This is a genomic window from Pseudoduganella sp. jia 9, assembly GCF_055502615.1.
The window spans coordinates 113,594-341,176 of record NZ_JBUPWE010000001.1 but is presented as its reverse complement, the minus strand read 5'-3'; the positions used below and the strand labels follow the sequence as shown (position 1 = coordinate 341,176).

Genomic DNA, 227,583 nt, shown 5'->3' with positions numbered 1-227,583 from the left:
GCCAGCCGGTCGGCGAAGCGAGGCCGTACGCCGGTGGCGAAGAAATGGCCCAGTACCTTGCCGACCGCATCGACGCCGGTCTGCTCGAAGCAGAAGATTTCCTGCATCGCGATCACGTCGCCTTCCATGCCGGTGACTTCCTGCAGGCTGACGAGCTTGCGCGCCCCATCAGTCAGCCGCGATACCTGCAGCACCACGGTCACTGCCGAGGCAATCTGCTGGCGCGCGGCACGCGGCGTCAGGTTCACGCCGGACATGCCCACCATGTTTTCCAGCCGCGTCAGCGCATCGCGCGGGGTGTTCGAGTGAATCGTCGCGAGCGACCCCTCATGGCCGGTGTTCATGGCCTGCAGCATGTCGAGCGCCTCGGGGCCGCGCACTTCGCCGAGAATGATGCGGTCCGGCCGCATGCGCAGCGCGTTGCGCACCAGCGCACGCTGGTTGACTTCCCCCTTGCCCTCGATGTTGGCAGGGCGCGTTTCCAGGCGTACCACATGCGGCTGGCGCATTGCCAGCTCGGCGGCATCCTCGATTGTCACGATCCTTTCGCTCGCCGGGATGAAGCCGGACATCACGTTGAGTAGCGTAGTCTTGCCGCTGCCGGTGCCGCCCGAGATCAGGATATTGATCTTGGCGTGGCCCAGCGCCTGCAGTACCTGCATCATCGGCGGCGTCAGGCTCTTGTACTCGATCAGGTTCTGCATCGTCAGCGGGTTGACGGAGAAGCGCCGGATCGACAGGATCGGGCCATCCACCGCCAGCGGCGGAATGATGGCGTTGACACGCGAGCCGTCCGGCAGCCGCGCGTCGACCATCGGGCTCGATTCGTCCACCCGGCGGCCTACGCGGGACACGATCTTCTCGATGATCTTCATCAGGTGGGCGTTGTCGTTGAAGGTCACGTCCGTCAGCTCGAGGCGGCCGGCGCGCTCCACGTATACCTTGGCGTGCGTGTTGACGAGGATGTCGGAAATGCTGTTATCGGACAGCAGGCGCTCCAACGGGCCGAAGCCCAGCATTTCATGCTGGATGTCGAGCACCAGCCGGTGGCGCTCGGTCTGGTTCAGCACGATCCGTTCATCTTCGATGATGCGCTGGACCAGCAGCGCCAGCTCGTGCTTGAACTGTTCGGCCGTCAGCCGCTTCAGGCGTTCCAGGTCGATGCGGTCCAGGATCAGCTGGTGCATCATGGCTTTCAGCTCGAGGTAGGCAACCTGCGACTGGGCAGGCAGCGCGGCGGAAAGCTGGCGGGAATCCTCCGCCACGGCGAGGCGTTCGCGCAGGCTCATATGGTTCTCCTTGGAAGTCGGGTTCGGTCAGGGTTCGGTCAGGCTTCGGCCAGGCTGCGGCCGAACAGCCGGTCGAACAGGCCTTTCGATTCCGTGACGCGGCGCTCCGTCACCACTTCCACCAGGTCCGCCAGGCTGCGTGCGACCAGGCTGCCGCGCGACAGCTGCAGCACGGGGATGCCCTGGTTGACCGAGTCCGTCGCCGACAGGTAGTCGTTCGGCACGGTGTGCACCACGTCCGCGCCCAGCGCCTGCTCCAGGTCAGCCAGCCGCAGCTTGCCACCCTTTTCGTAGCGGTTGACGATCAGGCGCGTGCGCTCCATCGGGTAACCCAGCGAGCGGAAGATGTCGAGCAGGCGGCGCCCGTCGCGGATATCCGGCAGCGCCAGCTGCAGCACCGGGTAGATCGTGTCCGCATTGTCGAGTGCTCGCAGCGACAGCGCGTCGATCTGGCGGCCCACGTCCAGCACGATGAAGTCGTAATGCTGGCGCGCCACGCGCAGGATGGTTTCCATGTGCTCCGGCTTCATGCCGGCCGCCTTGGCCGGATCGTCGGCCCCGGCCAGTACGCCGAAGTTCGGCGTCACGTGTACCAGGCATGAATCGAGGAAGGCGCCATCCACGCGGTTGATCTGGGCGCAGACATCGGCCAGCGTCATGGCCGGCTTCTGGTCCGACACGTACAGCGTGGCATCGCCGAACTGGCCATGCATGTCGATCACCAGTACCTTCCTGTCGGCCAGTGTCGCCAGCGCATAGGCGAAATTCGTTGCCAGGAAGGTGGCGCCGCTGCCGCCCTTGCAGGCGATAAAGGACAGCACCTTGCCGTCGCGCATCCGCGTGACGCCGGTTTCGATCTCGATGCGGTCCATCGCTTCATGGAAAGCACGGTGTACCAGCGGCAGCTGCAGTACCTCGCGCATGCCGGCCCGCATCGCGCGGATCAGCAGATCGTGGTGCGCCTCGCGCGCCAGCAGCATGAAGCGTGCGTTCGGATATTGCCGTGCGAGTCTTTCGACGATTTCCCATTCGCCCGGGGCGATGCCTCCTGCATCGAAAATCACCAGGTCGGGCGGATCGGCCAGCGGCCGTTCGGCGGCGTCGCGCAGACCCTGGCGCGACGCCACCAGTTGCAGTGCCGGCATGCGCGCCGAACCCTGCGCGGCGATCTCGGCATGCAGCAGGCTATCCTTGCTGATCATTAGTGCTTTCATGGCATGTTTTCCTTCATTCAAGAACGTTGTTCTCGCCAGGGATGTAACCAAGCGACTCGGCCTTGACGAGGGTGGCCGAGGGAGGGATCGACAGCGATCCGAAGCCGGGAACGATGCCCAACATCGGTCGATAGGGCAGCGGCGTGCAGGCGCCACCCGGGCCGGTCGTGCCGCAGATGCTGGCGCGTACCAGCCGGATGCACGGCCCGGCGTGCGGGCTGAGGGCACAATTGACGAGGTTCTGCGCCGGGGAAGGCGGCCGGGCGATCCCGGTCACCGTGCCGTCGGCCGCCTGGCCCAGGTACTCGATGCGCAACTGCGCGGTACCGAGTTCCGGCAGCAGCGGCAGCGTGCCATTGCCGGAGGTGAACAGCGCATGCGCGCGGATCTCCGCCATTGCGGTGTCGTCTGCAAAATCCGTCACCGCCGCGGCACGCGCCGCCACCCGCGTGACATCCTGCACGGTATTGAGCACGTACAGCAGGCGGGCAACCTCGAGCGTGCCCAGCATGATCAGCAGGAACGCGCCGAGCACGAGCGCCAGCTCGATGGTGACGATGCCGCGGGCGTCAGTTGGTCGACACGGCGGGAAAGGTAGTGGCATAGGTTTGAGTGGATATGGAACTGATCGTGAGTGCTTCGGGAATGACGTGATGGAAATCGCTGTCGAAGATCGTGTCGCGGAAATAGATAGTTGCGTCGACCTGGATGGATCCGAAATTGTTGTCGGCGCAAATTCTCCCGCCGCACGTGACTGAGAATGTTTCACTGTCTGGCTGCATGTCGATGCCGGCGGATGCGGTGACACCGTACAGAGTGTCTTGCGCAAACGCCTTGAGGGCGTTCGCCCCGCCGACGAGCGTCGTTCTCGGCAAGGTGGCAACGATGCGGTTGGTGTTCGCGACACCCTTCGTGAGCGCGACGGCGTGCCAGGTCAGGCGGCCGACAAGCACGATCATGGCCAGGACGACGATGCTGAACATGGTCACGACCGCCATCTCCATGGCGGCGATGCCGCGCTCGCGGTACAGTCGGCGGTTCATCGGATCAACTCCACGCTGCCGAGCAGCCTGTTCTCGTCGGCGATGCTGACGAAACCGGAGAATTCGCCGGGCACCTCGGTGGCACTGGCCGGGGCGCTCAGGAAGAACATGCCATAGGCAAGCACGACTGCACTCGTGATGTCCGCGCCGTCGGCCGCACTGCATTGCAGCAAAGGAATATGCATCAGCCGGCGCCCTTCCACGGCCGGCCTGCGGGGAGCTGGCTCCGTGTCGTAGGTGCTTCCGTTCCTGTCGGCAAAATATGGCGCAACCACGGGCCAGAACTGCGGCGCGGGATAGATCGATGTGGACGGATACAGCACATCCCAGGAGTTGACGATCCTGGCATTGCCGGGAGTACGGGGGCTGCGGAACGCCCACCGAACGCCGTACTCGGTCGGCGCAGGTTTCAGGGCCAGCAAGGTCGCCGGCGACACGTCGGCGACGGTGGCGAGTTCGGTACCGATCACTCTTGACGCGGCGCTGGTGTTGACAGGCTTGTCCTGTTGCCAGACGGCGCCTGCCTGCGCGTAGCTCATGATGTTGATGTCGGGTGGTGCCGCGTCACGGGTGCAGTCCAGCGAGACGTTGCCAGCGCCGCCATACAGGTTGAAGCGGGAATTGAGCTGTGTTGCAAAGCCAAACGCCTGCTGCCTGGCGATCCTCAGCCTGCCGGTGCCGATGCGGGGATAAGCAAGCGTGCCGGAGCACATGAACGGCGCCATCACGGTAGCCGTCATGACGCCCGGGCCACCGCCCTCGCCCGGTGGCGTCAGTGGATCCACATAGTAGAAGGCCGGCTCCGTGCCATGGGGATTCAGCTTCAGCAGGTTATAGGTGACTCCCTGGCGGAAACCATAGGCTACCCGCTCGGAAATGTTAGCCTTGGCGGACATACTGATACGGGTCGCGTTGGGATCCGTGTTCCGCGCGCAGATCGCCAGCGGTGTCACGTTCAGCGAGCGGCGGCCAGCCACGGCAACCGGGCGCACGTCGAACGCCGCCATGCCGCCGAAGATGCCCATCAACAGCGGTTGCCACTCGCGTACGCCGGCGCCCAATGCGCCGATATCGATGCGGACGTACAGCATGTCGGCGGCCGACCGCCCCGGGGTGGATCCAATGCCGTCTTTCGGCAGCCAGTCTCCCTCCGCGGCATACGGATCCGCGCTGAAGCGCAAGATGTCCGTCACCATGTCATCTTCGCTAACGCCGGGCAGCGCGGAGGCTTTGAGATAGACCTCCGCGTCGGCGGCTGCCAGGCCGGTAGCCCTGCCGTTCAAGCGGTATGCCGCGCTGATGGCCATGTTGTCGGCAAAAGTCTGCAACTGGGCGCGCCGCATGTAGACAACGCCCAGATCGACGACCAGCCCGGTGAACCCCAGGATGAGCATGAGCATCAGCGCATACAGGACCATGATCACGCCGCGCGGGCGGCGCGCGAACGCCGGGAGCGGTTTCATCGCGGGGTTCATTGCGCACCACTGACGCCGATGGTGAACGTCGATTGCGCGGGCGGCTTTTCAGCGAACGATTTCTGGTAGCGCAGCTGCGCCGCGGCCGCGCTATGGCCATCCAGCCCATTCGCCGGCCGGCTGTCGCGGCCGGCACCGGGGTGGATCACCTGCTGCGCGAACGCGGCCCGCGTCGCATCGCCGAAACGGGCGTCCCACTGTGGGGTGGTACGCATGATGGCCTCGCCGCAACCGGCAAGCGCACACACCATCGTTGCCATGATCAATCGGGTTTTCATTGAAATCTCCTTACTTCAGCTGGAACGCGGAAGGCTGCGCGGACGAAGGGCCTGGGGGCTGCGCGGGCGGGGCTGCCGGGCTGGCAGGCACGTTGGCTTCCATCTTGCCGATCATGAACAAGTTGGCACCGCGGGCCGGCTGCAGCGCATCGGTCGGCAATGCCACACCCGGCGGCAAAGGCTTGACCAGGTGCGCGGTGATCACGAACAGCAGCTCGGTCCGGTCTTGCTGGAAATCGGTGCTGCGGAACAGCGAACCGAGCACCGGCACCTCTCCCAGCACCGGCAGCGCGCCGATATTGCTGACCTGGTTATTGCGGATCAGGCCGCCAATTGCAAAGCTCTGGCCGTCGAACAGCTGCACGGTCGTGGTGGCGCGGCGCGTCGTGATCAGGGGCAGGATTGCGGCACCGTTGAGGCCGCTGGCAGTCAGCCCGACCCCGTCGCGCGACAGTTCCGATACCTCCGGGGCCACTTTCAGGCTGATCCGGCCGCCAGCCAGCACCGTGGGGGTGAAGCGCAGGCCGACACCGAATTCCTTCTCTTCCAGCGACACCTTGTTGTTGTCCTGGGCGACCGGGATGAAGATCTTGCCGCCCGCCAGGAAGCTGCCTTCCTGGCCGCTGATCGCCATCACCGTGGGTTCGGCCAGCATCCGCACCAGGCCATGGTCGCGCTGCGCGTCGAGCCGCAGGGCGTTGAGCGGCGACTTGGACAGTTCCAGCCCGCCTTGCAAGGTTCCGCTGAGGAAGTTCGACACCAGCGAGGCCGTCCATTCACCGCCGCGCAGGCGCATGGCCGTGCCGGCTTCCAGCTTGTCGAGCAGGGTCTTCGATACTTCGGCGATTTTTACTTCGAGCATCACCTGCTGGGGCGCACTGACGCCCAGCATGTTGACGATGCGCGCGCCGCTGGCGCTGTTCTGCGCCGCGCCGCCGGCGCCGCCGGCATCGCCATCCTTGCCGCTGGCCAGCGGTCTCGTTGGCCGCCGCACGTAGGCCTGTGCCAGTTCCACCACGCGCGACAGTGTGGTGCCGTCGGACACGGTGCCGCTCAGCACCACCGTATCGGCAGCGGCGCTGACGCGGATGTCTTTTTCGTCCGGCAAGAGCGCCGCCAGGGAGGCCTGCAGCGCCGACACATCCATCGCGACGGTTACTTCGATCACGCTGCAGGCACCGCTCCTGACCTGCACGATCATATTGGTGCTGCCGACATCGGCGCCGGCCAGGTACAGCGTATCGGGTGCCACTGCCATCGCCTGCAACACGGCCGGATTGCCGACACTGCGGTTGACGATCGTTTCCGGCAAGCGCAGCAGCGTGGACTTGCCGAGCTGCAAAGCGAGCTGGCCGGGTGCGGCGGCCTGGCCGCGGCAGCGCGGGCCGTCGACCCGTTCGGCGGCTGGCGGTTTGCGGGCGCCCGGCTCGGCCAGCGGGACGCCGGTCACGGCCGCCGCCACGGGTAGGACCTGCACGGATGATGCCGCACCGGCGTGGACTGTTGCCGACAGGCCGGCAAGCAGCATTGCGGAATAGAGTTTCATGTCAGCTTCCTCACAGGCATTCTTTGCGGCTGCGCAGCCCATCGATGGCGCCGATGCAGTGTCGGTACTGAACGGCGCTTGCTTGCCGTGCCGGCGCACGTGGCGCCGGGGCCGCGACCTTGACCGGTTTCGGCGGGGCCAGTCCGAGCAGGCTGCTCTTCGTTGCGCCGACGGTCGTGCCGGGTTCCGGATCGATCTGGTTGCGCAGCACCAGCGACAAGGTGCCGACGCTGCGCGCCAGGTCCAGCTTTTCCGCCTGCTCCGGCGATACCTCCAGCGTGACGGCATTGACGACGCGCGGCTTGGTATCGTCGCGCCCGACCTCCTGCGCTACCGCCAGCACGAGAATGCGCTCCAGCACGATCTTCGAGATCGCCTCGCGGCCCTCGGCAGCGTCGGTATCGGACTGCGTGCTGACGAGGATGTCGACAAAATTGCCGGGCAGCGCGAAGCCGGCCACGCCAACCACGTCGTTGACGCGCACGGTGATCGCACGCTGGCCTTCGGTGATCAGCGCCGACAGCCCGCCCAGTGTGCCGAGCGGGGCCAGCTTCGCCTCCGTCAGCGGTTCGCCGCGCAGCACGCTGGTCTTCAATACCCGGCCAGACAGCTGCAACGGATCATGCAGTGCGCCGGACGGCAGGCTGTCGGCCGGCCATTCGGTCAGTTTTACGGTCTCGGGCCCGAGGCGTTGCCCCAGGTTGACATCGGCGGTGGCGACGACGATGTGGGCAGCGGCAGTGCCCGGCGCCTGCTGCAACAGCCAGCGCGACGCCAGGGCGACTGCGCCCAGGCCAAGCACGATGGCGAACGCCATCATCATGTAAGCACGACGGTTTTTCATGCGATCCTCTCGAACAGTGTGGTCTCGGCGGCAGCTTCGAACTGCGCGTCCATGGTGGTAAACATGCTCGACCATGCCTGGTCGACGGTGGCGACCGACATCGCCGGCGGCTTGCCCGTGAACGTGGCGAAGTCGGCAATGCGCGACAGGATGTCGCGCGGGAAACTGGCCAGCATCGGCTGGCCAGCGCCCCGGTGCAATTCATTGATCAGGTAACCCAGTGCCACCTCATCCGGCACGATGTTCAGGGCGCGGCATTGCTGGCGGAACAAGGTGCGATAGGCGCTTTCGCCGATCGGACCCACGTGCACCTTGTAGCCCAGCCGGCGCAGCGACGATGGGTCGAGCAGCGACTGCGGTTCCAGATTGGTGATGAAAATCAGCGTCACGTCGAACGGCACGGCGAACTTGCGGCCGCCCTGCAACACCAGATGCTCGGCTCCTGTGTCGAGCGACTGCGCGAAACGGTTCAGCAGCTCGGCGGCGGGCACGCGCTGCCGGCCCAGGTCGTCCACGATGACCATGCCGCCGGCCGCCTTCACCTGCGGCGGCGCCTGGTAACAGCCCGAAAAGGGGTCGTGGCGCAGGTCCAGCATGTCCAGCGTCAATTCCACGCCCATGTGCAGCACGGGACGGTGGCACAGCGCCCAGCGGCTGTCCGTGCTGCGCCGTTCGCCGACCGGCCGGCCCGTAGCCTGTGCCATCGGCTGGTGGACCGCGCCGTCGAATACCTGCACGATCTCCTCGCCCATGAGGATCGCGTACGGTACGCTCACCGCGCCCTGCAACAGCCGGCCAAGCCGGCGCGCCAGCGTGGTCTTGCCACTCCCGGATGGGCCGTGCAGCAGCAGCGAGCGGTGGGCATGCAATGCGGCACCGGCCAGTTCGCGCACGCTGGCTGGCAGGCAGTCGCCGCTGAATTCGCTGGCGACATCTTCCGCCGCCACGCTCCGCAACAAGGCCGACTGGCGTTGCACCTGTGCGCGATACGCTTCCAGCGGCACCGGCGCAGGCCCCGCGTACTGGCTGCGTTCGAGCCAGGCAACCGTACGCTGGCGGCCAGCGGCGGTGAGCTGGTACTGCACATCGATGTCGGTATCGCCGCGCCATGCGACTTCGGCCAGTTGCTCGGCGACCATGAAGTCGAGCACTTCGCGCAGTACGTTGATCGGCAGGCGCAGCCGTGTCGTGAGCACGGGCAAGTGAGTCTTTCCGGAGCTGAACAGTTGTTTGGCAAGCAGCTCGGCAAGCAGGGGAAGCTCCAACCCTGTTTCGCGCACCGTCTTCGGCTGCGGGGGCAGCTGGGATTGCCCTTCGGTGTGCTCGCCTGCGGTGATTTGAAGGTCCATCGTTGCGCTCCTCCGTTGTAGAGGAGCAATCTTATCGAGGGGTTTCCTGGTGGATATTGATCTCAAACAAAAGCAAATCCGTGTTGCTCCAGCACGACGGCGGCCGTGCCAAGGGCGATTGCCACGCCATAGGGAATACCGCCAGCACTCGCCTGACGATCGATCACCACAGCTTGCACGGGATAGCCGGCCACGCGGCACAACAGTGGCCACAGCAGGGTTTTCAGGTTTTGCAGGAGAATGCGCCAGCGGCCATTCGCGACCAGCATTCCCAGTGCAAGCATGCCGCCGATCAGGCAGGTCAGGACTGCGATTTGCAGCGCAAGCGCAGGGCCAACGAACGCTCCCGCCATCGCCATCAGCTTGACGTCACCAGCGGCCATGCCGCGCAGTAAATACAGTGGTAGAAACAGAAAAAAGCCCGTGGCCAGGCCGGCGAGCCAGGTGGACAGCAGGACGCCCTCCGCACCGGTTCGCCAGTGCAACAACACCGACAGAACAACTCCCGACAGGACAAGTACATTGGGAATGCGCCGCAGCGCTAGGTCGGTCACTGCTGCCTGCAGCACCAGCCATAGCAGCAGGATTTGAAGTGCCAGGTTCATGGGTGCGCCCGTCGTGAAAGACCCGCCGGCACAAGCCGGCGGGTCTGCCTTCGGTTAGGGGGCCGGCGTCGACGGCGACGTGATTCCCAGAGCGGTATTGATCTTGGTGCCGATATTGGTGAATACACCCGTGAGGGTAGTGCCGAGCGAGCCGAATGCCGTGACGACCACGCCTGCGATCACGGCTGCCAGCAGGCCGTATTCGATGGCGGTGATACCTTCTTCGTCCTGGGCGAACTTGCGGGCTGCAACGATCAGTGCTTTCATGATTCCTCCTGTAACGACTTGTGGTTGAGTTGATCCTGGTGCTCCCGGGTCCATTGCCCTGCGCCATTACGACCACTATAGTTTTATGCCGCCTGGAAACCTTGATTTGGCACAAGCTTGCCCCACGGAACATAATCGAGTGTGGCATGGCCGGCGCTGCGCCGAGAGAACCCGCCAATTCCTCGCATACAGATAGAATCGTTGCGTTTTTTACGATTTTTGATTTGAATAATTGCTCTTGATACAAAAAACATTTATTCTGATTAACTGTCCTTGGGAAAGGCCTCGTGCTCGACGTCACTGTGTGCCTTATTGATCTGCAAGCACTGCCGTAACCATCTAGACGAGAGTATGGATTCCCTGCTGAAACACATGGTGGACATGACCGGCCACCGAGATCACACGATGCTGGATATCTCCGTGATCTCGGCGGTACAGGAGCTGGCTGGCGCCAGCCGCGCCCGCGTACTGACGCTGGCCAATGTGCGCGGCCATCTGTACGTGCGGTCGCGCGCCATGGTCATCGCCGGGCAGGCGGCCATGATGGAGGATGGCTTCGATCCCGCCAGCCCCGGCGAACCGATCGCGCATTTCCCGGCGCTCGAGCGCTGTATCGCCCGCCAGGAGCCGGCCGCCGACGAGGTGGATGAAGACGGCAAGCACACGCTGTGGCTGCCGATCTGGCTGGGCGCCAAGGCCGACACATGCCTGCAGGTCGTCGATCCGACGCCCTATACTCCCGACACGATCCACGTCATCCGCGGCATCGTCAGCGTGTACAAAAATTTCCAGAACCTGCTCGACTACAGCGAACGCGACTCGCTGACCGGCCTGCTGAACCGCAAGACCTTCGACGACCAGCTGAACAAGATGCTGCAGGCCTCGGGCGCCGAACAGGATGCGCTGACACTGCTGCCGGGCGAGACGGAACGCCGCCAGCGCACGAACGAGGAAAAGCAGTGGCTGGCCGTGGTGGACGTCGACCACTTCAAGCACGTCAACGATCGCTTTGGCCACCTGTACGGCGACGAGGTGCTGATCCTGATCGCCAACCTGCTGACGTCGTCATTCCGTGCGCAGGACCGCGTGTTCCGCTTCGGCGGCGAGGAATTCGTGGTGTTGCTGCGTTCGTCGACGCTGGACAACGCGAGAATGATCATCGACCGCTTCCGCATGAACGTGGAGCAGCATGAGTTCCCCCAGGTGGGGAAAGTGACCGTCAGTATCGGCTTCGTGGCGATCAGTGCCTATGAAGCACCGGTGATCATCCTGGGCCGCGCCGATCAGGCCTTGTATTTCGCCAAGAGCCACGGCCGCAACATGGCATGCCATTACGACGAGCTGGTCAGCGGCGGCCAGTTGCAGACCGTCGAATCGAACGATACCGCCGAGTTCTTCTGAGGCACTGAACCGCAGGCCTCGTCAGGCCGGGATCATGAAGCGCGCCGGGTCGACGTTCCAGCGCGCCGGATTTTCGTGGCTGACGATCTTGTCCGCGCCACCGGCGCCGAAACCGCGCGCCAGGTCCACCAGTTCCGGCCGGATGTACCCGTTGCGCTTCGTATGGAAGAACACGTTGACCTTCGGCGCCAGCAGATTGCTTTCATGCGGCTCGACGACGACGCCGAGCCGGCCCGATTCCAGCAGCACCAGCGTGCCGACCGGATAGATGCCCACGCAGCGCATGAAGGCCTGTACCAACTGCGGATCGAAATGGAACTTGCTCCATTCGTGCAGCTTGCGCAGCGCGCTCGCTGCGGGCATTCCCTTGTGATAACAGCGATCGGCCGTGATCGCGTCGTAGACGTCGACGATGGCCGCCATTTTCGCCAGCTCGCTGATGCCGTCGCCGACCAGCCTGTTCGGATAACCCGAGCCGTCCACCCGCTCGTGGTGGTGGCGGGTGATGTCGAGGGCGATGTCACCGATGTCCGGCGAACGGCGCAGGATGTTGTAACCGTCTTCCGGGTGCCGGCGGATGATCGCGAATTCTTCGTCCGTCAGCGGTCCGGGCTTGTTCAGGATGGCATCCGGCACCAATGCCTTGCCGGTATCGTGCAGCAGCGCGCCCAGGCCGGCTTCGCGCACCGTGCCATCATCCATGCCGCGCACATGGCAGAACGCGACCAGCAGCGTGCACACGCTGACCGAATGCAGGAAGGTGTAATCGTCCTTGGTCTTGATGCGCAGCAGCCCCATCAATGCCCCCGGATTGCGCAGGATCGATTCCGTGATGTTCTGGACCACCGGCTGCACCGGCCCCACCTCGATCGCCTTGCCGAGCCGGGCGTCGTTCATCACGTTCTTGACCAGGTCGGACGCCTGGCGCCGGATCTGGGCGGCCCGCCCGAGCTCCTCGCCGAGCGACACCCTGGCAGGGCGCGCCGCCGGTGCGGCAATCTGCTGCACTTCCGCTTCGGTCGCGGCGGCGGCCTGTTCGACCGTGGGCGCGTCCGCATCGAGTCCCCTGTCCGTATCGATGACCACAATGCGAATGCCAGCGTCATGGATCTTGCGGATTTCCGTGTCGCTGGACAGCAGGAAGCGGTTGCGCATGAAAGGATGGCTCATCCAGTCGCACGACAGCTCATGGATGTACATGCCTGGCTTTAACTGCGATGATGCGACTTTCTTGAGCATGGGACCGACCGAGGGTTGCTAATTCGATCAGTATAGCAACGCATTTCTTAAAAGAACTAAATAAGGCATTTCGGAAACTGTGGAACTGCGCCAGTTACGGTATTTTGTTGCGATCGTGGAACACGGCTCTCTGTCGCGCGCCGCTGGCGTGCTGCACGTCGCGCAACCGGCGCTGACTCAACAGTTGCGCCAGCTGGAAGAAGAGCTGGGCGCCCTGCTGCTGCATCGCAGTGCCCAGGGCGTGCACAGCACCGATGCCGGCAAGGTGTTCTATGAACATGCCCAGGCGATCCTGAAGCAGGTCGCCGATGCGCGCTCGGCCGTCAGCCAGTCGGCCCGGCCAACCGGCACCGTCACGCTCGGGCTGCCGCACAGTATTTCCGCCGCGCTGGCACTTCCGCTGCTTGCGGCGGCGCGCGAACAGTATCCGGATATCACATTGCAATTGACGGAAGAACTGACCGGGCACTTGGCCGAGCAGCTGAAATCCGGCCGGGTCAACCTGGCCGTGCTGTTCGACGACGGCCAGCTGACGCCGTTCGCGACCACCCCGCTGGCAGAGGAAGCGCTGCGCTTCATCTGCCGTGCCGATGCGCCATGGTTCCAGGGCCGCACGGCGGTGACGCTGGCCGAGGCGCTGGGCGCCACGCTGATCCTGCCCGGCCTGCAGCACGGCGTGCGGCCACGGATCGAAACCGTGGCCCAGGCTGCCGGACTGGCCACGGCAGGCGTCATTGAAATCAATTCGATCGCCATCCTCAAATCGGCACTGATGGCCGATATGGGCGCCACCATCCTGCCCGTGGCGCCGGTGCTGCCGGAGATCGAGCGCGGCCAGATGCGCTGGCTGGACATCGTCGAGCCTGCTATTTCCCGCACCGTGGTGCTGTGTGCTTCGCGCAACCTGCCGCCAACCACCGCCGTCACCGCGATCAGCAAGCTGGCCGTCGACGTGGTGCGCCGCTTGTGCACAAGCGCTGCCTGGCCGGGCGCCATGCTGCTGTGACCCGGCAGCCATCATTTTTTCTTATACCCCCATCCCCAAACGCTATTTCCGTATACGTCAACCCGGGCGTAGACTGATTCGACGACTGCCTGATCACGGCGGTTAACGGATGCGATACAACCGGCTTTAGACCGGTGCGTATCCGACAGTGGCCCGGGCCGGAATGCTTCTATCCGAAGCGCGATGGCGCAGGCGCAACCGAAACAAGATTTTGGAGACAAGCCATGCCCGATACCTCGGCAATGGGTGCCGCCGCGCCGCTTTCGGGTGCGAACGGTCCGCAGCCAGTCCGCCTGAACGACGTCAGCCTGGACGACAAGTACACCGCCACTTCCGGCAAGATCTTCCTGTCGGGCATACAAGCGCTCGTGCGCCTGCCCATGATGCAGCGCCAGCGCGACGCGGCAGCGGGCCTGAACACGGCTGGCTTCATTTCCGGCTACCGCGGCTCCCCCCTGGGTGGGCTCGACGAAACGCTGTGGAAGACACAGAAGCATCTCGAAGCGCATCACATCCAGTTCGTGCCCGGCGTGAACGAAGACCTGGCCGCAACGGCCGTCTGGGGCTCGCAGCAGGTCGACCTGATCGGGCCTGGCAAATACGATGGCGTGTTCGCGATGTGGTATGGCAAGGGCCCGGGCGTGGATCGCTGTGGCGACGTCTTCAAGCACATGAACCACGCCGGTACCGCACGTCACGGCGGGGTGCTGCTGGTGGCTGGCGACGACCATGGCGCCTATTCGTCGACGCTGCCGCATCAGTCCGACCACATCTTCTCGGCCTGCATGATCCCCGTGCTGTACCCCTGCAATGTGCAGGAATACCTCGACCTCGGCGTGCATGGCTGGGCCATGTCGCGCTTTTCCGGCTGTGCGGTAGCGTTCAAGGCGCTGGCCGACACGGTGGAATCGTCGTCCTCGGTGGATGCCGATCCGTTCCGCGTGCAGGTCAGGCTACCGCAGGATTTCCACATGCCGGAGGGCGGCCTGAATGCGCGGCTGTCCAACGTGCCGCTGGGCCGCCAGGCGCGCAATCAGGAAGCGCTGATGCAGGATTACAAGATCTATGCGGCGCTGGCCTATGCGCGTGAAAACAAGCTGAACCACACGACGATCGACAATCCCGATGCAAAGCTGGGCATCATCGCTTCCGGCAAATCGTACCTGGACGTGCTCGAGGCGCTGGAGGAACTGGGCATCGATGAAGCGATGGCGGCCAGGGTCGGCCTGCGGCTGTTCAAGGTAGCGATGCCGTGGCCGCTGGAACCGGATTCGGTGCGTGAATTCGCCCAGGGGCTCGATGAAATCCTGGTGGTGGAGGAAAAGCGCCAGTTCGTCGAGTACCAGCTGAAAGAGCAGCTGTACAACTGGCGCGACGACGTACGCCCGCGCGTGATCGGCAAGTTCGACGACAAGGGCGAATGGGTGGCGCCGCGCGGCGAATGGCTGCTGCCGCCGAAGGCCGATTTTTCGGTGTCGCAAGTGGCCCGCGTAATTGCCTCGCGCGTGAAACGCTACGTGACCGAGCCGCACATCTGCGACCAGATCAAGGCACGCCTGGCATTCCTGGATGCCAAGGATGCCGTGCTGCAGAAGGCGATCAGCACGCCGTTCCGGCCTGCGTTCTACTGCTCCGGCTGCCCGCACAACACGTCGACCAAGGTACCGGAAGGCAGTTTCGCGCTGGCCGGCATCGGCTGCCACGTGATGGCCACGTCGATCTACCCCGAGATGAACAAGCTGACCACGCACATGGGCGGCGAAGGCGCGCCGTGGATCGGCCAGGCCGCGTTTTCCACCGTGCCGCACGTGTTCCAGAACCTGGGCGACGGCACGTATTTCCACTCCGGCTACCTGGCCATTCGCGCCGCCGTGGCCGCCAAGGTGAACATCACCTACAAGATCCTGTACAACGATGCGGTGGCGATGACGGGCGGCCAGCCGGTCGACGGCACGGTCTCCGTGCCGATGATCGCGCAGCAGATGGCGGCAGAAGGTGTGCAGCGCATCGCGCTGGTGACGGAAGACCTGTCGCGCTACGCGGACCGTTCGAACCTGCCCGCCTTCGTGACGCTGCATGACCGCAAGGAGATGGATGCGGTGCAGCGCGAACTGCGCGACATTCCCGGCTGCACGGTACTGATCTACGACCAGACCTGTGCGGCCGAGAAGCGCCGCCGCAGGAAGAAGAACGAGCTCGTCGACCCGGGCAAGCGCATGGTGATCAACGAGGCCGTCTGCGAGGGATGCGGCGATTGCGGCATCCAGTCGAACTGCGTGTCGATCCTGCCGAAAGAGACCGAATTCGGACGCAAGCGCACCATCGACCAATCCAGCTGCAACAAGGATTATTCGTGCGTCAAGGGTTTCTGCCCCAGCTTTGTGACCGTGGAAGGCGGCACGCTGAAGAAATCAACCGCCGGCAAGACCCACACGGAAGACTGGGGCGCGTTGCCGCAGCCGGCGATTCCGGCATGCGAGCAGCCGTACAACATCCTGATCAACGGCATCGGCGGCACCGGCGTGATCACGGTCGGCGCGCTGATGGGCATGGCTGCGCACCTCGAAGGCAAGGGAGCTTCGGTGCTGGACATGACGGGCATGTCGCAGAAAAACGGCTCCGTCACATCGCACGTGAAGATCGTGCAGGTGCCGGAGCACCTGCGCGCGCAGCGCATCGCCACCGGCGAGGCCGACCTGGTGCTGGGCTGCGACATGCTGACCACCGGTGCGGCGGACGCGGTATCGAAGATGCGGCCGGGCCGCACGCTGGCTGTCGTCAACCTGCACGAACAGCCACCCGGCACGTTCGCGCAGGACGCGGACTGGGAGTACCCGGCGGCGGACGTGCGCGCGCTGATCGAGGAATCGGTGGGCGGCGCCAGCGCGGCGGATTTCGTCGATGCGACGAAACTGGCGACCGGGCTGATGGGCGATTCGATCGCCGCTAACCTGTTCATGCTGGGCTATGCCTGGCAGCGCGGCCGCATTCCGCTGACCGAAGCGGCACTGCTGCGTGCGATCGAGATGAACGGCGTGGCGGTCGAGTCGAACAAGAAAAGCTTCTTGTGGGGCCGGCGCGCGGCGGTGGATGTGCAGCGCGTCGAACGGATCGCCACGCCCCCTCAGACGATCGTGGTGCAGATGCCGCAGAGCCTGGACGGCATCCTGCGCAAGCGCGTCGAATTCCTGACCGGCTACCAGGATGCCGCCTATGCCGGGCTGTATCGGCAATTCGTCGAACAGGTGCGCGACCGCGAAGCGGCGCTGGGCCTGCCGTCGAAACGGCTGTCGGTCGCGGTGGCGAAGGCCCTGGCCAAGCTGATGGCCTACAAGGACGAGTACGAGGTGGCGCGGCTATACACGGATGGCCGCTTCGTCGAACAGCTGAAGAGCCAGTTCGAAGGCGACTTCACATTGAAATTCAACCTGGCACCGCCTGTCTTCGCGAAGAAGGATGCCCAGGGCCGCCTGGTGAAAGCCGAATACGGCTCGTGGACGTGGAAGGCGTTCAAGGTACTGGCGCGCATGAAGGGCTTGCGCGGCGGTCCGCTCGACGTGTTCGGCCGCACGGCGGAACGCAGGATGGAGCGCGCGCTGATCGGCCAGTACCGGCAGGTGATGGCCGACGTGCTGGCGCGCCTGACGCCGGAAAACCATGACACAGCGGTGGCACTGGCGGCCCTGCCGGAAAAGATCCGCGGCTTCGGGCATGTGAAGGAAAAGGCTGTCGAGGCGTATCACGCCGAGCAGGCCCGGCTGCTGGCCGTGTTCGGCGGCTCGCAACAGCACGCCGCCTGATGTTGCCCGCAACCGGGGTCTGACCCCGTTTTCGGGAAATATTTCCAGAAACTGGGGTCTGACCCCGGTTTTTGGCAATGGAAGCGACAATAACTTACGTTTACGTAAGCGTCATATAATCGGATCACCGCGATCCGCCAGAATTTCAGGGACATCCATGAACGATCTGACTTCCGCCAAGACCCTCGCCGCCGATGCGCAACCGCCGCGGCCGGCCAACAAGGTACGTTTCGTCACCGCCGCCTCGCTGTTCGACGGCCACGATGCATCGATCAACATCATGCGCCGCATCCTGCAGTCGCACGGCGTGGAAGTCGTGCACCTGGGGCACAACCGCTCCGTCGACGAAGTGGTGACAGCGGCGCTGGCAGAGGATGTGCAGGGCATTGCGATCTCCAGCTACCAGGGCGGCCACGTCGAATATTTCAAGTACATCATCGACCTGCTGCGCCAGCGCGGCGGCGCGCACATCAAGGTGTTCGGCGGCGGCGGCGGCGTGATCGTGCCGGCCGAAATCGCCGAGCTGCACGCCTATGGCGTGACGCGCATCTTCAGCCCGGAAGACGGCCAGCGCATGGGCCTGGCGGGCATGATCGCATGGATGGTGCAGGAATGCGACGTCGATCTGTCGCAGTATTCGCCCACGTCGCTCGATGTTCTGCGCACGGGCGATATCGCGGATCGCCACCGCCCCCTGGCGCAACTGATCACGGCGCTGGAAAACGGCAAGGCCGATCCCGCGTTGCGCCGGCAATTGGTGGAAGCGGCCGAGGAGCTGCACGTGCCGGCGCTCGGCATCACCGGCACTGGCGGCGCCGGAAAATCGTCGCTGACCGATGAACTGATCCGCCGCATCCGCCTCGACCAGGGCGATACGCTGAACATCGCCGTGATCTCGATCGATCCGTCGCGCCGCAAGTCCGGCGGCGCGCTGCTGGGCGACCGCATCCGGATGAATGCGATCAATCCGTGGAACGGGCGCCAGCGTGTGTTCATGCGCTCGCTGGCCACGCGCGAGGCAGGGTCGGAGATTTCCCAGGCACTGCCGGACGTGATCCGTGCGTGCAAGGTGGCGGGGTTCGACCTGGTGATCGTGGAGACCTCCGGCATCGGCCAGGGCGACGCGGCGATCGTGCCGCACGTCGACGTGTCGATGTATGTGATGACGCCGGAATTCGGCGCCGCTTCGCAGCTCGAGAAGATCGACATGCTCGACTTTGCGGATTTCATTGCGATCAACAAGTTCGACCGCAAGGGCGCCCAGGATGCCCTGCGCGATGTGGCGAAACAGTACCAGCGCAACCGCGAACTGTGGAGCAGCCGGCCCGACGACATGCCGGTATTCGGCACGCAGGCATCCCGCTTCAACGACGATGGCGTGACCGCGCTGTACCAGGGGCTGCTGCCCAGGCTGGCGCAGTTCGGATTGCGTTCGCGGCCGGGCCAGTTGCCCTGCGCCGAGGTGCGCTTCTCCTCCGGCAAGAACGTGATCGTGCCGCCGGCCCGGGCCCGCTATCTGGCCGAAATCGCCGACACCGTGCGCGGCTATCACAGGCACGTGCGCCGGCAGTCGGTGCTGGCGCGCGAACGCCAGCAGCTGACGGAGGCGAAACGCATGCTGTCGGCCGCGGGCAGGACCGCCGATTTCGATGACGTCATCGCCGAGCGCGATCACGCGCTCGACCCCGGGGCGAAAAAACTCCTGGCAATGTGGCCGGACATGCAGGCCGCCTACGCGGGCGACGAGTACGTGGTGAAGATTCGCGACAAGGAAATCCGTACCGGCCTCGTGCAGCACACGCTGTCCGGCACCAGGATCCGCAAGGTGGCGCTGCCAAAGTACGAAGACCACGGCGAGCTGCTGCGCTGGCTGATGCTGGAAAACGTGCCCGGATCGTTTCCGTACACCGCTGGAGTGTTCGCGTTCAAGCGCGAGGGCGAGGATCCGACCCGCATGTTTGCCGGCGAGGGCGATGCCTTCCGAACCAATCGCCGTTTCAAGCTCGTCTCCGAAGGCCTCGATGCGAAGCGCCTGTCGACCGCGTTCGATTCCGTGACTTTATATGGCGCCGATCCGGCGCCGCGGCCGGACATCTATGGCAAGGTCGGCAACTCCGGCGTATCGATCGCCACGCTGGACGATATGAAGGCGCTGTACGACGGCTTCGACCTGTGCCATCCGTCGACGTCGGTATCGATGACGATCAACGGCCCGGCGCCGACGATCCTGGCGATGTTCATGAACACGGCGATCGACCAGCAACTGGATAAATTCGTGGCGCAGAACGGCCGCCAGCCCACCGACGATGAAGCGGCAAAGATCCGCGCCTGGGTGCTGCAGAACGTGCGCGGCACGGTGCAGGCCGATATCCTGAAGGAAGACCAAGGGCAGAACACCTGCATCTTCAGCACCGAGTTTTCGCTGAAGGTGATGGGCGACATCCAGGAGTACTTTGTACATCACGGCGTGCGCAATTTCTACTCGGTATCGATCTCCGGCTACCACATCGCCGAGGCGGGGGCGAATCCGATCTCGCAGCTGGCATTCACGCTGTCGAACGGCTTTACGTTCGTCGAGGCCTACCTGGCACGCGGCATGCACATCGACGACTTCGCGCCGAACCTGTCGTTCTTCTTCTCCAACGGCATGGACCCGGAATACACGGTGCTGGGCCGCGTGGCGCGGCGCATCTGGGCCGTGACGATGCGCGACAAGTATGGCGCGAACGAACGCAGCCAGAAGCTGAAGTACCACATCCAGACGTCCGGCCGCTCACTGCACGCGCAGGAGATCGACTTCAACGACATCCGCACCACGCTGCAGGCACTGATCGCGATCTACGACAATTGCAATTCGCTGCACACCAACGCTTACGACGAAGCAATCACCACGCCCACCGACGAATCGGTGCGCCGCGCGCTGGCGATCCAGCTGATCATCAACCGCGAATGGGGCCTGGCGAAGAATGAGAACCCGAACCAGGGTGCGTTCATCGTCGACGAGCTGACCGACCTCGTGGAAGAGGCGGTGCTGCAGGAGTTCGAGCGCATCGCGGAAAGAGGAGGCGTGCTGGGCGCAATGGAAACCGGCTACCAGCGCGGCAAGATCCAGGAGGAATCGCTGTTGTACGAGCACAGGAAGCACGACGGTTCGCTGCCGATCATCGGCGTCAACACGTTCCGCAATCCCAAGGGTGTAAACGCGCCGCAGACGATCGAACTGGCCCGCTCGACGGACGACGAAAAGCAGTCGCAGCTGCGCCGGCTGGCGGACTTCCAGGCCCGTCACGCCGATGCGGCACCGGCCGCGCTGGCGGCATTGCAACAGGCGGCGATCGATAACCGGAACGTGTTTGCCCAGTTGATGGACGCGGTGCGTGTCTGTTCGCTGGGCCAGGTCACCAATGCGCTGTTCGAGACGGGTGGCCAATATCGCCGCAACATGTAAGGCATGATGCGTGGCCATCACGCGTGGTTGACCGGCGTGATGGCCATGCTGATTTGCGTCAAACGACTCACCCTGCAAATTGTCGCATGTGCCACGACGACTGCTGAGTATCAATGCCGTGATCTTCCCCTGCGCTAACTTCGTATCTCATTCCCAGGCCTCGGTGGAGACCGATATGAGATACGCAAGACTGACGCCGGGACACGGCTTCAAGCCCGCCAACAGCTTCCTGTACTACCTTCAACGCATCATCGTTTCTCCCCCCTTGCGCGGAATGTGCGTTCGCATGTTTCGCAACTGGGTGCGGGTCCGCCACGGCATCTCGTCGCGCGTTTCGATGCCTGCACGCCTGCATTTGCTGGATCGGCTGCATGCCGAAGGCTATGCTGCGCTGGGCAATGTGCTGACTACCGGCCAGTGCGACGAGATCCACGCTTTTTTTGCCGACAAGATCCTCACAGACCGGCAGAACGATGCCTCTACCTTCACGCTGGCGCACGTGCCGCCGGCGGCGCGGTTGGCGGAATACAGCCTGCACGACATCGTGCGGTGCCCGCATATCCTGGCGCTGGCCAACGACAGCAGGCTGCTCGAACTGGCCGAGCGCTACATCGGCTGCAAGCCCACGATTTCCCAACTGGGCGTGCGCTGGTCGTTTCCTTCGCCTGGCGCGCGCTCGGACCTGCAGACATTTCACCGCGATTCCGAAGACTGGCGCTATTTCAAGGTGATCGTCTACCTGACTGACGTGGGGCCGGAGGATGGCCCGCATGTCTACGTGCGTGGCACGCACAAGACCCGCGCGCCGGTGCGGCTGAAGATACAGTCCGACGGGGAAGTCAGCCGCGAATACGGCGCAGAACGCCTGATCACTGCCGTCGGCGATCGTGGCTTCGGTTTCGCCGTGGATACCGCCGGCGTGCACAAGGGCTCTCCCCCCGTCGGCAAGCCCCGCCTGATGCTGCAGATTCAATACTCGCTGTTTCGCAGCTATGCCTACGTCTACGAACCGGAGCCGTACTCCGGCAACCTTCCCTTCGACCCCTACATCAACCGCCTGATACTGGCCTGACCAGAGACTTCGCTGCCCATGACGACGATCGAAATCAACCTGCCGCGTGATCTGGCAGAAGAAGCGGCCGAACTGGGCCTGCTGAAATCGCAGGTGGTGGCCGAGCTGCTGCGCGACGAAATCCGCCGCCGCACTTTTTCCGACCTGATGCAACACGGCGGTTATGCGGCGAACGGCGTTGCCGCACCGGATGAACCTGATCGCGCCGCTCGGCCGCGGCGCCGAAAGAGCTGACGGAAAGGTGGTGCGCGCTTCGTTCTCGCCTTGGCGGCCGCAAGCCGCCTTTTGCCTTGGCGGCCGCAAGCCGCCATTCCTGTCTCATGCCGCCGGTTCGTTGCCGGCCGAGCGCGCGGCAACGCCATGCAACAGCGAGCTCCACATTTCGCGATGGCTGTCATCGGGTTCGGCAAGGGCGAGGCTGGCCCGGGCGCGCGTCATCGCGACGTACAGGAAACGCTTCTCCTCTGCCATGTTCGGCGTGCGGGGAAACTCGCCATGCTGCAGGTAAGGCAGGATGACGTGATCCCATTCCTGGCCTTTGGCCGCCTTGACCGTGGTCAGTACGAGCTGGGCGCGGTGACGCTGCGCGTCCGTGCGCGCCGACAGCTTGCGCTGCCGATTGCACAATTCGGCCAGGAAGTCGGCGATCGACATCTTGCCGTTTTTCTCGGCAAACTGCGTGAAGCTGCGGATCGACCTGACGGCGGAATCGGCTTCGCTGCGCCGCGGCACCGCCCGGCCGACGGCAGCAGGCAAGTCCACCATCCGCTGCACCGCCTGAAGTACCGATGCCGCGGTCGGCAGGCTGGCGCTGTTCGCAGTGAGTTCCTGAATGCAGGACGCGAACATGGTTTTCCAGTTGCGGGTGAGCTGGCCATCCGTTTCCCGGTGCACGGTCACGATCCCCTCGAAGAACCAGCGCAACGCGGAAGGCTCCCCCTGCACCGATGCGATCGCTTCTTCCAGCGGCGTCTTGCGGGGTGCACGGGCCGTTGTCATGTAGTCGGTTTCGAACTGCTGCGGGTCGGCCGGCATCGAGACGAATGCAGCCAGTGCGGTGACCATTGCCCGCACCGTTGCGTCGTCCTTTTCCAGTGTTTCATAGCGTCCGCTGACGATGTGCAGCAAAGAGCGCATGAACAGGATCTCCGGACGCAGCAGGTAAGACACGACGTCTTCGCAGCGGTAAGGGATGCGGGCATCGATCAGGGCATTTTCGATGTCGATGCTCTGGTCGTCGTCGCGGGTGATCACGGCAATGTCGGACAACTGCACGCTGTGCTCGGCCTCGTGCACTTTCTTGACGTGCGCAACCACTGCCGCCGCGCAGCTGCCGGGAACAAGCGGGGCATAGCGCAGCTTGTGCTGCACTGTATGCAGTCCTTCGATCGACTCCACCTGCCGGGATGTAAGGCGCGATACGGCACGCGATACGGCCGGGCCGAAACGGCGGGTTCTGCGCAGCGGGAAAAGCACCGCATCCGGATAGGCAGCCAGGAACGTCTCCGTGGAAAAACGCAGCTCCGCGCCGCGCGCCTCATCGATGACCTGGTCCCGGTCGCCCACCACGACCAGCCTGCCGCGCCGTTTCAACAATGCGATCAGCTTGAACTCGGCGGCATTCACGTCGTGCCATTCGTCGACGAGATACAGCGCCGCGTGCCACAGATGCTCCAGCGCGTCCGGGTACAGCGCCAGCAGGCGCACGAGGTCCGGAACGAAATCGTCCTCTGTCTGCCAGGCGAACTCGCCGGGCGACGGTTCGCGCAGCCGTTCGTACTCGGCGCAGATTTCAATCAGTTGCACCGGCAGGTCATACTGCTCGCTGATCTCTTCCAGGCCGACGGAACGAAAATCGTCGTCTGCGAACTGGTGCGTCTTCAAGGCTGCTTTCAGCTGCCGCAGCACTTGCAATAGATGATCGATCCGGTCAGTGCTGTGCTCGATGCCGAAGTCGAAATCGGTGGCGATCGCCGCGCGTTCGTAGCGCTGCCAGACCTGTTCGGCAGCCTGCACGAGCTGCTCGCGCATTTCGCGCCCGGTGATCCGGGGCGGCAAGTCCAGCATGCCCATGGACTTGAGTTTGCCCAAGTGGCGCCATGCATAGTCGCCGACGGTGCTCACGGTAAGCCCGGCCGGTGCGCCCTCCTCGGCGAGCTTTTGTGCAAAACGCTTTTTGGCACCAGCCGAAAAGGCCAGGCACGCGATTGCGGCGGATGCCAGGCCACGCGCACATGCGTCTCGGGCAACCATTGCCATCGTCGTGGTCTTGCCGGAACCCGCGACGGCATCGATGCGCACCACGTTGGCCCTGGAATCGAGAATATCTGCCTGTTCGGTGCTGGGGGCGTGTGCCATGGGAGTTTCCTTGCTGTCGGTCGTAACGATAGCGACCCGCCGCACCGGTCGTGCGGCGGGTCGCCGGCGCCACTATACGTGATCGTAACCCGTTGCGGAAAACACCCGGCCCGGCGCCTTACTGCGCGGGCACGCTTTTCTGCACAGTACGCCACCACTGCTGCTGCGCGCACGGTGCCGCAATCGACAGCGCAGCGCCAATGACAGGGGTGGCCAATTGCTGGCCATGCCGGTCCGCCAGCACGGCAATGCGCTCCAGCGGTTCTTGCCAGACATGGAATGCCAGGTCGAACGTGCCGTTGTGGATAGGCAGCAGCACCTTGCCCCGCAAGTCGATATGGGCCTGCAGCGTCTGTTCGGGCTGCATGTGTACGTCCGGCCATTGCTCGTCGTAGGCGCCGGTTTCGATCATTGTCAGGTCGAATGGGCCGAAGCGGTCGCCGATCGCCTTGAAGCCACGGAAATAACCGGAATCGCCGCTGAAGAACACGCGGTGGGTGGCACTGGCGATGACCCACGAGCACCACAGCGTACTGTTGCCATCCGACAGGCCGCGCCCGGAGAAATGCTGCGCCGGGGTGCACGTGAGCTCGACGTTGCCCAGTTTGATGGAACGCCACCAGTCCAGTTGCCGTACCTTGGCAGCCGGTACGCCCCATTTGACGAGCAGGTCGCCGACGCCCAGCGGCGTGATGAAGTGCCGCGCCTTGGCCGCCAGCGCCAGCACGGCAGCCCGGTCGAGGTGATCGTAGTGATCGTGCGAAAGGATCACGCCTTCAATGTCCGGCAGGTCGCCCAGCGCAAGCGGCGGCGCGTGGAAACGGGCCGGACCGAGCCAGCTGAACGGCGAAGCGCGGCGCGCGAATACCGGGTCGGTCAGCCACAGCCCGCCTTCCAGCTTCAGCAGCACGGTCGAATGCCCGAGCCGCCACACGGTGCCATCCGGTGCCGCTTCGATGGAGGATCGTGTCATCGCCTGAACCGGCACCGGTATGGCTGGCACGGTACCCGCCGGTTTATTGAACAGCGCGCGCCACATGATTCCCAGCATCTTGCCGAACCCGCCGCGATGCATCCGCGCCGGGTTGCGGAAACGGCCGTTCTGGATCTGTGGCGAGACGTGGGCAGTAGTCGAATGCATGGGAAATTCCTCTCGTCGAAATCTACACTACACAGTGTAGTTCGAAGTGTAATGCGGGATATCGAGAAAGTAAACTGCCCGGTGTAGAATATGCACATGACTCTTGCCCGCCTCACCGACCGCAAGCGCGCTGCCATCGTGCAGGCGGCCATTGCGGAATTTCGTGCCAATGGCTTCGATGCCACGTCGATGGACCGCGTGGCGGCCACGGCTGGCGTATCGAAACGCACCGTCTATAACCACTTCCCCAGCAAGGACGACCTGTTCGCCCAGATCCTCGAAGAGTTGTGGGATTGCAGTGCCGCCGCCAATCCGGCCTCGTACAGCGCCGACCAGCCGCTGCGAACGCAACTGGTGGACTTGTTGCGGCAGAAGGTGACCCTGCTGCGCGATCCCTATTTCCTCGACCTGGCACGCGTGGCGATTGCCGAAGCAATCCATACGCCCGAGCGGGCACGGAGCATGGTGGCGAAGCTGGCGGAAAAGGAAGAAGGCGCCGCGGCGCTGCTGCGTGCCGCCCAGGCAGACGGCAGGCTGAAGGCGGGAGATCCTGCCTTCATGGCCAATGTGCTGCAGGGTCAGCTCAAGACGTTTGCATTCTGGCCGCAGGTGGCGATGGGCCAGCCAGGACTGGATGAAACCCAGGAAGCAGCCGTCGTGGAGACGGCCGTCGACATGTTCCTGTGCTACTGGGGCGTGGCAATGCCTGTGGATCAGGCGTAGGGGACGTAGTCGAAGCCGTTGCCGATCGTGCCGATCAGTGCGTCGCGGTTTTCCGGGCTTTCGCTGAAGAACGTCAGCACGGTGGCGCGGTCGCCGCCGTCGTTCAATACCTTCAGCCAGTAATCGTAACCGGCCTGTTCCGGTGGGCGGTCGAGGATATTCTGGTACAGCCGGGTCACCAGCGTGGCATTGTCGAGATTGGTGCCATAGTTCTTGGCAAACTCGGCACTGCCAAGAAAATTGGCCGCCACATTGCGCAGGTTGGCACCGTCGTCGAGCACGCTGATCCAGTAGCCCAGGCCCGGTGTATCCGGCGCACGGTTAAGAGCAGCCTGGTACAGGCGATAGGCGGTGCCCGCCGTGCCATCGATATCGAGCGCCACGTTCACATCGTCGAATACGAGGCGTTCGTTATTGCGCAGTAAGTCGCTGCCGTCCGCCCCCTCGACCGCGAAGCCCTGGTCGGTACGGCTGACGCGATATCCGGCACGGTTCGCGAGATAGGTCACGTGGTCCAGGCCGGCTCCGCCATCGAGCGTATCGTTCCCTTCCAGGCCGGCCAGCACGTCCATGCCGGCGCCGCCGCTCAGTTGATCGGCCGAGGCGGTGCCAAGCACCATGCGCCCCTGGGCATCGATGCCGAAGTCACCGCCGATGCCGTCGCCGCCATACAGCCAGGCGAGCGCCGCCAGGTCGAACGCGCGGTATTCAGCATATGCCTGGCCGGACGATTCATACGACATCAGGGTATTCGATGTTTTGTCGAGGCTGTCCGGCAGCTGGATCGCATCCTCGAACGGATGCTTCAGGCCGACCATGTGGCCCAGCTCATGCAACAGCGTTTCATAACCTTCCGAACCGCGGTTGAGGGTGCTGTTGTAATCGGCGAACTCGGCGTTATCGAGGTACACCACACCGTCGATCTCGTAGCGCGTCACCAAGCCGGCATTGTCTTCCCAATAGCCGTAGCGCCAGTTGAACGAGCCCACGACGCGCTCGGTGGTGATACTCGCGTTGGCGAAGTGCACCTCAGCTTCGACAGCATTCGTCTCCATGAACCGGATGCCGGTGAGCTCGGACAGATATGCCAATGCACCGCGGGTGGCATTCTGCTGGAGCGCGGTGAAAACGCTGGCGGTGCCGGCAGCGACATTGTCGCTCTGTGGCAGTGTGTAGCCATTCAACGAAAAACTGTAACGGATGGTGTTGTCCGGGATGTTAGTGACTTGCGACCAGTTCAATCCGTCCCGGTCGAGCAGCGCATCGATGTGGACGGCGCCGGATAGCGGGACATTGCGAATTTCGGATAACGTTGGCACAAGCTCTCCCCTGTATTTTGCAAATTTGACAAGTATTCCAAAACACCGCCTGTCAGTCAACTCCGCCGTTACCAGGGCTTGCGGCAAAGCGCGTGGCATAGATGGGTGGCAGATGGGCGGACACGGTCTGCCACGTAGTGCCCGCATTCTCGGACACCCAGAGGCTTCCTGTGGTCGACCCCATCAACAACGTTGCGCCATCGTTTGTCACGGCCAATCCGTGCCGGTAGACCAGATCGTAGCAATGCAATTGCGGCAGCCCGTCGCGCTGCGTGTCGAACGTGGCGCCACCGTCGCGCGTACGGTTGACGGCCAGCGCAGCGTTGACGGGCACTCGCTGCTGGTCGGCAATGGCGGGCACGAACCACGCTGTGCCCCCATCGGCGGGATGTGCCGCAACGGCGAAGCCGAACGAGGAAGTCGGGGCTTCCACTTCGTCCCAGCGCCCGCCGTTGTCCACAGAGCGCCAGATGCCGCTATGGTGCTGGCACCACAGCACGTCCGGCATGCCGGCACAGCGGACGATGCGGTGCGGATCCTGCGCCGCGCCATCGTGGATCAGTTCCGGCGGCATATAGCGTGCCGCCATGCCTTGCGTACGGAGCGCCCACGTATCGCCGCCGTCGTTGGTCAGCCACGCGCCGCCACACGAGACGCCGACCAGCACGCTGTTGCTGTCGCGTGGATCGACGCAGATGCTGTGGATGCCCGGCGTATCGTAGCCGCCGCCAAACCACTCCGGGCGCCCGGGAACGTTCCACAACGATTCGACCAGTTGCCAGCTGGTGCCACGGTCGGCGGAGCGGAACAAGCCGCCTGGCAGGGTGCCGGCCCACAGCACGCCGGGCTGGTCGAGACCGCCCGCTTCCAGTGACCAGATCTGTTTCAGCGTCCAGTCGGTCTTGTCGTCGTTGCCGTCCGGCTTGGGCGGGTAGACCGGCACGGTGACCTCCGTCCATGCGGTGCTGCCGGCGTCGCGCCGGTGCAGCTTGGCCCCGAAGTGGCCCAGGTTCAGGGCTGCATAGGTGGTGCCGTCGCGCCCGTCGTGCAGTACGATCGATACCGGGTCGCCGGGAAAGTGCGGCGTGGACAATCGCCATGCGCCCTCCTCCCTTGTGAGTTCGAACAGTCCCTTGCGGGTAGCGATGAATGCTTGCGCCGTCATGTCAACCTCCGGAAAGTGCCTGCAGGATGTGGATGGTGGAATCGGGGCGGAGGGGATCGTCCAGCATGGCACGGTCGCGGCAGCGCCGGCCATCGATGAAAGCGACCACGTTGGCGCGCAGGCGCCCCTGGTCGTCCAGCACATAGGCTCCCAGGCGCGGCTCGGCGGCGGCTACTTCGTCGAGCGCGGCGCGTAACGTCGCTGCGTGGGTAACCAACTGCGGCACGGACATGAAGCGCGCCAGTTGTTGTGTGAAGATGATGAGCGCCAAGGGAATCGCCTCCGGTGCAACGATTCTAGCGCGGTTGCCGGACGCGTTGGCCTACAATGAATGCGTGACGGACGGAAAGCAACACGGGAGCTGCCAATGTCGATTACCCAGCAGGAACTGGAAACCCTGATGCAGGAAGTGGAGCACGAAGACCCGATCGATTTCGCCGACCTGCCATTCGACGAAAAAGACTTGCGCGGCATCGTTGCCAGCCACTTGTGCGAGATGGCAGGAAAGATGGAGTCGTTCAGCGATGCGGATCGCCAGATGACGCTGCTGGCCGTTTCCGCCAAGCTGGTGCTGGAAAACCTGGTGCTGCATGTGCAATTGCTGCGGCGCCATGGCCAGCCACTGAACGAGCAGGCCGAGGCGCTGCTGGCCCGGCTGCGCAACGGCGGCGACGCGGGCTGAGCTAATTGCATCATGCCTGCGGCGCGGCGGGAAACTCCGAGCACCGTGTCAGCCGTCAGTGGCGCTCAATCGCGTATTCAAGCGCCACAACGGGCGTGGGACCGGGCGAATACTGGCGGTGCGCCGGCAATGCGCGCTTGCCGCCAACTCCTAGGGCTGGGACGGCGACAGCCTGCGTGCAGCCGGAACCACCAGCGTGATGTCGCCTTCCGCCACCGCGACGCAGGGCAGAACGTCATGCGCCAGGCGCTCGTCGAACGACAGGCCCGGCCACTCGACGAGGTAGCGCACGGGACCGCCGTCGCTACCACACAGGCAGGTACGGCAGGTGCCGTTTCTGCATGAGCTGGGCAGCCTGATACCGGCACGCTCGGCGGCGTGCAGCAAGGTCTCGCCCTCTTCCGCATCGAATGCGAATTCCTTCGGCAGGATACGGATGCGGCAAGTTCCCATCACGCCACCTGCCGCTTCCGGCGCAGCATGCCCCAGACTTCGACAACGGCGGTGCGGTTGAGCAGGCAGCTGGCGGCAATGTAGCCGGCAGCGCCTGCAGCGATCTGGATCGCCAATGCAATGCGGCGGTCGGCCACTTGGTCCAGCATGCCGTGGATTGCTGTTACGGCCGCGCACATGACGGCGCCGGACAGCATTGCCGGCAGCATGCGCAACGCCACTTCGCCCATCGTCAACCCGATCACACCCAGCATGCGATGCATATTGATCAGCAGGACGACCGGATATACCAGCGCCCAGGCCATGGCCACGCCAAAGATGCCCCAGTGCGTGCCTGCATAGAAGGCGATCGGCATCAGCGTACAGGCGACGATGCCATTCTGCAGCGCGATACCGGGCCGGCCGACCGCGTCGGTAATCGCCGGCAGGAACTGTACCACCGTGCGGAACGGCATGATCAACGCCAGTACCCGCAGTGGCAGGATCGCGTCTTCCCAATGCTTGCCGAGGAATACCAGCACGATGTCGCTGGCGGTTGCCGCCATGCCCCACAGGATCGGAAACGCGAGCAGCGATACCAGCTCGAACGCCTTCAGCAGCTGCCGGCCGATCGCGGCACGATCGTTCTGGTACCGTGCAAGTGCGGGAAATGCGACCTGGTTCAGGATGCCGGAAACCCGTTGCACCGGCAGGCTGGCCAGGTGCAGCGCAACGGAGTACACGCCGAGGATCTCGCCACCCAGCGTGCGGCCGATGATGACGGTATCGGCCTGTGTAAAGAAGAACCAGAGGAAACGCGACGCCGATACCTTGCCGCCAAAGGTGAGCAGCGCACGCATGCCATGCCACGAGAACAGCGGCAGGTGCGGAAAAGGCGCAACGATGTTGACCGCTACAGTGCGGTACAGCGCGGCGACGATGATGCCCAGTGCCAGCGACCACACACCCATGCCCCACCACGCCAGCGCCAGCGTGACGAAGGCGGTAAGCACGGATTGCGACAGGTCCAGCAGCGAGCGGGCGCGGAAATTCAGGCCACGCTGCAGAAGCACTTCGGATACCAGGCCGAACGGCGCCAGAACGAATTGCAGGGACATCAGCCGGATCAGGTTGGCCAGGTTTGGTTCTGCGAAGAAGCGCTCGGCAAGTGGCGCGCATGCGACCAGCAGCAGCACTACGACGAAATTGACGAGCGTGAACAGGCCATACGCCTGGCGCAGCTTTTGGGTGGACACTTCCTTGGCCTGCACCAGGGCCGGCGCCAGGCCCATCTCGACGAACATCGCACACCACGCGAGGAACACCGATGCCATCGCCATCAGGCCATAATCGGCCGGCACCAGCATTCGCATCACGATGATCGTGATGACCCAGCTGATGATCTGGCTGGCAAATTTCGCGCCGGCGACCCATTTGAGTCCGTGCAGGACGTCCTTCTTCAATGACATGCGACGATGTTCCCCGTTATTGCTTCTTATGCCAGCCGTGCGCTCGTGGCCAGGTTGCGTGCCATGCGCAGGACGAAGCGCAGCCGGCTCCTGTCCCATGGTGTAAAGCGGGGCAGCTGGAACTGGTCCGGCCGGCCGCGGCTCGCGCCCCACGACGTCGACACGGCGCCTTCGAACCGCAGTTCGCGTGCCATCGCGACATGGCGCGCTTCGTAATCCTCGCCCGGCTTGCCGTTGGGGTAAGCGAACAGCGGCACGCTGGTACCGATCATGTCTTCCAGCGCCAGCTTGCCTTGCGCGATTTCTTCGCGTGCGTCCTGATCGGACAGGCGCGCCAGGATGGGATGATTGACAGTGTGTGCTCCGATGCCCATGCCGGCGGCGTGCAGCTTGCGCACCTGGGCGGTGGTCATCATCAGATCCGCCGGCAGCGCCACTCCGGCCAGCGCCACCAGCCGGTCGACCAGCTGCTGGCGCTCTTCCATCGGCAAGTATTTCAATTGCCCAATCAACGCCGGGATGGCATCCCGGCGGTCGGCCAGCGTGTGGAGGGGATGAGTACCGAGACCCAGTGGCGTGGCGTCAAACATCCCGTCCGGTGCACGCCGCACCAGTTCGTACACGCTGTCGTTCCACATCCGTCCGCCATTCAGGAAGCCCGTGGCAACGAAGAAGGTGGCGTGCAGGCCGTGCCGCTGCAGGATCGGCAGCGCTACCTCGGCATTATCGGCGTAGCCGTCATCGAACGTGATCGCCGCAGCCCGCGGCGGCAGAGTGCCATCTTTCGAGCGCCGTACCGCTTCCAGCAGCGGCAGCACGTTGAAGTGTGATTTCAGCATGCCGATCTGGCTGGAAAATTCAGCGGCATCGACTTCGCTGGGAAACAGCGGATCCTTTTGTGGCAGCACGCGGTGATAGATCAGGATCGACAGGCCATGCCGGCCGCCCGGCGACAGCAGCGACAACAGGCTTTTTTCGAGCAGCGGTGCAGTGCTGGAATGCGCGGCGATGGCCGGGGTCGTACCGACTTCAGGCTGTTTCATGGCGAAGCTCTTCTTCTGGGGCTGTTTCATCCGGCGGATCGGGTTCGGGCGCGAGGGGGTTAACAAGCGGTTTCGGCGCCAGCACCTTCCGCTCGCGCTCGACGATCAGATGCGTTGCGACCATGGCAGCCATCAAGTAATACGGCACGTCGAAATAAGTAAGGCTGAGGAAGGCGCCACCAACCGCGAAGCCCAGCAGGCTGACCTGGACCATGCGCGCCAGGTTGCCGGCCCAGGCCAGTTCGGTGAAAGGAGCGGAACGGCTGATGATGCGCGAACCGGTCAGCCAGGTAAGAATGCCAAGCGCGAGGTAAATCGTGAATCCGCCCCAGCCATGCTCGCCCAGCACCTGGAAATAAATACTGTGTGCGGCATGAACATCCTCGGGGATCGGCGCATACATCTGGAACACGTAGGAATCATAGATTTCGAAGCCTCCGCCCAGCGGCCGGTCGTTGGCCAGGTGAAAAGCCATCCACCAGGCGTTGATGCGCCCCATCGCCGACATATCCTGCTCATATTCATCGATCGTATCGATGCGGGCATGCCACTGCTCGGGCATGAACACCATCGCGACCGGTACGCAAAGGATCAGCAGCGTACCAAGCATTGCCTTGTTGCGGCTCTTCAGCCACAGGAATGCCAGCATCCCCACCATCGCGATCGCCGCGCCGCGCGAGTACGAAGCGATCGACGCCAGCGCGCACAATAACATCGACACGAGCATCGCCCGCTTCGCCCACTTGTGGGTCATCTGGGTGTACAGATACAGCATCAGCGGGACCGTCATCACGAGCGCCAGCGCGATCTCGTTGTTACCGTCGATGAAGGTGCCGATCGGTCCCCATACGCGGTACTGCCCGCCGCTGCGCAATGTGAAAATCCCCCCCTTGACGCCGTAGAAGCCGATGGAGACCACCACGGTCCAGATCAGCCACTCGACATGCTTGCGTTTGCGCAGCAGCATCATGACGACGATGGTCATGCCCATGATCTTCAGCACCTTGATCAGTTGCGGCATGATCTGGTCCGGATGAATCGCGAACGCGGCTGTCAGGCACATGTAGGCAATGAAGACCAGGAACGTGACGGTGACCGGAGTCATCGGATAGCGGTATTTGCGGTGCGCGTTGGTCGCCATCGCAGCCACGGTCGTCACCGCGATGATGGCGGCGAATGGAAACTCGCGTGCGAAGCCCCACCCTTGGGTATGCGGGTTCATCACGCTGATCCAGATCCACATCACCATGCCGAACGAGGGACGCTTGAAGATATACGGCAGCGACCCGAACACCAGCAGCATGATGACGACGTCCCTCATGCGGCAACGCTCCCGGCGACCACCTTGCTGACGACGTAGCGGAACTTGCCGGATTTTTCCGCGGCGATTTCGGCAACCGGCTCGACCTCGACGGCGACGCCGGTGCCGAGCCGAGCCTTGAAGCCGCGCTCGATCTGGCGTTGCAGCTTGCCGAACGCCTGGGCATCGAGCGGCGTTGCGAGGACGACCTGCACACGCGTCAGATCCAGGCTTTCCTGCGTGATCTTGAACGCCTGGACTTGCGGCAGATCGCGCAAGATGTATACCAGGGCGAGTCCGTGCATTACGGTACCGTCCCGTGCGACGAGAAAATCGGTGCTGCGGCCCTGGATTTCCTGCAGCAGCGGCAGGCCGCGTCCGCAGCCGCACTGCTGCGTGCCCAGCACGCCGATATCGCCGGTGCGGTAACGGATGAACGGGAAGTCGCCGGTGGCCAGGTGTGTGACGACGATTTCGCCGGCCTGTCCGCGGGGTACCGGCTTGCCGTCGACGCCGAGGATCTCGACGACGATATCCTCGGCAGTGATGTGCATGCCGCCTTCCGGGCACTGGTGGGCAATGAAGCCAGCGTCGCGCCCGCCGTAGCCGTTGGCGACCGGGCAGCCAAAGGTGCTGGAGATTTGCGCGCGCTGCTCATCGTACAGGCGCTCGGAAGTGACGAAGGCAACCCGAATGCCCAGATCGTCCATGCGCTGGCCCCTGGCACAGGCATGGCGCGCGATGTGCGACAGCGCCGATGGATAACCGAACAGCATGCGTGGCTTGTGGGCCCGGATACGTGCCACAAAACCGTCGAGCTTGGCCGCCGACATTTCGAATGCCGGCAGCAGATGCGTACGCAGCAGCAGATCGCGCAGTGCGCGCACGCGGTCCTGCGCGCCCAGTTCTATCGGCGAGCCCCACACCACGATTTCCGGGTCACCGATATCGACGTTCCACCAGCGCGTGGCACGCCATTTCGCGGCCACGTCATGGCTGACGCGTTCCTTGCCGATGTAAAAGATCAGTGGCTCGCCGCTGGAACCTCCGGTATTGAACCGGGCCAGGCCCACCGCATCGTCGGCCTTCAAGCTGTCGACATTGGTCCTGATGACAGTCTTGTCCATCAACGGCAGCCGGGCCAGGTCGTCCAGGCTGCGCACGTCAGTTACCGGATCGAAGCCGATCTGTGCAAACAGGTCGCGGAAATACGGCACCGTGGTGCCGGCACGCGCCAGCAAGCGGCGCAGGCGCTGCAACTGCAGTTCGCGCAGCCGTTCTTCCGGCCAATACTGTGATTCCTCGAGTTGCTTGCGTACCGCTACGCTGCGGTGCTGCTTGACACGCTCGTGCAATGGAAAGATCAGGTTCGTGACAAGCGCCGTGTACGGCGCGGGACGATAGCGCGCATTCTGCATGGTCATGGCTGGCTCACCGCGGTGGTGCTGGCACGCGAGGCCAGCACATGTTGATAGACCGCGAGAAGGCGCGGACGCACGCTCGCCCACGTGTATAGCTGCACCTGCCGCAGGCCCGCTTCGCGCAGCGACGCCGCCAGCGCGGGCTCGGCTGCCAGCCGCAGAATCGCAGCAGCCATTGCCTTGGGCGCTTGCGGCGGCACCAGCAACGCCGTGCGGCCATCTTCGACGAGATACGGTACGCCGCCCACATTCGTGCTGACCACCGGCACGCCGCAGGCCAGCGATTCGAGCACGGAATTGGGCATGTTGTCGACCAGGCTGGGATTGAGCATCACGTCCGCATTGCGATACAGCGCTGCCATGGCCGCGTTGTCGACGCGGCCAGTGAACGTGACAGCTTGCGCGATGCCCAGTTCCGCCGCCAGCTGTTCCAGTTCCATGCGCAGCGGGCCGGAACCGGCAATGACCAGCGTGGCATCCGGATGGCGTTCGCGCACCAGGACGAGAGCGCGCAGCGCGGACGCGTTGTCATAGATCGGTTCCAGGTTGCGGGCGACGAGCAGACGCAGACTGGTACCGCTTTGCGGTTCGCGAACCGATGAGAAGCGCTCCAGATTGACGATATTCGGCACCACTTGCGTCGAAAGACCGTATTTGCCGAACACGGTTTCCAGGAAACCGGACGGCACGATGACGGCGTCCGCGCGCTCCAGGCTCGGAGCGACCCAACGCCGTGCGCGGGCCAGGAAATCATCGGCTTCGCCACCCCGGTAATTGACGACGACGGGTCTGCCGCGCAGGCGGGCGATCCAGATCGCCGGCGCGGCAAACAAATGCCACGACCAGCCAGAATTGGCCATCACATGAAATACCTGCACGTTGCCGGCAGTGCGCCACAGGCAAGCCAAGTAGGGCAGCAGCCGTGCGATTGCGCGCAATCCTTTGATGCGGCCAACCCATGCCGGCCTGTAAGGCTCATTGACCTGCACGGTCGAGACTTCGATCCCTTCGCCGCGCAATAACGCGGCGAGCTGCAAGGTCTGGTTCGCCATGCCGCCGGAAGGCGGCGGCAACGGTCCGACGAGACCGATCGACAGTATCGTCATTTGCGCTCCCCCGCCACCAGGTTGCCATACACCTTCCGGTAACGTGCCACGCTGGCAGCCCAATTGCGTTCGTTCTCGACGAAGCGCCGCCCCTGTTCCCTCAACTGTGGCCACTGTTCCGGCGCCGCCAGCAAGGCCAGTACCCGCTTCGCCAGCGCAGTCGCGTCGCCGGCCATGAACAGCACGCCGGTGCGGCCATCCTCGATCAGTTCGCGATGCCCTCCCACGTCCGATGCGGCCACCAGCCGGCCTTGCGCCATCGCTTCCAGCGGCTTCAGGGGAGTCACGAGATCCGTCAGCCGCATCTTCAGGCGCGGATAGCACAGGACGTCCACCAGGTTGTAATAGCGCTGCACTTCCTGGTGCGGTACCCTGCCCGTGAAGATCACCTGCTTTCCGATGCCGAGTGCCTGGGCTTGCGCCCGCAGCGCGGCATCCTGGGGGCCACCACCGACCAGCAGCACGCGCAGGTCCGGCCGCTGCGCCAGCATCGCCGGCACGGCATCGAGCAGCACGTTCAAGCCTTCATATGCATAGAACGAGCCGATAAAGCCCAGCACGTTTTTTTCTTGCAGGCCCAGCTCGCTGGCGAGCGCCTCGTCGCGCGCGCCTCCCACCGAAAAATCGCCGATATCGACCGCGTTGGGGATTACTTCGATCTTTTGCGCGGGAATTCCGCGGCCGACGATCTCGTTGCGCAACCCCTCGCAGATCGTGGTGGCGGCATCGACACGTTTCAATGCCCATGTCTCCATTGCTCGCGTAAGGCGGTAGCGCATGCCCCATTCCTTGCTTGTGCCATGGTCGACAGCAGCATCTTCCCAGAAAGCGCGGATTTCATACACGACCGGGATACCCAGTTTGCGCCCCACGCGCAGTGCGGCGACCGCGTTCAGTGCCGGCGAGTGCGCGTGGAGGATGTCCGGCTTCACGTCCAGTGCCACTTGCAGCAACCGGGCGGCCAGCCGGTCGATCACGGCCAGCTGGTTCAGCATGGGCATGCGCGACAGCATGCCTTGGGCGGGCTCGGTGCGGAAGAAGCGCAGGCCGTCCACGGTTTCGTGCGTGTCGCCACTGCTGCCATTCGCCGCTGCATGTTTTGGGCTGGTGATATGGTGCGTGTCCCACCCGAGCGCACGCTGCTGCTGGAGGATCGAGCGGGTGCGGAACGTATAACCGCTGTGCAGCGGAATCGAATGATCCAGCACATGCAGGATCCTCAACGGCCGCGCGGTGATACTGGCAATGTCGGAAGTGCCCATGTTATGCCTGCATTTCTTTTTTCAGGAAGGCTTCGAACATCAACAGCGTCCAGATCGGCGCGCTGTAGTCGCGACGGCCGGACTGATGATGTTCCACCATTTCAGCCAGGAAGGCGGCATTGAACATCCCGGTAGCGGCCAGGTTCGGGCCCAGCAGCGACGTGCGTACGCGTTCGCGCAGCGGGCCCCGGAACCAGGCGGCCAGCGGCACCGCAAAGCCCTGCTTGCGCCGGTACAGGATATCGTGTGGCAAGTACTTTTCCATGCTTTTCTTGAAGATGTACTTTCCTTCGCTGCCTTTCAGCTTCATTTCCGAGGGCAGGCCGGATATCCACTCGACCAATTGATGATCCAGCAGCGGTACGCGAACCTCGAGCGCGTGAGCCATGCTGGCACGGTCCACTTTCGTCAGGATATCGCCTGGCAAGTAGGTCTTCATGTCCAGGTACTGGATCAGCGACAGCGGATCGTCCGTCGGCGAATGCTGCGCGTGGCCACGCATCACATCGATCGCACGGTAACCCTGCAGGCTCGTGCGGAACGTGTCGGAAAACAGCTGGGCGCGCATTGCGTCGGTCATGATCGACACACCGTGGAAATAACCTTCCACCAGGTCGCGCGACAGCGATTCGAACGTGCTCTTGGCGCGGAATACGCGAGGTGCCCAATCTGCCTTTGGATAGTAGCGGCCCAGCGTACCGAACAGCGGCCGGCGCAATGCTGACGGAATCCGTCCCCTGACCCGTTCTTCCGCCATCGTGTAGCGGTAGCGGCGATAACCGGCCAGGTTTTCGTCGCCACCGTCGCCGGACAGTGCCACCGTCACGCGCTGGCGCGCCAGTTGGCACACGCGGTAGGTGGGGATCGCCGAACTGTCGGCATATGGCTCATCGTACAGGTCCGACAGGGTGTCGAGCAGGCCGAAATCGTCGGTATCGACCGTTTGAACATGGTGATCGGTCCGGTACTGCTGCGCTACTTGCGCGGCATACGCGGATTCATCGAAAGCGCGGTCACGAAAGCCGATCGAGCAGGTATTGACGGGTGCATTGTTGAGGCCCGCCATCATCGCCACCACGGCGCTGGAATCGACGCCGCCCGACAGGAATGCGCCCAATGGCACCTCGGCTACCAATTGGCTGCGCACGGAATCGCGCAACCGTTCGACCAGCTCGCCCTGTGCATCGCTTTCCGTCATGGCGTGGTGCAGTTTGAATGGCACGTCCCACCAGCGCTGCGCCGCGGCCAGTGGCGCGCCTACCTTCTGCACCAGCCGGAAACCCGGCGACAGCTTGAAAGCGCCCTGGTAGATCGTCTTCGGCTCTGGCACGTAGCCGTAGGCGAAATAATCCTCGACGGCGCGCGGGTCAATCTCGCGCGGCAGGCCGGGAAGCGAACGCAGGGCTTTCAATTCGGAGCTGAAGGCAAACAACCCGTCGGGCAGCATCGTATAGAACATCGGCTTGACACCCATGTGATCGCGCGCCAGGAACATCAACTGCTGGTTGCGGTCCCACAGGCCGAAAGCGAACATGCCGCGGAAGCGTTCGACGCAGGCCTCGCCCCACTCTTCCCACGCGTGCACGATCACCTCGGTGTCGCTCTTCGTCCTGAAAACGTGGCCCAGTGCCTTCAGCTCGGCCGTCAACTCGCGATAATTGTAGATCTCGCCGTTGTAGCAGACCATCACGCTGCCATCTTCATTGCCGAGTGGCTGCTGGCCCAGCGACAGGTCGATGACGGACAGCCGGCGGTGGCCGAAGCCGACTCCAGGTTCGCGATAGATATCGCCTTCGTCGGGCCCCCGGTGGAACTGGGTGTCGTTCATCCGCCGGAGCAAGGCCTCGTCGATGTCGCGCCGGCCGCGCGTATCCATTATTCCTACTATTCCGCACATGATGTCACCGCCCCTCTGGTCTTGATCTTTCGTTCGCACAGGCTGTCGTACATGCCCTGATAGGCTGCGACCATTGCCGTCATGCTGTATTTTCGGAGCACCCGTTCGCGGCCGGCAGCGCCGTGCCGCGATGCCATGTCAGGCGACGTGGCGTATCGATCGAGTGCTGCCGCCATCGCGTCGGGATCGGACGGCGGTACGAGGATACCCGTGACGCCATCGTCCACCACTTCGGGAATGCCCCCAACATGCGTGCCGACCACCGGCAAACCGCTTGCCATTGCTTCGAGTGCGGAACCGGGCGTTCCCTCGGCGATCGAGGACATGGCGAATACGTTCAGGCTGCGCAGGATCTGCGCAACGTCGGTACGAGCACCCGGCAGCCAGACTGCATCCTGCAATCCTAGAGCGGCGCTCATGGCGCGCATCGGTTCCAGCAGCGGCCCATCGCCGATGATCGCCAGCCGCAGTGGCAGCTCTGGCCGCTGCTTGCGCAGCAGCGCAAAGGCATGGAGCAAGCTGGCATGGTCCTTCACGGCTTGCACGCGGCCGACGGTGCCGACGACGAGATGCATCGGGTCGAACGGCCAGCCTTCCGGCGGCACTGGTCCAGCGGGTGTGCGGGGATGGAAACGCTCGGCATCGATGCCGTTCGCAAGCATCCGGCTCTTGTGCGGAGGAACGCGGATCACCGCGCGGTTCCAGTTTTCCATTGCTGCCGAATTCGCATAGCAGCAGTCGTAGAACGGCACCATCAGGCGGCGCAGTGCGTTGCGCTTGCGATTGGTGCCGTGTGGATCGTCGTGGTCCCGGCCGTGGGCACCATTAATGCGTACCGGAACGTTGGCAAGCAACGCGGCCGGGCCATATTCGACGGCGGACAGGTTGTACGAATGCAGAACCGCCGGGCGCAGTTCACGCAGCAGCCGCCATAGAGCCACATGCGTTCCGGGGGATTGACCAGGCTGCTTGTACAGCGCGTGGATCGGCACGTCGGCACGGGTAATTTTGCTGGCGAAAGCAGGGTTGAAATCGGTCAGGCACACGACCGCGTGCCGATAGGCATTGACTGGCATTCGGTTGATCCGCTCGACCAGCAGCGTTTCCAGCCCGCCGAAGTCGAGCCGGTAGATCAGATGGACGATGAGCGGTGCGTCGTTCATGGCTTCACTGTCGCGCGTTGGCCGCGAGCACGGCGTCGATCGAGGCAAGATGGGTTTGCAGGAAAGCACGTAACGCTGGGCGCGCACTCGCTGGATTCTCATCGTATGGTGAGAATAGCATCAACGCAGCACCATCATCACTGCCAGTCAGAAATTTTTGTTTCGTTTGCAACAATTTCCCCGCATAGTTGCTCGTCGTGTAATGACCGCCGATGTCGTACCACTGCCAGACGACAAAGCGCCCTTCGGGCCCCATCAATGTGGTTTCCCGCATCACGATCGGCCTGCCTGCGATGGTTTCCGCCCGAATCGCGACGCCTGTCTCGTGCCAGCCACTGCGCTGCGCCGTCAGCCTGTTGGTAGAACTGATCAGCTTGCCCCCATTGCCATCACGGTAGTACTTCATCACGAAGCCCACCGGCTGATTGGCGACCTGGTAAAAGGTTCGCAAGGTGGCGCTGGCAGGCGCGAAGTCCGGTTCCCATGCAGTAAACGCCGGAGCGGCAGGCGCCTTGGCCACGAACGATGTCAGCTCGACCGGTGGCGGCGTTATATTGCCGCGCTCGATATACCAGCCGTAGGCGGGCCAGACGCCGACACACGCCGCGACGCCGAGCACTGCGGCGGCCATATGCGCCGGGGAAACCGACGGGGCTCGCGGCATTGTTCTTGCCAGCGCGGGCGCTGCCGGGGCATCCTCGCGCCAGAAGCTGCCGATCCAGAACAGCAGCAGCATCACCAGGCCGAAGAATGCCCAGCCATAGATCAGGTGGTCGACGCCGACGGCCAACGTCATGTTGCTGGTGTGGCCGATCATCACGATCATGTAGGCCCGCAGGCCATTGGCCAGCACTGGCAGCGCCAGCGCGACCATGACGAACAGGACGCGACGCCACGCCGATTGGTATGTCAGGTACGCGTACAGGCAGCCCAACGTAACTGATGAAATGAGATAGCGCAGGCCACTGCAGGCCTCGACCACCGACCAGTTGCCGCTCGGGATGCTGAAGTTATTCCCCTCGCGCAGCACGGGAATGCCGGTCAGCCGCAAGGCATCCACCGTGAAATTGGCGGTGATACCGATCAGCGGTTCGATCAATCCTTCGCCAACTGGGACGCCGAACAACAGGAACGCCAGCGGGAATGCCAGCGCGCGGGCGATCGCCTTGCCGTAGACGGCCAGCACGGTCAGCGGAATCATCAAGGCAAACGCATATTGGCGCACCACCAGCACGTCGCCCAGCACGGCCAGCATCCAGGCGGCACCGCACAGTAGCAGCGCGGCAAGCGCCGGCCAGCATGGCTGTACCGGTAGCAGTGCCAATTGCGCGCTGCGGCGCCATACCAGCCACAGGCTGATCGGCACGATCACGAAGCCGTGTGCAAAGGTTTCGGAGCGTTCCCAGATCGATACGATTGACGCCGCCGTGTCGAAATAAGCGAGCAACGGCAGCAGCACGGCAAACCCGGCGATCCACCATTGCGCCTTGGGCGGCGCATCATTCGCAGGCCTTGCCGTGGCGAGCCTGGCTTCTTCGGTAACGGTAATGGTATTCATGCCCGATTCCATGTCGGTGAAGAAAGGCTGGCCTGGCGCTGCGCAGCACCGGCAGGCTGCCGAGGAGCCTCCAGCAACGCATCGAGCGGTGCCAGCCTGGCGTCCCAGCCATACGAAGCCTCGACGCGGGCGCGGGCAGCACGGCCAAGTGCCGCCCGCAGCGCGCTGTCTGCCAGCGCGTCGACAATCGTGTCCGCCACATCGGCGGCATGTTCTGCGAGCAGCACCTCGCTGCCGGCTGCGGCGTCGATGCCTTCCAGCGCCTGCGGACTGACAACGACGGCTTTCGCCATCGACATCGCCTCCAGCACCTTGTTCTGGATGCCACGTGCCACGCGCAGCGGCGCCACAGACAACGCGGCGTGGGCGACATATGGCCGCACGTCGGGCACGGTGCCGGTGACGGACACGCCGGGCAGGCTCGCCAACGCCTGCACCTCGGGTGCAGGCCGTGCGCCGACGATCACAAAAGACGCCTGCGGGACACGATTTCTTACGAGTGGCAGCACGCCCCGCGCAAACCACTGGACCGCATCCACGTTCGGCCAGTAATCCATAGCGCCGCAGAAGACCAGGGGATTTTCTCCCGCTGCGTATGGGTTGGCATAGTCGGCATCCGGTGAAAAATAGGCGGTATCGACACCGTTGCCGAACCAGCCAATGCGGGCTGCGCTTTCCGGCGCCAGGTTGCGAAATAGTTCGGCTTCGGGCGCCGAGACAAACAATGCTGCATCGCTGTCCGCCGCGACCTTGCGTTCGTAGCGCAACAGGCGATCCGCCTCATAGCCGTACAGCAGGCTGGCCGGCCAGGATTTCTTGTCCGCGTAGGCACGCCACTTCTCGGAGTCGACATCGCAAAAGTCGACTATACGACACGCTTCGGGTACGCCATGCATGTATTGCGCCATCGGCGACGAGAACACCACAATGCGTTCGATGCCGGCATCACGCATCGTGCGGCGCACCCAGGTTCGGGTGGAGCGGTCACTGTAGTAATCGAGGGAAAGCGCACGGTTTGCCAGCAGCGCGCGCAGGCTGCGCAGCCGTGCGCGGCGAGGATTCAACGGTGCGAAATGGCTCGATGCGCACAGCTTGCGCACGTGCGTCACGAATTGCCAGTCCGCGGGGTCGTCGACGAAGGTTGCCAGATGCACCCGGTAGCGCGTGGCGAGATACCGCAGCAGGTGCCACGAGCGGATCTTGTCCCCCTTGTTCGGCGGATAGGGAATGCGATGCACCAACAACAGCAGGTCTTCCACGTGTCACCCCAAGTCCTTGACGATGTGCGGCCCAAGTGCATTCGCCAGCGGCAGCGGCAGCTTCTGCCACAGCTTGATGAACATTTGGTACTTCGGATTCAGCGGATTCACATCCGGGAGATCCTGCGCCGCGACCAGCTGGTATGCGTAGGGGAGCGGCTGGGCCACAAAGCCCCAATTCTTCTTGAAGTCGAAAGCCCCGGTACCCCGCTTGCTGCGGCCGAAATCGAAAATACGATATCCCTTCGCAGCGGCGGCCTGCATGAGGTTCCAGTACATGAAGTCGTTGCCGGCGACATCACGTGCGACCGGCATGCCGCCACCGTAATACGGCAAGACCTCGTTGCGGAAAAAGAAGCTCAGCACGGCGGCAACCAGACGCTTCTCGGTGCCCTCGCCTTGCACGATGACGCGCACTTCACAGTCGTCGCGAAACTCTTCCTTCAACAAGCGGAAATATTTCTTGGAAAATACCGGAGTCCCCAGTCGATGCACGCTGTTCGCATAGGCGGTAAAGAAGCGGTCGACGTGCTCATCAATCTCGCCCGTCAATTCCAACTTGATGCCCTTGCGGACCATTGCGCGCTGCTTGCGCGGAATGGCATTCATGTTGGTTTCGTCGTCGCCGCTGATCTCCTTGCGGAACGTCACGTACAGGTCCTTGCCCAGCCAGGCCGGATCGTCCGGATGGGCAGGCAGAAGATTGCGGTATTCGAGGTGTCCCACATTCAGTGACCGTGCCAGCCGAAGTGCTTCGGCGTCGAGGGCGGTCCGCGCCTCGCCGGTACGCGCTGCCACGCCGCCATACACGCAGAACGGCAGCGCGATCAACGAATGGCCGAACAGACGGCTCTTGATCTGGGCCAGCGGCAGTACGCCTTCAATATCGCCGTCACGCTCGGCCAGAAGGAACCAGGTGCGATGGCCAAAGGCTTCTTCGATCACGCGCTGCCAGCCAGCGCGATGAAAGAACGTGGCCTCTGGACATATCTGAATGAATGCGTCCCAGCGTAATCGGTCGGCGTCATCTGCCCCCAGCAGACGGACGGACAACGGAGCCAATTGCGCAACCGGTTCGTCCACCAATGACGTGGCAGGTTCCGCAGCGCCAGCGGCGCCAGCTTGGGCACGTTGCATGGCCTGTTCAATGATCGCGCTCATGCACGCTCCAGGAAGATGTGGTCCATGCGGCCCCACTTGAAATCACGCGTCAGCGCGCGGATCCGCCGTTCCATTCGCGTCAGATTGACATAATGCCGGAAGCGGCTCTTGGCGCCGACGCCGCCAATGCGTGGCTGACCCGGATCGATTTCCCAGGGGTGGAAATAAAAGATCGCCGGCTGCCGGTCCTTTTGATTGACCCTGCGCATCAGCCGGCGCGACAGGGCATACGGCAGCAAACGAAAATAACCGCCACCGCCGGCGGGCAAATTGCGTTCCATCATGCGCACCGTGGTGATCGGCACCTCCAGCAAGCCGCTCATTCCGTTCGGGTAAAACGCGAAGCGGGGCGCGTCGGGCATGCCGTAGTGGTCGTGCGCGATCGGGTAGATCGACGAACTGTACCGGTAACCCGCCTCCTGCAGCACGTCCAGCGCCCACAGGTTGGCGGGGCCGATTGAAAAGCTCGGCGCACGGTAGCCCAATACCGGAACGCCGCCGATGTCCTCCAGGATCGCCTTGCTGCGGACGACGTCATCCAGGAACTGTTCGCGGGTCTGGTCCGATGCGCGCAGATGTCCGTAGCCATGGCTGGCCAGTTCATGGCCACCAGAGACGATGCGCTTCACCATGCCGGGATAGCGCTCGGCGATCCAGCCGAGGGTGAAAAATGTCCCGTGAGCGCCGCCTTCTTCCAGGATTGCAAGGATGCGCTCGATGTTGGCTTCAACGCGGCATTCCCGTGATGGCCAGCTGTCGCGGGCGATATGATCGGCGAAGGCGGACACCTGAAAGTAATCCTCGACGTCGATCGTCATGGCATTGCGCAGCAATGCTACGTTTGGCGTGGGCACATGCAATGGGCGTACGGGAGCATTCATGGCGGTCCTAGCGGTTTGCCAGCCAGGCGGCCACGATTGCAACAATGCGCTCGGCGGCATGGCCATCCCAGAAATGGGGTACGCGGCCAGCCTTGCCTCCGCGTTCCAGCACATTATCGAAGGCGGCCAGAATCGCGGCCGGGTCGTTGCCGGCGATGGTATTGGTGCCTTCCTCGACCGTGATCGGGCGTTCGGTGTTGTCGCGAAGCGTGATGCATGGGGTGCCAAGCGCCGTTGTCTCTTCCTGGATACCGCCGGAATCGGTCAGAACAACCTTCGCCTCGGCCATCAGGCCCAGCATTTCCAGGTACCCCATCGGCGGCAGCAACAGAATGGATGCGCGGTCGAGCAAGGGCAGAAGGCCGAACCGTTCAATCGTCGCTCGCGTTCGTGGATGAACAGGGAAAATCACCGGCACCCGCTCGCTGATCCTGGCGGCCGTCTCCAGCAGGCGCTCCAGGATGAGCGGATCGTCGACATTCGATGGCCGGTGCAGCGTGAGTACGGCAAACCCTTTGGCAGCGAAGCCTGGACGGTTGGCGTCGGCGGCGATCTGCGCTGCTGGCACGGCCCGCGGCCGGTTCAAGCGAAGCGTATCGATCATGACATTGCCGACGAAATGGATGCGCGCATCGGCAATGCCTTCTTTTAATAAATTGGCACGGCCGCTTTCTTCTGTCGTGAACAGAAGGTCGGACAGCTGGTCGGTCAGCACGCGATTGATTTCTTCGGGCATCGTCCGGTCGAAGCTGCGCAGGCCCGCTTCAACGTGGATTACCGGGACGCCTTTCTTGGCTGCCACCAGCGCGCAGGCGATCGTGGAGTTGACGTCGCCGACCACCAGGACGGCCGATGGTGCCGTGTCGTCCATCGCTGGTTCGAACCGGCGCATCACCTCCGCGGTCTGCTGCGCGTGGCTGCCGCTACCGACTTCGAGATTGATGTCTGGATCGGGAATGTTCAGCGCCTGGAAATACTGGTGATTCATCGCGACATCGTAGTGCTGCCCCGTATGGACGAGCTTTGCTTCCACGCCCGGCAACGCATCGAACGCAGCCATGATCGGCGCCATTTTCATGAAGTTCGGGCGGGCGCCGACGACACACAGGATACGGTGGATTTTTTCGCTGTCAGTCATGTTCATTCATCCAAGCCCTGGTTCACGCCGGCCGGCGTACTTACAATGCGTTTCAGGATCGACAGAACCGAGCCCATCGACCGCTCCAGCCGTAACATGCGCTCATCCAGCACTGCCGGGTACTGGTTCGCGAACACGGCGTTTTCAGCATCGAAACCAACCGAATCCGCCAGCGGCGCTGCAGCCGCCGGTGTGGTGGAGGGAGGCTCGAATTCCTGCTGGATGTCGCGAATGACGGTATCGACGTCGGCGTCGGTAAAGGCATGCATTTCCTCCAGGAAGCCCATCAGCAACAAACGGTCGCACAAGTGGTTGGTCGTGCGCGGTATACCTCCGGTGAACTCATAAATCGCCGCATAGGCCGCCGGCGTAAACGACGGGTCGCCTTTCCAGCCTACGGTAAGCAAGCGATGTTCAATATAGGCCTGGGTCTCCAGCTCATCCATCGGACCCAGATGGTAGGTGGCGATCACGCGCTGGCGCAATTGCTGCATGGCGGGGTTGTGCAGCGTTGCGCGGAACTCCGGCTGCCCCAGCAGGAACGTCTGCAGCAGTGGCTTATCGTCAGACTGAAAGTTCGACAGCATACGCAATTCTTCCACCACACGAGGGGTCAGGTTCTGCGCTTCATCAACCACCAGCAGTGCCCGCTTACCTGCCTGATCGCAGCTGCGCAGAAAGTTCTCCAGGCGCGCCAGCAGCGTGGTCTTGCTGGCACTGTCCTCGAACGGCAGGCCGAATGCGGCCACTACACCGCGCAAGATGTCGTCTGCGTTGACGTGGGTGTTGACGATGTGCGCGGCCACGATGCGATCCGATTCGATCTGACGGAACAGGTTACGCACCAGGGTGGTCTTGCCTGCCCCCACTTCACCGGTGATCACGATGAACCCCTCGCCCTGTGCCAGACCGTACTCCAGGTAAGCCATTGCGCGCTTGTGCCCCTTGCTGCCGAAAAAGAAGTGGGGATCCGGCCGCAAGCGGAAGGGCTTGTCGCTAAGCCCGTAATAACTCTCGTACATGAAAGGTCTCGCTCGTCAGAAATTCATCGAAAGGGAGGCCGACACCGCGTTCTCCGCATAGGAGCTGTTCTGTAACGCCAGCCCCCCGGAACTGCGCCGCACTTCCAGGGTGCCATTCAGCTTTGGCTGGAAGCTGTGCGTCACGTACAACCGGAACTGCCGGTTGTTCTCGCTGAGGTTGCCGCTGAGCGATTCGCTACGGCTCGCGCTCGCGGTCAACGCGGCGCTGGTGCGGGCACTGAGCTTGTAGCCGACGTTCAGCGACAGGCCAGTCTGCTCCGTGTTGTCGTTCAGGTTTTGCTGGCCGCTCCCCAGCAGCGGACTGTCGTACTGCACCAGGGAAAGCGCTTCGCGGCGCATCGTGAACAGCGTGACCATCGTGGTGGTGCGTGCCGAACGCATGGCCACCGATGCATTGAACTGCCGCTGTAGCGTGTAGCGGTTGCTGAAGTAATTGACAGCGTTCGGCAAGGAGCGCGGCAGCCCCAAGGCCCGGATATAGGCTTCGACGAACGCGGCACGCTGTACCGGGTCGGGAAAATTTGCCAGGTACATCTGGTTCAGCATGGTCGCCGTATCGACGGTCGAAGGCAACGCAAAGTTGTTCCGGCTGGTGGACACGTCATCGCTGTAGTTGATGCTCCAGACGGTGTTGCGGCTGCGGTGGCTCGCGGCCAGGAAATAACTATTTCCATAGTAGCGACGGCCCGCCGACATGCGTACGCTGGTCCGCGTGCTCGGTTCGTAGCCAAAGCCCAGCGACCAGGACGCACCTTTCGTGCCCTCGCCCATGCCTTCGTAATCGAACTTGTCATAGCCCCCGGTCGCCGTCAGGCTGAACTGGCGGTTCAGCGAGTAGCGCAACGATGCCAGCGCCGAGCTGTTGATCGATTTCGGCGCAATGCTGTCTTCAAGATTTTCACGGTTCAGCTGCAGTCCCCAACCGAGGGTCTTGAAGGCAGTTCCGCTGTTGAGTGAGAAATCGATCACGTCCGATGTACTACGACCGAAACCGCTCAGGTCGCTGTCGACCAGGTCGTGCGCATAGCGCAGCTGGGTTGTGGCGAACCCGCCGAACTGCTGCACGATATAGGGCGACACACGGTACGAGCGCACTTCGGTACGATTGGTGTCGGAGTAGCCGCTGTTATTGACGGGGCCGAACGCCGAGACCTGAGCCTGCGTGATGCCGGCGGTCGCATCGAAAAAAAGGAAATCCCGGATCAGGTTGCCCTTTGCGGTCGCGTTCAGGTTGCTGTTGAGGCGATCGTTTCCCGTCGCCCGGCTGTCTGAGTATGCAAATGCACTCAGCCGGTAAGAGGCTGCCACCTGGAGCCGCGGTGTATCGTTCTTGATCGTCACCCCGGGCGAGACGGAAGTAATGAACTGGCTCTGCTTTTCACTGTCGTTACGCAGTTGTGGGTTGTCCGACCACGTTTCACGCACCTCGACGCTCGGACTGACCTGCCATGCCGCGCGCACTGCCGATGGCAGCACTGCAAGCATCATCGCCGAGCCCAGCACGGCGCAGCGAGTACGACCTTTAGCCATAGTGATAGTCGTACTTGCTGGACGTGTTCAGCTCGCGCGACTTGTTATAGACGAGGTTGACATTGCTGCAGCCTTCGAGTTGCTGCAGCGCCTCCTTGACTGCGTGCTGGGTGGTTTTTTCCGACTCGACGACAACCACAATCTGACCCATGTGGCTGGCCAGAACATGCGCTTCGCTCGTCAGCAACAGCGGCGGCGAATCAAAGATGACGATTCGGTCCGGATAACGGTGGGCGATTTCCAATACCAGAGACTTCATCGCCTGACTGGCCAGCAGCTCTGTCGCACGCGGATTCGAGGTGCCTGCGGGCAGAATCGACAGCGTGTTGACGTTAGTGCGAAGCATCACTTCTGACATGTCGAGATGATCGTCCAACAGGATATCCATCAACCCGCGCTGGGCCGGCAGCCCCAGCGTACGCAGCACGGAAGGACGGGCCACGTCGGCATCCACAAGCAGCACCGTGTGGTCGAGCTCCATCGCAATGCTCATCGCCAGGTTGATTGACGTAAATGTCTTGCCCTCGCCCGGCAGGGAACTGGTGATCATGATCAGGTTTCCCGGATTGGCACCAGGCTTGCGCGCCGCGAATGCGCGCTTGATCAGCGGCCGCTTGATGATACGGAAATCTTCGACCAGATTGGTGCGGCCGCCAGCTGCCGTGACAAGGCCGGCCTCGTTCATCCGGGCCAGATCCAGCTCGATCATGCGGGTTGAGCGCGCGGGCGGCTCCGTTGTCGCCGGCTCGGGATTCGACAATGCGACCGCAGGTCCCTGGAAGGGAGCCTCGACATCCGGCAGTTCGGTGACTGCGACATCCGGGCTTTCCAGCAAGGGTTCGGATGCGGACGGCGCGACCTGCGTACGCACATGGGCCAGCGGCGCTGTCGACACTACGGGTTTGCCGATACGGTTGGCGGCTTTTTCAATGATGCTCACGTTGTAACCTGTGCTTTCCCCGGCTTAGGCTTGCCGGAAAAGGGTGAAGGCCAGTACGCCGCCGTACGCTGTAATCAGCGAGGCAACCGCGGCGGCAAAGGCATACAGGCGGCGGCGGCGGCGCACCTTCTGCTGATCGGTCCAGTTCATCCCGATGCTGCCCAGGATCGGCAGGCCCGTGACCTCACGCAGATTGGTCTGGCTGAGGAAGGTTGGCCGGATCTGGCTCAGCAGCAGCGCCGTACCGAGGCCGGCAACCAGCGCGCCGAGGAAGACCAGCGTATTCAGGCGCGGCCGATTCGGCCCAGCCGGCAAGCTGGGTACCGATGGCGGGTCAACGACACGGAATGTCAGCATGTCGGTCGCCGAAGACAAGTCGCCCGACAGCTTCGCGGATTCACGGCGCTGCACCAGCTTCTCGTAGTTGTCCTTGTTCACGGCGTAGTCGCGATTCAATTGCGCCAACTGGGCTTCCACCTCCGGCGCCTGCGTGCTCAATGAGCGCATCTGCGCCAGGCGTGACGAATATTCGCCCACCCGTGCTTTCAACGAGGCGATACGTGCTTCCTCAACCGACAGCTGGACGTTCATTTGCTGCAGCATCGGGCTATAGCCGGCGCCTGGATCGATTGCGCGGACCTTTTTGGCTTCTTCCTTCTTGCGTTGCTCAAGCTGGACAATCAAGCGCTTGGCCGCCACGATATCCGGATGTTCCTCGGTGAACTGCAGACGAAGCTGGTCGAGATTCTTTTCCACTAGCGAGATGCGCTCATCGATTTCAGGATCGACGATCTCTCGTTCAGCGGTATCAGTGACCGGGGCCATGTCTTCGCCCGCCATCTGGCGCTTGATGGCGTTGCGTGCTTGTTCCGCTTCCAGCAGTTCCAGCCGGGCCTGGCTGATTTTCTCGTTCAGGTCGCCATATGCGGAAGCGTAGTCGCCCCCCTGGCGCGGCAACAGACCCATGTGGCGGATCTTGAATTCCTTCAGCGCGTTCTCACCAGTGGCCAGCTTTTCCTCGTACATCTTGATTTGATCATCGATGAACTGGATTGCCTTCTCGGACTCTTGCTTCTTGCCACCGAAGCTGCCCTCGACAAAGATCGTCAGGAGCGATTGCACCACATCCTTGCCCAGCTTCGGATTGGGATTGCTATAGGAAATCGTATAAATGTCATCGCGCTCGGTACCGATGATCTTGATTTGAGTCATCAGCTCGTCAACGATCTTTTCATGTTGCTGCGGCGTCTTGGCCGTGATGTCGAGATCGACCATGCGCAACACCCGCTCGACGTTCGGGCGGCTGATCAGTGTGCGGCGCATGAACATTACCTGCTGCTCGGTATTCGGCAACGTGGTCATGCTGGCAAGCAGTGGTTTCAAGATACTTTGTGTATCTACGTAGACACGTGCCGATGCCTGGTAGTCATTGGGCAGCTTGGACACTACAGTCCAGCCGACAACCGCAACCACCCATGTGATTGCTACCGCGTACCAGCGGTACTTGCCAAGTGCTTTGAGGAAGCTCAAAAGCAGGGTCATCATTTCTGCCATCTTGTTAACTCGCTTTCAGCTAAGCCATTCAGGATGCTGCCACCGCGTCAAACAGGACCCACTAACCTTCCTGAATATTGCTTAAATTACATCAATTGCTCTATCATACCGCAGAAACCATTGCCTGTTGATATTAATTTTTCTTTCCAACATGACATTGCCTAGAGCGTTGCTAACCGCTGACAAAACGTAAAAATAATTTCATTGTTGCAATAATTTATGTCACTGTCAGTTAATCTGACTCTGGTATCCTGAACCGATGAACGTTGTGACCCGACCTTTTCAGCTTGTATTGCTGGCATGCCTTGTCGCAGTGCTTGCGTATGCACTGCCAGCATCAGCGGCACTTAAAGATACGATCCCGTCCGTGAAGCCGTCAGTGGTCGGCGTCGGCACGTTGCTGCGTACCCGTAGCCCTGCGATCGTCTTTGTTGCGACGGGTTTTGCCGTTAGCGACGGGCTGTCCATCATCACCAATGCCCATGCATTGCCAGATCTCGATGTCGAAAAAATGGAAACGCTGGGTATCGTCATCGGCAACGGGGACAAGCTCAACTTTCGTCCCGCCAGCGTGGTGGCCATTGACCGCGAACATGACCTCGCGCACTTGCGGCTGACGGGTGCCCCGCTTCCCGCACTACGCCTGGACAGCAGCGGTAGCATCGCCGAAGGGGAGGCATTGGCTTTCACCGGATTCCCGCTCGGCATGAGCCTGGGCATGACACCTGTCACCCACCGAGCCATGCTGTCAGCCATCACGCCAATCCTGCTGCCCTCGTTGAGTTCGCGCAAGCTCGATTCCCGTGCGATCAACCAGTTGCAACGCCGCCCATTCCAGATCTTGCAGCTGGACGGTACCGCCTATCCGGGTAACAGCGGCAGTCCTGTGTACGACCCCGATAGCGGGATCGTTCACGGCGTATTGAATATGACACTCCTCAAGAATCAGAAGGAAAATGCGATCAGCCAGCCTAGCGGCATTTCGTATGCGGTCCCTGTGCGCTACGTGTTGGAATTGTTGCAGCAAAACGCTGCCGGGAAGTAAAAAAATGTATGGCCGCGCCGTCTCTCGTATAAAATAAGCAACACTAAATTTACTCAATGCAAGTTACGAGTACGCAACAATTCCAACGCAAACGCAGCTTCCTGTCGTCATGCGTTTGAACCGCTTGTAATGACCAGACTGGAGAATCCCGTGAAATACCAAACGCTGTTCAATTGGCTGGCGGCAGGCGCGGTCATGCTGGGTGTGCTGGGCGGCTGCGCCAGTTCGGGCAATACGATGGTTGATGCAGGACCAGCACCTTCTCCGGACTACCTGATCGGCCCTGGCGATAACGTCAACATCATCGTGTGGCGCAATCCTGAAGTGTCGCAAAGCGTGCCGGTTCGGCCCGACGGCAAGATCACCACTCCTCTGGTTGAAGACCTCGAAGCCAGCGGCAAGACGCCTACCGCACTTGCACGCGACATCGAAAAAGCGCTTGCCAAGTACATTCAGCAACCGGTCGTTACCGTCATCGTCACCGGCTTCACAGGTATATATGGAGAGCAGATCCGCGTGATCGGACAAGCCGCGCGGCCGCAGGCATTGCCATACCGGCGCGACATGTCATTGATGGATGTATTGATCGCTGTAGGCGGCGTGACCGAATTCGCGGCTGGTAACAAAGCCACCATCATCCGCAACGTCGAAGGCAAGCAACAACAATACCGTGTGCGCTTGAACGACCTGATCAAGGAAGGCGATATCTCGGCAAATGTGTCGATGCGCCCTGGCGACATTTTAGTGATTCCGGAAAGCTTCTTCTAAGCCGCTGCTGTCGAAAATCTTTACAAGATCTGAGCCAAATCAACTGTAATGCTTCGTTCTTTTGCTCTAAGTCATTGATTTAGCAAGTCTACAAGCGGTGGTCGGTCCTCGGGAACGGTAATTGCTTACTATTTTCGCAATACATCTAACTGTCCGACCACCCAGAAGGAAACCGACGTGGCCACCGAACAACAGCAAGACGCATCAGCTTCCGGCACGCCAGATTTGTCGTCCGAAGGCACGGCGCGGCGCCGCTTTACCCGCGCCGGGATTGCCGCCTCTGGCGTGCTCCTTACATTGCACAGCCAGCCCGGCATGGCTGTTGAAGTATGCACTACGCCCTCTGGCTCCCTGTCCGGTGGCTTGCAGAGCTTTCGCGGTCCACCGCCTACCTGCGCGGGCCGCTCGCCCGGCTACTGGAAGACCCATAGCTGGCCCCGCGGTTGCGACAAGAAGCAACTCTATACGCGCGTCTTCAGTTGCAATGGCACGAATGCTAAAACCTATGGCGCCATTACCCAATCGGGCATTCTGGACCCACAAAAATGGGATCGAAGCGGTATTGGCCGTCATCTGGTCGCTTGCTACCTGAATGTGCAGGCCGGCTTGTCGACATTCCAAACCGTACCCATGCTGCAGCGCATCTGGCTTGAATACCAGACCAAGGGCTATTACACCCCCACGGCCGGGGTGCGGTGGGATAGCGGGAAGATTGTCGAGTACTTGCAAGGCACCATGTACTGATGGCTTCGTCATGGCGTCTCGTCCCCGGCCAGGCCCTGCTGCACCGCGGCTGGGATGGGGCCTTCGTGCTGTACAACGATCTTTCAGGCGATACCCATCTTCTTGCCAACGAAACAATGGATCTGTTGCTGGCGCTGCGCGATGGCGACATGACGCCGGACGAGCTGGCGGCGCCAGAGTTGGCCGATCTGTTGGCCACGCTATGCCGGCTCGACCTGATCGAACCCTGCTGAGCCGCACATGACCACCGTTGGCAGCCTGACCCGTGCCCAGCTGGGCGAACGCCTTGCCGGGCCGGGCATTCACTTGCGAACCGGTCGCTTCACCACACTGCTACGCTCGCCCATCGGCAGCGTCGCCGATGGCATCCATCTGCTGTACGGCGACTATCCATTGTGTGATGGTTTTGCCGATTTTCACCTTGACCTGGTCCGCCCCGCCACACTGCGCCGCTGGCTGCGGCCACAAGTGACGTTGTTGTACGACGGCCGCTCAATGTTCAAGCCACTTCCTCTGGACCAGGCGTTCCCGATGTTCGAATGGGGACTGAACTGGTGTGTATCGAGCCGCGCCAACCGTTACCTGATCGTGCATGCGGCCGTCGTCGAGAAGGCCGGCCGCGCCGTCATCCTGCCGGCACCTCCCGGTTCCGGCAAGAGTACGTTGTGCGCCGCTCTAGTGGGCCGCGGCGGCTGGCGACTATTGTCCGACGAGCTCACGTTGCTGCGTCTCGACGACGGCATGCTGCATCCCCTGCCCCGGCCAATCAGCCTGAAGAACGCGTCGATCAACGTTATTCGCGATTACATACCTGGCAGCGTGATGAGCCGCGCCGTTACGGATACTGTGAAAGGCACCGTGGCGCACGTACGCGCCCCAGCCGACAGCGTGGCCCGAGCGGCTGAAGGTGCATTGCCGGCGTGGGTCGTGTTTCCCCGCTTCGAAGCCGCTGCCGCCGTCACTGCCGAACCGATGCAGCGTGCTGAAACATTCATGCAATTGGCCCAGAACTGCTTCAACTACAGCCTGCTTGGTGCCGAGGGATTCACTGCCCTTGCCGACCTCGTCGAGCGCAGCCAGGGATATCGGTTCCGCTATGGCGTACTGGACGAAGCATTGGCCTTTTTCGACAGCCTGCAATGAGACACGATCATCTCGAGTCGCTGCTGACTTCGGCGTTGCGCTCCCCCGAACAGTTGCCGGCGCTGAACAGCTCGGAATGGGACTTGCTGCTGCGCCAGGCGGGTGCCGCGAACCTGCTGGCCACGCTATCGTGCCTGCTGGAAGAGCACGGCGTCCTGGACCGCATCGTACCATCGGCACGTGAACAACTGGAATGGGCGCGGGTGCTGGCACGCCGGCACCGCCAAGGCGTTTTGTGGGAAGTGCGGCTGATCCGGCATGCACTGGCTGATCTGGGCGTGCCCCTGGTCCTGTTGAAAGGAGCGGCATATACGCTGGCCAAGCTGCCGCCGGCAAACGGCCGACTGTTTTCGGACATCGATGTGTTGGTACCGGAAGAGCGGCTTGGCGAGGTCGAAGCGGCATTGATGCTGGCCGGCTGGGCCGGAACCCACCACGACGCCTACGACCAGCGCTACTACCGCGAATGGATGCACGAGTTGCCGCCGATGCGGCATCTGCGGCGCGCGTCGATGATCGATGTGCACCACGCGATTCTACCGAAAACGGCGGCCTCGCGGCCTGACCCTGCCCTGTTGCGCGCTGCTGCCGTACCGGTATCCGACATGCCGGGCCTGCATGTGCTGGCACCGGCAGACATGGTGCTGCACAGCGCCGTTCACCTGTTCAGTGACGGTGAGTTCAACAATGGGCTGCGCGACCTGTTCGATATTCATCGGCTTCTGTGCCATTTCGGCCTCGACAGACGATTCTGGGCCGAACTATTGCCACGTGCGCGCCAGCTGGAACTCGAACGACCGTTGTTCTATGCGTTACGCTACGGGATGCTATTGCTGGACACTCCTGTCCCCGACGCGATACGTAAAGAATTGGCAGGACCATCGCCAGCGCTGCTGACAGTGATGGATGCACTGTTCCGCCGCGTGCTACTGCCGGACCATCACAGCTGCGGGGACCGTTTCAGCCCCTTGGCGCGCTTCCTGCTCTACCTGCGCGGCAACTGGCTGCGAATGCCGCCTTTGCTTCTCGCACGACATCTGTTCCATAAGGCATTTCTGTCGCCGCGCAAATCCGGGCCAGAAGCCGCCTGAACTCGCGGCCACGGCCGCTAGAATGAAAGCGCCCCCCGGGAGATACCAATGGTCAACGATCCGTTGAGCAAGATTCAACAACTGTGCCGAGATGTGCCAGCCGCGCATGACGACCTCGCCGCACACGCTGCGCTGGCAGCCGCACTGGTGGGCGCGGACATTTGCTCGGTGATGCTGGTCAGCGGCGAAGGCGAAAACGCCCGCATGAGCATCGCCGCCAGCCACGGCCCACTGACGCAGGATGCTTTTGCCACGCTCGCTGCGCGCGGCGAAGGCCTGGCTGGCCAGGTGCTGGCCAGCGGCACGCCACTGCTGGTCGATGACATTCTCGCTTCGCCCTACGCTGCACTGGCACGTCGACCGACCGCTCCCGGCCGCAGTTTGCTGGTGCTGCCAATCCGCATCGAAGGCCGCGTGGCCGGCACTCTGACTGCCAGTTGCGGTAGCAGCAAGGCGTGCTTTTGCGAGCAGGACATGACGTTATTCGAGCTTGTCGCATTGTTCATCGGCCGGGCTGTGCAGATGCGCCAACTGCGCGGGATTCTCGCTTCCCGCTTTACACAGCTGGCGCTGGCCCGCGAACTGCAGGGCGGCGCGGCCACCATTGCCTACCAAAAGCCTGATCACGTGGCTCGCCTGCTGGCGCGCTCGTTCTACCGAGAAATGGCCAGGGCGGGCTTCGATCCCAGCCAGATCGTCCAGGCCGCCTCTGAAATCATTGGCCAGCTCAACGGCAACCTGGTACGGCACAGCGCACGCGAAGGCCGAAGGTGACGCAATGAACCGTCATTTTTCCATCGCGATATTCCTGCTCACGGTCACGACAGGCACCGCCAGCGCTGCGGGAACGGATGTGGCGGAACTGCTGGCCGAGGGAGCGCGGTTCGAGCACGGCGAAGGCATGCCCCGCGACCCGGCCACCGCCGCCTCCCTGTACTGCCAGGCAGCGCGGCTGGGGTCGGCCGATGCGCAATACGCACTTGGATGGTTGATTGCCAACGGCCGGGGCCAGCCTCGTGACGATGCGGTGGCATGGCGGTTGTTCTCGGCGGCCGCGGATCAAGGTCATGCCCAAGCAGAGCGCCTGGTGCAAACATTGCCGCCGCGAGATGACGTGTCGCTACCGGCCTGCATGGTACCCGACCAGTTGCCGCTGCAGGTCGACATGGACCCCGATCCCTGGGCTCGTCCCGATTATCCGGCCGCCAGCCTGCCAATACGCCGCATTGTCGAGCGACTGGCGCCTGTGTACGAGGTCGACCCCGACTTCGCGATGGCTGTCATTGCGGTCGAGTCCGGTTTTCGAACGGACGCGGTGTCGCCAAAAAACGCACAAGGCCTGATGCAGCTGATTCCTGAAACCGCGCAACGTTTCCGTGTCGCTGATCCATTCGACCCGGAATCCAATGTTCGCGGCGGCTTGGCCTACCTGCGTCAATTACTGGCCTTGTTCGACGGCAACGTACGCCTGGTTGCCGCTGCCTATAACGCCGGGGAAGGTGCCGTGCTGCGCCATCGGGGCGTTCCGCCTTATCGCGAAACCCGCGATTACGTTACACGCATCGCACGCCTGTACAGCGAGCCGGTTCATCGCTACAGGAATCCCTCTCCTGCCGCCTTTTCTGGCCGTTAGTCGTCATCTTGCTCCTTGCAGACATGGCGAGCCTGGCCGGATTACCAAGCTCGCCATCAGAAGTCGGCGCTGCCGCACATGTCCGTGAAGCGAAGCACTCACGCCGCGACGACGATGCGGCCGAAGCCGGATCGTCGCAGGCGTTATACACACTCAGCCTATCTGCAGCAGGCGGCTGGCGATCCCTTGTTCTTCGCGCGGCGAAAAAAAGAACGGATACAATGACCGCTCTCCGGCTGGATGAGAACTGGTACCGCCCAGTTTGCGGATCTGCTCATTGACGTAATCCATGCTTACATGCAGCAGATACGCCGGCGCATCGACTCGCGGATTACTCCGCAATTCGCCTACCTGACTGAACCCCAGCATGTTCATATAATATCTCCGGTGCCGGGGATTCACTTCAATGAACACATCAGTACATTTGTGCAGATAATGGCCATAAATGAAAAGCACGTGGAATAGTGAAGCCAGTGCGCTTTTCGATTTGACATGCGGCGCAAATGCAAGTTTGGTGATCTCACACACCTTTGCGCCACGCGCTCGAAATTCCCCGACATAGTCGGAAAATACTTCGTCAGCCAGGATACCCATCGCGGAATCGATGCCCAGCGTGACAGTACCGATGACGTCCCCCTTGTCGGAAGCAGCCAGGGTGATACGGTTAGGATTGTTATCGATCCGGTGTGTGCCAGCATAGCCGCGCCAGGCATACATTTTATTGATGAGCATGCTCACCGAAACACGCCCAGCCTCGGTATCGGCAACGCGGATGCCGAAATCGGATTGATTATTAGTCACATGCGTTATATTTACAGAGTTATCTTCTTCGACAGCACAGATTAGCGGCTCGTCTGATTCCAGATCGGTCAGAAAAGCTGCTCTGCGTTGTCGTCCTTGGTAAACTCTGAGGCTATAGCACACTCCCCTGTTGAGTGGCTCGACATATAAAACCGATAACGGAGCAAGTTACCAGCTTTGCCGTGCATTTTCAACAACTACTTATTTTGTTATTTAATAATAAATAATTAAATATTTTATTTTATAACTTATTGATTACTTATAGCCGTTCCAGTGAACAGCATTATTCTGGCTTGTTCACCGGGCTGAGACACCAGCAAAGCGAACGCCTGTTCGACGCCACATGAGGTCCGGTCTCGTGCCGGATCCGCAGTGGCGTACACCGATGGTAATGCACCTGAGGACCTTTAGGGCGATGTCGAGCCCGCTTTTTTAGCATCGCGACCGCATGCTGGCACTCGTTCCAGCCCGAACATCACTCGACAGTATGCAACTCCCGCGGCTGAATTTCGCCAGCAATACGCAGCCGCTTGGCCTTGCCTGAAAGCACTACTTACAAGCAAAACCGTGTTTCTGCAAGCATGCTGCAGGAAGTTAACAGGCGAATAATGCCACGTGGAAGGTAGTCCATCAATAGGTTGAGACCGTAGTCATGTAGGCCGCGGCAGGTCACATGGTCCGGTCGAGCCGGCGCAATACGCGGAGATGCGGCAGCCAAAGCAGCACACGTAGTGCACGCAGCCGCAGGCCGGCAGCGCGGTCGAGAGCGGGCCTGCCATAGCGACGCCGAAAGAAATCTTCCACGCCGAGCAACGCCGCCTGCGCCTGTTCGGGGAACCCCCTGTAATACAGCCGATTGACATCGTACAGTGCACGGTCGAGCAGTTTCAGACCGAGGCGGCGCCGATGCGCTGGAGGCGTGCTGCCATGCCAGAAAATCAGAGAATTGCGTGCCATCAGGTAAAAATAATACGCCGGGCGATCCGTCTCGCGCCGCGGCATCGCATGCAGTACACGCGCTTCGTACGCCACGGCACTGTGCCACCCATGCGCGGCCAGCCTGGCACACAGCTCGTCGTCTTCGTAATAGGCAAACATCCGCTCGTCGAGCTTTCCGGCATCGCGCAGCGCCAGCGTTCGCAACAGCATTGCGGTACCAGGCACCCACTGTTGGGCCTGAAGCCGGCGGGCGGTTGAACGCGCATCGTCAACATTACCGGCTCGATGGGTGTCGAGCCGGCTCCAGTCATGGAAATTCCCGCAGAAGTACACTTTTTCGGGTTGGTCGAGAATGGCCAGCAGTGGGGATGCGGCCCCGCACTGCTTGTCGTCCGCCATCAATGCAAGCAATTGCGCCAACACAGTGGTGCTGCCCATTACGGCATCACTGTTGATCAACCATAGAAAGTCGTAGTCCTCGTCCAGCGCATCGGCGACAGCCAGGTTGTGACCTCCCGCAAAACCGTGGTTGACTGCCTCGCAGCGCAGTTCAATGGGAGTGCCGGCCAAACCGTGTACGAGCATTTCCACATCGGCCGGGGCCGAGCCGTTATCGATGACCAGTATGTCGGCGGTGGCACCAGCAGGCAACTGCTGGTTCAGCAGGCCACGCACGCACTCGAGAGTTTGCGGCGCGCCATTCCAGTTCAGGATGCTGACGAGTACCCTGGTCACGCGCGATGCTCCCGGCGCAACACCAGCCCGACCGCGAGCGGGATGAAATACAGCACGCTGCGCGCATCGATTCGCAATTGCTTCCACATCACATCGAGAAATGGCTTGCGATGCGCCAGGCGATGCAGCACATCCGCCACGAAGCCGCGCCTCAGCGCCAGCACCGCTTCGCGGTTTTCCTTCACCTGGCGCTCGGTCAGCGGATACAAGCGGGCAATTGCCTTTTTGTATTTCATTTCGTAGTGCAGACGGATCAGCGATTTCTCGGTCCCCCAGCCGGAGCCGGCGAATACATTGACGCCATCCCGATACACCACTTCCCGGGCGGACGAGAACGCGATGCGGTCCGTCATGCGCGACAGGTCGAGCCAGAACAGATAATCTTCTCCGGCATATACAAACTCCTCGCGGAAGCGCAGTGTGCGGAACGATCGGAAGCGGTATACGACGGTTGACGTGCCGATCACATTGCCACCCAGGATCTGCGCCTGCATATCGGCCTGGTACACGTGGAGATGGCGCTCGCCCGGCAGCAGCGCATGGCGGGACGGCTCGATTTTGCCAGCGCGTTCGAACGCGCTGACCGTCTGGTTCAGCTGGTAAAAGTCGGCGAAATAGAAATCGTATCCGGCGCTCAAGGCGCGCAGCGCATTGGCCAAATGCTCCGGCTCCCAGGTATCGTCAGAATCCAGAAAGGCAACCAGTTCGGTATCGGGCGTGACCTGGTCGAGCGCCGTGTTACGGGCGGCGGCCGGGCCGCCGTTTTTCTGCTCCACGATGCGCACGTGCGACCGCTCCGCCGCCGACAACTGTGCCACTTCATCGCGCGCAGGCGTCGGCGAACCGTCATCGACGACGATCACGTCCAACTGCGCGTCGACCGTCTGGGCAGCCAATGCGCGCAATGCGCGCGCCAGGATCCCCGACCGGCGCTGGAAATACGGAATGACGACGGCGATTTTCACGGCGCGGCCTCGATAGATGGGGTGCCGTAGCATCCGCCGGCCGGATTCTTCTTCTGCATCCTCGCTCCTAGATATTGATCAGCCGGTACGCCGGACCACATGCCACAGGTCGCGCAGGAACGGGGCGGGGTCCGACCAGTTGAACAGGTAATAGCGCGTGGACGGGCGCAAGAAGTCGTGAAAGTAACCGAGCAACTCGCCGGCACGGGAGAACGCCAGCTTGCGGTCCGCCACAGCGCCTGGCTGGAACAGCAGCCGCACCAGGCGTTTTGTTTCCGGAATCATGAAACGACAACGCAGGCCGGCGCGGTAACGAGGCTGCGGTTGCGCCTCGCCCACCGCCAGCAGGCTGTAGGCCAGCCACGGAAAATCGGCACCGGCATGGCAGGCCAGTGGCAGACTTCCCCAGAAACGACCGTTAATTTCCATCAGCGCCGCTTCGTCGCGCTCGGGATCGTAACGGTACTCGACCATTGCTATGCCTTCCCAGTCGAGTTCCCTGAGCAGCGCCAGCGAGCGCTCCCGCAATGCCGCATGGTGGTCGAGCGACACCGATTCGCACAATGTCGATACGCCGCCTTCAGGCGGCCATTCGTGCAGCCTGCGGTGCTGGAATTCGCAATGGACGCGGCCTTCGTGCATCAGGAAGAACTGTCCCAGGCCATAACCAGCACAGTATTCCTGGATCATCGGGTATCGGCCAACCGGTTCGAATTGCCGAAGGTAGTCCAGCAATTCTTTTTTATCGTGGCAATAGCGGGTCTTGTCCAGCACCAGGCCTGCGCGGCGCAGCAGGATGCCGGCTTCGTTCGGTTCGGCCCATTTCAGCACGACGGGATAGCGAAGCGTGGGCGCAGCGGCTACTGCTTCCGCGAATTTGGCCGGCTGTACGGTGCGAGGTACCGGCACGCCCGCTACTGCTGCGGCGGCATACGTCTGCTGCTTGTCGAGCACGGTGTCCATCCGGCGCGCATCCGGGAACATCAGCCGGTAGCCGGTCAGTTGCTCACGGTGCCGGTTCAGCAGGGCGATATCGCCTTCCGAGATCGCGAAAAGGCACGCGCTACCGAGCCGCTGCGCCAATTTTTCCAGTTGGGCGAGGGTGCCTGTTGCATCTTCCGCGCGCATTATGCCTTCGCGCAGATAACGCGATGACAGACCTGGCGCTGCGACGCTGCGCGCGACCCCGTAGACGGGCACGCCGCGCCGGCCAAGGCTGCGCACGATCGCCAGCCCGATTGGCGTATCGATACCCAGCACAACCGCTGGCATGAGGACTTGCGCACTCATGGGGCGCCTCGCGCGGCAAGCCAGCGCAACCCCTGCAATGACTGCAACCGGGCCAGCAACCAGACGCGCAACAGGTGCCGGCGACCTTCGGTGACGGAGCCAGCCACCCACACTGTGACGAGAATGGCACCCAGTACCTCGATGAAATACAGGCGGCCGTGCGGGTCGCCGTCGATCGCGGCGCCGAAGAACAGCAACAAGGGCTGGTGCATCAGGTACAAGGAGAACGTGTAGCCCGCCAGCCAGCGGATCGGACGCTCCAGCGGCAACAGGACACGGCCCAGCAGAAGGGGCGCAATCGCGCGGGCACCGACGAAATTGATGGCGACGATCAGGCCCAACAGGTAATCGGTCAGTACGAAGCGGGAAAATGTCAGCTGGTGATGCAACATCTCGCCGACCAGGCTGCGCATCCACGCGCTGCCCAGATCCGTCAGCCGGTAGTGCTGGAACAAGCCGAAGGCGACGATCGAACCGATGAATAATGCCAGGCCAGCGGAGAACGGTGTGCGCTGCAGCAGCTGCCAGCGATGCAAGACAACCCCCATCGCCCACACCGGCGCCAGCAGGAGAATCTTTGGGCCCACCACCAGTGCGCAGCCGGCCAGCAAAACGACGCGGGTACGACCGGCGGTGAAAACACAAACTGCAAACATGATGTAGTACCACATCTCATAGCATAGCGACCAATACGGCGTGTTTGAGAACGACATGATGGAAATCGTCCATACCTCGTTCAGCCACGCCAGGCTGGTGGCGATGCGCACCGGTGCCAGGCCATGCGTGGTCCAGCCCTGGTAAATGTCGGGACGGAGCGCGGCACCGGCGAGATCCAGCAGGGGCGTCATCAGAACGACCGGAATGGCGAGCGAATAAAACCGCGACAACCTGCTGGCCCAGTACTCGGACGGGGTATTTTCGCGCTTCGCGTGAATGTAGGAGATCACGTAGCCGGACAGCACGAAGAACACCATGACCGCCGCATGTCCGTGATCGGACAGCGGCAGGATGTCGGTGCTGAGCCAGCGCATGTTCATGTGGTAGAAGACCACCATCAGCGCGGCCAGGAAACGCACCGCGTCGAGGTAAAGCGAGAATTCGCGGCTCATTGCGAACCTCTTTTCTGCGCCGGCATGGCGCGCGCATTTGGAACATCATCCGCCAGCCGCTCGACAGCCTGGCGCACACGCGTGAAGCAGGTATCGAAATACGCGTCGGACAACGTGAACGGATCGTGCAGGTGCGGCAACGGTGGAGAACACCAGTTGCCAAGAAGCGCCACCTGCACATCGCTGCGCCCCGCCAGCCTGCGCGTGAGCTCGTGCACTTGCCGCACTTCCATTGCCAGCAGCAGGTCGCCAGGTTGTACGCTGAAATCCTTCCAGTCGCGCGCACGATGGGCATCCATCGGCATTTGCTGGCGCGCGGCCGCGGCAAGGGCCGGATCGGGCGAACCGACACCGGTCGTTGTCGACAGGCCCAACGATGCAGTATGCAAGCCTTCGGCGCGCGCAACCTGTTCGGCATACGCGCTGCGGCAAATATTACCCAGGCAGACGAAGACCACGCGGCGTACCGCTTGCGGGTGTTTCAGTTCGAAGGGGCTCAACCGGCCTGTGGTCCGCTCGGCTTGCGCCAGCAGCAACCGCACCAGCCCGCGCCATGTGCCGAAGCGGGCATTCAGGCGATTGCGTAGCAGGGCGATCATGCCGCTGCTCCCCGCGACAGCGCCCAGTTGCCATAGCGGTCGTACACGGCTTGCTCGGCAAGCCTGCGGATGCTGCGCCAGCCGCTGCCATGCAGCAGCAGGTTGCGCTCGTCTGGCGAAGCCTGCAGCGCACTGCCTGCCTCGCCCATGCCGGTGGGCAGAAAACGGTCGCGGTTGCCGTCGAGGTAGCGGCACAGGCGAGCCAGCCGGTCCTGGTGCAGTGCGTTGCCGCGCGCGGTGCGCATGTGGTCATCGCGCCGCTGCACATATTCGAACGGATGGGTCAGCAACACGACCAGCGGAATCTGCTGTTCATGTGCCCGTTCCAGCAGCAGGCGGGTTTCTTCGAAGCTGGTGCCGGCAATCGTCAGCGTTTTCAAATGACGGCGACCGCCCAACTGCCAGTCCTGGAAGGTCAGCACAGGCATCTCCAGCACGTCGTGGCGGCGGTGTGCGCCGCTGTACAGGCGATAGCGCGGGTCGTTGCTGTCGAAAACAGCCAGACCGACGCAGGAGCTGTAAGGGATGCCGCATCGAGTCATCGCGGCAAACATGGCATCGTCGTGTTGCATGTTCCCCGGCCGGAAGACGGTCGGTGCCGGGACGCCCCACTCCGCGAACGTCTGCTGGCCCTGACGCAACAGGCGCACGGTGTCTTCTTCGGCACGGCCGAAGAATTCGTCCTGCAGCGGCTCGCGCCGCACACGCTCGCGCCAGTCCGCGTGCTGGAAAACGGCCCAGCAGGGATGTGTGTGCAGTTGTACTTCGTGCCCGCTGGCGACGATTTGGCGGGCGATGCCACCCATCGGATCCTGGTCCTGGAAATAGTAGCGGTGTGCCGCTTCGACAAAGAACGTAGCTGGAATGCGGTGCCGTTCGAACTGGTCGAGCAGGAAACCCAGGCCTTGCGAACGGCCGCCGACCTCGCACCACACCATCGGTTCAGCGACAGGTTGCTTGTCCGGGCTGGTGAATGCGCCGCCGATGGAAAATTCGGTGTCGATCGAAATGCAGACCCGGGTGCGCATGTCAGGTCCCGGTGCGCTGGCGGAACCACTGTTCCAGCATCATCAGCACCCACACCATGGTGCCGTGATAACCGGCATGTTCGCGCAGGTGCTTGCCGGTGAGCTGCTCGATGAAGTCACCGCGCACGATGCCGCGCGCCTTCAGGTCCGTCAAACTGTCGGACGCCAGGTCCTGCAATGCCTTGTGCTCCTGCAGCCAGACGCCGAACGGCAGCCCGAAGCCGTGTTTTTGCTTGGTGATGATTTCTGGCGGAAGAAAGCCCTTCAATGCTTCCTTGAAGAACCAGCGCAATTGGGTGCCGTTCAGTTTCTGCTGCGGCGTGAGGCCGGCGGAGAACGCCACCATCGCATCGTTCAGGAAGGGAAACGCTACTTCCACGCCGGCCAGTTCGCAGGCCTTCATCACTTTCGGCAGATCGTTGTCGGCCAGGGTGATCTTCAGGTCCAGCGCCAGCATCCGGTTGATCAGGCTTTTCGCCTCGCTCGCGCCGTAGGTTTGCGCCAGGCCGGCCAATGGCTGGTGAGTGTCGGTGCCGGCCAGGAAGTCATCGGTAAATACCTGCCGCGCGCCATAGCGGCCCAGCAAATTGTAGGTTTCCAGCCGCGCCGGCATCGCCACCGAGGCTTGTTCGATATAGCTGCGCGCCTTGCGCAGCAGCGTTACCCGGTCGCCGCCAGGGAAGTTGAAGATCGCCGGCTCCAGCAGCGCTTTGCGAAATAGCGACGGTACCTGCTCGTATCGCGCAAACACATGCTGTTTCGCGTAGCGCTCGTTGCCGCCAAAGAGCTCATCGCCGCCATCGCCGCCCAGCATGCGTGTCACGCCATCCTTGCGCGCCATGCTCGCGCAGTAAAACGCAGGCACTGCCGAAGCGTTGCCGAATGGCTGGTCGCAGACGGCGGCGATTCCCGGAATCGCCGCAACCACGTCATCGGGCGTCACGTAGTATTCATGATGGTTCGTGCCGAAATGGCGCGACGCGATGCGTGCGTATTCCATCTCGTCATAGCCTTGGGCGGCAAAACCGATGGAATAGGTCTCGGCCGGCACCCCGCCAACGTCGCACAGCATGCCGGCGATCGTCGAGCTGTCGGTACCGCCGGACAGAAATGCACCCGCCTTCGCACCGGCAGAGGCCTCGCGCACGCCGTTCTTCAGTTGCGCGAGGAAATCGGCCCTCAGGTCTTCGAACGAGCGCTTGCCATCTTCCTGGAACGTCATCTGCCAGTAAGGGCGGGTCTCCACACGCCCCTGGCGGTAATGAAGATAATGACCGGGCAGCAGGCGCTGCTGATCCTTGTACGCAGTGCCGGGAGCAGGCACCATGTGGAAGTAGACGTAGTTGTAAATTCCTTGCAGGTCGATGTCGCCACGCACCAGAGGATGACGGATCAGCGCATCCGCCGACGACGCAAACAGCAGCGCCTCGCCAGCCAGTTGCCACGTCAATGGATGCACGCCCATGCGGTCGATCGCCAGGACCGCCTCGCCGGCATGCTCGTCGAGGATGCACAATGCGAATGGGCCACCCAATAGCGCGCACAGTTTTTCCGGCCCCAGGTGGCGTTGTGCCGCCAGTATTGCTGCCGTGCCGCGGATCCTGGCCTGTTCTGCCAGCGCGGGATCGCGCAGCACAGGATGGCCCCACAGCGCAATCAGCAAACCTTCCTGGCGATACACATCGCCAGCGCCAGCCACCGCGGCCGCGGAACGGCTGCTTTCGGCCTGGTGCACTGCACTATCGTCGAACCGCGCCAGCGGCGCCGCCATCCTACCGATCAGTTCACGGTCTTGCGCGCCGTAGCCGATCCACCCACAAATACCGCTCATCGTGCACCCCTCGCCTGTCAGGCCACCTGTATCGAACTATATGCATCGAACTACCCGTATCAGCCTTCCAGTATCAAACTTCGCTTGCCATGGCGGCTGTATCGGGGCAACCGTATCAAACCAGGACTTCAGGCGCGGCAGGATGGCTGAGAAAACCGGCCGGGCTGGCCGAGACGCCGTAAGCGCCCGACTGCAGGACCGCGACCAGGTCACCCGGACGTGCGCATGCCAGATCCATTCCGTCGGCCAGCACATCCAATGGCGTGCACAGCGGCCCGACGACCGACGCCTTTTCACGTTCGCCGCCCTGTACGCGGTTGCCGATGACGACCGGGTAATTCTTGCGGATCACCTGGCCAAAATTGCCGGACGCTGACAGGTGATGATGCAGGCCGCCATCCGTCACCAGGTAAACGCTGCCGCGCGATTCCTTGCGATCGACAATGCGGCAGACATAGACGCCGGCTTCGCCAACCAGATAGCGCCCCAGTTCGATCACGACCTGGGCTCCCTGTAGCTGCCGGCGAACGCCATCCATGACCGCATGCAGGTTACTGCCGACGGAAGCCAGGTCGAGCCGCTCTTCGCCGGGGAAATACGGAATGCCGAAGCCACCGCCAATGTTCAGGATGCGTGGAGCGCGAGGCGCGTCCTGCGCCAGCCGCAGTGCCAGTGCGAACGTTTTTTCGTGCGCCTCGTGCAGCGCCGGTGCCTTCAGGTTCTGTGACCCCGAAAATATGTGGAAGCCGTGAAAATCCAGGCCCAGTTCGCCGATGCGCCGCAGCAGTTCCGGCACCAGTTCGGCATCGACACCGAACTGTTTCGGCCCGCCACCCATCTTCATGCCGGACGATTTCAATTCGAAGTCGGGATTGACGCGCACGTTGACGCGCGGCGTGATACCGAGGGTGTCACCGATTCGTGCCGCCCGCTCGGTCTCGCCCGCGGATTCCAGATTCAGCACAATGCCCGCGGCAATTGCGCACGACAGGTCCAGGTCGCTCTTGCCCGGGCCGGCAAAGCTGATGTGCAGCGGATCCATCGGCGTATCGAGGGCGACCCGCAACTCGCCGCCGGAAGCCACGTCGATGCCATCCACCAGCGAGGCCATGTGCTGCACTATCGCCGGCATCGGATTGGCCTTCATCGCGTAGTGCAGATGCACATCGGCAGGCAGATGCACGCGCAATTCGGCTACGCGCGCGGTCAACGCGCCGCGGTCATACGCATAGAACGGGGTCTGGCCAACGCGCTGCGCCAATCGGGTCAACGGCATGCCGCCGATTTGCAGGCAGTCGTCGATGACGGGGAACTGCAGCAGCGGTGCGTGCTGCGGACGAGGCGCGCTCATGGCTGCTGCTCCAGAAACACGTTTTCATATTGCGTCGACAGCAGCTTGCGGTCGATCTTGCCGTTCGGATTGCGTGGCAGCGCACTCTCGGCAACGACCAGCTTCTGCGGCAACATATAGGCCGGCAGGTGCGGCTTGCAGGCCGCGAGGAGATCACTCGCCGTCAGCGCCGCGCCCTCGCGCGGGAAGGCGATGACGACGATCGCCTGGCCCAGCACCGGATGCTTGACGCCGATCGCCGCCGCCTCGGCCACGTGCTCGCGCGCATACACCACTTCTTCGACCTCGGTCGGGCTGACGCGGTAGCCGGACGTCTTGATCATCTCGTCGTTGCGGCTGATGAAGTACAGGAAGCCGTCCTCGTCGCGGCGCACCGTATCGCCGGACCATACGGCAAGTTCCACCAGCGGCAAGCCGTAATGCCGCGGCGCTACCGGTTTGAAGCGCTCGGCGGTCTTGCCCGGATCGTTCCAGTAGCCCAGCGATACCAGGGCGCCCCGGTGCACCAGCTCGCCCGGCTCGTGCGGCGCACACTCGGTGCCATCCGACCGCAACACCACCACTTCGGCATTCGGGATTGCCTTTCCCATCGAATCCGGGCGACGGTCCAGTTCTTCCGGCGGCAGGAAAGTGGAACGGAACGCTTCTGTCAGGCCATACATCAGGAACGGCCGTGCGTTCGGCAGCGCCCGGCGCAGCGCTTCGAGCGTGGGCCGCTGCATGGCACCGCCGGAATTGGTCAGGTAGCGCAGCGTGCAATCGGCCGGCCATGCCAGCGGCGCCAACTGGATCCACAGCGGCGGCACGGCGGCCAGGCCCGTGATGCGTTCGGCGATGACAGCGTTAAGCACATCGCGCGGCAGCAGGTGATTGATCAGCACGGCTGTAGCGCCCACGTGGAACGCCGTCGTCAATTGCGACAAGCCATAATCGAACGACAGCGGCAGCACGGCCAGGATGCGGTCTTGCGGCGTATTCTCCAGGTAACTAGCCACGCTGTGCGCGCCAGCCACCATGTTCCGGTGCGATAGCACGACACCCTTGGGCTTGCCGGTGCTGCCGGACGTATACAGGATCGCGGCCATGTCGCCATCGATCGCGCGATGCGCTGCACGCGTTTCGTCGAGGCCACGAGCAATTGCGGCATCCCACGACAGCACGTCGACGTTGTGCACCGCAGGCAAAGCATCGCCGCCGCCGACTGCCACCACCAGGCGCAGATCGCGACAGGCCGGCAGCACGTCTGCCAGCAGCTTTAGCCGGTCGATCGTCGTGACCAGCACGCGCACATTGCAGTCGGCCAGAATGTAGGTGACTTGTTCGGGCTTCAGCAGAGGATTGACCGGCACGAAGACGCCGCCTGCCGCCGCCGCGCCGAACATGGCACCAACGTTCTCGACGTTTTTTTCCATGTAGACCGCAACCCGCTCGCCTCGTTCCAGGCCGGATGCCAACAATGCGGCGGCAGTGCGTTGGACCAGGTCGGCGAGCGCCGCGTAATTCAGGCGGCGGCTACCGTGGACAAGTGCCTCGGAACCAGGCGTTCTGGCGGCCGAGCGGAAAATGAAATCGTGGATCAGGTCGCTCATATCGTGTCCTGCAAAGGGCTGGTCCGCAATGCAACAAGTTTGTAACCATACGGAAACCTAGGCGGGAATATTAACATTTTACAATCAAATAACATCTGTTTTTTGGCAACACTTGGCGGAAAAATACCTCTGGCATTGTTCCAAAAACAACAATTAACGTAAATTTTTGGCAATCTTTTGATGTATCATGTGAGGCGCCGTTAGTTTTGTCCTGGAAATTGCTGCAATCGAGACGACCATGGGAAAGATCAGCATTTCAGATGTGAAGCCGGTAGAACTCAGGCCGGCAGCAGTACAGCCCCCGCTCGTCCCCGCTGACTATCCGCGCTCCCGCCTGCCTGTCGCGCCCGCATTGTCGCTGGCATCGTTTCTCCGCATGAGCGGCCCGCCTGCGCCCTCCATTCTCGATGCGGGCGAGGTCCGCTTCGTGACCAGTGGTCGCGTGGCGATCGCACTGGCACTGAAGCAGATGGGAGTAGGCCCTGGCGACACGGTGCTGGTGCCGTCGTATCACTGCGCATCCATGATCGAACCGGTCATCTGGGCAGGCGCCACGCCGCTGTTCTACCGCATTCTCGCCGATACCACGGTCGACCTGGAAGACCTTGCCCTCAAGGCTTCCGCCGCCAGTAACGTCAAGGCGGTGATGGCAACCAACTATTACGGTTTCCACCAGCCGCTGCCAGCACTGCGCACGTTTTGCGACGAGCGCGGCATTCAATTGCTGGAAGACTGTGCTCACTCGTTCCTGGGCCGGCATGCGGGCCGTTCACTGGGTTCATGGGGAGATTACGCGATCGCCAGTAGCATGAAGTTCTTCCCGGTCTACGAAGGGGGCTGCCTTGTCTCGGCGCGCCATCGGCTGGACGGCGTGGCGCTGCAGTCCGCCGGAGCGGGCTTCGAAGCCAAGGTGCTGCTGAATTCTGTCGAAAACGGCTTCGCGTATGGGCGGCTGCCGATGCTGCGTGCACTGATGACGCTGCCGATGGCCGTCAAGAACGCTCTATGGGGCGTGATCAAGGCACGCCGCCATGGCGCCGCACCGGCGCTGGCTCCCGGATCTTCCGACGGCGGTTTCGGTTTCGACCCGGCCTGGCTGACCAAGCGCTCGTCGCTGTTCTCGCGGTCGATGCTGCGGATCGTGTCGCACCGCAGGATGGGTGAACTGCGCCGCCGTAACTACCGGCGGCTGTATGAAGCGCTGTCGACACTGCCAGACTGCCGCCCACTGTTCGCCACCTTGCCGGACGGCGTTTATCCATGGGTCTTCCCACTGCTGTGCGATGAGCCGCAAGCGCTGTTCCGCCAGTTGAAGGGCGCCGGGGTGCCGGTGATCCGGTTCGGCGAGTACTTGTGGCCGGGGGTGGACGCGACCGTGTGCGAAAACAGCGTGAACCTGTCGCTTCGCGTGCTGCAGTTTCCCTGCCACCAGGAACTGCGCGATGATGAAATCGAATGGATGATCGGCCAGGTGCGCAGCGCGGTCACAGGCGAACAAGGAGGCCAACGATGAAATGGCACCTGTACCCGGCAAGTGCGTTTGCCGCCCATACGCAGGCATGGCGCCGGCTGAATGCCTCCAACGGCAGTTCGCCGCTGCTTGAACCGGAATTCGTGCAGCCGCTTCTTACCGAATTCGGCGATTCGCGGAGCCAGCTTGCGGTGTGCGAGATGGATGGCGACACGGTCGCGATGGGCATCTTCCAGCCGCGTGGCCGCGGCGTATGGGAAGCGCTGCAGCCATCGCAGGCACCGATCGGCCTGTGGCTGCACCGCACCGGCCTCGATCTTGAGCGGCTGCTGCCATCGTTGACGCGCAAGCTCCCCGGCCTGGCACTGATGGTCGGCTTGAAACAGCGCGATCCGCAACTGGAACCCCGCCCGGCCGACAGCACGATTACCAGTACGCTCGATTACATTCGCACCGCCCATGTACCGATCGCCGGCGCTTTCGAGGATTACTGGAATGCGCGCGGGAAGAATTTGCGGAGCAACCTGAAGAAGCAGCGCTCGCGGTTGCAGAAGGATGGCATCGTCACGCGCATGCAGATCGACCGTTTGCCCGAACAGATGGCCGCCGCCGTTGCCGACTACGGCCGGCTGGAAAGCGCCGGCTGGAAGGCACAGTTGGGCACCGCGATCCATCCGGACAATGACCAGGGCCGTTTTTACACGGCGATGCTCGAAGCGTTCGCGCGGCGCGGCCAGGCTGCCGTGTACCGCTACTGGTTCGAAGCTCCCGGGCTTGCACCACAACTGGTTGCAATGGATCTGTGCATCGAGGGCGACGGCGCCCTGATCGTGCTGAAAACAACCTACGACGAATCGGTGCCGGCCAGCCTGTCGCCAACGTTGTTGATGAGGGAGGAATGCTGCCAGCGGCTGTTTGACGAAAAGCAGTACGCGCGGCTGGAGTTCTACGGCAAAGTGATGGAATGGCATACGCGCTGGACCGACGAAATCCGGACCATGTACCATGTCAACCATTACCGCTGGCCGGTACTTCGCCAGCTGCATGCCGCCGCCGGCGAACGTAACGCCATGGTGCAGAGGTTGCGCGGCAAATTCGCCGGCCCTGCGCCGGTCGCCACGCGGCAGCAAACCTCAACCACGGAGTAAACATGTATCTCGACGAAGTGAAGCAGATTGTCATCGACGTCCTCGCGCTGGGCCCCGCAGGCCGCTCGCTGGACGAACATTCCGCCCTGCTGGGCAGCATACCGGAACTGGATTCGATGGCGGTCGTCCAGCTGATCGGCGCACTGGAAGAGCAATTCGGCTTCAGTGTGGACGACGACGAGATCAGCGCCGAAACCTTTGCCACGCTGGGCAGCCTGGCCGCCTTCGTGAAGCACAAGCAAACGGCCTGACATGAATGCCCTTGCCGCCGCGCCGCCGGCGCAACCGTTCTTCCTGGACACCGGTGCGGCGGCACGCTTCTGTCTCTACCACGCGCCCGTTGGCGCATGCCGCGGCGCCTGGCTCTACCTCCACCCATTTGCCGAGGAAATGAACAAGTCGCGCCGCATGGCCGCGCTGCAGGCGCGCGCCCTGGCACGAAGCGGTTACGCCGTGCTGCAGATGGACCTGTACGGATGTGGCGACAGTGCCGGCGATTTCGGCGATGCGCGCTGGAATATCTGGCAGCAGGATGTGGCACGCGGCCTTGCCTGGCTCGAGCAGCACAGCGGCTGCGCCGCAGGCCTGTGGGGCTTGCGCCTTGGCGCCCTGCTGGCGCTGGATGTGGCACAGGTGCGTCCGCTGGCGGGCCTGCTGCTGTGGCACCCGGTCACCAACGGCAGTCAGTTCCTCATGCAGTTCCTTCGCCTGAAAGTGGCCAGCCAGATGCTGGCGGATGGCAGGGATGGCAAGGAAAGCAATAGCGGCGGTAGTGGTGGCACCGCCGCGCTGAAACAAGGTCTGGTGGCCGGGCAGCCCCTGGAAATCGCCGGCTACACGCTCGCCCCCGCCCTTGCGCTGGCAATCGATGCGTGCAACGCGGAGAAATTCCGTCCCCCAGCCTGCCCGGTGTACTGGTTTGAAATGGCGGCTGAAAGCAGCCGCCCCCTGTCGCCTGCCGCAGCACGCGTCACTGCGGCATTGGGCATTGGAGATGCGAGCATTGCAACGCGCGTCGTTGCCGGACCGCTTTTCTGGGCAACGCAGGAAATCGAGGAATGTCCCGCACTGCTCGACGCCACCCTCCAATCGCTGTCGCAGCCGTGCCATGCAGCCTGACGAACAAGCGCTCGTCGTCCCATGTGCCGGTGAATGGCTGACGGCGATCCTGAGCCCTTCCGCTTCGCCTGCGCGGCGTGGTGTGTTGATCGTTGTCGGTGGTCCGCAATATCGTGCCGGCAGCCACCGCCAGTTCGCGCTGCTGGCGCGCGCCCTGGCCGCCCAGGGCATACCGGCCATGCGCTTCGATTATCGCGGCATGGGCGACAGCAGCGGGCAGGCTCGCGCTTTCGAGGATGTCGATGCCGACCTGCGTGCCGCGATCGACCACTTCATGATTGCCGTGCCAGGCTTGCAGGAAGTCGTGATCTGGGGCCTGTGCGATGCGGCCAGCGCGGCACTGTTCTATGCACAGCATGACCGCCGGGTGTCCGGCCTGGTACTGCTTAATCCATGGGCGCGCACGGCGAATGGCCTGGCGCGCGCCACGCTGAAGCACTATTACCTGGAGCGCCTGCTGCAACCGGCACTGTGGAGAAAGATCGCCAGCGGCCAGTTCGAATTCGGCAAGGCACTGCGCTCATTCACCGGCCTGCTTCGCGCATCGCGCGGCGGTGCGGCCGCGCCCCCAGCGGTGCAAGCGCCCACTCCGCTCCCGACCATGCCTGCCAGCCCGAACCTGCATGCCCGCATGCTGGCTGGCTGGCAGGGCTTTTCGGGGCCGGTCCTATTGATCATCAGTGGCGCCGACCTGACGGCGCAGGAGTTCCTGGACATGGTAAAGGCATCGCGCCAGTGGCGAAAGCTGCTGGCCGCGCCGCGCGTGCAGCGCCGCACGCTGCCGGCAGCGGATCATACGTTCTCGCGCCGCGAATGGCGCGACCAGGTCGCCGCATGGACGGCGGCATGGGTACTCGACACCGGAGCGCGGGCATGAACCGCGTATTGATGGTTGCCTATCACTATCCGCCGATGCGGGGCAGCAGCGGTATTCAGCGCACGCTGAAGTTTTCGCAATACCTGCCGCAGCACGGCTGGCAACCGCTGGTGTTGTCCGCCAGTCCGCGCGCCTATGCCAACAGCGGCGACGACCAGTTGGCCGAAATCCCTAGGGAAGCGATCGTGCACCGCGCCTTTGCTCTCGACACTTCGCGCCATCTGTCGGTACGTGGCCGCTATGTAGGCTGGATGGCGCTGCCCGACCGCTGGGTGTCCTGGTGCCTTGGCGCGATTCCGTCCGGGCTGCGCATGGTTCGCAAGTACAGGCCTCAGGTAATCTGGACTACCTATCCGATCGCCAGCGCGAAGCTGATCGGCCTGGTGCTGCACAAGCTGACGGGCCTGCCATGGATTGCCGACCTGCGCGACCCGATGACGGATGTCGACTATCCCGCTGACCCGCTGACGCGGCGCGTCTATCGCTGGATCGAGGAAAAGACGGTGCGCAACTGCACGCTGGCCGTGTGCACGACACCAGGCGCGATCGTCACCTATACGAAGCGTTTTCCCGATATTCCCGTCAGTCGCTTTGCGCTGATCGAAAACGGCTATGACGAGGAGAACTTCGCCAACGCCGCCGCCTCGCAAAAGCCGGCTGCGCCCGCAGCAGGCCGGCCATTCACGCTGATCCATAGTGGCATCATCTACCCGTCCGAGCGCGACCCGGTGCCGTTTTTCGAAGCGCTGGCGGATCTGAAGGCCGCAGGTACCGTGACATCGGCGCGGCTGCGTGTGATATTGCGCGCCACCGCTCATGACGATTACCTGATACCGCTGATCGAAAAATATGGCATCGGCGACATCGTCAGCCTGGCTCCGCACATCGCCTACCGCGACGCGCTGGCCGAGATGCTGGGAGCGGATGGCCTGCTGGTATTGCAGGCCACCAATTGCAACCACCAGATCCCGGCCAAGCTGTACGAATACCTGCGCGCACGCCGGCCAGTGCTTGCATTGACCGACACGACGGGGGACACCGCCGCCGCATTGCGCCACGCCGGCATCGACACAATCGGCCCGCTCGATGACAAGGCCGGCATCCATGCGGCCCTGCTGCACTTCCTCGCGCTGGCGGAAGCAGGCAGTGCGCCGCTTGCTTCCGACGAAGCGGTGGCCGCGAACTCCCGCCGCGCCCGCACGGCGGAACTGGCCCGCCTGTTAACCGCGGTAACTGTCAACGTCCCCAACGCACAGGTGAAAGGAAGCGAAGCATGCTGACCTTTGGATCGACATTGCGACACATCTTGCCGGCGGCATTGCTGCTGGCTGCCGCGGCCACCAGCGCGAAACCGTATTGCGGCGAATTGACCAACGCAATGGGGCCGTTCGACTATCGCGAACCGCCACCCGATGCACTGCACCTGGTTGAAATGGCCCACTACACCGAGGAGGTGGCTGCGGGCGTGAAGGGCAACACAGGTGCCATCGGTGGCGACCTCGACTACACGTTGCGTGCATTCCCGAACCACGTGAAGGCGTTGACGACGATGGCAATGGTGTCGGCGCGCATGAAGGTCAACCAGCTGCCCAGTGCCAGGTATCCGGTCGAATGCTATTTCGAGCGGGCCGTGCGCTTCAAGCCGGATGACGGCCTGGCGTGGGGCGCGTACGGCAAGTACCTGTACGGCGCCGGGCAGGAGGAACGCGGCATGCCCTTGTTAAAGAAAGCCTATGACATGGCGCCGGACAACCCGTCCGTCAATTACAACCTCGGTATCGCCTACTTTCGCGCCAAGCAGTACGACCTGGCAGTGAAGCACGCAAAGATCGCCTACCAGCACAATTTCCCGTTCGACGGCCTGCGCAATATGCTGGTCGGCGCCCGCAAATGGGATGGCAAGGTGGAACCGTTGCCGGTCAAGGAAGGCGAGGCCGGCGGGCAGGATGACTCCACCGCCGAGCCCCCTTCGAAAACCGCGCTGCAGTAATCGTCGCCGCCTGGGCTTACCCCGGCCTGGCCGCGGCACGCCCTTCCGGCCCTGCTGCGCGCACGTTGCGGCCTCGCACGCACCATGGAATGACCCAGCCGACGCAGGCCAGTGCGACCTGGGTAATGTCCCCATACCTTCCCGGCAGCGATTGCTGCAGCCACTCCAGCATGAACATACCCAGCGCCAGCACCGCCGTGCCGATCACGGCACCGGCGTCCTGCCGGTGGAACGGCAGCGCCAGCCGCAGCAGGCAAGCCATCGCCATCGGTGGCCACAGGAATTCGAGGATATTTTCGAGGCCGGAAAGATCGTTCATCTGGCCTTCGAACGGCACCCAGTTGAACGCCGGTTGCAGCACCGCCGCATCGCCGGGCAATAGTTCATAGATCGCGAGCCCGGCAGCCAGCAGTGCCACCCCGACCATGGTCGATGCAGTCGGCTTCAGGCGGCGCGTCACCGCCAGCGCAGGCAACGCCAACGCCACCGCCGCGAGCAATTCCAGCGACAGCACGCGCCCGACCACCAGCATTTTCCAGCCGCAGACCAACGCCGCCAGTATCAGGTACAGCCGCAAGAAAGGCCGGCCGGAATGCAGCAATGTACACAGCAGGATGCCAAGCGCCACCTGGTAGCACCATAACGTCGCCAGCTTGCCCCAGCTGAACCAGTAGGGCTCCATCGCCGAGCGGTACAGGTAGCCCAGCTTGCTGCGTAGCTGGGCGATGTCGAGCGATGGCACCAGCGGTGTGGTTTGCGACAGCATCCATAGAGCGATGACGATCAGACCCGTACTGACCAGCGGGCCGGGACGGAACCAGTCGTCGCGCAGGCGCAGCAGTGTGGCGCCCGGCATCGTACGGCGGTTGACCAGCGCCCCGAACAGTCCGCCGATGACGCTGCCGCCGAAATTCATCGCCACATCGACCAGTGACGGCACCCGCGACGGCAGGTACTGCTGGCAAATTTCGATGCCCAGGCTGAGCGCGGTGCCGGCAACCGCAGCCAGCAGCAATCCTGCCGCGAATGGCAGGCGCCGGCCGCACCAGGCTACCATCAGCAAGCCAAACGGCATGTAAACCAGCACGTTCTGGATGACGTCGCCCTTATCCAGGTACGTGGGCATCGTATACAGGAACGCGAGCGGCGCAACAGGCGCGGCTCCCCATGCAAACGGATACCAGCTGCCGTAGACCAGCAGTGCGGCATACAACAACAGCAGAAAGCCCATTGGCGACCGTCAGGCCGAGACCACCGTGGGCCGGATCGCGTGGCGGTCCATCAGGTCATACAGCGTCGGGCGGCTGACACCGAGCAGCTCGGAAGCCTTGACGATGTTGCCTTCGACCCGCGCCAGTGCCTTGACGATCGCCTTGTACTCGGCTTCGTCGCGCACTTGGCGCAGGTTCAGCGGCTCGTCTTCGACCGGGCCCAGGCCCAGCCCCAGATCGTCCGACGTGATCGCGGGGCCGTCCGCCATGATCACCGCGCGCTTGATGCAGTTTTCCATCTCGCGCACATTGCCCGGCCATTGGTGGCGGGCGATCTGCGCCATCGCATCAGGTGCGAAATGCAACGCCGTCCGACCTTCCTGCGTGCAGAAGCGATTCTTGAAGTGCTGTGCCAGCAGTACGGCATCGCCGCTCCGGTCACGCAGCGGCGGAATCGTCAGCACGATTTCGGACAAGCGGTAATACAGGTCTTCCCGGAACTTGCCGCTGGCGGACAGCGTCTTCAGGTTCTGGTGCGTGGCGCAGATGATCCGCACGTCGACCGGGATTTCCTCATGGCCGCCAACGCGCTCGATTACCCGTTCCTGCAGGAAGCGCAGCAGCTTCGCTTGCAGCGCCATTGGCAGGTCGCCCACTTCGTCGAGGAAGAATGTACCGCCGTTGGCCAGCTCCACCTTGCCCTTGGTCTGCTTGACAGCCCCGGTAAACGCGCCTTTCTCGTAGCCGAACAGCTCCGATTCCAGCAGCGTTTCAGGAATCGCCGCGCAGTTGATGGCCATGAAGCGCTCCTTGGCGCGCGGCGAAAGCTGGTGCAGTGCGCGCGCCAGCACTTCCTTGCCGGTGCCGCTTTCACCCAGCACCATCACGGTGGCGGAGCTTGGGGCCACCTTCTCGATATTGCGGCATACCTTCAGCATGCCAGGATCGCGGCTGATGACGCCAGACAGCGGCGAATCAGCCTGCCCCTGCTGCAACCGGTGGTGCTCCTGTTGCAACCCGTGCAGCACGAACGCGCGCTGGATCACCAGGTTAAGCAAATCGGGTTCACACGGTTTCTGGTGGAAGTCGTAGGCGCCCATGGCAATTGCCTTGACCGCGTGACTGCGGTCCTGGTTGCCGGTGAGGACAATCACCTTCGTGTCCGGCAGCAGTGCCAGCATCTGTTCCAAGGTGGCCAGGCCTTCGGTGGCGCCATCCGGATCGGGCGGCAGGCCCAGGTCCATCGTCACCACGGCGGGTTCGTGGCGGCGCAACTGGGCCAGCGCGGCTTCGCGATCGCCGGCAACCACGACGTCGTAGGCGTCCAGGCTCCAGCGCAGCTGCTTCTGCAGGCCGGGATCGTCCTCGATGATCAACAGCTTCGGTTTGGTTTGCGTCACAACAGTCCTCTTGCCGGGCTCCCGGCTTTATCTCCGCTTCAGCGATCGGCGCTTCAGCTATCGAATTTTAAGCGGCGGCGCCAAGCGCGTCAGCGCGGTACAGCGGCAGCGTCACCGTAAACGTGGTGCCTTGCCCGGGCTCGCTGCGCACATCGAGCTGCCCCCCCAATTCGTGAATATATTCCCGGCTTTCAAAGGCACCAATGCCCATGCCGGCCGACTTGGTCGAGTCGAACGGCTTGAACAGGCGCTCGCGCATGAACTCGTCGTTCATGCCCTGTCCCGTATCGCCGATTTCGATCGTGACCGCATTCTCGGTGCCATCGACGTGCACCCATACCCGGCCATCGCGCGGTGTTGCCTCGATCGCGTTCTGGATCAGGTGCCCCAGCACGCGTTCCAGGCGTTCGGCATCGGCAAGCACGTGCAGGCCGGGCAGGCCCACCTGCAGTACCGGCCTCGGCTCGAATGCCCCCTTCAGCGCCACCGCTCCCGCCAGCACCTGGTCCACGGCCAGCGGCCGCGCATGCTCGGACGTCGCGGTTCGGCTCAGTTTTTGCAGCATCAGTTTCATCTTCTGCACCGAATAGCTTACCGTATCCTGCATATCGCGCTGGAATTCGGGGTTGTCGCGATGCTTTTCCGCATTCGCCGTCAGCAGCGACAGTTGCGCCACCAGATTTTTCAGGTCATGTACAACGAACGTCGATAGCCGGTTGAACGAATCGAACTGGCGCGCCAGCATCAGCGCATTGTCGGCCTCCTGCTGTGCCAAGTAACTGGCTGCCTGCGTACCGGCCACCTTCAGCAAGTCCAGTACTTCCCAGTTCAGTGCAACAGGGCTGCGTGGCTGCAGCAGTACGATAAAACCAAGCAGCCGGCCATGCAACATCAGTGGCACCACCAGCCATGCGCGCGGAAAGCTGCGCAGCCATTCCGGCAGCACCGGCTCGTCCGCCATCTGTTCATCCAGGTCCACCACCCACTGTTTTTGTTCGATGAAGCGGCAAAATGGGGAATCGGCCGGTTCGCTGGCTGCGGACGGCGCCGTATGCCAATGCGCGGCCGGCTCGCAACGCGCGTCGCGCCGGATCCACAGCGCGCCGCCGGGACTTTCGACGAGCGCCGCCAACGCCTGGATCGTCCGCTCGCCAAGGCCTGGTCCCGGATCCGACAGCGTGCGCGTAAAGCTCAGCCACTCATCGCGATAATCGTAGTTGTAGCGGTAGAAATGCTTGCTGATAGAAACCTTCAGCCAGGCACGGAAACTGCCAGAGAAGAGAATTCCCACCAGCAGGACAGAAGCGCCAAACAGGAATACCAGCTGCATCAGCGAGCCCCAGCTGCCACCGACGAAACGCAGGTAGTATGCAGCCGAACTCATCGTAAGCAGATAAATCGCGGAGCCAATCAGTGCCGCCGAATGGAACAGCATCCGGCGCGATACGGCCAGGTGCCCGGTCCAGGAAGCGCTGCGCAACAGCGACAGTGCCAACAGCGGCGCTGTCAGCGCATTGACCACGCCACGTGCGGCCCACAGGTCGAGGTTCAGTTCACGGAACAGCAGCATGTCGCTGTACATGTAAAAGTCGTAGGCAAAGATACCGCCCAGCCCCAGGCAGGCGAACTTGATGGCCCAACGGCTTTGCGTGCCGGCATTGCGATACAGCTGCTCGATCAGCAGCATGCCCAGTACTGCGGCACCGACGCGGCCGATCACGGTTACCTGGAACAGCAGCCCGGAAGGCAGGACCGGTTCGACTAGCGTCGCTGCCAGCAGCAGCAAGTACAGGATGATTGCAAACGTCAGCATGCCGCTGCGGCGGTGCGTTCCGCCAGCCAGGGGCAGCTGCCCGAGCATTGCGAACAGTACGGTTGTCCAGGTAGCGCCACGCAGCAGTTCGGCCAGTTCGGCCGTGACCTCCGGCACAACGCCGTAGGCGACGGCAATCATCGCCGCGCTCCACGACACTGTCGCGGCGCATGCGACAGCAAACAGGCTGGTGTGCGGTCGGCCGCGCCAGCACGTCAACAGCGGCGCGCACAAGAGCACAAACGCCAGCGCGGCGCTGGCATAGCTGAATGAAGCGGTACTGACCGGCATCAGAACTCCGCGCGGCCGCGCAGCCCGGGGCCGCTCAGCGGCCTCCCCTGAACATGACGACCTTGAAGGTGTCGATCAACACCAGCACATCAAGCAGCAGGCTGTTGTTCTTGACGTAATACAGGTCATATTGCAGCTTTTGCACCGCATCCTCGACCGAATCGCCGTAGCCATAGCGCACCTGTGCCCAACCGGTGATGCCTGGCTTGATACTGTGTCGCACGTTGTAGTACGGCACGCGCTCGGTCAGCTGTTCGACGAAGTACGGCCGCTCCGGCCTGGGGCCGACAAAGCTCATCTCGCCTTTCAGCACATTCAGGATCTGCGGCAGTTCGTCGATCCGCAGCTTGCGAATGATGTTGCCGACCCGGGTGACGCGTGGATCGTTCTTCGCCGCCCACTGTGGCTTGCCGCCCTGCTCCGCGTTGGTGAACATGCTGCGAAACTTTAGCACGCGGAACACGTTGCCGTTCTTGCCGACCCGCTCCTGGGAGTAAAAAATCGGTGCGCGATCCTCGATGTAGATCGCCAGCGCCGTCAGCAGCATCACCGGCAACGACACGACGAGCAACAGCAGGCTGGCGGCAACGTCGAAACTGCGTTTCATGAACGTGCGCACCCAGCTCTGGTCGAAGCCGCCGCCAAATACCAGCCAGCTCGGCTGTACCGAATCCACGCGGATCTGGCACGTTTCACGTTCGAAGAATGTGGTTGAATCGGTGACGCTGATGCCGTACAGCTTGCAGTCGAGCAGCTCCTTGATCGGGAACGTGCCGCCGCGCCGGTTCTGCACGGATACAACGATCTCGCTGACGCGATTTTGCCGTGCCAGCTGTACCAGGGACTTACCAGGCTCCAATGGCAGCAGGCGGTCGCGCGATACCGTGATGTCCTCGCCGGGAACCGCCACATAACCGGCCACGTGGTACTTGTGATAACTGCCGCTTCGCGTGACCAGTTCGCCGCACTCCTTGGCCAGTTGACCGCAACCGACGAAGATGATGCGCGACTCGAGGATCGACAGTTCGGAGCTTTTCAGGAACACCATGCGCGCCAGCACGATGCCGGTACCGGAAATACAGAACACCAGGATCAGGATGCCGCGGCCGAAGTACAAATCCGGCGCCAGGTAAAACACCAGCGTGAGAATGCAGAAGCCCATCGCGAACGAAGGCATCAGTTGCAGGAAGAACGGGTTGCGCAGGCCTTCGCTGACCTTGACCTGGTACATGCCCAGCGCGCTCATCGAGAACACGATCGCAGCCGCGAACACGCAGGCAGACATGAAGAAATGATCGAGCTTCGGCAGCACGAATTCGTCACCGTCGAATATCCGTAGACCGGCACCCGCATAGAACGAACCGATGAGGATCAGGACTTCCAGGAACAACAGGCTGAACACTACCTTGGACACGTAGTGGTTGGAGATTCTCAACATTTTTACCCCCCAGGGCGTACACCTAGTTCTTATTCCCGTACCGTCGACCGCGGCTCGTGGAACCACTTTTCAGCTGGCACTAGCCAGGTGCTGCACGTACCAATCCATTGCTTCCCTGAGCCCGGCGGCGATGTCATGCGTCGGCGCATAGCCCAGTGATTCACGCGCCCGGGTAATGTCGGCCTGCGAATGGCGCACGTCGCCGGCCCTGAAGTTCTTGTACTGTGCTTGTGCGCCCTGCAGGTGCGGGAAACGCTCCTGCAGCAGCTCGCGCATCATGTGATATAACTGGTTGAGGCTCGTGCGCTCATTCAGCGCAACGTTGTAGACGGTGTTTATTGCATGCGGCTCGGTCGCCAGCGCAGCCAGCAAATTGGCCTGCACCACGTTATCGATAAAGCAGAAGTCGCGGCTGGTTTCGCCATCGCCGTTGATGAATACCGGCCGGTTGTCGATCATCGCTGCCACCCATTGCGGGATCACGGCGGCATATGCACCCTGCGGGTCCTGTCGCGGCCCGAACACGTTGAAGTAGCGCAGGCCGATCGCCTCGATACCGTAGCAGCGTGCGAACACATCGGCATACAGTTCGTTGACGTACTTCGTCACGGCGTATGGCGACAATGGCTTGCCGATCAGGTCTTCCATCTTCGGCAGGCCGGGGTGATCGCCATAGGTGGAACTGGAGGCGGCATACACGAATCGCTTCACTTTGGCGTCGCGCGCGGCCACCATCATGTTGACGAAGCCGGTCACGTTCACATCGTGCGTGCGCAGTGGATCCTCGAGCGAGCGGGTGACGGAACCAAGCGCTGCTTCGTGCAGCACGAAGTCAATGCCCTCGCAGGCACGAGCGCAGGTTTCGGCATGGCGAATGTCGCCTTCGATGAAGTGGAAAGCAGTCCAGTGCTGCTCGCCAACGGCCTCGCGCACCTGGTCGAGGTTGTGCTGGTGGCCGGTGGAGAAATTGTCCAGGCCCGTCACGTGCTGGCCAAGTTTCAGCAACGCCTCGGCCAGGTTGGAGCCAATAAAACCGGCAACACCCGTCACGAGCCAGCGGTATTGCCGGCCGCGAAGGTGTTCCGCCACGTTGTCGAACTTGCTCACGGCACGCATACCCTATTGTTCCGGCTTCTACAGGCGCCAGACGGTGTAACCCGCCTCACGCAGGCCCGACAGAGGGAACTGCGACTTGACGTCGATGAAGCAGCCGCCATCATCCAGCTTCGATGCCAGGTCGTTCAGCGACAGCGCCAGCAATTCCTGATGCGATACCGCGGCCACCAGGGCGTTCGCGCGGGGCAGCGACTCCCAGCTTTCCAGCTTGATGCCGTATTCGTGCATCGCTTCGCCAGCGTCGGCAACCGGGTCATACACGTGCACGTCCAGCCCATACGATTGCAGTTCCGCTACCACGTCCGCCACCTTCGAGTTACGCAGGTCCGGGCAGTTTTCCTTGAACGTCAATCCCAGCACGTTGACCTTCGCGCCTTTCACGTGGCAGCCGGTGGCGATCAGTTCCTTGACCGTTTTCTCCGCCACGAACTTGGCCATGCCATCATTGATGCGGCGGCCGGCCAGGATGACTTGCGGGTGATAGCCGATCATTTCGGCCTTGTGCGTCAGGTAGTAAGGATCGACGCCGATGCAGTGTCCGCCTACCAGGCCTGGACGGAACGGCAGGAAATTCCACTTCGTACCGGCGGCTTGCAGCACTTCGAGCGTATCGATGCCGATCCTGTCGAAAATGATCGCCAGCTCGTTCATCAGTGCGATGTTCAGGTCGCGCTGCGTGTTCTCGATGACTTTCGCTGCTTCGGCCACCTTCACGCTCGAAGCGCGATAGACGCCGGCGGCGATGATCGACTCATACAGTTGCGCGACGGATTCCAGGGTCGCCGCGTCGTCGCCGGAAACCACCTTCAAAATGGTGGTCAGCGTATGCTGCTTGTCTCCCGGATTGATTCGCTCCGGCGAAAAACCGATATGGAAGTCTTCTTTCCATTTCAGGCCGGACTGCTTCTCGAGGATCGGAATGCACACTTCCTCGCTCGCGCCAGGGTAGACGGTGGATTCGTAGACGACGATCGCACCGCGTTTCATGTGCTTGCCGACACTGGTGGAAGCACCGATCAGGGGGCCGAAATCGGGATTGTGCGCGCTGTCCACCGGAGTTGGCACGGCAACCACGATATAGTCGGCTTGCGCCAGTGCCGCGGGATCGGTGGTAACCGTCAGGTAGCGGGCAGCCATCAGATCGCCCGTCGAGACCTCGCCGGTAGGATCGACGAAACGCTTGTAATTCTCGATCTTCGCTTCCGAAAGGTCAAAGCCGATCGTCGTACGCTTTTTGCCGAACTCTACTGCCAAGGGCAAACCCACATAGCCCAGCCCCACTACTGCAACGACTTGATCGTTTTCCATATCGGGTTCCGTTCGAGAATTACGATTTGTGTTTATGCCAACTGTATATCAAAAATTTAACTAATACAATATTGATAACAAGAATTCTCAGTTGGCGCGCATGAACCCAGCGGTCAGCCGCAATCGATAGCGGTCATTGTCTACTAGAAATTGCAGAAATGATACGACTAAATTTTACACTGATAGCTCGACCATCCTCAGCGCTAACGCAAGCTCTTGGCTACAAAACGGACCAGACATGTAAATTCGCAATGCCGGAAAGCATAACCTTATTGACAACTAGGAATGTCGGCAAATTGTCGAACTGTCAGGAAAAAGGTGAAAGCGTTGCGTTGAAACATCAACATAATTCCCGGAAGAAAACATTCCACTTGCTTTACCGAACAACTGCGCAGGCGGCATAGTCTCCGCAACAGGTTTCCCTCAGTTAGCCGCCTGCCATGGCCACAATCGCGCCGAAAGTTGCCCGTAATATAATTTAATTTTATTAACACTTTTGACTTTCCGCAGTATATGATCTTCGGTGCTGGCGCCCAGAAAGATAGCGCTCGACAGTGCAATCCCACAGGATGATCTATGCATCGCAGACTGAACAAAAAGCAAATGGCGACGGCTCTCGTTGTCCTTCTCTCCGCACTTGCAGGCTGTTCGAAGGATGAGTCTCCCGAACAGTTGATCGCCCAAGCAAGGCAGTACGAAAGCAAGGGTGACAGCAAGGCAGCGGTAATCCAGCTCAAGAATGCCCTGCAGATCAAACCGGACGACGCCGCGGCGCGGCTGGCGCTGGGCCGCCTGTACTTGAAGACTGGCGAGAATGTTTCTGCCGAAAAGGAGTTACAGCGGGCTTTGGAGCTCGGCAGCAGCCGCACCGAAGTGTTGCCCCTGCTTGCAAAATCCCTGCTGCTGCAGAGCAAACCCCAGGCGGTGCTCGATCAAACGGCGTCGGCGCCACGCGACGCCACTCTGCTGAGCCTGCGTGGCGAAGCGCTCCTCGCCCTGAAAAAAATGGACGAGTCCCGTCAGGCCTTCGATAGCGCCCTGGCGATTGAACCGAACAACAGCGATGCCCTCAACGGCCTGGCGCGGCACGCACTGATGAAAAACGACATCGACGGCGCGGTGCGCTTGGCGGACAGTGCCGTCTCGCACAATCCGAACGACGTCGATGCATTGATGTTCCGCGCCGATCTCGACAAGGCAATGGGCAAACTCGACACGGCCCGTGTCCTGTATGACAAGGCACTGCAAGTCAACGCAGGTTCCGCAGCCGCCCATCTACAGAAGGCCTACCTGGACATCGGCGAAGGAAAGTACGATGCCGCCCGCGTCAACATCGCGACAGTGAAGAAACTGGCACCGCAAAATCTGCTGGCATATCACGCGCAGGCGCAGCTCGAGTTCGCAGAGGGCAAATACAAACAAGCGCTGGACAGCATCCAGATCGTTCTCAAGTCTGCGCCGGAACACCTTCCCAGCCAACTGCTGGCGGGCGCGACACAGTTCGCCCTCGGTTCGCTGACACAGGCAGAGCAGCACCTCAAGAAATATATCGAGACAGATACCGGAAACCTGTATGCGCGCAAGATGCTCGCTTCGGTCTATCTCGGCTTGAATCGTCCTCGCGAGGCACTGGCGCAGGTGAACACGGCACTCGACAAATCAAGCGATCCCGCCCTCGTCACGATCGGTGCCCGTGCCTACCTGAACCTGAAGCAGTACGAAAAGGCTGCCGCGACCTACCAGCGCGCCATCGATCTTTCACCTGCGGCGCCCCAGTCGCATGTGGGGCTCGGCCTGGCAAAAATGAGCATGGGCGACGCCAACGGCGCCCTTGCTGCGATGCGCAAGGGCCTCGAGCTGAGCCCGCCAAGGGCGATCGACACTGGCATCGTGCTGGGCATGACACAGCTGCAATTGAAGCAGTATGACGCGGCACTCGCGGTGTTGAATCAGATGGTGCAGCGCGCGCCCGACAGCGCCCTGTTGTACAACCTGCTCGGCGGTGCGCATCGCGGCAAGGGCGACGCTGCCGCCGCACGCGCTGCCTTCGAGAAGTCGTTGCAACTGCAACCGTCGTACTTCACCGCCGTCAGCAATCTGGCACGCATGGATATCGCGGCCGGCAAGCGCGACGCGGCGCGGCAGCGTTACCAGGCATTCCTCGACAAGCATGCGGCGAGTGCGGAAGCGATGGGGGCCCTTGCCGACCTGGCGCTCGCCGAGAACAAGCCGGCCGAGGCCACCCAATGGCTTGAAAAAGCCCATGCGGCGCACCCTAAACTGACGGGCCCTGCCTTGCGGTTGACGCATCAATACCTCGCAGTGGGTGAGAACCGCAAGGCGCTCACGCTGATCCTTGCCATGCAGGTCGAAGATGCCGATAACCCCAATGTGATCGACATGGTCGGCCGCGCCCAGGCGGCAAACGGCAACACGGCAGCGGCACTGGAAGCGTACAGCCGGCTGGCGGCCATCCAGCCGCGCACTACCGGCATGGTCGCCCGGCTGACGGCGGCATACGAATCGCTTGGCGAACCAGGCCTGGCGGCCGATGTTCTTCGAAAAGCCCAGGCGGAGCGCCCGGACGATGTCGCGATCGTACTGGCCCGGGCCGCCCTGGAAACGCGCCGCGGCAACTTCGACCAGGCGGTCATGTTTGCCCGCGAAGTGCAGTCGCGCCCCGCCAACCGGATCCCCGGATTGATCGTGGAAGCGGAAATTCGTGAAGCACAGCGCAAACCGGAACTGGCGATCCCCGTCTATCAGCGGGCCCTGCAGCAGGACAATGGTTCCTCACCGTTACGGATCAAGCTGGCAAACGCCCACCGGCAGGCGGGCAATGCAGAAGAGGCGCTCAGGCTCGTGCAGCAATGGCGTGCAGAGCGCCCAAAAGACCGCGCACTTGCCGTTTATCTGGGCGAACTGTACCTGGCGCAGAAGAAATACCCGGCGGCGATCGACACACTGAACGGGTTGCTGAAGGAAACGCCCGACAACGGCATCATCCTGAACAACCTGGCGTTGGCTTACCAGGCTTCGGGCGACGCCCGTGCGATCGAAACGGCGGAGCAGGCAGTGAAAGCACTGCCGCAGAGCGGAGCCGCGAAAGATACGCTGGGCTGGCTGCTGGTCGAAAAAGGGAACATTGCGCGTGGCCTGCCCCTGCTGAAGCAGGCTATTGAGGCCGAGCCCGGCGCGGCCGACATTCGCTACCACCTCGCCGCAGCGCATGCCCGCAACAACGACAAGGCTGCCGCGCGCAAGGAGCTGGAGACCTTACTGGCCGGCAAGGGCGATATTGCCCAGGCCGCGCAGGCGCGTGCCTTGCTCAAACAGCTCTGAGACGCCCATCCCTGGGCGCAGGTTCAGGGACTGTAGCGGCCGGGCGCGATCACGCCGTTCGGGTCCAGCGCGCGCTTGACTGCGCCAACCGTTTGCCAGTACGGGTCATCTGGATCGACGACGCTTTCCATCATGTCGGCACGCGCGCGGTAAACCTCGAGCTTGCGTGTGCGCAGGTGTGCATGCAAGGCATCGGCCGTGGCGCGGGCAGCAGCGGCCTGTGTGGCATCGGCACGGTCGAACAACAGGTTGATGACGGCCACCAGCGACGTGGCCGTCTCGATATTGATCGTCATGAATAGCTCGAACGGCCGGGCGACCTCCTCGAGTTCGCGAACGATCGTCGCGACCAGTGCGCCATCCATCGGCAGCGCCGGATTGATGAAGATCAGGCCGCAGTTTGTCCTGTCGAGCTGCGTGGCGGGCAGATCGCTGCGGCCGAACCGCCACAGCAAGTTGTCGATTGCTGCATCGGTCGGCTGGCCGAGCGCCAGCACATGCAGGGGGCGGATCGCGGCGATGGCCGCGGCGTTCGCCCGCGCGCTGCGCAGGAAACGCAACGCATGCATCACCCGGTAGCCCAGCCCCAGCTTTTCCTCGGTCAGCACGCGCACTGTCGCGATATCGCCGACCCGGCGCCGCACTTCGGCCAGGTTCACACGCACCTGGGCTGCCGAGCCGGTGATCGCGCCGAGGCTCGTCCAATCGCCCTTTGCGATCAGCGCCAGCGCCTCCTTCGCTTCCGCGGCAGCCGCTGCCGGCGTGCGGCCGCATTGCTCCTCGAGATAAGTGGTGATGCCATACATCAGTGAAGCATGGCTGCGTTGGCGGTTGCCGATGTGCGTGACCGATTCCATCACGCCTTCCCGCTTCAGCTCGGCGAGCCGGTCGATGAATGCGCCGAGCTGCGCCCCATCGCGCAGCCCGAGCGATACGGCCACGGCCTTGGGACGCCTGGGCACGAGGCGAAAACAGGCGCTTGTTACGATGCCGCAATTACCCTGGAAAAACAGGCCATCCAGGATCGGACCCAGACCATACGGATGACTGTGAGCCAGGGGCGAGGATTCGCCGAGGCGACGAAAGCCGGTCTTGATCAGTTCACCCGTGCCGGTGACGACTTCCAGTCCGAACAAGTCTTCCTTGCGCGGGCCGAAGTAACCCACGCCGCGGTCCAGCGCATTGCCGATGATGCTGGTTTCGCGGGCGGAGCCCGTCACGTTGAAGGACAGGTCCGGATGATGCCGCTGCAGCCACTCGTACAGCGCCTGCTGGGTAACGCCCGGCTCGATCACCGCGACCGGGTGGCCGCGCGAAATCTCGGCCGCATTGCGGATCGACGTCATCCTGGCGAGATCAAGCTGGATATCGGTGGGACGAACGGGCGACGCGCCCCCGTAGCCGAAGTTGAGTCCGGTCGAGACCGGGTTGATCGTCCAGCCCGCGCGATTGGCGAGCCGGACAATGCGCTGCACCTGTGCAGAAGTGCGCGGCCGCAGCACGCGCCCGCCCGCCCGGGCCAGTCCGGTGACATTCGAAGTATCGGCGGTGAGTCTCGGCATGGAAGTTCCAATGGAAAAAGCCCGGGCATGCCCGGGCTTGCTGGAGCGGAAATGCCCCCGGTATTATTGCAGACGTTTGCGGCGTGCGGCCACACCCATGGCCAGCAGGCCCAGACCGACGAGCAACAGCGATTCCGGTTCCGGAACGGCGTTCAGCTGGATCGACGAGTTCGACGCTTGCGTGATGACGAGGCTGTAGGTGTTGTCCGCGAACAGGGTTGCCACTTCGGAGAGCACCGTGCCGGAGCTGTCAAACGTATCGGTTTCCGATGCGGCGCCAGCCAGCAGGCCACGGTTCAGCTGTGCAGGCGACCATTGCAGTACCAGTTCACCGGTGGTGGTATTGGTCAGTGTCAGGCTGAAGGTGATACCGGCGGTGGCAACGGAGTCGGCGTTTGCCGGCAGCAGCGGGTCGATGAACACGCGCACGAAGGAGTCATAGGTCAGCGCGAAGCCCAGTTGGGCCGTTTCAGCCACGACGAAGTCGGTGGTAACCGACACACCGTTCTGGATCGTGGCATTGGCGCCGCCGACTGCGTTGGCGGAATCAGCGGAAGAGTCAGCACGCGTCAGGCCGCTTGCACCGCCGGCCAGCGCGTTACCGGAAATATCCATGTCGCCCAGAGCGAAATTACCCACGTTTTGCGTGAAGTTCGCTGAGGTGTTGTTCTCGGCACTGCCACCATAGATACCGTTGATCGTTGCAGGGGCGCACGACGGGCCAGCGCAACGGTAGGCGACGTCCACTGCCGCGGTAGAGCCATCGGTCTCGATGTCGGTGATACTGCCCTGACCAGCACCTGCGCCCACTGCGCCGTTGTAGTTCGAGTTCGCGGTACCAGTGCGCGCATCACGGGTGATGGTGATTTCGCCAGCCAGCGGGCTCGGCTGGCCGTTGGCGCCAACGACCAGCAGTTGCGAAACGGACAGGTCCGCCATGGCGGCGACGCCTGCAAATGCCGGCGCGGCAGCGCCGAAAGCCGAAAGAACGACTGCGGCGAGCAGTGATTTGAGTTTCATGATTTCTCCAGGAAATAATCGGTTGGTCTTGCCTCAGTGCTATTAAGCATGGATCGTGCCAGAATAAATGTTTTAGCAAAATCAACCAGTTATATGAATGGCTTGCGCTTTCGCAAATTCACTGTAAAGTTTTTCGACAGCCCCATTGGCGTATTCCCCGCACTGCGACTTATTCGGACTCAACGTAGTACTTGATTTATCGCAAAATTCCATGAGTTTGACCTATGGAATCGTCAGCGCCTCGAGACTTCCGGAATGCTGGATCGTTGAAACCCAGACAGGCACAGCGCGAGTCGGCTGGCGCGACTGACGGTCACAAGGCGAATGCTGGACGCCCGCCGAGCGGGAAGGATGCTTTTATTTTCTGGATGGTTCGACGTGCGCCGCATCCGGTATTTTTCCCAACTTGAGCAGGTAATAATTCCCGCTGCGGCGCAGCGAACCCTCGTGCGGCCATACCGGCATCTGCGCGAACTGGCTGGCGAGCGCGCTGCGCACGGCTGGCGGCGCCGGACGGACAGCGTCGAAGCCAAGCACACGCAGGTACGCCGTAATACGCTTGAGGTTGCCTTTATCCCAGCCAAAGAAGGAGCCGCGGGTCACGCTGGTCTGGGCGGCGGCAAACAGGGACACGCGTTCCTCCGGACCATAACCATAGGCATCGAGCCAGATCGGTGCGCCGGCCGCATCCGCGCCGCGCAGCACCAGCAGGCGGCGGCCAATCTCGAAGCCCATGAAGCGGTCCTGTTGCTGTACCAGGGTCGCGGTGGCGATGTATTGCGAAGTCAGGTTGACGATTTGCAGCTGAAACAGGGCGAATACCACGAGACCGGCAATCCAGGCGACACCACGCTGGCAAGTAAACGCCAGCAGCGCGCACAGCCACATCACATAAGGCAAGGCGACCATTGCGCGCAACGGCAAGCCCGTCGGGCCAGTTAGCAAGCACAGCAGGAAAGGCGTGCCCAGCAGACCAGCGAACAGCAACAGATTCGGCAGCGCCACGCCAGGCCGCGCACGGGCGACCGCGATCGCCGCACAGGCAAGCGCCACCGCGGCGGCCGGCATTGCCGCACCAAACAGCGCGGCAGAGCCGGAATAGATCGCCCACGCCTGCAAGGCGGTCGAGCCGACCAGCCAATAAGGCGCCTTCCAGTTGTCGAGATTGATGAAGCCTGCGACGTATTCCGGCTCGGTGCCGGAGACACCCAGCGCAAGCTTGTTCAACACGAAATACAGCACCGCCCCGGCAATCAGGCAGACGCCGCCGTAAAAAAGCTGCGCCGCTGTCTGTCGCCATGGGAACGGGCCGGTTCCTTCGATCGACCGGCGCAAGGCCACGCCGATCGTCCCGCAGGCAAACAGCAGCAACAAGGTCTGGTAGGCACCGGCACACAGCGCCAGCAATAGCCCGATGGCCAGCAGCCGGCCGGCCTTGCGGCGTGAAAAACGGCGCAGCTGTGCGTTCGCTGTCGCTTCCGCATACAGCGACAGCGCGGCGGCCACCAGCAGGAAGCCGATGCCGGTGGCCGGCACATTGGCCGAGAATTCCTCGATCAGCCACCATGTCGGATAGGTGACGAACAGGCAGCAGGCCGCGTAAACAGGCCAGCCCGGCGCCAGGCCATGGGCACGCACCAGCAGCATCTGCGCCAGCGCCAGCATGATCGCCAGGAACAGGTAAGGACTGAACGGAATCGACGACTGCGGGAAAAGCAGAGTCTCGACCAGGTAGGTGGTGAAGCGGCCCTGGGCAATCCAGATCTCGCTGCTGGAACGCACCGCCGCCAGTTCATCATCGATGGACGGAGAGTAATTCGCCAGGAAATAACTATTCGCCAGGGCGCCGATCATCATCAGAAGCAGCAGTTCCCGCCAACTGAAGCGCTGGCGTTGCAACCAGACGGTCATCGAACTCATCGGATTCTTCCAACAAAGGCAACTTTCGACAGGAGGTAGGTCAGCGGCAACGTCGCCAGGATGGCAACGGCCGGCGCCAGCATCGGGTGCTGGTGCAGCAAGGTGACCCAGGCCCATACCACGGCGGCCCCCACGAGATACTGCACCAGGTACACCAGCGGCAGCAGCAGGACCGAGCGGAAACCCCGATGCGCCTTGAAGACGAATGCACGGCCCAGCACGTAGCTGATGGCGATACCGCAGGTAAAGGCGATTGCATAGCTGACCTGGTAGCTGGTCACGCGCAGCAGCCCCAGATACAGCAGGTAGGTCACCGCGGTATTCAGCCCCCCGGCAAGCAGGAAGCGCAGGCCGCCACCCTCAGGCATACCTGTGCGATATCAGGTCGACATACTCGTCATAGCTGCGGATATAGTCGGCATTGTCGTAACGGTGCGACGCAAAGACCAGCAACACGGCATCGCTTGAATATTTGTACTGGATGCCCCAGGTCATCGGCGGCAGGTACAGGCCCGTGGTGGCGGAATCGAGCACGAATTCCTCGCGCTTCCTGCCATCGAACGCCACCACATGCACCGATCCCTTGATGGCCACCAAAAACTGATGGCACTCGTGATGCGCATGCTCGCCTCGCGTTTCCGCCGTGGGCACGCCATACACCAGGAAATAGCGCGCGGGCACGAACGGAATGTCGCGGTCGAATTCGCCCACCGACAGGCTGCCGCGGATATCGGCCGCTTCTTTCATCTTGTGCAGGGTGACGCCGCGCACATCGGTGGCGCTGGTATTCAAGCCCGGTGCTCTTGCACTGCCTGGCGCCGTATCGGTGGCGGCCACTGGCTTGGCATCGACATAGCCGACGATCTTGGCCGGGTTGCCGACCACGATGGCATTGGGTGGCACCGACCGGGTAACCACGGCGCCGGCGCCAATCATCGCGCCCTGCTCGATAGTGATCCCCGGCAGAATGGTCGCATTCGCGCCGACCGAGGCGCCGCGGCGGATGACGGTGCGGGCATACTTTTCCGGAAATTTCTTACTTCTTGGGAAAATATCATTGGTGAACGTGGCGTTCGGCCCAACGAACACATCGTCTTCGAGGGTCACGCCATCCCACAGCTGCACACCACATTTGATCGTCACGCGATCACCGATACGCACGTCATTCTCGATGAACACGTTATCGCAGACATTGCAGTCCTCGCCGATCCGCGCCTCCGGCAAGACGTGGGCGAAGGCCCATACACGCGTGCCCTTGCCGATAAAAGTCGACTCGCACATGGCGCGTTCGTGAACGAAATAGTTAACGTTGATGTGCATGGGCGCCCTCGTAGACGTGGGATTGACGGTGAATGGCGTTGGGCCTCTGCTTGGTGTTTTCATAGGTGCGCCAGGCATACACGCCAACGACACCGAGACCGAACAGGTTGAGCGAACCCAGCAGGGCGATCGTCAGAATGGTCATGGCATAACCGGGGACGGCGATCAGACCATTGAGACGGGCCACCACGACCACCACCGCAAGCACGGCGGCCAACGCGGTGCCGGCGGCACCGACGCGTATCAGCAGCTTGATGGGAAGGTCGGTAAACGAGAACGCGCTGTCCATCAGGTACTTCCATTTTTTCCTGAAGGTCCAGCCGGATTTGCCGTGCTGGCGCTCCAGCCGCGTATAGGAGACGACGCTGCGGCGGTAACCGATCCAGAACAGTTGTCCGATCAGCGATGAATGCCGCTCCTCGAGCGTCAGCAAGGTATCGCGAAAATCGCGGTTGCAGCCAAACATGTCGACTCCGCCTGGCGGAATATCCGGCATCACATATTTGCGGTACAGCCACCAGAATGCGCCGGACATCAGCCGCGAGGCCAGCGGATCGCTGCGCCCTTCACGTACGCCAACGACGACATCGGCTTCGTCACGCCGCAAGATGTCGTTCATCTGCAACACCAGTTCGGGCGGTTCCTGCAGGTCGGCGGCCATGACGGCGAAGCGCTGCCCCCTGGCAAACTGCAGACCCATACGAATCGCCGCAAAGGAGCCGAAATTGCGCGACAGGAGTACCAGCTGCGAACGGAAGGCCTGTTGCGGCAGTTGCTTGCGCAACAACATATAGCAATTGTCGGGACTGGCATCGACGACAAACACCGTTTCAAACTCGCCCCCCAGGCTGCAGTTCAGCTCGGTGACGGCAGCCAGCAGGTCCGGCAACGAACCTTCATTCCCGTAGACAGGAACAATCAGGCTGAGCATCTCTAGTCGCCGGTGCCGAAGTGGCCGCGCACCGCGGCAATCACGCGCTCGACACTTTCGTCATCGAGTCCGGGGAAGCATGGCAATGTAACGACCGCGCCGCTGGCCGCTTCGGTCACCGGCAGCGGCGCGTTACTGGCCAGCGCATAGGCGGCCTGGAGATGATCGGGCACCGGATAATGAATATCCGTGGCAATGCCGGCGGCAGTCATGCCCGCAACGAACGCGGCACGTTCCGGCACCCGCATCACATACAGGTGGGCGACGAAGTCTTCGCCGATCGAAGCCGGCAACTGGACTGGCAAGCCGGAAAAGGCAGCGCAATAACGGGCTGCGATGGCGCGGCGCTGCGCATTCCAGGCGTCGAGCATCGGCAGTTTTTCCCGCAACACGGCCGCCTGCAGCTCGTCGAGCCGGCTGTTGCGCCCTCCCGCCTCGGTCACATGGTATTTCCTGCTCCAGCCATACTGGCGCAGGCGCCGTGCCCGGGCATCGAACTCGGCGCTGCTGGTCGTGATGGCGCCGCCGTCGCCGATGGCGCCGAGGTTCTTGGTCGGATAAAAACTGAAGCAGGCAATGACGCCGAAACCGCCGGCGCGAACACCATGGCGGGTGGCGCCATGCGCCTGGGCGCAGTCTTCGATCAAGGGAACGTTGGCGGCAGCGGCCATGGCAGCAATCTGCTCGATGTCAGCCAGCTGGCCATACAGGTGGGTGACGATGACGGCATCGATACCGGTGGCCAGCACCGTCTGCAGCGCGGCAGGCGCCATGGTCAGCGTGGCGGCATCGACGTCCACATAACAGGGATGGGCGCCAACGGCGTGTACTGCGGTGCTGCCATAAAACCCCGCGTTGGCCACCAGGGCAACGCGCTTGCCCGGACCGATCTCCAGCGTACGCAATGCAATTTCCAGCGCGTCAGTGCCATTGGCAAGCGAAATGCACGATCTGGCACCTTGGTAAGCGGCAAATTCGGCTTCGAAAGCCGCCACTTCCGTACCGAGCACATACCAGTTGCGCTCGATTACACGTTGCAAAGCGCCAGTCAGATCGACGCCCCTGTTTGCAATGGATGACGAAAAAAGCGGCACCTGGCTAACCATTTCTTACCCTTATGACTAAGTAGAAGAAATTCGTGCAGTTGATTATACGGCAATTTTCCAGTTAGCAAACGGTAGTTGAAGGGTTGGCCAGAACCATGCCGGAGCAGGCATTTCGGCCAGATTTCGCGGGTTTCAACAGGCTTTCCTGGTCGGCAGCTTTGTATCCTTGCGCGTCGGGAAAACACTTTCAGCCCGTCGCGCGAGGCATGAATTAGTTACCAAAAGTAACGAATTGAAGGTCACCCAGGCATAGTGATCCGCCGTGCCCCCGACTTGGAGCGAGGCCAGCGAAAGAGTCGGAATGGCAGCATGCGGCATGGCTAGTCGACAGCAAAGCCGAAACAGGCGACGAACGAAACGGGGGGAGAAATTGCGGCAGAACGGTGACAGGGACGGTGACAGGAAGAGTGCCACGAACAGAAGCGGACGTCTGTCCGATACCGGACTGCCTTGTAACGCATTGATTTTGATGGTGCGGCTGGCTGGGATCGAACCAGCGACCCTTGGCTTCGGAGGCCAATACTCTATCCACTGAGCTACAGCCGCACGGAGAACCGAAGGATACCGGCTTTCCTGCCGCGCGTCTATCCGAAAGCACAAGTATTTTGCTTGCCGGGATCGTGAATCGTCCCGACCGGCCGCCGTGGCCAGCCGTTTCCCGCACGGCCGAGTTGTTTCCCGCTCCATAATTTTGGGACTATAATCAGCCGGTTTCTCGGCGAGAAGTCTGCCATACCCAAGTACCCCGATGTTCACAACATTCACGCGCTGGCCAACCAGCCACTTGTACTAAGGAAATCATGAGCGACGCACACCACGAGCACCAATCCGTCATCCGGACTCCCAAGCAACTTGCAGCAGCGGTCATCGCATTCTTCCTCATCACCATCTTCGGCATCATCCTGCTGGTCCAGTTCGTCACCCAGCAAAAACTGACCGGCGCCGGTTCCGATGCCATGTCCGCCGAGGCGATCGCCACCCGCCTGAAACCCGTTGCCGACGAAGGGTTCACGTTCAAGGATGTGAATGCGCCGAAGGTGCTGCAGACCGCCGAGGCGGTATACACGTCGACCTGCCAGGCCTGCCATGGCGCGGGTATTGCCGGCGCACCGAAAACGGGCGATAGCGGTGCCTGGGCGGCACGCATTGCCCAAGGTTACGATACGGTCCTCAAGCATGCGATCGAAGGCTTGCGCGCCATGCCTGCCAAGGGCGGCAATCCGGACCTGGACGATGTGGAAGTCGCGCGTGCCGTCGTGTTCATGGCCAACCAGTCCGGCGCCAAGTTCAAGGAACCGGAAGCGCCGGCCACCACAGAAGCAACAGCCCCCGCCGCAAATGCGCCCGTCGAAGCCGCGCAACCGCCAAAAGGCTGATCAGTCATCCTGCAGGGAACCTGAGGCAAATCTCGCACGGCAATGGGAACACGGAGCGTACGGTGCCGAGCGCAAAACCCGCGAACGGTGAACAGCCGAGTCACGCTACTCGGCGATCCCTCGTCTCGCCCCAGTCCTGTTCCAAGCCTGTATTCATCAATTTACGCGATTCCTGAGGCCGGCTTCGGTATATCATCGCTGCCATGCGGTCCATGCAACTATGCATGAGATAACGCAACGCAGTTAGTCAGGTACGACGCGATGTCGAGCGTGGCGCGCACCGTGGGAAGCCGGCGCAGGCATGTGTGCCGGCGTGAGGCATGCCCGCTGCTGCAACCGGCACGTACAGGCACGCGCGGCGCACCTGATAGACCGGCCGTCGTCTTTGTCAGGAAGGCCCGGGCGTCTCGACAGCTTCATGCCGAAGCCTGTCGTGACGACAGGGAAACGCATCATCGACTATCAACGGAGGGAAGTCATGGCAACCTTGGATGAAAGGGCAAATGCCTCCGGGCCGGGAGACAATCTGGACAATACTCTCGGGTTGAAGAACGATTTGCCCGTATCGGAGGCCGAACCGTCCGGCACTCTGCAAAACGTCCTTATCGATACAAAGACCTTCGGCATTCGTCTCGCCGATACCGACGAAGGCCGCAATTCCGCCAGCCTGCTGATCAACAAGATGTATGCCTGGCGCGGCTATGGTTCCACCCACAAGGTCGAATCCAATCCCAACAGGATTACGCTGGCTGCGTCGGAAAAAAACGGCAATACGATCGGTACCGTGACCCTGGGCATCGACTCGCCGACCGGCCTGCTGGCAGACGAGATTTTCAAGGACCACGCCGATGCTCTGCGAGAGCGTGGCGCCCAGCTCTGTGAAATAACCAAGCTCGCGTTCGATCACACCGTGCGTTCGAAACATGCACTGGCGGCACTGTTTCACACGCTATACCTTTACGCCCACCACATTCATGGCTGCACTCACGCGCTGATCGAAGTGAACCCGCGTCACCGCCGCTTCTACGAAAGCATGCTGGGGTTCAAGCGGGTAGGTACAGTACGGGAAAACCCGCGTGTGCAGGCGCCCGCCTACCTGCTGGGCGTCGAGCTGATCGACATGGCGGAACAGATCAGGCAGTTCGGCGGCACCGCCGACAAGCCGTCGAGCCAGCCACAGCGATCGCTGTATCCGTACTTCTTCTCGGTGCGGGAAGCGGAAGGTATCGTCAACCGCCTGAAGGCAATTGCGTGAGCGGCACGGCGACAGGCCGAGCGTGCGTCCAGCGCGACATAGCAGCCGGAGCAAGACTTGGCACGGCTGCGGCGGCACAACCGTGAAGCTGGCAGTGGGAACGATGTGCCCCGCTCACACGGGGCACTGAAGGCAGCGGGCCAGCCGGGGGACCGCGCTGCCTGGCTGCCGGCGACTTACCAGATGATTACACGTTCCTTCGGCGGCAGGTACATCTTGTCGCCAGAGTTCACCTTGAAGGCCTCGTAGAAGCCCGGCTGGTTGCGCATCGTGCCGTTGGCGCGGAACTGCCCGGGGGCATGCGGGTCGGTCTTGATCTGCACGATCTGCGCCGGTTCACGCATCTTCATGCGCCACACCTGCGCCCAACCCATGTAGAAGCGCTGGTCGCCCGTCAAGCCGTCGATCACCGGCGCCTTCTTGCCCTTCAACGACAACTTGTAGGCCTTGTGGGCCACGGCCAGGCCGGAGTTGTCGCCGATATTCTCGCCCAGCGTCAGCTCGCCATTGACCTGGTAACCGGGCAGCGGGCTGTAGGCACCGTATTGCGCCACCAGCTGGCTCGTCTTGGCCTTGAAGTTCTTGTGGTCGGCCGGGCTCCACCAGTCACGCAGGTTGCCGTCGCCGTCATACTGCGCGCCCTGGTCGTCGAAGCCATGGCTGATCTCGTGGCCGATCACGCCGCCGATCGCGCCGTAGTTCACCGCGTCATCGGCTTTCGGATCGAAGAACGGTGGCTGCAGGATCGACGCCGGGAACACGATCTCGTTCATTTCCGGGTTGTAGTAAGCGTTCACCGTCTGCGGCGTCATCAGCCACTCGTCGCGGTCGATCGGCTTGCCCAGCTTGTTCATTTCCTTGTTGTAGTTGAACTCGCTGGCGCGCTGCACGTTGCCCAGCAGGTCGTCGCGCTTCACGGTCAGCGCCGAGTAATCGCGCCATTTGTTCGGGTAGCCGATCTTGGTGGTGAACTTGGCCAGCTTGGTCTGCGCTTCCTTCTTCGTGGCAGGCGTCATCCAGTCCAGCGTGTTGATGCTTTGCCTGAACGCGGTCAGCAGGTTTTTCACCAGCACTTCCATGCGCGCCTTGTACTCGGCCGGGAAATGCTGCTGCACGTAGACCTTGCCGATCGCCTCGCCCAGTGCGCCCTCGGTGGAGCTGACGGCGCGCTTCCAGCGCGGCCGGTTTTCGGTCGCGCCGGAAAGCGTGGTGCCATAGAACGCGAAGTTCTCGTCGACGAACGCCTTCGACAGGTACGGTGCAGCGTCATGGATCACCTGCCATTGCGCATAGGCCTTCAGCGATTCCAGCGGCGTGTCGGCCAGCACCTTGTCCAGCGCCTGGAAGTAGGTCGGCTGGCTGACGATCACGTAGGTCGCCTTGCCCTGCACGCCGGTGGCGGCCAGGTAGGCGTTCCAGTCGAAGGCAGGCATCAGTTCGCCGACCTTGGCGATGTCGTACTTGTTGTAGGCCTTGACCGGGTCGCGCAGTTCGACCTTGCTCCACTGGATCTTGGCGATCTCGGTCTCGAACGCCACGATGGCTTTCGCATTGGCGGCGGCGTTCGCATCGCCGGCCAGCGTCAGCATCTTCGCCACGTGGGTCTCGTACTTGGCCAGCGCCTCGGCCAGCTTGGCGTCATCCTTTTTCAGGTAATAATCGCGGTCGGGCAGGCCCAGGCCATCCTGGAAGAAGTCGACCACGTACTTGGTCGAATCCTTGTTGTCCTGGTGGATGGTGAGGTTGATGGGCGCCGTCACGCCGTAGCGGTTGAATTCCGCAAACAGTTGCGGCAGCGCCTTCTTGTCGCCGATGGCGGCGATCTTCGCCAGCTTGTCCTTGATCGGCGCAACTCCCAGCTGTTCGACGCGCGCTTCATCCATGAAGCTGGCATAGAAATCGCCGATGCGCTGCTGGTCCGCATCCTTCGCGCTCGCGGCCGCGTCCTCGATGATCTTGCGCAGCTGCGGCTGGGTATCCTCATGCAGCTTGTGGAAGGCGCCCCAGCTGGATTTATCGGCCGGGATCTCGGTGGTGGCCAGCCATTTGCCGTTGGTGTGAACGAAGAAATCGTCCTGGGCGCGCACGGATGGGTCGATATATTCGACTGCGATGCCCGATGCCGCCTTGCCGGCGGGGGCCTTGTCGGCCGCGTTTGCGAAGCCGCACACGCCGGCCAGCAGGCCGAGCGTCAATGCACTTAACAGGTGTCGTTTCAAGGTATTTCCCTCTTGTGTAGGACTATGGGTTTACCGGTCGGTTACCGGTCGGTCGACAATACCATACCGGCCCGCCGTGAATGACGAAAAGACCACGGGCTGTGGCCTTTTTGCCAGTGCGGTTCCGGCCGGTATCCGTCACCGGATGCGCTTTACCGGATGCGCTTTACCAGATGATCACGCGCTCTTCCGGCTTCAGGTACAGCTTGTCGCCTTCCTTCACGCCGAACGCTTCGTAGAAGCCGGGCTGGTTGACCACGGTACCGTTGGCGCGGAAACGGCCCGGCGCATGCGGGTCGGTCTTGACCTGCACGATCTGCTGCGCTTCGCGCATCTTGGCGCGCCATACCTGGCCAAAGCCCATGTAGAAGCGCTGCTCGCCCGTCAGGCCGTCGAGCACCGGTGCAGGCTGCCCGCCCAGCGACAGCTTGTATGCCTTGTACGCGATCGCCAGGCCCGAGTTGTCGGCGATGTTCTCGCCCAGGGTCAGCTTGCCGTTCACGTTGTAGCCGGGCAGCGGACTGTAGCCGTCATACTGCGCCACCAGCCGGTCGGCCTTGGCCTTGAAGTTGGCGCGGTCCTGCTCGGTCCACCAGTTGCGCAGGTTGCCGTCGCCGTCCGACTGGCTGCCGGAGTCGTCGAAGCCATGGCTGATCTCGTGGCCGATCACGGCACCGATCGCGCCGTAGTTCACGGCGTCGTCCGCTTTCGCGTCGAAGAACGGCGGCTGCAGGATCGCGGCAGGGAACACGATCTCGTTGGTGGTCGAACGATAATAGGCGTTCACCGTTTGCGGCGTCATGCCCCACTCGGTGCGGTCGATCGGCGTGCCGAGCTTGGCGATGTTGCGGTCATAGTCGAACTCCGCGGCGCGGCGCACGTTGCCCATCAGGTCGCCCTTGATGGTCTTGAACTTCGCATAATCGCGCCACTTGTCCGGGTAGCCGATCTTCGGCGTGAACTTGGCCAGCTTGGCCTGTGCCTCCTTCTTTGTTTCGGGGCTCATCCAGTCCAGCGTATCGATGCTCTGCCGGTACGCGACCAGCAGGTTCTGCACCAGCTTTTCCATGCGCTCCTTGCGCTCCGGCGGGAAATGCTGTGCCACGTATAGCTTGCCCAGGCCTTCGCCGATCGCGCCTTCGACGACGCCCACGCCGCGTTTCCAGCGCGGCGGCTGTTCCGTCACGCCAGTCAGCACGGTGCCGTAGAACGCAAAGTGCGCATCGGCGAACGGCTTGGACAGGTAAGGCGACGCATCGCGCAGCAGCTGCCACGTGAAGTAGGCCTTCAAGGTGGGCAGGTCGGTATCGGCCAGCGTCTTCACCAGGCCCTGCAGGTAGCTGGGCTGCATCACGATGACGTAATCGGTCTTCCCGGCGATGCCGGCGGCGGCGAGCGCAGCCTGCCAGTCGTAGCCCGGCGCCAGCGCGGCCAGCTGGTCGATCGCGACCTTGTTGTAGCGCTTCACGGGATCGCGGTTCTCCACCTTGGTCCACTGTGCCTGCGCCAGCGCGGTTTCCAGCGCCACGATGCGCTTCGCCTGCGCGGCGGTATCCTTCTGGCCGGCCAGCGCCAGCACCTTCGCGATGTGCAGCTCGTATTTCGCCAGCGCGTCGGCCAGCTTGGCGTCGTCCTTCTTCAGGTAGTAATCGCGGTCCGGCAAACCCAGGCCGCTCTGCGCCACATAGGCGGCATAACGCGACGATTCACGCGCATCCTGCGATACGCGCACCGCATAGGGCGTGACCACGCCCAGGCGGTTCAGATGCGCCACCAGCGCGGGCAGCTCCGCCTTGTCCTTCACGGCGGCGAGACGCGCCATGTCGGCTTTCAGCGGCCGGGTGCCCAGCGCATCGAGCTTTTTCTCATCCATGTAGCTGGCGTAAAGGTCGGCAATCTTCTGTTCGTCGCCTTGCAGTCGTTTCTGCTGCGCCAGCTGTTCGATGATGCTGCGCAGTTGCGGCAGCGTATCGTCGCGCAGCTTCATGAACGAGCCCCAGCTCGCCTTGTCGGCCGGGATCTCGGCGGTCTTCAGCCAGCCGCCGTTGAGGTGCTCGAAGAAATCGTCCTGCGGGCGCACGCCGTGGTCGATGTACTGCGTATCGATGCCGGACGCCGGCGCGGCAGTGTCGGCTGCCATCGCGCCTGTGGCGCACAATGCAAGAATGAGGGTGGAGAGGAGATGTCGTTTCACGTGGCCGCTTTCTGTGGGGGGAACGGTCCTTCGTGGGGGCCGTTCCCGGATGGAGACTGTGGGTGAGGCGCGCACCGCATGGATCGGCGCGCCCATCCATTAGCGTACACGAGGTCGCGGCCGGGCTTCAAGCACGGATCAGCGGCCGATGCTGATACCGCCGCCCATATTGCCCATGCCGCCGCCCATGCCGCCGCCCGGCCCGCCGCCTGGACCGCCGCGGTGCTCGCCGCCTTCACCGCGCGGCGCGCCACCATTGCCGCCGCCCGGCCCTTCCGGCTTGCGCTGCAATTGCTCGGCGAGGAATACGGCTACCGCGCGACGCTGGCTTTCATCGAGTGCATCGTTCACCGTCAGCCACCACTCGCGCAACTGCTTTTCCTCGGCAAGGGCGGTGGCGCCTTCCCTGTCGAGGGCGCCGGCCATGTCGCGCAGTTCGACACCCGGGTTCTCCAGGGTCTGCAGCGCCGCGGCCTGCATCCTTTCAGCGCGCGACTGGCGCTCGCGCAGCAGCGCGCGCGTCCTGCTCTCGGTCTGCTGCCACAAGGTCTGCTGGTTGGCGTTCAGCTTCAGCGAGTCCTTCAGCGCGGGGGCCATCATCAGCAAGTCCTGCGCGCGCATCTCCATCATCGGCAACGCGCTGGCGGAGCCAGCCATCAGCAACGCGGCGGCCAGTGCGGCCGCACTCTTTTTCAACATGTTCATGAATGCTCCGTGCAAAAAAAAGCCTGCGCTTGGGGGCGCAGGCCAAAACCACTTCAGGGTAGAGAGAAATACGGACCCAGTGTAGGACGCGATTTCTTGGCTTTCCGGCATTCTTACATTTCGTAACTCTCATTAACGCGGACGTACAACTCGTCAAGAAACGGCAACGTTGCCGGGTTCGTTCAAGGGAACATGAACGAGGTAAATCGCGGTAAAGCGCCCGCCGTGCCACGTGCACGCCACTCTCTTGTGGAAAATCGGGTTTATACTGGACCGGCGGCGGTCGAGTGAGCGCTGCGCGTTTTGAAGGGCAACGACATGAGCGACAGCGTAGGCAACAGCATGGGCAGCGGCGCGGGCGGGAAACGGAAAGGCGCACTGAAGGGTGCGCTCAGTCGCGCCGGCCTGGTGGGCCTCGGCGTGATAGGCGGCATCGCCGTTTCGCTGCAGTTTTCCGCGATGGCCCAACGCGCCGCGGAGCCTGCCTTGCCGCTGGAAGAATTGCGCCAGCTTGCCGATGTGTATGGCCTGATCAAATCCGATTATGTCGAGCAGGTCGAAGACCGGAAACTGCTGGCCGAGGCCATTTCCGGCATGGTCGCCTCCCTCGACCCGCATTCGGCCTACCTCGACAAGAAAGCCTATGCGGAGCTGCGCGAGGGGTCGCAGGGGCGCTTCGTGGGCCTGGGCATCGAGATCGCCCAGAGCGACGAAGGCTATATCCGCATCGTGGCACCGATCGAGGATTCGCCCGCCTACCGCGCCGGCATCAAGGCCGGCGACCTGATCACCCGCCTCGATTCGATGCCGCTGAAAGGCATGTCGCTCGACGAATCGGTGAAGAAGATGCGCGGCGAGCCGCACAGCAAGGTCACGCTGACCGTGCTGCGCGAGGAAGAGCCGCAACCGCTCACGTTCAGCCTGGTGCGCGAGGAAATCCAGCAAAAGAGCGTCAAGGGCAAGATCGTCGAACCGGGGTACGCATGGCTGCGCGTGGCGCAGTTCCAGGAACCCACGGTGGATGATCTGGCAGCCAAGATCACCGAGCTGTACCGGCAGGATCCCAACCTGAAGGGCATGGTGCTCGACCTGCGCAACGATCCCGGCGGCGTGCTGCAGGGTGCGATCGGCGTGGCCGCGGCATTCCTGCCGAAGGACACGCCCGTGGTGTCCACCAACGGCCAGTTGCCCGACTCGAAGCAGATCTACTACGCGCGTGCCGAATACTATTCGCTGCGCAGCGACAGCGATCCGCTGGCGCGCCTGCCTGATGCCGTCAAGCGGGTACCGCTGGCGGTGCTGGTCAATACCGGTTCCGCATCAGCCTCCGAAATCGTCGCCGGTGCGCTGCAGGACTACGGGCGCGCCAGGATCATCGGCACGCAAACGTTCGGCAAGGGCTCGGTGCAAACGATCCGCCAGTTGAGCGCCGACACGGCATTAAAGCTGACCACGGCGCGCTATTACACGCCGCACGGCCGCGCGATCCAGGCCAAGGGTATCGTGCCGGACCTGCAGGTCAACGAATACGCCGATGGCGACGGCCTGAACGCACTGCGCATGCGCGAGGCCGACTTGTCCAGGCACCTCGCAAACGACCGCGAGGCGGAAGTTTCCAAGGAACGCCGCGACGAGCTGGAGGAACAGGCGCGCATCCTCGCGCTGGAGAAAAAGCGCAAGCCCCTCGAATACGGCAGCGCCGGCGACTTCCAGCTGGCGCAGGCGCTGAACCACCTGAAGGGATTGCCGGTACAGACAGCCAGGCCGGAATCGGCGATCGTGCAGGCGGCGGCAAAGTGATTGCCAGCGGCAGCGAACACTGGACGGCGCCTTCGGGCGCCGTTTTTTTACGCCCATTTTCGGCGCATTTCTTCAGGTAGAATCTGCGCCTCAGCGGCGCTCGCACCGCTTAACGAATTCGAAAGTTTGCTTATGAAACAAGCTGTTATCAGCGGTACCGGGCTGTTCACGCCAGCGCACGCGATCTCGAACGAAGAACTGGTGGAAGCCTTCAATGCCTATGTAGAACTGTTCAATGCGGAACATTCCGGCGCCATCGCGGCGGGCACGGTGACCGCGCTGGAACCATCGTCGGCCGCGTTCATCGAGAAGGCTTCGGGCATCAAGTCGCGCCATGTAATGGACAAGGCCGGCATCCTCGATCCGCACCGGATGGCGCCGCGCATCCCCGAGCGCGGCAACGAAGAACTGTCGCTGCAGGCGGAAATGTGCGTCGCGGCGGCCACCGAAGCGCTGGCCCGTGCCAACCGCACGCCGGCCGACATCGACATGGTCATCGTCGCCTGCTCGAACATGCAGCGCGCCTACCCGGCGATGGCGATCGAAGTCCAGCAGGCCCTGGGCATCGACGGCTTCGGCTTCGACATGAACGTGGCCTGCTCGTCCGCCACGTTCGGCATCCAGACCGCGGCCACCGCCGTGCAGGCCGGGCAGGCCCGTGCGGTGCTCGTGCTGAACCCGGAAATCACCAGCGGCCACCTGGACTACCGCGACCGCGACAGCCACTTCATCTTCGGCGATGCCTGCACGGCGATGGTGATCGAAGCGCGCGATGCCGCCGTCTCCGCGCACCAGTTCGAGATCGTCGACATGAAGCTGAAGACCTCGTTCTCGAACAATATCCGCAACAACTTCGGCTTCATGAACCGCTTCGACGAAGCGGGCGTGGGCCAGCCGGACAAGCTCTTCAAGCAGCAGGGCCGCAAGGTATTCAAGGACGTGTGCCCGATGGCCGCGGAGATGATCAAGAACTCGATCGCCAGCGCCGGCCTGCAGGTCGAGGATATCCGCCGCTACTGGCTGCACCAGGCCAACCTGAACATGAACCAGCTGATCGCCCGCCTGATCCTGGGCCGCGACGCCACGACGGACGAAGCGCCGGTGGTGCTCGACACGTACGCGAACACGTCGTCCGCCGGTTCCATCATCGCCTTCCACAAGCACCAGGACGATCTGCCGGCCGGCGCCCATGGCGTCATCTGTTCGTTCGGTGCCGGTTACTCGATCGGCAGCGTGGTCGTGCGCAAGGTCTGAGGAAGACAACGCGCTGCCGGCCGCGCCAAAAAACGGCGGGGCCGCGCAGCCCCGGCAGTTTATACTTTCGGCAAGGGCCGGTGTTCGCCGTCCCACCCACCCGAAAGGAACCCTGCCTGCATGCCCCATGACGTCCCCCTGATCACCACCATCGCCGCCGCCCTCGGCTTCGGCCTCGTCTTCGGCTTCATCGCCGCCCGCCTGAAACTGCCCGCCCTGGTCGGCTACCTTGCCGCCGGCATCCTGCTTGGCCCCACCACCCCCGGCTTCGTGGCCGATGCGGCGCTGGCCGGCCAGCTGGCCGAAATCGGCGTCATGCTGATGATGTTCGGCGTGGGCCTGCATTTCTCGCTGGAAGACCTGTGGGAAGTGCGCAAGGTGGCGCTGCCGGGTGCCGTGCTGCAGATCGCCGCCGCCACCGCGATGGGCATGGGCCTGGCGCACTGGTGGGGCTGGTCCATCGGCGGCGGCCTGGTGTTCGGGCTGGCGCTGTCCGTCGCCAGTACCGTGGTGCTGCTGCGCGCGCTGGAAGAACGGGGCATCCTCGACACCTTCAACGGCCGTATCGCGGTCGGCTGGCTGGTTGTCGAAGACCTGGTCACCGTCATCGTGCTGGTATTGCTGCCGGCATTGGCGCCCTCGCTGGGCGGCGACACTTCGGGCGTCGACCCGAACGCCAGTATCTGGGTGACGCTGGCCGTCACGCTCGGCAAGGTGGCGGTATTCGTCGGCTTCATGCTGGTGGTGGGCCGCAAGCTGTTCCCGTGGATCCTGTGGCAGGTGGCGCGCACCGGCTCGCGCGAACTGTTCACGCTGTGCGTGATCGCCGCCGCGGTCGGCATCGCGTTCGCCGCCACCAAGCTGTTCGGCATCTCGTTCGCGCTGGGCGCCTTCTTCGCCGGCATGGTGCTGCGCGAATCGGCGCTGGCGCACCGTGCGGCGCAGGAATCGCTGCCGCTGCGCGACGCATTCGCGGTGCTGTTCTTCGTCTCGGTCGGCATGCTGTTCGAACCGGCCATCATCATGGAACAGCCGCTGCAGTTGCTGGCGGTGGTGGCGATCATCATCTTCGGCAAATCGCTGGCTGCGTTCCTGCTGGTGGTGCTGTTGCGCTACCCGGCCAAGACGGCACTGATGGTCTCGGCCAGCCTGGCGCAGATCGGCGAATTCTCGTTCATCCTTGCCGCGCTGGGCATTTCACTGAAATTGATGCCGCACGAAGGCCAGAGCCTGCTACTGGCCGGCGCCATCATCTCGATCGCCCTGAACCCGCTGGTCTTCGCCGTCACCGGCCCGCTGGAGCGCTGGCTCGGCCGCAACCAGCTGCTGGCGGCGAAATTCGACCGGCCGGCCGACCCGCTGGCGGAATTGCCGATGACCACGGCACGCACCAAGCTGTCCGGCCAGGTAGTGCTGGTGGGCTATGGCCGCGTCGGCCGCCACATCGCCCGCACGCTGAACGAACACGGCATTCACTATGTGGTGGCGGAACAGAACCGCGAGCTGGTCGACGAACTGCGGCGCAACGGCACCCCCGCCGTGGCCGGCAATGCGGGCGAGCCGGCGGTATTGATCCAGGCCCACATCGCGCACGCCAGGATGCTGGTGATCGCCACGCCGGACACCTTCCACGTGCGCGCGATGATCGAAACGGCGCGTGCGCTGAATCCGGACATCCGCACCGTCGTGCGCACCCACAGCGAAGAGGAGGCGGACCTGCTGCGCCAGGAGCAGGCCGGCAAGATCTTCATCGGCGAGCAGGTCCTGGCCGACAACATGAGCGACTACGTGCTCGACACTTTCCGCCAGCCGGCGGTGGCCGCGCACTGACCACCGGCCAGCACAAACTGAACCTCGCGAACCGGGCCTTGCGAACCGGACCTTGATATGTGGCGTGCGCTCGGTGCGCCAGCGAACCGTACGCTTGCAGCGCGCTTGTGTTCCGCTGCCTGTTACCGTACGCTGGAACCATGAGGCAACTGTTGCTGCTATTGTTGTTAGGGTGGAGTGCTCCCGCGCTGGTGTTCGCGCAGGGGCAACGCACCGACGCGCCCAAGCTGCAGGTCGCAGTCAAGCGCATCACCCAGGATGCGCTGCACATGTACGAGATCGATGCCAGCGGCACCGTGCAGGCGCCGCTGCCGGTCGTCTGGCGCATCCTGACCGGCTACGACCGGATGGAGGAATTCGTGCCGGACCTGGTGTCGTGCCGCGTGCTGTCACGCAATGGCAATGAAGTCATCATCGAGCAGTTCGGCAATGCCCGCTTCCTGTTCATGTCCCGCTCGATCCACCTGATCGTGCGCGCGACCGAACAACCGATGTCGTCGATCGACATCGCGCTCATTTCCGGCGACATGAAGCACTATGAATCGCGCTGGGAACTGGTGCCGGTGCCGGAAACGGGCGGCACGAAGATACTCTACACGGGCCGCATGATGCCCAACTTCTACGTGCCGGGCATCCTCGGCACCAACATCATCCGCGGCGACATCGAGCGCATGATGGGTGCCGTGCTGGCACGGCTCGACAAGGGCATCGCACCGCGCGCGCTGCCCTCGGCGGCCACGGACATCGCCCGTACCGGCGCGGCCGTGCAGCCGGCGCCGCGCTGAACCTGGCGGGTCGCTCAGGCAGGATACTGGTCGCGCGTGCGCACTTCGGCGAAATTCTCCAGGCTGCCGATGCGGATCACCACCGGGTTCATGCTCGCTTGCGCGTGCATCGGCCGCCAGGCGAATTTCCACTCCTGCTCCGCGGCATCCTGGGCGGCCATCGTGAATGCAGAACCCAGCCGCGCGCGGCTGCCGTACTCGACAGCGCCGTCGATGCCGGCCCAGTTCGGCAGCGTGCGCTGCACGGCACGGTGCACGCGTTCGCCGAATTCTTCGGTGTTATGAATGACGAGACAGGCATCGGCGCCGAAATGGTCGAACAGGTCGCTGCTCCAGGCTTGCGAGAACGACAGCGTGAGAAACCCGGCATCGGGCCGCAGCACGAAGTGGCCCTGGCTGAGTGCCTGGTCCAGTTCGTTGCGAGGGCCATAGCGGTGCAGGGTCGGGGGGCGTTGGTAGTCGTGCATGGGTTTGTGCCTAAATATTATTTCGGGACTGGCTCGTCGGCCTTGGGCGCGCGGCGCACATGGCGCATCGCGCGCATCGCCGACGATGCAATGAAGATCTCGCGCAGCAGCGCGCCGAAGCTGGCGATCAGGCAGCCCACCGACAGCGCGAACAGGCCGGCAATATACTTGTCGAGCGTGACGTCGGTGGTATCGCCCACGAACAGCAGGGCGATCACGATGCCGACGAACAGGCCGCACAAGGTGGACAGGGTGATCGCCATGTTGATGTAGTGCGAGCGGCGGTACAGCACGTCCAGCTCGGTCAGGTAGTTGTCGTTGTAGGCGATGTCGAGGCGGTCCTCGAGCACACGCGAGCGGTCGATGATGCGCGCCAGGCGGTTGATCAGCACCATCAGGGCGGTGCACACGCCGTTCAGCAGGAATACCGGTGCGATCGCCAATTGAATGATGTGTCCGATATCGCCCAGCTGAATGTTCATTGCCATATTATTATGTTTTCTCTGCGGGAACACGCGCCCGCTCCAGGCGCAAGTGTAGCAGGGCCGCCGCGCGGCGGCGAAGGCTGTCAGGTCAAAATCGTCCGAAGCGGCGGAACGCTTCGGTGGCCGCCACCAGCTCGCGGCTGATGCCCGCCTCCATCGCCCCGTGGCCGGCATCCGGCACCATTTTCACGACCGAGCCCGGCCAGTGCCTGTGCAGCCGCCAGGCGGTGACCGGCGGGCAGATCACGTCGTAGCGCCCCTGCACGATCACGGCAGGCAAGTGCGCGATGCGCTCCACGTTCTTCAGCAACTGGTCGTCTTCGAAGAAGCCGAGGTTCGCCATGTAGTGCGCTTCCAGCCGGCCCAGCCCCAGATCCAGCGCATCGCACGAAGGCTCTTCCGGTTGCGGCATCAGGAAGACGCGGCGTCCTTCGAACCGGCTCCACCCCCGTACCGCCGGCCAGTAGACGTCCGGGTCGGCATCCATGATGCGCCGGTAGTAGGCCTGCAGCAGGTCGCTGCGTTCTTCGGCCGGGATCGCCATCGCGAACTCCTCGTGGATCTCCGGATGGAACCACTGGGCACCGTCGATGAACCAGCCGATTTCCCGCGCCGTGCACAGGAAGATCCCGCGCAGCACGAATCCGAGGCAGCGTTCCGGGTGAGCCTGGCCATAGGCCAGCGCCAGCGTCGAGCCCCACGAGCCGCCGAACACCAGCCACTGGTCGATACCCATCAGCTCGCGCAACTGCTCCATGTCCGACACCAGCAGTTGCGTGGTGTTGTCGCGCGTTTCGCCCAGCGGCGTCGACTGGCCGGCGCCGCGCTGGTCGAACAGGATCACGCGGTAATGGCGTGGATCGAAGAAGCGCCGATGCTGCGCGGACAAGCCGGCGCCCGGCCCGCCATGCAGGAAAATCACGGGAATGCCCTGCGGATTGCCCACCTCTTCCCAATAGATCGTGTGCAGCGCGTCGACCTGCAGCATGCCGGTGCGCAGAGGTTGAACGGGCGGGAACAGGTACGGGGATGGATCGGGCATGTGGAATCTTTCAGAAAAGCGTGTTGATGGCTCGCTGCACATTGTAATCGTCGTCGACGAGCAACAGCACGGACCACTTGTCGAACGTCGTGCACGGATGCGAGATGCCGCAGCCGACGAGGTCGCCCACGCGCAGGCCGGCATCCTCCGGCAGGCGCAAATACGCATGCTGGTCGTTCATCCTGTCGATCCGCGCACCGTCCGGCAGGGCGACCGGGCCATCGCCCGGCCGGTACGCCAGCAGCGCATGGGGCAAGCCCAGGTCGTACGATGCATCGCGCTTGCCCATCGACAGTATCGCCAGTCCAGGTTCCGGCCGCGACAGCACCACGCTCCATACCTCGAGCGCCGGCCGCAGGCCTTCGGCCAGGCCCTCGCGGACGTCCAGTTCGGACGTCAGCTCCAGGTAGTGGCCGTGATCGCTGGTCAGGTAGCAACCGCTGCGCAATACCGGCAACACCGGGCGCGACAAGCCCTGGACCGCACCGAACGCACGGGCCACCAGGTCGAAATACGATGAGCCGCCAGCGGTCAGCAGGATGTGCGGCGCGCCGAACAGCCCTTCCCCGTCGAGCTGCCGCGCCAGGTCCGTCATCCGGTCAAGGAAGCTGTTGACGCGCTCCAGATCGGCGGCCCGATCGTCGCTGACCAGCAATCCTTCGTAGCCCTCGATACCGGCCAGTTGCAATCCGGGCGCTGCCGCGATCATGCGTGCCAGCTCCAGCGCATCGTCGAGGGTGCGGCAGCCGGTGCGCTTGCCGGCGATGCCCAATTCCAATAACAGCGGCAGCGGGCGTCCGATGCCGGCGTCGACCGCGGCCGTGGACAGCCGCCGCACGCCCTCGGCCGAATCGGCCAGCACGAACAATTCAAAGGAGGGGTCCCCGCGCAGCAGCGCCAGCAGCGCACGGATATCGGCCGGGGCCACCAGCTCGTTGGCGAGCAGCACGCGGCGCACGCCGCAGCGCGCCGCGGCCAGCACCTGCGGCATCGTCGCCAGCGTCATGCCCCACGCGCCATTGGCCAGCTGGGCGCCGAACAATTGCGGGCTCATCGTCGTTTTGCCGTGCGGCGCCAGCACCACGCCGTAGCGCGCGCAAAAAGCGCGCATCCAGTCGAGGTTGTGCAGCAGGCTGGACGTCTTCAGTACGGCGACCGGAAAGCTGGTATCGGCCGCGAGAACGTTCCAGCGCTGCATTCCGATCATATGCTGCCGCAACGGCTCGGTGATCGGCAGGCCCTTGGTTCCGGGCAGCAGGGATTGTTCTTCGAGTTCAGCCAGTTGCAGGCCGCCGTCGGGCAGGATGGTCATGCGCGATTCCTCAAAAGCATCGGGGACAGGCACCTGGCCCGGGCTCTCGCCCGACACCAGATACCTGTCCCCGGATAAAGCACCGGATAGCGGCAGCTTACGACATGTGCTGGCCGCCATTGATGGCGATGTTGGCGCCGGTCACGAAGGCAGCTTCGTCGGATGCCAGGTAGGCAACCAGGCCAGCCACTTCATCCGGCTTGCCCAGGCGACCCATCGGGATCTGCGGCAGGATCTTCGAATCCAGCACGTCCTGCGGAATCTCGGTCACCATCTTGGTGCCGATGTAGCCCGGCGAGATGGTGTTTACCGTTACGCCCTTGCGCGCCACTTCCAGCGCCAGCGCCTTGGTGAAGCCATGTACGCCCGCCTTCGCCGCCGAATAGTTGGTCTGGCCGAATGCCCCCTTCTGGCCGTTGACGGACGAGATGTTGATGATCCGGCCCCAGCCGCGTTCGACCATGCCGTCGGCAACCGGTTTCGTCATGTTGAACACGGAATCCAGGTTCGTGCGCAGCACGGCATCCCAGTTCACCTTGTCCATCTTCTTGAACGTCATGTCGCGGGTGATGCCCGCATTGTTGACCAGCACGTCGACCGGGCCGATGTCGCGGGTAACCGCGGCAACGCACGCCTGTGCCGACTCATAGTCGCCCACGTCGGCCGGGTAGGCGGCGAAGCTGTAACCCTTCTCCTTCATTTCGTCCAGCCAGCCCTGGTACTTCGTGTTGTTGGGGGAATACGTGGTTACTACCTTGTAGCCCAGTGCGACCAGCTTGATGCAGATTGCTTCGCCCAGACCACCCATGCCGCCCGTTACCAATGCAACTCGTGCCATATGTCATCCCCTCTAGTTAGCGTATTCCACTCACAAAATCAAAGGGCCACTGCATATGTGGCCCTTTACAGCTCTTCTTATTCGCGTTCGACGGCCAGCGCCACGCCCATGCCGCCGCCGATGCACAGCGAGGCCAGGCCTTTCTTCGCGTCGCGGCGCACCATCTCGTGCAGCAGCGTCACCAGGATGCGGGCGCCGGAAGCGCCGATCGGGTGACCGATGGCGATCGCGCCGCCGTTCACATTGATCTTGCTGGTATCCCAGCCCATTTCCTGGTTGACGGCGCAAGCCTGCGCGGCGAACGCTTCATTGATTTCCAGCAGGTCCAGGTCTTGCGGTGACCAGCCTGCCTTCTTCAGTGCCAGCGTGCTGGCCGGTACCGGGCCCATGCCCATGTAGGCCGGATCCAGGCCGGACGAGGCATAAGCCTTGACGCGTGCCAGCGGCGTCAGGCCCAGTTCCTTGGCCTTCGAAGCGGACATCATCACCACGGCGGCCGCGCCATCGTTGAGGCCGGAGGCGTTACCGGCGGTAACGCTACCCTCCTTGTTGAAGGCCGGACGCAGGCCCTGCAGGCCTTCGATCGTGGAACCGGCCTTGATGTATTCGTCGCTGTCGAACACGATCGTGCCCTTCTTCTGCGCGATCTCCAGCGGCAGGATTTCATCCTTGAACTTGCCTTCCTTCTGCGCCGTTTCCGCCTTCAGCTGCGATTGCAGCGCGAATTCGTCCTGCTGGGTGCGCGAGATTTCATACTTCTTCGCAACGTTCTCGGCAGTGATACCCATGTGATACTGGTTGTACACATCCCACAGGCCATCGACGATCATCGTGTCCGTCATCTTCACGTCGCCCATGCGGAAACCGTCGCGCGAACCGTTCAGCACGTGCGGCGAAGCACTCATGTTTTCCTGGCCGCCGGCAATCACGATCTCCGAGTCGCCAGCCTTGATGGCCTGCGCCGCCAGGAACGTGGCCTTCAGGCCGCTGCCGCACACCTTGTTGATCGTGTAGCCGGGAATCGCGTTCGGCAAGCCGGACTTGATCACTGCCTGGCGGCCCGGGTTCTGGCCTACGCCGGCCGTCAGTACCTGGCCCAGGATGACTTCGCTCACCAGGTTCGGATCGATGCCGGTCTGCGCCAGCAGGCCCTTGATCACATGCGCACCCAGATCGGCCGCAGGGATCTTGGCCAGGCTGCCGCCGAATTTTCCGACCGCGGTACGGGCCGCGGCAACGATGACTACGTCTTCCATGTACTTTCTCCAGTTCACTGACCCACAGTCAGCAGGGTTGTCGAAGCGCTACTACATTTCATTCTATCGGGTTGCGAGGCAAGCCACCAGCAAAGTCGCGGCTGAGCTCGCCTATACGGTGCTGGGCCGCGTTAGCCACTCCCGCTACCTGGCGGCCATACCGCTGAGCACGTTCCAACGCTTGCTGGGATTGCGATGCCGTCAGGCAGACCAGGTCGCGCGGTTCACGCACGAACAACAGGCCATTCGATGCGGCATTGGCTGCCGCGATTCCGTCGCGCGTGGCATGCACGTTCAGCGCGACCAGGCTGGCGCCGCTTTCAAAGGCGGCCTGCACCAGGGCATTGCAGCCAGCCAGTTGCGATTCGGCGAAGTCGCGGGTGACATTGACCAGATCGCTTGGGAACGCGGGCGCGAAAGCGCTGGGGAAGCTGGTCGGAAAAGCGCTCGACATGGCGGTCGGCAGCGCGGCTGGCCACTCACTGAACAACTGCGGAGGAAGCATGAACATGGAACGTCCTTTCGAAAACGGCTGAGCGGACGAATCTCGGCAAATTTGGCTGGGCAAAAAAGCTGAGATTGCGCAAAGGCTTTCATGCTAATTGGCAGAGCTGGCTAGTTGTTTGATAAATATCAAACTCTGCGTTATGAGAGCAATTTAATACCGTCCAGCGATGCGGCGCACTGCTCGCGGATCACCTTCACGAAATCCGCCACATAGGCCTTTTGCCGCAGGGCTTCCGGGACCGACACGTAGAGCTCGCTCCACAATCCCTTGTCGCCGACCGGCCGCGCGACGACGTAATCGTAATCGACATAGTTTCTGATCGCCCAGTTCGGCAGTGCCGCAATCCCGCGGCGGCTGGCGACCAGTTGCAGGATGGCCACCGTCAGCTCGGCCGTACGGCGGCTGAACGTCACGCCGGCCGGGCGCAGCACCTCGCGGATCAGGTCGATGCGCTGTTCCGGCACAGGATAGGTGATCAGCGTTTCGCTTTCGAAATCGGTGGCGGCAAGGCGGCGCTGGCTGGCCAGCCGGTGCTTCTGCGCCATCAAGGCCAGGATTTCAAAGCGAAACAGCGGGAATGTCGCGTACTGGGTGCCATAGTCGGAACCGATGACGAGATCGGCGTTTCCGGCCCGCAGCAGGTCCACCGGCTCGCTGTGAAATCCCGATACCAGGTCGATTTCCACCTCGGGCCAGCGCTTGCGGAATTCATCCATCACGGGCATCAGCCAGTCGAAACACGTATGGCATTCCAGCGCCACCCGCAACTGGCCCTGGTCTCCCTGCATCAGCCGGACCACGTCGCGCTCGGCCAGCTCGATTTCCGGCAGCAGCATGTCGGCCAGCCGCAGCAGTCGCGCCCCGGTGGCGGTAAAGCCGATCGGCACCGATTTGCGTTCGAACAGCGGCCCGCCGTAGCGGTCTTCCAGCAGCTTGATCTGGTGCGATAGCGCCGATTGCGTGAGGTTCAACAGTTGGGCAGCGCGTACCAGGCTTCCCGCGGAGCGCAGCGCAGCAAGCGTGCGCAAATGACGGATCTCCAGCATATTCAATGAATAATTTTCATGTTAAACCGCGAAATATCTCGTTCCGCTTATGGAAGCAGTGTCGCACACTCTACTTCACGAATATTTAACTCTTGTGACATGAATAACATTCCTCGTCCATCCCGCTTCCCGCATCGGCCCCCGCCGCAGCCGAAAGAGCCCGGGAATGCTGGCGGGCGCAGCGAACTGGCGGTCTTTGCAACTGGCCGGCAATACAGCGGAGGCTGAGCGGCTCAGGCCGCATGAATGCTGGGCCGGGAAGGTGTTCGGTACGTGAAAATGCCTCACCAATAATTGTTTTTTGACAGTAAAATGCTCGGGCCCGGGCCAGCCCGAACCATTTACTGTCGTCATGTCCAAAAGCCCGTTTCAAAAGCCCATCGAAATCAAGATTTCCACCGTTGTCGCCGTTTCCGCGATCCTGCACACGTCCGACCGCATTGCTCTCGACGCCGCCCTGCGGGGCATGACGGGTGGCGTAGCGGACTTTTTCGAAGGCGACCTGGCCGTCATCGACGTGGGTGACCTGGCACCGGGGTCCGAACGCATCGACTGGGCCGGCACGCTCGCACTGCTGAAGAAGTACCGCCTCAATCCGGTGGCCGTGCGCAATGCCCGGCCGGACATGGTGGAAGAAATCCAGGCCCACGGCCTGTCGATCGATACTGGCAAGCGCGACGATGCCGGTGCCGCTTCCGCCGCAGCTTCTGCTCCTGCACCCGCCCCCGCCCCCGCGCCCGCGCCTGCCGCACCCGCCAACACGGGCACGATCATCATCGATACGCCGGTGCGTGCGGGCCAGCGCATCTATGCGCGCGGTGGCGACCTGATCGTGATGGCGGTCGTGAACAACGGCGCCGAGATCATTGCCGACGGCAGCATCCATGTTTACAACACCTTGAACGGGCGCGCCCTGGCCGGCGCTTCCGGCGACGCGAGCGCGCGCATCTTCGCCCTGTCGATGTCGCCTGAACTGGTGTCGATCGCCGGTGTTTACCGCACGTTCGAGGATGGTTTCCCCGCCGGACAGGCCAAGCAGCCTGCACAAATCAGGCTCAGTGGCGACAAACTGGATATACAATCTGTCAATTAAAGCAATTCAACAGGCATGCGTGCGCGCCCCCGCGCCTGAGCTTTCACACTAAAAGGATTATTCGTGGCAAGAATTATTGTTGTAACGTCCGGCAAGGGCGGTGTCGGCAAGACGACTTCCAGCGCCAGCTTTTCCACGGGTCTCGCAATGCGCGGCCACAAGACCGCCGTGATCGATTTCGACGTGGGCCTGCGCAATCTCGACCTGATCATGGGTTGCGAGCGCCGCGTCGTGTATGACCTGATCAATGTGATCAACAAGGAAGCCTCGCTGCCGCAGGCACTGATCAAGGACAAGCACTGCGACAACCTGTTCATCCTGCCGGCTTCGCAGACGCGCGACAAGGATGCGCTGTCGGAAGACGGCGTCGAACGCGTGCTGGCCGAAATCATCGACATGGGCTTCGAATACATCATCTGCGATTCGCCGGCCGGTATCGAGCACGGCGCGCTGATGGCGCTGACCTTTGCCGACGAAGCCATCGTGGTGACGAATCCGGAAGTCTCGTCGGTCCGCGATTCCGACCGTATCCTCGGCATCCTGCAGGCCAAGTCGCGCCGCGCGCAGTCGGGCGGCGAACCGGTCAAGGAACACCTGCTGATTACCCGCTACTCGCCGAAGCGGGTGGAAGCCGGCGAAATGCTGAGCTACACGGACGTGCAGGAAATCCTGCGCATCCCGCTGCTGGGCATCGTTCCGGAATCGGAACAGGTGCTGCACGCATCGAACCAGGGCAATCCTGCGATCCACTTCAAGGGCACGGACGTGGCGGAAGCCTATGAAGACGTGATCGCCCGCTTCCTCGGCGAAACCCGGCCGCTGCGTTTTACGGACTATGAAAAGCCGGGATTGTTCAAGCGTATCTTTGGAGGAAAGTAAATGGCACTGCTATCTTTCCTGTTTCCCAGCAAGCCGAAAACGGCCAATGCCGCGAAAGAGCGACTGCAGATCATCATCGCACGCGAACGCAATGGCCGCAGCGGCCCCGACTTCCTGCCCGCGCTGCACAAGGAACTGATCGAGGTGATCTCGAAATACACGAAAGTAAACGCCGACGACATCAAGATCTCGCTGGACCGCCAGGGCAACCTGGAAGTGCTCGACGTTAACGTCGTGCTGCCGGACGCGTAACCGCAACTGTTTTAAGCAACGGCCGTCGACTCGCAGGCGGCTGCCCGCACGGGCAGCTCCCTGCGAGCAACGGCCCTGCAGCGTCACCTCCGCTTCGCCGCCAGTAATTCCTCCACCACTTTCGCGCATGCATCCACATGCTGGTAGCCTATCTGGCGAAATGCGAAAAACCCGATCGCCGCCGAGGCTACATGCCCCGCCAGCGGAACGATCTTCGATGCCTGCTTCGCCACCATTTTCTTGCCGCTCTTCGCCAGCAGCTTGAACAGGAGGTCGCGCGTGATCAGCTTGCCCACCATCATGCCGCCGACGCTGACGGCCGCCTCGTAGGCGATCATCCGGTACTTCGGCTGCAGCCGTTCGATCTGCGCGGGTGTCAGGCCGAACGCCGCATTTACTTCCTCGATCAGCTCGGTGAACATTTTCATGTCGGTCACGATATCGACACCCGGAATCGGCACCGCGGAGATGCCGGCCGCCAATGCGGCGCGGCGTCGCACGAGCCGCCGGCAACGCTCCCGCACCTCGGCAATATTATCTGAAGAATAAGGCAACAATTCCCAGCCGCTGTCCACGAATCTGTCTCCTAAAAAGTTGCCAAACAAAAAAGTTCATTGAAAACGGCGTTTAACCAGTGTACCGTGTACCGCAGTTACGGCTCGCACGGACCTGTATGTCTTTCGAGAAATTGTTAGTCAGATTAGTAACTATTTTTGTAAATCCTGTTATATTCGCAGTGACCAAGCCTCACCTCCGCTCTTTAACTCCCAGATAAGATGAGAATCGTAGTCCTTGACAATGACCGAAGCCAGACCGACCTGATTTCCCAGGTGCTGACTTCCGCCGGCCACGTCTGCCACGCTTTCCAGACAGGCAAGGAACTGCTCGGCCAGCTGCGCAAGGACAGCTACGACATGCTGATCTTCGACTGGCAGGTTGCCGATATGGGGGGCGCGGAGCTGATGCGCAAGGCGCGCGAGAAGCTCAACGACAACGCGCCGATCATGTTCCTGACCACCAGTTCCGGCGAAGACGACATCGTCTCCGGCCTCGATGCCGGCGCCGACGATTACATGATCAAGCCACTGCGCCGCAGCGAAATGGTGGCCCGCGTGCAGGCGCTGTTGCGCCGCGCCTTCCCGGCGCAGAACGGCGCCGAACAGCTGACGTTCGGCCAATATGTCTTTGAAACCCGTCCGGGCCGGCTGTTAATGGATGGACATGTGCTGGATGTCACGCACAAGGAGTTTTACCTGGCGCTGCTGTTTTTCCGCAACATTGGCCGCCCACTGTCACGCGCCTATATTCATGAGGCGGTATGGATACGCGAAACCGAGGTTCCCTCCCGCACGATGGATACCCACGTGTCGCGCGTACGGAATAAACTCCAGCTAAAACCAGAAAATGGTTTCCGCTTGGTACCTGTCTATAGCTACGGCTATCGCCTGGAAAAACTCGGCAATTGACCTTTAAAATTCGGCAACAATGACCGGCTGGGACGATTTGTCCCATTCCCGCCGGCCGGGCCGGGCGCAGCCGATTGCCGTACATCAGGCTATAATTAAAGCCTACGTCCTTGATTTTTCTGGAAATGCAACTCCTTGCCGTCGGCCTCAACCACACAACAGCTCCGGTCGCCCTGCGCGAACGGCTGGCGTTCGCGCCCGATCAGCTGGGGTCGGCCGTGCGTGCGGCACGCAACTGGTTCCAGCGTCTCGACGGCCGCGGCAGTGACGAGGCGGCCATCCTGTCCACCTGCAACCGTACCGAACTGTATGCGGCCAGCGGCGCCGCCAACCCGCTCGACGCCGGTGCGCATTTCCTCGCCGATTTCCACCAGCTGAATTATTCCGAACTGCGCCCGCACTTATACATGCTGCCGCAGCACGAAGCGGTGCGCCACACGTTCCGTGTCGCGTCCGGCCTCGATTCGATGGTGCTGGGCGAAACGCAGATCCTCGGGCAGATCAAGGATGCCATTCGCACTGCCGATGCAGCAGGCGGCCTCGGCACCTACCTGCACCAGCTGTTCCAGCGCAGTTTCTCCGTTGCAAAGGAAGTGCGCAGCACCACCGAGATCGGCGCGCACAGCGTGTCGATGGCGGCGGCGTCCGTGCGGCTGTCACAGCGCATCTTCGACAAGCTTTCCGAACAGAACGTGCTGTTCATCGGCGCCGGCGAGATGATCGACCTGTGCGCCACCCACTTCGCGGCGCAGAACCCGAAGTCGATCACGGTGGCCAACCGCACGCTGGAGCGCGGCGAGCTGCTGGCGCACCGCTTCAACGGCAAGGCGGTCCGGCTGGCAGACCTGCAAACGCAGCTGCACCAGTACGACATCCTGATCTCGTCCACCGCCTCGTCGCTGCCACTGATCGGGCTGGGCATGGTCGAGCGCGCGATCAAGGCGCGGCGCCACAAGCCAATGTTCATGGTCGACCTGGCGGTGCCACGCGATATCGAACCGGAAGTGGGCCGCCTGAACGACGTGTTCCTGTATACGGTTGACGACCTCGGCAAGGTCGTGCAGGCCGGTATCGAAAACCGGCAGGCCGCCGTGGCGCAGGCCGAGGCGATCATTGAAACGCGCGTGCAATCGTTCATGCACTGGGTCGACGACCGCGCGGTGGTGCCGGTGATCCAGGGCTTGCAGGAAAATGGCGAGGCAATCCGCCTGGCCGAACTCGACCGCGCCCGCAGGCTGCTGGCCAAGGGTGAAGACGTCGAGGCGGTGCTCGAAGCGCTGTCGAAAGGCCTGACGGCCAAGTTCATGCACGGCCCGCAACAGGCGCTGCACCGCGCCCAGGGCGCCGAACGCGCCCAGCTGGCCGAACTGCTGCCCCAGCTGTTCCGCGGCCGCCGTTAGCGGCCCTACTCCTCATTTCGCCGCCGCACCGGTTCCGGTGCGATGACTACCCATACAAGAACGAGACCATGAAACCATCAATGCTGGCCAAGCTGGACCAACTCGCCAACCGCCTCGTGGAGCTGGACGAACTGCTGATGTCCGAAGGCGCCACCGCCAACATGGACAGCTACCGCAAGATGACCCGCGAGCATGCCGAACTGGGCCCGCTGGTCGCGCTGTACAAGGATTACCTTGGGGTACAGGGCGACATGGAAGAAGCGCAGCAAATGCTGGGCGACCCGGACATGAAGGATTTCGCCCAGGAAGAAATCGAAGCCGGCAAGGCCCGTCTCGCCGGCCTGGAACTGGACCTGCAGAAAATGCTGCTGCCGAAGGATGCCAACGACGAGCGCAACATCTTCCTGGAAATCCGCGCCGGCACCGGTGGCGACGAATCGGCACTGTTTGCCGGCGACCTGCTGCGCATGTATACCCGCTTCGCCGAACGCAGCCGGTGGCAGGTGGAAATCGTCTCGGCATCGGAAAGCGACCTGGGCGGCTACCGGGAAGTGATCGCCCGCATTGTCGGCAATGGCGCCTACTCGAAACTGAAATTCGAATCCGGCGGCCACCGCGTGCAGCGCGTGCCTGCCACCGAAACGCAGGGCCGCATCCACACGTCCGCCTGCACGGTCGCCGTGATGCCCGAAGCGGATGAAGTGGAAGACGTGCACATCAACCCGGCCGACCTGCGCATCGACACCTACCGTGCCTCCGGTGCGGGCGGCCAGCACATCAACAAGACCGACTCGGCCGTGCGCATCACGCACCTGCCGAGTGGCATCGTCGTCGAGTGCCAGGACGACCGCTCGCAGCACAAGAACAAGGCGTCGGCCATGAAAGTGCTGGCCGCCCGCATCAAGGACGTGCAGCTGCGCGAGCAGCAGTCGAAGGAAGCCGCCACCCGCAAGAGCCTGATCGGCAGTGGCGACCGCAGCGAACGCATCCGCACCTACAACTTCCCGCAAGGCCGGATGACGGACCACCGCATCAACCTCACGCTGTACAAGCTCGACATGATCATGGATGGCGACCTGACCGAACTGACGACGGCGCTGTCCGCCGAGCACCAGGCCGAACAGCTGGCCGCGCTGGGCGACTGAACCATGCCGGGCATCGATACCGGGAAGGCGCGGTACGCAGGCTTGAACATGCCAGCTGAAACCGCCGCGCCGCTTTGTGCGAGAATTGGCGCCTTCACATTCGAGCAACATTACCCACGATGAAATCGCCGAGCCCGCGCACCGTTCTCCTGTCCACCGCCGCCGTTTGCCTGATGGTGGTCGCCGTCGCGCTGTACCTGCAGCACGTAAAGGACATGCTGCCCTGCCCGCTGTGCGTGATCCAGCGCTACCTGTTCCTTGCCGTGGCGATCGGCTGCCTGATCGGCGCGTTCGGCCGCAAGCCGAAGGCCGGCGCGGCGATCGGCCTGGCCGCGGCCGTCGGCGGCCTGGGCGTCGCCGGCAAGCATCTGTATGTGCTGGCCAATCCCGGCTTCTCGTGCGGCATCGATCCGATGACGACCGCGCTCAACAAGATCCCCACGGCCACCTACCTGCCCTGGCTGTTCGAGGCCGATGGCCTGTGCGAGAAGGCCGAGATATTCATCGGCCTGTCGGTACCGCAGTGGTCCGCCGTCTGGTTCGCCATCCTGGCGGCGACGATGATCTGGGTGCTGGCACGCCGGCAGGCATGAGCATTCTGGTCGCATCCGGTACCACGCTGGCGGCACTGCAGCGCATGGCGCTGCTCGACCCCGTCGACCAGCGCATCCTGCTGTGCCATGCGCTCGGCATCAGCCGTACCGCACTGATCACGCAGTCCGACCGCGCGCTGACCGATGACGAAGCGGCCCGCGTGTCGGCCGTGCTGCAACGCCGGATCGCCGGCGAACCGGTGGCGTACATCGTTGGCAGGCGCGAATTCTATGGACTCGATTTCGCGGTCGGTCCCGACGTGCTGATTCCCCGCCCCGAAACGGAACTGCTGGTCGAGCTGGCGCTGGAACGTCTGCCGCCGCACGGCCGCGTGCTGGACATGGGCACCGGCAGCGGGGCGATCGCCGTCGCCATCGCCCATGCCCGTCCGGATGCACAGGTGACGGCGCTCGACGTCATCCCCGCCGCCATCGCCATCGCGCAGCGCAACGCCGAACTGAACGACGTGACCGTGCGCTTCCTGCACAGCGACTGGTTCGCCGCCATCGCCGGCACCACGTTCGACCTGATCGTCTCCAACCCGCCCTATATCGCCGCCGGCGACCGGCACCTGTCCGAAGGCGACCTGCGCTTCGAACCCGCCGGCGCACTGACGGACCATGCGGACGGCCTGTCGGCGCTGCGCACCATCGTCGACGGCGCCCCGGCGTATCTGGCGCCGCAGGGCTGGCTGCTGATGGAACATGGCTACGACCAGTCCGCGGCCGTGCAGGCGCTGCTGTCTTCCCGATGTTATGCCGAAGTGCAAAGCTGGCACGACCTGGCCGGCATCGCCCGCGTGACCGGCGGACGCCCCGCTCCGGCCTGAGTTAGCCACCGCCCCGAACTGCCGATATCGCTTTGCTAGAATCCGCGAATGGTGCCTGGAACCGGGCACGTTCGGGGGGCCGGAGTACGTGTTTTCACAATTTCGGTTACTCTCGCACCAATATTTTGGTCTGATGCACAGAAAGGAAAGCCAATTGTCCAATCTACTGACGCGCCGCCTGGCCCTGCTGGCCGAGGAACGGCACCGCGACGTGCTGCGGGGCGGCTTGCGTGGCATCGAACGGGAAACGCTGCGGGTGCAGCCGGACGGCCACCTGGCGCGCACGCCGCATCCGGCCGGCTGGGGCTCGGCGCTGACGCATCCCGAAATCACCACCGATTACGCGGAAACGCTGGCCGAGTTCATTACGCCGGCCGAAAACGACATCGCCACCACGCTGGACAAGCTGGACGGCATCCACCGTTTTGCCTATAGCAAGCTGGGCAACGAACTGCTGTGGAGCGAATCGATGCCCTGCCAGTTGCCGGCCGAACAAGACATCCAGATCGCCTGGTACGGCAAATCGAACCTGGGCATGCTGAAGCATGTGTACCGCCGCGGCCTGGCGCTGCGCTATGGCAAAGCCATGCAGTGCATCGCCGGCATCCACTATAACTACTCGCTCGACGAGCGCCTGTGGCGCATCCTGGCCGAGCACGAGCACGAGCGCGCCGGGAAACCGCTCACGGCGGTGGCATACCAGTCCGAAGCCTACCTGTCGCTGATCCGCAATTTCCGCCGCAACAGCTGGCTGCTGATGTACCTGTTCGGCACGTCGCCCGCGCTGAACAGCAGTTTCCTGCGCGGCCGCCCGCACAAGCTGGAAACCCTGTCGGCCGACACCTTGTACCTGCCGTACGCCACCAGCCTGCGCATGAGCGACCTGGGTTACCAGAACGATGCCCAGTCCGGCCTGAGCCCCCATGAGAACAGCCTCGACAGCTATGTGGCCACGCTGACCCGCGCGGTGAACCAGCCCTACGAGCCGTACCAGAAGATCGGCACCCACGATGCCAACGGCGAATGGCAACAGCTGTCCACCAATGTGATCCAGATCGAAAACGAGTACTACTCCACGATCCGGCCAAAGCGCGTGATCCGCACCGGCGAGCGCCCGATCCAGGCGCTGTGCAACCGCGGCGTGCAATACATCGAGGTGCGCTGCCTCGACGTGGACCCGTTCGAACCGGTCGGCGTGGGCCTGGCGACCGGCCGCTTCCTCGACGCCTTCCTGCTGTATTGCGCGCTCGAGGAAAGCCCGGCGATTGCCGAACAAGAAGGTGAAGTCCTGGCCCGCAACTTCGCCCGCACGGTGAAGGAAGGCCGCCGCCCGGGCCTGGCGCTGACACGCGATGGCCAGGAAATCACGCTGCGTGCCTGGGGCAACGAGCTGCTCGAACGGATCCGCCCTGCCGCCGAACTGCTTGATGCGCTGCGCGGCGATACGCAGCATGCGGACGCGCTGGCACAGCAGGCCCCCAAGCTGGCGGATCCGGAGCTCACCCCTTCGGCCGCCGTGCTGCGCGAACTGGCAGGGCACGGCAATTCGTTTGCCGCATTCGGCCTCGCCCAAAGCAAAAAGCACGCGGCATACTTCCGCGCCCAGCCGCCCACCGCGGAACAGGAAGCGCACTTCGCCGCGCTGGCCGCCACGTCGGTGGCCGAGCAGGCCGAACTGGAGCGCACGCAGACCGGCAGCTTCGACGACTACGTGAAAGCCTACCGTGCCAGCAACCTGTGTCCCAACCACGCCTGACGCCGCAGCCCATCTTCCGTCACTGCCGTGCTGACCTTCTTTAACGAACAGCACGGCCAACTACGGCCCCGGCATGAACTCGTGCAAGGGCATCCCGCCCCAGGACGCGACACGCCCGAGCGCATCGACGGCGTCCTCGCCGAACTGGGGCGGCGCGGGCTCGGGCGCATCGTCACGCCGCACGGCGTGCCGCTGATGTCGCTCGAGCGCGTGCACACGCCGCGCTACCTGCATTTCCTGCGCACCGCCTGGAGCGCATGGATCGCCCGTTCCCCGGACCATGCCCACCGGGATGCGTTTGCTTCGCAGTGGCCTGTGCGCGGCATGCGCGCCGACATCGAGCCGGACGACTTCGGTGCCCGCCTCGGCCTGTACTCGATCGACACCACCACGCCGCTGACCGCAGGCACGTGGGTGGCGGCGAAAACGGGTGCCGATTGCGCCGTCAACGCGGCGCACGCGCTGCGCGTCGGCGAGCGCGGCAGTTTCGCGCTGACCCGCCCTCCCGGCCACCATGCCGGCGCCGATTTCTTCGGCGGCGGCTGCTACCTGAACAATGCCGCGCTGGCCGCCCAGCACCTGCTCGACGATGGCTTGCAGCGCGTGGCAGTGCTCGACGTCGATTACCACCATGGCAGCGGCACCCAGGGCATTTTCTACGACCGGCCGGACGTGCTGTGCCTGTCGATCCATGCCGAACCGCGCCAGGCCTATCCGTTCTACAGCGGGCATGCCGACGAGACCGGCGGCGGCGCCGGCCATGGCTACAACGTCAACCTGCCGCTGCCGGTGGGCAGCAACGCGCAGGCATGGTTCACGGCACTGGAAACGGCGTGCGTGCGGCTGTCGATGTACCGGCCGGAAGCACTCGTGGTCGCACTGGGCGCCAACACCTTCCAGGGCGAGCCGCATGGCGGCTTCGGCCTCGGCGGTGGCGATTACCTGCGGCTCGGCGAACGGCTGGCCTGGCTGAACTTGCCGACCTGTTTCGTGTTCGAAGGCGGCAGCCCGCTGCGCGAACTGGGCATCAATATCGTCAACGCGCTGGAAGGATTCGAGACCGCATTGTGATGTCACGACAAATTCATAATAAATCGCTTGCTATTTAATCGCCGACTACTTATAGTGTGTACATGGACGACGCAAACAGCGTCCCAGGCAGTAGAGAAACCTTCGATATGCACGCTGAAAATAGTGCGCTATTGAATCGAAAATTACCTAACTGAAAGGAACCGCATCATGTCGATCGAAAAAGTCCTGTACCGTGCCAATGCCAAATCCACCGGTGGTCGCGAAGGCCGTTCCGTGTCCAGCGATGGCGTGCTGGACGTCAAGCTGACCACGCCGAAGGAACTGGGCGGTAACGGCGCCGAAGGCACCAACCCGGAACAGCTGTTCGCCGCCGGCTACTCGGCCTGCTTCCTGGGCGCCATGAAATTCGTCGGTGGCCGCGACAAGATCGCCGTGCCGGCCGATACGTCGATCGACGCCACCGTCGGCATCGGCCCGATCCCGACCGGTTTCGGCATCGAAGTCGAACTGAAGATCTCGCTGCCGGGCCTGGACCGCGAAACGGCCGAGAAACTGGTGCAGGCCGCGCACATCGTCTGCCCGTACTCGAACGCGACCCGCGGCAACATCGACGTCACGCTGACGGTCGTCTAACGGCACCTCGCCAGCCACTGCCTTTACAATGCCCGCTTTATCCGGGGACATTGAAATGATCGAATGGCAGTGGCTGGAGTTTGAAAGCATCCCGCGCGGGGACCTGTACGAAGTGCTGCGCCAGCGGCAGGAAGTCTTCGTGCTGGAACAGACCTGCCTGTACCCCGACATCGACGGCCACGACCAGGCCGCCCACCACCTGATGGCCTGGCAGACGATCGACGGCGCACGCCGCCTGGTTGCCTACCTGCGCTGCCTCGCCCCTGGCGCCAAGTACACCGAAATGTCCCTGGGCCGCATTCTCACCCCCGCCATCGCGCGCGGCACCGGCATCGGCCGGCAGCTCGTCGCCGAAGGCATCCGCCGCGCCGAACTGCAGCACCCCGGCCACCGCATCCGCATCGGCGCCCAGCAGCGCCTGGAACAGTTCTACCAAAGCTTCGGCTTCACCACCATCAGCGCCCCCTACGACGAAGACGGCATCCCGCACATCGACATGCTGCGCTGAAATATTTCCAAAATTCGGGGTCTGACCCCGGTTTTTGGCAACTTTGCTAGAAACTGACGATGAACCGGGCGCCGTTGCTGACCGAGCGGGCGTAGCGGACGGTGCCGCCGTTGCCGTGCACGAGCTGCCGTACCATCGCCAGGCCGATGCCGCGGCCCTGCTTTTTCGTCGAGAAGAATGGCGTGAAGATGTGGGGCGCGAGGTCGACGGGTACGCCGGGGCCGTTGTCGCAGACTTCGATGCGCAGCCGTCCACCCCGCCCCAGGCGCGCGACGATGGTGGCGCGCGGTGATGCCACCTGCTCGGTGGCCTCGGACGCGTTTTTCAGCAGGTTGATCAGCGCCTGTTCCAGTTGCCCCGGATCGACCACCACTTCCAGCGAGGCCGGTTCGACGGAGAATTCGGCGCTGCCGCCCCGTGCCTGCCAGCGCGGCCCGACGAGTGCCGCCAGCCGCGCGAACAGCCGCCCCAGGTGTACCCGCTCGGGCTGCGCCTGCGGCAGCGTCGACAGGCTGCGGTAGCTCGACACGAAGTCGACCAGGCTGGCGGCGCGCCGGGCAATCGCATCGAGCGCGGTGGACAGGTCTTCGGCGGCATCGGCCGGCAAGTCCGCCGACAGCTCGTCCAGCAGGTCGTGCGCGGTGCGCGACAGCGAGGCGACCGGCGTCAGCGAATTCATGATCTCGTGCGTCAGCACGTGCACGAGTTGCCGCCACGCGTTGAGCGCTTCCGCTTCCAGCTGGCTCTCGACCGGCATCAGCGCCACCAGCCGCTGCGCGTGACCCTGCACCGTCATCGAGGAAACGGCCACCATCGCCCGCTCCAGCCCGCGCTCGGTGTCGAAGCTGACCAGGCGCCGCTCATCGGGCGGCTGCGCGGCCAGCAGTTCGTACAGCGTCGCCGGCTCGCTGGCCCGCCCCGGCGCCACCAGCCGCCGCGCATTCGCATTGACCGGCGCGACGGTATCCGGTCCGGCCATGCCATCGATACGGAACAAGGCGATCGGCGCATGTTCGAGCCGTGCTTCCAGCGCCAGCATCGATGCCGACGCCGGCCATGCAGCGACGGGCACCGGCAATTCGGGTTGCGCCACCGGCAGCCGCAACGCCCCCAGGCAGCGCCACAACACCGTGGTGGCCGCAACGGCCGCCAGCCCGCACAGCACCAGCAGGCGCGGCGAATCCGTGACCGTCGCCGCGCAGGCGCCGAGCCCGGCCAGCGCGGCCGCACCGGTCACCACGCCGAGGCGCAGGGCCCGCTCAGATGCCATGCTTGTCGAGCTTGCGGTACAGCGCCGCGCGCGAAACCCCCAGCATGCGCGCGGCATGGCTGATGTTGCCCTGCGCCTGCGCCAGCGCAGCGGCAATCGCCTCGCGCTCCAGCGACGACAGCGTGGCCTCCTCGCGCACGGCATTGGCCACTGCCGCCACTGGCACCAGTGGCACCACTGGCGCCGCTGGTACCACCGCTGCCAGTGCCGGCATCGCGACGGCGGCCAGTCCGAAATCGTCGATGCGGTATTCCGCATGTGCACCCAGGATCACGGCCCGCTCGCAGGCATGGCGCAGCGCCCGCACATTGCCCGGCCACGCATGCATGCACAGCGCGTCCACCGCGCCCGGCGCGATCGCCCGCGCCGGCCTGCCATACTGTGCCTCGTACAAGGCCAGGTAGTGGCGCGCCAGCAGCGGCACGTCGTCGCGCCGCTCGCGCAGCGGCGGCACGCGCACCACGATGGTATTGAGCCGGAACAGCAGGTCGGCGCGGAACACGCCAGGGTCGAACAGCCGGGCCTCATCGAGGTTGGTGGCGCTGACGATGCGTACGTCCACGCTTTCGGGGCGGTCGGCGCCGATCGGCGTCACCTCGCGCCGCTCCAGCGCCGTCAGCAGCTTGGCCTGCGCGGCCAGCGGCATGTTGCCGATCTCGTCGAGAAACAGCGTGCCGCCGCGCGCGGCCTGGAAACGCCCCGCGCGGTCGGCCTTCGCATCGGTAAACGAGCCCTTGCGATGGCCGAACAATTCGCTCTCGAACGTCGATTCCGGCAACGCGCCCATGTCCACGGAAAGAAACGTGCCCGCGGCGCGCCGCGATTGCACGTGCAGCGCGCGCGCCACCAGCTCCTTGCCGACGCCGTTCTCGCCCAGCACCATCACGTTGGCCTCGGTGGGCGCCACGCCGGCGATCATCGCGCGCACCGCCTGCATCGGCGCCGAATCGCCCATCAGCGCGGACGCGCCGTGCGGCACCACCCCGGCCGCGGGCCGCCGCAGCGCCAGCGCCGCGTCGACGGCCGCCACCAGCCGCGCGTTATCCCACGGCTTGGTGATGAAGTCGGTGGCGCCGCGCTTCAATGCCTCCACCGCCAGCGGCACGTCGGCATAGGCGGTGAGCGCGATCACCGCCGGCGGTTGCGGCTGGCGGCGCAACACGTCCAGCGCGGCCAGGCCTTCGGCGCCGTCGGTGCGGCCCGGCGTGAAATTAAAGTCGAGCAGCACCACGTCGGGGACGCCGCGGGCCAGCATGCCGTCCAGCTGCGCCGGGTCGTGCAGCACCGCCACCTCGCTGTAGCGGCGGCGCAGCAGCATGCGCGCCGCATAGGCCACGTCGGCATCGTCGTCGAGGATCAGGACGCGGGCGGTGGAATCGGGCATGGGATTGAGCATCGAAACGAAGACTCGGCACGGTTGGGATCGGGGCATTCTAGCAGCAGCATTCGCGCGGTGGACAAGGCTTTTGCGAGCTGTCCGGAAGCGGACACCACACCTTGTCCGCTTCCGGCCAGAACCCCGGCGGAACGCGCCGAAAGAGGCCTGGAAACAGGCCTGGCACATGCCTTGCAGTGGGGAGGTCATGCACATCATGCCCCCATCCCCCAACAAGACGGCAAGCGGCGCCGCGATGGATACCATCGTGCCCCGCCGCCGCGGCCGCGCCATTGCGCTGGCGTTCGCCGGCGCACTGGCGGTGCTGGCCGCCGGCGTCGCGATCTGGCACTGGATGCCGCGCGGCCTGCAGGTCGATGGCGCCGACCTGCGCATCGTCACCGTCGAACGGGGCATCTTCCGCGACGACATCGCCGTGCGCGCGAATGCCGAGCCGCTGACCGCCGTGATGCTCGATTCGGTCGAATCGGGGCGCATCGAGGAAGTGCATGCGCGCGACGGCGACCTGGTCGACAAGGGCCAGTTGCTGTTCCGTATTTCGAACCCGCAGCGCAACCTGGAACTGCTGGCGCGCCAGTCCGAATACGCGCAGCAGATTTCAAACCTGTCGACCCTGCGCGTGGCCGAGCAAAGCAACCGCACCGAACGCCAGCGCCGGCTGGACGACCTGTCGTTCGCGCTGGAACAGGCGCAAAAAAGCCTGGCGCGCACCGAGCGGCTGGCCAGCCAGGGGTATGTTTCGGCCGTGGCGCTGGAAGAGGTGCGCGACCGGCGCGACAAGTCGCAGCGCGCGCTGGCACTCGAACAGCACAGCATCGAAGCGGAAGACAAGGTGCGCGGCAATGCGCTCGGCCGCCTGGAGCAAACGATCACCGGCCTGGCCACCGGCCTGCGGCTGGTCGAACAGACCGTCGACGCGCTGGCCGTGCGCGCGCCCGTGGCCGGCCGGCTCACCGACTTCCGCCTGCAGGTGGGCGAATCGATCGTCACCGGCAAGCGGGTCGGCCGCATCGACGATCCGCAGCGCTTCAAGCTGTCCGCGCTGGTCGACGAGTATTACCTGAACCGCGTCTCGGTCGGCCGCATCGGCGTGGTCACGCAGGATGGCCGGCGCTATCCGGTCAAGGTCGGTACCGTGTACCCGCAGATCAAGGAAGGCCGCTTCACGGCCGAGCTGCTGTTCACCGAAGGCCAGCCGGTGCTGAGCCCCGGCCAGAGCCTGGACGCGCAGATCACGCTGGGCGAGCCGGGTCCGGCCTTGCTGCTGCCGAACGGCGCCTTCGTGGCCGATTCCGGCGCGGCCTGGGTCTATGTCTTCACCGATGCGATCCATGCCGAACGCCGCGCGATCCGCACCGGCCGCCGCAACAACGCACAGATCGAGGTGCTGTCGGGCCTCGCGCCGGGCGAGCGCGTCATCGTTTCCGGCTACGCGGCCTTCGGCAATTCAGCCAGGCTGCAGCTCAACCAGTAAACACTTTGCAGTAATCTTGCCACTCTCATCAAAGGAAATCCCATGCTCAAACTGTCAGGCGTCAGCAAGATCCACGTGGCCGGAGAAGTACAGACCACCGCCCTCGACCGCATCGACCTCGATATCGACGCCGGCGAATACGTGGCGATCACCGGCCCCTCGGGCTGCGGCAAGTCCACGCTGCTGTCGGTACTGGGCCTGCTCGACGTGCCGAGCAGCGGCGACTACTGGTTCGAGGGCCGCAACGTGTCCGGCTGGAGCGAATCGCGGCTCAACGAATTGCGCCGCGGCCGCATCGGCTTCATTTTCCAGAGCTTCAACCTGATCGAGGAGCTGTCGGTGTTCGAGAACGTGGAACTGGCGCTCGAATACACGGGCATGCCGGCACGCGAACGCAAGGTGAAGGTGGCGGCCATGCTGGACAAGCTGGGCGTGGCGCACCGCGCGAAACACCGGCCGTCGCAACTGTCCGGGGGCCAGCAGCAGCGCGTGGCGATTGCCCGCGCCCTGGTGGCCGGCCCCGCCATCCTGCTGGCCGACGAACCGACCGGCAACCTGGATACGGCGCACGGCGACGACGTGATGCGCCTGCTGCGCACCATCAATGCCGAAGGCACCACGGTCGTGATGGTCACCCACTCGCCGGCCCACGCGGCACAGGCATCACGCACCCTGAACCTGCTGGACGGGCGCATCATCGTCGACGCGCTGCGTGCCGCATGAGGCAACTGCGCCTCGCATGGCGCCAGCTGGCGGCGGAGCCGGGCTATTCGGCCGTCACGATCCTCGGTCTCGCCGCAGGTTTCACCACCTGCTTCACATTGCTGGCCTATGTCGCCTTCGCGTTCAGCTACCACCGCCATGTGCCGGCCGCGCACGAAGTGTATGCACTCAAGCAGTACGTCAACCTGATCAGCAAACCCGGCTGGATGGAAGTCATGCCGCTGCCGCTGCTGGGCGTGGCGGAAAAGAGCGGCATGGCACAGGCAGCCGCGCTGGCCATGCCCGTCGAGACAAGTCTGCGCACGCCGTCCGGCGTGCAGCGGCTGAAGCTGCTGACGGTATCGCCGGGCTACCCGAAGGTGTTCGGCCTGTCGGCCGCCGAAGGCGACCTGGCGCAGGCCCTGGCGCGGCCCGATGCGATCGCGCTGACCTACAGCGCGGCAGTGAAGGCGCTGGGCACCCGCAAGGCGCTGGGCAAGGTGCTGCACATCGACGGCAAGACGCTGGTCGTGGCGGCGCTGCTGGCGGATCCCCCTGCGACGGCGGTCCACCAGTATGAACTCGTCAACAGCCTGGACAGCATCCTGATGCCGCGGGAATACCGCGAGCACATGGAACAGTCGTGGGGCATGATCGCCGGCTACCTGTACGTGCGCCTGGCGCCCGGTGTCGCGCCGGCGGACTTCACGGCCCACATGCAGCACAAGTTCGACCATTCGCCGCTGCTCCGCGAACTGCCGCCCGACCTGCTGCAGAAGCTGGGTTCGCGCAAGATGGTCGACCTGGCCCTGACACCATTGCCCGACCTGTATTTCGACACCAGCCTGGAAGGACGCCCCGGCAGCACGCCGCATGGCGACAAGGCCGTCGTCATCGGCCTGGGCGCGGTCGGCGTGCTGGTGCTGGCGCTGGCGGTGGCGAACTATGTCAACCTGGCCGCCGTGCGCACCACGCGCCGCCAGCCGGAAATCGTGCTGCGCAAGGTGCTGGGCGCCGGTGCATTCCGCCTCGCCGGCCAGTTGATGGCCGAGGCGTTGCTGGTTGCCATGCTGGCCACGGCGCTGGGATTGCTGCTGGCCTGGCTGCTGATGCCCGCCCTGTCGGACGTGCTGGACCGCCCGCTTGGCCAGATGATGTCGCTGGCCACGATCCTGGCGGCACTGGCCGTCGGTGCGGGGACGGGCCTGCTGGCCGGGCTGTACCCGGTATGGATTGCGCTGGACATGCGCCCTGCCACCGTGCTGGCGACGCGCCGGGAAATGGAGCCCCGTGGCGGCCTGTGGCTGCGCCGTGCGCTGACCGTGCTGCAGCTCACCGTGGCGATGGGCCTGACGGCCGCCACGCTGGCCATCGGCTGGCAAGCCCGTTTTGCCAGCTCGGCCAATCCGGGCTTCGACACCGCACCACTGCTCACGGTTGAATTGCCGCGAGGGCTCTGGCAAGGCCCGCAGGGCCTGCAGTACCGGGAAGCATTGCGCCGCCTGCCGCACGTGCAGGGCGTGGCGTTTTCCGAGAATGCCGTGGGCCAGCCGTTCGCCGGCCAGAATGGCCCGGTGCGCCGGCTGGGCGGACGGGACGCCGTGCTCGTGTCGCGCAACGTCTCGGCCGATTTCTTCCAGCTGTACGGCGTGACGGCGGTGGCGGGCCGCACGTTCGACCCGAAGATCGAGCAGGACGCGACCCCGAGCACCGTGATGCTGAACCGGGCCGGCGCGCTGGCGCTGGGATTTCCAAACGCGCAGGCCGCGGTCGGCGAGCTGGTATCGTTCGACCACCTCGGCAAGCAGATGACAGCGCGCGTGATCGGCATCGCACCCGACCTGCGGCATGAATCGCTGCGCGAAAGGCCGCAGCCGATGTTCTACCGGAATGCGCTGGGCGCCACGGTGCTGACGATCCGCACCGATGGCGACCTGCGCGAACTGGAGCGGCAGGCCACCGGCCTGTTCGCCAGGTTCTTCCCAGACGACGTTCCGGTGATGCGCCCGGCGGCCAGCCACTTCGCCCGCAACTATGCGCAGGACCTGCGGCTGGCTTCCCTGCTGGGTGCCGCCAGCCTCGTCGCCATCCTGCTGTCGGCCTTCGGGGTGTACACACTGTCGGCCTACAACGTGCAGCGGCGCGCCCGCGAGATCGTGCTGCGCAAGCTGTACGGTGCCGGCCGTGCCGCCATCGCCAGGCTGCTGGGGCGCGAGTTCGCGGTGCTGCTGGCGCTGGGCGCCGTGATCGGCCTGCCGCCGGCCGCGCTGGCGATCCACGCCTACCTTGCCGCCTTCGTCGAACATGCACCGGTCGGCGGCTGGACGCTGCTGTTCGCTGCCGCCATCGCCGTGCTGGTGGCGGCGCTCGCCACGCTGCGCCACACCATTGCCGCCCTGCGTGCCGCACCGGCCGCCGTGCTGCGCTCCTGAGAGGATAGCGATGAACTTGCGTGATTTCCGCATCGGCTGGCGCCTGCTGGTGGCCGAACCGGCCTACTCCACCGTCACGATACTGGGCCTGGCGGCCGGTTTCGCCACCTGCTTCCTGCTGATGATGTATGTGGCGTTCGCATTCAGCTACGACCGCCACGTGCCGGCCGCGCACGAAGTCCATGCCGTCAAGATGCGCCCCAACTTCCTGCACGATCCCCTCTGGATGGGAGCGTCGCCGCTGCCCTTCCTCGGCGCGGCGCGGCAGACCGGCATGGCCAGTGCCGCGGCAATGGCCCTGGGCGTGGGCGCCGCTGTCGAGGCGAAGGGCAGCATGCTGCATGTCAAGGGCCTGGCCGTGACACCGGAATTCCCCGCGGTGTTCGGCCTGCGCGCCGCGCAAGGCGACCTGGCGCAAGCCCTGGCCCGGCCCGATGGCGTCGCGCTGACCTGGCGCGCGGCCGAAAAGCTGGCCGGCACGCGCCAGGTGCTGGGCAAGGTGATGCGCCTCGATGGAAAAAACCTGACCGTGCTGGCCCTGCTGGACAATCCACCGGCGGCATCGACGCTGCGCTATGAAATGCTGGTCGGCGTGGACAGCCCGGTGCTGCCGCAGGACCAGCGCAGGATGCTGGAGAAAAATTGGGGCCTGACGGCGGGCGAGCTGTACGTGCGGCTGTCGCGGGGCATTACGCAGGCAGTGTTCACGGACCAGTTGCAGCGCGCGATCGATCCGGTCCTCTCGGCCGGCATGGGGCCGCCCATGGCCGGCAAGCTCACCGGCCGCAAGCCCGTCGACGTGGCGCTGACGGCGCTGCCCGACCTGTATTTCGATCCGGACCTGGCCGGCGGCGGCAATCACGGCGACAGGAAGACGGTACTGGGCCTGGGTGCGGTCGGCATGCTGGTGCTGCTGCTGGCCGCCGCCAACTATGTGAACCTGGCCACCGTGCGCACCCTGCGTCGCCAGCCCGAGATCGTGCTGCGCAAGGTGCTCGGTGCCGGTGCCGCGCGCCTGGCAGGACTGTTCCTGGCGGAGGCGCTGCTGGTGGCGCTGCTGGCTACCGCGCTGGGCCTGCTGATCGCCTGGCTGCTGCTGCCGACGCTGTCCGGCTTGCTGGACCAGCCGCTGGACGAGATGGCGTCACCGGTCGCCATGCTGGCCGCGCTGGCCACGGGCGCGTCGACCGGATTGCTGGCTGGCCTGTATCCGGCCTGGATCGCCCTGAACATGCGGCCCAATGCGGCGCTTGCGGCGCGCCATGAACAGGAAAGCCAGGGCGGCCTGTGGGTGCGCCGCGCCTTGACGGTGCTGCAGCTGACCGTGGCAATGGGGCTCACGGCGGGAACGCTGGCCGTGGCCTGGCAGACCCGCCACGCCAGCAACACCGATCCCGGCTTCGATCCGGCACCGCTGCTCGTCGTGGAACTGCCGCGCCCGCTGAGCCGGTCGCCGGAAGGACGCCAGATGCGCGAGGCATTGCGCCACCTGCCGCACGTGCGCGGCGTGGCGTATGCCGAGAACGGCGTCGGCCAGCCCATCGTCGGCATCAACGACACGGTGCGCGGCTTGAACGGTACCGAAGCCGTGCTCGTGCACCGCAGCGTATCGGCCGACTTCTTCCAGGTCTATGGCGTGCGGGCGCTGGCTGGCCGGACCTTCGATCCGGCGATCGAAGAGGATGGCAAGCGCAAGGGCGTGATGCTGAACGCGGAAGCCGCCAGGGCGCTGGGCTTCGATCCGGTTGAAAGCGCGGTGGGTGCCCACGTGAGCCTGGCGGGGAAAAACCGCACGGCCACCGTGATCGGTATCGCGCCGCACCTGCGCCAGGAGTCGCTGCGCGACCGGCCGCGGCCCATGCTGTTCCTGAACTACTACGACGCGCAGGTGCTGACCATTCGCACCGATGGCAACACGCAGGAAGTGGCGCGCCAGGTGGAAGCCGAGTTCCGCCGCTACTTCCCGGATGACATACCGACGGTGCGCAGCGCCACCAGCTACCTGGCCGAGAACTACACGCAGGACCTGCGCCTCGCCACGCTGCTGGGCGGTGCCAGCGTGATAGCGATCGTGCTGTCGGCGTTCGGCATCTACGTACTGTCGGCCTACAACGTGCAGCGCCGCGCCCGCGAGATCGTGCTGCGCAAGCTGTATGGCGCCGGCCGGCCCGCGATCGCACGCCTGCTGGGCCGCGAATATGCCGTGCTGCTCGGTGCCGGCGCGCTGGCCGGCCTGCCTCCCGCCGCGCTGGCGATCCACCGCTACCTGGCCGGGTTCGTCGACCAGGCACCGGTCGGCGGCTGGACGCTGCTGTTCGCTGCCGCCATCGCCGTGCTGGTGGCGGCGCTCGCCACGCTGCGCCACACCATTGCCGCCCTGCGTGCCGCACCGGCCGCCGTGCTGCGCTCCTGAGAGGATAGCGATGAACTTGCGTGATTTCCGCATCGGCTGGCGCCTGCTGCTGCGCGAACCCGGTTTTTCACTCGTGACGGTGCTCGGCCTGGCGCTGGCCTTTGCCGCGTGCTTCCTGCTGCTCGGCTACGTGCGCTACTGCTTCAGCTACGACAGCCACGTGCCCGACGCCGCCCGCGTGACGCAGGTGAAGCAGCGCATCAACTGGTTTCCCCGGCCGGACTGGGATGCCCGCTCGATGCTTCCGCTGCGCCAGGTCGCGCTGGACAGCGGCCTGGTCGGACAGGCCAGCATCGCCGTGCGCTTGCGCGAGCCGCTGCGCGCCGGCGCACACCTGCATGACGTCGCGCTGCTGGCCGTCGATCCGGCATTTGCCGGCATGTTCGGCATCGTGCCGTTGGCCGGCGACCTCGCAGCGGCGCTGGCGCGGCCCGATGCGCTGGCCGTGACGCACGAGACGGCCCGCCGCCTGTTCGGCACCGCGAACGGTGTACTGGACCGCACGGTACAGGTGAACGGCGAAACGCTGAGGGTAGCGGCCGTGCTGCCCGATCTTCCCGCCAACGCCACGACGCGCTGGGAGGCGCTGACCGGGCCGTTGAGCCGCGCGCGCCCGGTGGCCGAGCGCACGGTGACACCGGACTGGCGGCGCGGCGGCATCTTCCTGAAGCTGAAGGCGGGCGCCGGCGCCGCGCAACTGGAAGCGCTGCTGCAGAAAGCGATGGATGCGTCACCGCTGGAGCAGCGCATGCGCGCGCGCCCGATCGGCAAGACGATGCAGGGCCCCGGCACCGAAGTGAAACTGATGGCGCTTCCGGACGCCTACTTCGACCCCGACATGGCGGCCAGCCGCAGCGGCGGCAACTACGGCAAGCGCTCCACCGTGCTGGGCCTGGCCGGCATCGCGTTGCTGATCCTGCTGCTGGCCGTGACCAACTACGTCAACCTCGCCACCGTGCGCGCCCAGCAGCGCCAGCGCGAATCCGGCCTGCGCAAGCTGCTCGGCGCCAGCGCGCCGCGCATGGCAGCGCAGTTCATCGCCGAATCGGTGCTCGTCTGCCTGCTGGCCGCGGTGCTGGGCATGATGCTGGCGTGGCTGCTGCTGCCCACGTTTGCCGGCCTGATCGACCGCACGCTGGAAGGTTTCTTCAGCCCTGCGCGCATCGCCCTCGCACTGCTGGCGGCGCTGCTGACCGGCGTGCTGGCGGGCGGCTGGCCGGCGCTGGTGGCGCTGCGCGTGCGGCCTGCGGCAGCGCTGGCGGGGCGCGACAACACTGAAACGGTGGGCGGGCTGTGGCTGCGCCGCGCCCTGACGGCGCTGCAGTTCGCCACGGCGATCGCGCTTGGCGGCATGGCGATCGCCGTGGCGTGGCAGACACGCTTTGCCAGCCATGCCGATCCCGGCTTCGATCCGGCACGACTGGTGACGGTGGACTTGCCCGAGGATGCCACGCCGGCATCCATCCAGGCCTTCTCGGAGGCGGTGCGCGGCCTGCCGCTGGCCGACGGGGCGGCGCTCTCGTCGGAGGCGGTGGGCCGCGACGGCAACAAGATCGTGCAGGGTTTCCGTACCCACGACGGGCGCAACCTGCGGCTGGAAATCAAGCCGGTGTCGCCGGATTTCTTCGAGGTGTACGGCATTCGTCCGCTGTTCGGCCGCCTGTACCGGGCCGATACCGACCGCACCGGCGGCGATGCGCTGGTGCTCAATGCCGCCGCTGCTGCCGTGCTGGACTATCCCGCGCCGCAGGCGGCGGTGGGCCAGGCACCGTTTCCCGACCTCGGCCCGATCGTCGGCATTGCGCCGGACGTCCGCCACAACGACCTGCGCCGGCAAACCGAACCGATCGTCTACCTGCTGCGGCCGGGCTACAGCGTGCTGACGCTGCGCACCACCGCCAGCGTGGACGACGTGGAGCGTGCGCTGGCGCCGCTGTGGCAGCGTTATTTCCCGGACCGGATCATGACCGTGCAGCGCGCGGCAGCCCTGTTCGCACAGGCTTACCAGGAAGATGCGCGGCTGGCGCGGATGCTGGGCACGGCCAGCGCGCTGGCCGTGGGGCTGGCGGCGTTCGGCATCTACGTGCTGGCCGCCTACAGCGTGCAGCGCAACCGCCGGCAGATCGTGCTGCGCAAGCTGTACGGGGCCGGCAAGGGTGCCATTGCCCGGCTGCTGGGCCGCGAATTCGCCGCGCTGCTGGCCGCCGGCATGCTGCTTGGCGTACCGCTGGCATGGCTGGCGATCGAACGCTACCTGGCGGACTTCGTCGAACGCGCGCCGCTGGGCCAATGGCCGCTCGTGGCCGCAACGCTGCTGGCGGCACTGGTGGCGCTGCTCGCCACGGCACGCCATGCGCTGGCGGCATTGCGGCTGGCGCCGGCCGGCGCCTTGCGGGATTGACCGGCCGCAGCAGGAGCAGGGGCAGCACAAAAAAAACGGCGACCCTCGGGTCGCCGTTTCTTTTGGCAGTAATGCTCAGCGAGCAGTGCTCAGCGCTTGATCGACAGCACTTCGATATCGAACACCAGCGTCGAGTTGGCGGGGATGACGCCGTTCGCCACCGCGCCGTAGCCCAGGCTTGGCGGAATCACCAGGCGGCGCTTTCCGCCCACGCGCATGCCGACCACGCCCTGGTCCCAACCGGCGATGACGGTGCCCTTGCCCAGCTGGAAGGTGAACGGGCTGGCCGCGGTGGCCTGGTCGAACTGGGTGCCCTTGTTTTCGGCCTTGGTGCTGTCGTACACCCAGCCGGTATAGGCAACGGTGACGCTGTCGCCGGCGATGGCTTCGATGCCGGTGCCGACGGCCAGGTCGGCCTTCGTCACGACCGGCAGGTCGGGGGTCGTCACCGGTGCGTCGTCGCTGCCGCCGCAAGCAGTCAGGGCCAGCGCACAAGCCAGCGTCGCGAGAATTTGGAGAATCGATTTCATGGGGTCACTCTTACCTGGATAGAAAAGTCGTTGAAAAGTCGTGCCAAGGGTTGTTTGCATCGTTGGCCGTCGCCGGTGGAGCGAAAGTTTAACAGAGTGCCACTGCCGCTCCCACGGGACAACATTTCGTTACAAGTTTAAATCTCGACCTGCGTGCCCAGTTCGATCACGCGGTTCGGCGGAATCTGGTAATAGTCGGCCGCGGCACGGGCATTGCGCGACATCGCCACGAACAGGTGTTCGCGCCATGGCGCCATGCCCTGCTGCGGCGCCGAGATCACGGTCTGGCGGGCGATGAAGAAGGAGGTCTCCATCATCTCGAAGCGCAAGCCGTGTTCGGCGCAGCGCTCGAGGATGGCGGGAATGTCCGGCTCGTCCTTGAAGCCGTAGTCGACGTTGACCTGGTAGCACTGGTGCCCCAGGTCGGCGATACGCACCTGTTCTTCCGGCGCCACGTACGGCTCTTCCAGGATATGCACGGTGAGGAAGACCACGCGTTCGTGCAGCACCTTGTTGTGCGACAGGTTGTGCAGCATCGCATGCGGCACGCCGTCGCTTTCGCCGCGCAGGAACACGGCGGTGCCGGGCACCCGTGCCGGCGGCGCCACGAACAGCGAGTCCAGGAAGGCGTCCAGCGGGATCGCGTGCTTTTCAAGGTTCTTGAACACGAGGTGGCGGCCGGTGCGCCAGGTGAGCATGATCGTGAACAGCGCGGTACCGAGCAGCAGCGGCATCCAGCCGCCGTGGAACAGCTTCAGCGTGCAGGCCGAGAACAGCAGCACGTCGATCACCAGGAAGAAGCCGGTGGCGAGGATGCAGACCGGCAGCGGCAGGTGCCAGCGGTAGCGGATCACGAAGAACGTCAGGATCGTGGTTGCCAGCATCGTGGCCGAGACGGCGATGCCGTAGGCGCCGGCCAGGGCGTCCGACGAGCCGAAGCCGATCACCGCAATCAGCACCACGATCAGCTGCAGCCAGTTGACGGCCGGTATGTAGATCTGGCCGATCTGGTGCTCGGAGGTATGCATCACGCGCATGCGCGGCAGCAGGCCCAGTGCAATGGCCTGCTTGGTCATCGAGAAGGTTCCCGAGATGGTGGCCTGCGAGGCGATCACGGTGGCCATCGTGGCCAGCACCACCAGCGGGTAGATGCTCCAGCTGCCCAGTTGCTGGAAGAAGGGATTCGAGATCGCTTCCGGCGCGTGCAGCAGCAACGCGCCCTGGCCGAAGTAGTTCAGCGCCAGCCCGGGGAATGCCACCGTGAACCACGCCATGCGGATCGGCTTCTTGCCGAAGTGGCCCATGTCCGCGTACAGCGCTTCGGCGCCGGTAAATGCCAGCACCACGGCGCCCAGGCCGACGAACGCGACGAAGCCGTTGTCGATCATGAAGTGCACGGCGTGCAGCGGGTTCAGTGCACGCAGGATGTCCGGCCGCTCGACGATGTTGACGATGCCCATGACCGCCAGCGCGGCGAACCACAGCACCATCACGGGCCCGAAGAAGCGGCCGATGCCGGCGGTGCCATGGCGCTGCACCGAATACAGCGTGACCAGCACCACGATCGTCAGCGGCACCACGTAATGTTCCAGCGCGGGCGTCGCCACTTCCAGGCCCTCTATCGCGCTCAGCACGGAAATCGCCGGGGTGACCACGCTGTCGCCATAGAACATGGTGGCACCCAGCACGCCCAGCACGAGCAGCGGAAAATGCCAGCCGGAGCGCTTGCTGACGGAATTGAGCGCCAGCGCCATCAGCGCCATGATGCCGCCCTCGCCGCGATTGTCCGCACGCAGCACCAGCGTGACGTACTTCAGGGAGACAACGATCGTCAGCCCCCAGAAGATCAGCGAAACGACACCCAGCAGGTTGGCTTCGTTCAGCGCCAGGCCGTGGTCGGGGTCGAAGATGGTCTTGAGGGTATAGAGGGGGCTGGTACCGATGTCGCCGTAGACGATGCCCACGGCGGCCAGCGTCAATGTAGCAAGGCTGCTTTTCTTGTCTGTCAAAATTGCACCCGAATTATTTTTTTGCGCACTGCACAATAGGCCAACCGCCCTGTAAAAGCAAGCCGGGCGGCAGCCAGCGCATGCTGCACCGTTGTGTTAAGGTCGCGCTCCATGCAAGGATGACAAATGACGATTGAAAAAGCCACGGCCGCCGATGCCCCTCGCCTCTTCGAGGTATGGGAAGCCTCGGTACGCGCCACCCATGATTTCCTGTCCGAGGAAGCCATTGCCGCACTGGTGCCGCTGGTACGCGACCTGCTGGGCACGTTCACGCCACTGTACTGCCTGCGCGACGCTGCCGGCGCGCCTTTTGCATTCATGGGTGTGGCCGGTGGCAACATCGAGATGCTGTTCGTGCATCCGGACCGGCGCGGTACCGGCGCCGGCCGCCTGCTGACGGAGTTCGCGATCGGCACGCTGGGCGCCACGAAGGTGGACGTCAACGAGCAGAACGGCCAGGCCGCCGGCTTTTACGCGCGCATGGGTTTCCGCCAGGCGGGCCGCTCGGAACGCGATCCGTTCGGCCATCCGTACCCGATCCTGCACCTGGAACTGCCATGACGAAGGAGGGACACGGCGAGGAAGGGGCCCGCGGCGTGCTGAACGCCACCACCGCGTTCCTGCTGTGGGGGCTGTTCCCGCTGTATTTCCATGCGATCGGCGAGGTGCCACCGGTGGAGATCCTGGCGCACCGCATGGTCTGGTCGCTGCTGTTCCTGTGCATTGTGCTGACGCTGCGCCGGCAATGGAAATGGCTGCCGGCGGTGCTGCGGCAGCCGAAGATCGTGGCCACCTTCACGGCCAGCGCGCTGCTGCTGTCGGCCAACTGGTTCATCTACATCTGGGCCGTGAACAACGGCCATGTGCTCGACGCCAGCCTGGGTTACTTCATCACGCCGCTGGTCAATGTGCTGCTCGGGCTGTTCGTGCTGAAGGAGCGGCTGCGCGGCGGCCAGTGGCTGGCGATCGGCGTGGCCGCCACCGGCGTGGCCTGGCTCACCTGGCAGGCCGGCGCCCTGCCGTGGATCGCCCTGGCGCTGGCAGCCACGTTCGGTGCCTATGGCCTGCTGCGCAAGACCGCCGCGCTGGCGGCGCTGGAAGGGCTGTCGTTCGAAACGCTGCTGCTGTTCCCGCTGGCCGGGGGCTACGTGCTCTGGCTGACGGTCCATGGCGCCAATACCTTCGTCAACACGCCCAGCGACTGGACGCGCGCGCTGCTGGTGGCGGCCGGCCCGATCACCGCGATCCCGCTGCTGCTGTTCGCCGCCGGCGCGCGCAAGATCCCGCTGTCCGTGCTCGGCATGCTGCAGTACATCGCACCGACGATGCAGATGATCCTCGGACTGCTGGTATTCCACGAGACGTTCTCGAAAGCGCGGCTGGCCGGCTTCATCGTGATCTGGAGCGCGCTGGCGCTGTATGTCGCGGAAGGGTTCATCACGGCGCGCCGCACGGCGGCCTGACTGGCGGGTTACTGGCCCTCGCGCACCGTTTGGCGTATCCTTGTTGACCTTCTTATAGTCACAACACTCAATTCGAGAATTTCTCAATGGCAAATTACGTCTATACCATGAACCGCGTGGGCAAAATCGTCCCGCCCAAGCGCCAGATCCTGAAAGACATTTCGCTCTCGTTCTTCCCGGGCGCGAAGATCGGCGTGCTGGGCCTGAACGGCTCCGGTAAGTCGACCTTGCTGAAAATTATGGCCGGTATCGATACCGACATCCAGGGCGAAGCGCGCCCGATGCCGGGCCTGTCGATCGGCTACCTGCCGCAGGAACCGCAGCTCGATCCGGAAAAAACCGTGCGCCAGGAAGTGGAATCGGGCCTGGGCGAAGCGTTCGAGGCGCAAGCCAAGCTGGACGCCGTCTACGCCGCCTATGCCGAGGAAGACGCCGACTTCGACGCGCTGGCCGCCGAGCAGCAGCGCCTGGAATCGATCCTGGCCGCCGCCGATGGCGGCAACCTGAACCTGCAGCTGGAAATGGCCGCCGATGCGCTGCGCCTGCCGCCATGGGATGCGAAAATCGGCGTGCTGTCGGGTGGTGAAAAGCGCCGCGTGGCGCTGTGCAAGCTGCTGCTGTCGAAGCCCGACATGCTGCTGCTCGACGAACCGACCAACCACCTGGATGCCGAATCCGTCGAATGGCTCGAGCAGTTCCTGCTGCGCTTCCCCGGCACCGTGGTCGGCATCACCCACGATCGCTACTTCCTCGACAACGCCGCCGAATGGATCCTGGAACTGGACCGCGGCCACGGCATTCCGTGGAAAGGCAACTACAGCTCGTGGCTGGACCAGAAACAGGCCCGCCTGCAGCAGGAAGAATCCACCGAATCGGCACGCCAGAAGGCGCTGAAGACGGAACTGGAATGGTCGCGCCAGAATCCGAAGGCGCGCCAGGCCAAGTCCAAGGCCCGCCTGGCCCGCTTCAACGAACTGTCCGAATACGAATACCAGAAACGCAACGAGACGCAGGAGATCTTCATCCCCGTCGCCGAGCGCCTGGGCAACGATGTCATCGAATTCAAGAACGTGTCCAAAGCGTTCGGCGATCGACTGCTGATCGACAACCTGTCGTTCATCGTCCCGCCGGGCGCGATCGTCGGCATCATCGGCCCGAACGGTGCCGGTAAATCCACGCTGTTCAAGATGATCGCCGGCATCGATACGCCGGACAGCGGCGAAGTGGTCATCGGCAAGACCGCGAAGGTCTCGCTGGTCGACCAGAACCGCGACGAGCTGGCCAACAACAAGACCGTGTTCGAAGATGTCTCCGGCGGCGCCGACATGCTGAGCGTGGGCCGCTTCGAGATGCCGTCGCGTGCCTACCTGGGCCGCTTCAACTTCAAGGGCGGCGACCAGCAAAAGATCGTCGGCAACCTGTCCGGTGGCGAACGCGGCCGCCTGCACCTGGCCAAGACGCTGCTCAAGGGCGGCAACGTGCTGCTGCTGGATGAACCGTCGAACGACCTGGACGTGGAAACCCTGCGCGCGCTGGAAGATGCGCTGCTCGAATTCGCCGGTTCCGTGATGGTGATCTCGCACGATCGCTGGTTCCTGGACCGTATCGCCACCCACATCCTGGCGTTCGAAGGCAATTCGCAGGTCACGTTCTTCGACGGTAACTACCAGGAATACGAGGCGGACAAGAAGAAACGCCTCGGCGAGGAAGGCGCCAAGCCGAAGCGTATCCGCTACAAGCCTCTCACGAACTGAGGCGCAAAATAAAAACGGACTCCTCGGAGTCCGTTTTTTTCTTCTCTCACAAAGAAACTGCTGGGGAGGCGGGCACAGGGACATTGGACCGACCGCTCCCGCTGTCGCGCCCGGCCTCGACCGGTACTGCGCGCCCGCTTAGAAGCTGTAGCGCGCGTTCAGCGACACGGCGCCCTTGCTGCGGCCGATATCGACTTCGTTCTTGCCGTAGTGCTCATATTCCAGCGACAGGCCGACCTTCTCGTTCACGGCATACTCGGCCCCCAGCGCCGCGTAGGCGGTATTGCGGCTGCTTTCGCCACTGTAGTTGCCAGCCAGGCCGGAAACGGTCACGTCGTTCTTATTGTGCGCGACGCCGAGCTTGCCGAACACATTGACTTTTTCCGCCACCGGGTAGCTGGCCTTGCCGGCCACGTAGTAGGACTTGGAATCAGCCTGGGCGCGGCCGTTCAGGCCAGCCTGCGAGTAAGCGTAGTTTGACTTGCCGAAGTCCGTATAGCCGGCTTCGACAGCCCACATCGGATTGATCTGGTAACCGGCAAAGAACTTGCCGCCCCATTCGTGCTTGGTATGGTCGCCCGAGCCGATGTCGCCAGCCAGGTTGTCGTAGCGGTGTTCGGAAACCACGCCGCCGATGCCCACATAGGGCTGGCCTTCAGCGGCATGGGCGGAAACGGCGCCAAAGGCGGCAGCGGAAGCAACGAGGGCAAGAAGTGTTTTTTTCATGATTGATCTCTCAGCAAAAATGATTGTTTTTACAGTGCTGCGGGATCGCTGTTCGTATCAGTGGAACCGCGACGAGACCAAGATAACACCGGACTATATTTATAAAAGGTCCATTTCCGTAATAATTGTTAGCAGATGTAATGGCTATTGAAAGCGGGCGAACATGCCCAAACTGACGGCGCTTCCTTAAGAAACCCTAATAAAGTGTAGTCCTGGAAACGATTTACTGAATCAGGCGAAAAGTCAAATTGACGCGGACGCCGCGCGGCCTGGTTTCCTTGTTGATGCCGTGCCGCCAGTACTTCTGCAAGGTGCTGGCCATCAGCAGCAAGCTGCCATCCGTCAGGTCGAGCTTCACGGTTTTCGGCAGCTTCCGATGCTTCAGGATGAAGGTGCGCGTGGCGCCGAAGCTGACCGACGCGATTGCCGGCTCCGGGCCCAGTTCCGGTTCGTCGTCGCTGTGGAAGCCCATGCTGTCGCGCTCGTTGCGGTAGCAGTTCAGCAGCACGCTGTTGAACTGCTTGCCGGTCGCCTCCTCCACGGCGCGCCTGATGTCCAGCAGCAGCGGCGTGAACGGCAACGGGTGGAAGGTCCGACCGGAATAGGTATAGCTGGCCTCGCCATACCAAGCCGACAGGCGCGGCTGCTTCTGCGCCTTGCCGAACAGGAAAATGGTCTCCTCGCGCCAGGCGATATCGTAGAGCAGGCCGCGAAGTACCGCGGCGTTCGGCATTGATAACGGGAGTTGCGGGAGGAACGCCAGTTCGCCGTCGTCGATCGGGATCGGCTGCAGGGTGGCATCGGCTGAAAACAGGTCCATCACGCTATGATAGCGGACGCTTCACACGACAATAACAACGAGGGAATCCTGATGGAGAAACGTACCTTCCTGGCTGCGCTGGCATCGACCGGCGCGGCGCCGGCATTGGCCGCAGCAAAGAACACGCAGCGCGGCCCGACGCTGCTGACGGTGACGGGCGCGATCCCGCAAGCCAACCGCGCCAGGTTCGACCCGGTGGCGGACCAGATGATGTTCAAGCAAAAGCTGTCGTTCGACAAGGCGTGGACCTTCGACTTCGCCGCGCTGGCCGCGCTGCCGGCACTGACGATCCGGCCCACGCTGGAGTACGACGGCAAGGTGCATACACTGTCCGGCCCGCTGATGGCCGATGTGCTGAAGGCAGCCGGCGTCGCCATCGGGGACAGCACCCGCATCACGCTGCGCGCCGTCGACGGCTACGCAGCCTCGGTCACCGGCGCGCAGGCACGCAAGCAGCGGTTCATCGTGGCAACGCACCTGGACGGCGCGCCGATGGCGCTCGGCGGCCTGGGCCCGCTATGGGCGGTGTACGACGCGGACCGGGTTCCGGACATGGCGGCAAGGCCTGTGGCCGAGCGCTTCGGCTCGTGCCCGTGGGCCTTGTATCACATCGACATTTCCTGAGGTTTTAACAAGCCGCAAAAATAGGGACCAAAATTAGGGACGGACCCTGTTTTCTAGGAAATTTCCTGAAAAGTGGCCGGTCTGGCGATCCGGTCCGTCCCTGATTTTTTTTCTCTGCCTTACGCGTACGCTTCGGCCAGCGACATCACGCGCGGCGTGAAGGCGATGCCCACGTCGCCGAAGATCTTGCCGATCTGCGCCATATTGGCTTCGCACTCTTCCACTTTCCAGCCCTTGAACAGGTCCGTGCCGTCTTTCTGGAAGTGCAGGTCGAGCACCTTGCCGCGGTCCTTGTGGGTGTAGGCGGAGCTGTGGGTCTGGAGGAAGCCGGCGCTGGCCAGTGCCTCGAGCACGGCGGTCGGTGGATTGTCCGGGTCGGTTGCCAGATAAACGCCATAGGTCTTGCCGGGCGGTTTTGCAGCGATGTCGACTTCGTAGATGCCGGGCGCCTTGGTGACGGTCGTGGACTTCAGAAATAGCATAACGATCCCCTGTCCGGCGCGGCGCCGGTCGGTAGAAGTGAGAAGAGAGGACCTAGCTTATTGCTTTGCACCAAGTTTGTCGATGATCGCGTGACTTTTTTTGCTCCAGCGCAACGCTTTGACGTCAACCGGACAAGATTGCCTGCCGGTTACTGGCGCTTGCGGCTGGCCAATGCCGCGGTTGGCGGCACGAGGGCGCCATACAGGGTGCCGGTATCGGCATCCCATGCCGATACCGCGGCCTGCTGCCGCTGCACGGTCGCGTAATCGCCCCGTGCAATCGGGCCGGACAAGGCCTGGGCGGAGCCCATCCGGAACACGTTCGACAGCGATTCCTGCGCCAGCGGATGCGCCAGTTCCCGTGCCACGTCGGCGGGAATGCCAGCCGCCTCGTAAGCACGCAGCGCCGCATCGAGTACGGTGACAAGGTAGTTGCTGGCGAACACTGCCGCCGCATGGTAGACGGTCTTGGCCGCCGGGTCGATCGCCACGGGCCGGGCGCCGATCGCTTCCAGCGCCGGCGCCAGCACGTCCAGTGCCGCGGCATCGCCTTCGATACCGCAAAACGTACCGGCAAAAGCCGCCACCACGGCCGCGGGATCGGCGAAACTGCGCACCGGATGCACGCTGGCGAGCAGCGCGCCTCCCTGCCGCGCCGCCTCGAGCGTGCCGGAAGCCAGCGCGCCGCTGCAGTGGAACATGATCGCGCCATGCAAGGCGCGGCTGGCCGCGAGCGCCGCGCAGGCGGGCACGATCTGGTCGTCCGTCACCGCCAGCAGGTACACGTCGGCCACGGGCAACGCGGCCATCTCCGCCGCAGCGGTGCCGGCACCGATGAAATCCACGCCCCGCTGCGCCGAGGCCGGTGAACGGGCCAGCACGCCGGCGATGTCGAACACGCCGGCAGCGTGCCACAGGCGCCCCAGCGCGCGGCCGACGTGTCCGGCGCCGACGATGGCCAGCGTGCGCATCAGAACCCGGACCCCGGCGTTTGCAGGAATTCCGCTTCCTCCGGCGTCGACGTGCGGCCCAGGATCGCGTTGCGGTGCGGGAAGCGGCCAAACTTGCGGATCACGTCGCGGTGGCGTTTCGCATAGTCGAGCATGCTTTCAAAGCCCGCGTTGGACGCCGCCAGCTTGTCGAACAGGATCACCGAACGGTCCTGCATCGACAGGCTTTCGGCATGCTCGAACGGCATGTACGCAAACGCGCGCTGGACTGGCGGCAGCGTCTGGTTGGCGCCGGAATTGTCGATCGCCAGTGCCGCTTCCAGCGCCAGCGTGTCGCCGGCAAACGCCTTCGGCGTGCCGCGGTAGATGTTGCGCGTGAACTGGTCCAGCACCAGGATGCGCGCCAGCGCGCCTTGCGTGCCTTCGTCGTCCCACTGGCGCAAGCCGCCCGCCAGCGCATCCTCGACGGCATCGCCGAATTCGGCGAAGACCTGGCGATCGAACGCGTCGTCCTTGCGGAACCATTCCGGCCGCTGCGTGTTATGGCCCTTCACGCCGATCGGCAGGAACCAGAAATCCAGTACGTCTTGCGATGTGACGAGCATAAATTCTCCTCAATGCGTATTTCTTGAACTGGCAACGTCAGTTGCGGGCGTGCGTGATCTGGAATTCTTCCACGCCCTCGTAATGCGCCATCTCGTCGGCCAGCTTGCCCAGCGGGGCGCCGCTATGCTTGCTGTGGGCCAGGGCGACGAAGCGCCATTCCATCTTGCCACCTTGCAGGGCGATCATCAGCGAGCCGCCGGCGATTTCGTAGCCGCGCTCGCTTGCCATGGCGCGCAGCCGTTCTTCCTGAGGCTCGTAGCCCGGCTTGAAGCGCAACGTGATGGCGATCGCGTGGCGCGACGGCAGCCAGGCTTCGATCTTCGACAGGTAGATCATCACCATGGCAGACAGCAGCGCCAGCCCCATCGCCGCGGCATAGAAACCCACGCCGACGAGGATGCCGATCACCGCGGAGGCCCAGATCGATGCCGCCGTCGTCAGCCCGCTGATGTTGAACCCCTCACGCATGATCACCCCGGCGCCGAGGAAGCCGATGCCGGTGACGATGCCCTGGATCACGCGCGTGGGATCGGTGCCCACCAGCGCCGTCATCTGGCCGCCGAACCAGTGCTCCGGATAGCCGCCGATCACGGTCAGCGCGGCCGATGCCATGCACACCAGTCCATACGTGCGCATGCCGGCGGCGCGGCCGTGATACGAGCGCTCGTAACCGACCAGCATGCCGAGCAGCAGTGCGCCCAGCAGGTTGAGGAAGATGACGCCATTCGTCACCAGCTCGGCGGATGTCCAGTAGGCACCCAGCAGGTCACGCGTCATGTCAGGCTTTCGGCGGCTTCTTCGTCAGCTGCTTTTCGAATTCAACATCGTTCTTGCTGATGCGCTTCGCCACCTGCGGCCCCTGCGCATTGACGAACGCAACGAAATCGTCGAGCTCCATCGGCGGGCACAGCGGTGGCTTGCCCGGCCCTTCGGTGAGGAAGAAATGGCCGCTGCCGGTGATCGACATCGACCAGCCCGGGTTGCCGCTGCGCTGCTTGAGCCGGTCGATCGCGTTCGACGCCCTGGTGGAACGGCTGCTCATAATGGTTGGGTCCTTTCGTTGAGCCACGCCAGCGCGGCGCCGTCCACCAGCGGGGCCAGGCGCTCGCGCACGGTGGCATGGTAATCGTTCAGCCACGCGATCTCGTCATCGCGCAGCAGTGCGCGCTCGATGCAGCGCGTGTCGATGGGGCACAGGGTCAGCGTCTCGAAGCGCAGGAACTCGCCGAATTGCGTCGTGCCGTCGGCCCGGTTCAACACCAGGTTCTCGATGCGGATGCCCCACTTGCCGGGCCGGTAGATGCCCGGCTCGATCGACGTGATCATGCCCGGTTCCATCGCCGTATGCGCTTCCGGCATCAGCGAAGGCGTGATCGCATGCGGCCCTTCGTGCACATTGAGGAAGAAGCCCACGCCATGGCCGGTGCCGTGGCCGAAGTCGATGCCGGCCGCCCAGATCGGCGCACGGGCGATCGCGTCGAGCAGCGGCGCCTTGGTGCCGCGCGGGAAACGGGTGGCGGACAGCGCCATCATCCCCTTCAGCACCAGCGTGAAGTCGCGCCGGTGTTCGGCCGTGATGTCGCCGACCGGCACCACGCGCGTGATGTCGGTGGTGCCGCCGATGTACTGGCCGCCGGAATCGATCAGCAGCAGGCCATCGCCGTCGATGACGGCGCAATGCTCTTCGGTGGCGCGGTAATGCATGATCGCGCCGTTGGCCTGGAAGCCGGCGATGGTGCCGAAGCTGGGGCTGACAAAGCCCGGCCGGCGCGCGCGGGCGGCGGTGATGTGGCGGTCGATGTCGACCTCGTCCAGCGGCTCCTCGCGGCGCCGTGCCAGCGCCCCCTCCAGCCAGGCAAAGAATTCGCACAGCGCGGCACCGTCCTGCTCCATCGTGGCGCGCACGTGCACGCCTTCGGCCTCGGTCTTGCGCGACTTGGCGAACGTGGTCGGATTGATCGCTTCCACCACCTTGACATGGCCGGGCACCGCCTGCCGCGTGCCGTGCGTGATGCGGCGTGGATCGAGCAGCAGCACGGTGCCGGGCGGCAGTTCGGCCAGCGCCGCGGCGACGCGTTCATACGAGGCGACGGTGACGCCGTCGGCCGCGAGCTTCGCCGCCAGCGACGGTTTCACCTTGCCATCGTCCACGAACAGCGTGGCGTGGTCCAGCCCGACCAGCGCGTGCGAAACGAAGACCGGGTTGAAGTTCACATCCGATCCGCGCAGGTTGAACAGGTACGCGATATCGTCCAGCGTGGAGACCAGGTGGCGGTCGGCGCCCTGCTCGCGCATCGCGGCGTGCAGCGCGGCCAGTTTTTCGGTGCGCGGCGTGGCGGCATAGGGCGCCACATGCTCGTACACGGGATCGTGCGGCAAACCGGGCCGGTCGTTCCAGACGTCGTCGAGCAGGTCGGCATCCGCGCGCAGCGTGACGCCTTTCGCATCGAGCGCCCCCTGCAGCAGCCGGGCAATGGCCAGGCCCAGCACGGCGCCATCGACGGCAACGGTCTGCCCGGCCGTCATCGTGGCAGCCAGCCAGCTCACGTATTCCGTGCTGGCGCCGGAGGCGATCTTCATCAGCGCGATGCCGGTGCCGGCCAGTTCCGTTTCGGCCTGCGTCCAGTAACGGCCGTCCGTCCACACGCCGGCGAAGTCCTGCGTGGCGATGAACGTGCCGACCGATCCCGTGAAGCCGGACAGCCATTCGCGGCCTTTCCAGCGGGGCGGCACGTACTCGGACAGGTGCGGGTCGGACGACGGCACGATCACGGCGTCGACGCCATGGTGGTGCATGGCCCGGCGCAATGCGGCCAGGCGGTCGGCGATGATGGAAGCTGCGGTGGTAGACATGGGTATCAGTGGCACATGAGGAAGTACACGTGACCGAATGATACCGCGCAGCCGCTCATCAGTGCAGCACCCTCGGCTGGCCGTTGTCCCCCTCGAGGTGATGCGTGGTCTGCTGGAAATCCATGCGCGGGCGCCCTTCGGCGATATCGCGCACGGCGCGCACGATCTCGTCCTGCGCCACGTAATGCAGCATGTGGCCGGCATCCTGCACCGTGTGCAGCTGGCTTTGCAGCAGTTCGCGGTGCAGGCGCTCGGCATTGTGCTCGTGGTTGACCATCTTGTCGCCATCGCCGGAGAAGATCGTGACCGGCATCGTGACCTCGGGATAGCGGTGGCGCAGGCTGGCGGCGCCGGGAATCATCAGCACGGTTTCCGCGCTGGCCGCGCGCAGTTGCGAAGGCCGCAGCGACAGCCACTTGGGCCAGCGCTGGAAACTGTCGGCCACTGGCCGCGGGCTGAACATTTTCTTGACGAGCCCCGGCCACAACAGGCGCGATATCAGCGGCGAGACCGTGAAGCGCATCACATCGCCCACCACCGGGATCGCCGGGCCGGACATCAGCACCGCATCGGCGCGCGGGCTCGGGTAGTAATAGCCGCCCATCAGCACGAGGCCGTTGACGAGGCCGGGATGGTCCACCGCCATCGCCAGCGCCACCAGCGTGCCCCATGAATGACCCAGCACGATGGCCTGGTCGACATGCAATTCCTTCAGCGCCCTGGCCAGCAAGGCCCCCTGCTCGGCCGGCGTCCATACCGTGCTGCGCGGCCGGTCGCTGTAGCCGAAGCCGGGCCGGTCGAAGGCGATCACCGTGTGATCGCGCGCGAGCATGTCGACCAGGCCGGACAGTTCGAAGTCCAGCGACGTCGCGCCATTGCCGTGCAACAGCACGACGACCGGGCCCGCGCCCCGCTGCAGGTAATGCAGCTTCACCCCGTCGACAGTGACGAACTGGCCGGCTGGCGGATGCTCCGCCTCGGCCTGTTTCGTCTTGCTGCGCACCACCATATAGGAAGCGGCCAGCGCACCTGCCGCCAATGCCGCCCACGCGGTTTGTTTCCTGCTTAGCTGTAACATGAAAAGCTCCTGGTTTTCCGTGTCCGAGACAGGCTAAAGCAGGAGGGAGCTGCCATTTGTTAAGGCACTAACACAGAAGGCGAATCGTTTACAACACGGCTCGGCAATACCGCGGCGACACTCAGGCGTGGGCGTCGAACTTTCGCAACCCATCCAGATCGAGGATGCGGATGCCGCCGTAATCCACGCGCAGCAAGCCTTCCCGCTCCAGCATCTGCAAGGCCTGGTTGGCGCGCTGGCGCGATGCGCCGGACAGCAGCCCGACCTCTTCCTGCGAGATCTGCACCAGCCGCTGGCTGCCGGGATACAGGTGGGTATTGAACAGCGAGGCCAGGCAGCGGGCCACGCGGGTATCGGGGTCGAGCAGCCGCTCGTGCTCGACCATGCCGATGAACTGGCCCAGCCGTTCGTTCAACTGCATCAGCAGGAAGCGCGTGAACGGCAAACTGGTTTCCAGCAGCCAGTGGAAGGTGGCAGCCGGCATCCGGGCGATGCGGCTGTCGCGCAGCGCCATCGCATCGTATTTGCGGTGTTCGTCTTTCAACAGCGAACCTTCGCCGAACCAGCCGCCAGGCGGCACGCCGGTAAATGTGACGCTCTTGCCCGACGGCGAGAAATTGTTCATCTTGACCATGCCGGAAATGATGCCGACCCAGTTGTCGACGACCTCTCCCTTGCGGCAGACGAAGCCGCCTTTCGGCACGAATACCTCGAACGTGGTGGCTTCCACGCGCGCCATCTGCCCGGCGGTCAGCGCCTGGGCCCACAGCGCGCTGCGCAATGCTTCTTTCAGGCTGGGGGCCTTGTCATCCACGCCGTCATCCACGCTGTTGGCCACGCTGTTGGCCACGCTGTTGTTCACCTTGTCGGTCACGCTGTCCCCTTGCTGCATTGCACCATCGAAAGTCCGGGCAATTGTCTTTGAAACGACAACCGCGGGCAGGCATCGCAGTTAATATCATTGCATAAAAAGCGCGTCTCGAACCCCGAATCAGAATGGGAGACACTGATGGACGCAATACCGGAGACCTTCCCCCGCCTGCTGATCGAACATGGGCGAACCCGGCCGCACAAGTACGCCTACCGCGAAAAACACCTGGGCATCTGGCAGGCATGGACGTGGGCCCAGGCGAATGATGAAGTGCGCGCACTGGCCTGCGGCCTCGCCGCGCTGGGTTTCACGCGCGGCATGCACCTGGCCATCATCGGCGACAACCGGCCCCGCCTGTACTGGGCGATGCTGGCCGCGCAATGCCTGGGCGGCGTGGCCGTGCCGCTGTACCAGGACGCGCCTGCGGCGGACATGGCCTATGTGCTGGAGAACGCCGAGATCCGCTACGCGATCGTGGAAGACCAGGAACAGGTCGACAAGCTGCTGGAGCTGAAATCCGACTATCCCGGCATCGCGCATATCGCCTACGACGACGAGCGCGGCATGCGCCATTACCGCCAGGGCGAACTGGTCTCCTACGCCCGGCTGCAGGAAGCCGGGCGCGCGTGGGACCGGGCCAATCCCGATTTTTTCGACACCGCGGTGCAGGCGGGGCGCGGAACGGATAACGCGGTCATCCTGTACACCTCCGGCACCACCGGCAAGCCGAAAGGCGTTTGCCAGGCCCATGCGGCACTGATCGCCGCAGGCACCGGCGGTACCGGCTTCGAACGGCTGACGGATGAAGAGAACGTGTTGTCCTACCTGCCCATGGCGTGGGTCGGCGACTGCCTGTTTTCGTTTGCCCAGGCACTGGTGGCAGGCTTCACCGTGAACTGCCCGGAATCGTCGGAAACGGTGACGATCGACCTGCGCGAGATCGGTCCCAGCTATTACTTCGCGCCGCCGCGCATCTTCGAAGGCATGCTGACGCAGGTGATGATCCGCATGGAGGATGCCGGTGCGCTGAAGCGCCGGATGTTCGACCATTTCATGGCCGTGGCACGGCGCGTGGGCGCCGACATCCTCGACGGCCGCCCGGTCCCGGCGGCGGACCGGCTGCGCTACGCGCTCGGCGACCTGCTCGTGTACGGGCCGCTGAAGAACGTTCTGGGCTTGTCCAGGGTGCGGGTCGCCTATACGGCCGGCGCCGCGATCGGTCCCGACCTGTTCCGCTTCTACCGCTCGATCGGCATCAACCTGAAACAGTTCTACGGCTCCACGGAGACGTGCGCCTACATCTGCCTGCAGCCGGACGGCCAGATCAAGTTCGACAGCGTCGGCATGGCGGCGCCCGGCGTGGACGTGAAGCTGGCCGACAACGGCGAAGTGCTGGTGAAGTCGCCCACACTGATGAGCGGCTACTACAAGCGGCCGGATGCGACCAGCGAAGCGATCGATCCGCAAGGCTGGTTCCACACGGGCGATGCCGGCATCTTCGACGCCGACGGCCACCTGAAGATCATCGACCGCGCGGCGGACGTGGGGCGCCTGAACGGCGGCGCGATCTTCGCCCCGAACTACATCGAGAACAAGCTGAAGTTCTTCCCCTTCATCAAGGAGGCCGTGGCCTTCGGCAGCGGGCACGATACCGTGTGCGCCTTCCTGAACATCGACATGGAAGCGGTGGGCAACTGGGCCGAGCGGCGCAATATCGCGTACTCCGGCTACACGGAACTGGCCGCCCATCCACAGGTGTATGCGCTGATGGCCGACTGCGTGGAAAAGGTCAACGCCGACCTGGCGGCCGATGCGGCGATGAGCGCCACGCAGATCCACCGCTTCCTCGTGCTGCACAAGGAACTCGACCCGGACGACGATGAACTGACCCGTACCCGCAAGGTGCGCCGCAAGTTCGTCGCCGAGAAATACCGCGTGCTGGTCGAGGCGCTGTATGCCGGCCGGGCCACGCAATACATCGAAACGCAGGTGAAGTTCGAGGATGGCCGCAGCGGCATCGTGGCGGCCGACCTGCGCATTGCCGACAGCCGCGTGTTGACGCCCGTGCGGCGTGCGGCGTGATGGGAGAAGCCACGATGCTGATGAACGAACCCGACACGCTGTTCAGCCCACGGCGCAAGACCGGCCCCGTGATTCTCGACCTGCGCGACATCTCGCTGTCGTTCGGCGGCGTGAAGGCGCTGACCGGCATCTCGTTCGACGTGCGCGAACACGAGATCCGCGCCATCATCGGCCCGAACGGTGCCGGCAAGAGCTCGATGCTGAACGTGATCAACGGCGTGTACCGCCCGCAGCAGGGCGAGATCGTGTTCCGCGGCCAGCACCGGCGCAAGATGGACTGCTACGCGGCGGCCAGGTCCGGCATCGCCCGCACGTTCCAGAACATCGCGCTGTTCAAGGGCATGACGGTGCTGGACAACGTGATGACCGGCCGTAATCTCAGGATGAAATCGAATTTCCTGCTGCAGGCGCTGCACTGGGGCCCGGCGCGGCGCGAGGAAATCGCCCACCGCCGCAAGGCCGAGGAAATCATCGACTTTCTCGAGATACAGCACATCCGCAAGACGCCGGTGGGGCGCCTGCCGTACGGTTTGCAGAAGCGGGTCGAGCTGGCCCGTGCGCTGGCCGCCGAGCCGGAAATACTGCTGCTCGACGAACCGATGGCCGGCATGAACGTGGAAGAAAAGCAGGACATGTGCCGCTTCATCCTCGACGTAAACGACCAGTTCGGCACGACGATCGTGCTGATCGAACACGACATGGGCGTGGTGATGGATATCTCGGACCGGGTCGTGGTGCTCGACTACGGCAGGAAGATCGGCGACGGCACGCCGGACGAAGTGCGCGCGAATCCCGAAGTGATCAGGGCATATCTGGGCAGCGCGGCGGATGGCGCGGAAAGCGGCGGCAATGGACATTAACTTTTTCTTCGAAGTCCTGATCGGCGGCCTGCTCTCCGGCGTGATGTATGCGCTGGTGGCGATCGGTTTCGTGCTGATCTACAAGGCATCCGGCGTGTTCAATTTTGCCCAGGGCGCCATGGTGTTCTTCGCGGCGCTGACCTGCGTGGGCATGATGGACAAATTCGGCATGTCGCTGTGGCTGGCGATCCCCTGCACGGTGCTGGCAATGATCCTGCTCGGCATCGCCATCGAGCGCGTGGTGCTGCGCCCGCTGGTGAACCAGCCGGAGATCACGCTGTTCATGGCCACCATCGGCCTCGCCTTTTTCCTCGAAGGACTGGCACAGCTGCTGTGGGGTTCGCAGGTGCACCAGTTGCCGCTGCCGATCGAGGATGTGCCGATACAGGCGCTGCTGGACCGCTTCAACATCGTGGTATCGCAGTTCGACGTGATCGCCGCCGTCATCTGCGGCGTGATGGTTGCCGTGCTGGCGCTGCTGTTCGCGAAGACCAGGGTCGGCCGCGCCCTGCGCGCCGTGGCGGACGATCACCAGGCCGCGCAGGCCGTCGGCATCCCGCTGCAGCGCATCTGGGCGATCGTTTGGGCGGTGGCAGGCGTGGTGGCACTCGTCGCGGGCCTGCTGTGGGGCGCACGCAATGGCGTGCAGTTCGCGCTGACGTTCATCGCCCTGAAAGCCTTGCCGGTGCTGATCCTGGGCGGCTTCACGTCGGTACCCGGCGCCATCGTCGGCGGCCTGATCATCGGTGCTTCCGAAAAGCTGGCCGAGGTGTACATCGGGCCGCTGGTCGGCGGCGGCATCGAGGGCTGGTTCCCCTACGTGCTGGCGCTGCTGTTCCTGCTGGTGCGGCCGGAAGGGCTGTTCGGCGAAAAGATCATCCGGAGGATCTGACATGCTCTACCGCGAAGCCGGGCAGTTCCGCACCACCTACGAGGCCGACGGCCAGCTCCTGCCGATCCGCCAGGACCGCATCGCGCTGCTGGCCACGCTGGCCGTCGCCGTAGTGGCGGTGCCGTTGATTGCCTCACCCTACCTGCTGTCGGCGATCCTGATCCCGTTCCTGATCTTCGCGCTGGCCGCGCTGGGCCTGAACATCCTCACCGGCTATGCCGGCCAGCTGTCGCTGGGCACCGCCGCGTTCATGGCGGTCGGCGCGTTCGCTTCGTGGAATTTCGTGGCGCGCATCCCCGGCATGCCGATGCTGCTCGCCTTCGTGCTGGGCGGCCTGTGCGCGGCCCTGGTCGGCATCGCATTCGGCCTGCCCTCGCTGCGCATCCGCGGTTTCTACCTGGCCGCGGCCACGCTGGCCACGCAGTTCTTCGTGATCTGGTGCCTGACGAAGATTTCATGGCTGACCGGCGGCAGCGCTTCCGGCGTGATCACCGCCCAGCGCATCGAGATCCTGGGCTACGCGTTCGATACGCCGCAGCGCAAGTACGTGCTGGTGCTGCTCGTGGTGGCCCTGATGGCGCTGATGGCGAAGAACCTGGTGCGCTCCAACGTGGGCCGTTCGTGGATGGCCGTGCGGGACATGGACATGGCCGCCGAAGTGATCGGCATCCGCCCGATGCGCACGAAACTGCTGGCGTTCGCCGTCAGCTCGTTCTATTGCGGCGTGGCCGGCGCGCTGTATGCGTTCGCCTACCTCGGCACGGTGGAACCGGAAGCCTACAGCCTGGATTTGTCGTTCCGCATCCTGTTCATGATCATCATCGGCGGCGTGGGCTCGATCCTCGGCTCCTTCCTCGGCGCGGCCTTCATCGTGCTGCTGCCGGTGTTCCTGAACATCGCCGCGCACGGCCTCGCGCTGCCCACCAGCGTGGCGTCGAACCTGGAGCTGATGGTGTTCGGCGCGCTGATAATCTTCTTCCTGATCGTGGAGCCTCATGGCCTGGCGCGCCTGTGGCAGATTGGCAAGGAGAAGTTGCGCCTGTGGCCATTCCCTCATTAGAAAATCCAAAGGAGACCACCATGAAGTTTCTGTCCTCGATCATTCTTGGCACCCTGCTTGCCGGCGCCATCGCTCCCGCCTTCGCGCAGGAGCAGTTCGTCGCGCTGCCCTCCTACCGCGTGGGGCCGTATGCCTCGGGAGGCTCCGGCTTCTATGGCGGCATCATCGACTATTTTGCGCTCGTCAACGCGGCCGGTGGCGTCAACGGCGTGAAGATCGCGTGGCAGGAATGCGAGACCGAGTACAACCCGTCGCGCGGGGTCGAATGCTACGAGCGGCTGAAAACGCAGCGCGGCGGCGCCACGCTGGTGGAACCGCTGTCGACCAGCATCGCCTACGGCATCCTCGACCGCATCCCGCAGGACAAGATCCCGATGACGATGCTGGGCTACGGCCGCTCGGATGCCGCCAACGGCAAGGTGTTCCCTTACGTGTTCCCGCTCATTTCCAGTTACTGGAGCCAGGCCGCGGCGATGGTGAAATACCTGGCCGACAAGAATGGCGGTTCGCTGAAAGGTAAAAAAATCGTGCACCTGTACCACGACTCCGCATTCGGCAAGGAACCCTTGCCGGTGCTGGAAGCGCTGGCGAAGCAGCAGGGCTTCGAACTGGTGAAGATTCCGGTGGCGCCGCCGGGCAGCGAACAGCAGGCGCAGTGGCTGCAGATCCGCCAGGCAAGGCCCGATCACGTGATCCTCTGGGGCTGGGGCGTGATGAACTCGGTGGCGATCAAGACCGCGCAGCGCAACGGCTTCCCGCGCGAAAAGATCCTCGGCGTATGGTGGGCCGGGTCCGAGGAAGATACCGTGCCGTCCGGCGATGCCGCCAAGGGATACACGGCGATGTCGTTCAATACGCCCGGCAACTACCCCGTGCTCGACGAGATCCGCGCGAAACTGTACAAGGCCGGCAAGGGCAACCTGGCCGACCAGGCCCGCATCGGCTCCGTGTACCACATGCGCGGCGTCACGGCCGGCATCCTGTTCGTCGAAGCCATGCGCACTGCGCAGGAAAAATTCGGCAAGGGCAAGCCAGTCACCGGCGAACAGATGCGCTGGGGCCTGGAACACCTGAACATCGACGCGGCGCGGCAGAAGGCGGTGGGCGCGGCGAACATGTTCCCCACCGTGAAGACCAGCTGCGAGGATCACGAAGGTTCGGGCGCCGTGAAGGTGCAGCAATGGGACGGCAGGAAGTGGAACGCCATTACGCCGAACTGGATCGTGGGCGACCGCGCGCTGGTGAAAAAGCTGATCGACGAATCGTCGGGCAAGTACGCGGCGGAGAAGAACATCAAGCCGGCCTGCATGCCATGAGCGCGCTGTCGGTCAACAATATCGAGGTCATCTACGACCACGTGATCCTGGTGCTGAAAGGAGTGTCGCTGGAAGTGCCGCAGGGCGCCATCGTGGCGCTGCTGGGCGCCAACGGCGCCGGCAAGTCGACCACGCTGAAGACGATTTCCACGCTGCTGCGCGGCGAACGGGGCGACGTGACGAAAGGCGAAGTGCGCTTCAACGGCGAGCGCGTCGACCAGCTGACGCCGAACGCGCTGGTCACGCGCGGCCTGGCGCAGGTGATGGAAGGCCGCCACTGCTTCGGCCACCTGACGATCGAGGAAAACCTGCTCACCGGGGCCTACACGAAAAAGCTGTCGCGCGCCGGGTTGCGCGATGAGCTGGACCGCGTCTACAGCTATTTTCCACGGCTGAAGGAGCGGCGCACCAGCCAGGCCGGCTATACCTCCGGCGGCGAACAGCAGATGTGCGCGATCGGCCGCGCGCTGATGGCCAAGCCGACGATGATCCTGCTGGACGAGCCGTCGATGGGCATCGCGCCGCAGATCGTCGAAGAAATCTTCGGCATCGTCAAGGATCTCAACACGCGCGAGAACGTGTCGTTCCTGCTGGCCGAGCAGAACACGATGGTGGCGCTACGCTACGCGGACTTCGGCTACATCCTGGAGAACGGCCGGGTGGTGATGGAAGGCGCCGCCGCCGAACTGGCGGCCAACGAAGACGTGAAGGAATTCTACCTGGGCGTATCGGGCGCAGGCCGCAAGAACTTTCGCGACCAGAAATTCTATAAACGGCGCAAGCGCTGGCTTTCATGAGGTGGCTGTCTTGAATATCGCAAAGGCGAAAAAACTGTGCGCCGGCCTGCCCGGCGCCACGCAGGACGTCAAGTGGGAATCGAGCCTGGTGTTCTCGGTGGGCGGCAAGATGTTCGCCGCGACAGGCAACGACCCGCGGGCCAGCCGCATCAGTTTCAAGGTCGACGACGATGCCTTCCTGGCGCTGACGGACCGCCCCGGCATCATTCCCGCGCCGTACCTGGCGCGGGCGAAGTGGGTGCAGATCGACGACCCGAAGGCGGTATCGGACGAGGAGGCGGCCACGCTGCTCAGGCGGGCCCACGGCATCGTCTTCGGCAAGCTGACAAAGAAGCTGCAGAAGGAAATCGCGGAAGGCGGATCATGAACCCCGGCACACTGGACGACCTGGAAACCCGCGATCCGCACGAGCGCGAGCGCGACCTGATGCAACGGCTGCCGGCACTGCTGCGGCAGGCGCAGTCGGCTCCCGGCTGGGCCCGTATCCTGGACGGCGTGGAAGCGGCCGCCATCGACAGCCGTGCCGCGCTGGCGCAGCTGCCCGTCACGCGCAAGTCGCAGCTGAAGGAATTGCAGCAGCAGGACAGCCCGCTCGGCGGACTGACGAGCACCGCACCGCGCGCCCTGTCGCGCATCTACATGTCGCCCGGGCCGATCTTCGATGCGCAAGGCCATGCCGCCGACTGGTGGCGCTTCGCGCGGCCGATGTACGCGGCCGGCGTGCGCGCCGGCGGGCTGTTGCAGAACTGCTTTTCCTACCATTTCACCCCGGCCGCGTTCATGGTCGAAAGCGGTGCCGCGCGGATCGGCTGCACGGTGATCCCGGCCGGCAGCGGCCAGACCGAACTGCAGGTGCAGGCCATGGCGGCGCTGCGCCCGGATACCTACGTGGGCACGCCGTCGTTCCTGAAACTGATCCTGGAAAAGGCCGCCGACACCGGAGCGGACATATCCTGCCTGACGCACGCACTGGTATCGGCCGAGGCGCTGCCCGACTCGCTGCGCAGGTGGTTCGCCGAGCATGGCGTGCCGCACGTGTGCCAGGCCTATGCGTCGGCCGATGCCGGCAACATCGCCTACGAAACGCGCACCGGCGGCGTGCTCGATCCGGGCATGGTGCTGGACGAGGACGTGATCCTCGAGATCGTCAGGCCCGGCACGGGCGAACCCGTGTCACCGGGCGAGGTGGGCGAAGTGGTGCTCACCGTGTTCAATCCGGACTATCCGCTGGTCCGCTTCGCCACGGGCGACCTGTCCGCGCTGATGGCCGATGCGGCGCCATCGCCCTGCGGCCGCACCAACACGCGTATCCGCGGCTGGCTCGGCCGTGCGGACCAGACCACCAAGGTGCGCGCCATGTTCGTGCACCCTTCGCAGGTGCACGACATCGCGCGCCGCCATGGCCTGGCGAAGGCGCGGCTGGTGGTGAGCGGCACGATCGCCGATGAAACGATGACGCTGCAGTGCGAAGTACACGATCCGGCAACGGCCGATGGCACGGGCATCGTCGCCACGCTGCGCGATGTCACCAAGCTGCGCGGCGAAGTCGTGTTCGTACCGGCTGGCAGCCTGCCCAATGACGGCAAGGTGATCGACGACCGCCGCGACTACAGCTGAGAAGCGCAGCTGAGATGCGCAGCTGAGATGCGCAGCCGGGATGCAGCCGCAATGCAGCCGGGATGCAGCCGCAATGCAGCCGGGATGCAGCCGGGATGTAGCCGCCATGCAGCCGGGCTCGGCCGATACACTGCGCTATTACAGCCAGTACCGTTGAAACGGGCCCGGACAACCGCTGCGTAATCGCGGATAATTGGCGCACTTTTCAACTGTACTTTCCACGTCATGCAAGAAATTCATCATCAACGGGCCCGTGCGCTGCTGGACAACGCCGAGGAAATCTTCACCGCCCAGCAGGTGTCCGACGCCGTGCGCCAGGTGGCCGACGACCTGAACGCACGCTTCAACCAGCTGGAGGAATTCCCGCTCGTGCTCGGCGTGATGGGCGGCGCCGTCGTCTTCACCGGCAACCTGCTGCCGCAGCTCACCTTCCCGCTCGAGTTCGACTACATCCACGTGAGCCGCTATGGCGACGCGGACCGCGGCGGCGAAGTGGTGTGGAAGGTGGTGCCGCGCTCGAATGTTGCGGGCCGCACCGTGATCGTCGTCGACGATATCCTCGACGAGGGCGAAACGCTGGCCCACGTGAAGCAGCGCCTGCTGGACATGGGGGCGAAGGAGGTGGTCATCGTCGTGTTCGCGGACAAGGCGATCGGCAAGATCAAGCCGGTGAAACCCGACCTGGTGGGCCTGGTGATCCCGAACCGCTTCGTGGTCGGCTATGGCATGGACGCGTACAACTACTGGCGCAACCTGCCCGGCCTGTGGGCGCTCAACAACGCCGATTTGTCCACCTGAGCACTGTCAGCCTGCATTGCGCGGGCTGAGCACCTCGTCCACGACGCCATACTCCACGGCCTGTGCGGCGGACATGAACTTGTCGCGATCCGAGTCGTGCGCCACCCGCGCGACATCCTGCCCGGTGCGCTCGGCGAACAGCTGGTTCAGCCGCTCGCGCAGGTGCAGCACCTCCCTTGCCTGTATCTCGACATCCGCCGCCGTGCCCTGCGAACCGCCGCTGGGCTGGTGGATCATGATGCGGGCATTCGGCAGCGCATGGCGCTTGCCCTTCTCTCCCGCCGCCAGCAGGAAGGCCCCCATGCTGGCCGCGAAACCCGTGCAGATGGTGGCCACCGCCGGCCGGATGAACTGCATCGTGTCGTAGATCGCCAGGCCCGCGTAAACCGAGCCGCCGGGCGAGTTGATGTACAGTGAAATATCCTTGTCGGGATTTTCCGATTCGAGAAACAGCAGTTGCGCGACGACGAGGTTGGCCGATTCGTCGGTGACAGGGCCGACGATGAAGATGATGCGTTCGCGCAGCAGGCGCGAATAAATATCGTAGGCCCGTTCGGCGCGGCCGGTGTTTTCGATGACGGTCGGAATCATGTGCATGGCGGTTTCCTTGATGAGGGTGTGCCTGCTTGACGCCGCACGGCGCTGCCGCGTGACGGATTTATTTTTCCCGGCGGTTGTCACGTTCCGGCATGCCCGGCCGTCAGTGGCGGAAGGAGGATGAGATGAACGATTCCATTGCCGTATTCGAAGCGTCGCGCCGGCGGCTGCTGTCGATCGCCTACCGGATGCTGGGCAGCATGGCTGAAGCGGAAGACGTGGTGCAGGACACCTGGCTGCGCTGGCATGCCGCCGCGCCGGACACGCTGCAGGCGCCGGTCGCCTGGCTGACGACGGTGGCGACCCGGCTGGCCATCGACCGGCTGCGCCGTGCCAGGCGCGAGACGGCGCTGCCCGAGGCGTGGCTGGAAGATGAGCTGCCATCGGGCAGCGACGACGTCGAACGGCTGTGCGAGTTGTCGTATGGCGTGCTGCTGATGCTGCAGCGGCTGTCGCCCGACGAGCGTGCGGCCTTGCTGCTGTACGAGGTGTTCGATGTGCCGCACGAGGAAGTGGGCCGCATCCTCGGCCTGAAGACGGACCACTCGCGCCAGCTGGTACGCCGCGCCAAGGCGCGCGTGCAGGCGGGGCCGGCCCGCCGCGGCGCGAGCGCGGACAGCGCCCGGCTGGCCCATGCGTTCGTCGATGCGATCCGGCGCCATGACGAGGATGCGGTGGTGCGGCTGGTGCGGGGGATCGACGTCGCAGGCCATGCGGAGCGTGTCACGCCGCAGGCACTGGCCGCGCCGGGCACGACGGCGCGGCTGCAAGGCATCAATGGCGGCTGGGGCGTGGCGGTGCTGCGCTATGGGCGCATCGACTTGCTGCTGAGCTTTGACGGTGCCACGCTGTATGCGGTACGGCCGCGCATGCTGGAAGCGACACCCTTGATCGGGGCGGCAAGCTCTCCCACCTAAGGCCAATGGGCACCGCGGGTTGTCTGGCATACCATTTTCGCCACGAACAACCCACCCGAGGTGCCCATCATGACGAACAATGCCAACAACCCGAAACTCGAAGTCCTGACCCCGCAGAACAGCCAGCTCATCTTTATCGACCACCAGCCGCAGATGGCCTTCGGCGTGCAGTCGATCGACCGCCAGGTCCTGAAGAACAACACCGTCGGCCTGGCGAAAGCCGCCAAGGTGTTCAATATCCCGACCACCATCACCACGGTGGAAACGCTGAGCTTCTCCGGCCACACCTACCCGGAACTGCTGGACGTGTTCCCGGGCCAGGACATCCTGGAACGTACCTCGATGAACTCGTGGGACGACCAGAAAGTGCGCGACGCACTGGCAAAGAACGGCCGCAAGAAAGTGATCGTGGCCGGCCTGTGGACGGAAGTCTGCAACACCACGTTCGCACTGTGCGCGATGCTGGAAGGCGACTACGAGATCTACATGGTGTCCGACGCTTCCGGCGGCACCTCGAAGGAAGCGCATGACATGGCCATGCAGCGCATGATCCAGGCCGGCGTGGTGCCGGTGACCTGGCAGCAGGTGCTGCTGGAATGGCAGCGCGACTGGGCGCACCGCGATTCGTACGATGCGGTGATGAATATCGTCAAGGAACACTCTGGCGCGTACGGCATGGGCGTCGACTATGCCTACACCATGGTGCACAAGGCACCGCAGCGCACCACCTCCCAGCACGAAACGCTGGCGCCGGTGGCGGCGAAGTAAAAAAAAGGGGCCAATGGCCCCTTTTTCAATTACAGCGCCAATCGCTTGCGCGCCGCGTCATACTCCGCCTTCAACCGCTCCACCATCTGCGCGGTGGTCGGCACGTCTTCCATCAGACCCACACCCTGCCCTGCGCCCCAGATATCGCGCCAGGCCTTGGCGGTGCCGGAGCCGAAGCTCATCTTGGTCTTGTCCGATTCGGGCAGCGCTTCCGGGTCCAGGCCGGCGGCCACGATCGATTTTTTCAGGTAATTGCCGTGCACGCCCGTGAACAGGTTCGTGTAGATGACATCGGCCGCCGACGATTCGACGATCGCCTCGCGGTAGGCATCCGTCACGTTCGATTCCTGCGTGGCCAGCCAGCGCGAGCCGATGTAGGCGAAGTCGGCGCCCATCGCCTGCGCGGCCAGGATCGCGTCGCCGGTGGCGATCGAACCGGACAGCGCAATGGGACCGTCGAAGAACTTGCGCACTTCGCCGACCAGCGCGAACGGCGACAGCGTGCCGGCGTGGCCGCCGGCGCCGGCAGCCACCAGGATCAGGCCGTCGACACCCGCTTCCAGCGCCTTTTGCGCGTGGCGGATCGAGATCACGTCGTGCAGCACGATGCCGCCGTAGCTGTGGATCGCATCCAGCATTTCCTTCGGCGGCGCGCGCAGCGACGAGATGATGATCGGCACCTGGTGACGCACACAGACTTCCACGTCATGGGCAAGGCGGTCGTTCGACTGGTGCACGATCTGGTTGACGGCGATCGGGCCGACTTTCTTGTCCGGATTGGCTGCCTGGAACTCCGCCAGTTCCTGCTGCAGGTCCGTCAGCCATTTGTCGAGCAGCTCGGCCGGCCGCGCATTCAGTGCCGGGAACGAACCGACGATGCCGGCCTTGCACTGCGCCGCCACCAGCGCGGGACCGCTGGCAATGAACATCGGCGAGGCAATCACGGGAAGGGACAGGTTTTGCAGGACGGAAGGCAAGGCCATGGTCGACTCGCTGTTAGGGTTGATGAGGTGGATCGAATCAAACGATTATAGACTTATAAAAGTACGATCGTGCGAATTCTAGACGGAACGCTCTACCGCTTCGGCATGGATGCTACACATTCACCAGGTCGTCGCCTTCGACCTTGGCCGCAAGGCCGCGAACGAGCTGCTTGACGGCCCAGGCAGCCAGTTCTTCCTCGGACTTGTACAGGTGCCGGCGGTTGGTTTCGACGACCAGCGGGATCGATGCCAGCAGCGCCTGCACGCCGGCGACCGGGATGCGCTGCCGTTCCAGCAACAGGAACTTCAGCAGTACCTTCACCGCGTACTCGGCGTTGTTGGACGGCTTCGAGGACAGGAAATCGAGGCGCCGCCGCGCCCGCGCCAGCGATGCTTCCACGTCGTCGAACATGGCGCCGTGGCCGGGAATCACCAGCCGCACGTCCAGCGATGCGATCAGGTCCAGCGTGGCGCCCGCTTCGGCGAAGCCCTCCTCTCCTTCCAGTTCGGGGAAGATCACGCCGAAGCCGTTCTGCCACAGCGCGTCCGCCGAGATCAGGATCTTCTGTGCGGGGCAGTACCAGATCAGCGAATGCGCATGGTGGCCGGGCGCGCCCAGCACCTGCCATTCGAGGTCGCCCACCGTCAGCTCGTCGCCGGGCCGCACCACGCCGTCGATCGAGAAGCGCGGGCATTGCTGGCCGGTGGCGCGGAACGTCAGCGCGTCTTCATCCCAGTGGCGCACTTTCGCTTCTTCGGCGGCCGGCACGAAGGTGTCGCAGCCGAAGTGCGCCTGCAGCAGCGCGTTGCCGCCGCAATGGTCGGAATGCAGGTGCGTGGTGAACAGCCGGTCGAGCCGGCGCCCTGGCAGCGCGTGGCGCACCAGCTCGAGCGTTTGCGGCGCGTGCGTCACGTAGCCGCTGTCGATCAGCGCCGTGTCGTGGCGGCCGGCCAGCAGCACATTATTGGCGGAGAGCCAGCCGCGTTCGAACACGCGGATGGAGTCGGGTAAGGTCATCATGTTTTCCGGATCGCGGCAGGCGCGGGCTTCAGTCGAAGTCGATCGTCTGCTCGCGCAAACGAAGCTGGGCCCACACGGCGCGCTTGTAGTCGTCGTCGGCTTTTCCCCACGCCACGATCTCCTCGATCGAGCGCAGGCAGCCCTCGCAAAAGCCGTTGTCCCGGTTCATCTTGCACAGGCTGACGCAGGGAGATGGGACGGGCGTGGCATGTTCCGGCAATGCAGTTTTCATAATGCGGTGGCGTTCTGGCGAGGGTGTATTTTAGCCGATACAGTGCTGCACCCCGGTTTGGCGAATGTGGCTATACTGGACCAAAAAAAAAAGGCCCGTGGACTGCACGGAGCGCAGAGGAGACGCGGCGCGGCAAGCGATTTCACCAACCCACGCATCCACCAGCCTCCGGGGAACACCATGAATGAAGGTCATCACTGGTTCAAGCAATTGCGAAAGACGGTCAAGCTGCTGTTCGGCAGCGACCATTCCGAAACGGCATATACGCTGTCTTCCTTCACACCATCGGCGCAGTCCGCGCCGTCCAGGTTCGACCTGCCCGACACGGTCTTCGACCTGCCGTCCACCCCTGTAAAAACGCCCGCCGGCGCGCAATTCATGAGCGGCGTCCATGCCAACGACGCGGGCAGCCGTTCCTACAAGCTGTATATCCCCTCCTGTTGGAAAGGGCAGGCCTTGCCGCTCGTGGTGATGCTGCACGGCTGCGCGCAGGATCCGGACGATTTCGCCGCCGGCACGCAGATGAACGCGGTGGCCGAGGAACGGCGCTGCTTCGTCGTCTATCCCGCGCAGTCGCCGGACGCCAACAACTCGCGTTGCTGGAACTGGTTCAGTTCACTCGACCAGAAACACGGCCAGGGCGAACCCTCGATCATCGCCGGCATCACGCGCGACATCCTCGATACCTACCCGGTCGCACCGGGACAGGTGTACATCGCCGGCATGTCGGCCGGCGGCGCGATGGCCGTCATCGTCGGCACGCTGTACCCGGAACTGTTTTCCGCCGTGGGCGTGCATTCGGGCCTGCCGTTCGCCGCGGCGCGCGACCTGCCGTCGGCGCTGTCGGCGATGAAGCGCGGCGCCAGCGCGCGCGAAATAAAAAGCGCCGGCCTGCCGATCATCGTGTTCCACGGCGACCAGGATACGACCGTTCATCCCGCCAATGGCGAAGAGCTGATGGCACAAGGCTTGCGCAGCCATCCGCTGGGCACCAGGGCGCTGCCGTCGCGCCTGGCAGGCCGCGTGCCGGACGGTCATGCCTACACGCGCACCAAGCACTGGCTGCACGACGGCTCGCCGCTGGCCGAGCACTGGGTGATCCATGGCGCCGGCCACGCCTGGTCCGGCGGCAGCCCGGCCGGCAGCTACACGGACGGCAAGGGGCCGGACGCAAGCCGTGAAATGATGCGGTTCTTCTCGACGGTAAGCGCCGGCTGACAGCCCGGAAAGCTCAGCCGCGTCAGCGCCGCAGCGCCGCGATATGCGCCTTCAGGCAGTCCGGACACCAGCAGCCCACGACCGGCGTGGCGGCCTGCTCCTCCTTGACGTCTGCCTGCCGGGGTACCGGAACGGCGGGTGGCAGCAGTGTGCACCAGCACGGCGCTTCATCGCCGCCGGCCTCGCCACGGGTCTTTCCATCGACCATCGCGCAGTGAAATGTGGCGCCGCAGCGCTCGCAGGTGCTCATCGTGCCGAGGCTAATCCATCGTTCCTGGATTGACAACTTGTTTGATGCGAATTTGCCGCGAATTTGGCTCTATAATGCGCGTCAAAATCTTCGTTGCCGGCCATACAGGCCGGTGGCATGCGGCCTTGCCCGCCGCTTCGCTGTAAAATTGCCCCACACTCTTTACCGGACCCGCCATGAGCCAACTGTCGAATTTGAACCTGGATGTGCCAGCCGATGACCTCGCCGCCGTTTCCCCGGCGATCAAGGCACAGATCCTTGCGGAAGCACTGCCCTACATCCGCAATTTTCATGGCAAGACCATCGTCATCAAATACGGCGGCAACGCGATGACCGATGAGCGCCTGAAGCACGGCTTCGCGCGCGATGTGATCCTGCTGAAACTGGTCGGCATGAATCCGGTCGTGGTGCACGGCGGCGGCCCGCAGATCGACAATGCGCTGAAGAAGATCGGCAAGCAGGGCACGTTCGTGCAGGGCATGCGCATCACCGACGAAGAAACGATGGAAGTGGTCGAGTGGGTGCTGGGCGGCGAAGTGCAGCAGGACATCGTCATGCTGATCAACCACTACGGCGGCCAGGCAGTGGGCCTGACCGGCAAGGACGGCGGCCTGATTCGCGCGCGCAAGATGGCCATGCCGGACAAGGAAAATCCCGGCCAGTACCTGGACATCGGCTTCGTCGGCGAAATCGACGCGATCAACCCGGCCGTCGTCAAGGCGCTGCAGGACGATGCGTTCATCCCCATCATCTCGCCGATCGGTTTCGGCCAGGATGGCCAGGCCTACAACATCAATGCCGACGTGGTGGCCGGCAAGATCGCCGAGATCCTGAAAGCGGAAAAGCTGATCATGATGACCAATATCGCCGGCGTGCAGGACAAGAACGGCAACCTGGTCACCGACCTGTCGGCCCGCGAAATCGACGAGATGTTCGCCGACGGCACGATCTCCGGCGGCATGCTGCCGAAGATCTCCTCGGCCCTCGATGCCGCCAAGTCCGGCGTCAACACGGTGCACATCATCGACGGCCGCATCGAACACAGCCTGCTGCTGGAAGTGTTGACCGAACAGGCATTTGGCACTATGATCCGGTCTCACTAAAAAAACCGGGCGGTACAAGCCGCCCGTTTTTTGCGGTGGTGCTTCGACATCCGCAGTAAAGATGCCCTTTTAGCTCAGTGGTAGAGCACTCCCTTGGTAAGGGAGAGGCCACGTGTTCAATCCACGTAAAGGGCACCAGTCTCCCCGGGCACCAGTCTCCGGCAGTATCCCGCAGTCCTCCATCAGTACACCGCAGTCCTCCATCAGTACACCCGCTCCACCCGCAGTCCCTGTCGCCGCAGCAGTTCCGGCACGCTGTTCTTCCCCACCAGATGCAGTACCCCGATCGCCACCACGCTCTGCTTTTCGCGCGCCAGCAGTTTCGCGATGCCGTCGGCCAGCAGCGGATTGCGCCCGTCCAGCAGCACGCGGCTGACGAAACGGCCGGAGAACGTGTCGTCGGTGGCGGTCTTGTCGGCAATGCGGTCCAGCGCCGCCTGGTCGGCCGTGGCCCAGGCGGTGGCGATGGCGCGCGCATCGCTGGCCTGTTCGCTGCCATCGATCGCATCGATGGTCTCCTGCAGGAACAGCGCCTGGTCGGCCGTCGTCATGCGGCCGAACAGCGCCATTTGCCCCTGCACCGATTCCAGTTCGACGATCCTCTGCTTGCGCGCCCGGGCGCCCTGCGACAGCCACGTTTCCACGGCCAGCTCGGTCTGGTAGCCCTGCCGTTCGAATTCGCGCACCGTCAGCAGGCTGGCCAGCATCCACGGCTTCATCGGCGCCACCGACGCAGGCGGCACGTCGTACTGGCGCAGCAGGCGTTCCAGGCGCGGCCGGTAGGCGGCCGCCAGGTCGGCGGAAGCAGGCCCGCGGCCGGCCGGGTACATGCCGTATTCGCGCACGGCGCGGGCAATGTCGTCCTGGCTGCCGAGCGGGTCGACTTCCAGCGCCAGCACCGCCGCATTTTCCAGCGCCGCCATGATCTTCGGTTCGAGCGGATAGAAGCTGCGCGCACCCACGTGTATCGTGCCGAACAGCCATGCGACATTGCCCGCGTTTCCCTGCGCCGGCTCGATGCGGAACAGCGCGCCCCGGTTCGGAATGCCGTCCGCCGCCATCGCCCGCGGTGCCAGCCCCGCGGTAAACACGAACAGGCAACAAAACATCACTATAATCTGGCGTCGCATGGCTACCTTTGCAGTTCCGAGAGACGTGAATATTAAACCTTTGGCCCCGGTCTGGCTGTTCGACCTCGACAACACGCTGCACAATGCGTCGCACGCCATCTTCCCGGCGATCACGGCGAACATGAACACGTACATCGCGCGCGTGCTGGGCGACGGCACCGCGCCGGCGCACATCGACGCGGTGAACGCGGCGCGCACGCTGTACTGGAAGCGCTACGGCGCCACCCTGCTGGGACTGGTGAAGCACCATGGCGTAAAAGCCGATCATTTTCTCGCCGAAACGCACGGCATGGACGACCTGGTCTCGATGATCCGGCACGAGAAAGGCCTGGGCCAGATGCTGAAGCGCCTGCCCGGCCGCAAGGTGCTGCTGACCAATGCGCCGCACCGCTATTCGACGATGGTGCTGCGCCACCTCGGCATACAGCGCCACTTCTCGCACCATATCGCGATCGAATCGATGCGCGTGCATGGCCAGTTGCGGCCCAAGCCGTCGAAGCTGTTGCTGCGCAAGGTAATGCGCCGCCAGCAGGTGGCGCCGCGCCGCTGCATCCTGGTCGAAGACACGCTGGCCAACCTGCGCACCGCGCACGCGCTGGGCATGCGCACCGCGTGGGTCACGCAATACCTGAAGGTGGGCGACCCGATCGGCACCGCCCACCCGCCGAAACGCCTCAACCGCCCCGGCTGGGTCGACGTCAAAGTAAAATCCGTCAAACACCTGCCGGCGCGGCTGTCCCGTTTGCGCCGCAATACCGTGATCGAATAATGGCAACCCAACCGACCGGCCAGCGCAAGCTGCAAATCCTCCAGGCCCTGGCCGCGATGCTCGAGCAACCGAAGGGCGAGAAAATCACCACGGCCGCGCTGGCGCGCCGGCTCGAAGTATCCGAGGCGGCGCTGTACCGCCATTTCGCCAGCAAGGCGCAGATGTTCGAGGGGCTGATCGAGTTCATCGAATCCTCGGTGTTCGGCCTGATCAACCAGATCACCGAACGCCAGCAGGACGGCCTGGCGCAAGCCTGCGACATCCTCGCCATGCTGCTGCACTTCGCCGCCAACAACCCGGGCATGTCGCGCGTGCTGATCGGCGATGCGCTGGTGGGCGAAGACGAGCGGCTGCAGCAGCGCATGAACGGCTTCTACGACCGCGTGGAGCTGGCGCTGAAAGGTGCGCTGCGGCAGGCTGCCGCGGACGCCGCCGCCGCCGATGCAAGTCCCGGCCGCGACGAGGAGCGCGACATCGCCGCCCGCGCCAGCCTGATGGTGGCCTTCGTGGTGGGCCGCTGGCACCGCTATGCAAAGAGCGGCTTCGTACTGTCCCCGGCGCAGGACGCGAATGCGCAGATCGCGCTGCTGATGCGATGAATCCCGACTGCTTCGCCCTGCTCGACGATGCCGCGGCCGGCGGCCGTTCGCGCCTGCTGACCGGCCACGTGCGCACGCTGCGCTGCGCGTCGTTCGACGCGTGGCCGGCGCTGCTGCGCGACATGGAAGCGGCACTGGCGCAGGGCCTGTACGCGGTGACGCTGTTGAGCTACGAGCTTGGCCATCACATTGTCGGCATCCCGCCACGCGAGGCCGGCGTGCCGCTGGCGCGGGTACTGCTGTTCCGGCAGTGCGAGCACCTGGACGGCGAGGCCGTGGCCCAGTGGCTGGCGGAGCGCGCCGGCGACGGCGTCGCCGGCCTGGCCGGCATCCACGCCAACGTCACCGAAACGGAATTCACCGCGGCGATCGCGCAGGTCCGCGAGTACATCGCGGCTGGCGACACTTACCAGGTCAACTACACCTACCGCCTGCGTTTCGATGCGTTCGGCGCGCCATGCGCGCTGTACCAGCGCCTGCGCGCGCGCCAGCCGGTGCCATACGGCGCGCTGGTGATGGCCGACGATGGCACGGCGGTGCTGTCGCTGTCGCCGGAACTGTTCGTGCGGCGCACCGGCAATACGCTCACCGCGCAACCGATGAAGGGCACCGCGCCCGCGGCGCTGCCTGGCCAGGCGCAGGACATCGACGGCGAGAACGCGAAACGTGCCGCCGCCCTGGCAGCCGACCCGAAGAACCGCGCGGAAAACCTGATGATCGTCGACCTGCTGCGCAACGACATCGGCCGCGTCGCCGCGACCGGCTCCGTCAAGGTGCCCGCACTGTTCGAAGTGCGGCGCTACAGCGGCGTGCTGCAGATGACGTCCACCGTGCAGGCGCAAGTACGGCCGGGCGTCACGCTGGCGGACCTGTTCGCCGCGCTGTATCCCTGCGGCTCGATCACCGGCGCGCCCAAGCGGCGCACGATGGAAATCATCGCCGAGCTGGAACCGGCACCGCGCGGCCTGTACACCGGCGCGATCGGCTGGTTCGATCCGCCGCGGCCCGGCGCGCCCGGCGATTTCTGCCTGAACGTGCCGATCCGCACCCTGGCCCTGCAGCCGGCGGCGAACGGCGTGCGCCCCGGCGAAATGGGGGTGGGCGCCGGCATCGTGCACGACAGCGTGGCGGCGGACGAATACGCCGAGTGCCGCTTGAAGGCGCGCTTTCTCACCGGCCTGTCGAACGATTTCGAGCTGTTTGAAACGATGTACGCCACGCGCGAGCAGGGAGCGCGCCACGTGGAGCGCCACCTTGCGCGGCTGGAGCGCTCGGCCCGTTATTTCGGCTTTCAATGGGATGAGGCGGCCGCCCGGGCGTACATCGCGATCGCCTGCGAAGGGTTGCCGCCCGGCGGCGAGTGCCGGTTGCGGCTCGCCCTGAACGCGGCGGGCGGTTTCGCGGTGCAGAGCGGCCTGCTGACGCCGCTGCAGCAGCCGGTGCGCGTGCTGCTGGCCGATGCGCCGACCGCGTCGGACGACCTGTTCCTGCGCCACAAGAGCACGCTGCGCGCCGGCTACGACGCGGCCTGGAAGGCGGCCGAAGCGCGGGGCGCATTCGACCAGCTGTTTTTCAACGAACGTGGCGAACTGACCGAGGGCGGCCGCAGCAGCGTGTTCGTGCGCATTGGCGGCCGCTGGCTGACGCCGCCGCTGGCCAGCGGCCTGCTGCCGGGCGTGATGCGCGCCGTGGTGCTGGAAGCATGGGGCGCCACGGAAGCGCTCATCACGCGCGGCATGCTGGCCGGCGCCGAGGAAATCGTCGTCTGCAACGCACTGCGGGGGGCGCTGCGCGCCGAGCTGACCGCTACTTGAGGCAGGCCTGTAAGCGGGCGTTACAGCAGGTGACTACAGGCTGACGAAGGTCTGGAAGCCGCCCCAGAACATGCGCTTGCCGTCGAACGGCATCGACTCCGGGCTCATGGTGTCCTTCAGGCGTGGATCGTTCATCACTTTCTCGTTGATCGCATCGCGTTCCTCGCGCGAGTTGTAGACGATCCACGAAAAGAACACCGTTTCGTCATCCTTCAGCTGCACCGCCTGTGGAAAAGACGTGAGTTCTCCCGGCTTCACGTCGTCGGCAATGCATTCGTGGAACTCCAGTGCGCCGTGCTCGCGCCAGACGGCGCCGGCCGTTTCGGCCATCGTGCGGTACGCTTCGATCTTGTCTTTCGGGACGGGGACGACGAAACCATCGACATAAGGCATGGTGGACTCCTTTGCTGGATATTGGATTTCGATCTCGGGTTCGGGATGCGCGGCCGGGCGGCCGCGCCCATGCAGCTTAGTCGACGGATGTGCCCGCAACAAGGAATGCTTTCCGGTAAGCGCCCGGGGTCGTTGCCGCCAGCCGCCGGAAGTGATGGCGCAGCGTTTCCTCCGAACCGAATCCGGCCTGCTCGGCTACCTGGGCCAGCGGCAGCGGCGATTCCAGCAGCTCCTTGGCAAGGGCCACCCGCTCGCGCGTCAGCCATTCGACCGGTCCCATCCCGGTGGTATCCCGAAATTGACGCTGCAACGTGCGTGCGCTCATCGCCGCCCGTTCGGCCATCGTGGCCACCGTATGCGCCTGCGCCGGATGCCGCCGCAGCCAGTCCATCAGCTTCGCCAGCCGCCCCGCCTCGTCGGCCGGCATGGGCCTTGGCAGGAACTGCGCCTGTCCGCCTTCGCGGTGCGGCGCCACCACGAGCCGCTGCGCCACCATGTTGCCGACCCGCGCGCCGTAATCGCGGCGCATCAGGTGCAGCAGCATGTCCAGCCCGGCGGCCGAGCCGGCGGACGTGATCACCTGCCCGTTGTCGATATACAGCGCATCCGGTTCCACCACGATCGCCGGATGGCGCTGCGCCAGCCGTTCGGCGTAGCGCCAGTGCGTGGTGGCGCGCTGGCCATCGAGCACGCCCGCCGCGGCCAGCACGAACACGCCGGAACAGATCGAGCACAGCCGCGCGCCGCGGGCATGGGCGGCGCGCAGCGCCGCGACCAGAGCGGGCGGCGGCGCTTCATCGGCATCGCGCCAGCCGGGAATGACGATGGTGTCGGCCTTTTTCAGCAGGCCGGGCGCGTAGCGCGCCTGCACGGTGATGCCGCCGGCCGCGCGGATCGGTCCACGTTCCACCGCGCACACCTGGAAGTCGTACCAGTCCACACCCAGTTCCGGCCGGTCGAGCGCGAACAGCTCGACCGTGCAGCCGAATTCAAAGGTGCACAGGCCATCGTAGGCCAGCGCGACGACGAGATGGGGCTTGCTGGTGGAAGAAGGTGCCATGGCGCGATCTTAACGTGGATTGGCATCCGCGCCACTGCAGGATTGCGCCGGCCGGGCCGACAATGAGGTCTCCATGCCAACCGCGATGTCCGCGAAGGTACACATACAAAGGAGAAAACATGTCGATCGTGACCGAAGTTCCCGCCGCCCCCGCCGATGCGGCGCTCGCGCATTTCGCAGGTTCGCTGCGCTTCGAGACGGATTGCTGGGATGTGCACAGCGTGCTCGGCACGCCGCAGCAGGATTTCGTACTGCTCGACGTGCGCGGATCGGAAAAATATGCCGAAGGACACGTGCCCGGCGCCGTCGATCTCGCGCACCGCAAGATCATCGGTTCGAAGATGGCCGAGTATCCGGCGGACACGCTGTTCGTCGCCTATTGCGCCGGCCCGCACTGCAACGGCGCCGCCCGCGCCGCCATCCGGCTGGCGAAGCTGGGACGGCCGGTGAAGATCATGCCGGGCGGTGTGACCGGATGGCTGGACGAGGGTTTCGAACTCGTCCGCGGCTGATCAGGAAGCCAGCGCCTTCTCGATCGCCCCGACGAGGGCCTTGTCCTGCGGCGTCACCTTGCTGGGGAAGTTCTCGATCACCTTGCCGTCGCGCCCGATCAGGTATTTATGGAAATTCCAGCCGGGCGCCTTGCCGGTGGCCTTGATCAGGTCGGCGTACAGCGGGTTCGGCGTGCTGCCGGACACCACCGTCTTGGCAAACATCGGGAACTTGACGCCGTAGGTGTTGAAGCACAGGTCGGCGATTTCCTTGGCCGTGCCCGGTTCCTGCTTGCCGAAGTCGTTCGACGGGAAGCCCAGCACCACCAGGCCCTTGTCCGCATACTTCGCATGCAGCGCTTCGAGGCCTTCGTACTGCTTCGTGAAGCCGCAATAGCTGGCCGTGTTCACGACGAGGACGACCTTGCCGGCATACTGGCACAGGTCCTGCGACGCTTCGTCCTGCAGGCGCTTGAACGAGCGGTGCAGGATGGCGGGGCAGCTGGCGTAACGTGCGGCTGGCGCCGGGGCGGCAGCCGGCGCGCTCGCGGTGGATGGAGCGGACTGCTGGGCGAACGCCGATGCCGCCGCCAGCAGGCCGAATGCGGAGACGGCCGCGAACCTGGACAATATAGTCATGTCGAATCCAACGATGTGATGGAAAAAAGCCATTGTATGCCGGCCGGGGCGCAGCTGGTGCTTGCCGGGGACAGGGAGGAGTGATCCCATGCATGGGATCACCGCTACGCAGGCGAGGAGCGTGCTCCTCGAAACCCCTGCTACGCCCCCTGCGATGCGGGCGTGATCTGCGACTTCGTGGAGCACTGCTACTTCACCCTCAGTTTGGCCAGCTTCGGATCGCCCGCCGGAAACGCGAGATGCATGCCCCGCATCGTTTCCGCGAGCAGCGCCGCCACCGCGATATCCCGGTGCGGCTTGGAATCGGCCGGCACGATGTACCACGGCGCGTGGGGCGCATCGGTCTCGGCGATCGCCCTTTCGTAGGCCGCGAGATATCCGGACCATTTTTTTCGGTTCTTCAGGTCGTCCGGATCGAACTTCCAGTGCTTCTCCGGATCATCGATGCGGTCCTGCAGCCGGCGCCGCTGCTCGTCCTTCGAGATATGCAGGAATACCTTGACGATCGTGGTGCCCGATTCGGCCAGCATGCGTTCGAAATCGCGGATCTGTGCGTAGCGGCGATCCGCCTCGTGCCCGTCGATCCGGTCATGCACGACCGGGTGCAGCACGTCTTCGTAGTGGCTGCGGTTGAATACCGCGATCTCGCCCTGGCGCGGCACCTGCAGGTGCACGCGCCACAGGAAGTCGCGCGCGGTCTCGGCTGCCGTCGGCACGTCGAAACGTACCGGCCGCAGCCCCATCGGATTGATCTTGCGGAACAGGTGGTGCACGGTGCCGTCCTTGCCGGCGCAATCGACGCCCTGCAGCACCACCAGTACCTTGCGCCGGTGCTCGGCGTACAGCATTTCCTGCAACGCCGCGATTTCCCGGTGCAGCCCCTTGCCGAACTGCCGGTCGGCGCGCTCGTCGCCGCTGCATAGCGGCGTGAGCGCCGCATCCTCGTCCGCCAGCACGGGCCGTTCGCCGACGCGAAACAGTTTGCAGGCCTTCATCCATGCTCCATGGGATAGCGCTGCGCGGCCACTTCGCGCAGCGTAGCCAGCATCGCTTCCGCCCCGGGCGACAGGCGATGCAGCTTGCGGGTGACGATGCCGTACAGGTCCATCGTCAGCCCCAGGTCATACGGCAGCACGGTGATCAGTCCCATGTCCAGGTAAGGCCGCACCAGTTCGGCCGGCAGCGCCGACACCATCCGGCTGCCCGCCAGCAGGTTGACGATGACGGGCAGCGACATCGCTTCCACGGTGTCCGACGGCGGCTCCAGGCCATGCGACAGGAACAGCGCCGTCAGCCGGTCGCGCAGCACCGAGCCGGCCGGCGGCACGATCCACGGTTCGCCGGCCAGGTCGGCCGGCGTCAGGTCGGTACGCGTGGCCAGCGGATGGCCTGCGCCGGCGATCAGGCTGTGCGGCTCGTCGGTGACCGGCTCGAAATGCAGTTCGCCGGCGGCGCTCGAATCCTGCACGCGGCCGATCACGATATCGAGTTCGCCGGCACGCAGCTTGTCGGTCAGCAACTTGCTGGTGTCGACGGTGACGGACACGCGCACGCGCGCATGGCGCGTCTTCAGCAGCTTGATCGCATCCGGCAGCAGGCCGGCGGAAGGCGTCAGCACCGCGCCGATATTGACCTTGCCGGACAGGCCGGACAGCAGCTCCATCACTTCCTGGTGCGCCGCATCCATCTCCGCCAGCGCGGCGCCGGCGCGGCGGATCAGCACTTCGCCATACCAGGTGGGCAGCACGCCGCGCGGCAGCCGCTCGAACAGCTGCACGTTCAGTGCGTGTTCCAGTTCGGCCAGCAGCTTCGAGGCGGCCGGCTGCGTGAGGTTGGCCGCCTGCGCCGCATGGAGGATGGAGCCATGGCGGCCGAGTTCCACCAGCAGCACGAGCTGGCGCATCTTCAGGTGGGAGCGGACGAATCGGTCGGAAAGGATGTCGTGCATGCGGGGACGCGATCGGAGGCAAAACCGGGTGCAAATCCCCGGTGCGTCAGCCATGATAGGCCGCTACCCTGCCTCCGTCAATCGCGGCGCTCCCGCGCTTACTGCTTCCGCACCGGCGGCGTGTGCTTGCGCCACGCATCGAGCACCGGCAGCGCACGGCCCTTGAAGTCGAACAGCGTGGTATTCGATACCACATTGGCGCCCGGCTTGCCGTCCGCGTCGCGCACCGCCCAGCCGGTGCCCGGCACCTCGATCATCACCGGGTCCCAGTACAGCACGCCCAGCACGCGATCGGTGCGGCGCAGCGCGCCCAGCAGCTCGTCGATGAACGCGGCCTGCCCTTCCGGGGAGCTCATGGCTGCCGGATACGGGCCGTTGTCGGACAACTGGCCGGCGTGGCCGTTCGGCAGCACCGGCGACCAGTTGAAGCCGGTCTCCATCACGAACAGGTCGCGGTCGTAGTGCTTGGTGATCTCCTGTGCGAAAGCGGTGAACTGCGCCACGTTGCGCTTGGTCCAGAACGGGTAATACGACGCGCCGATCACGTCCCACTTCACGCCCAGCTTCTGCAGGTGGTCGAAGTAGTGGCGGTACTTGGCCACGTTGCCGCCGTCGTCCAGGTGGATGATCACCTGGCTGGCTGGCGACACGGCCTTCACGCCGTCGTAGCCGGCCTGGAACAGCGCGCCCAGTCGCGGCCAGTTTTCATCGAGCGTCTTGCCGCCCAGTTTTCCGTAGGGGTACAGCATGCCGCCTTCGGTCTCGTTGCCGACCGAGACGTACTGCGGCGTGGTGCCCTGCGCCTTCAGCGCCGCCATCACTTCGCGCGTGCGTTCGAATACCAGCTGGCGCAGCCGTTCGAAGCGGGCATTGTCGTCCGGGAGTTTATCGAGTTCGGCGCGCCACTTCGCCGGCACGATCTGCGTCTTGCTGTTGGTCCAGAAGTCGCTGTAGTGGAACGTCAGTTCGATCTGCATGCCGAGGTCGGCGCTGCGGCGTGCCATCTTCAGCAGGTCCGGCAAATCCATCGAGCCGGCCGGCCAGTGCCAGCCTTCGTTGCCGGTGCCGGGGCCCGGGCCTTCATACAGGCGCAGGCGGGCGATGTTGTGGCCGGATTCGCGCAGGATCTTCAGCGCGTCGCCGGGCTTGCCCTGGCGGTCGCTGAACACGGCGCCGTGCTTTTCCATCAGCGGCAGCACCGAGTAGTCGCCGCCGGCCAGCAGCGGTTCATTGGCCGCTGCCGGCACGCTTGCCGCGCACAGGGCGGCGCCCAGCAGCGCTGCCAGCGCGAACGGACGGAATGCAAATGTCATCATCTTGGTCTCCGGTAGGTCATGTTCGAAAGCCGAAAAAAAATGGCCGCGCCGGACGGTGCGGCCATCGCCACGCGGGCGCGTGGTTCGGCGGTGGCGGAGCATGCGGCGGTCACCAGTGGATCACCTGGGACCGCCGCATGCGGCCATGCATTACAGGTTCGCTTGCAGGCTCAGGCCGAAGCGGCGGTCGTCGGCATAGCGGCCGAACTGCGTGCCGGTCACGCCGTAGTAGCTGCTGCGCGACTTGCGCGTCAGGTTGCTGACTTCGAACGCCACCTTCAGGTTCTTCGTCAGCTGGTAGCTGGCGTAGGCGTCGACCAGGCCGTAGCCGTTCATGTACGCCGGCGTCTGCGACATCGTCGCGCCGTTGTTCACGTAGTAGTTCTCCGTGCCGGCCAGGTACTTGCCGCGGTAGTTGTAGGCCAGGCGCAGCGCGAAGTCGTTCCAGTCATACATGCCGACGATGTTGTAGCTCTGCTTCGACAGGTTTTCCAGCGCGGTCTGCTGGCCTTCCAGCGGACCCGGTGCCTTGCTGTGCACGTACGTGAAGTTGGCTTGCAGGCCCAGGCCTTTCCAGTAGCCCGGCAGGTTCGTGAAGAAGCCCTGGTAGCCGATTTCCAGGCCCTTGATCGTGCCGTCGTTGCCGTTCGACGGCGTGCGCACCGCATACGTGGTGTCGCCGTACTTCACGTCGCTCGTGGTGGTCTGGATGAAGCCGTCGACCTTCTTGTAGAACGCCGCGGCGAACACGTAGTCGCTCTGGCTCAGGTAGTACTCCAGCGTGGTGTCGAACTGGCGCGCCGACAGTGGCTGCAGGTCCGGGTTGCCGACGAAGCCGGTACGGTTGTTGGCATCCAGCGACAGGCTCGGCGTCAGCTGGTTGAAGTCCGGGCGCGTCACGACCTTGGAGGCGGCGACACGGGCGATCAGCTTGTCCGTCAGCTCCATGCGCGCGTTCACGCTCGGCAGGAAGTCGTCGTCGGTGGTATCGGCCTGGCGCGTCACGTAGCCGTTGTTCTGCAGTTCCTGCCAGCGGCGCTCGGTTTTCGTGCGCACGTAGCGCACGCCGAAGTTACCGGTCACTTCCTTGCCCAGCAGTTCGGATTCGAAGTCGGCCATGCCGTACAGGGCCTGGGTTTTCTCGCCGAAGTCGAAGGTCTGGCCCGCGTCGAAGGCCGGTACCGCCAGGCCCAGCGCGTCGCGCACGGTCTGCGGGTTGCGCAGCCAGTCCAGGTTGGCGATCGACAGCCACTGTTTCGGGATGTTGCCGGCACCTTCGCGGTGCAGCAGGTCGCTGTATGGAATCGTGCCGATCTGGCTTGCCAGGCCAGGCAGCGCGCCGCCCACGGGGCCGGTGCCGGCGGCATTCCAGATATCGTCGATCGTGTTGATCTCGGAGCTCGATGCCTTGCGGTCGGTCAGGCGCACGCCGGCCTTGATGCGCGGAATCAGGTCGCTGTCCAGGCTACGCTCGACGTCGCCGCGCCACGTGGTCTCGCGGCCTTCGTTCTTCTGGCGGAAGTACAGCGCCTTGTCGGCCCAGTACTGCGATGGCGTGACCAGGTCGTTCGGGTTGGCCAGTTCCGGGTAGGCGGACGGCAGCTCGGTGGTCAGGTCGTACGTAAATGCCGGGCTGGCAGTACCCACGCCCAGGCGCACTTCCTGGTAGAAGCGCTCGAAATTGCTCTTGGTGTAACCCAGCTCGGACTTGACGGTCCAGCCGTTGGCGCGCCACGAACCGCCGATCGCCAGCTGGCGGGTCTTGGTGTCATTGTCGCCGATGTAGCCGGAGGTGGTCAGGTCGGCGCCGTAGAACGTGCCCTTGGTGACATTGCCGTTCTCGGTGGTGACGCTGCCGCGCGGCCACATGGCGCCGGCATTGGTTTCAGCGGTCCAGTTCGGCCAGTACGGCGAGCCGTAGAAGCCATAGGTGTCGGTGGTGCTTTCCAGCTTCGTGTAGTTGGCATCCAGGTACAGCTCGACGCCGCGCATCGGGCGCCATTGCAGCGACGAGTTGATGCCGGTGCGTTCGCGCTCGCCCATCTCGTACGAGTACCACGCGCCGATCGGCGCGTAGGCGCCCGAACCGTCGGCCAGCTGGGATGGCGGATCCAGTTCCTGCATGTCCGAACGGTAGTTGCGCTTCTGGTGCGCCACGGAGATCAGCGCGCCGAAATCCTGGCCGTTCAGTTTCCAGCGGTTCGACACGAGCAGCGAGCCTTCGCCGTTGCGCTTGTCGGCGTAGTCGGCATCGGTGGCCTTGATGGTGCCGGCCACTTTCGAGCCGGCGAAGTCGAACGGCCGGCGCATGCGCAGGTCGATCACGCCGCCGATGCCGCCTTCGACCTGTTCGGCCGTCGGGCTCTTGTACACGTCGGCGCCGGCCAGCAGTTCGGACGGCACGTCCTGGAACGACAGGCCGCGTTCCTTGCCGGCCGTGAAGATGGAACGGCCGTTGACCAGGGTCTGGGTCTGCGACAGGCCGCGGATCTGTACCCGGTCGCCTTCGCCGCGGCTGCGCGAGATCTGCACGCCGGTGATCCGTTGCAGTGCCTCGGCCACGTTCGAATCGGGCAGCTTGCCGATATCGTCGGCGACGATCGAGTCGACCACCTGGTCGGCGTTCTTCTTCAGGTCCTGGGCCTTTTGCAGGCTGGCGCGCATGCCGGTCACGACGACCTGCTGCGTCTCGGCGGCTGGGGCTGCTGGAGCGGCGGAAGTGTCGGTGGTCTGTGCCAGTGCCGGCATCGCGCAGAGGGCTGCGGCGATGGCGATCGCGTGGCGGCGACCTGGTTGCTTGGTGAGGTTCATGCTTTCTCCGATGGTGTAAAAATTTTTATGGTGTGACGGTGAGCTGGTACACGGGTATCAGGCTCACTTGATTGACGCGCGCGATCTGCGCTTGTGCGCCGAATTCGGGGCGTGCTTCTTTCGGGATGTAGACCGGGGCGTCGGCGCGCAGCGGCAGCACCGCCAGCGACAGTGCGTTCTTCGCCGCCAGCGCCTTCAGGCCGGCCTGCCAGCCGTAACCGCTGTAATACCAGTCGTCCGCCAGGCGCGTGCCGTCGAACAGCCGGCCGATGTCGCCCGTGAAGTCGATCTGCAGCAGCGCATCGTCGACGTGTTTCAGCGCGTCGGGCTGCACGTCGATACGCCAGGTGGCGGCGCTGCGCCAGGCTTCCGGGATCGGCTGGATGGCCGCCTTCGCGAGGCCGCCCTTCATCACCGCCGGCGCCGGGCGTGCTTCGCGCAGCGGCGTGGCGGTGGCGGTCAGCCGCACTGCCGGCAGCGTGGCCTCATATGCCTGGAATACGCCGTCATTGCCCTGCGTACGCAGTGGATGCTGCGCTTTCGGCGCGCGGGCCAGTGCCGGGTAGACGGCAAAGCGCATCGCGGCATCGCCGACCGAGCGCAGGTGCAGCTTGCCGCCGTCGAACCAGGTTTGCTGGCCGCTCAGGACCAGGCGGCGCTGGCCGCCGATCTCGCCGACGGCCAGCTGGCGCGACTGCTCGGCCGTCAGCACCAGCAGGTGGACCGGCTTTGCCCCGGCGCGCCGGATCGTCAATGCGCGCGACGTTCCCGGCGTCACGGCGAGGATCGTGGCGCCCTGTTCGGTGACGCGGCTGGCGGACGTCTCCACCGTCGCGCCACCGGCTTCCAGCGCCAGCTCGACGGGAACGCCGGCGGCGGCGGCAAACACGTAAGTAATGCCATCGGCACCGCCATCGAGGCGCGCGACCGGCTGTGCCGTCGCATAGCGCAGGCGCGTGCCGTCCAGGTCGAAGTTCACCGGCCAGATCGCGTACGCGCCGTTCGGCACCGTCACGGCCTGGCGCGGGAATCGCACCGTGCCGCCCGCCAGTTTCACGTCGAACTGCAGCGACTGCGCCGGCATCGGATACTGGCGTACGTGGTTGTTGACGAACACGAAGGCGCTGTCGCCGCTGCTGCGCACGGACACGCGCGGCGTTTGCAGATCCTGCGGGCCGGCCGGCGTCACGTCCGGCTTGCGCACCGTCATCGGTGCCAGGCGGTCGCCGAAACCGGCGATGAAGTAATGGAACGGGCGCAGGTAGCCCAGCACGGCACGCTGCTGGCCGTCCGGGCCCAGCGGCGCCTGGAAATCGTAGTTGATCGCCGGCGTATCGTTGTAGCCGCCGCTGATGCTGCTTTCTTCCAGCGTGGTGCCGCCGACCGGATTGCGGCCGCCATGGAACATGTAGTAGCCCATCAGGTTCACGCCGGAACCCAGCTGCACCGGCAGCATCGAGGCGATGTCGTCCGGCGATACCACCGGGCGGCGGCGATACATGAACGGCAGGCCGGCGCCGTATTCGGCGCCGAGGAACGGGGTCTTGTCGATGTCCGCCTCGGCGGTGCCCGGGCCGTGCGACTTCGTCTGCGCACCCAGGTCGCCGGACACCCGGCTGTCGAAGCGGAACGCGTAGGTTTCCTTCGGCGGCAGTTCGGTGGTCGACACGGCCCATGGCTCGTCGACATAGCCGCCGAACACCGGCGTCACCTGGCCGGACGGATACTGCGCGCCATCCCAGCCGGTGACGGTGTAGTACGGCACGTCCATGCCCGCCTGCAGCGCCAGCTTCTTCAGGGTGGCGATGTGGCCGGCGCCCTCGCCCGGGCCGCTCAGGTTGTATTCGTTTTCCAGCTGCAGGCCGATGACGGGGCCGCCATCCTTCCACAGGGTGCCCTTCAGCTGCTGGCCGATTTCGCGGTACAGCCGCGCCACGTGGCGCAGGTATTGCGGATCGTCGCCGCGCGTGCGCATGCCGTCCACCACCCAGTCGGGAATGCCGCCGTAGCGCACTTCCGCATGCACCCACGGGCCGACGCGCACGACGGCCTTCAGGCCCAGCTTGTCGCACAGCTGCACGAAGCGGCGCAGGTCGCGGTTGCCTTGCCAGTCGAACGCGCCATCCTTCGGTTCGTGGTGGTTCCAGATCACGTAGCTGGCCACGACGGTGATGCCGGCCGCCTTCATCTTCGCCAGTTCCGCTTCCCACGTGGCGGCCGGACTGCGCGAGTAGTGGAACTCGCCCATCACCGGCATCCACGGCTGGCCGTCGAGCGTCAGGTAGCGGTTGTTCGCGCCCAGCACGCTGCCCTTCGGTGTCTTCGCGGCACCCAGTTGCAGGTGGCCGGTCACGGGTGCCGCGGCCGGTGCCGACGCATCCACGCCGATGACCTGCGCGGCATGCGTGCCGCACATCGCCAATGCTGCCGCCAGCGCCAGTGCGGGCCGCGTCAAATGCTTGCTCATCCAGTCTCCAGGGTAATCGGGTTCCGGCGGTGCCCGCTGTCCGCGGGCGCCTCGCCGGTTGGCAGGGTGTGCTTTAAAAAGATGTGATTCGCGTGTGCTTCAGGTGTGCTCTACTTCTGCTTCCAGGCGTCGACGAACGCCTTTGCGTTGACGGCGACGGATGCGGCATCCATGCCGGGTTTATACAGGGCGGACCCAAGTCCGAAGCCGGCAACGCCGGCGGCGCGGAAGTCTGACATATTGTCAGGTGTTATGCCACCCACGGGCAGCAATTTGTTGTCTTTAGGCAACACCGCGCGCATGGCGCGCACCACCGCCGGCGTTACCAGTTCGGCCGGGAACAACTTCAGCGCATCGGCGCCGGCCTTGAGCGCCGCGAATGCCTCGGTGGGCGTGGCCACGCCGGGCACGCAGTACATGCCGGCCGCCTTGGCGGCGCGAATCACTTCCGTATCCGCGTGCGGCATCACGATCAGTTTGCCGCCGGCATCGCGCACGCGTGCCACGGCGTCGGTTTCCAGCACGGTGCCCGCGCCCAGCACGGCATCGGCCGGCAGGCTGCGCGCCAGGCGTGCGATCGAGTCGAACGGGTCGGGGGAATTGAGCGGCACTTCGATCAGGCGAAAACCCGCGCCGTACAGCGCGGCGCCGATGCCTTCCGCTTCGTCGGGGCGCAGGCCGCGCAGGATCGCGACCAGCGGCAGTGTGGCAAAAGCTTCGTCGAATACGTTCATCGGGACCCTTCAGGTTTCAATCGGCAGCAGGCCCGCCTCGCGGGCCAGTGCGAGCAGCCCGGCCGGCGCCGTGTTATCGAGCACCAGGTCGGCGGGCCGCTGGAAACGGTGCAGTGCCACCTGGTAGCGGGCGCACAGCTTCGGCGCGCCCACCAGCGCCAGCGGCTGCCCACCCACGCCGGCCATCGCGCGCCATTGCAGGCCGGCGCGCAATTCGTGGCCGATCAGCAGGCCGGACAGGTAGTCGGCCAGCATCTCGTGCGGCAGGCGCCCGGTGACGCCGAGGCTGCGCGCGGCGAAGATCTGGTGCGGCAGCCCCAGCTCGCCATGGTCGCGCGCCGCGTCGACGCCCTGCACGAACGCATCGGGGTCGACCGGCGCATCGTCCGGCATCAGGCGGCCCAGCACCGAGTGCTGGCGCAGCACGGCGTACAGTTCGCCCGTCATGTGCGTGGCGAAGCGCACGATGCGCCCGGCGCAGACCTGCGCCCATTTCGAGTGGGTACCGGGCAGTACCACGCAGCTGGAAGCACGCAGCGTTTCATGCAGGTGCAGCGCGCCGACGACCTGCGTTTCCTCGCCGCGCATCACGTCCGGCGGCAGGCTGGTATCGTCGAACAGCACGCCGGGCACGATATAGGGTACGCCATCGGGTACGCCATCGGGTGCGCCATCGGGCGCTCCATCGTGACTGCCTTCCGGACGGCGCAGGCCGGCCGCCAGCGCGGCGGCACCGGCCGGGCAGCGCGCATACGGCACGTCCTGCCAGCCGTGCGTGCTGCCGACCATGCCGCAGGCCAGCACCGGCAATCCGGCGTGCGCGGCGCGCCAGGCGCCGGACACGTCATCGAACGCCGCGACGAACGCCGCGTGGCCGGACAGCGTGGACGCCCCCTTGTCCGCCTGGCGTTCCTCCAGCACCGTGCCGTCGGGCGCGATCAGCCATGCACGCAGGCTGGTGCTGCCCCAGTCGAGACCGATGAGGGAAGGCGTGTTCACCATTCCGCGACGCTGCCGTCCGGGTGGCGCCACACGGGGTTGCGCCAGTCCGGCGGATTCTGGCTGGCGGCGATGACGCGTTCTTCGTCGACGATCACGCCCAGGCCCGGCTTGGGCAGCGGCGGGAAGTAGCCGTCGGTGATCTGGAAGTCTTCGCGGTTGACCACGTAGTCGAACAGCTCGGCGCCCTTGTTGTAATGGATGCCCATGCTTTGCTCCTGCAGCACGGCATTGTGCGACACGAAATCGACCTGCAGGCACGCGGCCAGCGCCACCGGACCCAGCGGGCAATGCGGCGCGAACGCCACGTCGTAGGCCTCGGCCATCGCGGCGATCTTGACGCACTCGGTAATGCCGCCGGCATGCGACAGGTCCGGCTGCACGATCGAAATGCCGCCGCGCTGGAACACGTGCTTGAACTCGAAGCGCGAATACATCCGTTCGCCGGCGGCCAGCGGAATCGATGTGTACTCGGCCAGGCGCGGGTAGTACTCGGCCTGTTCGGCCAGCACCGGCTCCTCGACGAACAGCGGGCGATGCGCTTCCAGTTCGCGCAGCAGCACTTTCGCCATCGGCGCGGCCACGCGGCCATGGAAGTCGATGCCGAATTCGATCGTGTTGCCGAACGCCTCGCGGATCTGCGCGATGCGGCTGACGGCGGCATCGACGGCCGTTGCCGTGTCGATGATGCCCAGCTCCTCCGTGCCGTTCAGCTTGAATGTCTGGATGCCGATCTCGCGCAGCGTGAGGATGCCTTCGATGACATCGGCCGGGCGGTCGCCGCCGACCCAGCTGTACATCTTCATCTTGTCGCGCACGCGTCCGCCCAGCAGCTCGTAGACCGGCACGCCGAGCGCCTTGCCCTTGATGTCCCACAGTGCCTGGTCGATGCCGGCGATCGCGCTCATCAGGATCGGCCCGCCCCGATAGAAGCCGCCGCGGTACATCACCTGCCACAGGTCGTTGATGCGGGTCGGATCCTGGCCCACCAGGTATTCGCTCAGTTCGTTGACGGCCGCTTCGACGGTGCGCGCGCGGCCCTCGATCACCGGTTCGCCCCAGCCCGTGATGCCTTCGTCGGTTTCGATCTTCAGGAACATCCAGCGGGGTGGCACCCGGTACAGCGTGAGCTTGGTGATTTTCATGTCGGCCAGGGGGAATGTGGTCAGGCCAGTGTAGCGCGATCAGGTAGAGATGAAATATTGATTATTCAGCAGAACGTATATCAAATTTACATATCTGGCGGATGCGCATCCAATAGCATGCTTGCCTGCAATGTTATGCTCGCGCCATGAACATCCTTCCTTCCTGCCTGGCGGCGCTGGCACTCCTGGCCACCGGTGGTGCCGCGGTGGCATGCTCCCCACCGGCCCACGCAGACGAGTCCGGCTTTTTCCGGCACGAAGTGACGAGGCTGCCGAAAAATGCGCTTGGCGTCATGTTTTACACGGGAAGGAACATACCCTCCGCCGCCGCGTTCAAGGTGGTTTCCACCGACGACAAGCGGGTGCTACGCCTGCGTATCCGCCAGTATGGCGATATGCCGTGGGTGCGGCTGGAACTGGCGGGCGGCTTCCAGCCGGGGGCACGCTATGCGTTCCACTACGTGCGTTCACACGGCGCGTGGCGCTATCCCGACAAACTGGCCGTGACCATTGACGACACCGCCGTGGAGACGGCGGGCCATTACGCGCTTGCCCTGGCCCCGCATGCGGTGGCCCGGGTGGTCACCGTGCCCACCGGTTCCGGCTCCTGCTGGGAACCCGCGGCAGCGATCGCCCAGGAATTCACCTATGCCGTTCCCACGCAGCTGGCGGGCTACGTCGCCGCATTGATGTACGACATCGACGCGTCGACCGTCACCGCGCCAGCGCCGCCTGAACTATGGCCTCGCGGGCCGGAGCTCTACTATCACGACGGCTACCTCCTCGGCCAGCCTTACGACCCCGAATACTCGGCGCACCGGAATGCCGTGGTGGCCGCGTGCGGCAGCCCCGCGACCAGGGGAACGCTTCAAGCGGTCGTGGCGTTTCCCGAGGTGGACGACCGCCGCTACCGCACCGCGCCCGTGGCATTCGACCTGGGCGGGCCGCGTGGCGCGGCATGCCGGCCAGCCGACGCCCTGGCGCGGACGATGCGCGAGCGCGGCGCCGAACGGGTGCTGCGCCAGGTGTGCTACCTGCAGCTCGGCACGGGTGCCTTCTTCGGCAGCCAGGCATTGGCTGCCCGGCCGCTCGAGGAGTGGGAACGGGGCCTGGATTTTTTCCATGCGTTGTCCCCGACATGCAATCTCATGGGGCTCACCTACCTGTGGGAAACCCGGCAATTCACGCTGGACCGGCGCATGGTCGCCAGGCTCGGGGCCGCCTTGCGTAATGGACTGGAGACGGCGCAGCGGATGGACGTGGCCGCACCGAACCCCGATCACCCTCCGGCATTCCACCAGGCGGTGCAGGCGCTGGACTACCTGGTGCGCCGCCTTCCGCCAGAGCACAGGGACATGGTCGCCGTGCCATTGCTGGCGCCCCTGCAGCCGATGCTCGTGGCGGCACTGGCCGCACCGGTGCCGTACCAGCCGGACGAACTGGCCGCGCTGATCATGCGCAGCGGCGCCCTGCCAGCCTCGTTGCGCGCCAGCATCCGCAGCACCGCCGGGTCAGCGACGCCTGGAGCGCCGCATGCCCGGGCAATACTGGCCGCGGCTCGCTGATGCGTGGGGCCCCGGCTGGCGCAGGTGCAAAAAAAATCTTTATAAAACCGCTTGCTATTTAATCGCGCGCTATCTATACTTCGGTCCATGGGTTGAGCGCAGCAAGCAAAGCCCGCAGCCGGTGGAAGCCGGCACAGCACGATCTGATAAGTAGCACGCTATATAATCGAACGTTATTCAACTTAAGGAGATTCACCATGAACGCCATCAAATCCATCGCCCTCGCCCTGTCGATCATCGGTTCCGCCTCGGCCATCGCCGCCCCGGCCGCCAACGTGAACGCCAGCGTCAAGCCGACCGTCATCCTGGTCCACGGCGCCTTTGCCGATTCGGGCAGCTGGAATGGCGTGGCCGCGAAACTGCGTGCCGACGGCTACACCGTGATCGGCGCCGCCAACCCGCTGCGCAGCGTGAAAGGCGATGCGGCCGCGGTGGCCACCATCGTGAAAAGCGTCAAGGGTCCGGTGGTGCTGGTTGGGCACTCGTACGGCGGTGCGGTGATCTCGGCCGCGGCTTATGGCCAGTCCAACGTGAAGAGCCTGGTGTACGTGGCGGCGTTCGCACCGGAACAGGGTGAAACGGCCCTCGAACTGTCGGGACGCTACCCGGGCGGCACGCTGGGCCCGGCACTGGCCGAGCCGGTGGCGCTGCCTGACGGCGGCAAGGACTTCTACATCCAGCAGGACAAGTTCCACCAGCAGTTCGCCGCCGACGTGCCGAAAGCCCAGGCAGAACTGATGGCGGTTGCGCAGCGCCCGATCGCCGAAGCGGCACTGACCGAGGCGGCCGGCGCCCCGGCATGGAAGAACCTGCCGTCGTACTTCGTCTACGGCACCGCCGACAAGAACATCCCGGCTGCGGCACTGCAGTTCATGGCCGACCGCGCGCAATCGCGGCAAACGGTGGCAATTCCCGGCGCTTCCCACGTGGTGATGACGTCGCATCCGGACGCCGTGGCGAAGCTGATCGAAACCGCCGCACAAGCCAAGTAATCGCACCATTTAAGTCGCACACTATCTAATAACAAGCAAAGGAAATCACCATGAACACCGTCAAGACCGTCCTCGCCACCGCACTGCTCGCCGTCACCGCCACCACGGCCACCGCCGCCGCCCTGCCCGGCGTCGAACGCCAGACCGCCGGCTTCCTGCAGGCGATCGAAGGCGGCAAGCCGATCGAGCAGATGACGCCACAGGAAGCCCGCGCCGTGCTGGTGGGCGCGCAGGCCGGCGCCAACGTCAAACTGCCGGCGGCCGACGTGAGCGAAAAAACGGTGACGCTCGACGGCAAGCCGGTCAAGCTGACGATCGTGCGCCCGGCCGGCGTGACGGGCACCGTGCCGGCATTCATGTTCTTCCATGGCGGCGGCTGGGTGCTGGGCGATTTCCCCACCCATGAACGGCTGGTGCGCGACCTGGTTGCCGGTTCCGGCGCGGCGGCGGTGTTCGTCAACTACACGCCATCGCCGGAAGCCGGTTACGGTGTGGCGATCAATGAAGCCTATGCCGCGACCCGCTGGGTGGCCGCGCATGGCGGCGAGATCGGCATCGACGGCAAGCGCCTGGCGGTGGCCGGCAACAGCGTGGGCGGCAACATGGCGGCCGTCGTCAGCCTGATGGCGAAGGACAAGGGCGGACCGGCGCTGCGCGCCCAGGTGCTGCTGTGGCCGGTGACGGATGCGAATTTCAACACGCCCTCGTACCAGCAGTATGCGGACGGTCACTTCCTGACGAAGAACATGATGACCTGGTTCTGGGATAACTACACCCGCGATGCGGCGGCCCGCAAGGAGATCTACGCTTCCCCGCTGCAGGCCAGCACCGCCCAGCTGGCAGGCCTGCCGCCCGCGCTGATCCAGACCGCCGAGTTCGACGTGCTGCGCGACGAAGGCGAAGCGTATGGCCGCAAGCTCGATGCCGCCGGCGTCGTGGTGAAGTCGGTGCGCTACAACGGCATGATCCACGACTTCGGCCTGCTCAATGTGCTGAGCGACGTGCCGGCCGTGCGCGCGGCGATGGACCAGGCGGCGGGCGAGTTGAGGCTGCGGTTGAAGTAAGCGTATTGGAGGACGAGCATCGAACCCGTCCTGTCCAATTCGGCAATGGCGGCGGGCACCTCGACGAGGTGCCCGTTTTGTTTCAACGGCCGAGAAGTTTCTGGTTTTCGTCCAGCCGTGCTCGCAGTAATTCCTGCCACACGGGCTCCAGCCAGTGCGCCGTGCTGTCAAAGCCTTTACGCACCTGGGCCAGCACATCGTCGAGATAGTGTTCCGCTTCCTCCACATTGGCAAATCCGAAGCGCCGCGCATCGGCCAGCGCTGAAGCACGGGAGATATCGAATCTTCCCATCGACAGCTGGAGCATCAGCGTGCGAGGCGTCTCGACAGGATTCGGTACCACGTCGAACGCCGGGGCAAGCCGCCAGCGCTTCTTGTCGTGGCGGTAGACGACCGCGTGATTGCGCACATGGTCGTCGTCGTTTCCGCATAGCGCATTGAAGATCATGCGGCCGAACAGTTCGATGCGGTCTTCGACCGGTGCGCCGATTCTGCGTAATTCCTCTGCCAGGCGCGGGTAGCTCCAGCGGTCCATGTGCGACGCGTCACCTGGATACTCGGCCTGCAGCAGCGACGCCGCACTGACACACATGCGGCGCTGGTGACGTTCGCGATCGAAGCGCAGCACCCGCACCGCACTGCGTCCAGCCGCAGCGCTGTGAAAAACGGTCTCCGCGAAATTCAGGCCACTTGCTCTTCCCCATTGCTGTGCCATGTGTTCGAGCCGCGGAATATCCGCCACGTCGGTTACTACCTGTGGCTTGACGAGCCAATACCGCCCAGCTTCATCCTGCACAGTGGCCTTGGGACGGGCACCGCCGACACTGGCGGTTTGCACCAGACGTTTCCTGAGCCTGGCATCAACAGCCGGCCTGCGCTCGCTCATGGCATTCAGTTCTTCGACCAGCAGGGACAATTGCGGCAGCTTGGGGCTCGTCAGTTCGGCAACCGATGGCTTCTTGCCAGTACCAACGGCAAGCGCACCCCATCGGTCGGTGTTTCCTGCCAGGACGAGGTAGCGCTGCAGCGGGGCTCCTTCCGGAAGGTTGTGCTCTCGCCGTAACAGCGCCTGGCCCCAGGCATCAGGACAGGCATCTCTGAGCACGTCGTGCAAACCTTGGTATCGCTCGGCAGTCCATTCGGTATCGGGCCTGAATGGCAGGTTGACCGGATCGATTGCCCATGCCAGACCGGCGTCCACGTAACTGGGGGCGTATCGAAACTGTCCGTTGATGTTTTCCGCTGGCCTAAGATAGCGGCCTACAGTGACCCAGTCGCCGGTGTCAGGACGCTGGAGATAGACGAAGAGCGGCTTAGAAATAGTCGCCATCGCCTTCTTCTCGTTTCAGCTTGCCGTGCCTTACCCTTTTTCCAGTGGCCGTACCGAGCGAAGCCGGCAATGATGGAACAGCCTGATCGAACAGGCCCAGCACGAGAAGTGTTTCCAGATAGGTGCCAGCGGCAGCGCCAGGATCGCCACGCTCCAGGCGTCGCAACGTCGCCTCGGATATCCCTACCCTTCCACACAAGTCTGCAATGGTAATCCGTTGCCGCAGTCGTTCAGCGCGCACGACCCTCCCCCAGGCAATCAGGCGTTCCCGTACCAAGGTAGGAAGGACATCCGCATCGGCAATCTTTTTAGGCATCGGACGATAATACCACCACAAATCCATCATAGATATTGTTTTATGCTCTATAAGCAGCTATCTATGGCGGCTCCTCAATAGCAGTTTTTCGATCCGCTAGAGGAAACCCTCCTTGCCAAACCAGTCCTGCTGGGCCAGCATGCGATTTTTTCAACCGGGATTCCGATGAACCTGTGGTTCCGCCTGCTGTACCTGCTGATCAGCACTCCGTTCCGCCCGAAACTGGCCGCGCCGCACGGCGTCTCGCGCCTGACATTCCGGGTCTGGTTCAACGACCTCGACACCAATGGCCACGTCAACAATGGCCGCTACTGGACGCTGTTCGACCTGGGCCGCACCGACATCATGCTGCGCATGGGGCTGTTGGGTGCGGTATTGAAGAACAAGTGGACGCCGATCGTCGGCGGTGGCGCGATCCGCTTCCGCCGCGAACTGCGCCTGTTCCAGCCGTTTGTGCTGGAAACGCGGATTGCGGCGTGGACGGAAAACCGCGTCGTGTTCGAACAGCGCATCCTGGCCGACGGCGACGTGGTGGCAACGCGTGCGCTGGTGCTGGCCGGGCTGTACTCCCGCAAGGCACGGGGTTTCGTGCCGATCGAGACGATCTTCCGCAGCGTGAACGTGACCGGCGTGCAGTCGCCGCCGCTCGATGGCGCGGTGCAGGCAATGCTGGACCTGGATGCGGCAATGAAGCTGAACGCGGATTGAACCCTCCTGCGACGCCGGATATGATGTTCCGGAAGGCCGCACGCCTTGCACACCAGCCCCTGAGGAGAGTCTTTTGACCACTGAACAAGCCCGCTATCGCGGGGCCCTGCTGGGTCTGGCCTGTGGCGATGCCGTCGGCACCACGGTTGAATTCGAGCAGCGTGGTACGTTCCCTGAGCTGACCGACATGGTCGGTGGCGGCCCGTTCGATCTCCAGCCGGGCGAATGGACCGATGACACGTCGATGGCGCTTTGTCTTGCACATAGCCTGCTGTATCGGCAAGGCTTCGATCCCGTCGACCAGATGAACCGGTACTGCAACTGGTATAACTACGGCTACATGAGCAGTACCGGCGAATGCTTCGATATTGGCAATACGACGGCGGTCGCACTGCGCAAATTCCTGCAAGACAAGAACCCATTCGCCGGCTCCCCTCTCCCGCACACGGCGGGCAATGGCGCCTTGATGCGCCTGGCGCCAGTGGTGATGTATTACGCCACCGATGATGCGGCGGTATTTCGATATGCGGGTGAAAGCACGCGCACCACGCACGGAGCGCAGGAAGCAATCGAATGCTCCAGGCTCTTCGGGCTGCAATTGCGCGCCGCGTTACTGGGCGCTTCCAAGACGGACATCCTTGCAGTGGTGCCCCCCGAACCACTGAGCGAAAAGGTGGATGCACTGGCAAAGGGATCCTGCCTGCACAAGCGCATGGATCAGATCAAAGGCAGTGGCTACTCGGTGGAATCGCTGGAAGCGGCCATCTGGTGCTTCTGGCATACCGACTCGTTCGAGAGCGCTATTTTGAAGGCCGCGAATCTCGGCGATGACGCTGACACGACGGCAGCGATCTGCGGCCAGCTGGCCGGTGCTTATTATGGGGTCGAGCAGATTCCCGGCCATTGGCTTGCCCGGCTCGCGATGCGTGACGAAATTCTCTCGCTCGCCGACCGGTTGCTGGTCGAGCGGCATTCCAGCTGACCGCCAGCTGACCGCCAGCGGGACTGGCCGCTGGCGGTCAGCTGGCGTTCGCCGCGCAGCACAGGCAGTACCACGGGGAGTGGCAGTACGGTCACCCCAGCGCGTTGCGCGCCGCCTGCCAGCCCCACCACGACGCTTCTTCGAACACCGAAAAGCCCGACAGGTCGGCATGCGCGAACAGCACCGGCCCGCTGGCATCGCGCAGCGCCTGCACGCCGGGATTGGAGAGAAAACCCGGCAGCGGCGCGGCCATCGCATGCGCGCGCAGCGTGATGTCGGCGCGCAGCACGCAGCCGTCGAAAGCATCGCCATAGGCCGCGCGCAGGTCGACGGTGGCCAGCGCCAGCAGTTCCTCGGGCGATGCGGCCTCCATCCACTTGCGTGCCGCGAGCGGATCGCGGTCGGCCAGCGCCACGTAGCTGGTAAATACCGTCCGCGCCGGCGGCGTCTGGCGGATGTCCTGGTGGGTGGAGACCACGTAGCCGAGACCCTGCGTGCCGTGCACCACGTTATCCCACGACAGCGGCGCTTCGGGCAGCTCTTCCGGAAAACGGTCGAGCAGGAAGTTCGTCACCAGCCATGGCGAGTACGCCGGCATGTGCCGTGCCGGGTCGAAGCCGTAGGCAGCGATGTTGTCGACCACGCGGCTGGCCACCAGCAGCGGCATGGCGCAGATGGCCTTGCGTGCCCGTACCAGGCAGGTGCGCGGCTTGCCGTTTTCCAGCACGAAGCACAGCGCTTCGGCGCGCCCGTCCACTTCCTTCACGGATGCCACCGTGCCGGCCATGCGCCGCGCGCCGGTGCGCTCGGCCAGCTTTGCGGCCAGCGGCTGCAGGCCGCCGGGCCACGTCAGCCAGGCACCGCCTTCCGCATTGGCCGCCTCGCCACCACGCGCGCAGAAATAATGCAGCCCGGCCCAGGCCGAGACGCGGTCGATGCCGGTACCGTAATCGTCGCGGCAGCAGTAATCGAGGTACCACAGCAAGGTCGGCGCCCGATAGTTGTTCTGTTCCAGCCAGGTTTTAAAGGTGATGGTGTCGAGCCGGCGCCAGGCCGGATCGGCCGAGGCATGCGCGGACGGCAGCGTGAACACCTTGCGGCGGTCGGCGCCGCGCATGGCGTGCAGCTTTTCCATCTCGGCATTGAAGCGCGCGTGCTCGGCCATCTCGGCCGGCGGCACGCCCGCGCGCGGCGTGATGCCTTCGTGCCACTTGCCTTGATACAGCAGCCGTTCGTGCGGCGCGTGCAGGATCAGTTTTTCATCGTAGTGCGGCTTGGGACCATATGGATCGCGCGTGATGATGCCCAGGTCGTACAGCAGGTGCCGCACGTGCAGGCATTCCTGCGGCGGGATCGGCAGGTAGTGCGCACCGGTCGGATAGGCCAGTTCGCCATGGGCGCCGCCCGCCGCGTTGCCGAACGGCTCGGGGCCGTCGACCATCAGCACGTTGCCGACGCCTTCCCGGTGCAGCTTCCATGCCGCCGTCAGGCCGGCAATGCCTGAGCCGAGCACCGCGACGTCGGCCTCGATCGTCTCCGACGGCGCGGGCAGCGCCTGGCGGTCGCGCAGAGCATCACGCAAATAATGGCCTTCGGCGCGGCCGGGAAAATGAAGTTCGGGCTTGATTTCGCGCCAGCGCCCGTAGGCGGCGATGCCGGCGGCGGCGGCCGCACCGCCGGCTCCGAGAGCGGCGGTCCAGCGCAGGAAAGAACGGCGTTGCATGGTGTCCTCAGCGAATCGTGCGGTGCCAGTCCTGCTCGAACTCGTGCACCAGCGATTGGGTATTCAGCCGGTTCGGCGCCATCGTCAACGGCTGCATGTCCGGCGGGAAGGTGAACATTGCCGCCGTGGTGGCGCCGTTCAGGAAGCGCATCGGCAACCGGTACGAGGCCGGCGGCGTGAAGCTGCCCTGCGGCGAGGCGAGGATGAAACCCCACTCGCCGAACGACGGCACGTACAGGTGGTACGGGTGGGTACGCAGGCCCACTTCGCGCAGCGTGGCATCGATGGTCCAGAACGCGTGCGGCGCGAAATACGGCGACGTCGACTGCACCACCACCAGCCCGTTGGCCGCCACGTGGTGGCGCAGCATGCTGTAGAACGGCACCGAATACAGCTTGCCGAGCGCGAAGCTGGACGGATCGGGGAAATCGACGATGACGGCATCGAACATCTCGTCGGTATTGCGCAGCCAGACGGCCGCATCGGCGTTGATGATCTTCACGCGTGGGTCGGACAATGCGCCATGATTCAGCGCGGCCAGTTCGGCGCGGGTCCGGAACGCGGCGGTCATTGCCGGGTCCAGGTCGACCAGCGTCACGTGTTCGATGTTCTTGTAGCGCAGCACTTCGCGCGCCGCGAGGCCGTCGCCGCCGCCCAGCACCAGCACGCGCTTGGCCCACGGCAGCCGTTCCAGCGCGGGGTGGACCAGGGCCTCGTGATACCGGTATTCGTCGCGCGACGAGAACTGCAGGTTGCCGTTGATATAGAGCCGCGTGTCGTCCTTCCAGCGCGTGATCACCAGGCGCTGGTAGGGCGTGCTGGTGGCGTACACGATCTCGTCACCGAACAGCGAATGCTCGCCGAAATGCGTCAACCGGTCGGCGCTGGCAAAACCGAAGGCCAATGCCACCAGCACGCCGCAGGCGCGCAAGGTGCGTCCCGCAAGATTCGTCAGTTCGGCGCGGAACACGCGGATCGTCCACAGCGCCACGCCGATGTTGAGCATGCCGAACAGGTAGCCGGTGCGCACCAGGCCCAGGTGCGGCGCCAGCACCAGCGGGAACAGCAGCGACACGGCCAGCGCGCCCAGGTAGTCGAACGTGAGCACGCGGCTGACGATATCGGCGAACGCGGTCTGGCGCGCATTCAGCGCCCGCATCACCAGCGGCACTTCCATGCCGACCATCGCGCCGATCATGAACACCAGCACGTACAGCAGCAGCCGGAACGGCGCGGCGGCCCACGAAAACGTGAGAAACAGCAGGGCCGCGGACACGCCGCCGATCAGGCCGATGGCCAGTTCGATGTCGACGAAGCGCGCCAGCACGTGCTCGTCCTTCACGTATTTCGACAGGTGGGCGCCGACGCCCATCGCGAACAGGTAGCAGCCGATGATGGTGGAAAACTGCAGCACAGAATCGCCCAGCAGGTAGCTGGCCAGCGCACCGGCGATCAGTTCATAGGCCAGGCCGCACGAGGCGACGACGAACACGGACAGGATCAGAATCTTTTTGGTCATTGGTCCGCTGCTGGATTATCATGTTTCTCTACTTACAAGCTTGTCATCATAAGCCATGTTCGCTGTTGCCAACTACCTGATCCACCTGTGTATCGCCGCTGCGCTGCTGGCGGTGTTCTTCAAGGCTTACACGTGGATGACCCCGTACGACGAGGTGCACCTGATCCGTCAAGGCAACCACGCGGCGGCCCTGTCGCTGGGCGGTGCCCTGCTGGGCTTTTCGCTGACGATCGCCTCGGGCCTGCTGCACACGCGCAATTACCAGGAGTTCTTCGCCTGGGCCTTCGGCGCGATGATCGTGCAGGCGCTGGCTTACGCGGTCACCACGCGCGCGCTGAAAATGGCCAAGGACCAGATCGAATCGGGCAACAGCGCATTCGGCGCGCTGCTCGGCACCATTTCCCTTTCCATCGGCGGCATCAATGCCGCCTGCATTTCCTGAAGGAGCCCACGATGGGTATCGGCAGCTTTATCAAGAAGCAGTTCATCGACGTCCTGCAGTGGAACGAGGACCAGGAAGGCGTGCTGTCCTGGCGCTACCCGATGCAGGATTTCGAGATCCAGAACGGCGGCGTGCTGGTGGTGCGCGAGTCGCAGGTGGCGGTGTTCGTCAACGAGGGCCAGATCGCCGACGTGTTCGGCCCCGGCACGCACAAGCTGACGACCCAGACGCTGCCCGTGCTGACCAACCTGAAGAACTGGGACAAGCTGTTCGACGCGCCGTTCAAGTCGGACGTGTACTTCTTCAGCACCCGCGTGCAGACGGGCCGCAAGTGGGGCACGCCGCAGCCGGTGACCATCCGCGACAAGGATTTCGACATGATCCGCGTGCGTGCCTTCGGCATGTATTCGTATCGCGTGACGGATGCCCGCAAGTTCTTCACCGAGATCAGCGGCACGCGCGAGGCGTACACGCGCGACGAGGTGGAAGAGCAGTTGCGCGGCATCCTGCTGGCCACGATGGCCAGCTCGATCGGCGGCTCGAACGTGGCCTTCCTCGACATGGCCGCAAACCAGTCGCTGATGGCGCAGGAAATCAAGGGCGATCTCGCCGACGCCTTCGCCCGCTACGGCATCGGTCTCGATGAATTCAACGTGGCCTCCGTCAGCCTGCCCGAGGAATTGCAGAAGGCGCTGGACGACCGCATCTCGGCCGGCATGAAAGGCGGCCTGTCGGCCGACAAGATGGCCGGTTTCACCCGCTACCAGACCGCCACCGCGATCCCGCTGGCGGCGCAGAACGAAGGCGGCATCGCCGGCATCGGTGCCGGGCTGGGTGCCGGCGTGACGATCGGCCAGGCGATGGGCCAGGCCGTCGGCGCGTCGCTGGCGCCGGTCGCGCCACAGGCGGCTCCGTCGGCGGCTCCGTCGGCGGCTTCGCCGGCACCGGCCGACGATTCGATCGAAGCCCGCCTGCAAAAACTGAAAGGCCTGCTGGACAAGGGCCTGATCTCCGCCGCCGACTATGACAGCACGAAAGCCGAGCTGCTGAAGAAACTGATCGGCTGACGGCTGGTGCAAGTCGTCTCTTGCCCCAACTGCGGCGCCGAGGTGCGCTTCCGCTCGCACGCGGCCGTGATGGCCGTGTGCGAGTACTGCCGCACCGGCGTGCTGAAGGACGCCGGCAGCGTGCGCGATCTCGGCAAGATCGCGGACGTGCTGGAGGATTATTCGCCGATCCAGCTCGGCACTTCCGGCACCTGGGCAGACCGCCCGTTCACGGTGATCGGACGCCTGCAGCTGCGCTACGACGCCGGCTTCTGGAACGAGTGGTACCTGCTGTTCGACGATGGCCAGTCCGGCTGGCTGGGCGATGCCTCGGGCCAGTTCACGATCACGCTCGAACGCCGGCTGGAAGGCCCGCTGCCCGCTTTCGGCGAACTCCAGGCCGGCCATTACGTGACCGTGGCCGGCGAGCGCTGGATGGCGGCGGACGTGCGCACGGCCCAGTGCGCCGGCGGCCAGGGCGAACTGCCGTTCCGCGTGACCGAAGGCTGGCAAGCGAAGGTGGCGGACCTGCGCGGCGGCGGCGCTTTCCTCACACTGGATTATTCCGATGGCGACCGGCCGCTGGCCTATGGCGGCGTGCCGGTGACGCTGGACAGCCTGCGCCCGCAACTGCTGCGCGACGACATGGAAATCCGGCGCACCGCCGGCCGCTTCCGCGGCAAGGTCGACGCGCTCGACTGCCCGTCGTGCGGCAGCGCCATCAAGTATTTGCCGGGCATGACGGCGAACCTGGTGTGCCCGGCCTGCCGCGCGCAGCTCGACGCGGCCAGCCCGAAGATCGAGGTGCTGCGCGCCGGCGAGCGCGTGGATGCCACACTGGCGGCCAAGGTCACGCTGCCGCTGGGCGCCGAGGGCACGCTGGGCAACCAGAAGCTGACCGTGATCGGCGTGATGCGCCGCGCGGACGATGAGGGCACCGAGTGGACCGAATACCTGCTGTACGGAAGCCGTGCCGGCTTCACATGGCTGGTGGAGACGGACGATGGCTGGCAGCGTTCCGATGCGATGGACGTCTGGCCAGACTGGCGCGGCGATTCGGCCCTGCTCGACAACGTGTCGTATCGGCGGCTGTATGGCTACCCTGCCCGCGTGACGTTTGCCGCCGGCGCGTTCAACTGGCGTGTCGAAGCGGGCGACGTGGCGCAGGTGGAGGAATTCCGGCAGGGCCGGGTCACGCTGGCGGCCGAACGCAGCGCGAACGAGATCACCTGGTCCCGCTCGACGCCCGTGGCGTTCGACCAGTTGAAGGCGTGGTTCCCCGATGTCCTGAAAGGCGCGCCGCCGCCGTTGCGCGTGCCGGGCACGCTGAACAGCGGCACCCGCTACCGCAGTGCGGCCAAGTTACTGATCATCGCGGCCGGCGTCGTGAACGCCATCCCGCTGGTGGCCAATTTCGGCGGCACGATTGCGTACACGGTGCTGGCCGGGCTGGCGCTGTACCTGCCGGCGATCTTCCTGGATAACAACGACAACAAGCCATGAAGAAGTTCTGGATCTACGGGATCGCCGTCGTCTTCGTTTCGACCGTGCTCAGCTGGAGCAGCATGGGTTCGGGCAGCTCGGGCGGCCGCGGCTATCGTACTGGCGGCTCCACCTGGTCGTCCAGCACGGGCGGCGGCAGCTGGGGCGGTGGCGGCGGAGGCCATAAGTGAGTGCTTACAAGGCCGAGGGGACCCATCTGCTGGCGGACCTGTCCGGCGTTGCGCCGGACAGGTTGACGAGCTGCCCGGCGATCGACATGCTGCTGCGCGCGGCGGCGGAAGCGGCCGGCGCGCATGTCCTGCACAGCCATTTCCATGCGTTCGGGCCGGGGCTCGGCGTGACCGGCGTGGTGCTGCTGGCCGAATCGCACATCTCGATTCACACATGGCCCGAGCAGGAATTCGCCGCGGTCGACATCTTCATGTGCGGCGCTGCCGCGCCCCAGCGCGCACTGGACGTCTTGCGCCAGGCGTTGGCGCCCACTCACTGCCGCGTCCGCGCCGTGCAACGCTGCGCGGTTGACGAAGCCGTCGTGGAATGAGAAGCTTGCAGTTCTACCAACGCATACAGGAGACAATCATGAAAGCCACGGACATTGCCTTCCTGTCGGCCGCCTGACACTTCCGGGTTCTCAGCTTAGTCACCACTTACTGACCTCTGGTGTTCCCGGCGCCTGGCGCGCCGACCTTCCCCTTCGACGCTGCCGCCCGAAGCGACCTGCTTCGCGTGCGGCTGTGCCTGCGCGCGCCGCGGGCTGTCAACTCATGGGAACACCACATCATGCTGCACATCGCGATCGCAACCGCAATCGACACCTTGCGTACTATCGGACTGAACAACCTTGGCGCCGGCAAGCTGGCGGCGCTGGACACCACGGCAACGATGCGCCCGATGCGCATCACCGCCATCCACGGCGAATGGATGACCGTACACGACGGGCATGGCGATCGCCAGGCCCGTGCCCTGCCCCGGCTGCTGTCGGCGCTGGCCGATGAAGAAGACGCCCTGGCGGTCGGCGACTGGGTCGCCGTCGACGACCTGGACGGCGAACCGTGGATCGCATTGCGGGCCGCGCCGCTGACGCAGGTCGCGCGCCGCGCCAACGATGGCCGCCGCCAGGTCCTGGCCAGCAATATCGACACCGCGCTGCTGGTGATGGGCCTGGACCTCGATTTCAACATCCGCCGGCTGGAACGGTATATCGCCACCGTGCAAAGCGCCGATATCGTGCCGGTCGTGGTGCTGACCAAGGCCGATATCGCCGGCGATGCCGACGGCAAGGTCGCGGAAGTCCAGCGCAGGCTGCCGGCCGGCATTGCCGTGCTGGCGATCAACGGCTTGAGCGATGCCGCCGCCACGGCGTTGCAACCATGGCTGGGCACCGGCCAGACGCTGTGCCTGCTCGGTGCTTCCGGCACCGGCAAGTCGACGCTGACCAACACGCTGGCCGCCGCCGGGCAGGATACCGGCGGCACGCGCAAGGGCGATGGGCGCGGCAAGCATACGACCACTACGCGCTCGCTGCACCGCTGCGCCAGCGGCGCCTGCATCATCGATACACCGGGCTTGCGCACCTGGCGGCCGGATGCGGACGAGAAGACGCTGGCTGCCACGTTCGACGATATCGCCACGCTGGCGGAAGGTTGCCAGTTCCGCGATTGCCATCATGAACTGGAACCAGGTTGCGCCGTTCGCGTGGGCACCGATCCGGACCGGCTGGCCAATTACCACAAGCTGTTGCGGGACGCGCGCAGGGTCGAGCAGACGCCGCTGGACCGGATCGCCGCGCGGGCGAAGTGGAAGGCGATCGAGCGGCACCTGCGGGAAAAAGGCAAGCGCTGAGGGTCAAGCGCTAAGGGGCAAGCGCCAAGAGGTAATGGCAAGCGATAAGGCGGCAGCAGCGGTGCTTCGGGCCTTAATTTTCCCGCAGCGTCGCTTCGATATTGTTGCCGTCGAAATCGAGGATGTAGGCGCTGTAGTAATGGCCCGAACCGACCCGCGGGCCGGGTGGGCCATGGTCTTCGGCACCATGTTCCATCGCGGCCGCGTAGAACCTGTCGACGGCTTCGCGGTCGGGTGCCGCGAAGGCGATATGCAGCGGCGCGTTGCCGGCTTGGTCGCCGGCACGCCAGTACGTGGGTATTTCAGAGCCCAGCCACAGGAATGGCTGGCCGCTTTGCCCGGCATAGATGGCCCAGTCCATGTCGGTTTCGGTGCGGCGGATTCCCAGCGGCGCCAGGCAGGCGTCATACAACGCCGCGCTGCGTGTGAAATCCGTCACGACAATACCGAGATGATGAAACATGCGCTGCTCCTGGAGTCAGAGAGACCAGCCTATCACTGTTGAATGTGCACCGGCGCGCACGATTGACTGTTGGTAGCCGAAGGCAGCCCTCGCCCGGCAATCCTGCATGGCGCATTGTTGCGGTAGCTAACGCTCGGTTACACTGGCGGCTGTCAGTCTTGGACCATCATTGCCATGCGCCGATTTGCGCCATTTGCCATACCCCTGCTGCTTGCCGTTACCGGCTGCGGCAACGATTACCAGCCCGAACAACTCTACATGGCGGCCAGCCCGGATTGCCGCGACTGGGCCGACGGGTCGACCTTCAAGCTGCCCGAAGGCGTCAGTGTTACGGCGACCAGTCCCGTCACGCTGCAGCAAGGCAGCGCCGAGTTCGGCATCGTCTACCTGGTGCCGCGCGGCGGCCGGGTGCAGTTCGTCACGCGCGCCTTCAACATCACGCAGCCGAAAGGCGCCACGATCGCCAGGGCCAAGGTGCTGAGCTACTACCAGCGCGGCACCAACAACCGCGCGGAAATGGTGGAAGTCATCACGAATATCCCGGCCCTGCTGCTGCCGGTGGCCACGGCGGACGTCACGCAATGGCGCATCCGGCTGGGCATCGACAAGGGCTTGCCGGACCGCTTCGACCTGGTGCTCTCGGACGTCATCATCGACGACGAACGCTACCCGGTGCGCACCTTTACCTACCGCTGGTTCCCGGAGCGCAAAGCCTACGGGCTGTGCCGCTGACCCTCCTCGCTCCGCCATCTCGACTGTTGTAAAAATTCGGGGACAGTCCCCATTTTTTTACAACAGCCGGGTGTTGTAAAAAATCGGGGACTGTCCCCGTGATTTCTTTGCAACAGCACGGGCGTAAAAAAAGCAGCCGAAGCCGCTTTTTTTGGAATGCATCCAGATCAGTGCTTGTTCTGGCGCAGTTTGGCGATGGCTGCCAGCTGGCCGATGGCCGCTGCCAGTTCCGCCTGCGCTTTCGCGTAGTCGATGCCGGTCTGGTTGTTGGCCAGGCTTTCTTCCGCCAGTTTCTTGGCGGCTTGCGCCTTGGCTTCGTCCAGGTCGCCGCCGCGGATCGCGGTGTCGGCCAGGACCGTCACGGCGTTCGGCTGCACTTCCAGCAGGCCGCCGGCGACGAAGACGAACTCTTCTTCCGACTTGCCCTGCACCTGGATGCGCACCGCGCCCGGACGGATACGGGTGATCAGCGGCGTGTGCTTCGGGTAGATACCCAGCTCGCCCTGCTCGCCCGGCAACGCGACGAAGGTGGCTTCGCCGGAGAAGATCAGCTCTTCCGCGGAGACCACATCGACGTGAATAGTGTTTGCCATATTTACCCTATCGGATTCAACGGCCCCGCCTCAGGAGGCGGGGCGACGCATCGAATTAGCCCAGCTTCTTGGCTTTTTCGATCGCTTCTTCGATCGTGCCGACCATGTAGAACGCCTGCTCCGGCAGGTGATCCAGTTCGCCGGAAGCGATCATCTTGAAGCCCTTGATCGTGTCCTTCAGCGAAACGTACTTGCCCGGTGCGCCGGTGAAGACTTCGGCGACGTGGAACGGCTGCGACAGGAAACGCTGCATCTTACGTGCGCGAGCGACCAGCAGCTTGTCTTCCGGTGCCAGTTCGTCCATGCCCAGAATCGCGATGATGTCGCGCAGTTCCTTGTAGCGCTGCAGCGTGCCCTGCACGGCGCGGGCCGTGTCGTAGTGGTCCTGGCCGACGACCAGCGGGTCCAGCTGGCGGGAGGTCGAGTCCAGCGGGTCCACGGCCGGGTAGATACCCAGCGAGGCGATGTCACGCGACAGAACGACGGTGGAATCCAGGTGACCGAAGGTCGTCGCTGGCGACGGGTCGGTCAAGTCATCCGCAGGGACGTAGACGGCCTGGATCGACGTGATCGAACCGGTTTTCGTCGACGTGATGCGTTCCTGCAGGCGGCCCATTTCTTCGGCCAGCGTCGGCTGGTAACCCACGGCGGAAGGCATACGGCCCAGCAGTGCGGACACTTCGGTACCGGCCAGCGTGAAGCGGTAGATGTTGTCGACGAAGAACAGCACGTCCTTGCCCTGGTCACGGAACGATTCCGCGATGGTCAGGCCGGTCAGTGCCACGCGCAGGCGGTTGCCCGGCGGTTCGTTCATCTGGCCGTAGACCATGGCCACTTTGGAGTTGCCCAGGTTGTCCAGGTCGACCACTTTGGCATCGGCCATCTCGTGGTAGAAGTCGTTACCTTCGCGGGTACGCTCGCCCACGCCGGCAAACACGGACAGACCCGAGTGCGCCTTGGCGATGTTGTTGATCAGTTCCATCATGTTGACGGTCTTGCCCACGCCGGCGCCGCCGAACAGGCCGACTTTACCGCCCTTGGCGAACGGGCACACCAGGTCGATCACCTTGATGCCGGTTTCCAGCAGGTCTTGCGACGGCGACAGCTCGTCGTAGGCCGGCGGGGTGCGGTGGATCGAGGCGGTCGACTCTTGCGAGACAGGGCCGCGCTCGTCGATCGGGTTGCCCAGCACGTCCATGATGCGGCCCAGCGTTGCCGGACCGACCGGTACCATGATCGGCTTGCCGGTGTTCTGGATGGTCATGCCGCGACGCAGGCCGTCGGAAGAACCCAGCGCAATGGTGCGGACAATGCCGTCGCCCAGCTGCTGTTGAACTTCCAGGGTCAGCTCGGAGCCTTCCATTTTCAGCGCGTCAAAAACCTTAGGCATCGCGTTGCGCGGGAACTCCACGTCCACCACGGCGCCGATACACTGAACGATTTTGCCATCAGCCATTTTCGTTCCTTCAAATATAGTTAAATTCGTTTTTAAACCGCTGCCGCACCGGCGACGATTTCAGAGAGTTCTTTGGTAATGGCTGCCTGACGGGTCTTGTTGTACACCAGCTTCAGTTCGCCGATCACACTGCCGGCGTTGTCGCTGGCGGCCTTCATCGCCACCATCCGCGCCGACTGCTCGGACGCGAGGTTTTCCGCCACGGACTGGTACACCAGGGCTTCCACGTAACGTTCCAGCAGTTCGTCGATGACGGTCCCTGCATCCGGTTCGTAGATGTAATCCCAGTTGATGCCGCCCTTGTCTGCCGCGCGCTTTTCAGCGGTCAGCGGCAGCAGCTGCTCGACCATCGGTTCCTGCTTCATCGTGTTGATGAATTTGGTGTAGCACAGGTAAACCGCGTCCAGCTTGCCTTCCTGGAACTTCTCCAGCATGACTTTCACGGGGCCGATCAGCTTTTCCAGGTGCGGGGTGTCGCCGATCTGCGTCGCCTGCGCCACCACGGGCACACCGATGCGGTTCAGGAAACCCAGACCTTTGTTGCCGATCGCGACCGCTTCGACTTTGTTGCCGGCCGCTTCCAGTTCCTTCGTCTTGTTCGTCACCGCGCGCAGCACGTTGGTGTTCATGCCACCGCACAGACCCTTGTCGGTCGTGATGATGATGAAGCCAACGGCTTTCGCCTGCGTGCCCTGGGCATCGGCCAGGAACGGGTGCGTGTACTCGGGATTGGCGCCAGCCAGGTTCGCGGCGATATTACGAATCTTGTCCGCGTAGGGACGGGCGGCGCGCATGCGATCCTGCGCCTTGCGCATTTTCGATGCGGCGACCATTTCCATCGCCTTCGTGATCTTCTTCGTATTCTCTACGCTCTTGATCTTGCCACGTATCTCTTTGCCTACTGCCATGAGTCCTTACTCCTTCTGCGCGAAAGGCGGTTCACCTGGGTGAACCGCCGTGCCGCTTAAAATGCGCCGGATTTCTTGAAATCAGCGATGGCCGCGGACAGCGTTGCTTCGCTATCCTTGTCCAGTTGCTTGGTTTCTTCGATCTTCGACAGCAGGGCAGCTTGCTTCGACTTCAGGTACGAATGCAGGCCCGCTTCGAACGGCAGCACTTGCTTGACGCTGATATCGTCCAGGAAGCCCTTGTTCACGGCGAACAGCGACGCGGCCATCAGCGAGGTCGACAGCGGCGAGTATTGCTGCTGCTTCAGCAGTTCCGTCACGCGGGCACCGCGGTCCAGCTGCTTGCGGGTCGACTCGTCCAGGTCGGAAGCGAACTGCGCGAACGCAGCCAGTTCACGGTACTGCGCCAGGTCGGTACGGATACCGCCGGACAGGCCCTTGATGACTTTCGTCTGCGCTGCGCCACCGACGCGCGACACCGAGATACCGGCGTTGATCGCGGGACGCACGCCCGCGTTGAACAGAGAGGTTTCCAGGAAGATCTGGCCGTCGGTAATCGAGATCACGTTGGTCGGCACGAAGGCGGACACGTCGCCCGCTTGCGTTTCGATGATCGGCAGTGCGGTCAGCGAACCGGTCTTGCCGGTCACGGCGCCGTTGGTGAAGGCGGACACGTAGTCGGCGTTCACGCGGGCTGCGCGTTCCAGCAGGCGGCTGTGCAGGTAGAACACGTCGCCCGGGTAGGCTTCGCGGCCCGGCGGACGGCGCAGCAGCAGCGAAATCTGGCGGTATGCAACAGCTTGCTTCGACAGATCGTCGTACACGATCAGCGCGTCTTCGCCGCGGTCGCGGAAGTATTCGCCCATCGTGCAGCCCGAGTAGGCCGAGATGTACTGCATGGCGGCCGATTCGGACGCCGTGGCGGCGACGACGATCGTGTATTCCATCGCGCCGTGCTGTTCCAGCGAGCGGACGATGTTCTTGATCGTGGAAGCCTTCTGGCCGATGGCGACGTAGATACACGTCATGCCCTGGCCCTTCTGGTTGATGATCGCGTCGACTGCGACAGCCGATTTACCGGTCTGGCGGTCGCCGATGATCAGCTCGCGCTGGCCACGGCCGATCGGCACCATCGCGTCGATGGACTTCAGGCCGGTCTGCATCGGCTGCGACACGGATTCACGGGCGATCACGCCCGGGGCGATCTTTTCGATCGGCGAGGTCAGCTTGGCATCGACCGGACCTTTGCCGTCGATCGGCTGGCCCAGCGCGTTGACCACACGGCCGCGCAGTTCCGGACCGACCGGCACTTCCAGGATGCGGCCGGTGGTTTTCACCGTGTCGCCTTCGGAGATGTGCTCGTAGGCACCCAGGATCACGGCGCCGACGGAGTCGCGCTCCAGGTTCATGGCCAGGCCAAAGGTGTTGCCCGGGAATTCGAGCATCTCGCCTTGCATCACTTCGGACAGACCGTGGATGCGGCAGATACCGTCGGCAACCGAGATGACGGTGCCTTGATTGCGCACTTCAGCGCCACTGTCAATGCCTTGGATCCGGCTCTTGATCAGCTCGCTGATTTCAGATGGGTTGAGTTGCATGGTAACTCCTAATTGTGTTCTCTCAGCTTGCGCGAGGGTATAAGGGTCTGCCGCAGCGGACGCGATACTGCCCGATTACGACGTCAGCGCGACGCGCATCTGTTCGAGCCGGGCGCGTACCGAAGTGTCCAGCACTTCGTCACCGACCACCACGCGCACGCCGCCGATCAGCGATGGATCGATCGTCACTTGCGGGTTCAGCTTGCGGCCGAATTTCTTTTCCAGCGTGGCGACCAGGGCGGCGGTTTGCGCGCCATCCAGATCGAATGCGCTCGTGATTTCGGCATCCGCCGCACCTTCCACGCCATTCTTCAGGTCGTGGAATTGGGCGCCGATTTCCGGCAGCAATGCGATGCGGCCGTTTTCGATCAGCGTCGAGAGAAAATTGTTCGCTTCCGCGGTCAGCGGCGACTTCAGCAGGGAGGTGATGGTGGCCAGCAGTTCGCTGTCCGTCACCTTCGGGTTGCGGGCATATGCCAGCACCTCTTCGTGCGAACCGATCTGGGCCAGTTCGGACACCAGATCGGACCACTGCGCGAGGTTGCCAGCCTGGGCTACGCGGAAGAGGGCTTCCGCGTAAGGACGAGCGACGGTTGCGAGTTCAGCCATGATTACAGCTCGGTCGCAAGGCGGTTCAGCAGGTCGGCGTGGGCCGACGCGTTGACTTCGCGCTTCAGGATTTGCTCGGCGCCCTTGACTGCCAGGTCGGCAACCTGGGCACGCAGTTGCTCGCGTGCCTGGGTGACCTGCTGGTCGGCTTCGGCCTTTGCGGTGGCAATGATGCGGTCCGCTTCGGCTTTGGCGTTGGCCTTGATTTCTTCAGCGATCAGCTGAGCGCGCTTTTCAGCGTCCGCGACGCGCGACGCAGCTTCGTCACGCGCGGAGGTCAGGGCTTCCGTGGCGCGCTTTTCAGCTGCCGCCATCGAAGCCTGGCCCTGCTCGGCAGCAGCCAGACCGTCCGCGATACGCTTGGCACGCTCATCCAGCGCTGCATTCAGCGCCGGGAATACGAATTTCATCGAGAACCAGACGAGCACCGCGAAGGTGATCATCTGACCGATGAGAGACATATTGATGTTCATACCTTGCTCCTAAAAAGTTTCCCCTGGTTGGAGCGGTAAATTACTGGCCTACAGCGGCGGTCAGCGGGGTCAGGAACGGGTTAGCGAACGTGAACAGCAGAGCAACACCAACGCCGATCATCGAGATCGCGTCCAGCAGACCAGCGATAACGAACAGCTTGGTTTGCAGTTGCGGCATCAGTTCAGGCTGACGTGCCGAAGCTTCCAGGAACTTGCCACCCAGGATAGCGAAGCCCAGAGCGGTACCGATTGCGGCCAGGCCGATGATGATAGCCACGGACAGAACGGTCATGCTTTGTACTTGTGCGATCAGAGCTTGCATTTAGATTTCTCCTAAGATTTAAAAAAACTACGATACAGATTTAAAAAACTCGATTTTTTTACAGCGGAACTTCTCGGAATCTTGCCGGACCGCTGGCCCGGCAGGGTTCCATCATTAGTGTTTCTCTACCGCGAGGGCGAGGTACACAACCGTCAGGGCCATGAAGACGAAGGCCTGCAGCGTCACAATCAGGATGTGGAAGATTGCCCATGGACCACCCAGTGCCCACTGTGCCCACCATGGCAGCAGCGCGATCAGGATGAAAATCAGTTCGCCAGCATACATGTTGCCGAACAGTCGCAGCGACAGCGAGATCGGCTTGGCCAGCAGTTCAACCATCTGCAGCAGGAAGTTTGCCGGGGCCAGCAGGATCATGCCGACCGGGCCACTGGCGTGGAATGGCGCCGTGAACAGTTCCTTGACCCAGCCGCCGGCGCCCTTCGCCTTGATCGAGAAGCCGATGATGCAGATCAGTACACCGATCGACATGCCCAGGGTGTGGTTCACGTCGGCGGTCGGCACGACACGCAGGTAATTCACGCCAACCAGCGACAGCAGCATCGGCAGCAGGTCCACCGGCAGGAAGTCCATGGCGTTCAGCAGCCAGACCCACACGAAGATCGTGATCGCCAGCGGGGCGATGACCTTGCTCTTGGCATGGAATGCGCCATTGACGGTGTCGTTGACGATTTCCATCACGAACTCGACAAAATTCTGCAGCTTGCCGGGTACGCCGGCCGTGGCGCGCTTGGCGGCCAGCCAGAATACGAACAGGAACAGGGCGCCCAGGATCGCGGAGATCCAGAACGTGTCCAGGTTGTACGTGCCGTCGGTGTTTTGAAGGTGAGTAAGGTGGTGCTGGATGTACTCGGTGGCGTTTGCCGGGCCTGCGTGGCCCCCCGCGTGTTCAGTCGTCATAGTAAAGTTGGTATTGAATTTAGAAACTTTGTCCGCATCCTTCGATTCTCGAAGGGCATCAAACGGCATTTAAACTGCGAGCAATGAGAACCAATAAGCCAGGGTCGTCACCGCGAAACCTAAAATCAGCCAAACCGACGCGGCCGATGGAAACAGCACCAGTACCGCAATGAACAGCACTGCTGTAATGAATAATTTCACCATCTCGGCGCGAAAATGACGCCGGAAAATGGCTTTCGGGTCGCCGTTGGCCCGCGTGACGATCAACGCGTAGGCAAGGCTGCCCAGCACCGCGATCGCGCCGCCCATGGCGGCAGGCCAGCCTTTTCCCACCCCGGCGAAGAGCGCGACGAGGGCTGAAAAGAGGACGGCGATTGTTAATTGCAGGGCAACGATGCGAAAGACCGGCCGGGCGATACTTGCTGCAGAATCACTCACTTGCCAACCTTCTTAACGTAGCTTTAAGACCCAAAGACACGGGATTATAGGACTGTTACGTGAGCTGCGTCAAACGCGTTGCACCTCTCGGGAGCAAATCAGGCAACATTGTGACTAATCGGTCAAGCCCCCGCACCGCTGTGGTGCATACCGCGCAGGCATGGCCGCCTTAACCGGGCCTTAAGGCCCCGGACCCGTGCAAGACCGTATCTTTTACGCAACGCTCGTGCATGTCGCGCAACCTCCATCTTCGCTCTTCACGCCATATCGGGACGGCTCTCGGGCAGACAATGACAATAGCTTATGCCGATAAGGGTTTTTTTAGAGGTTTTTTTCGAAACCGTTATTTTGATATCCCCGGCATTATCACCGGCATGGTTTGTTTATCGGAAATCTACTGTGGTTTCGTGAATAACTCGGCCATTCTTCGATATAGCAATAACTGTCATCCATTAGGTGAATAATCGAATCGGCGCAGTACCCGCGTGGAATTGCGGCAGCTCCTGGCTGACTCGGGCCGGGCAGGATGAAGTGCCGATGCGCGGGGTTCCGCCGCGCGCATCGTTGCGTGCGGGCCGGAGATCCGCAGGCCGCAGGCCGCATTGGCAGCTTATTCGCGAACCGGGTCGCGCAGCTTCGCCAGTACACCTTCCAGGATATCGAGGTCGGCGAAGTCGATGATCATCTGGCCCTTGCCCTTGGCGCCGATGCGGAAGGTGACCGGCGTGGCAAGCCGGTCGGACAGCTCTTCCTCCAGGCGCATGATGTCGCCGGACTTTTCCCGCACCCGGGCTTCCGGCGGTGCATCCTGCTCTTCCTGCGTGCGGGTGACGAGTTTCTCGGTTTCCCGTACCGACAGGCGTTTCGCGATGACCACGTTGGCCAGCGTGATCTGCGTGGCGGCGTCGACGGCCAGCAGCGCGCGGGCATGGCCCATGTCGATGTCGCCTGCCATCAGCATCGTTTGCACCGGTGCCGCCAGGTTCAGCAGGCGCAGCAGGTTCGACACGGCGGAGCGCGAACGCCCGACGGCGTTGGCGGCCTGTTCATGGGTGAAGGCGAAATCGGTGATCAGGCGATGGATGCCCTGCGCCTCTTCCAGCGGATTCAGGTCTTCGCGCTGGATGTTCTCGATCAGCGCCATGGCCGCGGCGGACGTATCGTCCACCTCGCGCACCAGTACCGGCACGGTATCCAGGCCGGCGATCAGCGCGGCGCGGAAGCGGCGCTCGCCGGCGATGATTTCATACTTCGTGTCGCCCGCCGCGCCGTCGAGCGGCCGCACGAGAATCGGCTGCATGATGCCCTGCGCCTTGATCGACGCGGCCAGTTCGTTCAGGCTGCCTTCGTCCATCCGCGTGCGCGGCTGGTATTTGCCGGGTTGCAGCTGGCCGAGCGGCAGTTCGGACGGATTGCCCGGCTCGGCATGTGCGGGAGTGTCGTCGGCGCCGCCGAGCAGCGCATCGAGGCCGCGACCCAGGCCCTTGAGTTTTTTGGTTGCCATAGTTTGCGTATGCAGGGCGTCCGGCACCATTGCCGGGAGATACTCGGCAATGGTGTCGGACACCGGTTTTTGTGATTACATCGTCTTGATGCGCGCCACCATCTCCGCGCCGAAGGCGATATATGCCTGGGCGCCCTTGGAAGACGGATCGAACGACACCCCGGGCATGCCATACGACGGCGCTTCGGCCAGCCGCACGTTGCGGGGAATGATCGTCTTGAACACCTTGTCGCCGAAGTGCTGCTCCAGCTGGGCCGACACCTGCTGCGACAGCGTCATGCGCGGATCGAACATCACGCGCAGCAGGCCGATGATCTTCAGGTCCTGGTTCAGGTTGGCGTGCACTTTCTTGATCGTATTGACCAGGTCGGACAGGCCTTCCAGCGCGTAGTACTCGCATTGCATCGGGATGATCACGCCGTGCGCGGCGCACAGGCCGTTCAGCGTGAGCATCGACAGCGCCGGCGGGCAATCGATCAGGATGAAGTCGTAGTCCTGGTCCACCAGTGCCAGCGCATCCTTCAGGCGCTTTTCACGGTTGTCCAGCTCGACCATTTCCACTTCGGCACCCGCCAGCTCGCGGTTGGCCGGCAGCACGTCGAAGCGGCCGGATTCCGAGCGCTGGCGTGCGCTCGCCACATCGGCACTGCCCAGCATCACTTCATAGGTGGAAGCGGCCAGGCCGGCCTTGTTGATGCCGGCCCCCATCGTCGCATTGCCTTGCGGGTCCAGGTCGACCAGCAGCACGCGCTGGTTCAGTTTGGCAAGGCCGGCGGAGAGGTTCACCGTGGTGGTGGTCTTGCCCACTCCGCCCTTCTGGTTCGCTACGCAGAATATCTTTGCCATTGGTTTTTTCTTGTCGGTTCCAGTTTTGAATTTGGCTTGGTTTATATCGTTTATATTATTTATACGATTTATACCGTTTATATAATTTATACCGTTTATACGGTATAAACTGTATATATTGTTTATACTGTTTCACCTCGTTCGACGAACACCAGGTGCCGCTCGGCATCCAGCCCCGGCACCCGCAAGGCCTGCAAATCGCCCACTTTCCAGTCGCCCGGCAGCCGCTCGCGTTCGTCCTGTGGCGCCGTTCCCTTCAAGGCGATGAACTTGCCGTGCTCCGCCAGCAAGTGATGCGACCACTCGACGAAGTCCGACAGGTCGGCAAACGCGCGTGACGTGATCACGTCGAACGCCTGCTTGACCGTCAGCTCCTGCACCTTCTTCGTGTACACGGTCACATTCGCCAGGCCCAGTTCGACCTTCACCTGCGTGAGAAACGCGGTTTTCTTGTGCACGGTGTCGATCATCGACACTTTCATGTCCGGCCGCGCAATGGCCAGCACGATGCCCGGCAAGCCTCCCCCTGCCCCGACGTCGAGCACGTTCTGCGCACCGGCAAAGGCCGGCACGGCAGCGAGTGAATCGAGCAGGTGCAGCGTCATCATCTGCATCGGATCGCGCACGGAGGTGAGGTTGTAGACATGGTTCCATTTGTTCAGCAGTGCCAGATAGTCGAGCAACTGCTCCTGCTGTGCGGCCGACAGGGCCAAGTCCAGTTCAGCGACGCCGTTGGCCAGCACCTGCGCCAGCGCGGCGCGATCGAAACCTGCCATCAGGCTGCCTCGTCTTTCAGGGTCACGAAGCCGCCGAAGCCGGCCTTCTTCAGGTGCACCAGCAGCAGCGAAATCGCCGCCGGCGTCACACCGGAAATCCGCGAGGCCTGGCCCAGCGTTTCTGGGCGATGCTTGTTCAGCTTTTGCCGGACTTCGACCGACAGGGCGGCAATGTCCAGGTAGTTGAACCCTTCGGGCAGCTTCAGGTTTTCGTAGTGCTCATGGCGTTCCACTTCCTTCAGCTGGCGTTCGATATAGCCGGAGTACTTCAGCTGGATTTCCACCTGTTCCTGGACGGACCCGTCCGTCACGCCCGGACCGCCGAGATTACGGCCGTCCGCGCCCGTCAGCGTCACCAGTTTGTCGTAGTCGACGTTCGGGCGGCGCAGCAAGTCCGCCAGCGAATATTCGCGTTCGATGGCCTGGCCAATCACCCGTTCGGATTCTGCCGCGTCGACGATGCGGGGATTCACCCAGGTCGACTTCAGGCGTTCCAGCTCCAGGGCCACGGCGTCGCGCTTGCGCTCGAATGCTTCCCACTGCGCATCGCCAACGACACCCAGCTTGCGACCGATTTCCGTCAGGCGCATATCCGCATTGTCTTCACGCAGCGACAGCCGGTATTCGGCACGGCTGGTAAACATGCGATATGGCTCCTGGACGCCTTGCGTCACCAGGTCGTCCACCAGCACGCCGAGGTAGGCCTCGGAACGCGCCGGCGTCCATGCTTCCTTGCCCTGGGTTTGCAGCGCGGCATTCAGGCCGGCAAGCAGGCCCTGGGCCGCTGCTTCCTCGTAGCCGGTGGTGCCGTTGATCTGGCCGGCAAAGTACAGGCCGCCGATGGCCTTGGTTTCCAGCGACGCCTTCAAGCCGCGCGGGTCGAAGTAGTCGTATTCGATCGCATAGCCAGGGCGGAGGATGTGCGCCTGCTCGAGACCCTTCATCGAACGGACCAGTTCGATCTGCACATCGAACGGCAGGCTCGTGGAAATGCCGTTCGGGTAGAACTCGTGCGTCGTCAAGCCTTCCGGTTCCAGGAAGATCTGGTGCGATTCCTTGGCCGAAAAACGGTGGATCTTGTCTTCGATCGACGGGCAATAGCGCGGGCCGACACCTTCGATCACGCCGGTGTACATCGGGCTGCGGTCTAGGCCACCGCGGATGATGTCATGCGTTTTCTGGTTCGTGTGCGTGACCCAGCATGGCAACTGCTTCGGATGCATGGCCGTGTTGCCCATGAACGAAAATACGGGTACCGGATCCAGGTCGCCGGGCTGCTCCGTCATCTGGGAAAAGTCGATACTGCGCCCGTCGATGCGGGGCGGCGTGCCGGTTTTCAGGCGGCCTTGCGGCAGCTTCAATTCCTTCAGCCGCGCAGACAAGGACAATGCCGGTGGATCGCCGGCGCGGCCGGCCGAGTAGTTCTGCAGGCCGACGTGGATCTTACCGTCGAGGAAAGTCCCCGCGGTCAGAACGACCGCTCGCGACCGGAACTTCAGGCCGATCTGCGTCACGGCACCAACCACGCGGTCGCCCTCCACCATCAGGTCGTCGACGGCCTGCTGGAACAGCCACAGATTCGGCTGGTTTTCCAGGCGCCCGCGAATCGCGGCCTTGTACAGGATGCGGTCCGCCTGGGCGCGCGTCGCCCGCACGGCTGGACCCTTCGACGAATTCAGGATGCGGAACTGGATGCCGGCTTCGTCCGTAGCGATGGCCATGGCACCGCCCAACGCATCCACCTCCTTGACGAGGTGGCCTTTACCGATACCGCCGATCGAGGGATTGCACGACATCTGGCCAAGGGTTTCGATGTTGTGGGTCAACAGGAGGGTCTTCTGACCCATCCGGGCCGACGCCAATGCAGCTTCGGTGCCGGCATGGCCGCCGCCAACGACGATGACGTCGAATTCAGTAGGAAATAGCATGGTGGAAAGAGAAGCAGAGGGATGAACCAAGATTATAAAGTTTTTTGTGCGCTGCGAATTTTTTAGGCAGAAATATTCAGGAATGTTTCACGTGGAACGTCGCTTCCGACGTCGGCGCATGTTCCACGTGAAACAAAAAAGCCCGGCAATGCCGGGCTGTCAGGTCACGCCAGCGTACTGTTTCACGTGGAACAATCACCACCGCTGCCAGGCATCCCACGACGTCTTGACGATCAGGATCGACACCACGACCAGGAAAACACGGCGAACGAATCCGCTGCCATGCCGCATTGCCAGCTTGGTGCCGATCAATGAACCAGCCACCTGGCACACAGCCATCATCAGACCCAGCTGCCACAACAAGTGCCCGCTATAGCCGAACCACATCAGCGCGGACAGGTTGCATGCCACATTGACGACCTTGGCGACAGCGGACGCACCAAGAAAGTCAAAACCAAACAGCCGCACGAACAGGAACACAAGAAAGCTGCCCGTCCCCGGTCCGAAGAATCCATCATAGAAACCGATGCACGCACCGATCAACACCGCCAGTAAGCGTTCCTTCAAACCGCTGTGCAACGGTGCGTGGATGCTGCCCAGGTCCTTGCGCCGGAAGGTATAGATCGCCACCGCCACCAGCACGAACGGCAGCAACGTGCGCATGAAATCCGCGGGAATCTTCGTCACCGTGTAGGCGCCAAAGAAGGCAAACAGGAAAGCGGCAAAGGCAGCAGGCGCCGCGGTCGTCCAGGCAATTGACACGCGCCGCGCATAGTTCACCGCGGCGGCCGCAGTGCCGAAGATGCCTGCCAGTTTGCTGGTACCGAGCAGCGTGGCCGGCGCGGTATTGCTGAACGCGGAAAAGAGCACCGGGATCTGGATCAGCCCTCCCCCGCCAACGACCGCGTCAACCAGTCCGGCCGAAAAGGCCGCCACGCCCAGAACCGCAATATCCAGCATCCCGCCTCCCTGATCACTACAAACCCGACATTGTACGGAAGAACATCCCCCTCCGCCGGCGGCAGGACGGTTGACGGTACCATTGCTGATGTATGCTGGTGTGACCAATCCACGGAGGCGCCATGAACGATTTTTCCTTCAGCACCGTGCCACACATCGTCTCCGCCGCAGGCGCCAGCCGCCGGCTGGGAGACCATCTCCGCGACCGCTTTCCCGACACCCGCCGCGCACTGCTTGTCACCGATGCCGGGTTCCTGGCCACCGGCTTGGCGGCCGCGCCGATCGCCAGCCTGGAAAACGCCGGCTTTCACGTCAAAACGTACAGCGACGTCATCGCCGATCCACCCGAACATGTGGTGCTGGCCGCCGTTGAAGCGGCGCGCAACCATGCCACGGACATCGTGATCGGCCTCGGCGGCGGCAGTTCCATGGATGTCGCCAAGCTGATCGCGGTACTGGCCGGCAGCAGCCAGGCGCTGGCGGAAGCCTATGGTATCGGCAATGTCCGCGGCGATCGCCTGCCCCTGGTACAAATCCCGACGACTGCCGGCACCGGTTCGGAAGTGACCAACATCGCCATAGTGACCACGGGCGCCACGACGAAGATGGGCGTGGTTGCACGGCAGTTATACGCGGACATGGCGATCCTCGACGCGGAGCTGACGCTGGGTTTGCCCCCCCATGTCACCGCCGCGACGGGCATCGATGCGATGGTGCATGCCATCGAGGCATACACGAGCCGGCATAAAAAAAATCCCCTGTCCGACATCCTGGCACGCGAAGCGCTGCAATTACTGTCGGCAAACCTGCTGCCTGCCTGCAACTCCGGCGCGGACCGTGCCGTCCAGCTGGAAGCCCGGCAGGCCATGCTGCTCGGCGCGCTGCTGGCCGGACAGGCATTTGCCAACGCGCCCGTCGCCGCCGTGCATGCCCTTGCGTATCCGATCGGCGGTATCTTTCACGTTCCGCACGGGCTGTCGAACGCACTGGTGCTGCCCCATGTCCTGCGCTTCAATGCACCGGCGGCCGCGGAGCGCTATGCGGAACTGGCAACCATCATCGTCCCCGAGGCACAGGGTACCGCCGAGGCAAGGGCCGAGGCGTTCGCGGTCGCGATGGCGGAACTGTCCCGAAAAGCCGGGATCGCCGGTACCTTGCGCGAAGTCGGCATTGGCGAGAACGACCTGGACCGCCTCGCCAACGATGCCATGTTGCAGACCCGGCTGCTGGGAAACAATCCGCGCGAGGTCACGCGGAATGACGCGCGCGCCATTTATGCGGCAGCGCTGTAACAGGCCCACAAAAAAGGCGGACCGTGAAGGTCCGCCGCGTCATCCAGACAGAACAACCGGCCGCGTCAGTCCGGTACGTTCACAGTCGTGCCGCTGACCGTGATCGCATTGGCGCCCGGCGCCGTGGCGAACGACGGAACATTCGCCACGGTGATCGGCACCGCGTTGCTCGCCCGCGTGATCGTATGCACGACCTGCGATGGCGGCAAGGGCGTCGAACTGTTCTTCAGGTTCGCGTAGACGGCATCGAGCGCACGGAACAGGTAGAGGTGCAGCGGCACAATCAGGTTCGGCAACGCGTTCGAGAAACTGTCGAAGTGATTCGCGTTGGTGACTTCCACGTAGCGCAGCTTGCTGGACGCTCCTTCCGCGACGGCGTTCAAGCCGACGTAGGCACGCGACGCGTGGTTGACCGGGATCAGCGCATCGGCCCGTCCCGAGACGATCACCGCCGGCTTGCCGCGCAGGTTGCCGGTCGCCTGCACCTCCGCCATGCCGGCACGTACACGCGCACTTTGCGCCGCCCGGTCGCCGGTCAGCGCGGCACCGGTCACCGCGTCGACACCGGTGGCCAGCGAGCGCAGGCACAGGAACCCGTCCAGCGACTGGTCCTCAATGCCGGTGGAGCGTGACACGCCCAGGTTATACAGCCTGGCGCCGTCCACCGACTCTTCATAGATCGGCGTCCCGACGATGCCGTTCTGCGTCGCGAAACTCGATGCCCGCGCCGCCGCCGTCAGCGGAATGGGCGCACCGCTGGCGTCCGCCGTGCCCCAGCTGAAACCGCAGACGTTGTCCGTCACCGAGAACTTGCCGTAGGCGTTAACGTACGTGACGGCGACGAGGATGTTCGTCAGCGCATGCGCGCCCTGCAGCGGCTCGGCGTCCGCAGTCCAGCCGTACGCCCGCAATTTCGCCCGTGCGTCCGCCTGGCGCGACGGCAGGTCGATTCCGGTCAACAGGTCTTTTGCGACCAGCGATGCGCAGCGCCCTGCTCCGCCGGCGACGAGACATGGCTGGTACAGCGCGGCGTAACTCGCGTAATCGAGCAGCGGCTTGCCTTGCGATGCGACATTGGCCCCCGCCTGCCGGACCGTGTAGCCACTGGTCCGGTTCGGCTGTATCTGCGGTTCGGTCGCCGCCACCGCGTCGATCAGGCCGGCGGTATCCTGTTCGGCGGCCAGCAAGGCGGAGCCGGCGCCATTGGAAATCGACGACGCGATCGTCAGCGTATTGGCCGGCGTGAAGCGGACCAGGCGGTTCGTATTGTCGCGGGCCACGACACCGTACTTCTCGTTGAGCACGTAAAACGCGAATTCAATGGCTTGCAGCGTGACCTTGCCCCAATCCTTTTCCGGGTTCTGTTGCGAGTGCGCGTGCTTGAAGGCGACACGGCCAGGGAATTGCTGGGCGAACGCGGTGCGCTGCGCATCGGTCAATTCCGGAGCGAACTGGGCATTCTTGCCGGCGGACGTCCGCGCAGCCCGTGTGCCATTTTGCAGATTGACGGTGTCGTCCTCGAAGGCGTACAGGCCGGTGCCGCTGCCCTTGTCAGCATAGGCGACCGCGCAATTGTTCTTCAGGCCCCATTCGCCCGCGCTGCCGATCGCGCCATAAATGCCGCGCGAGCCGCTCGAGGTACCGGTGACGATGCAGGGATTGACCGGATCGAAGCCGTTCGGCACCTGCACCATCAGCGTCACGTTTTGCCGTCCCGAACCATCGTCCGTGTACGCCAGGTATTCGGTACCGGCCACCATGCCGCTGCCATTGGTCGCCACGCCGGCCGCGTTGACGTTCGGGCCGTACAGCGTGCCGTAGCCGCTGTTTGCCGCGATGTCGAGCACGGCACGGTAATTGGCGAAGATGGCATTGCGGCGCAGTTCGCGTGCCGTGGGGTTGGCCGGATCGTTGTAGGCCGGCGGCGCGGCGGCCGCCAGGCCGGTGGCGCCCAGGCCGGCCGTCAGCAGGTCGTCCGACGTGCCGTCGTAGCTGGCAGTGGAGATCGTACCGAGCCAGGCGGGCTTCTGGTTCAGCACTTCCGGCTCGTCGTCGTCATCGTCGCTCCCACAGCCGCCGAGCAGCAGTGCCACGGCAAGGGCAATCGCGGTTTTCGATGTCGTCATCTGCATGGTTGGTGTCCTCTTTCTGGAATCGTTGAATACAGCTTGCTGAGTAAAATCCCCTTTGAAAAAAACAACGCCGGAAAACTCCGGCGTCGTCATTTGCACCTCACGCTGGTTTTCTTCGGCCCAGCGCCGCCACGATTTCACCGACGATACCGCGCCGGAACAGCAACACGCAGGCCACGAAAATCAGACCGGTGACCATGCTGACGGCTTCGCCGAGCGTATTGAACCACTCGATGCCGGTGCCGCCGGCAATCATCGTGCCAAAGTCGCCCAGCTTGTTTTCCAGCGCAATGATGATCACGGCACCCAGCAGCGGGCCGGCCAGCGTGCCCATGCCCCCCACCAGCGTCATCAGGATGACGAGGCCGGACATCGTCCAGTGCACGTCCGTCAGCGTCTCGAAACCCAGTACCACGGTCTTCAACGCCCCGGCCAGGCCGGCCAGCGCGGCGGACAGCACGAACGCCATCAGCTTGTACTTGTCCACGTCGTAGCCCAGCGAGATCGCCCGCGGCTCGTTTTCCTTGATCGCCTTCAGCACCTGGCCGAACGGCGAGTGCACGGTGCGTACGATCAGCGCGAACGCCACCACGCAGAACGCCAGCACGACGAAGTACAGGGTCAGGTCGCTCGACAGGTCGACCGTGCCCAGCAGGCGGCCGCGCGGCACGCCCTGCAAGCCGTCTTCGCCACCGGTGAAGCCGGTATAGCGCAGCGCGAAGAAATACACCATCTGCGCCAGCGCCAGCGTGATCATCGAAAAGTAAATGCCGGAGCGGCGGATCGCCAGGCCGCCGATCACCAGGCCGACCAGCGCCGCGGCGGCGACACCGCCGAGAAGGCCGAGCTCGAAGGGCATGCCCCAGTTCTTCAAGGCATTGCCGGCCACGTAGCCGGCCGTACCGAAGAATGCCGCGTGGCCGAACGACAGCAGGCCGGTAAAGCCGATCAGCAGGTTGAAGGCGCTGGCGAACAGCGCGAAGCACAACAACTTCATCAGGAATACCGGGTAGCCGATGAAGGGCGCCACCAGTGCCGCCACCAGCAGGAGTCCGTAGCCGATTTGCTTGTTCATAAGTGCCCTCTCACTTTTCTTTGCCGAACAGGCCGGCGGGACGCAGCAGCAGTACGATGACCATCACGAGAAACACCACCGTTGACGAGAATTCCGCATAGAACACCCGCGTCAGGCCCTCGATGACGCCGAGCCCCAGGCCGGTGACGATCGAACCCAGGATCGAGCCCATGCCGCCGATCACGACCACGGCGAACACGACGATGATCAGGTTCGAGCCCATCAGCGGTGACACCTGGATGATCGGCGCCGCCAGCACGCCGGCGAATCCGGCCAGCGCCACGCCGAAGCCATACGTCAGCGTGACCATCAGCGGCACGTTGATGCCGAATGCCTCGACCAGCTTCGGGTTCTCGGTGCCGGCACGCAGGTAGGCGCCGAGCCGGGTCTTTTCGATGACGAACCAGGTAGCGAAACAGACGATCAGCGAGGCCACGACGACCCAGGCGCGATAGTTCGGCAGGATCATGAAGCCCAGGTCGGTCGCGCCCTGCAGCTGTTCAGGGGTGTCGAATGGCTGGCCGGAGACGCCGTAGAACGAACGGAAGATCCCTTCCACGACCAGCGTGATGCCGAACGTCAGCAGCAAGCCGTACAGGTGGTCCAGCTTGTACAGCCAGCGCAGCATCGTTTTCTCGATGACGATGCCGAGGATGCCGACCACGACCGGCGCGGCGATCAGCATCATCCAGTAGCTCATGCCGAGATAGGACATGCCCATCCAGGCAAGGAAGGCGCCCATCATGTACATCGCGCCGTGCGAGAAATTAATGACGTTCAACAGGCCGAAGATGATGGCCAGGCCGAGCGACAGCATCGCGTAGAACGAGCCGTTGACGAGTCCCAGCAGCAGCTGGCTCATCATGGCTTGCAGGGGGACGCCGAATATTTCCATGGCCTTCTTCTCCTCGAAGCGTGGTGACAGATGATGTGAAATGCGGCAATGCGGACGTCAGCGCCGGACGCCGTGCTACGTTGCAGCGGGTGGACACCGATTTCGTCGCACGGCGGTGGTGGCGAACGCAGTACACGGCAGAGACAGCGGCGGTGGTTGCCGCGCTGTCTCTGCCGTCCGCATGACCGAAAATCCGGCGAGAACCTGTGTCGCCAGCTTGCCGCGGTTACGTTGCGGAGCGACTCCCTGCGGTCATTTCCACAATGCGCACTTGGTCTCGGCCTTCTTCATATATGCCTGTTCGCCTGGAATCGTGGTCACGACCTTGTAGTAATCCCACGGGTATTTCGATTCCGACGGCTTCTTCACTTCCATCAGGTACATGTCATGCACCATGCGGCCGTCGGGGCGAATCACGCCGTTCTTCGTGAACATGTCGTTGATCGGGGTTTTCTTCAGGTGCGCCATGACCTTGTCCGAATCGTCGGTGCCGAGCGCTTTCACGGCTTTCAGGTAGTTGCCCGCGGCAGAATAGTCGGCCGCCTGCAGCATCGACGGTTCCTTTTTCATCTTTGCAAAGTAGCGCTTGGACCAGGCGCGCGTATCGGCGTTCATGTCCCAGTACCAGCCATCCGTCAGATACATGCCCTGCGTGGTGTTCAGGCCCAGCGAATGGATGTCGTTGATAAAGATCAGCAGGCCGGCCAGTTTCATTTTCTTCGAGATGCCGAACTCGTTGGCGGCCTTGATCGAGTTGATCGCATCGCCCCCGGCATTGGCCAGGCCCAGGATCTGCGCCTTCGAGGCCTGCGCCTGTAGCAGGAACGACGAGAAGTCGGAGGCCGACAGCGGATGTTTCACCGCGCCCAGCACACGTCCGCCACCGGTCTTCACGACGGCCGCGGTGTCCGCCTCGAGCGACTGGCCGAACGCATAGTCGGCCGTCATGAAATACCAGTCCTTGCCGCCCTGCTTGACGATCGCGCCGCCGGTACCGCGCGCCAGCGCCACGGTGTCGTACGCATAGTGAATCGTGTAAGGCGTGCATTCCTCGTTGGTCAGGCGCGACGACCCGGCGCCGATCGAGATGAAGATCTTTTTCTTTTCCGCGGCAACCTTGGCCATGGCCAGGTTGGCACCGGAGTTGGTGCCGCCGATCAGCATGTCCACGCCCTGCTGGTCGAACCATTCGCGCGCCTTGGACGCGGCGATGTCCGCCTTGTTCTGGTGGTCGGCGGAAATGAACTCGACTTTCTTGCCCGCGATAACGGCACCGGCGTCGGCAATCGCCATCTTGATCGCCTCCGCGCCGCCGGCGCCGTCGATATCCGTGTACAGCCCGGACATGTCGGTGATGAAACCGATCTTGATCGTATCGCCCGATACCTGGGCGGATGCGGCACCGGACAGACCGATGGCGCAGATGGCGGTGGCTGCCATGGCGATGGCACTACGCTTGATAGTCGATTCCATTGTCGTCTCCTTCACTGGGTTTTATGAGGCCGCCACGGGCGCGGCGGCACACTTGCCTGCCTTGTTCAGCTTGTTGCGCGCTTCTCGCTACACGCTACTCGCTACACGCCCAGCAGCTCGGTCAGCACCGGCATCTTGGCGTTCAATTCGGATGCAGCAAAGGTTTCGACGATCTGTCCATGCTCCATCACATAGAACCGGTCCGCCAGCGGTGCCGCGAAGCGGAAATTCTGTTCCACCATGACGATCGTGTAACCCTTGGCTTTCAGCGTGCGGATCATGCGCGCCAGGCCCTGGACGATGACGGGGGCCAGACCCTCGGAAATTTCATCGAGCAGCAGCAGGCGCGCACCGGTGCGCAGGATGCGGGCGACGGCAAGCATCTGCTGCTCGCCGCCGGACAGGCGGGTGCCCTGGCTGTTGCGGCGTTCCTTCAGGTTCGGGAACATGTCGTAGATCTCGTCGACCGACATGCCTTTCTCGCCGGTCTTCAGGGTTGGCGGCAGCAGCAGGTTTTCTTCCGTCGACAGCGACGAGAAAATACCCCGCTCTTCCGGACAATAGCCAACGCCGAGATGGGCGATCCTGTGCGTCGCCATGCCGATCGCCTCCTTGCCGTTGATGCGGATGGATCCCTTGCGGGTGCCCGTCAGGCCCATGATCGCGCGCAGCGTGGTGGTACGGCCAGCACCGTTGCGGCCCAGCAGTGTCACGACTTCGCCCTGCCGAACGGTGATGTTGACGTTGTGCAGGATGTGCGATTCGCCATACCACGCCTGCAGGTCGGCGATTTCCAGCGCCGCCTGCGCGGGCTGGCTGGCGGGCATGTGAACGTTCGAGGTGGCCGGCGCGTTCATCCGTGCGCTCCCACCAGTTCGCTTGCTTCCGTGCCCATGTACGCCTCCATCACCTGCGGATTCTTCGACACCTCGGCATAACTGCCTTCGGCCAGCATCGCACCGCGCTGCAATACCGAGATCCGGTCGCAGATGCCCGAGACCACGCTCATATTGTGTTCCACCATCAGGATCGTGCGGCCTTGCGACACTTTCTTGA

207 protein-coding genes and 2 tRNA genes (2 of these 209 only partly in view) are annotated in these 227,583 nt (G+C 63.9%); 82 read left to right on the top strand and 127 right to left on the bottom strand.

From position 1 onward, the window contains the following. From ACY34H_RS01530 to ACY34H_RS01480, 11 genes are all read right to left on the bottom strand, one after another. Positions 1-1,289: the 5' portion of a CpaF family protein gene (locus ACY34H_RS01530; protein ID WP_464975715.1), read on the bottom strand. It extends 58 nt beyond the left edge of the window; 1,289 of the gene's 1,347 nt are visible here — the first part of the coding sequence; its start codon is at positions 1,287-1,289; the stop codon falls past the left edge of the window. A 38-nt stretch (positions 1,290-1,327) separates the two neighbouring features. Next, complete coding sequence (locus tag ACY34H_RS01525) at positions 1,328-2,503, bottom strand: AAA family ATPase (protein ID WP_464975714.1); 1,176 nt, start codon at positions 2,501-2,503, stop codon at positions 1,328-1,330. A 13-nt stretch (positions 2,504-2,516) separates the two neighbouring features. Further along, positions 2,517-3,107 (bottom strand): TadE family protein, encoded by a 591-nt coding sequence (locus tag ACY34H_RS01520; protein WP_464975713.1) that lies wholly within the window; start codon positions 3,105-3,107, stop codon positions 2,517-2,519. Continuing rightward, positions 3,073-3,546 (bottom strand): hypothetical protein, encoded by a 474-nt coding sequence (locus ACY34H_RS01515; protein ID WP_464975712.1) that lies wholly within the window; start codon positions 3,544-3,546, stop codon positions 3,073-3,075. Before ACY34H_RS01515 ends, ACY34H_RS01520 begins: the two co-directional genes overlap by 35 nt. Beyond that, complete coding sequence (locus ACY34H_RS01510) at positions 3,543-5,021, bottom strand: pilus assembly protein TadG-related protein (protein WP_464975711.1); 1,479 nt, start codon at positions 5,019-5,021, stop codon at positions 3,543-3,545. The genes ACY34H_RS01515 and ACY34H_RS01510 overlap by 4 nt, the downstream gene beginning before the upstream one ends. Further along, on the bottom strand, positions 5,018-5,299 hold the full coding sequence (locus tag ACY34H_RS01505; RefSeq protein WP_464975710.1) for a hypothetical protein: 282 nt from the start codon (positions 5,297-5,299) through the stop codon (positions 5,018-5,020). The genes ACY34H_RS01510 and ACY34H_RS01505 overlap by 4 nt, the downstream gene beginning before the upstream one ends. Before the next feature lie 10 nt (positions 5,300-5,309). Further along, positions 5,310-6,845, bottom strand: coding sequence for a type II and III secretion system protein family protein (locus ACY34H_RS01500; RefSeq protein WP_464975709.1), 1,536 nt, complete (start codon positions 6,843-6,845; stop codon positions 5,310-5,312). Positions 6,846-6,855: 10 nt separating this feature from the next. Further along, entirely contained in the window at positions 6,856-7,689 is an 834-nt protein-coding gene (gene cpaB / locus ACY34H_RS01495) for a Flp pilus assembly protein CpaB (RefSeq protein ID WP_464975708.1), read from the bottom strand. Further along, on the bottom strand, positions 7,686-9,038 hold the full coding sequence (locus tag ACY34H_RS01490) for an ATP-binding protein (RefSeq protein ID WP_464975707.1): 1,353 nt from the start codon (positions 9,036-9,038) through the stop codon (positions 7,686-7,688). The genes cpaB and ACY34H_RS01490 overlap by 4 nt, the downstream gene beginning before the upstream one ends. A 62-nt stretch (positions 9,039-9,100) precedes the next feature. After that, a complete protein-coding gene (locus ACY34H_RS01485; protein ID WP_464975706.1) occupies positions 9,101-9,643 on the bottom strand; it encodes an A24 family peptidase in 543 nt (180 codons plus the stop codon). Between the two features lie 54 nt (positions 9,644-9,697). Then, entirely contained in the window at positions 9,698-9,910 is a 213-nt protein-coding gene (locus ACY34H_RS01480; RefSeq protein ID WP_464975705.1) for a Flp family type IVb pilin, read from the bottom strand. 351 nt (positions 9,911-10,261) lie between these two features. Between ACY34H_RS01480 and ACY34H_RS01475 the strand changes: the two genes are divergently transcribed. Continuing rightward, a complete protein-coding gene (locus ACY34H_RS01475) occupies positions 10,262-11,311 on the top strand; it encodes a GGDEF domain-containing protein (RefSeq protein WP_464975704.1) in 1,050 nt (349 codons plus the stop codon). A 21-nt stretch (positions 11,312-11,332) separates the two neighbouring features. On the opposite strand, the gene ACY34H_RS01470 is transcribed toward ACY34H_RS01475, so the two are convergent. Beyond that, the gene (locus ACY34H_RS01470; protein WP_464975703.1) at positions 11,333-12,550 is read right to left on the bottom strand and encodes an HD-GYP domain-containing protein; all 1,218 of its coding nucleotides are present in this window, start codon (positions 12,548-12,550) and stop codon (positions 11,333-11,335) included. Between the two features lie 79 nt (positions 12,551-12,629). Here ACY34H_RS01470 and ACY34H_RS01465 point away from each other — a divergent pair, with 79 nt between their 5' ends. The 5 genes from ACY34H_RS01465 (at position 12,630) to ACY34H_RS01445 (ending at position 22,110) form a co-directional block, all read left to right on the top strand. After that, on the top strand, positions 12,630-13,556 hold the full coding sequence (locus ACY34H_RS01465) for a LysR substrate-binding domain-containing protein (protein WP_464975702.1): 927 nt from the start codon (positions 12,630-12,632) through the stop codon (positions 13,554-13,556). 224 nt (positions 13,557-13,780) lie between these two features. Continuing rightward, positions 13,781-17,356, top strand: a complete 3,576-nt coding sequence (locus ACY34H_RS01460; RefSeq protein ID WP_464975701.1) for an indolepyruvate ferredoxin oxidoreductase family protein — start codon at positions 13,781-13,783, stop codon at positions 17,354-17,356. 157 nt (positions 17,357-17,513) lie between these two features. Further along, entirely contained in the window at positions 17,514-20,804 is a 3,291-nt protein-coding gene (gene icmF, locus ACY34H_RS01455) for a fused isobutyryl-CoA mutase/GTPase IcmF (protein ID WP_464975700.1), read from the top strand. Between the two features lie 163 nt (positions 20,805-20,967). Then, positions 20,968-21,876 carry a phytanoyl-CoA dioxygenase family protein gene (locus ACY34H_RS01450; RefSeq protein ID WP_464975699.1) on the top strand — a complete coding sequence of 303 codons (909 nt, stop codon included), beginning with the start codon at positions 20,968-20,970 and terminating at the stop codon, positions 21,874-21,876. An 18-nt stretch (positions 21,877-21,894) separates the two neighbouring features. Beyond that, positions 21,895-22,110, top strand: a complete 216-nt coding sequence (locus tag ACY34H_RS01445; RefSeq protein WP_464975698.1) for a hypothetical protein — start codon at positions 21,895-21,897, stop codon at positions 22,108-22,110. 84 nt (positions 22,111-22,194) lie between these two features. Here the strand turns inward: ACY34H_RS01445 and ACY34H_RS01440 are convergent, their stop codons facing one another. Next, positions 22,195-24,234 carry a 3'-5' exonuclease gene (locus tag ACY34H_RS01440; protein WP_464975697.1) on the bottom strand — a complete coding sequence of 680 codons (2,040 nt, stop codon included), beginning with the start codon at positions 24,232-24,234 and terminating at the stop codon, positions 22,195-22,197. A 118-nt stretch (positions 24,235-24,352) separates the two neighbouring features. Further along, a complete protein-coding gene (locus ACY34H_RS01435; RefSeq protein WP_464975696.1) occupies positions 24,353-25,375 on the bottom strand; it encodes an MBL fold metallo-hydrolase in 1,023 nt (340 codons plus the stop codon). A 90-nt stretch (positions 25,376-25,465) separates the two neighbouring features. On the opposite strand from ACY34H_RS01435, the gene ACY34H_RS01430 reads away from it, so the two are divergent. Continuing rightward, the gene (locus ACY34H_RS01430) at positions 25,466-26,098 is read left to right on the top strand and encodes a TetR/AcrR family transcriptional regulator (protein WP_464975695.1); all 633 of its coding nucleotides are present in this window, start codon (positions 25,466-25,468) and stop codon (positions 26,096-26,098) included. Here ACY34H_RS01430 and ACY34H_RS01425 read toward each other — a convergent pair. Genes ACY34H_RS01425 through ACY34H_RS01415 form a run of 3 tightly spaced genes read right to left on the bottom strand, consistent with a single transcriptional unit; the run spans position 26,089 to position 28,853 of the window. Then, positions 26,089-27,417: a DUF4214 domain-containing protein gene (locus ACY34H_RS01425; protein WP_464975694.1), complete on the bottom strand. Its 1,329-nt coding sequence runs from the start codon at positions 27,415-27,417 to the stop codon at positions 26,089-26,091. The genes ACY34H_RS01430 and ACY34H_RS01425 overlap by 10 nt on opposite strands. A gap of 52 nt (positions 27,418-27,469) precedes the next feature. Beyond that, positions 27,470-28,582 carry a WD40/YVTN/BNR-like repeat-containing protein gene (locus tag ACY34H_RS01420; RefSeq protein WP_464975693.1) on the bottom strand — a complete coding sequence of 371 codons (1,113 nt, stop codon included), beginning with the start codon at positions 28,580-28,582 and terminating at the stop codon, positions 27,470-27,472. 1 nt (position 28,583) lies between these two features. Further along, on the bottom strand, positions 28,584-28,853 hold the full coding sequence (locus ACY34H_RS01415; RefSeq protein ID WP_464975692.1) for a MoaD/ThiS family protein: 270 nt from the start codon (positions 28,851-28,853) through the stop codon (positions 28,584-28,586). A gap of 96 nt (positions 28,854-28,949) precedes the next feature. On the opposite strand from ACY34H_RS01415, the gene ACY34H_RS01410 reads away from it, so the two are divergent. Continuing rightward, the gene (locus tag ACY34H_RS01410) at positions 28,950-29,264 is read left to right on the top strand and encodes a hypothetical protein (protein ID WP_464975691.1); all 315 of its coding nucleotides are present in this window, start codon (positions 28,950-28,952) and stop codon (positions 29,262-29,264) included. Between the two features lie 150 nt (positions 29,265-29,414). Here ACY34H_RS01410 and ACY34H_RS01405 read toward each other — a convergent pair whose 3' ends face one another. The 18 genes from ACY34H_RS01405 to ACY34H_RS01320 form a co-directional block, all read right to left on the bottom strand. Beyond that, positions 29,415-29,717: a 2Fe-2S iron-sulfur cluster-binding protein gene (locus ACY34H_RS01405; protein ID WP_464975780.1), complete on the bottom strand. Its 303-nt coding sequence runs from the start codon at positions 29,715-29,717 to the stop codon at positions 29,415-29,417. Beyond that, positions 29,717-31,165, bottom strand: a complete 1,449-nt coding sequence (locus tag ACY34H_RS01400; RefSeq protein ID WP_464975690.1) for a lipopolysaccharide biosynthesis protein — start codon at positions 31,163-31,165, stop codon at positions 29,717-29,719. Before ACY34H_RS01400 ends, ACY34H_RS01405 begins: the two co-directional genes overlap by 1 nt. A gap of 26 nt (positions 31,166-31,191) precedes the next feature. After that, on the bottom strand, positions 31,192-32,208 hold the full coding sequence (locus ACY34H_RS01395; RefSeq protein ID WP_464975689.1) for a polysaccharide deacetylase family protein: 1,017 nt from the start codon (positions 32,206-32,208) through the stop codon (positions 31,192-31,194). Further along, the gene (locus tag ACY34H_RS01390; RefSeq protein ID WP_464975688.1) at positions 32,195-33,529 is read right to left on the bottom strand and encodes a putative O-glycosylation ligase, exosortase A system-associated; all 1,335 of its coding nucleotides are present in this window, start codon (positions 33,527-33,529) and stop codon (positions 32,195-32,197) included. The genes ACY34H_RS01395 and ACY34H_RS01390 overlap by 14 nt, the downstream gene beginning before the upstream one ends. Then, complete coding sequence (locus ACY34H_RS01385) at positions 33,526-34,932, bottom strand: phenylacetate--CoA ligase family protein (RefSeq protein ID WP_464975687.1); 1,407 nt, start codon at positions 34,930-34,932, stop codon at positions 33,526-33,528. The genes ACY34H_RS01390 and ACY34H_RS01385 overlap by 4 nt, the downstream gene beginning before the upstream one ends. Continuing rightward, complete coding sequence (locus ACY34H_RS01380) at positions 34,929-36,035, bottom strand: glycosyltransferase family 4 protein (protein WP_464975686.1); 1,107 nt, start codon at positions 36,033-36,035, stop codon at positions 34,929-34,931. Before ACY34H_RS01380 ends, ACY34H_RS01385 begins: the two co-directional genes overlap by 4 nt. Beyond that, positions 36,032-37,258, bottom strand: a complete 1,227-nt coding sequence (locus ACY34H_RS01375) for a TIGR04063 family PEP-CTERM/XrtA system glycosyltransferase (protein ID WP_464975779.1) — start codon at positions 37,256-37,258, stop codon at positions 36,032-36,034. Before ACY34H_RS01375 ends, ACY34H_RS01380 begins: the two co-directional genes overlap by 4 nt. 40 nt (positions 37,259-37,298) lie before the next feature. Further along, on the bottom strand, positions 37,299-39,194 hold the full coding sequence (locus ACY34H_RS01370; protein ID WP_464975685.1) for an XrtA/PEP-CTERM system amidotransferase: 1,896 nt from the start codon (positions 39,192-39,194) through the stop codon (positions 37,299-37,301). Continuing rightward, positions 39,182-40,357, bottom strand: coding sequence for a TIGR03088 family PEP-CTERM/XrtA system glycosyltransferase (locus ACY34H_RS01365; protein WP_464975684.1), 1,176 nt, complete (start codon positions 40,355-40,357; stop codon positions 39,182-39,184). Before ACY34H_RS01365 ends, ACY34H_RS01370 begins: the two co-directional genes overlap by 13 nt. A 4-nt stretch (positions 40,358-40,361) precedes the next feature. Then, positions 40,362-41,915: an exosortase A gene (gene xrtA, locus ACY34H_RS01360; RefSeq protein WP_464975683.1), complete on the bottom strand. Its 1,554-nt coding sequence runs from the start codon at positions 41,913-41,915 to the stop codon at positions 40,362-40,364. Continuing rightward, on the bottom strand, positions 41,912-43,174 hold the full coding sequence (locus ACY34H_RS01355; RefSeq protein WP_464975682.1) for a TIGR03087 family PEP-CTERM/XrtA system glycosyltransferase: 1,263 nt from the start codon (positions 43,172-43,174) through the stop codon (positions 41,912-41,914). The genes xrtA and ACY34H_RS01355 overlap by 4 nt, the downstream gene beginning before the upstream one ends. A gap of 3 nt (positions 43,175-43,177) precedes the next feature. Further along, positions 43,178-44,335: a FemAB family XrtA/PEP-CTERM system-associated protein gene (locus ACY34H_RS01350; RefSeq protein WP_464975681.1), complete on the bottom strand. Its 1,158-nt coding sequence runs from the start codon at positions 44,333-44,335 to the stop codon at positions 43,178-43,180. Then, positions 44,332-45,153, bottom strand: coding sequence for an XrtA system polysaccharide deacetylase (locus ACY34H_RS01345; protein WP_464975680.1), 822 nt, complete (start codon positions 45,151-45,153; stop codon positions 44,332-44,334). The genes ACY34H_RS01350 and ACY34H_RS01345 overlap by 4 nt, the downstream gene beginning before the upstream one ends. Positions 45,154-45,223: 70 nt before the next feature. Continuing rightward, complete coding sequence (gene wecB, locus ACY34H_RS01340) at positions 45,224-46,354, bottom strand: non-hydrolyzing UDP-N-acetylglucosamine 2-epimerase (RefSeq protein WP_464975679.1); 1,131 nt, start codon at positions 46,352-46,354, stop codon at positions 45,224-45,226. Positions 46,355-46,356: 2 nt separating this feature from the next. After that, the gene (locus tag ACY34H_RS01335) at positions 46,357-47,376 is read right to left on the bottom strand and encodes an XrtA/PEP-CTERM system-associated ATPase (RefSeq protein WP_464975678.1); all 1,020 of its coding nucleotides are present in this window, start codon (positions 47,374-47,376) and stop codon (positions 46,357-46,359) included. Positions 47,377-47,391: 15 nt separating this feature from the next. Beyond that, positions 47,392-48,927: a TIGR03016 family PEP-CTERM system-associated outer membrane protein gene (locus tag ACY34H_RS01330; RefSeq protein ID WP_464975677.1), complete on the bottom strand. Its 1,536-nt coding sequence runs from the start codon at positions 48,925-48,927 to the stop codon at positions 47,392-47,394. Further along, positions 48,920-49,867 (bottom strand): XrtA-associated tyrosine autokinase, encoded by a 948-nt coding sequence (locus ACY34H_RS01325; protein ID WP_464975676.1) that lies wholly within the window; start codon positions 49,865-49,867, stop codon positions 48,920-48,922. The genes ACY34H_RS01330 and ACY34H_RS01325 overlap by 8 nt, the downstream gene beginning before the upstream one ends. A gap of 24 nt (positions 49,868-49,891) precedes the next feature. Then, the gene (locus ACY34H_RS01320) at positions 49,892-51,412 is read right to left on the bottom strand and encodes an XrtA system polysaccharide chain length determinant (protein WP_464975675.1); all 1,521 of its coding nucleotides are present in this window, start codon (positions 51,410-51,412) and stop codon (positions 49,892-49,894) included. Positions 51,413-51,680: 268 nt separating this feature from the next. Here ACY34H_RS01320 and ACY34H_RS01315 point away from each other — a divergent pair, with 268 nt between their 5' ends. The 8 genes from ACY34H_RS01315 to ACY34H_RS01280 all read left to right on the top strand — a co-directional run bounded on the left by ACY34H_RS01315 (position 51,681) and on the right by ACY34H_RS01280 (position 57,845). After that, entirely contained in the window at positions 51,681-52,466 is a 786-nt protein-coding gene (locus tag ACY34H_RS01315) for a S1 family peptidase (RefSeq protein WP_464975674.1), read from the top strand. Between the two features lie 129 nt (positions 52,467-52,595). Continuing rightward, positions 52,596-53,234, top strand: coding sequence for an XrtA/PEP-CTERM system exopolysaccharide export protein (locus ACY34H_RS01310; protein ID WP_464975673.1), 639 nt, complete (start codon positions 52,596-52,598; stop codon positions 53,232-53,234). Between the two features lie 177 nt (positions 53,235-53,411). Continuing rightward, positions 53,412-53,978, top strand: coding sequence for a hypothetical protein (locus tag ACY34H_RS01305; protein ID WP_464975672.1), 567 nt, complete (start codon positions 53,412-53,414; stop codon positions 53,976-53,978). After that, positions 53,978-54,211 (top strand): HPr-rel-A system PqqD family peptide chaperone, encoded by a 234-nt coding sequence (locus ACY34H_RS01300; protein WP_464975671.1) that lies wholly within the window; start codon positions 53,978-53,980, stop codon positions 54,209-54,211. The genes ACY34H_RS01305 and ACY34H_RS01300 overlap by 1 nt, the downstream gene beginning before the upstream one ends. Positions 54,212-54,218: 7 nt before the next feature. After that, entirely contained in the window at positions 54,219-55,121 is a 903-nt protein-coding gene (locus ACY34H_RS01295; protein WP_464975670.1) for an HprK-related kinase A, read from the top strand. After that, positions 55,118-56,212 carry a nucleotidyltransferase domain-containing protein gene (locus tag ACY34H_RS01290; RefSeq protein WP_464975669.1) on the top strand — a complete coding sequence of 365 codons (1,095 nt, stop codon included), beginning with the start codon at positions 55,118-55,120 and terminating at the stop codon, positions 56,210-56,212. Before ACY34H_RS01295 ends, ACY34H_RS01290 begins: the two co-directional genes overlap by 4 nt. A gap of 48 nt (positions 56,213-56,260) precedes the next feature. Then, positions 56,261-56,986: a GAF domain-containing protein gene (locus ACY34H_RS01285; protein WP_464975668.1), complete on the top strand. Its 726-nt coding sequence runs from the start codon at positions 56,261-56,263 to the stop codon at positions 56,984-56,986. Between the two features lie 4 nt (positions 56,987-56,990). After that, positions 56,991-57,845: a lytic transglycosylase domain-containing protein gene (locus tag ACY34H_RS01280; RefSeq protein ID WP_464975667.1), complete on the top strand. Its 855-nt coding sequence runs from the start codon at positions 56,991-56,993 to the stop codon at positions 57,843-57,845. Positions 57,846-57,998: 153 nt separating this feature from the next. Here the strand turns inward: ACY34H_RS01280 and ACY34H_RS01275 are convergent, their stop codons facing one another. The 10 genes from ACY34H_RS01275 to ACY34H_RS01230 all read right to left on the bottom strand — a co-directional run bounded on the left by ACY34H_RS01275 (position 57,999) and on the right by ACY34H_RS01230 (position 70,082). Continuing rightward, positions 57,999-58,646, bottom strand: a complete 648-nt coding sequence (locus tag ACY34H_RS01275; RefSeq protein WP_464975666.1) for an N-acyl amino acid synthase FeeM domain-containing protein — start codon at positions 58,644-58,646, stop codon at positions 57,999-58,001. A gap of 669 nt (positions 58,647-59,315) precedes the next feature. Further along, complete coding sequence (locus tag ACY34H_RS01270; RefSeq protein WP_464975665.1) at positions 59,316-60,320, bottom strand: glycosyltransferase; 1,005 nt, start codon at positions 60,318-60,320, stop codon at positions 59,316-59,318. Then, the gene (locus ACY34H_RS01265) at positions 60,317-61,285 is read right to left on the bottom strand and encodes a glycosyltransferase family 2 protein (protein WP_464975664.1); all 969 of its coding nucleotides are present in this window, start codon (positions 61,283-61,285) and stop codon (positions 60,317-60,319) included. Before ACY34H_RS01265 ends, ACY34H_RS01270 begins: the two co-directional genes overlap by 4 nt. 78 nt (positions 61,286-61,363) lie before the next feature. Then, on the bottom strand, positions 61,364-62,575 hold the full coding sequence (locus ACY34H_RS01260; protein ID WP_464975663.1) for a carboxylate--amine ligase: 1,212 nt from the start codon (positions 62,573-62,575) through the stop codon (positions 61,364-61,366). Continuing rightward, the gene (locus ACY34H_RS01255) at positions 62,572-63,684 is read right to left on the bottom strand and encodes an acyltransferase family protein (RefSeq protein ID WP_464975662.1); all 1,113 of its coding nucleotides are present in this window, start codon (positions 63,682-63,684) and stop codon (positions 62,572-62,574) included. The genes ACY34H_RS01260 and ACY34H_RS01255 overlap by 4 nt, the downstream gene beginning before the upstream one ends. Beyond that, on the bottom strand, positions 63,681-64,283 hold the full coding sequence (locus ACY34H_RS01250; protein ID WP_464975661.1) for an arsenate reductase/protein-tyrosine-phosphatase family protein: 603 nt from the start codon (positions 64,281-64,283) through the stop codon (positions 63,681-63,683). Before ACY34H_RS01250 ends, ACY34H_RS01255 begins: the two co-directional genes overlap by 4 nt. Then, positions 64,280-65,311 (bottom strand): polysaccharide deacetylase family protein, encoded by a 1,032-nt coding sequence (locus tag ACY34H_RS01245; protein ID WP_464975660.1) that lies wholly within the window; start codon positions 65,309-65,311, stop codon positions 64,280-64,282. The genes ACY34H_RS01250 and ACY34H_RS01245 overlap by 4 nt, the downstream gene beginning before the upstream one ends. 1 nt (position 65,312) lies before the next feature. Next, entirely contained in the window at positions 65,313-67,142 is a 1,830-nt protein-coding gene (locus tag ACY34H_RS01240; protein WP_464975659.1) for an asparagine synthetase B family protein, read from the bottom strand. Positions 67,143-67,257: 115 nt separating this feature from the next. Next, on the bottom strand, positions 67,258-68,493 hold the full coding sequence (locus tag ACY34H_RS01235; protein WP_464975658.1) for a pyridoxal-dependent decarboxylase, exosortase A system-associated: 1,236 nt from the start codon (positions 68,491-68,493) through the stop codon (positions 67,258-67,260). Beyond that, complete coding sequence (locus ACY34H_RS01230; protein ID WP_464975657.1) at positions 68,490-70,082, bottom strand: acyl-CoA ligase (AMP-forming), exosortase A system-associated; 1,593 nt, start codon at positions 70,080-70,082, stop codon at positions 68,490-68,492. The genes ACY34H_RS01235 and ACY34H_RS01230 overlap by 4 nt, the downstream gene beginning before the upstream one ends. 376 nt (positions 70,083-70,458) lie before the next feature. On the opposite strand from ACY34H_RS01230, the gene ACY34H_RS01225 reads away from it, so the two are divergent. From ACY34H_RS01225 to ACY34H_RS01195, 7 genes are read left to right on the top strand one after another with little or no spacing between them, the layout of a single operon-like run. Further along, positions 70,459-71,595 (top strand): DegT/DnrJ/EryC1/StrS family aminotransferase, encoded by a 1,137-nt coding sequence (locus ACY34H_RS01225; protein WP_464975656.1) that lies wholly within the window; start codon positions 70,459-70,461, stop codon positions 71,593-71,595. Continuing rightward, on the top strand, positions 71,592-72,701 hold the full coding sequence (locus ACY34H_RS01220) for a GNAT family N-acetyltransferase (RefSeq protein WP_464975655.1): 1,110 nt from the start codon (positions 71,592-71,594) through the stop codon (positions 72,699-72,701). Before ACY34H_RS01225 ends, ACY34H_RS01220 begins: the two co-directional genes overlap by 4 nt. Before the next feature lie 2 nt (positions 72,702-72,703). After that, on the top strand, positions 72,704-72,952 hold the full coding sequence (locus ACY34H_RS01215; protein WP_464975654.1) for an acyl carrier protein: 249 nt from the start codon (positions 72,704-72,706) through the stop codon (positions 72,950-72,952). Between the two features lies 1 nt (position 72,953). Continuing rightward, entirely contained in the window at positions 72,954-73,820 is an 867-nt protein-coding gene (locus tag ACY34H_RS01210) for a hydrolase 2, exosortase A system-associated (RefSeq protein ID WP_464975653.1), read from the top strand. After that, the gene (locus ACY34H_RS01205) at positions 73,810-74,697 is read left to right on the top strand and encodes a hydrolase 1, exosortase A system-associated (RefSeq protein ID WP_464975652.1); all 888 of its coding nucleotides are present in this window, start codon (positions 73,810-73,812) and stop codon (positions 74,695-74,697) included. Before ACY34H_RS01210 ends, ACY34H_RS01205 begins: the two co-directional genes overlap by 11 nt. Beyond that, complete coding sequence (locus tag ACY34H_RS01200; RefSeq protein ID WP_464975651.1) at positions 74,694-75,977, top strand: glycosyltransferase; 1,284 nt, start codon at positions 74,694-74,696, stop codon at positions 75,975-75,977. The genes ACY34H_RS01205 and ACY34H_RS01200 overlap by 4 nt, the downstream gene beginning before the upstream one ends. Then, positions 75,971-76,687: a tetratricopeptide repeat protein gene (locus ACY34H_RS01195; RefSeq protein ID WP_464975650.1), complete on the top strand. Its 717-nt coding sequence runs from the start codon at positions 75,971-75,973 to the stop codon at positions 76,685-76,687. Before ACY34H_RS01200 ends, ACY34H_RS01195 begins: the two co-directional genes overlap by 7 nt. Positions 76,688-76,703: 16 nt before the next feature. On the opposite strand, the gene ACY34H_RS01190 is transcribed toward ACY34H_RS01195, so the two are convergent. From ACY34H_RS01190 to ACY34H_RS01165, 6 genes are all read right to left on the bottom strand, one after another. Continuing rightward, positions 76,704-77,918: a VanZ family protein gene (locus ACY34H_RS01190; protein ID WP_464975649.1), complete on the bottom strand. Its 1,215-nt coding sequence runs from the start codon at positions 77,916-77,918 to the stop codon at positions 76,704-76,706. Between the two features lie 9 nt (positions 77,919-77,927). Next, positions 77,928-79,298 carry a PEP-CTERM-box response regulator transcription factor gene (prsR, locus tag ACY34H_RS01185; protein ID WP_464975648.1) on the bottom strand — a complete coding sequence of 457 codons (1,371 nt, stop codon included), beginning with the start codon at positions 79,296-79,298 and terminating at the stop codon, positions 77,928-77,930. A 67-nt stretch (positions 79,299-79,365) separates the two neighbouring features. Continuing rightward, entirely contained in the window at positions 79,366-81,402 is a 2,037-nt protein-coding gene (gene prsK / locus ACY34H_RS01180; protein WP_464975647.1) for an XrtA/PEP-CTERM system histidine kinase PrsK, read from the bottom strand. Between the two features lie 34 nt (positions 81,403-81,436). Further along, the gene (locus ACY34H_RS01175; protein ID WP_464975646.1) at positions 81,437-82,840 is read right to left on the bottom strand and encodes a TIGR03013 family XrtA/PEP-CTERM system glycosyltransferase; all 1,404 of its coding nucleotides are present in this window, start codon (positions 82,838-82,840) and stop codon (positions 81,437-81,439) included. 69 nt (positions 82,841-82,909) lie between these two features. Continuing rightward, positions 82,910-83,956 (bottom strand): SDR family oxidoreductase, encoded by a 1,047-nt coding sequence (locus ACY34H_RS01170; protein WP_464975645.1) that lies wholly within the window; start codon positions 83,954-83,956, stop codon positions 82,910-82,912. Between the two features lie 18 nt (positions 83,957-83,974). Continuing rightward, complete coding sequence (locus ACY34H_RS01165; RefSeq protein ID WP_464975644.1) at positions 83,975-85,264, bottom strand: nucleotide sugar dehydrogenase; 1,290 nt, start codon at positions 85,262-85,264, stop codon at positions 83,975-83,977. 576 nt (positions 85,265-85,840) lie between these two features. Between ACY34H_RS01165 and prsT the strand changes: the two genes are divergently transcribed. Further along, positions 85,841-88,606: an XrtA/PEP-CTERM system TPR-repeat protein PrsT gene (gene prsT, locus ACY34H_RS01160; RefSeq protein WP_464975643.1), complete on the top strand. Its 2,766-nt coding sequence runs from the start codon at positions 85,841-85,843 to the stop codon at positions 88,604-88,606. Between the two features lie 23 nt (positions 88,607-88,629). Here the strand turns inward: prsT and ACY34H_RS01155 are convergent, their stop codons facing one another. The 8 genes from ACY34H_RS01155 to ACY34H_RS01120 form a co-directional block, all read right to left on the bottom strand. After that, positions 88,630-90,168, bottom strand: coding sequence for an FAD-binding oxidoreductase (locus ACY34H_RS01155; protein WP_464975642.1), 1,539 nt, complete (start codon positions 90,166-90,168; stop codon positions 88,630-88,632). A 63-nt stretch (positions 90,169-90,231) separates the two neighbouring features. Then, positions 90,232-91,188 carry an EDSAP-1 family PEP-CTERM protein gene (locus ACY34H_RS01150; protein ID WP_464975641.1) on the bottom strand — a complete coding sequence of 319 codons (957 nt, stop codon included), beginning with the start codon at positions 91,186-91,188 and terminating at the stop codon, positions 90,232-90,234. Positions 91,189-91,545: 357 nt separating this feature from the next. Next, entirely contained in the window at positions 91,546-93,108 is a 1,563-nt protein-coding gene (locus tag ACY34H_RS01145) for a glucosyltransferase domain-containing protein (RefSeq protein WP_464975640.1), read from the bottom strand. After that, the gene (locus ACY34H_RS01140; protein ID WP_464975639.1) at positions 93,105-93,476 is read right to left on the bottom strand and encodes a GtrA family protein; all 372 of its coding nucleotides are present in this window, start codon (positions 93,474-93,476) and stop codon (positions 93,105-93,107) included. Before ACY34H_RS01140 ends, ACY34H_RS01145 begins: the two co-directional genes overlap by 4 nt. After that, positions 93,469-94,428 (bottom strand): WxcM-like domain-containing protein, encoded by a 960-nt coding sequence (locus tag ACY34H_RS01135; RefSeq protein ID WP_464975638.1) that lies wholly within the window; start codon positions 94,426-94,428, stop codon positions 93,469-93,471. The genes ACY34H_RS01140 and ACY34H_RS01135 overlap by 8 nt, the downstream gene beginning before the upstream one ends. Then, positions 94,412-95,359 carry a glycosyltransferase family 2 protein gene (locus ACY34H_RS01130; RefSeq protein WP_464975637.1) on the bottom strand — a complete coding sequence of 316 codons (948 nt, stop codon included), beginning with the start codon at positions 95,357-95,359 and terminating at the stop codon, positions 94,412-94,414. The genes ACY34H_RS01135 and ACY34H_RS01130 overlap by 17 nt, the downstream gene beginning before the upstream one ends. Before the next feature lie 2 nt (positions 95,360-95,361). Then, the gene (locus ACY34H_RS01125) at positions 95,362-96,465 is read right to left on the bottom strand and encodes a DegT/DnrJ/EryC1/StrS family aminotransferase (protein WP_464975636.1); all 1,104 of its coding nucleotides are present in this window, start codon (positions 96,463-96,465) and stop codon (positions 95,362-95,364) included. A 470-nt stretch (positions 96,466-96,935) separates the two neighbouring features. After that, positions 96,936-97,011: transfer RNA gene (locus tag ACY34H_RS01120), tRNA-Arg, on the bottom strand. A 254-nt stretch (positions 97,012-97,265) separates the two neighbouring features. Here ACY34H_RS01120 and ACY34H_RS01115 point away from each other — a divergent pair. Together ACY34H_RS01115 and ACY34H_RS01110 are read left to right on the top strand one after the other, a co-directional pair. After that, positions 97,266-97,841: a c-type cytochrome gene (locus ACY34H_RS01115; RefSeq protein WP_464975635.1), complete on the top strand. Its 576-nt coding sequence runs from the start codon at positions 97,266-97,268 to the stop codon at positions 97,839-97,841. A gap of 418 nt (positions 97,842-98,259) precedes the next feature. Then, positions 98,260-99,096, top strand: a complete 837-nt coding sequence (locus ACY34H_RS01110; RefSeq protein WP_464975634.1) for an N-acyl amino acid synthase FeeM domain-containing protein — start codon at positions 98,260-98,262, stop codon at positions 99,094-99,096. A gap of 176 nt (positions 99,097-99,272) precedes the next feature. Here the strand turns inward: ACY34H_RS01110 and ACY34H_RS01105 are convergent, their stop codons facing one another. The 3 genes from ACY34H_RS01105 to ACY34H_RS01095 all read right to left on the bottom strand — a co-directional run bounded on the left by ACY34H_RS01105 (position 99,273) and on the right by ACY34H_RS01095 (position 104,214). Beyond that, positions 99,273-101,315 carry a M13 family metallopeptidase gene (locus tag ACY34H_RS01105; RefSeq protein WP_464975633.1) on the bottom strand — a complete coding sequence of 681 codons (2,043 nt, stop codon included), beginning with the start codon at positions 101,313-101,315 and terminating at the stop codon, positions 99,273-99,275. A gap of 166 nt (positions 101,316-101,481) precedes the next feature. Further along, positions 101,482-103,509 (bottom strand): M13 family metallopeptidase, encoded by a 2,028-nt coding sequence (locus tag ACY34H_RS01100; protein ID WP_464975632.1) that lies wholly within the window; start codon positions 103,507-103,509, stop codon positions 101,482-101,484. A gap of 138 nt (positions 103,510-103,647) precedes the next feature. Further along, positions 103,648-104,214 (bottom strand): hypothetical protein, encoded by a 567-nt coding sequence (locus ACY34H_RS01095; RefSeq protein WP_464975631.1) that lies wholly within the window; start codon positions 104,212-104,214, stop codon positions 103,648-103,650. Between the two features lie 342 nt (positions 104,215-104,556). Here ACY34H_RS01095 and ACY34H_RS01090 point away from each other — a divergent pair, with 342 nt between their 5' ends. The 4 genes from ACY34H_RS01090 (at position 104,557) to ACY34H_RS01075 (ending at position 109,883) form a co-directional block, all read left to right on the top strand. Further along, on the top strand, positions 104,557-106,014 hold the full coding sequence (locus ACY34H_RS01090; protein ID WP_464975778.1) for a S41 family peptidase: 1,458 nt from the start codon (positions 104,557-104,559) through the stop codon (positions 106,012-106,014). Between the two features lie 132 nt (positions 106,015-106,146). Continuing rightward, on the top strand, positions 106,147-107,268 hold the full coding sequence (locus tag ACY34H_RS01085) for a beta-ketoacyl-ACP synthase III (RefSeq protein WP_464975630.1): 1,122 nt from the start codon (positions 106,147-106,149) through the stop codon (positions 107,266-107,268). Between the two features lie 120 nt (positions 107,269-107,388). Next, the gene (locus ACY34H_RS01080; RefSeq protein WP_464975629.1) at positions 107,389-109,098 is read left to right on the top strand and encodes a cation:proton antiporter domain-containing protein; all 1,710 of its coding nucleotides are present in this window, start codon (positions 107,389-107,391) and stop codon (positions 109,096-109,098) included. Between the two features lie 140 nt (positions 109,099-109,238). Beyond that, the gene (locus ACY34H_RS01075) at positions 109,239-109,883 is read left to right on the top strand and encodes an SRPBCC family protein (RefSeq protein ID WP_464975628.1); all 645 of its coding nucleotides are present in this window, start codon (positions 109,239-109,241) and stop codon (positions 109,881-109,883) included. 14 nt (positions 109,884-109,897) lie between these two features. Here ACY34H_RS01075 and ACY34H_RS01070 read toward each other — a convergent pair whose 3' ends face one another. The 8 genes from ACY34H_RS01070 to ACY34H_RS01035 form a co-directional block, all read right to left on the bottom strand. Further along, positions 109,898-110,350, bottom strand: coding sequence for a hypothetical protein (locus tag ACY34H_RS01070; protein ID WP_464975627.1), 453 nt, complete (start codon positions 110,348-110,350; stop codon positions 109,898-109,900). 17 nt (positions 110,351-110,367) lie between these two features. Further along, positions 110,368-110,832 (bottom strand): DUF2721 domain-containing protein, encoded by a 465-nt coding sequence (locus ACY34H_RS01065; RefSeq protein ID WP_464975626.1) that lies wholly within the window; start codon positions 110,830-110,832, stop codon positions 110,368-110,370. Positions 110,833-110,923: 91 nt separating this feature from the next. Next, entirely contained in the window at positions 110,924-111,877 is a 954-nt protein-coding gene (pip, locus tag ACY34H_RS01060; RefSeq protein WP_464975625.1) for a prolyl aminopeptidase, read from the bottom strand. A gap of 10 nt (positions 111,878-111,887) precedes the next feature. Further along, positions 111,888-113,189: an amino acid deaminase gene (locus ACY34H_RS01055; RefSeq protein ID WP_464975624.1), complete on the bottom strand. Its 1,302-nt coding sequence runs from the start codon at positions 113,187-113,189 to the stop codon at positions 111,888-111,890. A gap of 97 nt (positions 113,190-113,286) precedes the next feature. Beyond that, positions 113,287-114,027, bottom strand: a complete 741-nt coding sequence (gene phbB, locus ACY34H_RS01050) for an acetoacetyl-CoA reductase (RefSeq protein ID WP_464975623.1) — start codon at positions 114,025-114,027, stop codon at positions 113,287-113,289. 77 nt (positions 114,028-114,104) lie between these two features. Continuing rightward, entirely contained in the window at positions 114,105-115,283 is a 1,179-nt protein-coding gene (locus ACY34H_RS01045) for an acetyl-CoA C-acetyltransferase (protein WP_464975622.1), read from the bottom strand. 58 nt (positions 115,284-115,341) lie between these two features. Beyond that, entirely contained in the window at positions 115,342-115,794 is a 453-nt protein-coding gene (gene phaP / locus ACY34H_RS01040) for a TIGR01841 family phasin (RefSeq protein WP_464975621.1), read from the bottom strand. Between the two features lie 134 nt (positions 115,795-115,928). Further along, positions 115,929-116,837: a LysR family transcriptional regulator gene (locus ACY34H_RS01035; RefSeq protein ID WP_464975620.1), complete on the bottom strand. Its 909-nt coding sequence runs from the start codon at positions 116,835-116,837 to the stop codon at positions 115,929-115,931. A 352-nt stretch (positions 116,838-117,189) separates the two neighbouring features. Here ACY34H_RS01035 and minC point away from each other — a divergent pair, with 352 nt between their 5' ends. From minC to minE, 3 genes are all read left to right on the top strand, one after another. Next, the gene (gene minC / locus ACY34H_RS01030; protein ID WP_464975619.1) at positions 117,190-117,930 is read left to right on the top strand and encodes a septum site-determining protein MinC; all 741 of its coding nucleotides are present in this window, start codon (positions 117,190-117,192) and stop codon (positions 117,928-117,930) included. 63 nt (positions 117,931-117,993) lie between these two features. Further along, positions 117,994-118,809, top strand: coding sequence for a septum site-determining protein MinD (minD, locus tag ACY34H_RS01025; RefSeq protein WP_464975618.1), 816 nt, complete (start codon positions 117,994-117,996; stop codon positions 118,807-118,809). Then, positions 118,810-119,061, top strand: coding sequence for a cell division topological specificity factor MinE (gene minE / locus ACY34H_RS01020; protein WP_131148321.1), 252 nt, complete (start codon positions 118,810-118,812; stop codon positions 119,059-119,061). An 83-nt stretch (positions 119,062-119,144) separates the two neighbouring features. Here the strand turns inward: minE and ACY34H_RS01015 are convergent, their stop codons facing one another. Continuing rightward, entirely contained in the window at positions 119,145-119,636 is a 492-nt protein-coding gene (locus tag ACY34H_RS01015; protein WP_464975617.1) for a hypothetical protein, read from the bottom strand. A gap of 201 nt (positions 119,637-119,837) precedes the next feature. Between ACY34H_RS01015 and ACY34H_RS01010 the strand changes: the two genes are divergently transcribed. The 9 genes from ACY34H_RS01010 to ACY34H_RS00970 all read left to right on the top strand — a co-directional run bounded on the left by ACY34H_RS01010 (position 119,838) and on the right by ACY34H_RS00970 (position 128,424). Next, positions 119,838-120,527 carry a response regulator transcription factor gene (locus ACY34H_RS01010; RefSeq protein WP_464975616.1) on the top strand — a complete coding sequence of 230 codons (690 nt, stop codon included), beginning with the start codon at positions 119,838-119,840 and terminating at the stop codon, positions 120,525-120,527. Positions 120,528-120,652: 125 nt separating this feature from the next. Beyond that, on the top strand, positions 120,653-121,927 hold the full coding sequence (gene hemA, locus ACY34H_RS01005) for a glutamyl-tRNA reductase (RefSeq protein ID WP_464975615.1): 1,275 nt from the start codon (positions 120,653-120,655) through the stop codon (positions 121,925-121,927). A gap of 68 nt (positions 121,928-121,995) precedes the next feature. After that, a complete protein-coding gene (gene prfA, locus ACY34H_RS01000) occupies positions 121,996-123,072 on the top strand; it encodes a peptide chain release factor 1 (protein WP_464975614.1) in 1,077 nt (358 codons plus the stop codon). A 119-nt stretch (positions 123,073-123,191) separates the two neighbouring features. Next, a complete protein-coding gene (locus ACY34H_RS00995) occupies positions 123,192-123,665 on the top strand; it encodes a disulfide bond formation protein B (RefSeq protein WP_464975613.1) in 474 nt (157 codons plus the stop codon). Further along, positions 123,662-124,495, top strand: a complete 834-nt coding sequence (gene prmC / locus ACY34H_RS00990) for a peptide chain release factor N(5)-glutamine methyltransferase (RefSeq protein ID WP_464975612.1) — start codon at positions 123,662-123,664, stop codon at positions 124,493-124,495. Before ACY34H_RS00995 ends, prmC begins: the two co-directional genes overlap by 4 nt. Positions 124,496-124,649: 154 nt before the next feature. Next, on the top strand, positions 124,650-126,251 hold the full coding sequence (gene gshA, locus ACY34H_RS00985; protein WP_464975611.1) for a glutamate--cysteine ligase: 1,602 nt from the start codon (positions 124,650-124,652) through the stop codon (positions 126,249-126,251). A gap of 27 nt (positions 126,252-126,278) precedes the next feature. Then, a complete protein-coding gene (locus ACY34H_RS00980) occupies positions 126,279-127,322 on the top strand; it encodes a histone deacetylase family protein (RefSeq protein WP_464975610.1) in 1,044 nt (347 codons plus the stop codon). 168 nt (positions 127,323-127,490) lie between these two features. Next, entirely contained in the window at positions 127,491-127,916 is a 426-nt protein-coding gene (locus tag ACY34H_RS00975) for an organic hydroperoxide resistance protein (RefSeq protein WP_464975609.1), read from the top strand. Between the two features lie 55 nt (positions 127,917-127,971). Further along, complete coding sequence (locus ACY34H_RS00970) at positions 127,972-128,424, top strand: GNAT family N-acetyltransferase (protein WP_464975608.1); 453 nt, start codon at positions 127,972-127,974, stop codon at positions 128,422-128,424. 46 nt (positions 128,425-128,470) lie between these two features. Here the strand turns inward: ACY34H_RS00970 and ACY34H_RS00965 are convergent, their stop codons facing one another. Both ACY34H_RS00965 and ACY34H_RS00960 read right to left on the bottom strand, forming a co-directional pair. Next, positions 128,471-129,694, bottom strand: coding sequence for a sensor histidine kinase (locus ACY34H_RS00965; protein ID WP_464975607.1), 1,224 nt, complete (start codon positions 129,692-129,694; stop codon positions 128,471-128,473). Next, positions 129,684-131,078, bottom strand: coding sequence for a sigma-54-dependent transcriptional regulator (locus ACY34H_RS00960; RefSeq protein WP_464975606.1), 1,395 nt, complete (start codon positions 131,076-131,078; stop codon positions 129,684-129,686). Before ACY34H_RS00960 ends, ACY34H_RS00965 begins: the two co-directional genes overlap by 11 nt. Positions 131,079-131,286: 208 nt before the next feature. Here ACY34H_RS00960 and ACY34H_RS00955 point away from each other — a divergent pair, with 208 nt between their 5' ends. Genes ACY34H_RS00955 through ACY34H_RS00935 form a run of 5 tightly spaced genes read left to right on the top strand, consistent with a single transcriptional unit; the run spans position 131,287 to position 140,512 of the window. Next, entirely contained in the window at positions 131,287-132,564 is a 1,278-nt protein-coding gene (locus ACY34H_RS00955) for an efflux RND transporter periplasmic adaptor subunit (protein ID WP_464975605.1), read from the top strand. Between the two features lie 42 nt (positions 132,565-132,606). Next, entirely contained in the window at positions 132,607-133,287 is a 681-nt protein-coding gene (locus ACY34H_RS00950) for an ABC transporter ATP-binding protein (protein ID WP_464975604.1), read from the top strand. Beyond that, positions 133,284-135,698, top strand: coding sequence for an ABC transporter permease (locus ACY34H_RS00945; RefSeq protein ID WP_464975603.1), 2,415 nt, complete (start codon positions 133,284-133,286; stop codon positions 135,696-135,698). The genes ACY34H_RS00950 and ACY34H_RS00945 overlap by 4 nt, the downstream gene beginning before the upstream one ends. A 10-nt stretch (positions 135,699-135,708) precedes the next feature. Beyond that, a complete protein-coding gene (locus ACY34H_RS00940; RefSeq protein WP_464975602.1) occupies positions 135,709-138,111 on the top strand; it encodes an ABC transporter permease in 2,403 nt (800 codons plus the stop codon). Positions 138,112-138,121: 10 nt separating this feature from the next. After that, positions 138,122-140,512, top strand: a complete 2,391-nt coding sequence (locus ACY34H_RS00935; protein ID WP_464975601.1) for an ABC transporter permease — start codon at positions 138,122-138,124, stop codon at positions 140,510-140,512. A gap of 89 nt (positions 140,513-140,601) precedes the next feature. Here ACY34H_RS00935 and ACY34H_RS00930 read toward each other — a convergent pair whose 3' ends face one another. Both ACY34H_RS00930 and ACY34H_RS00925 read right to left on the bottom strand, forming a co-directional pair. Continuing rightward, positions 140,602-141,042 (bottom strand): FKBP-type peptidyl-prolyl cis-trans isomerase, encoded by a 441-nt coding sequence (locus ACY34H_RS00930; protein ID WP_464975600.1) that lies wholly within the window; start codon positions 141,040-141,042, stop codon positions 140,602-140,604. Positions 141,043-141,179: 137 nt separating this feature from the next. After that, positions 141,180-143,054, bottom strand: a complete 1,875-nt coding sequence (locus tag ACY34H_RS00925) for a potassium transporter Kup (RefSeq protein ID WP_464975777.1) — start codon at positions 143,052-143,054, stop codon at positions 141,180-141,182. 123 nt (positions 143,055-143,177) lie between these two features. Between ACY34H_RS00925 and ACY34H_RS00920 the strand changes: the two genes are divergently transcribed. The 3 genes from ACY34H_RS00920 to ettA all read left to right on the top strand — a co-directional run bounded on the left by ACY34H_RS00920 (position 143,178) and on the right by ettA (position 146,268). After that, the gene (locus tag ACY34H_RS00920) at positions 143,178-143,612 is read left to right on the top strand and encodes a GNAT family N-acetyltransferase (RefSeq protein WP_464975599.1); all 435 of its coding nucleotides are present in this window, start codon (positions 143,178-143,180) and stop codon (positions 143,610-143,612) included. Beyond that, positions 143,609-144,514, top strand: coding sequence for an EamA family transporter RarD (gene rarD / locus ACY34H_RS00915; protein WP_464975598.1), 906 nt, complete (start codon positions 143,609-143,611; stop codon positions 144,512-144,514). Before ACY34H_RS00920 ends, rarD begins: the two co-directional genes overlap by 4 nt. A gap of 86 nt (positions 144,515-144,600) precedes the next feature. Next, on the top strand, positions 144,601-146,268 hold the full coding sequence (gene ettA, locus ACY34H_RS00910; RefSeq protein ID WP_131148337.1) for an energy-dependent translational throttle protein EttA: 1,668 nt from the start codon (positions 144,601-144,603) through the stop codon (positions 146,266-146,268). A 138-nt stretch (positions 146,269-146,406) separates the two neighbouring features. Here ettA and ACY34H_RS00905 read toward each other — a convergent pair whose 3' ends face one another. Together ACY34H_RS00905 and ACY34H_RS00900 are read right to left on the bottom strand one after the other, a co-directional pair. Then, positions 146,407-146,994 (bottom strand): outer membrane beta-barrel protein, encoded by a 588-nt coding sequence (locus ACY34H_RS00905; protein ID WP_464975597.1) that lies wholly within the window; start codon positions 146,992-146,994, stop codon positions 146,407-146,409. 223 nt (positions 146,995-147,217) lie between these two features. Further along, a complete protein-coding gene (locus ACY34H_RS00900; protein ID WP_464975596.1) occupies positions 147,218-147,814 on the bottom strand; it encodes an alpha-ketoglutarate-dependent dioxygenase AlkB family protein in 597 nt (198 codons plus the stop codon). 51 nt (positions 147,815-147,865) lie between these two features. On the opposite strand from ACY34H_RS00900, the gene ACY34H_RS00895 reads away from it, so the two are divergent. Beyond that, entirely contained in the window at positions 147,866-148,438 is a 573-nt protein-coding gene (locus ACY34H_RS00895) for a molybdopterin-dependent oxidoreductase (RefSeq protein WP_464975595.1), read from the top strand. A gap of 119 nt (positions 148,439-148,557) precedes the next feature. Here ACY34H_RS00895 and ACY34H_RS00890 read toward each other — a convergent pair whose 3' ends face one another. The 8 genes from ACY34H_RS00890 to ACY34H_RS00855 form a co-directional block, all read right to left on the bottom strand. Next, on the bottom strand, positions 148,558-148,920 hold the full coding sequence (locus ACY34H_RS00890) for a hypothetical protein (RefSeq protein ID WP_464975594.1): 363 nt from the start codon (positions 148,918-148,920) through the stop codon (positions 148,558-148,560). A gap of 149 nt (positions 148,921-149,069) precedes the next feature. After that, on the bottom strand, positions 149,070-149,891 hold the full coding sequence (locus ACY34H_RS00885) for a Rossmann-like and DUF2520 domain-containing protein (protein ID WP_464975593.1): 822 nt from the start codon (positions 149,889-149,891) through the stop codon (positions 149,070-149,072). Further along, a complete protein-coding gene (locus ACY34H_RS00880) occupies positions 149,891-150,475 on the bottom strand; it encodes a DUF924 family protein (protein WP_464975592.1) in 585 nt (194 codons plus the stop codon). The genes ACY34H_RS00885 and ACY34H_RS00880 overlap by 1 nt, the downstream gene beginning before the upstream one ends. A gap of 37 nt (positions 150,476-150,512) precedes the next feature. After that, complete coding sequence (locus tag ACY34H_RS00875; protein ID WP_464975591.1) at positions 150,513-151,253, bottom strand: MgtC/SapB family protein; 741 nt, start codon at positions 151,251-151,253, stop codon at positions 150,513-150,515. Position 151,254: 1 nt separating this feature from the next. Then, on the bottom strand, positions 151,255-151,518 hold the full coding sequence (locus ACY34H_RS00870) for a hypothetical protein (protein ID WP_464975590.1): 264 nt from the start codon (positions 151,516-151,518) through the stop codon (positions 151,255-151,257). After that, positions 151,515-153,329, bottom strand: a complete 1,815-nt coding sequence (locus tag ACY34H_RS00865; RefSeq protein ID WP_464975589.1) for an aminopeptidase P family protein — start codon at positions 153,327-153,329, stop codon at positions 151,515-151,517. The genes ACY34H_RS00870 and ACY34H_RS00865 overlap by 4 nt, the downstream gene beginning before the upstream one ends. 58 nt (positions 153,330-153,387) lie before the next feature. Further along, positions 153,388-154,407 (bottom strand): alpha/beta fold hydrolase, encoded by a 1,020-nt coding sequence (locus ACY34H_RS00860; protein WP_464975588.1) that lies wholly within the window; start codon positions 154,405-154,407, stop codon positions 153,388-153,390. Between the two features lie 121 nt (positions 154,408-154,528). Beyond that, positions 154,529-155,146 (bottom strand): Crp/Fnr family transcriptional regulator, encoded by a 618-nt coding sequence (locus ACY34H_RS00855; RefSeq protein ID WP_464975776.1) that lies wholly within the window; start codon positions 155,144-155,146, stop codon positions 154,529-154,531. A 270-nt stretch (positions 155,147-155,416) separates the two neighbouring features. Between ACY34H_RS00855 and ACY34H_RS00850 the strand changes: the two genes are divergently transcribed. From ACY34H_RS00850 to ACY34H_RS00810, 9 genes are all read left to right on the top strand, one after another. Further along, a complete protein-coding gene (locus tag ACY34H_RS00850) occupies positions 155,417-157,360 on the top strand; it encodes an AMP-binding protein (RefSeq protein WP_464975587.1) in 1,944 nt (647 codons plus the stop codon). 14 nt (positions 157,361-157,374) lie between these two features. Further along, entirely contained in the window at positions 157,375-158,220 is an 846-nt protein-coding gene (locus ACY34H_RS00845; RefSeq protein ID WP_464975586.1) for an ABC transporter ATP-binding protein, read from the top strand. After that, positions 158,216-159,112, top strand: a complete 897-nt coding sequence (locus tag ACY34H_RS00840) for a branched-chain amino acid ABC transporter permease (protein ID WP_464975775.1) — start codon at positions 158,216-158,218, stop codon at positions 159,110-159,112. The genes ACY34H_RS00845 and ACY34H_RS00840 overlap by 5 nt, the downstream gene beginning before the upstream one ends. Position 159,113: 1 nt before the next feature. Next, a complete protein-coding gene (locus ACY34H_RS00835; RefSeq protein WP_464975585.1) occupies positions 159,114-160,172 on the top strand; it encodes a branched-chain amino acid ABC transporter permease in 1,059 nt (352 codons plus the stop codon). A 20-nt stretch (positions 160,173-160,192) separates the two neighbouring features. Then, complete coding sequence (locus tag ACY34H_RS00830) at positions 160,193-161,488, top strand: ABC transporter substrate-binding protein (RefSeq protein ID WP_464975584.1); 1,296 nt, start codon at positions 160,193-160,195, stop codon at positions 161,486-161,488. After that, positions 161,485-162,285: an ABC transporter ATP-binding protein gene (locus ACY34H_RS00825; RefSeq protein WP_464975583.1), complete on the top strand. Its 801-nt coding sequence runs from the start codon at positions 161,485-161,487 to the stop codon at positions 162,283-162,285. The genes ACY34H_RS00830 and ACY34H_RS00825 overlap by 4 nt, the downstream gene beginning before the upstream one ends. 10 nt (positions 162,286-162,295) lie before the next feature. After that, positions 162,296-162,652 (top strand): MmcQ/YjbR family DNA-binding protein, encoded by a 357-nt coding sequence (locus ACY34H_RS00820; protein WP_464975582.1) that lies wholly within the window; start codon positions 162,296-162,298, stop codon positions 162,650-162,652. Then, positions 162,649-163,902 carry a phenylacetate--CoA ligase family protein gene (locus ACY34H_RS00815; protein ID WP_464975581.1) on the top strand — a complete coding sequence of 418 codons (1,254 nt, stop codon included), beginning with the start codon at positions 162,649-162,651 and terminating at the stop codon, positions 163,900-163,902. Before ACY34H_RS00820 ends, ACY34H_RS00815 begins: the two co-directional genes overlap by 4 nt. A 225-nt stretch (positions 163,903-164,127) precedes the next feature. Then, positions 164,128-164,700 (top strand): hypoxanthine-guanine phosphoribosyltransferase, encoded by a 573-nt coding sequence (locus tag ACY34H_RS00810; RefSeq protein WP_464975580.1) that lies wholly within the window; start codon positions 164,128-164,130, stop codon positions 164,698-164,700. A 6-nt stretch (positions 164,701-164,706) separates the two neighbouring features. Here the strand turns inward: ACY34H_RS00810 and clpP are convergent, their stop codons facing one another. After that, the gene (gene clpP, locus ACY34H_RS00805) at positions 164,707-165,297 is read right to left on the bottom strand and encodes an ATP-dependent Clp endopeptidase proteolytic subunit ClpP (RefSeq protein WP_464975579.1); all 591 of its coding nucleotides are present in this window, start codon (positions 165,295-165,297) and stop codon (positions 164,707-164,709) included. A 125-nt stretch (positions 165,298-165,422) separates the two neighbouring features. Here clpP and ACY34H_RS00800 point away from each other — a divergent pair, with 125 nt between their 5' ends. Beyond that, a complete protein-coding gene (locus tag ACY34H_RS00800) occupies positions 165,423-166,214 on the top strand; it encodes a sigma-70 family RNA polymerase sigma factor (protein WP_464975578.1) in 792 nt (263 codons plus the stop codon). 69 nt (positions 166,215-166,283) lie between these two features. Continuing rightward, positions 166,284-166,982, top strand: a complete 699-nt coding sequence (locus ACY34H_RS00795) for a hydrolase (RefSeq protein ID WP_464975577.1) — start codon at positions 166,284-166,286, stop codon at positions 166,980-166,982. Between the two features lie 29 nt (positions 166,983-167,011). Here ACY34H_RS00795 and ACY34H_RS00790 read toward each other — a convergent pair whose 3' ends face one another. From ACY34H_RS00790 to ACY34H_RS00780, 3 genes are all read right to left on the bottom strand, one after another. Beyond that, complete coding sequence (locus ACY34H_RS00790) at positions 167,012-167,965, bottom strand: NAD(P)H-dependent flavin oxidoreductase (RefSeq protein WP_464975576.1); 954 nt, start codon at positions 167,963-167,965, stop codon at positions 167,012-167,014. Positions 167,966-168,077: 112 nt separating this feature from the next. Beyond that, the gene (locus ACY34H_RS00785; protein ID WP_464975575.1) at positions 168,078-168,986 is read right to left on the bottom strand and encodes an MBL fold metallo-hydrolase; all 909 of its coding nucleotides are present in this window, start codon (positions 168,984-168,986) and stop codon (positions 168,078-168,080) included. Positions 168,987-169,014: 28 nt separating this feature from the next. Then, positions 169,015-169,218, bottom strand: a complete 204-nt coding sequence (locus tag ACY34H_RS00780; protein ID WP_464975574.1) for a DUF1289 domain-containing protein — start codon at positions 169,216-169,218, stop codon at positions 169,015-169,017. A gap of 180 nt (positions 169,219-169,398) precedes the next feature. On the opposite strand from ACY34H_RS00780, the gene ACY34H_RS00775 reads away from it, so the two are divergent. Continuing rightward, the gene (locus tag ACY34H_RS00775) at positions 169,399-170,436 is read left to right on the top strand and encodes an extracellular catalytic domain type 1 short-chain-length polyhydroxyalkanoate depolymerase (protein ID WP_464975573.1); all 1,038 of its coding nucleotides are present in this window, start codon (positions 169,399-169,401) and stop codon (positions 170,434-170,436) included. A gap of 22 nt (positions 170,437-170,458) precedes the next feature. Here the strand turns inward: ACY34H_RS00775 and ACY34H_RS00770 are convergent, their stop codons facing one another. Beyond that, complete coding sequence (locus tag ACY34H_RS00770) at positions 170,459-170,686, bottom strand: cysteine-rich CWC family protein (protein ID WP_464975572.1); 228 nt, start codon at positions 170,684-170,686, stop codon at positions 170,459-170,461. Positions 170,687-170,862: 176 nt separating this feature from the next. Here ACY34H_RS00770 and argB point away from each other — a divergent pair, with 176 nt between their 5' ends. Further along, entirely contained in the window at positions 170,863-171,789 is a 927-nt protein-coding gene (gene argB / locus ACY34H_RS00765; RefSeq protein WP_137315502.1) for an acetylglutamate kinase, read from the top strand. A gap of 63 nt (positions 171,790-171,852) precedes the next feature. After that, a tRNA-Thr gene (locus tag ACY34H_RS00760) sits at positions 171,853-171,927 on the top strand. A gap of 65 nt (positions 171,928-171,992) precedes the next feature. Here ACY34H_RS00760 and ACY34H_RS00755 read toward each other — a convergent pair. Then, positions 171,993-172,919, bottom strand: a complete 927-nt coding sequence (locus ACY34H_RS00755) for a TraB/GumN family protein (RefSeq protein WP_464975571.1) — start codon at positions 172,917-172,919, stop codon at positions 171,993-171,995. Here ACY34H_RS00755 and ACY34H_RS00750 point away from each other — a divergent pair. Genes ACY34H_RS00750 through pabB form a run of 3 tightly spaced genes read left to right on the top strand, consistent with a single transcriptional unit; the run spans position 172,918 to position 176,101 of the window. Further along, positions 172,918-173,688: a pyrimidine 5'-nucleotidase gene (locus tag ACY34H_RS00750; RefSeq protein ID WP_464975570.1), complete on the top strand. Its 771-nt coding sequence runs from the start codon at positions 172,918-172,920 to the stop codon at positions 173,686-173,688. The genes ACY34H_RS00755 and ACY34H_RS00750 overlap by 2 nt on opposite strands. Next, positions 173,688-174,287, top strand: coding sequence for a nucleoid occlusion factor SlmA (slmA, locus tag ACY34H_RS00745; RefSeq protein ID WP_464975569.1), 600 nt, complete (start codon positions 173,688-173,690; stop codon positions 174,285-174,287). The genes ACY34H_RS00750 and slmA overlap by 1 nt, the downstream gene beginning before the upstream one ends. Then, a complete protein-coding gene (gene pabB, locus ACY34H_RS00740; RefSeq protein ID WP_464975568.1) occupies positions 174,284-176,101 on the top strand; it encodes an aminodeoxychorismate synthase component I in 1,818 nt (605 codons plus the stop codon). Before slmA ends, pabB begins: the two co-directional genes overlap by 4 nt. Positions 176,102-176,134: 33 nt before the next feature. Here pabB and ACY34H_RS00735 read toward each other — a convergent pair whose 3' ends face one another. Continuing rightward, positions 176,135-176,494, bottom strand: a complete 360-nt coding sequence (locus tag ACY34H_RS00735) for a DUF1428 domain-containing protein (protein ID WP_464975567.1) — start codon at positions 176,492-176,494, stop codon at positions 176,135-176,137. A 76-nt stretch (positions 176,495-176,570) separates the two neighbouring features. Continuing rightward, the gene (gene ftrA / locus ACY34H_RS00730; protein ID WP_464975566.1) at positions 176,571-177,554 is read right to left on the bottom strand and encodes a transcriptional regulator FtrA; all 984 of its coding nucleotides are present in this window, start codon (positions 177,552-177,554) and stop codon (positions 176,571-176,573) included. Positions 177,555-177,673: 119 nt separating this feature from the next. On the opposite strand from ftrA, the gene ACY34H_RS00725 reads away from it, so the two are divergent. Further along, positions 177,674-178,066 (top strand): rhodanese-like domain-containing protein, encoded by a 393-nt coding sequence (locus ACY34H_RS00725; RefSeq protein WP_464975565.1) that lies wholly within the window; start codon positions 177,674-177,676, stop codon positions 178,064-178,066. Here the strand turns inward: ACY34H_RS00725 and ACY34H_RS00720 are convergent, their stop codons facing one another. The 9 genes from ACY34H_RS00720 to dgoD form a co-directional block, all read right to left on the bottom strand. Beyond that, the gene (locus ACY34H_RS00720; protein ID WP_464975564.1) at positions 178,067-178,684 is read right to left on the bottom strand and encodes a glutathione peroxidase; all 618 of its coding nucleotides are present in this window, start codon (positions 178,682-178,684) and stop codon (positions 178,067-178,069) included. Positions 178,685-178,872: 188 nt separating this feature from the next. Then, complete coding sequence (locus ACY34H_RS00715; protein ID WP_464975563.1) at positions 178,873-179,679, bottom strand: PPK2 family polyphosphate kinase; 807 nt, start codon at positions 179,677-179,679, stop codon at positions 178,873-178,875. Next, positions 179,676-180,632: a LysR substrate-binding domain-containing protein gene (locus ACY34H_RS00710; protein ID WP_464975562.1), complete on the bottom strand. Its 957-nt coding sequence runs from the start codon at positions 180,630-180,632 to the stop codon at positions 179,676-179,678. Before ACY34H_RS00710 ends, ACY34H_RS00715 begins: the two co-directional genes overlap by 4 nt. Positions 180,633-180,730: 98 nt before the next feature. Beyond that, positions 180,731-181,948: a glycoside hydrolase family 53 protein gene (locus ACY34H_RS00705; protein WP_464975561.1), complete on the bottom strand. Its 1,218-nt coding sequence runs from the start codon at positions 181,946-181,948 to the stop codon at positions 180,731-180,733. Between the two features lie 150 nt (positions 181,949-182,098). After that, positions 182,099-184,759 (bottom strand): TonB-dependent receptor, encoded by a 2,661-nt coding sequence (locus tag ACY34H_RS00700; protein WP_464975560.1) that lies wholly within the window; start codon positions 184,757-184,759, stop codon positions 182,099-182,101. Between the two features lie 25 nt (positions 184,760-184,784). Beyond that, the gene (locus tag ACY34H_RS00695) at positions 184,785-187,226 is read right to left on the bottom strand and encodes a beta-galactosidase (RefSeq protein WP_464975559.1); all 2,442 of its coding nucleotides are present in this window, start codon (positions 187,224-187,226) and stop codon (positions 184,785-184,787) included. Between the two features lie 110 nt (positions 187,227-187,336). Then, a complete protein-coding gene (locus ACY34H_RS00690) occupies positions 187,337-187,960 on the bottom strand; it encodes a 2-dehydro-3-deoxy-6-phosphogalactonate aldolase (RefSeq protein WP_464975558.1) in 624 nt (207 codons plus the stop codon). Positions 187,961-187,969: 9 nt separating this feature from the next. Further along, positions 187,970-188,962 (bottom strand): 2-dehydro-3-deoxygalactonokinase, encoded by a 993-nt coding sequence (locus ACY34H_RS00685; RefSeq protein ID WP_464975557.1) that lies wholly within the window; start codon positions 188,960-188,962, stop codon positions 187,970-187,972. Next, positions 188,956-190,104 carry a galactonate dehydratase gene (gene dgoD / locus ACY34H_RS00680; RefSeq protein WP_464975556.1) on the bottom strand — a complete coding sequence of 383 codons (1,149 nt, stop codon included), beginning with the start codon at positions 190,102-190,104 and terminating at the stop codon, positions 188,956-188,958. Before dgoD ends, ACY34H_RS00685 begins: the two co-directional genes overlap by 7 nt. A 146-nt stretch (positions 190,105-190,250) precedes the next feature. Here dgoD and ACY34H_RS00675 point away from each other — a divergent pair, with 146 nt between their 5' ends. The 3 genes from ACY34H_RS00675 to ACY34H_RS00665 all read left to right on the top strand — a co-directional run bounded on the left by ACY34H_RS00675 (position 190,251) and on the right by ACY34H_RS00665 (position 193,725). Beyond that, complete coding sequence (locus ACY34H_RS00675; protein WP_464975555.1) at positions 190,251-191,669, top strand: hypothetical protein; 1,419 nt, start codon at positions 190,251-190,253, stop codon at positions 191,667-191,669. 197 nt (positions 191,670-191,866) lie between these two features. Continuing rightward, a complete protein-coding gene (locus ACY34H_RS00670; RefSeq protein ID WP_464975554.1) occupies positions 191,867-192,661 on the top strand; it encodes an alpha/beta fold hydrolase in 795 nt (264 codons plus the stop codon). A gap of 50 nt (positions 192,662-192,711) precedes the next feature. Next, positions 192,712-193,725, top strand: a complete 1,014-nt coding sequence (locus ACY34H_RS00665) for an alpha/beta hydrolase (protein WP_464975553.1) — start codon at positions 192,712-192,714, stop codon at positions 193,723-193,725. An 82-nt stretch (positions 193,726-193,807) separates the two neighbouring features. Here ACY34H_RS00665 and ACY34H_RS00660 read toward each other — a convergent pair whose 3' ends face one another. Continuing rightward, complete coding sequence (locus tag ACY34H_RS00660; protein ID WP_464975552.1) at positions 193,808-195,055, bottom strand: type II toxin-antitoxin system HipA family toxin; 1,248 nt, start codon at positions 195,053-195,055, stop codon at positions 193,808-193,810. After that, positions 195,039-195,401 (bottom strand): helix-turn-helix domain-containing protein, encoded by a 363-nt coding sequence (locus ACY34H_RS00655; RefSeq protein WP_464975551.1) that lies wholly within the window; start codon positions 195,399-195,401, stop codon positions 195,039-195,041. The genes ACY34H_RS00660 and ACY34H_RS00655 overlap by 17 nt, the downstream gene beginning before the upstream one ends. A gap of 135 nt (positions 195,402-195,536) precedes the next feature. Between ACY34H_RS00655 and ACY34H_RS00650 the strand changes: the two genes are divergently transcribed. Together ACY34H_RS00650 and ACY34H_RS00645 are read left to right on the top strand one after the other, a co-directional pair. Continuing rightward, positions 195,537-196,079, top strand: a complete 543-nt coding sequence (locus tag ACY34H_RS00650) for an acyl-CoA thioesterase (RefSeq protein ID WP_464975550.1) — start codon at positions 195,537-195,539, stop codon at positions 196,077-196,079. Between the two features lie 73 nt (positions 196,080-196,152). Continuing rightward, positions 196,153-197,061: an ADP-ribosylglycohydrolase family protein gene (locus ACY34H_RS00645; RefSeq protein WP_464975549.1), complete on the top strand. Its 909-nt coding sequence runs from the start codon at positions 196,153-196,155 to the stop codon at positions 197,059-197,061. Positions 197,062-197,152: 91 nt separating this feature from the next. Here the strand turns inward: ACY34H_RS00645 and ACY34H_RS00640 are convergent, their stop codons facing one another. Then, the gene (locus tag ACY34H_RS00640) at positions 197,153-198,784 is read right to left on the bottom strand and encodes an FAD-dependent oxidoreductase (protein ID WP_464975548.1); all 1,632 of its coding nucleotides are present in this window, start codon (positions 198,782-198,784) and stop codon (positions 197,153-197,155) included. 7 nt (positions 198,785-198,791) lie between these two features. After that, positions 198,792-200,303 (bottom strand): polyamine aminopropyltransferase, encoded by a 1,512-nt coding sequence (locus tag ACY34H_RS00635; protein ID WP_464975547.1) that lies wholly within the window; start codon positions 200,301-200,303, stop codon positions 198,792-198,794. 55 nt (positions 200,304-200,358) lie between these two features. Between ACY34H_RS00635 and ACY34H_RS00630 the strand changes: the two genes are divergently transcribed. From ACY34H_RS00630 to rsgA, 6 genes are all read left to right on the top strand, one after another. Then, positions 200,359-200,745 carry a DUF350 domain-containing protein gene (locus tag ACY34H_RS00630; RefSeq protein WP_464975546.1) on the top strand — a complete coding sequence of 129 codons (387 nt, stop codon included), beginning with the start codon at positions 200,359-200,361 and terminating at the stop codon, positions 200,743-200,745. 11 nt (positions 200,746-200,756) lie between these two features. Further along, complete coding sequence (locus ACY34H_RS00625; RefSeq protein ID WP_464975545.1) at positions 200,757-201,812, top strand: SPFH domain-containing protein; 1,056 nt, start codon at positions 200,757-200,759, stop codon at positions 201,810-201,812. A gap of 6 nt (positions 201,813-201,818) precedes the next feature. After that, positions 201,819-203,294: a DUF4178 domain-containing protein gene (locus tag ACY34H_RS00620; protein ID WP_464975544.1), complete on the top strand. Its 1,476-nt coding sequence runs from the start codon at positions 201,819-201,821 to the stop codon at positions 203,292-203,294. Continuing rightward, positions 203,291-203,464, top strand: coding sequence for a hypothetical protein (locus ACY34H_RS00615; RefSeq protein WP_464975543.1), 174 nt, complete (start codon positions 203,291-203,293; stop codon positions 203,462-203,464). The genes ACY34H_RS00620 and ACY34H_RS00615 overlap by 4 nt, the downstream gene beginning before the upstream one ends. Then, positions 203,461-203,835 carry an adenosylmethionine decarboxylase gene (speD, locus tag ACY34H_RS00610; RefSeq protein ID WP_464975542.1) on the top strand — a complete coding sequence of 125 codons (375 nt, stop codon included), beginning with the start codon at positions 203,461-203,463 and terminating at the stop codon, positions 203,833-203,835. The genes ACY34H_RS00615 and speD overlap by 4 nt, the downstream gene beginning before the upstream one ends. 119 nt (positions 203,836-203,954) lie before the next feature. Next, complete coding sequence (gene rsgA, locus ACY34H_RS00605; RefSeq protein ID WP_464975541.1) at positions 203,955-205,136, top strand: ribosome small subunit-dependent GTPase A; 1,182 nt, start codon at positions 203,955-203,957, stop codon at positions 205,134-205,136. A 73-nt stretch (positions 205,137-205,209) separates the two neighbouring features. On the opposite strand, the gene ACY34H_RS00600 is transcribed toward rsgA, so the two are convergent. Then, positions 205,210-205,599: a VOC family protein gene (locus ACY34H_RS00600; RefSeq protein WP_464975540.1), complete on the bottom strand. Its 390-nt coding sequence runs from the start codon at positions 205,597-205,599 to the stop codon at positions 205,210-205,212. 174 nt (positions 205,600-205,773) lie between these two features. Between ACY34H_RS00600 and ACY34H_RS00595 the strand changes: the two genes are divergently transcribed. Further along, positions 205,774-206,331, top strand: a complete 558-nt coding sequence (locus tag ACY34H_RS00595; protein WP_464975539.1) for a hypothetical protein — start codon at positions 205,774-205,776, stop codon at positions 206,329-206,331. Positions 206,332-206,498: 167 nt separating this feature from the next. On the opposite strand, the gene ACY34H_RS00590 is transcribed toward ACY34H_RS00595, so the two are convergent. From ACY34H_RS00590 to ACY34H_RS00525, 14 genes are all read right to left on the bottom strand, one after another. Next, on the bottom strand, positions 206,499-206,924 hold the full coding sequence (locus tag ACY34H_RS00590) for a F0F1 ATP synthase subunit epsilon (RefSeq protein ID WP_131148399.1): 426 nt from the start codon (positions 206,922-206,924) through the stop codon (positions 206,499-206,501). Positions 206,925-206,979: 55 nt separating this feature from the next. Next, positions 206,980-208,380, bottom strand: coding sequence for a F0F1 ATP synthase subunit beta (gene atpD / locus ACY34H_RS00585; protein WP_464975538.1), 1,401 nt, complete (start codon positions 208,378-208,380; stop codon positions 206,980-206,982). A 32-nt stretch (positions 208,381-208,412) separates the two neighbouring features. Next, positions 208,413-209,288 carry a F0F1 ATP synthase subunit gamma gene (gene atpG, locus ACY34H_RS00580; RefSeq protein WP_464975537.1) on the bottom strand — a complete coding sequence of 292 codons (876 nt, stop codon included), beginning with the start codon at positions 209,286-209,288 and terminating at the stop codon, positions 208,413-208,415. 56 nt (positions 209,289-209,344) lie between these two features. Then, positions 209,345-210,886, bottom strand: coding sequence for a F0F1 ATP synthase subunit alpha (atpA, locus tag ACY34H_RS00575; RefSeq protein WP_131148402.1), 1,542 nt, complete (start codon positions 210,884-210,886; stop codon positions 209,345-209,347). Positions 210,887-210,961: 75 nt separating this feature from the next. Next, complete coding sequence (locus tag ACY34H_RS00570) at positions 210,962-211,495, bottom strand: F0F1 ATP synthase subunit delta (RefSeq protein WP_464975536.1); 534 nt, start codon at positions 211,493-211,495, stop codon at positions 210,962-210,964. Positions 211,496-211,497: 2 nt separating this feature from the next. Beyond that, positions 211,498-211,968, bottom strand: coding sequence for a F0F1 ATP synthase subunit B (locus ACY34H_RS00565; RefSeq protein ID WP_131148404.1), 471 nt, complete (start codon positions 211,966-211,968; stop codon positions 211,498-211,500). Between the two features lie 40 nt (positions 211,969-212,008). Further along, the gene (gene atpE / locus ACY34H_RS00560) at positions 212,009-212,290 is read right to left on the bottom strand and encodes a F0F1 ATP synthase subunit C (protein ID WP_464975535.1); all 282 of its coding nucleotides are present in this window, start codon (positions 212,288-212,290) and stop codon (positions 212,009-212,011) included. A 114-nt stretch (positions 212,291-212,404) separates the two neighbouring features. Further along, a complete protein-coding gene (gene atpB / locus ACY34H_RS00555) occupies positions 212,405-213,208 on the bottom strand; it encodes a F0F1 ATP synthase subunit A (protein WP_464975534.1) in 804 nt (267 codons plus the stop codon). 69 nt (positions 213,209-213,277) lie between these two features. Continuing rightward, complete coding sequence (locus ACY34H_RS00550) at positions 213,278-213,646, bottom strand: ATP synthase subunit I (RefSeq protein WP_464975533.1); 369 nt, start codon at positions 213,644-213,646, stop codon at positions 213,278-213,280. Between the two features lie 610 nt (positions 213,647-214,256). After that, positions 214,257-215,150 carry a ParB/RepB/Spo0J family partition protein gene (locus ACY34H_RS00545; protein WP_464975532.1) on the bottom strand — a complete coding sequence of 298 codons (894 nt, stop codon included), beginning with the start codon at positions 215,148-215,150 and terminating at the stop codon, positions 214,257-214,259. A 75-nt stretch (positions 215,151-215,225) separates the two neighbouring features. Continuing rightward, a complete protein-coding gene (locus tag ACY34H_RS00540; RefSeq protein ID WP_131148408.1) occupies positions 215,226-215,996 on the bottom strand; it encodes a ParA family protein in 771 nt (256 codons plus the stop codon). Between the two features lie 122 nt (positions 215,997-216,118). Beyond that, the gene (rsmG, locus tag ACY34H_RS00535; protein WP_464975531.1) at positions 216,119-216,772 is read right to left on the bottom strand and encodes a 16S rRNA (guanine(527)-N(7))-methyltransferase RsmG; all 654 of its coding nucleotides are present in this window, start codon (positions 216,770-216,772) and stop codon (positions 216,119-216,121) included. Then, complete coding sequence (mnmG, locus tag ACY34H_RS00530; RefSeq protein WP_464975530.1) at positions 216,772-218,700, bottom strand: tRNA uridine-5-carboxymethylaminomethyl(34) synthesis enzyme MnmG; 1,929 nt, start codon at positions 218,698-218,700, stop codon at positions 216,772-216,774. The genes rsmG and mnmG overlap by 1 nt, the downstream gene beginning before the upstream one ends. Positions 218,701-218,895: 195 nt before the next feature. Next, positions 218,896-219,660, bottom strand: coding sequence for a TSUP family transporter (locus tag ACY34H_RS00525; protein ID WP_464975529.1), 765 nt, complete (start codon positions 219,658-219,660; stop codon positions 218,896-218,898). A 122-nt stretch (positions 219,661-219,782) separates the two neighbouring features. Here ACY34H_RS00525 and ACY34H_RS00520 point away from each other — a divergent pair, with 122 nt between their 5' ends. Further along, positions 219,783-220,952: an iron-containing alcohol dehydrogenase gene (locus ACY34H_RS00520; RefSeq protein WP_464975528.1), complete on the top strand. Its 1,170-nt coding sequence runs from the start codon at positions 219,783-219,785 to the stop codon at positions 220,950-220,952. Positions 220,953-221,017: 65 nt separating this feature from the next. Here ACY34H_RS00520 and ACY34H_RS00515 read toward each other — a convergent pair whose 3' ends face one another. The 6 genes from ACY34H_RS00515 to ACY34H_RS00490 form a co-directional block, all read right to left on the bottom strand. Beyond that, positions 221,018-223,084 carry a 3-hydroxybutyrate oligomer hydrolase family protein gene (locus tag ACY34H_RS00515; protein ID WP_464975527.1) on the bottom strand — a complete coding sequence of 689 codons (2,067 nt, stop codon included), beginning with the start codon at positions 223,082-223,084 and terminating at the stop codon, positions 221,018-221,020. 100 nt (positions 223,085-223,184) lie between these two features. Further along, the gene (locus ACY34H_RS00510) at positions 223,185-224,159 is read right to left on the bottom strand and encodes a branched-chain amino acid ABC transporter permease (protein ID WP_464975526.1); all 975 of its coding nucleotides are present in this window, start codon (positions 224,157-224,159) and stop codon (positions 223,185-223,187) included. 10 nt (positions 224,160-224,169) lie between these two features. Beyond that, positions 224,170-225,054, bottom strand: a complete 885-nt coding sequence (locus ACY34H_RS00505) for a branched-chain amino acid ABC transporter permease (protein ID WP_464975525.1) — start codon at positions 225,052-225,054, stop codon at positions 224,170-224,172. A 252-nt stretch (positions 225,055-225,306) separates the two neighbouring features. Then, positions 225,307-226,515, bottom strand: coding sequence for an ABC transporter substrate-binding protein (locus tag ACY34H_RS00500; protein WP_464975774.1), 1,209 nt, complete (start codon positions 226,513-226,515; stop codon positions 225,307-225,309). Between the two features lie 113 nt (positions 226,516-226,628). Then, positions 226,629-227,384 carry an ABC transporter ATP-binding protein gene (locus ACY34H_RS00495; protein ID WP_464975524.1) on the bottom strand — a complete coding sequence of 252 codons (756 nt, stop codon included), beginning with the start codon at positions 227,382-227,384 and terminating at the stop codon, positions 226,629-226,631. Further along, positions 227,381-227,583, bottom strand: partial view of an ABC transporter ATP-binding protein gene (locus ACY34H_RS00490; protein WP_464975523.1) — the end only. Its footprint extends 571 nt past the window's final position; 203 of the gene's 774 nt are visible here — the last part of the coding sequence; its start codon lies beyond the right edge, outside the window — the gene reads right to left on this strand; its stop codon occupies positions 227,381-227,383. Before ACY34H_RS00490 ends, ACY34H_RS00495 begins: the two co-directional genes overlap by 4 nt.

Excerpts from the sequence above, each read along its gene's own strand:
- ACY34H_RS01525 (WP_464975714.1), bottom strand. The coding sequence starts at position 2,503 with ATGAAAGCACTAATGATCAGCAAGGATAGCCTGCTGCATGCCGAGATC.
- ACY34H_RS01520 (WP_464975713.1), bottom strand. The coding sequence starts at position 3,107 with ATGCCACTACCTTTCCCGCCGTGTCGACCAACTGACGCCCGCGGCATC.
- ACY34H_RS01515 (WP_464975712.1), bottom strand. The coding sequence starts at position 3,546 with ATGAACCGCCGACTGTACCGCGAGCGCGGCATCGCCGCCATGGAGATG.
- ACY34H_RS01510 (WP_464975711.1), bottom strand. The coding sequence starts at position 5,021 with ATGAACCCCGCGATGAAACCGCTCCCGGCGTTCGCGCGCCGCCCGCGC.
- ACY34H_RS01505 (WP_464975710.1), bottom strand. The coding sequence starts at position 5,299 with ATGAAAACCCGATTGATCATGGCAACGATGGTGTGTGCGCTTGCCGGT.
- ACY34H_RS01500 (WP_464975709.1), bottom strand. The coding sequence starts at position 6,845 with ATGAAACTCTATTCCGCAATGCTGCTTGCCGGCCTGTCGGCAACAGTC.
- cpaB (WP_464975708.1), bottom strand. The coding sequence starts at position 7,689 with ATGAAAAACCGTCGTGCTTACATGATGATGGCGTTCGCCATCGTGCTT.
- ACY34H_RS01490 (WP_464975707.1), bottom strand. The coding sequence starts at position 9,038 with ATGGACCTTCAAATCACCGCAGGCGAGCACACCGAAGGGCAATCCCAG.
- ACY34H_RS01485 (WP_464975706.1), bottom strand. The coding sequence starts at position 9,643 with ATGAACCTGGCACTTCAAATCCTGCTGCTATGGCTGGTGCTGCAGGCA.
- ACY34H_RS01480 (WP_464975705.1), bottom strand. The coding sequence starts at position 9,910 with ATGAAAGCACTGATCGTTGCAGCCCGCAAGTTCGCCCAGGACGAAGAA.
- ACY34H_RS01475 (WP_464975704.1), top strand. The coding sequence starts at position 10,262 with ATGGATTCCCTGCTGAAACACATGGTGGACATGACCGGCCACCGAGAT.
- ACY34H_RS01470 (WP_464975703.1), bottom strand. The coding sequence starts at position 12,550 with ATGCTCAAGAAAGTCGCATCATCGCAGTTAAAGCCAGGCATGTACATC.
- ACY34H_RS01460 (WP_464975701.1), top strand. The coding sequence starts at position 13,781 with ATGCCCGATACCTCGGCAATGGGTGCCGCCGCGCCGCTTTCGGGTGCG.
- icmF (WP_464975700.1), top strand. The coding sequence starts at position 17,514 with ATGAACGATCTGACTTCCGCCAAGACCCTCGCCGCCGATGCGCAACCG.
- ACY34H_RS01445 (WP_464975698.1), top strand. The coding sequence starts at position 21,895 with ATGACGACGATCGAAATCAACCTGCCGCGTGATCTGGCAGAAGAAGCG.
- ACY34H_RS01440 (WP_464975697.1), bottom strand. The coding sequence starts at position 24,234 with ATGGCACACGCCCCCAGCACCGAACAGGCAGATATTCTCGATTCCAGG.
- ACY34H_RS01435 (WP_464975696.1), bottom strand. The coding sequence starts at position 25,375 with ATGCATTCGACTACTGCCCACGTCTCGCCACAGATCCAGAACGGCCGT.
- ACY34H_RS01430 (WP_464975695.1), top strand. The coding sequence starts at position 25,466 with ATGCACATGACTCTTGCCCGCCTCACCGACCGCAAGCGCGCTGCCATC.
- ACY34H_RS01420 (WP_464975693.1), bottom strand. The coding sequence starts at position 28,582 with ATGACGGCGCAAGCATTCATCGCTACCCGCAAGGGACTGTTCGAACTC.
- ACY34H_RS01410 (WP_464975691.1), top strand. The coding sequence starts at position 28,950 with ATGTCGATTACCCAGCAGGAACTGGAAACCCTGATGCAGGAAGTGGAG.
- ACY34H_RS01405 (WP_464975780.1), bottom strand. The coding sequence starts at position 29,717 with ATGGGAACTTGCCGCATCCGTATCCTGCCGAAGGAATTCGCATTCGAT.
- ACY34H_RS01400 (WP_464975690.1), bottom strand. The coding sequence starts at position 31,165 with ATGTCATTGAAGAAGGACGTCCTGCACGGACTCAAATGGGTCGCCGGC.
- ACY34H_RS01395 (WP_464975689.1), bottom strand. The coding sequence starts at position 32,208 with ATGAAACAGCCTGAAGTCGGTACGACCCCGGCCATCGCCGCGCATTCC.
- ACY34H_RS01390 (WP_464975688.1), bottom strand. The coding sequence starts at position 33,529 with ATGAGGGACGTCGTCATCATGCTGCTGGTGTTCGGGTCGCTGCCGTAT.
- ACY34H_RS01385 (WP_464975687.1), bottom strand. The coding sequence starts at position 34,932 with ATGACCATGCAGAATGCGCGCTATCGTCCCGCGCCGTACACGGCGCTT.
- ACY34H_RS01380 (WP_464975686.1), bottom strand. The coding sequence starts at position 36,035 with ATGACGATACTGTCGATCGGTCTCGTCGGACCGTTGCCGCCGCCTTCC.
- ACY34H_RS01370 (WP_464975685.1), bottom strand. The coding sequence starts at position 39,194 with ATGTGCGGAATAGTAGGAATAATGGATACGCGCGGCCGGCGCGACATC.
- ACY34H_RS01365 (WP_464975684.1), bottom strand. The coding sequence starts at position 40,357 with ATGAACGACGCACCGCTCATCGTCCATCTGATCTACCGGCTCGACTTC.
- xrtA (WP_464975683.1), bottom strand. The coding sequence starts at position 41,915 with ATGAATACCATTACCGTTACCGAAGAAGCCAGGCTCGCCACGGCAAGG.
- ACY34H_RS01350 (WP_464975681.1), bottom strand. The coding sequence starts at position 44,335 with ATGAGCGCGATCATTGAACAGGCCATGCAACGTGCCCAAGCTGGCGCC.
- ACY34H_RS01345 (WP_464975680.1), bottom strand. The coding sequence starts at position 45,153 with ATGACGATCGACGTCGAGGATTACTTTCAGGTGTCCGCCTTCGCCGAT.
- wecB (WP_464975679.1), bottom strand. The coding sequence starts at position 46,354 with ATGACTGACAGCGAAAAAATCCACCGTATCCTGTGTGTCGTCGGCGCC.
- ACY34H_RS01335 (WP_464975678.1), bottom strand. The coding sequence starts at position 47,376 with ATGTACGAGAGTTATTACGGGCTTAGCGACAAGCCCTTCCGCTTGCGG.
- ACY34H_RS01330 (WP_464975677.1), bottom strand. The coding sequence starts at position 48,927 with ATGGCTAAAGGTCGTACTCGCTGCGCCGTGCTGGGCTCGGCGATGATG.
- ACY34H_RS01320 (WP_464975675.1), bottom strand. The coding sequence starts at position 51,412 with ATGATGACCCTGCTTTTGAGCTTCCTCAAAGCACTTGGCAAGTACCGC.
- ACY34H_RS01315 (WP_464975674.1), top strand. The coding sequence starts at position 51,681 with ATGAACGTTGTGACCCGACCTTTTCAGCTTGTATTGCTGGCATGCCTT.
- ACY34H_RS01310 (WP_464975673.1), top strand. The coding sequence starts at position 52,596 with ATGACCAGACTGGAGAATCCCGTGAAATACCAAACGCTGTTCAATTGG.
- ACY34H_RS01300 (WP_464975671.1), top strand. The coding sequence starts at position 53,978 with ATGGCTTCGTCATGGCGTCTCGTCCCCGGCCAGGCCCTGCTGCACCGC.
- ACY34H_RS01295 (WP_464975670.1), top strand. The coding sequence starts at position 54,219 with ATGACCACCGTTGGCAGCCTGACCCGTGCCCAGCTGGGCGAACGCCTT.
- ACY34H_RS01290 (WP_464975669.1), top strand. The coding sequence starts at position 55,118 with ATGAGACACGATCATCTCGAGTCGCTGCTGACTTCGGCGTTGCGCTCC.
- ACY34H_RS01285 (WP_464975668.1), top strand. The coding sequence starts at position 56,261 with ATGGTCAACGATCCGTTGAGCAAGATTCAACAACTGTGCCGAGATGTG.
- ACY34H_RS01280 (WP_464975667.1), top strand. The coding sequence starts at position 56,991 with ATGAACCGTCATTTTTCCATCGCGATATTCCTGCTCACGGTCACGACA.
- ACY34H_RS01260 (WP_464975663.1), bottom strand. The coding sequence starts at position 62,575 with ATGAGTGCGCAAGTCCTCATGCCAGCGGTTGTGCTGGGTATCGATACG.
- ACY34H_RS01255 (WP_464975662.1), bottom strand. The coding sequence starts at position 63,684 with ATGAGCCGCGAATTCTCGCTTTACCTCGACGCGGTGCGTTTCCTGGCC.
- ACY34H_RS01250 (WP_464975661.1), bottom strand. The coding sequence starts at position 64,283 with ATGATCGCCCTGCTACGCAATCGCCTGAATGCCCGCTTCGGCACATGG.
- ACY34H_RS01245 (WP_464975660.1), bottom strand. The coding sequence starts at position 65,311 with ATGCGCACCCGGGTCTGCATTTCGATCGACACCGAATTTTCCATCGGC.
- ACY34H_RS01240 (WP_464975659.1), bottom strand. The coding sequence starts at position 67,142 with ATGAGCGGTATTTGTGGGTGGATCGGCTACGGCGCGCAAGACCGTGAA.
- ACY34H_RS01235 (WP_464975658.1), bottom strand. The coding sequence starts at position 68,493 with ATGAGCGCGCCTCGTCCGCAGCACGCACCGCTGCTGCAGTTCCCCGTC.
- ACY34H_RS01230 (WP_464975657.1), bottom strand. The coding sequence starts at position 70,082 with ATGAGCGACCTGATCCACGATTTCATTTTCCGCTCGGCCGCCAGAACG.
- ACY34H_RS01225 (WP_464975656.1), top strand. The coding sequence starts at position 70,459 with ATGAGCGGCCCGCCTGCGCCCTCCATTCTCGATGCGGGCGAGGTCCGC.
- ACY34H_RS01220 (WP_464975655.1), top strand. The coding sequence starts at position 71,592 with ATGAAATGGCACCTGTACCCGGCAAGTGCGTTTGCCGCCCATACGCAG.
- ACY34H_RS01215 (WP_464975654.1), top strand. The coding sequence starts at position 72,704 with ATGTATCTCGACGAAGTGAAGCAGATTGTCATCGACGTCCTCGCGCTG.
- ACY34H_RS01210 (WP_464975653.1), top strand. The coding sequence starts at position 72,954 with ATGAATGCCCTTGCCGCCGCGCCGCCGGCGCAACCGTTCTTCCTGGAC.
- ACY34H_RS01205 (WP_464975652.1), top strand. The coding sequence starts at position 73,810 with ATGCAGCCTGACGAACAAGCGCTCGTCGTCCCATGTGCCGGTGAATGG.
- ACY34H_RS01200 (WP_464975651.1), top strand. The coding sequence starts at position 74,694 with ATGAACCGCGTATTGATGGTTGCCTATCACTATCCGCCGATGCGGGGC.
- ACY34H_RS01195 (WP_464975650.1), top strand. The coding sequence starts at position 75,971 with ATGCTGACCTTTGGATCGACATTGCGACACATCTTGCCGGCGGCATTG.
- ACY34H_RS01190 (WP_464975649.1), bottom strand. The coding sequence starts at position 77,918 with ATGGGCTTTCTGCTGTTGTTGTATGCCGCACTGCTGGTCTACGGCAGC.
- prsK (WP_464975647.1), bottom strand. The coding sequence starts at position 81,402 with ATGCCGGTCAGTACCGCTTCATTCAGCTATGCCAGCGCCGCGCTGGCG.
- ACY34H_RS01175 (WP_464975646.1), bottom strand. The coding sequence starts at position 82,840 with ATGTTGAGAATCTCCAACCACTACGTGTCCAAGGTAGTGTTCAGCCTG.
- ACY34H_RS01170 (WP_464975645.1), bottom strand. The coding sequence starts at position 83,956 with ATGCGTGCCGTGAGCAAGTTCGACAACGTGGCGGAACACCTTCGCGGC.
- ACY34H_RS01165 (WP_464975644.1), bottom strand. The coding sequence starts at position 85,264 with ATGGAAAACGATCAAGTCGTTGCAGTAGTGGGGCTGGGCTATGTGGGT.
- prsT (WP_464975643.1), top strand. The coding sequence starts at position 85,841 with ATGCATCGCAGACTGAACAAAAAGCAAATGGCGACGGCTCTCGTTGTC.
- ACY34H_RS01155 (WP_464975642.1), bottom strand. The coding sequence starts at position 90,168 with ATGCCGAGACTCACCGCCGATACTTCGAATGTCACCGGACTGGCCCGG.
- ACY34H_RS01150 (WP_464975641.1), bottom strand. The coding sequence starts at position 91,188 with ATGAAACTCAAATCACTGCTCGCCGCAGTCGTTCTTTCGGCTTTCGGC.
- ACY34H_RS01145 (WP_464975640.1), bottom strand. The coding sequence starts at position 93,108 with ATGAGTTCGATGACCGTCTGGTTGCAACGCCAGCGCTTCAGTTGGCGG.
- ACY34H_RS01140 (WP_464975639.1), bottom strand. The coding sequence starts at position 93,476 with ATGCCTGAGGGTGGCGGCCTGCGCTTCCTGCTTGCCGGGGGGCTGAAT.
- ACY34H_RS01135 (WP_464975638.1), bottom strand. The coding sequence starts at position 94,428 with ATGCACATCAACGTTAACTATTTCGTTCACGAACGCGCCATGTGCGAG.
- ACY34H_RS01130 (WP_464975637.1), bottom strand. The coding sequence starts at position 95,359 with ATGCTCAGCCTGATTGTTCCTGTCTACGGGAATGAAGGTTCGTTGCCG.
- ACY34H_RS01125 (WP_464975636.1), bottom strand. The coding sequence starts at position 96,465 with ATGGTTAGCCAGGTGCCGCTTTTTTCGTCATCCATTGCAAACAGGGGC.
- ACY34H_RS01115 (WP_464975635.1), top strand. The coding sequence starts at position 97,266 with ATGAGCGACGCACACCACGAGCACCAATCCGTCATCCGGACTCCCAAG.
- ACY34H_RS01110 (WP_464975634.1), top strand. The coding sequence starts at position 98,260 with ATGCCGAAGCCTGTCGTGACGACAGGGAAACGCATCATCGACTATCAA.
- ACY34H_RS01095 (WP_464975631.1), bottom strand. The coding sequence starts at position 104,214 with ATGAACATGTTGAAAAAGAGTGCGGCCGCACTGGCCGCCGCGTTGCTG.
- ACY34H_RS01090 (WP_464975778.1), top strand. The coding sequence starts at position 104,557 with ATGGGCAGCGGCGCGGGCGGGAAACGGAAAGGCGCACTGAAGGGTGCG.
- ACY34H_RS01085 (WP_464975630.1), top strand. The coding sequence starts at position 106,147 with ATGAAACAAGCTGTTATCAGCGGTACCGGGCTGTTCACGCCAGCGCAC.
- ACY34H_RS01080 (WP_464975629.1), top strand. The coding sequence starts at position 107,389 with ATGCCCCATGACGTCCCCCTGATCACCACCATCGCCGCCGCCCTCGGC.
- ACY34H_RS01075 (WP_464975628.1), top strand. The coding sequence starts at position 109,239 with ATGAGGCAACTGTTGCTGCTATTGTTGTTAGGGTGGAGTGCTCCCGCG.
- ACY34H_RS01070 (WP_464975627.1), bottom strand. The coding sequence starts at position 110,350 with ATGCACGACTACCAACGCCCCCCGACCCTGCACCGCTATGGCCCTCGC.
- ACY34H_RS01065 (WP_464975626.1), bottom strand. The coding sequence starts at position 110,832 with ATGAACATTCAGCTGGGCGATATCGGACACATCATTCAATTGGCGATC.
- pip (WP_464975625.1), bottom strand. The coding sequence starts at position 111,877 with ATGCCCGATCCATCCCCGTACCTGTTCCCGCCCGTTCAACCTCTGCGC.
- ACY34H_RS01055 (WP_464975624.1), bottom strand. The coding sequence starts at position 113,189 with ATGACCATCCTGCCCGACGGCGGCCTGCAACTGGCTGAACTCGAAGAA.
- phbB (WP_464975623.1), bottom strand. The coding sequence starts at position 114,027 with ATGGCACGAGTTGCATTGGTAACGGGCGGCATGGGTGGTCTGGGCGAA.
- ACY34H_RS01045 (WP_464975622.1), bottom strand. The coding sequence starts at position 115,283 with ATGGAAGACGTAGTCATCGTTGCCGCGGCCCGTACCGCGGTCGGAAAA.
- phaP (WP_464975621.1), bottom strand. The coding sequence starts at position 115,794 with ATGTTCATGCTTCCTCCGCAGTTGTTCAGTGAGTGGCCAGCCGCGCTG.
- ACY34H_RS01035 (WP_464975620.1), bottom strand. The coding sequence starts at position 116,837 with ATGCTGGAGATCCGTCATTTGCGCACGCTTGCTGCGCTGCGCTCCGCG.
- minC (WP_464975619.1), top strand. The coding sequence starts at position 117,190 with ATGTCCAAAAGCCCGTTTCAAAAGCCCATCGAAATCAAGATTTCCACC.
- minE (WP_131148321.1), top strand. The coding sequence starts at position 118,810 with ATGGCACTGCTATCTTTCCTGTTTCCCAGCAAGCCGAAAACGGCCAAT.
- ACY34H_RS01010 (WP_464975616.1), top strand. The coding sequence starts at position 119,838 with ATGAGAATCGTAGTCCTTGACAATGACCGAAGCCAGACCGACCTGATT.
- hemA (WP_464975615.1), top strand. The coding sequence starts at position 120,653 with ATGCAACTCCTTGCCGTCGGCCTCAACCACACAACAGCTCCGGTCGCC.
- prfA (WP_464975614.1), top strand. The coding sequence starts at position 121,996 with ATGAAACCATCAATGCTGGCCAAGCTGGACCAACTCGCCAACCGCCTC.
- ACY34H_RS00995 (WP_464975613.1), top strand. The coding sequence starts at position 123,192 with ATGAAATCGCCGAGCCCGCGCACCGTTCTCCTGTCCACCGCCGCCGTT.
- prmC (WP_464975612.1), top strand. The coding sequence starts at position 123,662 with ATGAGCATTCTGGTCGCATCCGGTACCACGCTGGCGGCACTGCAGCGC.
- ACY34H_RS00975 (WP_464975609.1), top strand. The coding sequence starts at position 127,491 with ATGTCGATCGAAAAAGTCCTGTACCGTGCCAATGCCAAATCCACCGGT.
- ACY34H_RS00970 (WP_464975608.1), top strand. The coding sequence starts at position 127,972 with ATGATCGAATGGCAGTGGCTGGAGTTTGAAAGCATCCCGCGCGGGGAC.
- ACY34H_RS00965 (WP_464975607.1), bottom strand. The coding sequence starts at position 129,694 with ATGGCATCTGAGCGGGCCCTGCGCCTCGGCGTGGTGACCGGTGCGGCC.
- ACY34H_RS00960 (WP_464975606.1), bottom strand. The coding sequence starts at position 131,078 with ATGCCCGATTCCACCGCCCGCGTCCTGATCCTCGACGACGATGCCGAC.
- ACY34H_RS00955 (WP_464975605.1), top strand. The coding sequence starts at position 131,287 with ATGCCCCCATCCCCCAACAAGACGGCAAGCGGCGCCGCGATGGATACC.
- ACY34H_RS00950 (WP_464975604.1), top strand. The coding sequence starts at position 132,607 with ATGCTCAAACTGTCAGGCGTCAGCAAGATCCACGTGGCCGGAGAAGTA.
- ACY34H_RS00945 (WP_464975603.1), top strand. The coding sequence starts at position 133,284 with ATGAGGCAACTGCGCCTCGCATGGCGCCAGCTGGCGGCGGAGCCGGGC.
- ACY34H_RS00940 (WP_464975602.1), top strand. The coding sequence starts at position 135,709 with ATGAACTTGCGTGATTTCCGCATCGGCTGGCGCCTGCTGGTGGCCGAA.
- ACY34H_RS00935 (WP_464975601.1), top strand. The coding sequence starts at position 138,122 with ATGAACTTGCGTGATTTCCGCATCGGCTGGCGCCTGCTGCTGCGCGAA.
- ACY34H_RS00930 (WP_464975600.1), bottom strand. The coding sequence starts at position 141,042 with ATGAAATCGATTCTCCAAATTCTCGCGACGCTGGCTTGTGCGCTGGCC.
- ACY34H_RS00920 (WP_464975599.1), top strand. The coding sequence starts at position 143,178 with ATGACGATTGAAAAAGCCACGGCCGCCGATGCCCCTCGCCTCTTCGAG.
- rarD (WP_464975598.1), top strand. The coding sequence starts at position 143,609 with ATGACGAAGGAGGGACACGGCGAGGAAGGGGCCCGCGGCGTGCTGAAC.
- ettA (WP_131148337.1), top strand. The coding sequence starts at position 144,601 with ATGGCAAATTACGTCTATACCATGAACCGCGTGGGCAAAATCGTCCCG.
- ACY34H_RS00905 (WP_464975597.1), bottom strand. The coding sequence starts at position 146,994 with ATGAAAAAAACACTTCTTGCCCTCGTTGCTTCCGCTGCCGCCTTTGGC.
- ACY34H_RS00900 (WP_464975596.1), bottom strand. The coding sequence starts at position 147,814 with ATGGACCTGTTTTCAGCCGATGCCACCCTGCAGCCGATCCCGATCGAC.
- ACY34H_RS00895 (WP_464975595.1), top strand. The coding sequence starts at position 147,866 with ATGGAGAAACGTACCTTCCTGGCTGCGCTGGCATCGACCGGCGCGGCG.
- ACY34H_RS00890 (WP_464975594.1), bottom strand. The coding sequence starts at position 148,920 with ATGCTATTTCTGAAGTCCACGACCGTCACCAAGGCGCCCGGCATCTAC.
- ACY34H_RS00885 (WP_464975593.1), bottom strand. The coding sequence starts at position 149,891 with ATGCGCACGCTGGCCATCGTCGGCGCCGGACACGTCGGCCGCGCGCTG.
- ACY34H_RS00880 (WP_464975592.1), bottom strand. The coding sequence starts at position 150,475 with ATGCTCGTCACATCGCAAGACGTACTGGATTTCTGGTTCCTGCCGATC.
- ACY34H_RS00875 (WP_464975591.1), bottom strand. The coding sequence starts at position 151,253 with ATGACGCGTGACCTGCTGGGTGCCTACTGGACATCCGCCGAGCTGGTG.
- ACY34H_RS00870 (WP_464975590.1), bottom strand. The coding sequence starts at position 151,518 with ATGAGCAGCCGTTCCACCAGGGCGTCGAACGCGATCGACCGGCTCAAG.
- ACY34H_RS00865 (WP_464975589.1), bottom strand. The coding sequence starts at position 153,329 with ATGTCTACCACCGCAGCTTCCATCATCGCCGACCGCCTGGCCGCATTG.
- ACY34H_RS00860 (WP_464975588.1), bottom strand. The coding sequence starts at position 154,407 with ATGTTACAGCTAAGCAGGAAACAAACCGCGTGGGCGGCATTGGCGGCA.
- ACY34H_RS00855 (WP_464975776.1), bottom strand. The coding sequence starts at position 155,146 with ATGGCGCGCGTGGAAGCCACCACGTTCGAGGTATTCGTGCCGAAAGGC.
- ACY34H_RS00850 (WP_464975587.1), top strand. The coding sequence starts at position 155,417 with ATGGACGCAATACCGGAGACCTTCCCCCGCCTGCTGATCGAACATGGG.
- ACY34H_RS00845 (WP_464975586.1), top strand. The coding sequence starts at position 157,375 with ATGCTGATGAACGAACCCGACACGCTGTTCAGCCCACGGCGCAAGACC.
- ACY34H_RS00835 (WP_464975585.1), top strand. The coding sequence starts at position 159,114 with ATGCTCTACCGCGAAGCCGGGCAGTTCCGCACCACCTACGAGGCCGAC.
- ACY34H_RS00830 (WP_464975584.1), top strand. The coding sequence starts at position 160,193 with ATGAAGTTTCTGTCCTCGATCATTCTTGGCACCCTGCTTGCCGGCGCC.
- ACY34H_RS00825 (WP_464975583.1), top strand. The coding sequence starts at position 161,485 with ATGAGCGCGCTGTCGGTCAACAATATCGAGGTCATCTACGACCACGTG.
- ACY34H_RS00815 (WP_464975581.1), top strand. The coding sequence starts at position 162,649 with ATGAACCCCGGCACACTGGACGACCTGGAAACCCGCGATCCGCACGAG.
- ACY34H_RS00810 (WP_464975580.1), top strand. The coding sequence starts at position 164,128 with ATGCAAGAAATTCATCATCAACGGGCCCGTGCGCTGCTGGACAACGCC.
- clpP (WP_464975579.1), bottom strand. The coding sequence starts at position 165,297 with ATGCACATGATTCCGACCGTCATCGAAAACACCGGCCGCGCCGAACGG.
- ACY34H_RS00800 (WP_464975578.1), top strand. The coding sequence starts at position 165,423 with ATGAACGATTCCATTGCCGTATTCGAAGCGTCGCGCCGGCGGCTGCTG.
- ACY34H_RS00795 (WP_464975577.1), top strand. The coding sequence starts at position 166,284 with ATGACGAACAATGCCAACAACCCGAAACTCGAAGTCCTGACCCCGCAG.
- ACY34H_RS00790 (WP_464975576.1), bottom strand. The coding sequence starts at position 167,965 with ATGGCCTTGCCTTCCGTCCTGCAAAACCTGTCCCTTCCCGTGATTGCC.
- ACY34H_RS00785 (WP_464975575.1), bottom strand. The coding sequence starts at position 168,986 with ATGATGACCTTACCCGACTCCATCCGCGTGTTCGAACGCGGCTGGCTC.
- ACY34H_RS00780 (WP_464975574.1), bottom strand. The coding sequence starts at position 169,218 with ATGAAAACTGCATTGCCGGAACATGCCACGCCCGTCCCATCTCCCTGC.
- ACY34H_RS00775 (WP_464975573.1), top strand. The coding sequence starts at position 169,399 with ATGAATGAAGGTCATCACTGGTTCAAGCAATTGCGAAAGACGGTCAAG.
- ACY34H_RS00770 (WP_464975572.1), bottom strand. The coding sequence starts at position 170,686 with ATGAGCACCTGCGAGCGCTGCGGCGCCACATTTCACTGCGCGATGGTC.
- argB (WP_137315502.1), top strand. The coding sequence starts at position 170,863 with ATGAGCCAACTGTCGAATTTGAACCTGGATGTGCCAGCCGATGACCTC.
- ACY34H_RS00750 (WP_464975570.1), top strand. The coding sequence starts at position 172,918 with ATGGCTACCTTTGCAGTTCCGAGAGACGTGAATATTAAACCTTTGGCC.
- ACY34H_RS00755 (WP_464975571.1), bottom strand. The coding sequence starts at position 172,919 with ATGCGACGCCAGATTATAGTGATGTTTTGTTGCCTGTTCGTGTTTACC.
- slmA (WP_464975569.1), top strand. The coding sequence starts at position 173,688 with ATGGCAACCCAACCGACCGGCCAGCGCAAGCTGCAAATCCTCCAGGCC.
- pabB (WP_464975568.1), top strand. The coding sequence starts at position 174,284 with ATGAATCCCGACTGCTTCGCCCTGCTCGACGATGCCGCGGCCGGCGGC.
- ACY34H_RS00735 (WP_464975567.1), bottom strand. The coding sequence starts at position 176,494 with ATGCCTTATGTCGATGGTTTCGTCGTCCCCGTCCCGAAAGACAAGATC.
- ftrA (WP_464975566.1), bottom strand. The coding sequence starts at position 177,554 with ATGGCACCTTCTTCCACCAGCAAGCCCCATCTCGTCGTCGCGCTGGCC.
- ACY34H_RS00725 (WP_464975565.1), top strand. The coding sequence starts at position 177,674 with ATGTCGATCGTGACCGAAGTTCCCGCCGCCCCCGCCGATGCGGCGCTC.
- ACY34H_RS00720 (WP_464975564.1), bottom strand. The coding sequence starts at position 178,684 with ATGACTATATTGTCCAGGTTCGCGGCCGTCTCCGCATTCGGCCTGCTG.
- ACY34H_RS00715 (WP_464975563.1), bottom strand. The coding sequence starts at position 179,679 with ATGAAGGCCTGCAAACTGTTTCGCGTCGGCGAACGGCCCGTGCTGGCG.
- ACY34H_RS00710 (WP_464975562.1), bottom strand. The coding sequence starts at position 180,632 with ATGCACGACATCCTTTCCGACCGATTCGTCCGCTCCCACCTGAAGATG.
- ACY34H_RS00705 (WP_464975561.1), bottom strand. The coding sequence starts at position 181,948 with ATGATGACATTTGCATTCCGTCCGTTCGCGCTGGCAGCGCTGCTGGGC.
- ACY34H_RS00700 (WP_464975560.1), bottom strand. The coding sequence starts at position 184,759 with ATGAACCTCACCAAGCAACCAGGTCGCCGCCACGCGATCGCCATCGCC.
- ACY34H_RS00695 (WP_464975559.1), bottom strand. The coding sequence starts at position 187,226 with ATGAGCAAGCATTTGACGCGGCCCGCACTGGCGCTGGCGGCAGCATTG.
- ACY34H_RS00690 (WP_464975558.1), bottom strand. The coding sequence starts at position 187,960 with ATGAACGTATTCGACGAAGCTTTTGCCACACTGCCGCTGGTCGCGATC.
- ACY34H_RS00685 (WP_464975557.1), bottom strand. The coding sequence starts at position 188,962 with ATGGTGAACACGCCTTCCCTCATCGGTCTCGACTGGGGCAGCACCAGC.
- dgoD (WP_464975556.1), bottom strand. The coding sequence starts at position 190,104 with ATGAAAATCACCAAGCTCACGCTGTACCGGGTGCCACCCCGCTGGATG.
- ACY34H_RS00675 (WP_464975555.1), top strand. The coding sequence starts at position 190,251 with ATGAACATCCTTCCTTCCTGCCTGGCGGCGCTGGCACTCCTGGCCACC.
- ACY34H_RS00670 (WP_464975554.1), top strand. The coding sequence starts at position 191,867 with ATGAACGCCATCAAATCCATCGCCCTCGCCCTGTCGATCATCGGTTCC.
- ACY34H_RS00665 (WP_464975553.1), top strand. The coding sequence starts at position 192,712 with ATGAACACCGTCAAGACCGTCCTCGCCACCGCACTGCTCGCCGTCACC.
- ACY34H_RS00660 (WP_464975552.1), bottom strand. The coding sequence starts at position 195,055 with ATGGCGACTATTTCTAAGCCGCTCTTCGTCTATCTCCAGCGTCCTGAC.
- ACY34H_RS00655 (WP_464975551.1), bottom strand. The coding sequence starts at position 195,401 with ATGATGGATTTGTGGTGGTATTATCGTCCGATGCCTAAAAAGATTGCC.
- ACY34H_RS00650 (WP_464975550.1), top strand. The coding sequence starts at position 195,537 with ATGAACCTGTGGTTCCGCCTGCTGTACCTGCTGATCAGCACTCCGTTC.
- ACY34H_RS00640 (WP_464975548.1), bottom strand. The coding sequence starts at position 198,784 with ATGCAACGCCGTTCTTTCCTGCGCTGGACCGCCGCTCTCGGAGCCGGC.
- ACY34H_RS00635 (WP_464975547.1), bottom strand. The coding sequence starts at position 200,303 with ATGACCAAAAAGATTCTGATCCTGTCCGTGTTCGTCGTCGCCTCGTGC.
- ACY34H_RS00630 (WP_464975546.1), top strand. The coding sequence starts at position 200,359 with ATGTTCGCTGTTGCCAACTACCTGATCCACCTGTGTATCGCCGCTGCG.
- ACY34H_RS00625 (WP_464975545.1), top strand. The coding sequence starts at position 200,757 with ATGGGTATCGGCAGCTTTATCAAGAAGCAGTTCATCGACGTCCTGCAG.
- ACY34H_RS00615 (WP_464975543.1), top strand. The coding sequence starts at position 203,291 with ATGAAGAAGTTCTGGATCTACGGGATCGCCGTCGTCTTCGTTTCGACC.
- ACY34H_RS00600 (WP_464975540.1), bottom strand. The coding sequence starts at position 205,599 with ATGTTTCATCATCTCGGTATTGTCGTGACGGATTTCACACGCAGCGCG.
- ACY34H_RS00595 (WP_464975539.1), top strand. The coding sequence starts at position 205,774 with ATGCGCCGATTTGCGCCATTTGCCATACCCCTGCTGCTTGCCGTTACC.
- ACY34H_RS00590 (WP_131148399.1), bottom strand. The coding sequence starts at position 206,924 with ATGGCAAACACTATTCACGTCGATGTGGTCTCCGCGGAAGAGCTGATC.
- atpD (WP_464975538.1), bottom strand. The coding sequence starts at position 208,380 with ATGGCTGATGGCAAAATCGTTCAGTGTATCGGCGCCGTGGTGGACGTG.
- atpG (WP_464975537.1), bottom strand. The coding sequence starts at position 209,288 with ATGGCAGTAGGCAAAGAGATACGTGGCAAGATCAAGAGCGTAGAGAAT.
- atpA (WP_131148402.1), bottom strand. The coding sequence starts at position 210,886 with ATGCAACTCAACCCATCTGAAATCAGCGAGCTGATCAAGAGCCGGATC.
- ACY34H_RS00570 (WP_464975536.1), bottom strand. The coding sequence starts at position 211,495 with ATGGCTGAACTCGCAACCGTCGCTCGTCCTTACGCGGAAGCCCTCTTC.
- ACY34H_RS00565 (WP_131148404.1), bottom strand. The coding sequence starts at position 211,968 with ATGAACATCAATATGTCTCTCATCGGTCAGATGATCACCTTCGCGGTG.
- atpE (WP_464975535.1), bottom strand. The coding sequence starts at position 212,290 with ATGCAAGCTCTGATCGCACAAGTACAAAGCATGACCGTTCTGTCCGTG.
- atpB (WP_464975534.1), bottom strand. The coding sequence starts at position 213,208 with ATGACGACTGAACACGCGGGGGGCCACGCAGGCCCGGCAAACGCCACC.
- ACY34H_RS00545 (WP_464975532.1), bottom strand. The coding sequence starts at position 215,150 with ATGGCAACCAAAAAACTCAAGGGCCTGGGTCGCGGCCTCGATGCGCTG.
- ACY34H_RS00540 (WP_131148408.1), bottom strand. The coding sequence starts at position 215,996 with ATGGCAAAGATATTCTGCGTAGCGAACCAGAAGGGCGGAGTGGGCAAG.
- rsmG (WP_464975531.1), bottom strand. The coding sequence starts at position 216,772 with ATGGCAGGTTTCGATCGCGCCGCGCTGGCGCAGGTGCTGGCCAACGGC.
- mnmG (WP_464975530.1), bottom strand. The coding sequence starts at position 218,700 with ATGCTATTTCCTACTGAATTCGACGTCATCGTCGTTGGCGGCGGCCAT.
- ACY34H_RS00525 (WP_464975529.1), bottom strand. The coding sequence starts at position 219,660 with ATGCTGGATATTGCGGTTCTGGGCGTGGCGGCCTTTTCGGCCGGACTG.
- ACY34H_RS00520 (WP_464975528.1), top strand. The coding sequence starts at position 219,783 with ATGAACGATTTTTCCTTCAGCACCGTGCCACACATCGTCTCCGCCGCA.
- ACY34H_RS00515 (WP_464975527.1), bottom strand. The coding sequence starts at position 223,084 with ATGCAGATGACGACATCGAAAACCGCGATTGCCCTTGCCGTGGCACTG.
- ACY34H_RS00510 (WP_464975526.1), bottom strand. The coding sequence starts at position 224,159 with ATGAACAAGCAAATCGGCTACGGACTCCTGCTGGTGGCGGCACTGGTG.
- ACY34H_RS00505 (WP_464975525.1), bottom strand. The coding sequence starts at position 225,054 with ATGGAAATATTCGGCGTCCCCCTGCAAGCCATGATGAGCCAGCTGCTG.
- ACY34H_RS00495 (WP_464975524.1), bottom strand. The coding sequence starts at position 227,384 with ATGAACGCGCCGGCCACCTCGAACGTTCACATGCCCGCCAGCCAGCCC.